Annotated in this window: 200 protein-coding genes, 2 tRNA genes and 2 riboswitches (1 of these 204 cut by a window edge); of the genes, 132 read left to right on the top strand and 70 right to left on the bottom strand. The window is 64.9% G+C overall.

Annotated features, from left to right (window positions below; translation table 11 throughout):
- Positions 1–509 carry the end of an amino acid permease gene (locus L0B83_RS01860; protein ID WP_234756606.1) on the top strand. 922 nt of this gene lie to the left of the window's left edge, so 509 of the gene's 1,431 nt are visible here — the last part of the coding sequence; its start codon lies beyond the left edge, outside the window; its stop codon occupies positions 507–509.
- Entirely contained in the window at positions 506–2,221 is a 1,716-nt protein-coding gene (locus L0B83_RS01855) for a flavin monoamine oxidase family protein (protein ID WP_234756416.1), read from the top strand. Before L0B83_RS01860 ends, L0B83_RS01855 begins: the two co-directional genes overlap by 4 nt.
- On the opposite strand, the gene L0B83_RS01850 is transcribed toward L0B83_RS01855, so the two are convergent.
- The 3 genes from L0B83_RS01850 to purU are packed head-to-tail and all read right to left on the bottom strand — an operon-like array spanning position 2,218 to position 4,232.
- Positions 2,218–2,754: a gamma carbonic anhydrase family protein gene (locus tag L0B83_RS01850; protein ID WP_234756414.1), complete on the bottom strand. Its 537-nt coding sequence runs from the start codon at positions 2,752–2,754 to the stop codon at positions 2,218–2,220. The two genes, L0B83_RS01855 and L0B83_RS01850, sit on opposite strands and share 4 nt — an antisense overlap.
- A 29-nt stretch (positions 2,755–2,783) precedes the next feature.
- On the bottom strand, positions 2,784–3,371 hold the full coding sequence (locus L0B83_RS01845; RefSeq protein WP_234756412.1) for a class I SAM-dependent methyltransferase: 588 nt from the start codon (positions 3,369–3,371) through the stop codon (positions 2,784–2,786).
- A 21-nt stretch (positions 3,372–3,392) separates the two neighbouring features.
- Positions 3,393–4,232 (bottom strand): formyltetrahydrofolate deformylase, encoded by an 840-nt coding sequence (gene purU, locus L0B83_RS01840; protein ID WP_268820523.1) that lies wholly within the window; start codon positions 4,230–4,232, stop codon positions 3,393–3,395.
- A gap of 57 nt (positions 4,233–4,289) precedes the next feature.
- A riboswitch (ZMP/ZTP riboswitch) is annotated at positions 4,290–4,374 on the top strand.
- A 105-nt stretch (positions 4,375–4,479) separates the two neighbouring features.
- Between purU and glyA the strand changes: the two genes are divergently transcribed.
- From glyA to L0B83_RS01770, 14 genes are all read left to right on the top strand, one after another.
- Positions 4,480–5,778: a serine hydroxymethyltransferase gene (gene glyA, locus L0B83_RS01835; protein ID WP_234756408.1), complete on the top strand. Its 1,299-nt coding sequence runs from the start codon at positions 4,480–4,482 to the stop codon at positions 5,776–5,778.
- A gap of 8 nt (positions 5,779–5,786) precedes the next feature.
- Entirely contained in the window at positions 5,787–6,689 is a 903-nt protein-coding gene (locus L0B83_RS01830) for a bifunctional methylenetetrahydrofolate dehydrogenase/methenyltetrahydrofolate cyclohydrolase (RefSeq protein WP_234756406.1), read from the top strand.
- A 102-nt stretch (positions 6,690–6,791) separates the two neighbouring features.
- On the top strand, positions 6,792–7,922 hold the full coding sequence (locus L0B83_RS01825) for a sensor histidine kinase (RefSeq protein WP_234756403.1): 1,131 nt from the start codon (positions 6,792–6,794) through the stop codon (positions 7,920–7,922).
- Entirely contained in the window at positions 7,919–8,584 is a 666-nt protein-coding gene (locus L0B83_RS01820) for a response regulator transcription factor (RefSeq protein WP_234756401.1), read from the top strand. The genes L0B83_RS01825 and L0B83_RS01820 overlap by 4 nt, the downstream gene beginning before the upstream one ends.
- 133 nt (positions 8,585–8,717) lie before the next feature.
- Complete coding sequence (locus L0B83_RS01815; protein ID WP_234756400.1) at positions 8,718–9,014, top strand: SHOCT domain-containing protein; 297 nt, start codon at positions 8,718–8,720, stop codon at positions 9,012–9,014.
- A gap of 191 nt (positions 9,015–9,205) precedes the next feature.
- A complete protein-coding gene (locus L0B83_RS01810; RefSeq protein ID WP_234756398.1) occupies positions 9,206–9,928 on the top strand; it encodes an AAA family ATPase in 723 nt (240 codons plus the stop codon).
- Between the two features lie 133 nt (positions 9,929–10,061).
- Entirely contained in the window at positions 10,062–10,991 is a 930-nt protein-coding gene (locus tag L0B83_RS01805) for an ABC transporter ATP-binding protein (protein WP_234756604.1), read from the top strand.
- Complete coding sequence (locus L0B83_RS01800; RefSeq protein ID WP_234756396.1) at positions 10,984–11,805, top strand: ABC transporter permease; 822 nt, start codon at positions 10,984–10,986, stop codon at positions 11,803–11,805. Before L0B83_RS01805 ends, L0B83_RS01800 begins: the two co-directional genes overlap by 8 nt.
- Complete coding sequence (locus L0B83_RS01795; protein ID WP_234756394.1) at positions 11,802–12,635, top strand: ABC transporter permease; 834 nt, start codon at positions 11,802–11,804, stop codon at positions 12,633–12,635. Before L0B83_RS01800 ends, L0B83_RS01795 begins: the two co-directional genes overlap by 4 nt.
- Positions 12,636–12,702: 67 nt before the next feature.
- The gene (locus L0B83_RS01790) at positions 12,703–13,275 is read left to right on the top strand and encodes a hypothetical protein (RefSeq protein WP_234756392.1); all 573 of its coding nucleotides are present in this window, start codon (positions 12,703–12,705) and stop codon (positions 13,273–13,275) included.
- Between the two features lie 10 nt (positions 13,276–13,285).
- Complete coding sequence (locus L0B83_RS01785) at positions 13,286–14,119, top strand: exodeoxyribonuclease III (RefSeq protein ID WP_234756390.1); 834 nt, start codon at positions 13,286–13,288, stop codon at positions 14,117–14,119.
- A gap of 18 nt (positions 14,120–14,137) precedes the next feature.
- Positions 14,138–15,229: a tryptophan--tRNA ligase gene (gene trpS / locus L0B83_RS01780; RefSeq protein WP_234756388.1), complete on the top strand. Its 1,092-nt coding sequence runs from the start codon at positions 14,138–14,140 to the stop codon at positions 15,227–15,229.
- Between the two features lie 4 nt (positions 15,230–15,233).
- Positions 15,234–15,929 carry a 2'-5' RNA ligase family protein gene (locus tag L0B83_RS01775; RefSeq protein WP_234756386.1) on the top strand — a complete coding sequence of 232 codons (696 nt, stop codon included), beginning with the start codon at positions 15,234–15,236 and terminating at the stop codon, positions 15,927–15,929.
- A 133-nt stretch (positions 15,930–16,062) separates the two neighbouring features.
- Entirely contained in the window at positions 16,063–16,953 is an 891-nt protein-coding gene (locus tag L0B83_RS01770) for a YihY/virulence factor BrkB family protein (protein ID WP_268820438.1), read from the top strand.
- Positions 16,954–16,962: 9 nt separating this feature from the next.
- Here L0B83_RS01770 and L0B83_RS01765 read toward each other — a convergent pair whose 3' ends face one another.
- The 5 genes from L0B83_RS01765 to sdhC all read right to left on the bottom strand — a co-directional run bounded on the left by L0B83_RS01765 (position 16,963) and on the right by sdhC (position 21,380).
- On the bottom strand, positions 16,963–17,727 hold the full coding sequence (locus tag L0B83_RS01765) for an alpha/beta hydrolase family protein (protein ID WP_234756384.1): 765 nt from the start codon (positions 17,725–17,727) through the stop codon (positions 16,963–16,965).
- A gap of 114 nt (positions 17,728–17,841) precedes the next feature.
- The gene (locus L0B83_RS01760; RefSeq protein ID WP_059387992.1) at positions 17,842–18,624 is read right to left on the bottom strand and encodes a succinate dehydrogenase iron-sulfur subunit; all 783 of its coding nucleotides are present in this window, start codon (positions 18,622–18,624) and stop codon (positions 17,842–17,844) included.
- A 1-nt stretch (position 18,625) separates the two neighbouring features.
- Positions 18,626–20,425 carry a succinate dehydrogenase flavoprotein subunit gene (gene sdhA / locus L0B83_RS01755; RefSeq protein WP_234756382.1) on the bottom strand — a complete coding sequence of 600 codons (1,800 nt, stop codon included), beginning with the start codon at positions 20,423–20,425 and terminating at the stop codon, positions 18,626–18,628.
- 91 nt (positions 20,426–20,516) lie between these two features.
- Complete coding sequence (locus L0B83_RS01750; protein WP_234756380.1) at positions 20,517–20,996, bottom strand: succinate dehydrogenase hydrophobic membrane anchor subunit; 480 nt, start codon at positions 20,994–20,996, stop codon at positions 20,517–20,519.
- Between the two features lie 3 nt (positions 20,997–20,999).
- A complete protein-coding gene (gene sdhC, locus L0B83_RS01745) occupies positions 21,000–21,380 on the bottom strand; it encodes a succinate dehydrogenase, cytochrome b556 subunit (protein ID WP_234756379.1) in 381 nt (126 codons plus the stop codon).
- A gap of 237 nt (positions 21,381–21,617) precedes the next feature.
- Here sdhC and L0B83_RS01740 point away from each other — a divergent pair, with 237 nt between their 5' ends.
- The 28 genes from L0B83_RS01740 to L0B83_RS01605 all read left to right on the top strand — a co-directional run bounded on the left by L0B83_RS01740 (position 21,618) and on the right by L0B83_RS01605 (position 51,402).
- A complete protein-coding gene (locus L0B83_RS01740; protein WP_234756376.1) occupies positions 21,618–22,751 on the top strand; it encodes a mannose-1-phosphate guanylyltransferase in 1,134 nt (377 codons plus the stop codon).
- Positions 22,752–22,828: 77 nt separating this feature from the next.
- Positions 22,829–24,028 carry an amidohydrolase gene (locus tag L0B83_RS01735; RefSeq protein ID WP_234756374.1) on the top strand — a complete coding sequence of 400 codons (1,200 nt, stop codon included), beginning with the start codon at positions 22,829–22,831 and terminating at the stop codon, positions 24,026–24,028.
- A gap of 713 nt (positions 24,029–24,741) precedes the next feature.
- Positions 24,742–25,176, top strand: a complete 435-nt coding sequence (locus tag L0B83_RS01730) for a MarR family winged helix-turn-helix transcriptional regulator (protein WP_234756372.1) — start codon at positions 24,742–24,744, stop codon at positions 25,174–25,176.
- Positions 25,177–25,209: 33 nt separating this feature from the next.
- Entirely contained in the window at positions 25,210–25,641 is a 432-nt protein-coding gene (locus L0B83_RS01725; RefSeq protein ID WP_234756371.1) for an organic hydroperoxide resistance protein, read from the top strand.
- Positions 25,638–26,657, top strand: coding sequence for an NADP-dependent oxidoreductase (locus L0B83_RS01720; protein ID WP_234756369.1), 1,020 nt, complete (start codon positions 25,638–25,640; stop codon positions 26,655–26,657). Before L0B83_RS01725 ends, L0B83_RS01720 begins: the two co-directional genes overlap by 4 nt.
- A 261-nt stretch (positions 26,658–26,918) precedes the next feature.
- Positions 26,919–28,025 carry a BMP family lipoprotein gene (locus L0B83_RS01715; protein ID WP_234756367.1) on the top strand — a complete coding sequence of 369 codons (1,107 nt, stop codon included), beginning with the start codon at positions 26,919–26,921 and terminating at the stop codon, positions 28,023–28,025.
- A 163-nt stretch (positions 28,026–28,188) separates the two neighbouring features.
- Positions 28,189–29,739 carry an ABC transporter ATP-binding protein gene (locus L0B83_RS01710; protein WP_234756365.1) on the top strand — a complete coding sequence of 517 codons (1,551 nt, stop codon included), beginning with the start codon at positions 28,189–28,191 and terminating at the stop codon, positions 29,737–29,739.
- Positions 29,732–31,105: an ABC transporter permease gene (locus L0B83_RS01705; RefSeq protein ID WP_372461102.1), complete on the top strand. Its 1,374-nt coding sequence runs from the start codon at positions 29,732–29,734 to the stop codon at positions 31,103–31,105. Before L0B83_RS01710 ends, L0B83_RS01705 begins: the two co-directional genes overlap by 8 nt.
- The gene (locus L0B83_RS01700; RefSeq protein WP_234756363.1) at positions 31,102–32,625 is read left to right on the top strand and encodes an ABC transporter permease; all 1,524 of its coding nucleotides are present in this window, start codon (positions 31,102–31,104) and stop codon (positions 32,623–32,625) included. Before L0B83_RS01705 ends, L0B83_RS01700 begins: the two co-directional genes overlap by 4 nt.
- A gap of 2 nt (positions 32,626–32,627) precedes the next feature.
- Complete coding sequence (locus L0B83_RS01695) at positions 32,628–33,038, top strand: cytidine deaminase (protein WP_308193933.1); 411 nt, start codon at positions 32,628–32,630, stop codon at positions 33,036–33,038.
- The gene (locus tag L0B83_RS01690) at positions 33,035–34,345 is read left to right on the top strand and encodes a thymidine phosphorylase (RefSeq protein ID WP_234756361.1); all 1,311 of its coding nucleotides are present in this window, start codon (positions 33,035–33,037) and stop codon (positions 34,343–34,345) included. The genes L0B83_RS01695 and L0B83_RS01690 overlap by 4 nt, the downstream gene beginning before the upstream one ends.
- A gap of 65 nt (positions 34,346–34,410) precedes the next feature.
- A complete protein-coding gene (locus L0B83_RS01685; RefSeq protein ID WP_234756359.1) occupies positions 34,411–35,061 on the top strand; it encodes a DedA family protein in 651 nt (216 codons plus the stop codon).
- 223 nt (positions 35,062–35,284) lie between these two features.
- Positions 35,285–36,031: a DedA family protein gene (locus tag L0B83_RS01680; RefSeq protein ID WP_234756597.1), complete on the top strand. Its 747-nt coding sequence runs from the start codon at positions 35,285–35,287 to the stop codon at positions 36,029–36,031.
- Positions 36,032–36,059: 28 nt separating this feature from the next.
- Positions 36,060–37,214, top strand: coding sequence for an adenosine deaminase (locus L0B83_RS01675; RefSeq protein ID WP_234756357.1), 1,155 nt, complete (start codon positions 36,060–36,062; stop codon positions 37,212–37,214).
- Between the two features lie 79 nt (positions 37,215–37,293).
- Entirely contained in the window at positions 37,294–37,932 is a 639-nt protein-coding gene (locus L0B83_RS01670; RefSeq protein ID WP_234756595.1) for a MazG nucleotide pyrophosphohydrolase domain-containing protein, read from the top strand.
- Positions 37,933–38,025: 93 nt separating this feature from the next.
- Positions 38,026–39,306 (top strand): phosphopyruvate hydratase, encoded by a 1,281-nt coding sequence (gene eno / locus L0B83_RS01665; protein WP_234756355.1) that lies wholly within the window; start codon positions 38,026–38,028, stop codon positions 39,304–39,306.
- A 157-nt stretch (positions 39,307–39,463) separates the two neighbouring features.
- On the top strand, positions 39,464–40,123 hold the full coding sequence (locus L0B83_RS01660) for an FtsB family cell division protein (RefSeq protein ID WP_234756353.1): 660 nt from the start codon (positions 39,464–39,466) through the stop codon (positions 40,121–40,123).
- Between the two features lie 67 nt (positions 40,124–40,190).
- Entirely contained in the window at positions 40,191–40,895 is a 705-nt protein-coding gene (locus L0B83_RS01655; protein ID WP_234756351.1) for a DUF501 domain-containing protein, read from the top strand.
- The gene (locus L0B83_RS01650) at positions 40,892–41,857 is read left to right on the top strand and encodes a Ppx/GppA phosphatase family protein (RefSeq protein WP_234756349.1); all 966 of its coding nucleotides are present in this window, start codon (positions 40,892–40,894) and stop codon (positions 41,855–41,857) included. The genes L0B83_RS01655 and L0B83_RS01650 overlap by 4 nt, the downstream gene beginning before the upstream one ends.
- Before the next feature lie 16 nt (positions 41,858–41,873).
- Complete coding sequence (locus tag L0B83_RS01645; RefSeq protein ID WP_234756347.1) at positions 41,874–43,256, top strand: S8 family serine peptidase; 1,383 nt, start codon at positions 41,874–41,876, stop codon at positions 43,254–43,256.
- A 71-nt stretch (positions 43,257–43,327) separates the two neighbouring features.
- Complete coding sequence (locus L0B83_RS01640; protein ID WP_234756345.1) at positions 43,328–44,767, top strand: NAD(P)/FAD-dependent oxidoreductase; 1,440 nt, start codon at positions 43,328–43,330, stop codon at positions 44,765–44,767.
- Positions 44,768–44,928: 161 nt separating this feature from the next.
- Positions 44,929–45,002, top strand: a tRNA-Leu gene (locus tag L0B83_RS01635).
- A gap of 241 nt (positions 45,003–45,243) precedes the next feature.
- A complete protein-coding gene (locus tag L0B83_RS01630) occupies positions 45,244–46,473 on the top strand; it encodes a branched-chain amino acid ABC transporter substrate-binding protein (protein ID WP_234756344.1) in 1,230 nt (409 codons plus the stop codon).
- A gap of 79 nt (positions 46,474–46,552) precedes the next feature.
- On the top strand, positions 46,553–47,572 hold the full coding sequence (locus L0B83_RS01625) for a branched-chain amino acid ABC transporter permease (RefSeq protein WP_234756342.1): 1,020 nt from the start codon (positions 46,553–46,555) through the stop codon (positions 47,570–47,572).
- Positions 47,569–48,768, top strand: a complete 1,200-nt coding sequence (locus L0B83_RS01620; protein ID WP_234756341.1) for a branched-chain amino acid ABC transporter permease — start codon at positions 47,569–47,571, stop codon at positions 48,766–48,768. The genes L0B83_RS01625 and L0B83_RS01620 overlap by 4 nt, the downstream gene beginning before the upstream one ends.
- A complete protein-coding gene (locus L0B83_RS01615) occupies positions 48,765–49,652 on the top strand; it encodes an ABC transporter ATP-binding protein (RefSeq protein ID WP_268820436.1) in 888 nt (295 codons plus the stop codon). Before L0B83_RS01620 ends, L0B83_RS01615 begins: the two co-directional genes overlap by 4 nt.
- Positions 49,639–50,352 carry an ABC transporter ATP-binding protein gene (locus tag L0B83_RS01610; protein WP_234756340.1) on the top strand — a complete coding sequence of 238 codons (714 nt, stop codon included), beginning with the start codon at positions 49,639–49,641 and terminating at the stop codon, positions 50,350–50,352. Before L0B83_RS01615 ends, L0B83_RS01610 begins: the two co-directional genes overlap by 14 nt.
- A gap of 132 nt (positions 50,353–50,484) precedes the next feature.
- Positions 50,485–51,402 (top strand): Bax inhibitor-1/YccA family protein, encoded by a 918-nt coding sequence (locus tag L0B83_RS01605; protein ID WP_234756339.1) that lies wholly within the window; start codon positions 50,485–50,487, stop codon positions 51,400–51,402.
- A gap of 6 nt (positions 51,403–51,408) precedes the next feature.
- Here the strand turns inward: L0B83_RS01605 and L0B83_RS01600 are convergent, their stop codons facing one another.
- The 3 genes from L0B83_RS01600 to galT are packed head-to-tail and all read right to left on the bottom strand — an operon-like array spanning position 51,409 to position 54,994.
- Positions 51,409–52,644: an acetyl-CoA C-acetyltransferase gene (locus L0B83_RS01600; RefSeq protein WP_234756338.1), complete on the bottom strand. Its 1,236-nt coding sequence runs from the start codon at positions 52,642–52,644 to the stop codon at positions 51,409–51,411.
- Between the two features lie 53 nt (positions 52,645–52,697).
- Complete coding sequence (gene galK, locus L0B83_RS01595) at positions 52,698–53,864, bottom strand: galactokinase (RefSeq protein ID WP_234756337.1); 1,167 nt, start codon at positions 53,862–53,864, stop codon at positions 52,698–52,700.
- On the bottom strand, positions 53,861–54,994 hold the full coding sequence (gene galT, locus L0B83_RS01590) for a galactose-1-phosphate uridylyltransferase (RefSeq protein ID WP_234756336.1): 1,134 nt from the start codon (positions 54,992–54,994) through the stop codon (positions 53,861–53,863). Before galT ends, galK begins: the two co-directional genes overlap by 4 nt.
- 102 nt (positions 54,995–55,096) lie before the next feature.
- Between galT and L0B83_RS01585 the strand changes: the two genes are divergently transcribed.
- From L0B83_RS01585 to ilvA, 3 genes are read left to right on the top strand one after another with little or no spacing between them, the layout of a single operon-like run.
- The gene (locus L0B83_RS01585) at positions 55,097–56,047 is read left to right on the top strand and encodes an aldose 1-epimerase family protein (RefSeq protein WP_234756335.1); all 951 of its coding nucleotides are present in this window, start codon (positions 55,097–55,099) and stop codon (positions 56,045–56,047) included.
- Positions 56,048–56,087: 40 nt separating this feature from the next.
- A complete protein-coding gene (locus L0B83_RS01580; protein WP_234756334.1) occupies positions 56,088–57,425 on the top strand; it encodes an AI-2E family transporter in 1,338 nt (445 codons plus the stop codon).
- A 3-nt stretch (positions 57,426–57,428) separates the two neighbouring features.
- Positions 57,429–58,667, top strand: coding sequence for a threonine ammonia-lyase (gene ilvA, locus L0B83_RS01575; protein ID WP_234756332.1), 1,239 nt, complete (start codon positions 57,429–57,431; stop codon positions 58,665–58,667).
- A 70-nt stretch (positions 58,668–58,737) separates the two neighbouring features.
- Here ilvA and greA read toward each other — a convergent pair whose 3' ends face one another.
- A complete protein-coding gene (gene greA, locus L0B83_RS01570; protein ID WP_234756330.1) occupies positions 58,738–59,232 on the bottom strand; it encodes a transcription elongation factor GreA in 495 nt (164 codons plus the stop codon).
- Positions 59,233–59,385: 153 nt separating this feature from the next.
- A complete protein-coding gene (locus L0B83_RS01565; protein WP_234756328.1) occupies positions 59,386–59,844 on the bottom strand; it encodes a DUF4307 domain-containing protein in 459 nt (152 codons plus the stop codon).
- 126 nt (positions 59,845–59,970) lie between these two features.
- On the opposite strand from L0B83_RS01565, the gene mca reads away from it, so the two are divergent.
- From mca to L0B83_RS01545, 4 genes are all read left to right on the top strand, one after another.
- Positions 59,971–60,876 carry a mycothiol conjugate amidase Mca gene (gene mca / locus L0B83_RS01560; RefSeq protein WP_234756326.1) on the top strand — a complete coding sequence of 302 codons (906 nt, stop codon included), beginning with the start codon at positions 59,971–59,973 and terminating at the stop codon, positions 60,874–60,876.
- A 70-nt stretch (positions 60,877–60,946) separates the two neighbouring features.
- Entirely contained in the window at positions 60,947–61,249 is a 303-nt protein-coding gene (locus L0B83_RS01555; RefSeq protein ID WP_234756324.1) for a hypothetical protein, read from the top strand.
- A 166-nt stretch (positions 61,250–61,415) separates the two neighbouring features.
- A complete protein-coding gene (locus tag L0B83_RS01550; protein WP_234756323.1) occupies positions 61,416–61,832 on the top strand; it encodes a hypothetical protein in 417 nt (138 codons plus the stop codon).
- 46 nt (positions 61,833–61,878) lie between these two features.
- Positions 61,879–64,065 carry a thioredoxin domain-containing protein gene (locus L0B83_RS01545; RefSeq protein ID WP_443627137.1) on the top strand — a complete coding sequence of 729 codons (2,187 nt, stop codon included), beginning with the start codon at positions 61,879–61,881 and terminating at the stop codon, positions 64,063–64,065.
- On the opposite strand, the gene trhA is transcribed toward L0B83_RS01545, so the two are convergent.
- Complete coding sequence (gene trhA, locus L0B83_RS01540) at positions 64,043–64,684, bottom strand: PAQR family membrane homeostasis protein TrhA (protein ID WP_234756321.1); 642 nt, start codon at positions 64,682–64,684, stop codon at positions 64,043–64,045. The genes L0B83_RS01545 and trhA overlap by 23 nt on opposite strands.
- A gap of 236 nt (positions 64,685–64,920) precedes the next feature.
- Between trhA and L0B83_RS01535 the strand changes: the two genes are divergently transcribed.
- Both L0B83_RS01535 and phoH2 read left to right on the top strand, forming a co-directional pair.
- Positions 64,921–65,682, top strand: a complete 762-nt coding sequence (locus L0B83_RS01535; protein WP_234756589.1) for an isoprenyl transferase — start codon at positions 64,921–64,923, stop codon at positions 65,680–65,682.
- A 371-nt stretch (positions 65,683–66,053) separates the two neighbouring features.
- Positions 66,054–67,328 (top strand): RNA 5'-3' helicase PhoH2, encoded by a 1,275-nt coding sequence (phoH2, locus tag L0B83_RS01530; protein ID WP_372461101.1) that lies wholly within the window; start codon positions 66,054–66,056, stop codon positions 67,326–67,328.
- A 499-nt stretch (positions 67,329–67,827) separates the two neighbouring features.
- Here phoH2 and L0B83_RS01525 read toward each other — a convergent pair whose 3' ends face one another.
- Positions 67,828–68,598, bottom strand: coding sequence for a hypothetical protein (locus tag L0B83_RS01525; RefSeq protein ID WP_234756318.1), 771 nt, complete (start codon positions 68,596–68,598; stop codon positions 67,828–67,830).
- 59 nt (positions 68,599–68,657) lie between these two features.
- On the opposite strand from L0B83_RS01525, the gene L0B83_RS01520 reads away from it, so the two are divergent.
- Complete coding sequence (locus L0B83_RS01520; protein WP_234756316.1) at positions 68,658–69,215, top strand: prepilin peptidase; 558 nt, start codon at positions 68,658–68,660, stop codon at positions 69,213–69,215.
- A 163-nt stretch (positions 69,216–69,378) separates the two neighbouring features.
- Positions 69,379–69,852 (top strand): NUDIX hydrolase, encoded by a 474-nt coding sequence (locus L0B83_RS01515; RefSeq protein WP_234756315.1) that lies wholly within the window; start codon positions 69,379–69,381, stop codon positions 69,850–69,852.
- Here the strand turns inward: L0B83_RS01515 and L0B83_RS01510 are convergent.
- From L0B83_RS01510 to L0B83_RS01495, 4 genes are all read right to left on the bottom strand, one after another.
- Positions 69,840–70,040, bottom strand: coding sequence for a hypothetical protein (locus L0B83_RS01510; protein WP_234756314.1), 201 nt, complete (start codon positions 70,038–70,040; stop codon positions 69,840–69,842). The two genes, L0B83_RS01515 and L0B83_RS01510, sit on opposite strands and share 13 nt — an antisense overlap.
- A gap of 176 nt (positions 70,041–70,216) precedes the next feature.
- A complete protein-coding gene (locus L0B83_RS01505; protein ID WP_234756313.1) occupies positions 70,217–71,650 on the bottom strand; it encodes a class II fumarate hydratase in 1,434 nt (477 codons plus the stop codon).
- A 105-nt stretch (positions 71,651–71,755) separates the two neighbouring features.
- Positions 71,756–72,370 (bottom strand): carbonic anhydrase, encoded by a 615-nt coding sequence (locus L0B83_RS01500; RefSeq protein ID WP_234756312.1) that lies wholly within the window; start codon positions 72,368–72,370, stop codon positions 71,756–71,758.
- A 9-nt stretch (positions 72,371–72,379) separates the two neighbouring features.
- Entirely contained in the window at positions 72,380–73,099 is a 720-nt protein-coding gene (locus tag L0B83_RS01495; protein WP_234756311.1) for a DUF4245 domain-containing protein, read from the bottom strand.
- Between the two features lie 203 nt (positions 73,100–73,302).
- On the opposite strand from L0B83_RS01495, the gene glpX reads away from it, so the two are divergent.
- Together glpX and L0B83_RS01485 are read left to right on the top strand one after the other, a co-directional pair.
- Positions 73,303–74,322: a class II fructose-bisphosphatase gene (glpX, locus tag L0B83_RS01490; protein ID WP_234756587.1), complete on the top strand. Its 1,020-nt coding sequence runs from the start codon at positions 73,303–73,305 to the stop codon at positions 74,320–74,322.
- Positions 74,323–74,463: 141 nt separating this feature from the next.
- On the top strand, positions 74,464–75,417 hold the full coding sequence (locus L0B83_RS01485) for a hypothetical protein (protein ID WP_234756310.1): 954 nt from the start codon (positions 74,464–74,466) through the stop codon (positions 75,415–75,417).
- Between the two features lie 32 nt (positions 75,418–75,449).
- Here the strand turns inward: L0B83_RS01485 and L0B83_RS01480 are convergent, their stop codons facing one another.
- The 4 genes from L0B83_RS01480 to L0B83_RS01465 all read right to left on the bottom strand — a co-directional run bounded on the left by L0B83_RS01480 (position 75,450) and on the right by L0B83_RS01465 (position 79,487).
- Positions 75,450–76,385: a lipid II:glycine glycyltransferase FemX gene (locus L0B83_RS01480; protein ID WP_234756309.1), complete on the bottom strand. Its 936-nt coding sequence runs from the start codon at positions 76,383–76,385 to the stop codon at positions 75,450–75,452.
- A 2-nt stretch (positions 76,386–76,387) separates the two neighbouring features.
- The gene (gene manA, locus L0B83_RS01475) at positions 76,388–77,638 is read right to left on the bottom strand and encodes a mannose-6-phosphate isomerase, class I (RefSeq protein ID WP_234756307.1); all 1,251 of its coding nucleotides are present in this window, start codon (positions 77,636–77,638) and stop codon (positions 76,388–76,390) included.
- Positions 77,639–77,715: 77 nt separating this feature from the next.
- A complete protein-coding gene (gene purE / locus L0B83_RS01470) occupies positions 77,716–78,303 on the bottom strand; it encodes a 5-(carboxyamino)imidazole ribonucleotide mutase (protein ID WP_234756305.1) in 588 nt (195 codons plus the stop codon).
- Positions 78,300–79,487: a 5-(carboxyamino)imidazole ribonucleotide synthase gene (locus tag L0B83_RS01465; RefSeq protein ID WP_308193932.1), complete on the bottom strand. Its 1,188-nt coding sequence runs from the start codon at positions 79,485–79,487 to the stop codon at positions 78,300–78,302. Before L0B83_RS01465 ends, purE begins: the two co-directional genes overlap by 4 nt.
- Before the next feature lie 184 nt (positions 79,488–79,671).
- Between L0B83_RS01465 and L0B83_RS01460 the strand changes: the two genes are divergently transcribed.
- On the top strand, positions 79,672–80,244 hold the full coding sequence (locus L0B83_RS01460; RefSeq protein WP_234756303.1) for a GtrA family protein: 573 nt from the start codon (positions 79,672–79,674) through the stop codon (positions 80,242–80,244).
- Positions 80,245–80,285: 41 nt separating this feature from the next.
- Here the strand turns inward: L0B83_RS01460 and L0B83_RS01455 are convergent, their stop codons facing one another.
- Complete coding sequence (locus L0B83_RS01455; protein ID WP_234756301.1) at positions 80,286–80,984, bottom strand: TIGR03089 family protein; 699 nt, start codon at positions 80,982–80,984, stop codon at positions 80,286–80,288.
- 364 nt (positions 80,985–81,348) lie between these two features.
- Here L0B83_RS01455 and L0B83_RS01450 point away from each other — a divergent pair, with 364 nt between their 5' ends.
- The 3 genes from L0B83_RS01450 to L0B83_RS01440 are packed head-to-tail and all read left to right on the top strand — an operon-like array spanning position 81,349 to position 86,862.
- Positions 81,349–81,894, top strand: coding sequence for a WhiB family transcriptional regulator (locus L0B83_RS01450; RefSeq protein WP_234756582.1), 546 nt, complete (start codon positions 81,349–81,351; stop codon positions 81,892–81,894).
- 11 nt (positions 81,895–81,905) lie between these two features.
- Positions 81,906–85,226 (top strand): glycosyltransferase family 2 protein, encoded by a 3,321-nt coding sequence (locus tag L0B83_RS01445; RefSeq protein WP_234756299.1) that lies wholly within the window; start codon positions 81,906–81,908, stop codon positions 85,224–85,226.
- Positions 85,219–86,862: a DUF5719 family protein gene (locus L0B83_RS01440; RefSeq protein WP_234756297.1), complete on the top strand. Its 1,644-nt coding sequence runs from the start codon at positions 85,219–85,221 to the stop codon at positions 86,860–86,862. Before L0B83_RS01445 ends, L0B83_RS01440 begins: the two co-directional genes overlap by 8 nt.
- Here the strand turns inward: L0B83_RS01440 and L0B83_RS01435 are convergent.
- Positions 86,856–87,374, bottom strand: coding sequence for a metallopeptidase family protein (locus L0B83_RS01435; RefSeq protein ID WP_234756295.1), 519 nt, complete (start codon positions 87,372–87,374; stop codon positions 86,856–86,858). The genes L0B83_RS01440 and L0B83_RS01435 overlap by 7 nt on opposite strands.
- A 97-nt stretch (positions 87,375–87,471) precedes the next feature.
- On the opposite strand from L0B83_RS01435, the gene L0B83_RS01430 reads away from it, so the two are divergent.
- From L0B83_RS01430 to L0B83_RS01415, 4 genes are all read left to right on the top strand, one after another.
- Positions 87,472–87,846 carry a DUF3499 domain-containing protein gene (locus L0B83_RS01430; protein WP_234756293.1) on the top strand — a complete coding sequence of 125 codons (375 nt, stop codon included), beginning with the start codon at positions 87,472–87,474 and terminating at the stop codon, positions 87,844–87,846.
- A 161-nt stretch (positions 87,847–88,007) separates the two neighbouring features.
- Positions 88,008–88,235, top strand: coding sequence for a Trm112 family protein (locus L0B83_RS01425; protein ID WP_234756292.1), 228 nt, complete (start codon positions 88,008–88,010; stop codon positions 88,233–88,235).
- A gap of 68 nt (positions 88,236–88,303) precedes the next feature.
- Positions 88,304–89,770, top strand: a complete 1,467-nt coding sequence (gene ahcY, locus L0B83_RS01420; protein WP_234756291.1) for an adenosylhomocysteinase — start codon at positions 88,304–88,306, stop codon at positions 89,768–89,770.
- 116 nt (positions 89,771–89,886) lie between these two features.
- Positions 89,887–91,260 carry a L,D-transpeptidase gene (locus L0B83_RS01415; RefSeq protein WP_234756290.1) on the top strand — a complete coding sequence of 458 codons (1,374 nt, stop codon included), beginning with the start codon at positions 89,887–89,889 and terminating at the stop codon, positions 91,258–91,260.
- Between the two features lie 54 nt (positions 91,261–91,314).
- Here L0B83_RS01415 and L0B83_RS01410 read toward each other — a convergent pair whose 3' ends face one another.
- Positions 91,315–92,115 (bottom strand): RDD family protein, encoded by an 801-nt coding sequence (locus L0B83_RS01410; protein WP_234756289.1) that lies wholly within the window; start codon positions 92,113–92,115, stop codon positions 91,315–91,317.
- A 136-nt stretch (positions 92,116–92,251) separates the two neighbouring features.
- On the opposite strand from L0B83_RS01410, the gene L0B83_RS01405 reads away from it, so the two are divergent.
- Positions 92,252–93,244: a stage II sporulation protein M gene (locus L0B83_RS01405; RefSeq protein ID WP_234756288.1), complete on the top strand. Its 993-nt coding sequence runs from the start codon at positions 92,252–92,254 to the stop codon at positions 93,242–93,244.
- 145 nt (positions 93,245–93,389) lie between these two features.
- Positions 93,390–94,451, top strand: a complete 1,062-nt coding sequence (locus L0B83_RS01400) for a TIGR01906 family membrane protein (protein ID WP_234756287.1) — start codon at positions 93,390–93,392, stop codon at positions 94,449–94,451.
- A 41-nt stretch (positions 94,452–94,492) separates the two neighbouring features.
- Here the strand turns inward: L0B83_RS01400 and L0B83_RS01395 are convergent, their stop codons facing one another.
- Positions 94,493–96,139 (bottom strand): dolichyl-phosphate-mannose--protein mannosyltransferase, encoded by a 1,647-nt coding sequence (locus L0B83_RS01395; RefSeq protein WP_234756286.1) that lies wholly within the window; start codon positions 96,137–96,139, stop codon positions 94,493–94,495.
- Between the two features lie 161 nt (positions 96,140–96,300).
- Here L0B83_RS01395 and rsmI point away from each other — a divergent pair, with 161 nt between their 5' ends.
- Both rsmI and L0B83_RS01385 read left to right on the top strand, forming a co-directional pair.
- Positions 96,301–97,155: a 16S rRNA (cytidine(1402)-2'-O)-methyltransferase gene (gene rsmI, locus L0B83_RS01390; protein ID WP_234756580.1), complete on the top strand. Its 855-nt coding sequence runs from the start codon at positions 96,301–96,303 to the stop codon at positions 97,153–97,155.
- 161 nt (positions 97,156–97,316) lie between these two features.
- On the top strand, positions 97,317–98,798 hold the full coding sequence (locus L0B83_RS01385; protein ID WP_234756283.1) for an NAD-dependent succinate-semialdehyde dehydrogenase: 1,482 nt from the start codon (positions 97,317–97,319) through the stop codon (positions 98,796–98,798).
- Positions 98,799–98,814: 16 nt separating this feature from the next.
- Here L0B83_RS01385 and L0B83_RS01380 read toward each other — a convergent pair whose 3' ends face one another.
- From L0B83_RS01380 to L0B83_RS01370, 3 genes are all read right to left on the bottom strand, one after another.
- Positions 98,815–101,229: a transglutaminase TgpA family protein gene (locus tag L0B83_RS01380; RefSeq protein ID WP_308193931.1), complete on the bottom strand. Its 2,415-nt coding sequence runs from the start codon at positions 101,227–101,229 to the stop codon at positions 98,815–98,817.
- A 155-nt stretch (positions 101,230–101,384) separates the two neighbouring features.
- A complete protein-coding gene (locus L0B83_RS01375; protein ID WP_234756279.1) occupies positions 101,385–102,803 on the bottom strand; it encodes a DUF58 domain-containing protein in 1,419 nt (472 codons plus the stop codon).
- A gap of 22 nt (positions 102,804–102,825) precedes the next feature.
- Positions 102,826–103,902 (bottom strand): AAA family ATPase, encoded by a 1,077-nt coding sequence (locus L0B83_RS01370; protein ID WP_234756277.1) that lies wholly within the window; start codon positions 103,900–103,902, stop codon positions 102,826–102,828.
- Positions 103,903–104,088: 186 nt separating this feature from the next.
- Between L0B83_RS01370 and L0B83_RS01365 the strand changes: the two genes are divergently transcribed.
- The 5 genes from L0B83_RS01365 to L0B83_RS01345 all read left to right on the top strand — a co-directional run bounded on the left by L0B83_RS01365 (position 104,089) and on the right by L0B83_RS01345 (position 110,240).
- On the top strand, positions 104,089–104,973 hold the full coding sequence (locus L0B83_RS01365) for a TatD family hydrolase (RefSeq protein WP_234756275.1): 885 nt from the start codon (positions 104,089–104,091) through the stop codon (positions 104,971–104,973).
- A gap of 269 nt (positions 104,974–105,242) precedes the next feature.
- Positions 105,243–106,394, top strand: coding sequence for a resuscitation-promoting factor (locus L0B83_RS01360; RefSeq protein WP_234756273.1), 1,152 nt, complete (start codon positions 105,243–105,245; stop codon positions 106,392–106,394).
- Between the two features lie 112 nt (positions 106,395–106,506).
- The gene (rsmA, locus tag L0B83_RS01355) at positions 106,507–107,388 is read left to right on the top strand and encodes a 16S rRNA (adenine(1518)-N(6)/adenine(1519)-N(6))-dimethyltransferase RsmA (RefSeq protein ID WP_234756271.1); all 882 of its coding nucleotides are present in this window, start codon (positions 106,507–106,509) and stop codon (positions 107,386–107,388) included.
- A complete protein-coding gene (locus L0B83_RS01350; protein WP_234756269.1) occupies positions 107,385–108,362 on the top strand; it encodes a 4-(cytidine 5'-diphospho)-2-C-methyl-D-erythritol kinase in 978 nt (325 codons plus the stop codon). Before rsmA ends, L0B83_RS01350 begins: the two co-directional genes overlap by 4 nt.
- Positions 108,363–108,401: 39 nt before the next feature.
- On the top strand, positions 108,402–110,240 hold the full coding sequence (locus L0B83_RS01345) for an ABC-F family ATP-binding cassette domain-containing protein (protein ID WP_234756267.1): 1,839 nt from the start codon (positions 108,402–108,404) through the stop codon (positions 110,238–110,240).
- A 425-nt stretch (positions 110,241–110,665) separates the two neighbouring features.
- Here the strand turns inward: L0B83_RS01345 and L0B83_RS01340 are convergent, their stop codons facing one another.
- Positions 110,666–111,886 carry a hypothetical protein gene (locus L0B83_RS01340; RefSeq protein WP_234756265.1) on the bottom strand — a complete coding sequence of 407 codons (1,221 nt, stop codon included), beginning with the start codon at positions 111,884–111,886 and terminating at the stop codon, positions 110,666–110,668.
- A gap of 272 nt (positions 111,887–112,158) precedes the next feature.
- Entirely contained in the window at positions 112,159–112,758 is a 600-nt protein-coding gene (locus tag L0B83_RS01335; protein ID WP_234756578.1) for a TetR/AcrR family transcriptional regulator, read from the bottom strand.
- 276 nt (positions 112,759–113,034) lie between these two features.
- Here L0B83_RS01335 and L0B83_RS01330 point away from each other — a divergent pair.
- The 12 genes from L0B83_RS01330 to L0B83_RS01275 all read left to right on the top strand — a co-directional run bounded on the left by L0B83_RS01330 (position 113,035) and on the right by L0B83_RS01275 (position 132,289).
- A tRNA-Gln gene (locus L0B83_RS01330) sits at positions 113,035–113,106 on the top strand.
- Between the two features lie 153 nt (positions 113,107–113,259).
- A complete protein-coding gene (gene glmU / locus L0B83_RS01325) occupies positions 113,260–114,768 on the top strand; it encodes a bifunctional UDP-N-acetylglucosamine diphosphorylase/glucosamine-1-phosphate N-acetyltransferase GlmU (protein WP_234756263.1) in 1,509 nt (502 codons plus the stop codon).
- Entirely contained in the window at positions 114,765–115,745 is a 981-nt protein-coding gene (locus L0B83_RS01320) for a ribose-phosphate diphosphokinase (protein ID WP_234756261.1), read from the top strand. Before glmU ends, L0B83_RS01320 begins: the two co-directional genes overlap by 4 nt.
- A gap of 264 nt (positions 115,746–116,009) precedes the next feature.
- Positions 116,010–116,606 carry a 50S ribosomal protein L25/general stress protein Ctc gene (locus tag L0B83_RS01315; protein ID WP_234756259.1) on the top strand — a complete coding sequence of 199 codons (597 nt, stop codon included), beginning with the start codon at positions 116,010–116,012 and terminating at the stop codon, positions 116,604–116,606.
- 98 nt (positions 116,607–116,704) lie between these two features.
- The gene (gene pth / locus L0B83_RS01310; protein ID WP_234756256.1) at positions 116,705–117,289 is read left to right on the top strand and encodes an aminoacyl-tRNA hydrolase; all 585 of its coding nucleotides are present in this window, start codon (positions 116,705–116,707) and stop codon (positions 117,287–117,289) included.
- Between the two features lie 275 nt (positions 117,290–117,564).
- A complete protein-coding gene (locus L0B83_RS19830; RefSeq protein ID WP_234756254.1) occupies positions 117,565–120,195 on the top strand; it encodes a helix-turn-helix transcriptional regulator in 2,631 nt (876 codons plus the stop codon).
- Positions 120,173–122,932, top strand: a complete 2,760-nt coding sequence (locus tag L0B83_RS01300; RefSeq protein ID WP_234756252.1) for a LuxR C-terminal-related transcriptional regulator — start codon at positions 120,173–120,175, stop codon at positions 122,930–122,932. Before L0B83_RS19830 ends, L0B83_RS01300 begins: the two co-directional genes overlap by 23 nt.
- Before the next feature lie 365 nt (positions 122,933–123,297).
- Positions 123,298–125,913 carry a helix-turn-helix transcriptional regulator gene (locus tag L0B83_RS19825; RefSeq protein WP_234756250.1) on the top strand — a complete coding sequence of 872 codons (2,616 nt, stop codon included), beginning with the start codon at positions 123,298–123,300 and terminating at the stop codon, positions 125,911–125,913.
- Entirely contained in the window at positions 125,910–128,588 is a 2,679-nt protein-coding gene (locus L0B83_RS01290) for a helix-turn-helix transcriptional regulator (protein ID WP_234756248.1), read from the top strand. The genes L0B83_RS19825 and L0B83_RS01290 overlap by 4 nt, the downstream gene beginning before the upstream one ends.
- Positions 128,589–129,080: 492 nt before the next feature.
- Positions 129,081–130,463, top strand: coding sequence for a nucleotide sugar dehydrogenase (locus tag L0B83_RS01285; RefSeq protein WP_234756246.1), 1,383 nt, complete (start codon positions 129,081–129,083; stop codon positions 130,461–130,463).
- Between the two features lie 31 nt (positions 130,464–130,494).
- Positions 130,495–131,499 (top strand): dTDP-glucose 4,6-dehydratase, encoded by a 1,005-nt coding sequence (locus L0B83_RS01280; RefSeq protein WP_234756244.1) that lies wholly within the window; start codon positions 130,495–130,497, stop codon positions 131,497–131,499.
- Between the two features lie 169 nt (positions 131,500–131,668).
- Positions 131,669–132,289 carry a hypothetical protein gene (locus tag L0B83_RS01275; protein ID WP_234756242.1) on the top strand — a complete coding sequence of 207 codons (621 nt, stop codon included), beginning with the start codon at positions 131,669–131,671 and terminating at the stop codon, positions 132,287–132,289.
- A gap of 201 nt (positions 132,290–132,490) precedes the next feature.
- On the opposite strand, the gene L0B83_RS01270 is transcribed toward L0B83_RS01275, so the two are convergent.
- The gene (locus L0B83_RS01270; protein WP_234756240.1) at positions 132,491–133,627 is read right to left on the bottom strand and encodes a chitinase; all 1,137 of its coding nucleotides are present in this window, start codon (positions 133,625–133,627) and stop codon (positions 132,491–132,493) included.
- A gap of 501 nt (positions 133,628–134,128) precedes the next feature.
- The gene (locus L0B83_RS01265; RefSeq protein WP_234756621.1) at positions 134,129–134,437 is read right to left on the bottom strand and encodes a hypothetical protein; all 309 of its coding nucleotides are present in this window, start codon (positions 134,435–134,437) and stop codon (positions 134,129–134,131) included.
- Here L0B83_RS01265 and L0B83_RS01260 point away from each other — a divergent pair.
- Positions 134,385–135,566, top strand: coding sequence for a polysaccharide deacetylase family protein (locus L0B83_RS01260; RefSeq protein ID WP_234756576.1), 1,182 nt, complete (start codon positions 134,385–134,387; stop codon positions 135,564–135,566). The genes L0B83_RS01265 and L0B83_RS01260 overlap by 53 nt on opposite strands.
- The gene (locus tag L0B83_RS01255; protein WP_234756238.1) at positions 135,563–136,942 is read left to right on the top strand and encodes a glycosyltransferase family 2 protein; all 1,380 of its coding nucleotides are present in this window, start codon (positions 135,563–135,565) and stop codon (positions 136,940–136,942) included. Before L0B83_RS01260 ends, L0B83_RS01255 begins: the two co-directional genes overlap by 4 nt.
- 126 nt (positions 136,943–137,068) lie before the next feature.
- On the opposite strand, the gene L0B83_RS01250 is transcribed toward L0B83_RS01255, so the two are convergent.
- Positions 137,069–138,181, bottom strand: a complete 1,113-nt coding sequence (locus tag L0B83_RS01250) for a hypothetical protein (RefSeq protein WP_234756236.1) — start codon at positions 138,179–138,181, stop codon at positions 137,069–137,071.
- A gap of 441 nt (positions 138,182–138,622) precedes the next feature.
- Between L0B83_RS01250 and L0B83_RS01245 the strand changes: the two genes are divergently transcribed.
- From L0B83_RS01245 to L0B83_RS01230, 4 genes are all read left to right on the top strand, one after another.
- A complete protein-coding gene (locus L0B83_RS01245; RefSeq protein ID WP_234756235.1) occupies positions 138,623–141,274 on the top strand; it encodes a helix-turn-helix transcriptional regulator in 2,652 nt (883 codons plus the stop codon).
- Between the two features lie 101 nt (positions 141,275–141,375).
- Positions 141,376–142,710 (top strand): aminotransferase class V-fold PLP-dependent enzyme, encoded by a 1,335-nt coding sequence (locus L0B83_RS01240; RefSeq protein WP_234756234.1) that lies wholly within the window; start codon positions 141,376–141,378, stop codon positions 142,708–142,710.
- Complete coding sequence (gene sufU, locus L0B83_RS01235) at positions 142,707–143,204, top strand: Fe-S cluster assembly sulfur transfer protein SufU (RefSeq protein WP_234756233.1); 498 nt, start codon at positions 142,707–142,709, stop codon at positions 143,202–143,204. Before L0B83_RS01240 ends, sufU begins: the two co-directional genes overlap by 4 nt.
- Positions 143,205–143,287: 83 nt before the next feature.
- Entirely contained in the window at positions 143,288–143,425 is a 138-nt protein-coding gene (locus L0B83_RS01230; protein WP_234756232.1) for a hypothetical protein, read from the top strand.
- A 336-nt stretch (positions 143,426–143,761) separates the two neighbouring features.
- Here L0B83_RS01230 and nhaA read toward each other — a convergent pair whose 3' ends face one another.
- From nhaA to L0B83_RS01215, 3 genes are all read right to left on the bottom strand, one after another.
- On the bottom strand, positions 143,762–145,069 hold the full coding sequence (gene nhaA, locus L0B83_RS01225) for a Na+/H+ antiporter NhaA (protein ID WP_234756231.1): 1,308 nt from the start codon (positions 145,067–145,069) through the stop codon (positions 143,762–143,764).
- A 108-nt stretch (positions 145,070–145,177) separates the two neighbouring features.
- Complete coding sequence (locus L0B83_RS01220) at positions 145,178–145,399, bottom strand: SCO4848 family membrane protein (RefSeq protein WP_234756230.1); 222 nt, start codon at positions 145,397–145,399, stop codon at positions 145,178–145,180.
- A gap of 1 nt (position 145,400) precedes the next feature.
- Positions 145,401–145,898 (bottom strand): DUF2505 domain-containing protein, encoded by a 498-nt coding sequence (locus L0B83_RS01215; protein ID WP_234756229.1) that lies wholly within the window; start codon positions 145,896–145,898, stop codon positions 145,401–145,403.
- A 156-nt stretch (positions 145,899–146,054) separates the two neighbouring features.
- Between L0B83_RS01215 and mfd the strand changes: the two genes are divergently transcribed.
- Both mfd and L0B83_RS01205 read left to right on the top strand, forming a co-directional pair.
- Positions 146,055–149,768 (top strand): transcription-repair coupling factor, encoded by a 3,714-nt coding sequence (gene mfd / locus L0B83_RS01210; RefSeq protein ID WP_234756227.1) that lies wholly within the window; start codon positions 146,055–146,057, stop codon positions 149,766–149,768.
- A 3-nt stretch (positions 149,769–149,771) separates the two neighbouring features.
- Positions 149,772–150,578, top strand: a complete 807-nt coding sequence (locus L0B83_RS01205; protein WP_234756225.1) for a metal-dependent hydrolase — start codon at positions 149,772–149,774, stop codon at positions 150,576–150,578.
- A gap of 9 nt (positions 150,579–150,587) precedes the next feature.
- Here L0B83_RS01205 and L0B83_RS01200 read toward each other — a convergent pair whose 3' ends face one another.
- From L0B83_RS01200 to nirB, 10 genes are all read right to left on the bottom strand, one after another.
- Entirely contained in the window at positions 150,588–152,087 is a 1,500-nt protein-coding gene (locus L0B83_RS01200; RefSeq protein WP_234756223.1) for an OmpL47-type beta-barrel domain-containing protein, read from the bottom strand.
- A gap of 188 nt (positions 152,088–152,275) precedes the next feature.
- A complete protein-coding gene (locus L0B83_RS01195) occupies positions 152,276–152,605 on the bottom strand; it encodes a hypothetical protein (RefSeq protein ID WP_234756221.1) in 330 nt (109 codons plus the stop codon).
- 1 nt (position 152,606) lies between these two features.
- Positions 152,607–153,449, bottom strand: coding sequence for a COG1470 family protein (locus tag L0B83_RS01190; RefSeq protein ID WP_234756219.1), 843 nt, complete (start codon positions 153,447–153,449; stop codon positions 152,607–152,609).
- A gap of 116 nt (positions 153,450–153,565) precedes the next feature.
- Positions 153,566–154,021 carry a hypothetical protein gene (locus tag L0B83_RS01185; RefSeq protein WP_234756217.1) on the bottom strand — a complete coding sequence of 152 codons (456 nt, stop codon included), beginning with the start codon at positions 154,019–154,021 and terminating at the stop codon, positions 153,566–153,568.
- 288 nt (positions 154,022–154,309) lie between these two features.
- The gene (locus tag L0B83_RS01180; RefSeq protein ID WP_234756216.1) at positions 154,310–154,534 is read right to left on the bottom strand and encodes a hypothetical protein; all 225 of its coding nucleotides are present in this window, start codon (positions 154,532–154,534) and stop codon (positions 154,310–154,312) included.
- Between the two features lie 53 nt (positions 154,535–154,587).
- Positions 154,588–155,292, bottom strand: a complete 705-nt coding sequence (gene deoC, locus L0B83_RS01175; RefSeq protein ID WP_234756215.1) for a deoxyribose-phosphate aldolase — start codon at positions 155,290–155,292, stop codon at positions 154,588–154,590.
- Between the two features lie 147 nt (positions 155,293–155,439).
- Positions 155,440–156,351, bottom strand: a complete 912-nt coding sequence (locus tag L0B83_RS01170; protein WP_234756214.1) for an FAD-dependent oxidoreductase — start codon at positions 156,349–156,351, stop codon at positions 155,440–155,442.
- Between the two features lie 560 nt (positions 156,352–156,911).
- Positions 156,912–158,072 carry a uroporphyrinogen-III synthase gene (locus L0B83_RS01165; protein WP_234756213.1) on the bottom strand — a complete coding sequence of 387 codons (1,161 nt, stop codon included), beginning with the start codon at positions 158,070–158,072 and terminating at the stop codon, positions 156,912–156,914.
- Positions 158,073–158,082: 10 nt separating this feature from the next.
- Positions 158,083–159,126 carry a uroporphyrinogen-III C-methyltransferase gene (cobA, locus tag L0B83_RS01160; RefSeq protein WP_234756212.1) on the bottom strand — a complete coding sequence of 348 codons (1,044 nt, stop codon included), beginning with the start codon at positions 159,124–159,126 and terminating at the stop codon, positions 158,083–158,085.
- Between the two features lie 13 nt (positions 159,127–159,139).
- The gene (nirB, locus tag L0B83_RS01155) at positions 159,140–161,791 is read right to left on the bottom strand and encodes a nitrite reductase large subunit NirB (protein WP_308193928.1); all 2,652 of its coding nucleotides are present in this window, start codon (positions 161,789–161,791) and stop codon (positions 159,140–159,142) included.
- A 313-nt stretch (positions 161,792–162,104) separates the two neighbouring features.
- On the opposite strand from nirB, the gene nirD reads away from it, so the two are divergent.
- The gene (gene nirD, locus L0B83_RS01150) at positions 162,105–162,476 is read left to right on the top strand and encodes a nitrite reductase small subunit NirD (RefSeq protein WP_234756210.1); all 372 of its coding nucleotides are present in this window, start codon (positions 162,105–162,107) and stop codon (positions 162,474–162,476) included.
- A 54-nt stretch (positions 162,477–162,530) separates the two neighbouring features.
- Here the strand turns inward: nirD and L0B83_RS01145 are convergent, their stop codons facing one another.
- From L0B83_RS01145 to L0B83_RS01130, 4 genes are all read right to left on the bottom strand, one after another.
- Complete coding sequence (locus L0B83_RS01145) at positions 162,531–164,279, bottom strand: phospho-sugar mutase (RefSeq protein ID WP_234756208.1); 1,749 nt, start codon at positions 164,277–164,279, stop codon at positions 162,531–162,533.
- A 121-nt stretch (positions 164,280–164,400) separates the two neighbouring features.
- Entirely contained in the window at positions 164,401–165,129 is a 729-nt protein-coding gene (locus L0B83_RS01140) for a YcnI family copper-binding membrane protein (protein WP_234756206.1), read from the bottom strand.
- Positions 165,130–165,242: 113 nt separating this feature from the next.
- A complete protein-coding gene (locus L0B83_RS01135; RefSeq protein WP_234756205.1) occupies positions 165,243–165,845 on the bottom strand; it encodes a hypothetical protein in 603 nt (200 codons plus the stop codon).
- Between the two features lie 99 nt (positions 165,846–165,944).
- A complete protein-coding gene (locus L0B83_RS01130; RefSeq protein WP_234756203.1) occupies positions 165,945–166,745 on the bottom strand; it encodes a purine-nucleoside phosphorylase in 801 nt (266 codons plus the stop codon).
- Between the two features lie 136 nt (positions 166,746–166,881).
- On the opposite strand from L0B83_RS01130, the gene L0B83_RS01125 reads away from it, so the two are divergent.
- The 4 genes from L0B83_RS01125 to L0B83_RS01110 all read left to right on the top strand — a co-directional run bounded on the left by L0B83_RS01125 (position 166,882) and on the right by L0B83_RS01110 (position 171,649).
- Positions 166,882–168,297 (top strand): NAD(P)H-quinone dehydrogenase, encoded by a 1,416-nt coding sequence (locus L0B83_RS01125; protein ID WP_234756201.1) that lies wholly within the window; start codon positions 166,882–166,884, stop codon positions 168,295–168,297.
- 208 nt (positions 168,298–168,505) lie between these two features.
- Positions 168,506–170,251 carry an HNH endonuclease signature motif containing protein gene (locus tag L0B83_RS01120; RefSeq protein WP_234756200.1) on the top strand — a complete coding sequence of 582 codons (1,746 nt, stop codon included), beginning with the start codon at positions 168,506–168,508 and terminating at the stop codon, positions 170,249–170,251.
- 132 nt (positions 170,252–170,383) lie between these two features.
- The gene (locus L0B83_RS01115; protein ID WP_234756199.1) at positions 170,384–171,136 is read left to right on the top strand and encodes a tyrosine-protein phosphatase; all 753 of its coding nucleotides are present in this window, start codon (positions 170,384–170,386) and stop codon (positions 171,134–171,136) included.
- Positions 171,137–171,154: 18 nt separating this feature from the next.
- On the top strand, positions 171,155–171,649 hold the full coding sequence (locus L0B83_RS01110; RefSeq protein WP_234756198.1) for a GNAT family N-acetyltransferase: 495 nt from the start codon (positions 171,155–171,157) through the stop codon (positions 171,647–171,649).
- Between the two features lie 27 nt (positions 171,650–171,676).
- Here the strand turns inward: L0B83_RS01110 and L0B83_RS01105 are convergent, their stop codons facing one another.
- The 3 genes from L0B83_RS01105 to L0B83_RS01095 are packed head-to-tail and all read right to left on the bottom strand — an operon-like array spanning position 171,677 to position 176,821.
- Entirely contained in the window at positions 171,677–173,233 is a 1,557-nt protein-coding gene (locus tag L0B83_RS01105) for an FAD-dependent oxidoreductase (protein WP_234756197.1), read from the bottom strand.
- The gene (locus tag L0B83_RS01100) at positions 173,230–175,413 is read right to left on the bottom strand and encodes a molybdopterin oxidoreductase family protein (protein ID WP_234756196.1); all 2,184 of its coding nucleotides are present in this window, start codon (positions 175,411–175,413) and stop codon (positions 173,230–173,232) included. The genes L0B83_RS01105 and L0B83_RS01100 overlap by 4 nt, the downstream gene beginning before the upstream one ends.
- 1 nt (position 175,414) lies before the next feature.
- On the bottom strand, positions 175,415–176,821 hold the full coding sequence (locus L0B83_RS01095) for an MFS transporter (RefSeq protein WP_234756195.1): 1,407 nt from the start codon (positions 176,819–176,821) through the stop codon (positions 175,415–175,417).
- Between the two features lie 290 nt (positions 176,822–177,111).
- Between L0B83_RS01095 and L0B83_RS01090 the strand changes: the two genes are divergently transcribed.
- Positions 177,112–178,533: an MFS transporter gene (locus L0B83_RS01090; protein ID WP_234756194.1), complete on the top strand. Its 1,422-nt coding sequence runs from the start codon at positions 177,112–177,114 to the stop codon at positions 178,531–178,533.
- Between the two features lie 130 nt (positions 178,534–178,663).
- Here L0B83_RS01090 and L0B83_RS01085 read toward each other — a convergent pair whose 3' ends face one another.
- The 8 genes from L0B83_RS01085 to L0B83_RS01050 form a co-directional block, all read right to left on the bottom strand.
- The gene (locus L0B83_RS01085; RefSeq protein ID WP_234756193.1) at positions 178,664–180,472 is read right to left on the bottom strand and encodes an acetyl/propionyl/methylcrotonyl-CoA carboxylase subunit alpha; all 1,809 of its coding nucleotides are present in this window, start codon (positions 180,470–180,472) and stop codon (positions 178,664–178,666) included.
- Positions 180,473–180,581: 109 nt separating this feature from the next.
- Positions 180,582–181,253, bottom strand: a complete 672-nt coding sequence (locus L0B83_RS01080) for a Maf family protein (protein ID WP_234756191.1) — start codon at positions 181,251–181,253, stop codon at positions 180,582–180,584.
- A gap of 285 nt (positions 181,254–181,538) precedes the next feature.
- Positions 181,539–184,061: an MMPL family transporter gene (locus L0B83_RS01075; RefSeq protein WP_234756190.1), complete on the bottom strand. Its 2,523-nt coding sequence runs from the start codon at positions 184,059–184,061 to the stop codon at positions 181,539–181,541.
- A gap of 20 nt (positions 184,062–184,081) precedes the next feature.
- Positions 184,082–184,708, bottom strand: a complete 627-nt coding sequence (locus tag L0B83_RS01070) for a TetR/AcrR family transcriptional regulator (RefSeq protein WP_234756188.1) — start codon at positions 184,706–184,708, stop codon at positions 184,082–184,084.
- A 53-nt stretch (positions 184,709–184,761) separates the two neighbouring features.
- Entirely contained in the window at positions 184,762–185,187 is a 426-nt protein-coding gene (locus L0B83_RS01065) for a YbjQ family protein (RefSeq protein ID WP_234756186.1), read from the bottom strand.
- A gap of 116 nt (positions 185,188–185,303) precedes the next feature.
- Positions 185,304–186,989: a DUF885 domain-containing protein gene (locus tag L0B83_RS01060; protein ID WP_234756184.1), complete on the bottom strand. Its 1,686-nt coding sequence runs from the start codon at positions 186,987–186,989 to the stop codon at positions 185,304–185,306.
- Between the two features lie 52 nt (positions 186,990–187,041).
- Entirely contained in the window at positions 187,042–187,287 is a 246-nt protein-coding gene (locus tag L0B83_RS01055; protein WP_234756182.1) for an acyl-CoA carboxylase subunit epsilon, read from the bottom strand.
- Positions 187,284–188,867 carry an acyl-CoA carboxylase subunit beta gene (locus L0B83_RS01050; protein WP_234756180.1) on the bottom strand — a complete coding sequence of 528 codons (1,584 nt, stop codon included), beginning with the start codon at positions 188,865–188,867 and terminating at the stop codon, positions 187,284–187,286. The genes L0B83_RS01055 and L0B83_RS01050 overlap by 4 nt, the downstream gene beginning before the upstream one ends.
- Positions 188,868–189,076: 209 nt before the next feature.
- On the opposite strand from L0B83_RS01050, the gene L0B83_RS01045 reads away from it, so the two are divergent.
- The 8 genes from L0B83_RS01045 (at position 189,077) to L0B83_RS01010 (ending at position 197,510) form a co-directional block, all read left to right on the top strand.
- Positions 189,077–189,961: an SDR family oxidoreductase gene (locus L0B83_RS01045; RefSeq protein ID WP_234756178.1), complete on the top strand. Its 885-nt coding sequence runs from the start codon at positions 189,077–189,079 to the stop codon at positions 189,959–189,961.
- Between the two features lie 47 nt (positions 189,962–190,008).
- Positions 190,009–190,917: a biotin--[acetyl-CoA-carboxylase] ligase gene (locus tag L0B83_RS01040; RefSeq protein ID WP_234756176.1), complete on the top strand. Its 909-nt coding sequence runs from the start codon at positions 190,009–190,011 to the stop codon at positions 190,915–190,917.
- Positions 190,910–191,536, top strand: coding sequence for a PH domain-containing protein (locus tag L0B83_RS01035; RefSeq protein ID WP_234756174.1), 627 nt, complete (start codon positions 190,910–190,912; stop codon positions 191,534–191,536). Before L0B83_RS01040 ends, L0B83_RS01035 begins: the two co-directional genes overlap by 8 nt.
- A complete protein-coding gene (locus L0B83_RS01030; protein ID WP_234756172.1) occupies positions 191,526–192,725 on the top strand; it encodes an adenylate/guanylate cyclase domain-containing protein in 1,200 nt (399 codons plus the stop codon). The genes L0B83_RS01035 and L0B83_RS01030 overlap by 11 nt, the downstream gene beginning before the upstream one ends.
- Positions 192,725–193,483 (top strand): PP2C family protein-serine/threonine phosphatase, encoded by a 759-nt coding sequence (locus L0B83_RS01025; RefSeq protein ID WP_234756170.1) that lies wholly within the window; start codon positions 192,725–192,727, stop codon positions 193,481–193,483. The genes L0B83_RS01030 and L0B83_RS01025 overlap by 1 nt, the downstream gene beginning before the upstream one ends.
- Before the next feature lie 142 nt (positions 193,484–193,625).
- A complete protein-coding gene (locus tag L0B83_RS01020) occupies positions 193,626–194,273 on the top strand; it encodes a hypothetical protein (protein ID WP_234756168.1) in 648 nt (215 codons plus the stop codon).
- 76 nt (positions 194,274–194,349) lie between these two features.
- A complete protein-coding gene (gene ligA, locus L0B83_RS01015; RefSeq protein ID WP_234756166.1) occupies positions 194,350–196,686 on the top strand; it encodes an NAD-dependent DNA ligase LigA in 2,337 nt (778 codons plus the stop codon).
- Positions 196,683–197,510: an inositol monophosphatase family protein gene (locus L0B83_RS01010; protein ID WP_234756164.1), complete on the top strand. Its 828-nt coding sequence runs from the start codon at positions 196,683–196,685 to the stop codon at positions 197,508–197,510. Before ligA ends, L0B83_RS01010 begins: the two co-directional genes overlap by 4 nt.
- Positions 197,511–197,648: 138 nt before the next feature.
- On the opposite strand, the gene L0B83_RS01005 is transcribed toward L0B83_RS01010, so the two are convergent.
- Positions 197,649–199,004: an LLM class flavin-dependent oxidoreductase gene (locus L0B83_RS01005; protein WP_234756162.1), complete on the bottom strand. Its 1,356-nt coding sequence runs from the start codon at positions 199,002–199,004 to the stop codon at positions 197,649–197,651.
- 572 nt (positions 199,005–199,576) lie between these two features.
- Between L0B83_RS01005 and L0B83_RS01000 the strand changes: the two genes are divergently transcribed.
- From L0B83_RS01000 to L0B83_RS00975, 6 genes are all read left to right on the top strand, one after another.
- Positions 199,577–200,089: a GNAT family N-acetyltransferase gene (locus tag L0B83_RS01000; protein WP_234756159.1), complete on the top strand. Its 513-nt coding sequence runs from the start codon at positions 199,577–199,579 to the stop codon at positions 200,087–200,089.
- A gap of 57 nt (positions 200,090–200,146) precedes the next feature.
- Positions 200,147–200,539, top strand: coding sequence for a RidA family protein (locus tag L0B83_RS00995; RefSeq protein ID WP_234756157.1), 393 nt, complete (start codon positions 200,147–200,149; stop codon positions 200,537–200,539).
- A gap of 129 nt (positions 200,540–200,668) precedes the next feature.
- Positions 200,669–200,965, top strand: a complete 297-nt coding sequence (gene gatC, locus L0B83_RS00990; protein WP_234756155.1) for an Asp-tRNA(Asn)/Glu-tRNA(Gln) amidotransferase subunit GatC — start codon at positions 200,669–200,671, stop codon at positions 200,963–200,965.
- 4 nt (positions 200,966–200,969) lie between these two features.
- Positions 200,970–202,526 carry an Asp-tRNA(Asn)/Glu-tRNA(Gln) amidotransferase subunit GatA gene (gatA, locus tag L0B83_RS00985; protein ID WP_234756153.1) on the top strand — a complete coding sequence of 519 codons (1,557 nt, stop codon included), beginning with the start codon at positions 200,970–200,972 and terminating at the stop codon, positions 202,524–202,526.
- A complete protein-coding gene (gatB, locus tag L0B83_RS00980) occupies positions 202,526–204,034 on the top strand; it encodes an Asp-tRNA(Asn)/Glu-tRNA(Gln) amidotransferase subunit GatB (RefSeq protein WP_234756151.1) in 1,509 nt (502 codons plus the stop codon). Before gatA ends, gatB begins: the two co-directional genes overlap by 1 nt.
- A gap of 242 nt (positions 204,035–204,276) precedes the next feature.
- Positions 204,277–204,882, top strand: a complete 606-nt coding sequence (locus L0B83_RS00975; RefSeq protein WP_234756150.1) for a hypothetical protein — start codon at positions 204,277–204,279, stop codon at positions 204,880–204,882.
- A 23-nt stretch (positions 204,883–204,905) separates the two neighbouring features.
- Here the strand turns inward: L0B83_RS00975 and L0B83_RS00970 are convergent, their stop codons facing one another.
- Positions 204,906–205,838, bottom strand: coding sequence for a LysR family transcriptional regulator (locus L0B83_RS00970; RefSeq protein WP_234756149.1), 933 nt, complete (start codon positions 205,836–205,838; stop codon positions 204,906–204,908).
- Between the two features lie 115 nt (positions 205,839–205,953).
- On the opposite strand from L0B83_RS00970, the gene tdh reads away from it, so the two are divergent.
- The 11 genes from tdh (at position 205,954) to L0B83_RS00915 (ending at position 217,287) form a co-directional block, all read left to right on the top strand.
- The gene (gene tdh, locus L0B83_RS00965; protein WP_234756148.1) at positions 205,954–207,000 is read left to right on the top strand and encodes an L-threonine 3-dehydrogenase; all 1,047 of its coding nucleotides are present in this window, start codon (positions 205,954–205,956) and stop codon (positions 206,998–207,000) included.
- Positions 207,001–207,044: 44 nt separating this feature from the next.
- The gene (locus tag L0B83_RS00960; protein WP_234756147.1) at positions 207,045–208,253 is read left to right on the top strand and encodes a glycine C-acetyltransferase; all 1,209 of its coding nucleotides are present in this window, start codon (positions 207,045–207,047) and stop codon (positions 208,251–208,253) included.
- Positions 208,254–208,259: 6 nt separating this feature from the next.
- A complete protein-coding gene (locus tag L0B83_RS00955) occupies positions 208,260–209,654 on the top strand; it encodes a 6-phospho-beta-glucosidase (RefSeq protein ID WP_234756146.1) in 1,395 nt (464 codons plus the stop codon).
- Positions 209,655–209,708: 54 nt separating this feature from the next.
- Positions 209,709–210,179 carry a pyridoxamine 5'-phosphate oxidase family protein gene (locus tag L0B83_RS00950; protein WP_234756145.1) on the top strand — a complete coding sequence of 157 codons (471 nt, stop codon included), beginning with the start codon at positions 209,709–209,711 and terminating at the stop codon, positions 210,177–210,179.
- Positions 210,180–210,219: 40 nt separating this feature from the next.
- Positions 210,220–211,332, top strand: coding sequence for an NAD(P)/FAD-dependent oxidoreductase (locus L0B83_RS00945; protein WP_234756144.1), 1,113 nt, complete (start codon positions 210,220–210,222; stop codon positions 211,330–211,332).
- A gap of 11 nt (positions 211,333–211,343) precedes the next feature.
- Complete coding sequence (gene hutI / locus L0B83_RS00940) at positions 211,344–212,567, top strand: imidazolonepropionase (protein ID WP_234756143.1); 1,224 nt, start codon at positions 211,344–211,346, stop codon at positions 212,565–212,567.
- Positions 212,568–212,762: 195 nt separating this feature from the next.
- Positions 212,763–213,695 (top strand): SIS domain-containing protein, encoded by a 933-nt coding sequence (locus tag L0B83_RS00935; RefSeq protein ID WP_234756142.1) that lies wholly within the window; start codon positions 212,763–212,765, stop codon positions 213,693–213,695.
- A gap of 8 nt (positions 213,696–213,703) precedes the next feature.
- On the top strand, positions 213,704–214,654 hold the full coding sequence (locus L0B83_RS00930; protein WP_234756140.1) for an ROK family protein: 951 nt from the start codon (positions 213,704–213,706) through the stop codon (positions 214,652–214,654).
- A 7-nt stretch (positions 214,655–214,661) separates the two neighbouring features.
- Positions 214,662–215,621 carry a 1-phosphofructokinase family hexose kinase gene (locus L0B83_RS00925; RefSeq protein ID WP_234756138.1) on the top strand — a complete coding sequence of 320 codons (960 nt, stop codon included), beginning with the start codon at positions 214,662–214,664 and terminating at the stop codon, positions 215,619–215,621.
- Positions 215,618–216,457: a class II fructose-bisphosphate aldolase gene (locus tag L0B83_RS00920; RefSeq protein ID WP_234756135.1), complete on the top strand. Its 840-nt coding sequence runs from the start codon at positions 215,618–215,620 to the stop codon at positions 216,455–216,457. Before L0B83_RS00925 ends, L0B83_RS00920 begins: the two co-directional genes overlap by 4 nt.
- 23 nt (positions 216,458–216,480) lie before the next feature.
- Positions 216,481–217,287 carry a DeoR/GlpR family DNA-binding transcription regulator gene (locus L0B83_RS00915; protein ID WP_234756133.1) on the top strand — a complete coding sequence of 269 codons (807 nt, stop codon included), beginning with the start codon at positions 216,481–216,483 and terminating at the stop codon, positions 217,285–217,287.
- A 16-nt stretch (positions 217,288–217,303) separates the two neighbouring features.
- Here the strand turns inward: L0B83_RS00915 and L0B83_RS00910 are convergent, their stop codons facing one another.
- Positions 217,304–217,984 carry a histidine phosphatase family protein gene (locus tag L0B83_RS00910; protein WP_234756131.1) on the bottom strand — a complete coding sequence of 227 codons (681 nt, stop codon included), beginning with the start codon at positions 217,982–217,984 and terminating at the stop codon, positions 217,304–217,306.
- 100 nt (positions 217,985–218,084) lie between these two features.
- Here L0B83_RS00910 and L0B83_RS00905 point away from each other — a divergent pair, with 100 nt between their 5' ends.
- On the top strand, positions 218,085–218,849 hold the full coding sequence (locus tag L0B83_RS00905) for a CPBP family intramembrane glutamic endopeptidase (protein WP_234756130.1): 765 nt from the start codon (positions 218,085–218,087) through the stop codon (positions 218,847–218,849).
- A gap of 109 nt (positions 218,850–218,958) precedes the next feature.
- Here L0B83_RS00905 and L0B83_RS00900 read toward each other — a convergent pair whose 3' ends face one another.
- Entirely contained in the window at positions 218,959–219,597 is a 639-nt protein-coding gene (locus L0B83_RS00900) for a VOC family protein (protein WP_234756127.1), read from the bottom strand.
- Between the two features lie 149 nt (positions 219,598–219,746).
- The gene (locus L0B83_RS00895; protein WP_234756125.1) at positions 219,747–222,110 is read right to left on the bottom strand and encodes a S8 family peptidase; all 2,364 of its coding nucleotides are present in this window, start codon (positions 222,108–222,110) and stop codon (positions 219,747–219,749) included.
- A 215-nt stretch (positions 222,111–222,325) separates the two neighbouring features.
- A riboswitch (SAM riboswitch) is annotated at positions 222,326–222,441 on the top strand.
- Between the two features lie 13 nt (positions 222,442–222,454).
- On the opposite strand from L0B83_RS00895, the gene metX reads away from it, so the two are divergent.
- Positions 222,455–223,606, top strand: coding sequence for a homoserine O-acetyltransferase MetX (gene metX, locus L0B83_RS00890; RefSeq protein WP_234756123.1), 1,152 nt, complete (start codon positions 222,455–222,457; stop codon positions 223,604–223,606).
- Here metX and L0B83_RS00885 read toward each other — a convergent pair.
- Positions 223,597–224,499, bottom strand: a complete 903-nt coding sequence (locus tag L0B83_RS00885; protein ID WP_372461098.1) for an SGNH/GDSL hydrolase family protein — start codon at positions 224,497–224,499, stop codon at positions 223,597–223,599. The two genes, metX and L0B83_RS00885, sit on opposite strands and share 10 nt — an antisense overlap.
- Before the next feature lie 69 nt (positions 224,500–224,568).
- On the opposite strand from L0B83_RS00885, the gene L0B83_RS00880 reads away from it, so the two are divergent.
- Positions 224,569–225,216, top strand: coding sequence for an alpha/beta hydrolase (locus L0B83_RS00880; RefSeq protein ID WP_234756119.1), 648 nt, complete (start codon positions 224,569–224,571; stop codon positions 225,214–225,216).
- A 60-nt stretch (positions 225,217–225,276) separates the two neighbouring features.
- On the opposite strand, the gene L0B83_RS00875 is transcribed toward L0B83_RS00880, so the two are convergent.
- Positions 225,277–225,504, bottom strand: coding sequence for an RNA-binding S4 domain-containing protein (locus L0B83_RS00875; RefSeq protein ID WP_234756117.1), 228 nt, complete (start codon positions 225,502–225,504; stop codon positions 225,277–225,279).
- A 33-nt stretch (positions 225,505–225,537) separates the two neighbouring features.
- Between L0B83_RS00875 and L0B83_RS00870 the strand changes: the two genes are divergently transcribed.
- The 4 genes from L0B83_RS00870 (at position 225,538) to L0B83_RS00855 (ending at position 230,581) form a co-directional block, all read left to right on the top strand.
- On the top strand, positions 225,538–226,581 hold the full coding sequence (locus L0B83_RS00870; protein WP_234756115.1) for a DMT family transporter: 1,044 nt from the start codon (positions 225,538–225,540) through the stop codon (positions 226,579–226,581).
- A gap of 87 nt (positions 226,582–226,668) precedes the next feature.
- Positions 226,669–228,054, top strand: a complete 1,386-nt coding sequence (locus tag L0B83_RS00865; RefSeq protein WP_234756113.1) for a glycine--tRNA ligase — start codon at positions 226,669–226,671, stop codon at positions 228,052–228,054.
- A gap of 2 nt (positions 228,055–228,056) precedes the next feature.
- Positions 228,057–229,031, top strand: a complete 975-nt coding sequence (locus tag L0B83_RS00860; protein WP_234756111.1) for a GNAT family N-acetyltransferase — start codon at positions 228,057–228,059, stop codon at positions 229,029–229,031.
- A gap of 95 nt (positions 229,032–229,126) precedes the next feature.
- Positions 229,127–230,581 (top strand): YibE/F family protein, encoded by a 1,455-nt coding sequence (locus L0B83_RS00855; protein WP_234756110.1) that lies wholly within the window; start codon positions 229,127–229,129, stop codon positions 230,579–230,581.
- Positions 230,582–230,686 lie beyond the last annotated feature (105 nt).

Genomic DNA, 230,686 nt, shown 5'->3' with positions numbered 1-230,686 from the left:
TCCTGACCGTGCTCTACGGCCAGACCCGCATCCTGCTCTCCATGTCCCGCGACGGGCTCGTCCCGCAGGTCTTCGGCCGCGTCTCCCGCCGGACCGGCACCCCCGTGGCCGGAACGTTGATCGTGGGCACCGCCGTCGCACTCACCGCTGGACTTGTCCCGCTCGGCGCGCTCGCAGACGCCACCAGCATCGGCACCCTCTTCGCGTTCGCGCTGGTCAACGTCGCCGTCATCTACCTGCGGCGCAACCGCCCGGAACTCAAGCGCAGCTTCCGCGTCCCGCTCTACCCGATCACCCCCATCCTGGGCACCCTGATGTGCGCCTACCTCATGGCTAACCTCGGCGCCGACACGTGGGTGGTGTTCGGTGGCTGGATGCTCGTGGGCATCGCCCTCTACTTCGGCTATGGACGCCGGAACTCCAAGGTGGCGGCCCTGAGTGAACAGGAATACCGTGAACTATCCGCAAGGGTCCCGGACCCGGAAACTGTGAAGGCAGAACTTTCATGACCATCGCCACCGAATTGCCCGCGGAGCAGTCCCCGGAACCGGGCACCCGCAAAGCAACGCCGGCCGAGGCTCCCATCACCATGCTGAACCCGGACTTCCCGTTCAGCTACGACCACTATTTGGCGCATCCCGATGGCTTGGCCGTCGTTCCGCCGGAACTCTACGGGACCGAAGTCGCCGTGATCGGTGCCGGCCTCTCCGGACTCGTCACCGCCTACGAACTCATGAAACTCGGGCTGCGGCCCGTGGTCTACGAGGCCGACCAGATCGGCGGGCGGCTCCGCACCGCGAGCTTCCCCTCCGCCCCCGGAGTGGTTGCCGACCTGGGCGGCATGCGGTTCCCGGTATCAGGCAAGGCGTTCTACCACTACGTGGATCTCTTGGGACTGGACACCCAGGACTTCCCCAACCCGCTCGCGCCCGCAACATCGAGCACCGTGATTGAGCTGGCAGGAAAGAAGCACTACGCCGCCACCTCGGCAGACCTGCCGGACTTCTTCCACGAGGTTGCCGCCGCGTGGAAAGCCGCCGTCAATGACGGCGCCGCATTCCAGGAGATGCAGGACGCCATCCGTGCCCGGGACACCGCCCGGATCAAGGAACTGTGGAACGAGCTTCTCCCGCTCATGGACGAACAGACGTTCTACGGCTTCATCGCCGCGAGCAACGCCTTCAAAGAGGCCGGCTTCGCGCACCGGGAAGCCTTCGGGCAAGTAGGTTTCGGCACCGGCGGCTGGGACACCGACTTCCCCAATTCCATCCTCGAAATCCTGCGCGTCGTCTACACCGATGCCGATGACCAGCACCGGCTCATCAGCGGGGGAGCGCAGCGTCTCCCCGAGGCACTCTGGCACCACGCGCCGTCGGGCATTACGCATTGGCCCGAGGGCACGTCCCTGGCTTCGTTGCACTCCGGCTCTCCCCGCGGGGCCGTGGACCGCATTCAACGCGGCAGCAACGGAGACCTCATGGTGCGCGAGCGGTGGGGCCGGGAAACCGGCTACCCGGCCGTTGTGACCACGTGCCAGTCGTGGCTGTTGTCCACGCGCATCCACACCGAGGAATCGCTCTTCCCCGCCGAATTGTGGACTGCGATCGAACGCTCGCACTACATGCAGTCGTCCAAGACCTTCGTCATGGTGGACCGTCCGTTCTGGAAAGACATCGACCCCGAAACCGGCCGCGAAGTCCTGTCCATGACGCTGACCGACCGGCTCAACCGGGCCACCTACCTGCTCGACGACGGCCCGGACAAGCCCGCCGTCATCCTGCTTTCCTACACCTGGAACGACGACGCCTTGAAGTGGCTCTCGCTCACCGCCGAAGAACGCGTCAAGCTCATGCTGCACTCGCTTGAGCAGATCTATCCGGGCGTGGACATCGCGAGCCACATTGTGGGGCAGCCCATTACCGTTTCCTGGGAGGCCGACCCCAACTTCATGGGCGCCTTCAAGGCCAACCTGCCTGGCCACTACCGCTATCAGCAGCGCCTGTTCACGCACTTCAAGCAGGACAAGCTGCCGGACAGCCAGCGCGGCATCTTCCTGGCCGGCGACGACGTCTCCTTCACCGCGGGATGGGCGGAAGGCGCCGTCACCACAGGGCTGAACGCCGTCTGGGGCGTGGTGAACCACCTCGGCGGCTCCCCGGTTCCGGGCAACCCGGGGCCCGGCGAGCTGTTGGACGAGCTCGGACCGATCAGCCTGGACTAGGACCGAGGGCTTGCCGTGGCGTGCATTTCCCTGTGCGCCTCGGCAAGTTCCTTGTAGTGCGCCGCGTTGCGCTTCACGCCGTCGAGCTCTTCCTCGCTCAGTTCGCGCCGCACCTTGGCGGGAACACCGGCGACCAAGGAGCGCGGCGGGACGATTGTTCCCTCAAGCACGACGGCGCCAGCCGCCACGAGTGAACCCGTACCGATGACGGCGCCGTTCAGGATGGTGGCGCTCATGCCGATGAGGCAGTCGTCCTCCACCGTGCAGCCGTGCACGACGGCGCTGTGTCCGACGCTGACCCGTTCGCCGACGGTGCACGGAAATCCGGGGTCGGCGTGCAGGACCACGTTGTCCTGCAGGTTCGAGCCGGCGCCGACGCTGATGGCCGCGGTGTCCGCCCGGACGGACACGCCGTAGAACGCGCTGGAGCCCTCGCCGAGCGTGGCCTTGCCGATGATGGAGGCCGTGGGTGCCACGAACGCTGAGTCATGGATGACCGGGGTGTCCCCGGCAAAGGTGTAGATGGGAGCCATGGGGCAAGCTTAGGGCCCGCACCGCCTCCTCAAGGAGTCCGCAGGACCAGGAACTGGTAATGCTGGGCCGAGTTCCCGGCTCCCGGTCCGGATTCCACCCCTGCGCCCTCGGGCCACGTCCGGAAATGCTCCACCGTGCCATGGTCGCCGAAGAGACGCCGCACGGTTTCGTCGCTGCGCCGGCTGAGGAAGCGCCGGGGCTCGTCCAGGTCCTCGGGGTTGAGGACTTCTTCATCGTCACCTGACCAGAGCCCGACGGCGATCGGCGCACCAGGTGCGGTGACCCGCACGAGTTCGCTCACGACGTCGTGGATTACCGCATTGGGGACATGCAGGAGGGTACTCATAGTCCACACGGCCGGGAATGTGCCATCCGCGAAAGGCAGGGACCGGCCGCTGGCCACGCTGGCGTCCAGTCCCTTGGCCCGCGCGAGGTGGATACTCTCCTCGGAAAGGTCCACGCCCGTGTAATGCAGGCCCGCCCTGACGAACTCCCGGCCTTCGACACCGGTGCCGCAGCCCAGTTCGAACAACGAATGGCGGTGCTCCTCCTTGAGGAGGCGGATGAACCAATCGCGGCACTCGAGCCGATGCGGCGTCATGGCAATGCCCTCCATGGACCCAGCCTAGAACGGAGCCTAGTTGAACACCACGGTCCGGGTGCCGTCGAGCAGGACGCGGTGCTCGGCATGCCACTGGACGGCCTGGGCCAGGGTGCGGCCCTCGACATCGCGGCCCATCTGCACGAATTGCTCGGCCGTGCGCGCGTGGTCCACCCGGATGACTTCCTGCTCGATGATCGGACCCTCGTCGAGGTCCGCCGTGACGTAATGCGCAGTGGCACCGATGATCTTCACGCCCCGGGCATGCGCCTGGTGGTAGGGCTTGGCGCCCTTGAAGGACGGCAGGAAGGAGTGGTGGATGTTGATGGCCTTGCCGTTGAGTTCGGTGCACAGCTCGTTGGAAAGGACCTGCATGTAACGCGCCAGGACGGTCAATTCGATGCCGTGCTCGTGGATGAGCGCGAGCAGCTTGGCCTCTGCTTCGGGCTTGGTGTCCGGGGTGACCGGGATGTGGTGGAAGGGGATTCCGTAGAACTCCGCCAGCCCTTCGAGGTCCCGGTGGTTGGATACGATGGCCGGCACCTCGATGGGCAGGGTTCCGGAGCGTTGCTGGAAGAGCAGATCGTTGAGGCAGTGCGCGTCCTTTGAACCCAGGATCAGGGTGCGGACCTTCTGGCCCACCGGGTTGATCTGCCACGTCATGCCGAAAGCCTCAGCGACGGGCGCCAGTGCGGCGCTCAACTCAGCCTGGGTCGAAGGCGTCGTAGCTTCCACCCGCATGAAGAAGTTTCCGGTGCTGGGGCTGCCGTATTGCTGGGAATCAGCGATGTTGCACCCGGCCTCCAATAAAGCCCCGGCAACCGCGTGGACAATTCCGGGCCGGTCCGGGCAGGACAGCGTTACAACAAAAGACATAGGCAGGGCGGAGTCAGTCACACATACAAGCCTACCGTTGCCCACCTGTTGTACTGTTTAAGTCGTCGCGACTGGCGTTGGGTGGTGCACCACCAGGGAGCGGCATTTTGAAGACCACGGATCGTACGCCTGGGCCGAGGGTCGCGTTTTACTGTCGCTGGACCCTGCCCCGTAATCAAAGGCATGTAAAAAACCCAGCCGGTAGCCTGACCTGTAGAAATACCCGTTGCCTAGCCAGGAGATCTTCGTGACCACCAGCACCATCACCTCCGCGACCATCAGCAACCAGCCGCTTTCCGAGCTCGATCCCGAGATCGCCGCGGTTCTGGAACAGGAGCTCGGCCGCCAGCGCGGCACCCTGGAAATGATCGCTTCCGAGAACTTTGCGCCCCGCGCCGTCATGGAAGCCCAGGGTTCGGTCCTGACCAACAAGTACGCCGAAGGCTACCCGGGCCGCCGCTACTACGGTGGCTGCGAATACGTGGACGTTGCCGAACAGTTGGCCATCGACCGCGTGAAGGCCCTCTTCGGCGCTGAGTACGCCAACGTACAGCCGCACTCCGGTGCGCAGGCCAACGCCGCAGCCCTGTCCGCGATGATCACTCCGGGCGACAAGATCCTCGGCCTTTCCCTCGCCCATGGCGGCCACCTCACCCACGGCATGAAGCTCAACTTCTCCGGGAAGCTCTACAACGTAGCTGCCTACCAGGTTGAAGAAGACAACTTCCGCATCGACATGGACAAGCTCCGCGAGCAGGCCATCGCCGAGAGGCCCCAGGTCATCATCGCCGGCTGGTCCGCCTACCCGCGGCACCTCGACTTCGCCGCTTTCCGTTCCATCGCCGACGAGGTTGGCGCGCTCCTCTGGACGGACATGGCCCACTTCGCGGGCCTCGTCGCGGCAGGCCTGCACCCGAGCCCGGTGCCGCACTCCGACGTCGTGACCTCCACGGTGCACAAGACGCTTTCGGGTCCGCGCTCGGGCGTGATCCTGGCCAAGCAGGAGTGGGCCAAGAAGCTCAACTCCAACGTGTTCCCCGGGCAGCAGGGCGGCCCCCTCATGCACGTCATCGCCGCGAAGGCAGTTGCCTTCAAGATCGCAGCCGGCGAGGAGTTCAAGGAGCGCCAGGAGCGCGTCCTCGAAGGCGCCAAGATCATCGCCGACCGCCTCAACCAGGCCGACGTCGCTGAAGCCGGCGTTTCCGTTTTGACCGGCGGCACCGACGTGCACCTCGTCCTCGTGGACCTGCGCAACTCCCAGCTGGACGGCCAGCAGGCCGAAGACCTCCTGCACTCGGTGGGCATCACCGTGAACCGCAACGCCGTTCCGTTCGACCCCCGCCCGCCGATGGTCACCTCCGGCCTGCGCATCGGTACGCCGGCACTGGCAACCCGCGGCTTCGGTGCCACCGAGTTCACCGAAGTGGCCGAGATCATCGCTTCGGCGCTGAAGTCCGGCTCCGCTACCGACGTTGAAGCCCTGCAGGCCCGCGTCGACAAGCTCGCCGCCGACTTCCCGCTGTACCCGCAGCACGAGCAGTGGTGAACCCGTCCATGGCGCAGACCGCGAAGATCCTCGACGGCAAGGCCGCCGCGGCCGCCATCAAGTCTGAACTGACTGAGCGCGTCGCGGCCTTGAGGGCCCAGGGAGTGACTCCGGGCATCGCCACTGTGCTCATCGGTGCCGACCCTGCCTCGCAGCTCTACGTGTCCATGAAGCACAAGCAGTCTGTGGCGATCGGGATGAACTCGATCCAGCGCGAGCTTCCGGCGGACGCCACGCAGGCCGAGGTCGAGGCCCTCATCGACGAACTCAACGCGGACCCTGCCTGCCACGGCTACATCGTGCAGCTGCCGCTGCCCAAGCACCTGGACACCGACGCCATCCTCGAGCGGATCGACCCCGCCAAGGATGCCGACGGCCTGCACCCCACCAACCTGGGCCGGCTGGTGCTCAACGTCAACGGAGAAATCACCTCGCCGTTGCCGTGCACGCCCCGCGGCGTCATTGAGCTCCTGGAGCGCAACGGCTACAGTCTCGCCGGAAAGCACGTCGTGGTGGTCGGCCGCGGTGTCACGATTGGCCGCTCGATCGGCCTGCTGCTCACCCGGCGGGCCGTGAACGCCACCGTGACGCTGACGCATACCGGGACCAAGAACCTCTCGGAGCTGCTGCGGCAGGCGGACGTGATTGTGGGCGCGGCCGGTGCCAAGCACATCGTCAAACCTGCGGACGTGAAGCCCGGTGCGGCTGTGCTCGACGTCGGTGTCACCCGTGAGACCGACCCCGAGACGGGCAAGAGCAGGGTCCACGGCGACATCGATCCTGCCGTGGCCGATGTGGCCGGCTGGATCTCGCCGAACCCGGGCGGTGTGGGTCCCATGACCGTGGCGCTGCTCATGACCAACGTGGTCGAAGCTGCGGAACGCCAAGTGGCAGCGGGAAGCCAAGCCTGATTTTGCTCCCACCACCGTGAAAGGGCGCCTACTCCCGCGGGAGTAGGCGCCCTACACCGTTAACCCGACGACGCCGGCGCCCTCCGCCGCTAGGCTCGGAGCATGCAGCGGCGTTTCCACGGCCCTCCCACGAGTTTCATCGTGATAGCGGTGGCCCTGATCCAGGTCCTCGGGACCGTCTTTTCGGCGAGCCATCAAGCCGCCGCACGCCACCTGGACCCGCTTGCCTTCATGCTGCTGCTGGCGGGACCAGCAGCTTTGGCTTTCCGGACCCGGATGCCCGCCGTCATGCTGCCGATCACTCTCGCGGCCACGTCGGTGTACTTGCTCCTCGGGTACGCGTGGGGCCCGATAGCGCTCTCGCTGGCTCTCTCGATCGTCCTGACCGCCGCCGCGGGGCTGCGCTGGCAGGCCTGGCTCGGGGCGGGGATTTCGGCCGCCGCAGTTGTGCTGATGGCCATCCTCGACGGAGATCAGACCGGGCTTCTGCGGGCCTCTGCCGGTGTCGCCTGGGCAGCGATCCTTGTCCTCATCGGCGAGGGCTTCCGACGCAGGGGCGAACGGATGGCCGAATACCGGCGACGGAGGGAAGCCGCGAAACAGGCCGAGCGGGACGAATACCGCCTCACCCTCGCCCGTGATATCCACGACGTGGTGGCGCACTCCCTGTCGATGATCAACGTCCAGGCCTCCGTGGCGCTCCACCTGGGCACCAACGATCCGGAGAAACTCCGCCCGGCACTTGAGGCCATCAAGGCGGCGAGCAAAGAGTCCCTGGCCGAGGTCCGTCAGCTCCTCGGCGTCCTCCGCGAAGACGCTCCGCTGAGCCCCGCGGCGCCGCCAAGCCTGGGAAGGATCCAGGAACTCGTGGACGACGCACGGCGTGGTGGGTTGGAGCTCCGGTTCGGCAACTCCGTCGATCCTGAACTCATTGGTCCAACACAGCAAGAAGCCGCCTACCGGATCGTCCAGGAAGGGCTGAGCAACGTCCGCAGGCACTCGGGCGCGGAGTCCGCCGTCGTACTCCTCGAACTGGCGGGCAACGCGCTGAGGGTGCGGATCGACGACGACGGCGGAGGCCTCCGAGGAGCGTCCCCCGGGAACGGGCTCAGGGGCATGCGGGAGCGCGTCGAGGCCTTGGGCGGCACGCTCAACCTCACGCCGCTGGGGCCCGGGCTGCGCGTCGAGGCGACCCTCCCGTTGAACCCCCACCAGGCAGGACTCCAACGATGATCCGCTTGCTGCTCGCCGACGACCAGAACCTCATTCGCGCCGGGTTCCGGGCCCTCCTGGACGCCGAACCGGACATGGAAGTAGTGGCTGAAGCGGGTACAGGCCGGGATGCCGTCAGGCTGGCCGAGCGTGAGGAGCCCGACGTCGTGCTCATGGACATCCGCATGCCCGACGGCGACGGACTGGCCGCGACCCGGCAAATCCTGGCCAACCCGCACCTCGCGCACACTCGCATCATCATCCTGACGACGTTTGAGCTGGACGAATACATCGCCGAAGCCGTGCGCGCGGGCGCGGCGGGCTTCCTCGTCAAGGACACCGAACCGGAGGAACTGATCCGGGCCGTGCGGGTGGTGCACGACGGCGATGCCCTCCTCTCGCCGTCAGTCACCCGCCGCATCATGGCCCAACTCGCCGTGCACAGCAAGGCCGCGTCGAAGACCGTGCCCCTGGACCAAATCACCGAGCGCGAACGGGAAGTCCTGGCGCTCGTGGGGGAAGGCTTGAACAACGCTGAGATCGCTGAGCGGCTGTTCATTACCCCGTTGACCGCGAAGACGCACGTCTCTCGGATCATGAGCAAACTGCTGGTGCGGGACCGGGCCCAATTGGTGGTGCTGGCCTACGAATCCGGGCTGGTCCGGCCGGGCTGGAGCAGCTAGTACTGGCCAGCAGTCTCCCCGGGGAGTAGGCGCCGGGCCGTAAGTGACTCCCGGCGGCCGACGCGCCGGAATGGGCCGAAAACCAGACTGGAACCAGAGCCGAGATACGGCCTGCTGAGAGTTTGGACTGGACATGTTGACTTCATTGAGCACCACCATTGCGGCTGCGGCCGCGCAGCTTCCCACCGACACCGTGGTCCACGGCGACGGCTTCGTCTTCTGGCCGTTTTTCCTCCTGATCCCGCTGTTTTGGATCCTCGTGATCGGATTCTTCATCTTCTTCGGCCGCAGGATGTGGCGCCGCAACCACTACTGGGCCGCCACCCAGGGCGCGGAAGGAGTGCTGAGGGAGCGGTACGCGCGGGGCGAAATCGACGAGACCGAGTACCGCCAACGCCTGGAGGTGCTGCGGGCACACCCGACAAACTGAGGAACCGGCGGATTCTGCTGGATCATTCGCCTTGGGTCATTCGTCAGGCCTTGGAATCACACGGTTCCAGGGCCTGATGCACGGAATGATCCAGCAGAATGTCACGGGGCTGGAGGTAAAGCCCGGCGCCTCACGGGTATCCGCGCCGGGCTTTCCGGAGATGGGATGGGGCAGGCTGCAAGAATGAGCGCATGCCTTTCCGCAATTATCCGATCAGGCGCCTGGCAGAGAACCCAGCCAACGTTCTTGATCGCCGTGAATGGCCGGCAGCCCTGCCGGCGGTGGCCCAAATCCTGGACCAAGGACTCGAACTGACGTCCGCCACAATACTGCTTGGCGAGAACGGGTCGGGAAAATCGACCCTTGTGGAGGCCATCGCATTGGCCTACGGTCTGTCTCCTGAAGGCGGTTCGACAGGAGCGCGGCACACCACTAGGCCTACAGAATCCATACTCGCCAACCACCTGCAGCTTGTCAGGAATGCCGGCGCCACCCGGCGGGGATACTTCTTGCGGGCGGAAACCATGCATGGCTTCTTCACCTACCTCGAGAAGAATCCGAGCACCACCGGCACCGACCTCTCCTTTCACAACATGTCCCACGGCGAGTCGTTTCTGGAACTGGTAGTCGATCGATTCAAGGGGCATGGATTGTGGGTGCTCGATGAACCGGAATCAGCGTTGTCATTCACAGGGTGCCTTAGTCTTCTTGCGGTGTTGAAGGATCTTCTCGCGGTGGGAGACTCCCAGGTCATCATGTCCACGCATTCGCCCGTCCTTGCGGCCCTCCCGGGTGCGCAGATCCTCGAAGTGGGTCCACGGGGCTTGCGGACCAGCACCTGGGAAGATCTGGATCTCGTCACGAATTGGCGTTCATTCATGGAAGCGCCCCAGAGATACCTCCGTCACATCTAGCCCTTTTAGGGGCGCCCAAGGGGTTTCTCCAGAAAATTGCGGAATGCCCCTTTCACGTATTCCTTGGCTCTACTAGTCTGCTGGGGTGCACAATGAAGCCACCCGCTCCTTCTCCACGTCAGCCAGCTTCCAGATGAACCCACCCGCGGTAATCACAGCCGAAAACCTCACCAAAAGCTACGGCGAGCTCACCGCCGTCGACGGTATCTCGTTCGAGGTCCCGGCAGGGGAGTCCTTCGGCCTGCTTGGCCCTAACGGTGCCGGCAAATCGACCACGATGAAGATGATCGGCGGAGTCTCCCAGCGCACGTCCGGAAAGCTCAGCATCATGGGCCTTGACCCGGAAACGCACGGCCCCGAAGTCCGTGCGCACCTTGGAGTGGTGCCGCAACAGGACAACCTGGATGAGGAACTCAAGGTCCGCGAAAACCTGATTGTCTATGGCCGCTACTTCGGCCTGCCCTTGAGCTACTTGCGCCCCAAAGCCGACGAGCTGCTCGAGTTCGCCCAGCTGACGGACAAGGCCAAGTCCAGGGTTGATGCCCTCTCGGGAGGCATGAAACGGCGCCTCACGATTGCCCGCTCGCTCATCAACGAACCCAAGATCCTGCTCCTGGACGAGCCCACCACGGGATTGGACCCGCAAGCCCGCCACATCCTCTGGGACTGGCTGTTCAGGCTGAAGGAACAGGGTGTCACGCTGATCCTCACCACGCACTACATGGACGAGGCTGAACAGCTTTGCGACAGGCTGATCGTGGTGGACAAGGGCAGGATCATGGCCGAAGGCTCGCCGGGCAGCCTGATCCGCGAATATTCCACGCGGGAGGTGCTGGAACTGCGCTTCGGTTCCGAACGCAACGCCACCATCGGCCGCGAACTCGAGGGAATCGGTGAGCGCGTCGAAACGCTTCCGGACCGGGTGCTCATCTACACGAACGACGGCGAGTCAGCCCTGGAGCAAGTCTCCGCACGCCGGCTCCATCCCGTGACCTCGCTTGTGCGCCGTTCATCCTTGGAGGACGTGTTCCTCCGGCTGACCGGACGGAGCCTCGTTGACTAGCGCCCACTCGCCGGCCGTTTCAGCCGGCCGGGCGAAACGCTGGGGGTCCTTCTTCTACGCCGAGCAGGTCCTCCGGGTGATGCGCGGCTACGGCTGGTCCGTGTTCCTCTACAGCGTGGGACAACCGGTGGCCTACCTGTTCGCGATGGGCGTCGGGCTGGCGAGCCTGGTGGATGCGAACAGCGCAGCGGTATTCGGCGGAGTGAACTATTTGACGTTCATCGCTCCGGCGCTGCTGGTCTCATCCGCGGTCATGACGGCTACCGGGGACTTTTCCTACCCGATCATGGACGGCTTCAAATGGCGCCGCGTTTTCTATGGCCCCCACGCCTCCCCGTTGGTACCGCAACAGATCGCCACTGGCCACATCATGGCCAGCGCTTTGAAGTTCCTGGTGCAATCAGTGGTCTACTTTTCTATCGTGGCCGCGTTCGGTGCCTCGCCGGGTCCTTGGGGCTGGGTGTCGGCCATAGTCGCCACGGTGGCCGGGCTGTCCTTCGGACTTCCGCTCATGGCCTATGCCTCGACCATCACCAAAGACTCAGGCCAGTTCGCGTTGGTCCAGCGGTTCATCGTTGTACCGCTTTTCCTGTTTTCGGGCACGTTCTTCCCGCTGGATTCACTCCCGCTTGGAGTGCGCTGGATCGGTTGGATTTCCCCGGTGTGGCACGGTACGCAACTGGGCCGCTTCTTCACCTATGGACTCGAGGAGAATCCCTTGTTGACCCTGGCGCATGTCCTTTTCCTTGTAGGTTTGGCCGCCGCAGGTTGGACCCTGACGCGCCGCCAGTTCGTCAGGAGGATGGGGGCATGAGCGTTCTTACGGGCGGCCACAGCGCCACCGAGGCTGCCCGTGGACGTACCTTCGGCCCCCTGTACTCCCGCAACGCGCTCGCCGTCGTATCCCGGGGCCTCATGGCAGCGAAAAGCAGCACCTGGCTGATTCTTGTATCCGGATTCTTCGAGCCCGTGCTTTACCTGATTTCGATGGGCGTGGGACTCGGGCCCATCGTGGGTACCGTGGCGGGACCGGGCGGGCAGGCCATCAGTTATGCGGCCTACATCGCGCCCGCGCTCCTGGCCGTGTCCGCCATGAACGGCGCCGTCTACGACTCCACCTGGAACGTCTTTTTCAAGATGAATTTCGCCAAGCTGTACCAGGGAATGCTGTACACGTCCCTCGGACCTTTGGACGTGGCCATCGGCGAGATCTTCCTGGCTCTCTTGCGCGGACTCCTGTACGCCACGGGGTTTACCGCCGTCATGGCCGTCATGGGACTCATCACCACCCCATGGGCCATCCTGGTCATCCCCGCCTCGGTGCTCATCGCGTTTGGCTTCGCGAGTTTCGGCATGGGCATCACGAGCTTCATGAAGACCTTCCAGCAAATGGATTGGATCAACTTCTTCATGCTGCCCATGTTCCTTTTCAGCGCCACCTTCTACCCGCTGAGCGTCTATCCGCAATACATCCAGTGGCTCATCCAAGCGATGCCGCTCTGGCACGGGGTGGAACTCCTGCGGCAGATCAGCATTGGCTCTTTCAGCCCGGCCACGGCAGTACATGTGGCCTATTACCTTGTGATGATCGCCCTCGGCATTGCGCTCACGACCGGAAGGCTGCGGAAGCTTTTCCTGAAATAGCGGCAGTGGCTGTTCGCCGCGGGTGGAAGCGGGCGGTTCGCCGTGCGGAGTTTGCGACAATGGGTGCATGCGATCCCTCGGCGACTCCCCGTCATCTGTTCCCTCGTCCGCTTCCGCCAGGAGCCCTTTCAAGGGCTTCCGCATCGGCGGGCTGGGCACGACCGTGGTGCTCATCGCTTTCCTGGTCGCCGTGATCTTCGCTGCCAACCACAACGACGTCGTCGGTTGGGTCGTCGCGGTTATCTCCTTCGCCTGGCTTGTCCTCGCCGCCTTCGTGGTGTTCAGCATCCAGAGGGCCGCCAAGCGGGCGGGCGAAAAATTCAACGAAGCCCGGAATGCCTTCAACGCGGCAACCGGGCGGGCGCCGTCGTCGTCGGCCGCGGACCACGGCGGAACCCGCGTGGTTGCCGAACGCAGCGAAACGGATGAAATGCGTGACCTCAAACTGGACCACTCCTTCAAGATTGTCCAAGTGCAGGTACGCGTAGTGGAGGACGAGCGCGCGAAGGGCGACGCCGCCGATCAGGACACCATCAACCGCGCCTTGGAAACCATCGCCATCACGTCGAGCAATGCCCGGGACATGATCAGGTCCTCCGGCGGCGGCGACGAGCCCGTCTCGGGCACCATCATCGACTAGAGTAGGCGGGGTGAGTTCGGCATTGAAGAAAGACTTCCTTCGCATCGCAACCGTCAACGTCAACGGTCTTCGCGCCGCCTACAAGAAGGGCATGGCGGAATGGCTGGAACCGCGCGACGTCGACATCCTGTGTTTGCAGGAAGTGCGCGCGCCCGATGAGGTAGTCCGCCAGCTCATCGGCGAGGGCTGGCACATCCTGCACGCCGAAGCCGAGGCGAAGGGCCGCGCCGGCGTTGCGATCGCCTCCCGGCAGGAACCCGTCGCCACACGCGTGGGCCTCGGCGACGACTACTTCGCCACTGCTGGACGCTGGGTCGAGGCGGACTACGTCGTCCGGGACGGCGGCGGCAAGGACACGACCCTGACCGTCGTCAGCGCTTATGTTCACTCCGGCGAAGCGGACACGCCCAAACAGGTGGACAAGTACCGGTTCCTCGACGTCATGTCCACAAGGCTTCCGGAACTTGCCAAGCACAGTGACCATGCCCTCGTGGTCGGCGACCTCAACGTGGGCCACACCGAGCTCGACATCAAGAATTGGAAGGGCAACACGAAGCGTGCCGGTTTCCTTCCCGGGGAGCGCGCGTACTTCGACCGCTTCTTCGGCGACGAGATCGGATGGAGGGATGTCCACAGGGGCCTGGCAGGAAATGTCGAAGGCCCCTACACCTGGTGGTCCCAGCGCGGCAAGGCCTTTGACACTGACACAGGCTGGCGCATCGACTACCACATGGCCACTCCCGGTCTCGCGGCAGCCGCACTTGCGGCCGTCGTCGACCGGGCACCGTCATGGGACACCCGTTTCTCTGACCACGCACCGCTGGTAGTCGACTACCAGCTCTAAGCCTTCGAAAGTTACCTCATGACCAGTTCCACGACGACTGAACCCGCCGCAGCCGCAGCCAAGGCAACATCGACCAAAGTGGCCGCCGGGGCAAAGCACCGCGTGCTGTCCGGCATGCAGCCCTCTGCCGACTCCCTCCACCTGGGCAACTACCTCGGCGCATTGGTCAACTGGGTCCGCATGCAGGACGAGTATGACGCCATCTTCTTCATCCCGGACCTGCACGCCATCACTGTGCCGCAGGATCCGGCCGAGCTGGCCCACCGGACACGGGTCACCGCGGCGCAGTACATTGCCGGCGGCGTCGACGTCGACAAGTGCACCCTGTTCGTCCAGTCCCAGGTTCCCGAACACGCCCAGCTCGCCTGGGTCCTGGGGTGCATCACGGGCTTCGGCGAAGCCTCGCGCATGATCCAGTTCAAGGACAAGTCCTTGCAGCACGGCTCCGACCACGCGAGCGTCGGGCTCTTCACGTACCCGATCCTGCAGGCAGCCGACATCCTGCTTTACCAGCCGCACGGGGTTCCGGTAGGCGAAGACCAGCGGCAGCACATCGAGCTCAGCCGCGACCTCGCCCAGCGCTTCAACAGCCGCTATGGCGAGACCTTCCAGGTGCCGCAGGCCTTCATCCAGAAGGAAACTGCCAAGATTTACGATCTCCAGAACCCCACGGCCAAGATGTCCAAGTCCGCGGAGTCGCAGGCTGGCCTGATCAACCTGCTGGATGACCCGAAGGTCACCGCCAAGCGCATCAAGTCGGCCGTCACGGACACCGAGACGGAAATCCGTTTCGACCGCGAAGCCAAGCCCGGGGTGTCCAACTTGCTGAGCATCTACTCGTCCATCAGCGGCCAGCCGGTGGAGAAAATCGTGGCGGACTACGAAGGCAAGATGTACGGCCACCTGAAGGTCGATCTTGCTGAACTCGTCGCAACCCACCTCGGTCCGATCCGGGACCGTGCCAACGAGCTGCTCGCCGATCCGGCCGAGCTCGACCGGCTCCTGGCCCACGGAGCGGACAAAGCCCGCGAGATCGCCTCGGCAACGCTCGCCGACGTCTACGCCAAGGTGGGCTTCCTGCCGTACGCCGGAACACAAGGAATCCGCTAGAGCCATGTGCGCAGCAGCTGGCAAGCTCGGTGTCCAAGCCGGCTCCCATTCACGGGGAGCCGGCCGGGCCACTGATACCCGCAGGGATCCGGGCGCGCACCAGTCTGCCGGCCCGTGCGGGGACAACCTGTGCGTAGGTGTCATTCTGGGTTTCCCCCGGGAGGTCGCCCAGGAACTGCAACAGTGGCGCGCATCCTTCGGCGATCCGATGGCGGATGTGATCCCGGCGCACATCACCCTCGTGACCACCACCCCTGCCCAGGACTGGGAAGCCACCCTTGAGCATGTCCGCGACATCGCCCGGCAGCAGGCACCGTTCAAGGTGACGATTTCCGGGACGGGTTCCTTCCGCCCGGTATCCCCGGTGGTGTTCCTCAAGGTCGAAGACGGTTTCGAGGAGTGCGTCGGCCTGCACGAACAACTGCAGGCCGGCCCCCTGGAACGCGACCTGCCTTTCCCGTACCACCCGCACGTGACGGTAGCGCACGACGTCGCTCCCGAAAGCCTGGACGAGGCGGAAACGGTGCTCAAGAATTACACCGCCACGTTCCCTGTGGTTAGCATGGGACTCTACGAGCACGACGACAACGGCATCTGGCAGCTACGGGAAGAGCTCGACTTTGGCGGCGACGCAGACGAATCAAGGAAACGCACAGGGGAAGAACCGGCAGCAGGCGGAGAGGCCACCGCTGCCGACTGAAGGGTCGCAGCTGAAACTGCAACTCATTCAACGGCAGGTCGAATGGGGTAAAGCCCGCCGCTCAGGCAACAGAGGCGCCACCATACCGGCGTTCATCAACCTTGCCCTCGCCCGGCTCAGCACCTTTCGGCCGATGCGCGCCTTCAACCTCTACAACCTGCGCCTCGGTCCGCTGCTGAGCGCCGGCATTGGCTTCACCATGTTCTTCTCCATTACGGGCCTGCTGGCCACGGGATTCGCCGTGACAGGCTTGGTCCTCAACGGTCAACCCGCGCTGGTCGATTCAATCGTCTCGAGCATCGCCACAGCCGCCCCGGGACTCCTGAAAACCAACGGGGGCAAGGGCTTGGTGGATCCGCACGATCTCCTGAATCCCACAGGCTTGGGCTGGACGGCTGCCGTCGCCGCCGTCGTCACCATCTTTACCGCACTCGGCTGGATCGCGGGTCTCCGCTCGGGTCTCCGCGGAGTTTTGGGCCTGGAGCCCCTGCAGGAGAACCCCCTTCTGATGAAGGCGCGCGACGCCGGTACCCTCCTGCTGCTCGGCGCGGCCTTGGTGCTCAGCGCCGGTGTCTCGCTCGTCTTCGGGACGGCGGCCGGCTGGATCATCGAGCAACTCGGGTTGGCCGACGCCGTCGCGGGGCCCGTCACTTGGCTCGTTCGCACGGCCGTCCCACTGGTCCTCAACTGGGCGACGGCGGTGATCATGTTCCGCTTCGCAGGCCGCCTGCGGCTTCGCCGCCAGGCGTTCGTGGAAGGAACCGTGCTGGCCGGCGTCGGGACCACCATCCTCCAGATCTTCAGCACGGAGTTGCTGGCGAATGCCGGACGGAATCCCATCCTGGCCTCATTTGCCATCATCATCGGGCTTCTCATCTGGTTCAACCTGGTCAGCCAGGTCTACTTGATCTCCGCCGCGTGGGCGGCCGTCAGGGAAGCGGACACCGACGGGCATGGGCATGCCAAGCCGGCCCTCGGATCACGGCGCCCTTGGCCGCGCACGTTCCACGCGAAGGACTCCTGAAGGCTCGCGCTAGTCGCCCAGGTACTGCTCGGCCCAGGCCGAGATAATCCCAGCGACCCGGGCAGCTTGTCCTTTGCCTGTCAGCAGGTGGTCGCTGCCTTCGAGTGAAATGAAGCTCCGCGGGTGCCGTGCGGTCTGGAAGATTTCGCTGGCGTTGTCGATGCCGACGGTGTTGTCCGTGGGGGAGTGCAGCACCATGAGGGGCCTGTGCAGGGTCCGGATGCAGTCCCTGAGGTCGGCCCTCTCCACGTCCTCCACAAAGTGCCGGCGGACTTCCATACGCCTTCCGCCCAAGTTGACCTCAGCGCTGCCCTCGCTGAGGATCGTGCTGACTTCGGCGTCGAACATGTGCTCCACGTGCCTCGGCTGGAAGGGGGCACCCACAGTCGCGACGGCCCGTACCTCGGGGAGGCTGAGCGCGGCAGCCAGCACAGCCGCCCCGCCGAAGGAGTGGCCTACGAGCAGGGAGATTTCCTTGCCTTCGGCCCGCATGAACCCGGCGGCGCGGATGGTGTCAGCCACTTTCACGCTGAACGATCCAGCGGACCAATCACCGGCGGAGTCGCCCAGTCCGAGGTTGTCGAAGCGAAGCATGCCGACGCCGAGATCCGCCAAACGCTTGCAGATGCGCGAGGCCGACGGGCTGTCCTTTCCGAGCGTCAAACCATGGGAGAACACACCCCAGCCCCGGACGGGGCCCTCAGGAACATCCACGATCCCTGCAAGTAGGTCCCCGGTGCTGCCTTCGAAGCTGACCTTCATGGATTTGGACACCTGTCCGCCTTTCGTTGTGCGGGTAGCCCGGCATCCCGGGCGATCCTTAAACAACGACGACGGCGGACCCCGCCTAGGGGACGCCGCCGTCGTCGTCGTATTTTGAATTCCGGACTAGATCTTGCGTGCCAGGATGGCCTGCTTGACCTCGGCGATGGCCTGGGTGACCTGGATGCCGCGGGGGCAAGCTTCCGAGCAGTTGAAGGTGGTGCGGCAGCGCCACACGCCTTCCTTGTCGTTGAGGATCTCCAAGCGCATGTCGCCTGCATCGTCGCGGGAATCGAAGATGAACCGGTGCGCGTTCACAATGGCGGCCGGGCCGAAGTACTGGCCGTCCGTCCAGAACACGGGGCAGGACGAGGTGCACGCGGCGCAGAGGATGCACTTGGTGGTGTCGTCGAACCGCTCACGGTCCTCCACCGACTGCAGACGTTCCTTGGTGGGCTCGTGGCCCTTGTTGATCAGGAACGGCATGACCTCGCGGAAGGACTGGAAGAACGGCTCCATGTCCACGATCAGGTCCTTCTCCACCGGGAGGCCCTTGATCGGTTCAACAGTGATGGGCTTGGAGGTGTCCAGGTCCTTCAGCAGGGTCTTGCACGCAAGGCGGTTGCGGCCGTTGATGCGCATGGCGTCGGAACCGCAAACGCCGTGTGCGCAGGAACGGCGGAACGACAGCGAGCCATCGATTTCCCATTTGATCTTGTGCAAGGCGTCCAGCACGCGGTCCGTGCCGTACATCGTCAACTGGTGGTCTTCCCACGCCGCCTCTTCCGAGACCTCGGGGTTGTAGCGTCGCACCCGCAGCGTGATGTTGAAGGTGGGAATTTCCCCGCCTCCACCAATGTGCGCGGGCAGTTCGATCTTGGATGCTGGCTCAGCAAGTTCAGCAGACATCTTAGTACTTCCTCACCATCGGCTCGTAGCGCGTAAAGACAACAGGCTTGGTGCCGAGCCGGATGCCCGCGATTGCTTCCGCAGATCCGTCCGCCGGGGCGTGCTCATCCTTATACGCCATGGAATGCTTCATGAATTTTTCGTCGTCGCGCTCCGGGAAGTCTTCCCGGAAGTGGCCTCCGCGGGACTCCTCGCGGTGCAAGGCAGCGACGGTCATGACCTTGGCCAGTTCCAGCAGGAAGCCCAGTTCCACAGCTTCCAGCAAGTCAAGGTTGAAGCGCTTTCCCTTGTCCTGGACGGTGATGCGCTGGTAGCGCTCTTCGAGGGCCGCGATGTCGGTGAGCACTTGGTTCAGGGTCTCCGCGGTACGGAACACCTGCATGTTGGCATCCATGGTGTCCTGCAGTTCCTTGCGGATTGCGGCAACCCGCTCGCCGCCGTCGGAAGTGCGGACGTGGTTCAGCAGGTCAAGCGCGTATGCCTCCGGGGCTTCCGGAAGTTCCACGAAGTCAGCCGTCTTTGCGTATTCGGCCGCGGCAATGCCGGCACGCTTGCCAAAGACGTTGATGTCCAGCAGGGAGTTGGTACCCAAGCGGTTGGAGCCGTGCACCGAGACACAAGCAACCTCGCCGGCCGCGTACAGGCCCGGCACGATCGTGTCGTTGTCCTGAAGGACCTCGGTGCTGATGTTGGTGGGGATGCCGCCCATGGCGTAGTGCGCCGTCGGGAACACCGGAACCGGCTCCGTGTACGGCTCGACGCCGAGGTAGGTGCGGGCAAATTCGGTGATGTCCGGGAGCTTCGCGTCAATGTGGGCAGGCTCGAGGTGGGTCAGGTCCAGGAGGACGTAGTCCTTGTTCGGGCCACAGCCGCGTCCCTCGCGGACTTCGTTCGCCATGGAGCGGGCCACGATGTCGCGGGGAGCGAGGTCCTTGATGGTGGGAGCGTAGCGCTCCATGAAGCGCTCACCCTCGGAGTTGCGCAGGATCGCGCCTTCGCCACGGGCAGCTTCCGAGAGGAGGATGCCCAGGCCGGCGAGACCGGTCGGGTGGAACTGGAAGAACTCCATGTCCTCCAGCGGGATTCCGCGGCGGAAAGCGATGCCCATGCCATCACCGGTCAAGGTGTGGGCGTTGGAGGTGGTCTTGAAAACCTTGCCCGCGCCGCCCGAGGCGAACACCACGGACTTGGCCTGGAAAACGTGCAGTTCACCGGAGGCGAGGTCGTAGGACACGACGCCGGCAACGCGCTTCTGCTTGTACGGCGTCCCGTCTTCGCGGACGGCGTCTTCCTCGACGGTCAGGAGGTCCAGGACGTAGTACTCGTTGTAGAACTCGACGTTGTGCTTGACGCAGTTTTGGTACAGCGTCTGCAGGATCATGTGGCCGGTGCGGTCTGCTGCATAGCAGGCGCGGCGGACCGGAGCCTTCCCGTGGTCACGGGTGTGGCCACCGAAACGGCGCTGGTCAATGCGGCCTTCGGGCGTGCGGTTGAACGGCAAGCCCATCTTCTCCAGGTCCAGCACGGCGTCGATGGCTTCCTTGGCCATGACCTCGGCCGCATCCTGGTCAACCAGGTAGTCGCCACCCTTGATGGTGTCGAACGTGTGCCACTCCCAGTTGTCCTCTTCGACGTTGGCGAGGGCTGCACACATGCCGCCCTGGGCTGCGCCGGTGTGGGACCGGGTGGGGTAGAGCTTGGTCAGTACTGCGGTGCGTGCGCGCTGGCCGGATTCGATCGCGGCGCGCATGCCGGCGCCGCCGGCACCGACAATAACGACGTCGTACTTATGGACCTGCATACCAGATGCTCTTTCTCTCTAAGTCAGATGGTCGGCGGAGCCTGCTCCGCGTGTTGGGCACAGCCGGCCACGCCGGCGGTGCAGCGGAGCGCTACGGCGCCGGGCAGAACCCGCCGGGCAGCTGAACGCCGTTGGCGACGGGGCACGGGTTGAACGTGAAGATCACCAAGGTGCCGAGAACAACGATGACGACCGTCGCCGCGTAAAGGACCACCTTGAGCCAAAGGCGGGTTGCGTCCTTCTCTGCGTAGTCGTTGATGATGGTACGGACGCCGTTGGTGCCGTGCAGCATGGCGAGCCACAGCATGGCCAAGTCCCAGAACTGCCAGAACGGGTCGGCCCACTTGCCGGCTACGAAGCCGAAGTCGATGCCATGGATGCCCTCGCCCACCATGAGGTTCACGAACAGGTGGCCGAAAATGAGAATCACGAGCACGACACCGGAGAGCCGCATGAACAGCCACGCGAACATCTCGAAGTTCCCCTTGGACCCCGGGCCGCGACGGTACTGCGGAGCAATCTTCCCGCTGCCGATCTTTCCGCTGCGCGGGCTTTGAATGTCAGTACTCATGGCTTAGTGGCCTCCCAGTGCGAGGGATAGGTGGCGGATGGCGAAGGCCCCGAAAGTGACCAGCCACAAGATCAGGACCGCCCACAGCATCTGGCGCTGGTACTTGGCGCCCTTCTTCCAGAAGTCAATGGCGATGACGCGCAGGCCATTGAAGGCGTGGAAAACGATCGCTGCGACGAGCCCCGTTTCGCCCAGGGCCATGAGGGGGTTCTTGTAGGCGCCGATGACGGCGGTGTAGGCCTCCGGAGACACGCGCACCAGTGAGGTGTCCAGCACATGGACCAACAAGAAGAAAAAGATCACAACACCGGTAATGCGGTGTCCAACCCAGGACCACATGCCTTCACGGCCGCGGTACAAGGTGCCAGCTGGTTTTGTCGGCACTGAATAAACCTTCCTGCAACACAGCGGCGCTGGCACGGGATCCATGCGGGGAAACGCCAGCTGCGAGAGCACTCGTAGCTCAGCCTAAATCTAGGCTTCGCTCACAGCTTATTCAATTTAGGTACCCCTTGTTGTAACGAGATTGCGGGTGTTCGCCTGATTTCCGGCCTTTTCGCCACGATCATGAGACGAAGACCACAAAGCGGCTCTGGCGCAGGTGTCGGATAAGGTGTTGCGGTGAGTATTGAAAACGCAGCAAGCCCCGAATCGCCATTGCGCCACTTCCATGCGGTTATTCCGGCCGGCGGAGTCGGCACGCGCCTGTGGCCCCTTTCGCGCGCTGCTGCGCCCAAATTCCTGCACGACCTCACGGGTTCGGGCAGCACGCTCCTGCGGGCTACGTACGACCGCCTCGAACCCTTGGCCGGCAACCGCGTACTGGTGGTTACCGGCGTCGCGCACCGGGTTGCCGTCTGCCGCCAGCTCCCCGAAGTAGGCGACAACGAGCTGGTCCTCGAGAGCGAACCGAAGGACTCCGGGGCGGCGATCGGCCTCGCCGCCGCCATCCTGCACCGTCGAGACCCCAACACCATCATGGGTTCCTTCGCTGCCGACCATGTCATCAGCCCGGACGACCTCTTCCAGGAAACCGTCCGCGAGGCCATCCACACGGCGGCTGCCGGAAAAATCGTCACCATCGGCATCAAGCCCACGCACCCCTCGACCGGGTTCGGTTACATCCGTACCGGCGACTTGCTCAACATCGACGACGCGCCGAACGCGCACGCCGTCGTCGAATTCGTTGAGAAGCCGAGCGAGGACATTGCCCAGAAGTACCTCGAGACGGGCGACTACATCTGGAACGCCGGCATGTTCGTCGCCCCCGTCGCCCTCATGCTCAAGCACCTGGAGGCGAACCAGCCGGTTCTGTTTGCCGGGCTGCAGGAGATTGCCGACGCATGGGACACCCCGGAACGCAATGAAGTGACAGCCCGGGTATGGCCCACCCTGCCGAAGATCGCGATTGACTACGCCGTGGCCGAGCCCGCGGCGGCGGCGGGGGATGTCGCCGTCGTGCCCGGTACTTTCCGCTGGGACGACGTCGGAGACTTCGCCGCGATCGGCCGCCTCAACAATGCCGGCGACGTCGATGAGGTGACGGTCCTCGGTGAAGGCGCCCGCGTGTTCACCGAGAACGCAAGCGGCGTGGTTGTGTCCGACACGAAGCGCGTGATCGCCTTGATCGGGATCAAGGACGTCGTCATCGTCGACACGCCGGACGCGCTGCTTGTCACCACGAAGGAGCATGCCCAGCGGGTCAAGGGCGCCGTGGACGCGCTCAAGGCCAGCGGAGACACGGACGTTCTTTAGCGGCCTCTTTGCGGCGTTATCCGTAACCAAGAGACCCCTTTCGTTATTCGGGGCGCGTGGATGGCTAGAGTTGTGAGGTGCGCAATTTCACTACCGAAACCGAGCCCACCCCAGTGGTGAAGCCATGGCTTGACGATCTCTTGCCGGAACTCATCGAATTCCGGAGGGACCTTCATGCGCACCCCGAACTTTCCTTCAAGGAATTCCGTACGACCGACAAGCTGGTTGAAAGGCTCGAAGCGGCGGGGCTCGAACCCCGCCGGCTGGAAGGCTCGGGCCTGACGGTCGACGTCGGCGAGGGGCCCATCGCCACGGCCCTGCGCGGAGACATTGACGCCCTCCCCATCATCGAAGAGACCGGCCTGCCCTTCGCGTCGAAGAACCACGGAGTCACCCACGCCTGCGGGCACGATGTCCATACCACGAGCATGCTTGGCATTGCCCTGGTCCTTCACGCCATGCACCAGGAATCTCCCCTGGGCGGCACTGTACGCATCATCTTCCAGCCCGCGGAGGAAACCATGCCGGGCGGTGCGCTTTCCTGCATCGAGCAGGGCGTGCTCCAGGGCGTTCCGCGAATTCTTGCACTGCACTGCGATCCGCGGATCAACGTCGGCAAGATCGGCACGCGCATCGGCGCCATCACCTCGGCGTCCGACACCATCAAGATTGAACTGACCGGACGCGGCGGCCATACTTCGCGTCCGCATTTGACCGAAGACCTGGTCTTCGCGCTGGCCCAAATCGCCGTCAACGTCCCGGCCGTGCTGTCCCGTCGGGTGGATGTGCGCAGCGGCGTCTCGGTGGTGTGGGGCCAGATCAGCGCAGGCTCCGCACCCAACGCCATCCCCGCCAGCGGCTACATGGCCGGCACGATGCGCTGCCTCGACAGGGACGCGTGGCACAGCGCAGGGGAGTTGCTCGACGACGTCGTGCAGCAAGTTGCGGCGCCCTACGGAGTGGATGTACACCTCGAGCACACCCGCGGCGTCCCTCCCGTGGTCAACTCAGAAAACGAAACTGCCGTCATCGAGGCCGCGGCCCGTGCGGAACTCGGCGAGCATGCCGTCGTCCTGACACCGCAGTCCATGGGCGGCGAGGACTTCGCCTGGTTCCTGGCCGACCTGCCCGGGGCCATGATGCGGCTCGGAACCCACACGCCCGGCGGCGAGGAATACGATCTCCACCGTGGTGACTTCATTGTGGATGAGCGTGCCCTCGGCTTCGCGATCCAGGTCCTGACCGCCGCCGCGCTGCGAACCATCCGCGACCTCTGAACCGAGGACGCCCGGTCACTTCTGGTGGTTGAGCGGCGGACGCCCGGTCACTTTTGGTGGGTGGAATCGCGGACGCCCGGTCACGTCCGGGGGTCGTACGGCGGATGCCCGGTCACGTCTGGGGGTTGAGCGGCGGATGCCCGGTCACGTCTGGGGGTCGTACGGCGGATGCCCGGTCACGTCTGGGGGTCGTACGGCGGATGCCCGGTCACGTCTGGGGGTCGTACGGCGGATGCCCGGTCACGTCTGGGGGTTGTGCGGCGGATGCCCGGGCACGTCTGGGGGTTGAGCGGCGGATGCCCGGTCACGTCTGGGGGTCGTACGGCGGATGCCCGGTCACGTCTGGTCCAAAGGCCGAGAATTCTCCCGTGGATCACCTCCTCCCGGCGCACCGCTTGCTCGATTGGCCGCCGCCCCGACGCATATGTGACCGGGGGTTTGGGTGTGGCCGGTGATATGTGAGTGGGGGTTTGGGTGTGGCCGGTGATATGTGAGGGGGGGTTTGGGTGTGGCCGGTGATATGTGAGGGGGGGTTTGGGTGTGGCCGGTGATATGTGAGGGGGGGTTTGGGTGTGGCCGGTGATATGTGAGTGGGGGTTTGGGTGTGGCCGGCGGGATGTGAGTGGGGGTTTGGGTGTGGCCGGCGGGAGGTGTGTGGGGGTCCGGGGCTGATTGAGTTGTGCGCAATTGAATTGTGAGCTACCGTTGTGTTCATGACTGAAGCGCCCCGTCTCAACCACCAGGTCTGTTTCGCGCTGTATTCCGCTTCGAAGGCGGCCACCGCGGTCTACCGGCCAGTGCTGGATGAGCTTGGACTGACATATCCGCAATACCTGGTGATGTTGGTTCTCTGGGAAGACGAGCCTCGAAGCGTCCGGGAACTGGGTACCGAACTCGGACTTGATTCCGGCACCCTGTCGCCACTGCTCAAAAGGCTTGAAACCTTGGGCCTGGTGGAGCGCCGGCGTTCGGCCGAGGACGAGCGTCGCGTCGAAATTCACTTGACGGACCAGGGCCGGGCCCTCAGTGAACGGGCCGGGGCCGTGCCGCAGCGGCTTGCCGACGCAGCAGGGCTGAGTCCCGCCGAGCTTGCGCAGCTTCATGACACCTTGGGCCGCCTTACCGCAGCCCTCCATTCAGCCATCTGATCGTCCATCCGCCCGAAGGAAGAGGAAACCACAGTGAAGACTTTGTACACAGCCGAGGCGCTTGCTTCCGGTGAAGGGCGTGACGGCAACGCGCGCACCAACGACGGCAAGCTGGACGTGGCGCTTGCCAGCCCCGTGGAACTGGGCGGAAACGGCCAGGGAACCAACCCTGAGCAGCTTTTCGCCGCCGGATACGCGGCCTGCTTCCACTCGGCGCTCAGGCTGGTAGGCCGCAAGGCCCGGGTGGATCTCAGCGATTCCGCGGTGGCCGCCAAGATCCACTTCGGCGCCCTCGAGTCCGGCGAGGGGTACGGGCTCGCCGCGGAGCTTGAGATCGCCCTGCCTGCCCTCGACCGGGAAACCGCCGAACAGCTCGTGGCCAAGGCCCACCAGATCTGCCCCTACTCCAACGCGACCCGCGGGAACATCGCCGTCGACATCACCCTCGTGGAGGTGGCAGCATGAGCGCCGCCGCACCCAAGAGCACCCGCGAAATCCAGTTGGCATCCCGCCCGGACGGACGTCCCGTCCAGGAGAACTTCCGGCTGGCCGAAACGGACCTTCCGGAGCTCCAGGAAGGCCAGATCCTTGTCCGCAACGAGTTCATGTCGGTCGACCCCTACATGCGCGGCCGCATGAATGACGTGAAGTCCTATTCGGCGCCTTTCCGGCTTGACGCAGCGCTCGACGGCGGTGCCGTGGGTGAGGTGATCGCGTCCCGTTCCGAGGCACTCAAGGTGGGCGACGTCGTCGTGCACCAGCTTGGTTGGCGCGAATATTCGGTGGTGGATGCGGCAGGCGCGACGCCGGTTCCGGCCGGCCTGGCGCCGACGTCGGCCTTCCTCGGAGCGCTTGGCATGACCGGCCTGACGGCGTACGCCGGACTGCTCAAAGTGGCCGAGTTCAAAGCCGGGGACGTGGTCTTCGTTTCCGGTGCGGCCGGTGCGGTCGGTTCGATTGTGGGGCAGGTGGCCAAGGCCATGGGCGCCTCGAAGGTGATCGGCAGCGCCGGTTCCCCGGAGAAGGTGGCACGGCTCCTGGAACTCGGCTTCGACGCGGCCTTCGACTACCACGACGGCCCAGTCGTGGAGCAACTCCGTGAGGCGGCGGGGGAGCGGGGCATCGATGTCTACTTCGACAACGTGGGCGGTGAACACCTCGAGGCTGCCCTCGCAGTCCTTACCGTGGGTGGCCGCGTTGCCATGTGCGGCGCCATTTCGCAGTACAACTCCACGGAGCCCACGCCGGGCCCGCGGAACCTGGCTGTGGCCATCGGAAAGCAATTGACCCTGCGTGGCTTCCTCGTAGGCGGCCAGCGCCAGCACGCGGCGGAGTTCGCCGCGAAGATGGCCGGATGGCTGGCTGACGGAACGGTCCGCTACGACGAGACGATCGTTGACGGACTGGAGAACGCTCCCAAGGCCTTCATTGACCTCCTGGATGGAGCCAATACCGGCAAGATGCTGGTCCAGCTGCACTGAATAGCCGCTGCGGCTGCCGGGTATCTTAGGGCCGTCCGCTGGAAGCGCCACTACTGCTTGGTAACAAAAGCTCAACAATCTTCGGGTTGTTGGGCTTTTGTGTTAGCGGGGTGTGTTCCATCCCACTAAAGTTGACCCATCAGTGCGCCCCAGGCGCAGTGCTGCGAAGCATCAGTGAAAAGAATTTCAGACCGGAGTCTTCGAAACGGACACTCATTGACCAACTGTCGTAGCACCAATCACTTTCTTCCTGGAGGAAAATTGAAGCAATCACTGCGTGCCACATTTAAGCGCGGTTCATTTGCGGGCGTCGCCACTGCGGGCGCCGCTGCACTTTTGCTGGCAGGCTGCGGTAGCGCACCGTCTGCTTCGAGCTCGGGCAGCGCCACCAAATCGGACTACACCGCATGCATGGTGTCCGACTCCGGCGGTTTCGATGACAAGTCGTTCAACCAGTCAGGCTACGAGGGCCTGCAGGCAGCAGCCAAGGACCTGGGCATCCAGGAGAAGCACGTCCAGTCCAAGGCCGACACCGACTACGACCCGAACCTTCGTTCCATGGTCCAGCAGGGCTGCAAGCTGACGGTGACCGTCGGCTTCCTCCTCGGAGACGCTACGAAGGCTATTGCGACCGCGAACCCGAACAGCCACTTCGCCATCATTGACTACTCGGATCCCACCTTCCCGAAGAACGTCAAGCCGATCGTCTACAACACGGCCCAGGCTGCGTTCCTGGCCGGGTACCTTGCCGCCGGCACGTCCAAGACCGGCAAGGTTGCCACCTTCGGTGGCCTTAACATCCCCACCGTCAGCATCTTCATGGACGGCTTCGCCGATGGCGTGAAGTACTACAACCAGAAGAAGGGCAAGTCGGTCCAGCTGCTTGGTTGGGACAAGGACAAGCAGGACGGAACGTTTGTCGGCGACTTCAAGCAGGTCGACAAGGGCAAGGTCCTCACCCAGGGGTTCCTGGACCAGGGAGCCGACGTGGTCCTTCCGGTCGCCGGTCCGGTTGGCGCGGGCGCCGGAAGTGCGATCCTTGACGCCAAGGCAAAGGGCACGGACGCAAAGCTGATCTGGGTCGACTCGGACGGCTACCTGACCGCACCGGCCTACAAGTCGGTCATCCTGACGTCTGTCCAGAAGACCATGTCGAACGCCGTCCAGACGGTCATCAAGGCCGACAAAGACGGCAAGTTCGATCCCAGCCCCTACGTTGGCACCCTCGACAACGGCGGCGTGGCACTTGCACCGTTCCACGATCTCGATTCCGCGGTGCCGGCCGACATGAAGAGCGATCTTGACCAGTTGAAGAAGGACATCATCTCCGGCGCAGTCAAGGTCGAATCGAAGTCCAGCCCCAAGTAATCATCCGGGCTTAACCGCATCGCGCTGCCCTTCAGCCGAGTTTTGGCAGAAGGGCAGCGCGTTCTGCGTTGCCTTCAATCCGCTCTTCGACACTCGTTTGCCGAGCACTATGCTGGGAGCACGGTGATGACGAGGAGCCATCCTTTATAGATGGGTTGGAGTTTTGAAACTCGAACTGAAAGGGATCACGAAGCGCTTCGGATCCCTCGTAGCCAATGACCACATCGATCTCGTGGTTGAACCCGGCCAAGTCCATTGCCTCCTTGGCGAAAACGGTGCCGGTAAATCCACCCTGATGAACGTCCTCTACGGACTCTATGACCCCAGCGACGGCGAAATCCTGATTGACGGCAAGCCGGTCGTCTTCAAGGGGCCCGGCGATGCCATGGCGGCGGGGATCGGAATGGTCCACCAGCACTTCATGCTGATTCCGGTGTTCACCGTCGCCGAAAACGTGGCGTTGGGAAACGAAGCCACCAAGGCCGCCGGTTTCCTGAACCTGGATGAAACCCGCCGAAAAATCTCCGAGATCTCCAAGCAATACGGGTTCCACGTGGACCCCGACGCCCTAGTGGAAGACCTGCCCGTGGGCGTGCAGCAACGGGTCGAGATCATCAAGGCACTCGTCCGCGACGCCGAAGTCCTGATCCTCGATGAACCGACCGCTGTCCTTACCCCGCAGGAAACCGACGAGCTCCTGGACATCATCCGGCAGCTCAAGGCAGCGGGAAAGTCGATCGTCTTCATCTCGCACAAGCTTCGCGAGGTCAAGGAAATTTCGGACATCATCACGGTGATCCGGCGGGGGAAGGTTGTGGGCTCGGCTGATCCCTCGGCGTCCCCGACGGAACTCGCCTCGGCCATGGTGGGCAGGGCGGTCAGCCTGACCCTGGAGAAGAAACCCGCCCAACCCGGCGAGGCGACCTTCAAGGTCCGGGATCTGACGGTTGTGGACCACAATGGCCAGCACGTGGTGGACGGGCTGAGTTTCGACATCGCGAAAGGCGAAGTGCTCGCGATCGCCGGCGTCCAAGGCAACGGCCAGACGGAGCTTACGGAAGCCATCCTTGGGGTCCAGCAGCACGTCACCGGGTCCATCATCCTCGACGACGTCGAGTTGCTCGGCAAGAGCGTCAAGCAGGTCCTGTCCGCCGGCGTCGGCTTCGTCCCCGAAGACCGCAAGATCGACGGGCTGGTGGGAACGTTCTCCATCTCCGAGAACATGATCCTGGACTTGTACGACAAAGCGCCTTTTGCCCAGGGGATCGGCATGAAGCCGGCATTGATCGCTTCCCACGCGGAGAAGAAGGTCGAGGAGTTCGATGTGCGGACACCGTCGATCGACGTCGCCGTCGGCACGCTCTCCGGAGGCAACCAACAAAAGGTGGTCCTCGCCAGGGAGCTTTCCAGGCCGCTGCGGCTCTTCATCGCATCACAGCCCACCCGCGGCCTTGACGTCGGCTCCATCGAATTCGTGCACAAACGGGTCATTGCCGAACGGGACAACGGAACCCCCGTGATGATCGTGTCCACTGAGCTCGATGAAGTGCTCGAACTTGCCGACAGGATTGCCGTCCTCTACCGGGGAAAGCTGGTGGGGATTGTTCCGGCCGGTACCTCCCGCGATGTGCTGGGCCTGATGATGGCCGGCGTTCCGGAACATGAGGCGGAACTGACTGCCCACAAGACCCTCGAGGGAGGAACACATGTCTGAGTCCAACACCCCTCGACAGGTAAACGAAGTCGAAGCGGAGCGCTCGGAAACTTTGGCCGACGAGGTTGTCCTTGACGTTGCCCTGGACACCGCCGACGGCGCCATGGCCCCTTCGGTGATTCCGGCCGCCAGCCAAGGCGGACAGATCCCGCACGCCGCCGGTGGTTCGGTCTTCCGGCAGATCGTGACGGGAAACGCCATGGTCTCGGTCCTGTCCGTGCTCCTCGCGATTGTGCTCGGCGGAATCCTGATGGCCGTGACCAATCCCAAAGTGGCAGAGACGGCAGGCTATTTCTTCGCCCAGCCTGGGGACATGCTCACCGAGGTCTTCAGGCCCTATGTGGCCCTCGTCCAAGGTGCGATCTTCAACTGGACCGGGGCCGACGCCGCAGCCCAGCTGTACCCGATCACTGAAACCCTGACCGTGTCCGCACCCCTGATCCTGGCGGGACTCGGAGTGGCCCTGGCCTTCCGCGCGGGACTGTTCAACATCGGTGCGCAAGGCCAAATCATCTTCGGCGCCCTGTTCGGCGCCTACGTGGGATTCACCTGGCACATGCCTTTCCCGATTCACTTGCTTCTTGTCATCGTTGCGGGCTTCATCGGCGGCGCGGTGTGGGGCGGCATCGTCGGCCTCCTCAAGGCCCGGACGGGTGCCCATGAGGTCATCGTGACCATCATGCTGAACTACATCGCCAACTTCCTGCTCCTGTTCCTCCTGACCACTCCGGCATTCCAGCGGAAGGGTTCGACCAACCCGATCTCGCCCTTCCTGGACCAATCGGCACTGTTTCCGGAATTGCTCGGACCCCAGTTCAGGCTCCACGCCGGATTCCTCTTGGCAGTGCTGGCAACGGTTTTCGTTTGGTGGCTCCTGAAGCGCTCCACGCTCGGCTTCGAATTCCGGGCCGTGGGCGCCAACCAGAGCGCGGCACGCACCGCTGGAATCAACGTTCCGCGCGCCGTAATTCTCGTGATGGCGATTGCGGGTGCGCTCGCGGGCCTGGCCGGCATTGCGCAGGTATCAGGCACGGAGAAGTACCTCTCCGGAGGCGTCGCGGCTTCCATCGGATTCGATGCCATTACAGTCGCACTGCTCGGCCGTTCGACGCCGTGGGGAACCTTCTTCGCCGGCCTCCTGTTCGGCGCCTTCCGCGCTGGAGGCGTCGCGATGCAGGCCCAAACCCAGACCCCCATCGATATCGTCCTGGTCATCCAGTCCTTGATCGTCCTGTTCATCGCAGCACCGCCGCTGGTGCGTGCGATCTTCGGACTGAACCCGCGGAAAAAGAAGAAGGCCGCCGGCGGCCCCGGCTCCGGAACCAGACCTTCCGGAAAAATTGAGAGCGGAGCTGCAACAGCATGAGTACCACTACAACCCAGCCCGGCGGTGGCACGTCCGCCGGTAACGCCCCGGCGCGCCCGGCAAAGACGGGTGCGACGGAACTGGTGAGCTGGAAGGCCGGTATTGGATTGTCGGTGCTCGCCATCGTGGGAACCGTGCTGTTCGGGTTCATGTCACCTTCGAAGTCGGCCGGCTTCGGCATTGCAGAGGCGTCCAATGAAGGGGCATCGAGTGTTGCTGCTTTGGTCACCTTCGTCCTGGCCCTTCTGCTATCCGTGGGACTCGGGTACTTGTGGTTTACCCGCCGTCGCTCGACGTCGGGCCCGGCCCGCTCCTCCGGTCCTGGGACGGTACCGGGTTGGCTGCCCGCCTCGACGGTCGCCGCCGTCGTGGTCCTTGGCCTTGCCGCGCTCGGTGTGGCCAAGGTTTCGAAGATCACGCTCCCTTCCGCGGCAACCTGCTGGATCGCAGCGGTGATCCTCCTGGGCCTGGCCGGCTACACGGTGTACCTCACCCAGGCGAAGAGGACCGCTCCCCGCTGGGTGGCCGGTACTTTTGCCGCGGTGTTCCTCATCGGATTCATGGTCTGGATCGTCGCGGGCGGAAACGGCGCTGAGCCGTCGATCTCCCTCGCGGGACTGATCGCAGGATCCGTGACCTTGGCTGTTCCGCTGGTCTTCGGATCCCTTTCCGGCGTCCTGTGCGAACGCGTCGGCGTGGTCAACATTGCCATTGAAGGGCAGCTCCTGCTCGGCGCATTCTCCGCGGCGGTCGTTGCCACGGTGACGCACAACGTCTACGCAGGGCTCGTCGCGGCGGCCGTCGCCGGAACCCTTGTTTCCCTGGTGCTGGCCGTGGTCAGCATCAAGTACCTGGTCAACCAGATCATCGTCGGCGTCGTGCTCAACGTCCTCATCAGTGGATTGACGAGCTTCCTTTTTTCGACGCTGCTGACGGCTGACCCGGATGGCCTCAACAAGCCGGGCCGCTTGCCTCCGGTGGACATTCCATTCCTGTCCGACATCCCCATCATCGGCCCCATCCTCTTCCACCAGTCCCTCGTGGGCTATTTGATGTACATCGCAGTGATCGTGGTTTACCTCGGCCTTTTCCACACAAAGTGGGGTCTGCGTGTGCGGGCTGTCGGTGAGCACCCGCAGGCGGCCGACACTGTGGGCATCAACGTCAACCGGACCCGTTTCTGGAACGTGCTCATGGGCGGTGCGATCGCGGGCATCGGCGGCTCGTTCTTCACCCTGGTGTCCGTGGACGCGTTCAGCAAGGACATGTCCGGTGGCCGCGGGTACATCGCCCTGGCGGCGCTCATCTTCGGGCGCTGGAACCCGATCGGCGCCTTCCTCGCCGCTCTGCTGTTCGGCTTCGCGGACAACCTCCAGAGCGTCATCACCATCATCGGATCGCCGGTGCCTAGCCAATTCATGGCAATGCTGCCTTACGCTTTGACGGTCTTCGCCGTGGCCGGATTGGTGGGCAGGTCCAGGCCGCCGGCGGCGAGCGGCATCCCGTACGTCAAGGGTTGACCGTGGCGTTCACGGATGCTGCGGTGGACTGGGCGGCCCTCGAGGCCGCCGCGGTCGCCGCGATGGGGAAGGCCTATGCTCCGTATTCGAAGTTCCCGGTGGGGGCGGCTGCCCTCACCGAGGACGGGCGGATAGTCAGCGGATGCAACGTAGAGAACGCCAGTTATGGACTCACCCTGTGCGCCGAGTGCGCCTTGGTGGGGGCGCTCCACCTTGGTGGGGGCGGCAGGTTGCGGGCGTTCTATTGCGTCGACGGAAAAGGCAATGTCCTTATGCCGTGCGGCCGTTGCCGGCAATTGCTGTATGAATTCCGGGCGCCCGGCATGCAGCTCATGACAACGCAGGGCATCAAGACCATGGACCAAGTGCTGCCAGATGCCTTCGGTCCCGACAACCTGGAGGAGAACCGGTGACACAGACTGAAGCTTTCGATGCCGTACAGATCATCAGCATCAAGCGGGACAAGGGCACCCTGACCCCGGAGCAGATCGACTGGACGATCGATGCCTATACCCGCGGCGTCATCGCCGACGAGCAAATGGCGGCCCTGAACATGGCCATCCTGCTCAACGGGATGGACCGCGGCGAGATCTCGCGCTGGACCCAGGCGATGATCGCCTCGGGCGAGCGGATGGACTTCTCCAGCCTCCGGAGGCCCGACGGCGGTGTGAAAGCCACCACGGACAAGCACTCCACCGGGGGTGTCGGGGACAAAATCACTCTTCCGCTGGCGCCGTTGGTGGCCGTGTTCGGCGTGGCGGTTCCCCAGCTTTCCGGCAGGGGACTGGGCCACACCGGCGGCACGCTCGACAAGCTCGAGGCAATCCCCGGTTGGCGGGCCAACCTCAGCAACGAGGAAATCCTTGCCCAGCTGCAGGACGTGGGAGCCGTCATTTGCGCCGCCGGCACCGGTTTGGCTCCGGCGGACAAGAAGCTCTACGCGCTGCGCGACGTCACGGGCACCGTGGAGGCCATTCCCCTGATTGCCTCGTCCATCATGAGCAAGAAGATCGCCGAAGGCACGGGCTCCCTGGTGCTGGACGTGAAGGTGGGCTCCGGGGCGTTCATGAAGGACGAAGCCCGTGCCCGGGAGCTGGCCGAAACCATGGTGGCCCTGGGCAAGGACGCGGGCGTCAACACGGTGGCACTCCTCACCAACATGGGTACACCGCTGGGCCTGACCGCCGGCAATGCCATCGAGGTCGAGGAATCGGTGGAGGTGCTTGCGGGCGGCGGTCCGGAAGACGTCGTCGAGCTGACCGTCAGGCTCGCCGAAGAGATGCTTGCCTGTGCAGGAGTCCACGACGCCGACCCTGCGGCCGCCCTCAAGGACGGCCGTGCGATGGACGTCTGGAACCGCATGATCGAAGCCCAGGGCGGCGATCCGCGCGCCGACCTGCCGTTGGCCAAGGAATCCGAGATCATCGCGGCTCCGGCCGACGGCGTCCTGGTGGAGCTCGACGCCTTGTCCGTGGGCGTGGCCGCGTGGCGCCTCGGCGCCGGACGAGCCCGGAAGGAAGACGCTGTCCAAGCTGGCGCAGGGGTGCGGATGCACGCGAAACCGGGCGCCTTGGTTCGCGCGGGGGAGCCACTCATGACCCTCCTGACCGACACCCCGGAAAAGTTCGAACGGGCGAAAGAAGCCTTGGAAGGGGCCGTGGTCATTGCGCCGGAAGGCTCGCGACCGGCTCAACAGCTCATCATCGACCGGATCGCCTAGGCTGCTCTCCCGGGCATTTCGCGATGCCCGGGAGACAATCCCGGCCTCCGTTCGTTAGGAAGACCGTGCAAGCCCTCAACGACTTCATCCTCGCCGCGGCCGGGCAGCCTTGGGTCTTGCTCCTGGTTTTTGGCTGTTGCGTGATCGACGGTTTCTTTCCGCCCGTTCCCAGCGAGTCGGTGGTGGTGGGGCTCGCCGCGGTCTCCGCGACCGCAGGGACGCCCAACGCGTGGCTGCTGATCCTGGTGGGTGCCTTGGGAGCCTTCACAGGCGACAACATCGCCTACTTGATCGGCCGCAAAGTAGGTGTGGTCCGCTGGCGGTGGATGCGCTCCCAAAGAATGCAGGGGGCGTTCCGCTGGGCAGGGAGGGAACTACGACGCCGGGCCGCGTCACTCATCATGGTGGCCCGGTTCATCCCCATCGGCCGCGTGGCGGTGAACCTTTCAGCCGGCGCAACGCATTTCCCGCGCGGCATCTTCGTGGCGCTCACGGCCATGTCCGCCGTTCTGTGGGCCAGCTATTCGGTAGCCATTGGCCTTTTCTTCGGCCAATGGTTCGAGCACAACCACTTTCTTGGCGCGGTCATCGCGATCTGCGCGGCCGTTGTCCTGGGAATCATCGTGGACCGGATCATCAGCAAGGTACGCGGTGCCACGCCCGCCAGCGAAGAGGACGAAGAAACGGGGGAGCCGGAGGAAGAACCCGTCATGTAGGAGGGTCTGGCGTCTCCTCCCTTGGAATGACCCGGCTCCGGAAGATCCCTCCACGGGAGGACGATCCGGTTGTGACTTGCGGGTTAGCCTTAACTTATGTACATCCCGCGCCCGCGGCGTAGCGAACGATGCTCCGGCCATGGGACACTGGATAGCGATCTATGTCACTAAACCTATGTGACTTTCTTTGAGGAGCAATGCCTGCGTGGAATTCATGAACCACATGCTCGAGCATGCCGCCGGGCAACCGTGGATCTATCCGGTGCTCCTGGTCTTCTTTTTCATCGACGGCTTTGCCACGATCCTGCCCAGTGAGACCGCGATAGTAGGGCTCTCGGCCCTCTCGATGCACCGCGGCGAGCCGAACCTGTGGATCCTCGGCGCAACGGCGCTCATCGGGGCCATGGCAGGTGACAACATGGCCTACCTGCTCGGCCGCAAGATCGGCTTGAACCGCTGGAACTGGATGCGCAAGCCGAAGGTCCAAAAGATGTTCGCCTGGGCCCACTATGAGCTCGATAAGCGCGGTGCCGTCCTCATTTTCACTGCCCGGTACATCCCATGGGGCCGGGTCGCGGTGAACTACGTCGCCGGTCAGACAGGGTTCCGCCACAGGACGTTCTTCTGGCTCGATGCCATCGCCTGCTTTACGTGGGTGGGCTATTCGATCGGGATCGGCGCGCTGGCCGGCCGCTGGGTGCACAACAACCCGCTCCTCGGCGTCGTTATCGCCGTCGGATTCGCAGTGGTGCTCGGCGTCATTGTTGACCACTCCCTGCGTTGGTGGCACAAGCACCTTGAAAAGAAGGACGCAGAAAAGAAGGACGCAGCCAAGAACTTCGCAGCAAAGCAGGACGCGGCCGAGAAGGACGCGGAAAAAAAGGCAGCTCCCGCGGAAGCAGCCGCAGCAGACGGAGAAACCGCGGTTAACGCGGCGGCCGGTATCGACCGCTCAAACCCTGCTGGCTAAGCTTCTTCCGTCCCCCTAGAGTTGAGACGTGACTGAGCCTATTGTTGACGCCGCCCCCGCCCTTGACTTCGACCTGAAGAGCCTTCCGAAAGTTTCCCTTCACGACCATCTGGACGGGGGACTGCGCCCGGCCACCATTATCGAGCTGGCGGAGGCCGTCGGCCACACCCTGCCTTCAACGGACCCCGTGGCGTTGGGCCAGTGGTTCCGTGAGTCCGCGGACTCCGGTTCTTTGGTCCGCTACCTTGAAACCTTTGACCACACAATTGCCGTCATGCAGACCAAGGAAGGCTTGGCGCGCGTTGCCAAGGAATTCGTCGAAGACCTTGCCGACGACGGAGTGGTGTACGGCGAGGTCCGCTGGGCGCCTGAGCAGCACTTGCAGAAGGGCCTCACCTTGGACGAGGTTGTGGACGCTGTGCAGGAAGGACTCGACGCCGGCGTGGACGCCGTCGAAAAGTCCGGCCGCCAGATCCAGGTAGGACAGCTCATCACGGCGATGCGCCACGCGGACCGCGGCCAGGAGATTGCCGAGCTCGCAGTCCGCCACCGCTACAACGGGGCCGTCGGCTTTGATATCGCCGGAGCCGAAGACGGTTTCCTGCCTTCCCGCTTCAGGGACGCGTTCACCTACTTGGCCGAGCACAACTTCCCGGCGACGGTCCATGCCGGCGAAGCCGCGGGCCTCGAAAGCATCCAGTCCGCCCTCGTGGACGGCCGGGCCCTGCGTTTGGGCCACGGCGTGCGCATCGCCGAGGACATCAGCGTTGAGTTCGAAGATGCCGAGGGCGAGGAAAACGACGACGACGCCGAGGACACCGTCGGCATGGTCACCTTGGGTGAAGTGGCAGGCTGGGTTCGCGACCGCGGAATCGCCTTGGAAATCTGCCCCTCGTCCAACCTCCAGACCGGCGCGATCGCTAACTTCGGCGAAGGCATTGAGAACCACCCGCTGGACATGCTCTACCAGTTGGGCTTCAACGTCACCATCAACACGGACAACCGGCTGATGAGCGGCGTGACGCTCACGGACGAGTTCGAGCTTCTCGTGGAGACTTTCGACTACGATCTCGACGATCTCCTCGAACTGACCCTCAACGCCGCCGAGTCGTCGTTCCTCCCGCTGGACGAAAAAGAGGCGTTGGTGGAATACATCAACGACACCTACGCCAACCTTGGCTGACGAGGCTCCCGCAGGCGCCGAAACCCCCATCGCGGTGCTGGTGCAAAAAATCGCGTCTTTGCGCGAGCACTGCCCGTGGATGGGGGCGCTGACCCACGAGTCCTTGGTCGAGTACCTGATTGAGGAAGCGTACGAGGTAGTCGACACGATCGAAGCCGGTGCGTCCGGTTCCGACACCTCCGACGAACTCCGCGGCGAGTTGGGCGACGTCCTGCTCCAAGTAGTGCTGCACGCGCGGCTCGCCGAGGAGCAAGGACAGTTCACCTTCGACGATGTCGCGCGGGCCATCACGGAAAAGATGGTGCGGCGCAATCCCCATGTCTTCAGGCCCGACGGGTCCTTGCAGGATTCCTTCCCGGCCACCGTGGAGGAAATCGTCGAAAAGTGGGATGCCGTGAAGAAGGCGGAGAAGCCGGCGCGTTCGGATCCCTTCGAAGGCATTCCACCGCACCTTCCGGCGCTCGCCCTGGCGCACAAGTCGCTTGACCGGGCGGCTCGCTCAGGGCGCTCGGGGGGCCTGGAACGCGGCGCCCGCCAAGTTGCGGCGGCGGAGGTTCCCGACTCCGAAGCTGAGCTTGGAGACTGGCTGCTCGCCGTCGTCGCGGGCTCGCGGGAGAAGGGTTTCGACGCCGAACGGGCCTTGCGGGGTGCCGTCCGCCGCTACCAGGGCCGCGGCGGCGAAGCCACAAAACGTGAGGGGTCCGACGCTGTTCCGTAACGTTGGCCGGTCTCGACTAGGCTAGTGGCGACGAGGACGTCGAGAATTTCCCTCAAGATTCCCAGTAAATCGCTTCACCATAAGGAGCAGTCCATGGCGCTTATCGATGCCATCCACGCCCGCGAGATCCTTGATTCCCGCGGAAACCCGACAGTAGAAGTTGAAGTTCTGCTTTCCGATGGCCAGATCGGCCGCGCGGCAGTTCCTTCCGGTGCTTCCACCGGAGAGCACGAAGCCGTCGAACTGCGCGACGGCGACAAGGGCCGTTACCTTGGCAAGGGCGTCCAAAAGGCCGTTGACGCTGTCATCGACGAAATCGCCCCGGCCCTGATCGGCTTCGACGCCACGGACCAGCGCAGCATCGACCAGGCCATGATCGATCTCGACGGCACCGCGAACAAGGGCAAGCTCGGCGCGAACGCCATCCTCGGCGTTTCCCTCGCCGTGGCCAACGCAGCCGCCGCCTCCGCGGACCTGCCCCTGTACAAGTACCTCGGCGGCCCGAACGCCCACGTCCTGCCTGTCCCGCTGATGAACATCCTCAACGGTGGCTCCCACGCCGACTCGGACGTCGACATCCAGGAATTCATGATCGCCCCTGTCGGTGCCGAGACCTTCTCCGAAGGCCTTCGCTGGGGCGTTGAGGTTTACCACAACCTCAAGTCCGTCCTGAAGGACAAGGGCCTCTCCACCGGCCTCGGCGACGAAGGCGGCTTCGCTCCGAACCTGCCCTCCAACCGTGCCGCACTGGACCTGATCCAGGAAGCCATCAAGAACGCCGGTTACACCCCCGGCAAGGACATCGCCCTCGCACTGGACGTGGCCTCCTCCGAGTTCTTCAAGGACGGCGCCTACCAGTTCGAAGGCAAGGCTCTCTCAGCCACTGAGATGAGCGCCTACTATGCCGAACTCGTTGCCGACTACCCGCTGGTCTCCATCGAAGACCCGCTGGACGAGAACGACTGGGAAGGCTGGAAGACCCTCACCGACACCATCGGCGACAAGGTCCAGCTGGTTGGCGATGACCTGTTCGTGACCAACCCCGAGCGCCTGCAGCAAGGTATCGACGCCGCGACGGCCAACTCGCTGCTCGTCAAGGTCAACCAGATCGGTTCCCTGACCGAAACCCTGGACGCCGTATCCTTGGCCCAGCGTGCGGGCTACACCACCATCACCTCGCACCGCTCCGGCGAGACCGAGGACACCACGATTGCTGACATCGCGGTTGCCACCAACGCGGGCCAGATCAAGACCGGTGCTCCGGCGCGCTCCGAGCGCGTCGCCAAGTACAACCAGCTGCTGCGCATCGAAGAAGAACTCGACGACGCCGCCCGCTACGCCGGCCGCAGCGCTTTCCCGCGTTTCAAGGGCTAGCATCCGCTGAAACAGCTGACCGGTGGCTATGGTGGAAAGACCATAGCCACCGGTTCTGTTTAACGAAATGTGCGAGCAGTTCGGCAAACCGCGGGCTCCGTGAGGAACACAACGCGCAGCAACCCGCCAGGCAAGCACCAGGCATTACAGGAGTGTCATGGCCACCCGCCGCCCCAAGGTCCCCCGGGCAGATGCCCTTGGCCGCCCGACCCAAAAGGCCCCCGACGGCGGCCACGTCATCCGCGCTGATTTTGGCGAAGCCCGCAAGGTTCCGGCCGCCCAGCAAGAGGCCCCGGTTCACGCGGGGTCCAGGACGCCGTCCGGTGCCAAAGCCGAAGGCGGTGCCAAAGCCGAAAGCACCGCCCGAAGCAAGTCCCCGTCCGATGCCGGCTCGACGCCTTCCGCCAAGGACCAGGGCGCCCGCCCTGTGCCCGCGAAGGCGTTCTCTGGCCGCATGCTTGCCCTCGCCGTGGTGATGATAGCGATCACCATCATGCTCGCGCCCACTGTGAAGATCTGGTTGGAGAAAAAGGCCGAAATCTCCGGCTTGGAAGCCGACATTGCCAGCAAACAGGCCGAGCAGGCCAGCCTCCAGAAGCAGATCACGCGGTGGCAGGACCCCAACTATGTGAAACAACAAGCCCGGGACCGCATTAACATGGTTATGCCGGGTGAAGCAGGCTACTGGGTGTTTGGTGGAAGTGTTCCCGCCGGCACGCCGGGAGGGAGCACCACTTCAGGAGCTTCCACCAGCCCGTCCAACCTGCCATGGGTGGATGGCTTGTGGGAATCCATCAGGCGCTCGGCAACAGACTAGACGCGGTGCCCGCCGCCGTCGCGCCTTTTGGGCGTGGCCACACAGGGCAGGAAGGATGGCAGCGCCCGTGGAAGAGAACCCGGCACATGCATCGCAGGAGTCACGCACGCCATCAGCACACGATCTCGAAATCCTCAGCCGCCAGCTCGGGCGGCCGGTGCGCGACGTCGTCGAAATTCCGGCGCGCTGCGTGTGCGGCAATCCGCTGGTCGCCGCGACGGCTCCGCGCTTGAGCAATGGCACTCCGTTTCCGACGACGTTCTACCTGACGCACCCGGTCATCACCGCGGCCGTGTCGCGGCTCGAGGCCGGCGGGCTCATGAATGACATGAACGAACGGCTCACCGGGGACGAGCGGTTGGCTGCGGCTTACCGGTCTGCCCACGAGGCCTATCTGCAGGCGCGTGACGAGATTGCCGGACGCGCCGGCACGGGGGACGTTCCGGAAATCGCAGGGGTCTCGGCCGGCGGCATGCCTACCCGCGTCAAGTGCCTGCACGTGCAGGTGGGCCACTCCCTGGCCGCCGGTCCCGGAGTCAATCCGCTGGGCGACGAGGCGATCGGGGCAATCAGCGAATGGTGGTCGGCCGACCGCTGCTATTGCGACGGCGCGTGGGACAGTACCGGGGAAGCTCCGTCCAGGGACCTTAGCCGCCACGGACCGCAGGGCCTGCCGGACATCGTGGGCCGTCCCGCCCCGGTCCGCAAATCGAAGACCGCCCATGCGGCAGACCCCGCCGGGGATCCAACCGCAGGGGAGCCCACCAGATGAACCGCGTAGCTGCCATCGACTGCGGCACCAATTCGATTCGGCTCCTGATCGCGGATGCCAACGGCGCCGACGCGGGGTCTCCCTTGCGCGACGTTGTCCGCGAAATGCGCGTCGTGCGCCTCGGCCAGGGGGTTGACGCCACCGGCGAACTTGCGCCAGAGGCGCTTGAGCGTACCTTTGCGGCGACCGCCGACTACGCCGAGCTGATCCGCCGCCACGGCGCCCGCGGCGTCCGTTTCGTGGCGACCTCAGCGAGCCGGGATGCCCGCAACCGGGACGTTTTTGTGGATGGAATCCGGGACCTTCTGGGGGTCGAACCCGAGGTCATCTCCGGTGACGAGGAAGCCGCCCTGTCCTTTGCCGGCGCAAGCAGCGTGCTGCCCTCGCGGGGCAAGGACCCGGTGCTGGTGGTGGACCTCGGCGGTGGAAGCACCGAGTTCGTCCTCGGAGACTCCGACGGCGTCATTGCCGCCAAATCGGTCGACATCGGGTGCGTGCGCCTGACCGAACGGCACCTCCGGGACGACCCGCCGACCCAGAAGCAAATCGCCGCCGCGGAAGCCGACGTCGACGCCGCCGTCGACCTCGTCGCCCGCACGGTTCCGCTGGAGCGGGCCACCGCCGTCGTGGGGGTTGCCGGCACCGTCACCACAATCACTGCACATGCTTTGGGCCTTGACGAGTACGATCCCGCGCTCATCCACGGAACCAGCCTCGACCTGGCGACCATTAGCGATGCAGCCACGAGCTTGTTGGAGATGACTCGGGAGGAGCGCTCCCGGCTGCCCTACATGCACCCTGGCCGGGTTGACGTGATCGGCGCCGGAGCCCTCGTCTGGCGCCGTATCCTCGAGCGCCTGGCTGCGGTCGGAGGTGGCTCCATCACGGCGGCCACCTCGAGCGAGCACGACATCCTCGACGGCATCGCCCTAAGTGTGCTGGGTATGCGGAGTATCCGGTAAGAGTGGGTATTCGCTGATGACGTTGGCACAGGGCTGGCGCCGCCGAACAGCCTCGGCCGCGCTGGCCGCCATGCTGGCCGGGGGAAGCCTCGCGGGGGCCCTGCTCACGGCTCCTTCGGCGTTCGCCGATTCCTGGCGGGACAAGGAATACTGGCTCAACGAGTACGGCATTTCCGCAGCCTGGCAGGTATCAAAGGGCGCCGGGGTGAAAGTGGCCATCATCGACAGCGGAGTGGACGGGCAACACCCCGACCTCAAGGGTGCGGTGGTCGGAGGAACCGACGCTTCCGGTGCGGGCGACCCCAACGGACAGAAAAGCATCGGGGCCAAATCTGAGCACGGGACCCTCGTTGCCACGCTTTTGGCAGGCCGTGGACACGCTCCGGCCAACCCGTCGGCGTCGCCGGGACCGTCCCCTTCGGTCAGTGCCGGACCCGGTCCGGACGGAATCGTCGGCGTCGCGCCGGAGGCCCAGATCCTGTCCGTCTCCGCTTGGCTAGGTTCGCCGAATCCCGCGGGAAAGACGGACCAGCAACAAATTCCGGAAGCTGTCCGCTGGGCTGTGGACAACGGCGCCAAGGTCATCAACATTTCCCTCGGCAGCACCTCGCCTGATTGGCCCCAAAGCTGGGACGCGGCCTTCCTCTATGCCGAACAAAAAGACGTGGTGATCGTGGCCGCGGCGGGCAACCGGATCGCCGGAAACGTCCAAGTGGGCGCGCCGGCCACGATCCCGGGCGTACTGACCGTCGCGGGACTCGACCGGAACCGCACGGCCAGCGTCGACGCTTCCTCGCAGGGAATCAGCATCGGCATTTCGGCGCCTTCGGAACAGTTGGTGGGCGGATTGCCCGGAGGGAGCTACGAAGATTGGGCCGGCACGTCAGGCTCGGCCCCGATTGTCTCCGGCGTCGCGGCACTTATCCGTTCGAAGTGGCCCGACATGAGCGCCAAGCAGGTCATCAACAGGATTGTGTCGACGGCCGAGGATGCGGGGACGCACGGCAAGGACCCCATCTACGGTTATGGCATCCTCAATGCCGAGGCTGCCCTGAAAGCCGATGTGCCCGAGGCGGCGAGCAACCCGGTGGGATCCATTGCGGACTGGATCCGGGTGCATCGCCGAGGCGACCTCAGCAGCCCGACACCTCAAGCAACGTCGAAACCAAGCATCCCCGCGGCCACGCTGCCCGATCCGACGGTCCCCGTGGCCAAAGCCCCATCGGAGCCCGACACCGCAGTTCCGGCCGCGGTTGTCATCGGCTTCGGTTCGCTCTTCGTGGCGATCATCGCCGGCGCCACCGTTCAGTTGAGGCGCGCTTACGGGGCCTCCGCGGAACTGCTCGAGGAGACCGCAGCAGAGGACGTGAACGTCGTGGATCCGAACGCCCCGAAATAGCTTCCGACGCCGTTCCTTCGCTTCGGGAAATAGTTAGTGAAGATTTTCACAAGGTGCTGTACCCTATTGTTATGGCAACCACCCCTGAGCTCATTGACCGTCCCCGTGTTCTCGTCGTCGGCGGCGGATACGTCGGCCTCTACGTAGCACTCAAGCTGCAGAAGAAGATCGCGAACGCCGGCGGCATCGTCACCGTCGTTGATCCCCTTCCCTACATGACCTACCAGCCCTTCCTTCCCGAAGTGGCCGGCGGCAACATCGAGGCACGCCACGCCGTCGTCTCCCATCGCCAGCACCTCAAGCAGACGGAGCTCATCCAGGGCCGCGTCACCAGCATCGACCACCAGAACCGCACCGCCGTTGTTGCTCCGGCCGACGGCGGGGAACCTTTCGAAATCCCGTATTTCGACGTCGTGGTTGCCGCCGGCGCCATCACCCGCACCTTCCCGATCAAGGGCCTCGCGGACGAAGGCATCGGCCTGAAGACCATCGAAGAAGCTGTCGCCCTGCGCAACAAGGTCCTTGAGCGCATCGAAGTCGCCTCCACCATGACGGACCCCGCCGAGCGCGCCAAGGCCCTCACCTTCGTGGTCGTCGGTGGCGGTTTCGCCGGTATCGAGTGCATCACCGAGATGGAAGACCTCGCCCGCGCCGCCGTCAAGAACAACCCGCGCATCCGGCAGGAAGAAGTCCGCTTCGTTCTCGTCGAAGCCATGGGCCGCATCATGCCCGAGGTCACCGCGGCCCAGGCCGAGTGGGTTGTGGGGCACCTCCGCAGCCGCGGCATCGAGGTCCTGCTCAACACCTCCCTGGACAACGCCGAGGGCAGCCTCAAGCTCATCAACCTGCCGGACAAGACTCCGGCGCAGGAATTCGAAGCCGATACCCTTGTGTGGACCGCGGGCGTGCAGGCCAACCCGATGATCCGTTCCACCGACTTCCCCCTCGAGCCGCGTGGACGCGTCCGCGTCCTCCCGGACCTGCGCATTGCAGGCGACGAAGGGATCATCGACAACGCTTGGGCGGCCGGCGACATCGCCGCGGTCCCGGACCTCACGGGCAGCGGCCTGCCGGACGGTACCTGCGTTCCGAACGCCCAGCACGCCCTGCGCCAGGCCAAGCGCCTCGCCAAGAACCTGTGGGCCTCCCGTTGGGACAAGCCCATGGGCGACTACAAGCACAAGAACCTCGGTGCGGTTGCCGGCTTCGGCGAGTGGAAGGGTGTTGCCAACATCAACCTCTTCGGCCGGATCGGCCTCAAGGGCGGACTCGCCTGGCTGGCCCACCGCGGCTACCACGGCTTGGCCATCCCCACGGGTGAGCGCAAGGTCCGCGTGATCTTCAACTGGATCATGGGTATGACCATGGGCCGCGACACCACCCAACTGCTGGACCTCGACAACCCGCGCGGGGCCTTCGTGGCCGCGGCCACCCCGGCTCCCAAGCCGGCCGCTGCGCCGGCGGCTGCCCCGGCCGAAGCCAAGGCTCCGGTCACGGCTGACGCCAAGTAGCGTTCCCAAGCAGTACCGCCGACGGCGGCCGTTTCCCCTCGCGGGAGGCGGCCGCCGTCGTTGTTTAACTCCAGCCCCCCGTCTGCGACGCCGGATGCCCGCCAAGCGAGGGGCTCCGGCGGACGAAGGAGGGGAGTGCGCTGGGTTACCATTATCCGGGCGCCCCAGTAGCCCAATTGGCAGAGGCAGCGGACTTAAAATCCGCGTGTTGTGGGTTCGAGTCCCACCTGGGGCACGCATGCGAAATGCCGACCATACCGCCCGCCCTGTTTCGCCAGGCTGTGCCGTGACAGGAATTTAACCCCGCGTTCACGCAAAGAGCTCTCCGAAGAGGGCGACGATCGACCGTTATTAGATCCTGACCTGCAAATATGTGTTCTAGCGCACATATTTGGTAGTACTCTCATGGAACATGTTCGAAGTGAAAGTGACTTCGGGCGAATGACTACGAATCAGACGCACCGCGGAGGCTATTTATGTACAGGAAGAAAGTCATTTCGGCGATCGCAGCAGCGGCCACCCTTGGCCTGCTGGTGACGGGCTGTGCGAATCAGTCCGGCCCCAGCGGCACAGAGACCTCGGGCGGCGGCGGCAGGATCAATATCCCTGCGATTTCCAAAGTAGACGTTCCTGCCGGAGCTGTTTTGCCAGCAGGCGATGGCAAAGCGAATTGCCCGTCCACCACCACCCTTGCCTATGCCGGTGCCGAGACTGGACCCAACGCCCAGCTGGGTATCAACATCTTCAACGGCATCCAGCTGGCCATCAATCAGCACAACGCCGCCAACCCCGGCTGCCAGGTCCAGTTCAAGAAATTCGATACTGAAGGCGATCCGAACAAGGCCACCGGCCCGGTAACGCAGATCGTGTCCGAGCCGAACATCGTCGGAGTGGTGGGCTTGCCCTTCTCCGGAGAATCCAAGGCAACCGGCAACATCTTCGAGCAGAAGGGCTTGGTGCACATCACGCCTTCCGCAACCAACCCGGGCCTGACGAAGAACGGCTGGACCACATTCTTCCGTGCCCTCGGCAATGACGCCGTCCAGGGTCCGGCCGCAGCGAAGTTCCTCACGGACAAGCTGCAGGCAAAGAAGGTCTACCTCGTCCAGGACGACTCTGACTACGGTATCGGTTTGGGCACCTCGACCTCCCAGGCCCTCGGCTCCGCCATGGTGGGGTCCGACAAGGTTGTCACAGGCCAGAAGGACTTCTCGGCCGTGATCTCCAAGATCATCAACGCCAAGGCAGACACCGTCTACTACGCCGGTTACTACGCCGAAGGCGCTCCCTTCGACCAGCAGCTGGTTGGAAAGGGATTCAACGGCTCCTTCGTGGGTCCGGATGGCGTGAAGGATGACCAGTTCATCAAGCAGGCCGGCGATGCGTCGTCCAACTCGTACTTCACCTGCCCGTGTATCCCCGGCGAGCTGATCCCCAGCTTCGAAGCGGAATACAAGAAACTGGCCAACGCCGAGCCCGGAACCTACTCCATTGAAGGTTACGACGCAGCCACGGTCCTGCTCTCGGGCATCGACAAGGGCAAGCAGTCCCGCGCGGACCTGCTTTCCTGGGTCAAGTCCTACGACGCGTCCGGCCTGTCGAAGCACTACAAGTGGGATGCAACCGGCGAACTGGCAACGCCTGATGTTTACGGCTACAAAGTTGAGAACGGCAAGATCGTTCCCATCGGCGTCATCGGAAAATAACACCGAGCCCAGATGAATGCTGGGGGTTAGCGTCCATGCCGACCCCCAGCATTTCTTTTGATTACATCAGGAAAGTGCCATGATCAGTGAAGTAATTCCCCACCTGCTCCACTCGGTTCCCACGGACGACACGTGGATCACCTTCGACGTAAACGCCCTGAGCGAAAATTTCTGGAGTTCGACCTTTGACGGTTTGACCTTCGGTGCAATTTACGCGTTGGTAGCCCTCGGCTACACCCTCGTCTACGGCGTTCTCAACCTCATCAACTTTGCCCACTCCGAAGTGTTCATCACCGGCTGTTACGGGGTGTTCTTTACCCTTAGCGCGCTGAATTTCGGACCCTCCGCTCCGAGGCTCGCTTTCTGGGCCATCGTGGGAAACCTTATCCTCGCCCTCGTTGTCGCCATTATCGCCTCAGCCGTCATGGCCGTGATCGTCGAACGGGTGGCCTATAAGCCTTTGCGGCAGCGCAAGGCGCCCCGCCTGGCATTCTTGATTACCGCCATCGGTGTTTCCTTCGCGATTCAGTACACCATCTACTGGTGGCGGGGACCGAGTCCGGAGGCTGCCCTGACGATGTTCCGGCCGCTCCCGATTTTCGATGTCTTCGGAACCATCATCGATTCGCAGCAAGTGGTTATCGTCGTCGCGGCGATTATCCTCATGATTGCCACCGATCAGTTCATCAGGCGGTCCAAGACCGGCCGAGGCATCCGTGCCGTGGCACAGGACCCGGATACCGCAACGTTGATGGGGGTCAACAAGGAGCGGATCATCGTGACCACCTTCATTATCGGTGGGATCCTCGCCGGAGCGGCCGCATTGTTCTACGTGATGAAAATCCCGTCCGGTGTGCAGTACAACGGCGGATTCATCCTCGGCGTCAAAGCCTTCGCGGCCGCTGTCCTCGGCGGCATCGGCAACGTGCGCGGCGCGTTGCTGGGCGGCCTGCTGATCGGCTTGATCGGCAATTACGGCCAGGTGCTCCTGGGCAGCTCCCAATGGACCGACGTGGTCGCGTTCGTGGTCCTGGTGTTGGTATTGATCGTGCGACCCGAAGGTGTCTTGGGTAGCTCGCTAGGAAAGAGTAAGGCATGAGCACAACAGACGGCCCCACACTAATTCCCGATGATTCCTCGGCACAGGAAATTGCGGACCGCGAAGCCAAAATGCGGCGCCGCAAAGGCTGGTTCCCGGGACTCAGCGACAAATGGAATGCGCTCCCGCGCCAAACCCAATGGCTGTTCCTCATCATCGTCGTGGTCATCGCCTATTTGCTTCCCATCCTCAACCCGCCGTTGATCACCACGGAACCGGGCAACAATTGGCAAATCGCGCTCGCGCAAATGTCTGTTTACGCCCTGATCGCCGTGGGCTTGAACGTGGTGGTCGGCTATGCGGGCCTCCTCGACTTGGGCTACGTCGCATTCTTCGCCCTGGGCTCCTACACGTCGGCAATGTTTACCAGCCCGGATTCGCCGTACGTGCACATTCCCTACCTGTGGACGCTGCCGCTTGCGATGGCAGTCGCCATGTTCTTTGGCGTGGTCCTTGGTGTGCCCACGCTTCGTCTTCGCGGCGACTACCTGGCAATCGTCACCCTCGGCTTCGGTGAGATCGTGCGCATTTTGGCCACGATCATTCCGGCGATGAAAGGCCAAGTAGGCTTCCAGAACGTCGGCCACCCGCCAGGAACGGATTCAGCCGGCCAGACAATTTTCCAGAACTCGAACGGAACGCCGTGGTACTGGCTGACCCTGAGCATTATCATCGTGGTCCTTCTGGCCGCCGGAAACCTGGAGCGCAGCCGCGTGGGCCGCGCATGGATTGCCATTCGCGAGGATGAAGATGCCGCGGAAATCATGGGCGTCCCCACGTTCAAGTACAAGGTGTGGGCTTTTGCCATTGGTGCGTCCGTGGGCGGGCTCTCCGGCGCCTTGTTTGCCGGTCAGGTGGGCTTTGTGAACAACCAGAAGTTTGACATCGCCACGTCCATCCTGTTCGTCGCCGCTGTTGTCATGGGCGGCACTGGAAACAAGGTCGGTGCGATTCTGGGCGGCGCTTTGGTGGCATACATTCCGCTCCGTTTCACCGCGATTGCCGAGTTCAAGTATTTGATCTTCGGCGCGGCTCTCGTGATCATCATGATCTTCCGCCCCGGCGGCCTTCTGCCCGCACGACAGAGCCTCCTCGCGTACGGGCGCCTGGCCTACAACAAACTCAGGGGAATTAACGGAGACATTCCTGCTTCGGGCAAAGTCGTCCTGCAATCGGGAAAGGGGGCTGACAAATGAGTGAAGCGATCGAACCGGATATTGATGTGGAAGCACTCAAGGAACAAGGTGTGGACCTTGAAGTCGCCGAGAAGGTGGCCCCTGAGAGGGACATCGTCACCAAAGTGGGCGAGGCCTTGGTGCAGGTGCAAAACCTCACCATCAAGTTCGGCGGCCTGACGGCCCTGGACAATGTCTCGTTTGACATCAACAGAGGCGAAATCCTGGGGTTGATCGGTCCTAACGGTGCCGGCAAAACCACCTGCTTCAATGCCATGACGGGTGTCTACAAGCCGACGTCCGGAAAGGTCCTGCTCGAAGGGCAATTGCTCAACGGGCTGCCGCAGCACCGGATCACCAGGCGGGGCCTGGCGAGGACCTTCCAGAACATCCGGCTTTTTGGTGAGATGACCGCTTTGGAAAATGTGGTTGTCGGCCTTGATGCACGCCACCGCACGAGTGTCGGCGGGGCGCTCCTTCGCCTGCCTACCCATGTGCGGGAAGAGAAAACGGCCATTGAACGCGGCATGGCATTGCTTGAGTTCGTGGGCATCGCCGATCACGCCCACTTCTTGTCACGGCACTTGCCTTACGGCTACCAGCGCCGCCTGGAAATCGCTCGCGCACTCGCGACCGATCCCAAGGTCCTGTGCTTGGACGAGCCCGCAGCCGGCTTCAACCCGGCGGAAAAAGAAGAACTCATGGCCCTGATCCGGACCATTAGGGACGACGGCTACACGGTCTTGCTCATTGAGCACGACATGAAGTTGGTCATGGGGGTGACCGACCGGATCGTGGTCCTGGAGTTCGGGAAAAAGATCGCGGATGCGGTTCCGAAGATTATCCGCGATGACCCGAAAGTTATTTCCGCCTATCTCGGGGAGCCTGAAGATGACCTTGCTTGAGCTGAAGAACATATCCGTCCACTATGGCCGGATCCAAGCCATTTCCGACATGTCATTCAGCGTGGAGGAAGGCGAAATCGTCTCGCTCATCGGGGCAAATGGTGCAGGTAAGACCACCACCATGAGGACCATCTCCGGACTGCTTTCTCCTTCGGCCGGTTCCATCACCTTCGCCGGCGAGGACATCACCAGGATGAAAGCACACATCCGCGTGGTCCACGGCATTTCGCAGGCGCCCGAGGGGCGGGGAATTTTCCCCGGCATGACGGTCGAGGAGAACCTTGACATGGGTTCCTACGGCCGTAAGGACCGGACCAAGGTGTCGGACGATTTGGAGCGCGTCTTTGACCTGTTTCCACGGTTGAAGGAACGTATCAAGCAACTTGGCGGCACCATGAGCGGTGGTGAACAACAGATGCTCGCGATTGGCCGGGCCCTGATGTCCAACCCCAAGCTGTTGCTCCTCGATGAGCCTTCCATGGGGCTTGCTCCGCAGTTCATCCGGCAGATCTTCAAGATCGTCACTGAGATCAACAACCAGGGCACCACGGTGCTCCTGGTGGAGCAAAACGCCAACCAGGCCCTGGCCCGTGCGCACCGTGCCTTTGTCCTGGAAACCGGGTCAATCACGCACCGGGGCACCGGCAAGGAACTGCTCGCAAACCCGGCGGTCAAGGAAGCGTACCTCGGCGTCGGATAGCCACAGGTGCCGGCACCCTCGCAACAAAGAGGGTGCCGGCATCGTCCGCCGTGGAACTTTCGATGCGGACCAAGCGTGGGAATTGGTAGCGTGAACTATCACTTCGCACCCACGGCAAGAAGGACATCCACCATGGCACTCGGCGGCAACCCGATCTTCAACGGAAAACAGTTCCGTGGAGCCACACAGGCTCCGCCCGTTCCCGGCTACTCCTACGGCCAGCCTCAATACAACCAGCCCCAGTACGGCCAACCCCAGTACGGCCAAGCCCAGTACGGTCAGCCTGCCTGGGCGGCACAGCCGCCCATGACGAGCGACCAGCTGCAGGATATGTACAACCGGCCCGCAGCCGGACCGGCCGAGACCGGCCGAATGACCTTCGACGACGTCATCGTCAAGACCGCCGCGTGCCTTGCAGTGCTGCTGCTTGGTGCGGCCGTCACGTTGTTCGTTGCTCCCGGCACGGCAAGTCTCCTCATGATTGTCGGCGCTTTGGGCGGCTTCGTGCTGGGCATGGTCAACTCCTTCAAGAAGCAGCCGTCCCCGGCACTGATCCTGACCTACGCCGGCCTTGAGGGCTTGTTCCTCGGCGGCCTGACCCGCGTCCTGGACGGCATGTTCCCGGGCGTTGGCTTGCAGGCGGTCCTCGGCACCTTGGCCGTGTTCGGCGTGACCTTGGCCCTGTTCAAGAGCGGCAAGGTGCGTGCTACCCCCAAGGCAATGCGCTTCTTCATGATCGCCATGCTCGGCTATCTCGTCTTCGCGGTGATCAACATGGTCCTGGTGTGGACGGGCGCGGTCCACTCGCCGTTCGGCCTGAGCAGCAGCGTGCACATCTTCGGCATCCCGTTGGGCGTCTTCATCGGCCTCCTGGCTATTGGCCTGGCCGCGTTTTCCTTGGTCATGGACTTCACGAGCATCGACCAGGCTGTCCGGCAGGGCGCTCCGGAGAAATACTCCTGGACTGCCGCCTTCGGCTTGACCGTCACGCTTGTGTGGCTGTACGTGGAGATCATCCGCCTGCTGGCAATCCTGCGCGGCGACGACTAGCGACGACTAGAGCCGCTCGAAGACCACCGCCATACCCTGCCCGCCACCGACGCAGAGCGTGGCCAGGCCCAAGGTGCCGTCCCGTTCGCGGAGGCCGTTGAGCAAGGTGGTGGTCATCCGGGCGCCTGTCATGCCAAAGGGGTGGCCAAGGGCGATGGCGCCGCCATGGACATTGAGCTTCTCCGGATCGATGGCGAGTTCGCGGGCGCTCGCTACTACTTGGACGGCGAAGGCTTCGTTGAGTTCCACGAGGTCGATGTCCGCCATGGTCAAGCCGGCCGAGGCCAGGGCGCGGCGCGAGGACTCCACGGGTCCCATACCCATGATTTCCGGGGACAGGGCGCTGACGCCGGTGGAGACGATGCGTGCCACGGGCTTCAGGCCGAGCTCCCGCGCCCGGACATCGCTCATGACCACCACCGCGGCGGCGCCATCGTTGAGCGGGCATGCACTCCCCGCCGTGACGGTCCCTTCCCTGCGGAAGACCGGCTCCAAGGCGCTCACCGCTTCGAGGGTGACACCGGCGCGGGGTGAATCGTCGCGCTCGACGACGGTGCCGTCCTTGCGGGTGTACGGCGTGATCTCGCGGGCGTAGAAACCGGAAGCGATGGCCTCTTCGGCGCGGTTCTGGCTCTGGACCGCCCACCGATCCTGTTCTTCCCGGCTGATCCCATAGCTCGTGGCGACGTTTTCGGCGGTCTGTCCCATCGCGATGTAGACGTCGGGCATCCGTCCACCCATGCGGGGATCCGTCCATGGGGTGTTGGATGCGGCCCGGGCGGCGGTGCGGGCGCGAGCGGCGTCGAACAGGGGGTTGAGCACGCTGGCGTCGGTTTCGCCTGCCCCGACCCAGTTCTGGTAGCGGGACACAGACTCGACCCCTGCCGAGACGAACGCGTGCCCTTCTCCGGCCCGGATCGCGTGGAAGGCCATCCGCAAAGTCTGCAGGCTCGAGGCGCAGAAACGGTTGATGGTCGCGGCGGGGACGGTGTCCAGGCCGGCCAGGACGGTCACCACCCTGGCCATGTTGGAACCGGCTTCGCCGCTGGGCTCGGCGCAGCCAAGATAGAGGTCGTCGAGGCCGCGGCCGTCCCGTGCCCCCGGATCGAAAGCCGGAATCTTCGCCAGTGCGGCAGTGACCATGGCCGCCGCGAGGTCGTCAGGACGATCGTCTTTGAGGGAGCCTTTGAACGCGCGACCAATCGGGCTTCTGGCGGTGGAGACGATGACGGCCTCAGTCATGCCCCCAGCTTACGCCGGGGCCTGCCGCCCGAAAGGGGACGGATGCGCCAACGTCAGGCGAGGCGGGTGGCCCCCGCGGCCGGGGTCACGGTGAAGATGTCCGGCGTCGTGAAACCAGCCGCACCGAAGGCCTGCACGACGGCGTCGCGCACCTCCTGCTCGTGGCCCACCGGGGTCAGGGCGATGGCTGAGCCGCCGAAACCGCCGCCGGTCATCCGGGCACCGATGGCGCCGTGGGCGCCGGATGTTTCCACCGCGAGGTCCAGTTCCCGGCAGGAGATCTCAAAGTCGTCGCGCATGGAGGCATGGCTCGCATCCAGGAGCGTTCCGATGTGGGCCGGTCCCTCGGCGGTGAGGCGCTCCACGGTCTGGAGAACACGGTCGTTCTCCGTGACGACGTGCCGCACCCGCCTGAACGTGGTGGGGTCCAGGAGGCTGCCGGCTTCCGCCAGATCACCGACACCGACGTCGCGAAGTGCCGGCACCCCCAGCACTTGGGCCCCAAGTTCGCAGGAAGCCCGACGCGACGCGTAGCCCCCATCGGCATGGGAATGGGAGACCTTGGTGTCGATGACGAGCAGCACGAGCCCGGCTTCCTGGGCGTCGAAGGGGACCAGCTGCACGCTCTGGTCGCGGCAGTCCAGGAAGACGGCATGGCCCTTTGACCCGCGAAGCGATGCGGACTGGTCCATGATTCCGGTCGGGGCGCCGACGAAGTCGTTTTCCGCCCGCTGCGTCGCGAGGACCATGTCTTCGGCGGCCAGGCCCGCGCCCGCCAGATCGTTGAGGGCCGAGATGACGGCGCATTCGATGGCATGCGAGGAGGAGAGTCCCGCGCCAAGCGGGACGTCCGAATCCATGAGGAGATCGAAGCCCGGGACCAGGACGCCACGCTGTTGCAAGGCCCAGGCCACCCCGAGCGGATACTTCGTCCAGCCTTTGGCCGATTCGGGAAGCAGCTTGTCGACGTCGGCTTCGACCAGGCCCTGCGCGCCGAAGGTGGACAGCAGCCGGACACGCGAGTCATGGCGCAGCCGGACTGCAACCTTCGCGGTCTTGTCGATGGCGAACGGCAACACGAAGCCTTCGTTGTAATCGGTGTGCTCGCCGATCAGGTTCACGCGACCCGGTGCCTGCCACACGCCGTCGGGGGCTGAACCGAAAGTGCCCTCAAACAGCTTGGACAGGGCGCCGGCGGCGGCGTCGGGAGCAGAGGTCATGCGGGGGCTCCCTCGGGAATGGTGCGCGCCGAATTGCTGGCGACGGCGCGGAGCCGTTCCGCCACGGATTCGGGCGTGGTGTCGTTGATGAAGGCTCCCATGGCGGCCTCGGAACCGGCAAGGAACTTCAGCTTGTCGGCGGCCCGGCGTGGAGACGTGAGTTGCAGGTGCAGGTGGCCGGACGGCCTCAAGGCGGGATCCAAGGGTACCTGGTGCCAAGCGGAAATGTACGGCGTGGGAGTTGGATACAGGGCATCCATGCGCTTGAGCAACTCAAGGTAGACGTGGGCGAGTTCGTCGCGTTCTTCGCCGGTCAAAGCAGCGAGGTCCGGAACTTGCCGATGGGGGACAAGGTGTACCTCCAGGGGCCAGCGGGCGGCGAACGGCACGTAGGCGCTGAAGCGCTCGCCTTCGAGCACCATGCGGCTCCCGTCCTGCCGTTCGGCGTTGAGGATCGAGGATGTCAGCGATTCCCGGCCCTTTGAATCGTCGAAATGCCGCCCGGCAGCGGCGCCAAGGCTTGCCGCCCGCGGCGTGATGTAGGGGTAGGCATAGATCTGTCCGTGGGGGTGGTGGAGCGTCACCCCGATTTCCGAGCCCCGGTTTTCGAACGGAAAGACCTGCTGGACTCCGCGAAGCGCACTGAGAGCCGCGGTCCTGTGCGCCCACGCCTCGATGACCGTGCGTGCCCTCGTTTCGCCGAGCTCAGCAAAGGACCCGGTGTGGCTCGGCGTGAAGGACACAACTTCGCAGCGGCCGTAAGCAGGGCTTGCGGTGCCCCACTCGGGCTTGTCCGGGATGGTGCCGACGGCCGGCCCCAGTGAGGGGAAGCGGTTCTCGAAAACCACGACGTCGTAGTCCTGGGCGGGAATTTCGGAAGCGTTCGCCGGCGTGGTGGGGCAGATGGGGCACTGATCCGCGGGCGGCAGATGGGTTCGGCTTTGGCGGTGTGCCGCGACGGCGACCCACTCGCCGGTCAGCTCGTCGTACCGCAACTCGCCCGGATCCGCGCGCGGCGGCAGTTCACGGTGATCCTTCAGCGAGCCGCGATCGCGCTCCGGTGAACCGGCGTCGTCGAAATAGATCAGCTCCCTGCCATCCGCGAGGCGTGTGCTGGTAAGACGGGTCATGGATTTATGGTGTCATAGAGCGATCAAAAAGGCAAAATATCTAACAAAAAAGAACATGCGGGAGCGCGTTTGGTAACACGCAGGATGCAGTACGGTGGTGCCATGCCTCCCACAACGCAGCCTTCCTCGCCGGGCGAACAAGCCGTGCCCCGCCGCTTTGCCAGCGGCCGTCAATTCGAGATCCGCCGCGGAGATGCGCTCGCTGTCGTCACGGAGCTCGCCGCAGGCTTGCGGTTGTTCAGCCGCGACGGCGTCCAGCTCACCGAGAGCTATGGCGACGCCCACATTCCGCCCAATGCCGCCGGAATTACCTTGGCCCCGTGGGCCAACCGGATCGAGGACGGGATCTGGTATCTCGACGGCAAAAAGCAACAACTGGACATCACGGAGGTGTCCCGCAACAACGCGAGCCACGGGCTCCTGCGCAATTCGTCCTACGCCCTCGTGGCGGAAGACGAGTTCTCCGTGACCCTCGAAGCAGTGATCTTCCCGCAGCACGGCTACCCTTTCCTGGCGCGGCACCGGGTCCACTACGAGATCGACGCAGCTCTCGCGTTGCGGGTTTCCCAGAGTTTCATCAATGATTCGGCGGCCCCCGCGCCGTTCGTCCTCGGGGCACACCCGTATTTCCGGATAGGGGATGTTCCGCCGGAAGAAATGGTTCTGACTGTCCAAGCCCGCACCAGGCTCGTGGCAGACGAGCGGAAGATTCCGCGCAGTTCGGTGCCCGCCGAGGGTGACTTCAATCTTGGCGGCGGCAGGGGCGTGGGCGCCCTGGATATCGATGTGTCGTTCACCGATCTGGAGTTCGACGGCGGCATCGCCCGCCACACGCTGTCGGCGCCGGATGGCCGGAGCGTCTCCTTGGAGCAGGACGAAAACTGCGCATTTGTCCATGTCTTCGTGACCGATACTTTCCCGGGCCGCACGAAGGCGGTCGCGTTCGAGCCCATGACCGGCCCGGCGAACGCCTTCAACTCGGGGGAGGGCCTCCGATGGCTTGAGCCAGGGGAGACCTTCACGATGAGATGGGGGATCGTGGGCGCCCTGTAACTTTTTTCGCATCCGGCACTCCCTGCGGAATTATGGGGGAATGACGCCAGCACAGGACGCCACACCATCACGTGACCCCGTTTCCGCTGTGCATGTGTCTGTGCCAAGGCCCGTGTCGGAGCACCACATTGCACAGGACATTCCGTACGGAGTGCGGATTGGTGCCGCGTGGGCCTGGCGGGTGGGCCTCATCATGGTGGTCGTTGGAGCCCTCATTTGGCTGTTGGGGAAGGTCAGCTTCCTCATCATCCCGCTCATGGTCGCCGCCCTCCTGGCGGGGTTGCTCTACCCGGTCACGGGGTGGCTGATGAAGTTCAAAATGCCGCAAGGAGCGGCCGTTGCCGTTACGGTCGTGGGATTCCTCGGGGTCATCGCGGCAGCCTTGGCATTGGTGGGACGGCAGCTCGTTGTGGGGTTCGGCGAGCTGTGGCAGGAGGCGCTCACGGGCGTCCAGCAAGTCCAGGCGTGGCTGGCTGACGGGCCGTTGCACCTGACCGCGGACCAGATCGAAACCTACATCCAGGGCGCCACCTCGGCCCTGCAGAACAACAGCAGCAGCATCCTCACTGGTGCGCTGTCGTTCGGCAGTACCGCCGGGCATTTCGCCGCGGGAATGGTCCTGGCACTGTTCATCCTGATCTTTTTCCTTCTTGAAGGATCCAGGATCTGGCGCTTCGTCGTCGGACTCCTGCCGAGGGCTGCGCGCGCAGCGACGTACGGCGCCGGCCGGCGCGGCTGGTCGTCCATGGTGAGCTACGTTCGCATCCAGCTGTTCGTAGCGTTCGTAGACGCCTTGGGGATCGGCGTCGGCGCAGCGCTCATCCAGGTTCCGCTCGCCCTGCCGCTGGGTGTCTTGGTGTTCCTCGGTTCGTTCATCCCGGTGGTCGGTGCCCTCGTGACGGGCGCCATCGCCATTCTCCTGGCCTTGGTGGCCAACGGCCCGGTCAACGCGCTCATCATGTTGGCCATCGTGTTGTTCGTGCAGCAGCTTGAGAGCCACATCCTCCAGCCGCTCATCATGGGCAAAGCAGTATCTTTGCACCCTGTCGCCGTGATCTTGTCGGTCGCGGCCGGTTCCTACCTTGCCGGAATCCCGGGAGCGCTCTTTGCCGTCCCGCTCCTCGCCGTAGCAAATACGGCGGTTCGCTATATTGCCGCCCGGACGTGGGAACATGATGAAGGACTGATGACGGCGTACGCCGGCGCGGGAACTGCACCATCGGACTCCGACGAGGAAGCGACCATCAAGGAGATCCACCGTCCCGGCGCCAACGCGGACGCGCGGTCCAACAGCGGCGAAGGTGCCGCAGGTCAGCACGCGGCTGCGGAACGGACATTCCCGCGGGATGCCGCACAGCACACCAACAAAGGAGATTAACCCGTGAATACCCTCGATACCCTGCCCGTCACGCTGGACGATGTCCTTAAGGCGCGGGAGCTGCTCGAGGGCATTATTACCAAGACCCCCATCGAGTCCTCACGGGCCCTGGGAGCGATGGTAGGCGGAGAGGTCTTCTTCAAATGCGAGAACCTCCAGCGGGCCGGGTCCTTCAAGGTCCGCGGGGCATACGTGCGGATGGCACGGCTGTCTCCCGAGGAGAAGAAGCGCGGCGTCGTAGCGGCTTCGGCAGGCAACCACGCGCAAGGCGTCGCGGTGGCGGCGAAAAGCCTCGGAATCAAGGCCCGCATCTACATGCCCCTCGGTGTCGCTCTTCCGAAGCTTGCCGCGACCCGCAGCCACGGCGCCGAAGTCGTCCTGCACGGACACAACGTCGACGAGGCCCTGGCGGAGGCGCAACGCTACGCGAACGAAACAGGAGCCGTCTTCGTCCACCCGTTCGACAACGTCGACGTCGTATCCGGCCAGGGCACTGTCGGGCTCGAAATCCTGGACCAGGTGCCCAACGTCGACACTGTCCTGATGGGCGTCGGCGGCGGCGGCCTGCTCGCGGGAGTCGCCGTCGCGATCAAGGCGCGGGCCCGTGAACTGGGACGCGAGATCCGGATCATCGGCGTGCAGGCGGAGAACGCGGCTGCCTACCCGCCGTCACTCGCCGCTGATGCCTTGGTGCCGCTCAAGAAGGTTTCCACCATGGCGGACGGCATCGCCGTCGGACGCCCCGGCCAGCTGCCGTTCAGCATCATCCGCGAACTCGTGGACGACGTGGTGACGGTGAGTGAAGATTCCTTGGCCCGGGCGCTTATCTTCCTCCTCGAACGCGCCAAGATGGTGGTCGAGCCGGCCGGTGCCGTCGGCGTCGCGGCACTCATGGACGGCAAGATCGAGAACCCGGGAACCACGGCTGTCATCCTGTCGGGCGGCAACATCGACCCCATGCTGATGCTCAAGGTGATCCAGCGCGGCCTCTCGGCTGCGGGGCGTTTTATGACCGTCCGCATGATGCTGGATGACCGCCCCGGTTCCTTGGCCACCATTGCCCGCATCATCGCCGAAAACGACGCCAATGTGACCGGCCTCGACCACACCCGGGTGGGCGGCGCGATCAGCATGGGCGATGTCTCCATCACCGTCAACCTGGAAACCAAAGGCCACGAACACAGCGAGCAGGTCCTCGCGGCGCTTCGCGCTGAGGGCTTCCACCCGATCGTGGTGCACTGACGCCGAAAGCACAACGCCGGCCCGCCCCGAAGGTAAAGGGGAGGGCCGGCGTCGTTGTTTCGCGGACTTATCAGCCGGTGAACGGCTTGGCGGAAACGATCTCCACCGGGATTTCCTTGCCGTTGGGGGCGACGTAACTGATCTTGTCGCCTTCCTTGTGGCCCATGATCGCGACGCCGAGAGGTGACTTCTCACTGAAGACGTCCAGATCGGAATCGCCGGCGATTTCGCGGGATCCGAGCAGGAAGGTCTCTTCGTCGCCGGCGATGCGGGCGACGACCACCATGCCGGGTTCGACGATTCCGTCATCGGCCGGGGCTTCGCCGACCTGTGCGTCGCGCAAAAGTACGGTCAGCTGGCGGATGCGGGCTTCGATCTTGCCCTGCTCTTCCTTGGCGGCGTGGTATCCGCCGTTTTCCTTAAGATCGCCTTCCTGGCGGGCGGCTTCGATCTTCTGCACGATCTCCGCACGGCCAGGGCCGGATAGGTGGTCCAGCTCTGCCTTCAAGCGGTCATATGCGTCCTGGGTAAGCCAAGCTGCGGGCGCGCTGTTGGTGGTCGACACGGATTTCTCCTTATGGATCTGACAAGCAAAGACCCCGCCGGTGGAGGCCACTCGTGGAACTCAGCAACCAACTCAGCGGGGTTAAGGTATTGATCCAGTGTAGTCAATCCTGTGGACAAACCCAAGCTTGCTGAGTTTTACGTCACACGTTTGCTATTTGCCGCCGTCCACGATCCAGCAGTTGTCCACGACGGCGGACACGGCCTCGGACTCGGTGTGCAGTACGGTCCGGTGGGCGGTTGTCCTGCCGCCCTCCGTGCCGTCCTTGAGGGTGTTCGGGTCGATCTCCACCACTTTCCAGCCGACCACGGCGAACTTGGAATCCATGGCCTTGACCGCGCATTTTGCGGTGGCCCCGGGGTTCTTGGTGACCTGGAAATTGACCTCCGACTGGGTGGCGTCGGTGGTGGTGTAGCCGAGGTCCTTGAAGGACACCGACGACTGTGAGGAAGATGTTGCGACCCAGAACAAGAGCCCGATCACCACGAGGAGGACGGCGACGACGATGTACCGTTTGGTTTTCCCTCCGAGGGCGCGCTTTTGGCTGCCGTAGCGATTGGCTAGGCTGGTACTTGCCGGCAGCGCCGTAGCCGATGGGTCTTCGGAAGTCACCCATCTAGTTTAGTTGGCTTCCGGCGCCTGGTCGCACACAGCGGAGTCGCACGCTTTCGAACTACCTGATCAGTGCAGCCACCAGCAACCCAGACCAGCATGACCCGGAAAGAGGAACCGTACCGGATGAGCACATCCACCAGCCCCGACACGCAGCTCCGGCTGCTCGCCGTCCATGCGCACCCGGACGACGAGTCAAGCAAAGGCGCGGCCACCATGGCCATGTATGCGGCTTCCGGTGTGGAGGTCATGGTGGCTACGTGCACCGACGGCTCCCGCGGGGACATCCAAAACCCGGCCATGGAGTCGGCTCCGCACCCGAAACGGGACATGGCCGGCGCGCGCCGCTTGGAAATGAAGGAGGCTGCCGCGGTCTTGGGAATCAAGCAGCGTTGGTTGGGCTTCGTGGATTCCGGCCTGCCCGAAGGCGATCCGTTGCCACCATTGCCCAGCGGCTGCTTTGCGCTCCAGCCACTCCAACGGGCGGCGGCGCCGCTGGTCCGCTTGGTCCGGGACTTCAAGCCGCACGTCATGGTGAGCTACGACGAAAATGGCGGTTACCCGCATCCTGACCACATCATGGCCCACAAGGTTGCTGTCGAAGCCTTCGATGCTGCAGGTGATCCGGAGCGCTACCCCGGGACGGGCGAAAGCTGGGCGCCGACCAAGCTGTATTACGACCGGGCCTTCAGCCCCGAACGTTTCCGTGCCCTGCATTTCGCCCTCGAGGAAGCGGGGCTGCAATCGCCCTACGCCGAACGGCTTGCCGCATGGCTGGAAGCCGATGCGGAAGGACACACTCCGCCGAGGCCCACGCATCTGACCACCACGCAGGTGGATTGCGGTGACTACTTCGAGGCCCGTGACGACGCACTCAGGGCGCACCGGACCCAGGTCGATCCGCTCGGTTTCTTCTTCGCGGTGTCGCCGGAAATGCAGCGGAAGGCGTGGCCGTGGGAGGACTACACGCTGGTCCACTCCCGTATCCCGGTCGACCTGCCGGAAAAGGACCTGTTCACAGGGCTAAGATAGGATCGCCGGCGATTTCTATCAAGCGTAGAAGTCGCCAACCGGCTGGAAACTCCCACAGAAGGTTTGAACCGTGCACCACTTGCTCATTGCCCTGGCCGCGACCCCGTCGCCTTCGCCGACTCCGTCGCTGCGCCCTGGCCTGGCGGAAGACCAGGTGACCCCGGGGACCTGGGGTTTCATCCTGACCGCGTTCATCGTGGTGCTTACGACCTTCCTGATCGTTGACATGGTCCGGCGGATCCGGCGGGTCCGCTACCGCGCCCAGGTTGAGGAAGCCCGTCTTGCCGCAGAGGCGGGCGATGCCGCCGGCGCCGCGCCGGGCGAGTCGAACGCGGAAGAGTCCGACGGCGATACGGGCACCGGAGCCCGCTGAGCCATGCAGGACCGCGAAATGGCCGGGGCGAAGGTCGCCGGTCTTGTGTCTCCTGCTAAAGGTTTTATAAAGTCAGTGTAGTAATAGGCTGCTTATCCTTGGCCAGCTCGCATCGGGTTGAATCCAAAGGCTGAGCAACTACGCGACCAACTGACAGGGGACCAGGATGACGGACTTCCCGAAATACCCTCTTGGCAATGAGACCGCTTCGCTAAATACCGGCGACGGTGAGCTGGCCGGAGGCCGCTCCGCCGATCTTGCCGTGTATGCCGCCGGCTCCTGGGTGGCCGGTTTCGTAACTTACCTCGTGGCTTGCCTCGTTGGCCTCAGCGTCTCCAAGGCAGCTAGGGGAGGCGATACCGCTGCAGCTTGGGCAGCGTTGGCATACCCCATTGAGTCGGTTTGGATGTGGGGTCCAATGATCCTCCTTGCCCTTATTCTCGCAATCGTTGCCAAGGCCCGTAAGGGTCCGCGCCGCGCGCTCTCTACAACCATCGTCACGCTGAGCGCAACCTTCCCGGTCCTCGCTGTGCTGGTGCTCGTGGTCGAATTCACCATTGCCCAGGCAGTGGCGACCCGGTAGCCCAGCCCACTGTCCCGCCGCCGCGGGTCTGGGACATGATGGAATCGTGAACCGACTTTCCAGCGAATTCAGTAGCTACCTCCTGCAGCACAAGGACAATCCTGTCGATTGGCAGCCATTCGGTGATGAGGCTTTCGCTGAAGCTGAACGTCGTGACGTCCCCGTTTTCCTCTCCATTGGCTACGCCGCGTGCCATTGGTGCCACGTCATGGCCCACGAGTCCTTCGAAGACCAGGACACCGCCGACTACCTGAACGCACATTTCGTGGCTATCAAGGTGGACCGCGAAGAACGGCCCGACGTGGACTCGATCTACATGGCTGCCACCCAGGCCATCAGCGGCGAGGGCGGCTGGCCGATGTCCGTCTTCCTGACGCCCGAGGGCCTCGCTTTCCATGCCGGCACCTACTTCCCGCCAATACCCCAGCCGGGCCGGCCGTCTTTCCGCCAGGTGCTCGAAGCGGTCCACGAGGCGTGGCTGGAACGCCGTGACGCCGTCGAACAGAACGCCCGTGGCCTTGCCGCCGGCATGGGCGATGCCCACCTCGCCTCGGCAGTTTTCCTCGACAGGCCGGCCGAAAGCCTGGACAGGAGCCTGTTGTCGGAAGCCGTCCGACTTCTCGCCCGATCGGAAGACCCCGACCGCGGTGGCTTCGGCGGCGCCCCCAAGTTCCCGCCGTCGGCGGTTCTTGAGTTCCTGCTCAGGCACGCGGCGGTGCCCTCTGAGACGTCTGACGCGGCCCGGGACATGGCCGGGCGGACCCTCGCGGCGATGGCGCGCTCCGCGCTGTGCGACCAGCTCGACGGCGGCTTTGCCCGGTACTCGGTGACCGCGGACTGGTCGGTGCCGCATTTCGAGAAGATGCTCCACGACAATGCCCAGCTCCTTCGCGCCTACGTTCACTGGCTCCGGCTCCCGGGCAACGGGGTCTTTCCAGCGGACGAGGCGGCGAGCGTGGCGTCGCGGGTGGCGGACTGGTTGCTCGACTCGCTCGGCGTGGGCGATCCCGCGGCGCCGGACGGACTTGCTTCCTCGCTCGACGCTGACACCGTTGTGGATGGAGTGCATCACGAAGGGGCGTCCTACCTGTGGACCCGCGAGGGCCTCGAAGCGGCGCTGGGGCCGGAAGATGCCGCCGCCGTGGCACGGCTCATGAACGTGGGGCCCTCTGGCACAGTCTCGGAGCTTGGATCTCCGCTGCATCCAGGGCGCCAACTCACCGGTCCTGAGTCGCGGCTCTGGAACAGGGTCCGGCCCGCTTTGCGCGCCGCACGTTCGGCGCGGCCCCGACCGGCACGGGACGACAAGGTCGTGGCCGGCTGGAACGGGCTCGCCATCGCGGCGCTTGCCGAAGCGGGGGCAATCCTGGACAGGCCGGAACTGATCGCCGCCGCGGAAAGCGCTGCGGCCTACCTGGAACAGGTCCATTGGCGGCCGGTCAGCTCGTCCGGAGCCGCCGCGGGCCGTGTGCTGACCCGCGTCTCGCACGACGGGGTTGCCCGAGGTATCAGTGGACTGTTGGAAGACTACGCCTTCTGCGCCGAAGGCCTTTTGGCCCTGTACGCCGTGACCGGCGAGCGGCGCTGGTACGGCTTTGCCGAGCAATTGATCGGCGCAGCCTGCACGCGGTTCGTGGTGGACGGCAGGTTGTCGGACTCCGTGGGGGAGTCGGCCCAGGTCTTCAACGCGCAGGGCCAGCACGCCGGCCTGGACCCCTTCGACAACGCGACACCCAGCGGCGCTGCGGCCTTCGCCGGTGTCCTGCTGTCCTACGCGGCATACTCGGGGTCCCACGAACACCGCGCCATGGCAGGCAACATCCTCTCGATGCTGCCGTCCATCGCCGGGCGGGCACCCCGGGTAGCGGGATGGCTTCTTGCGACCGCACAGGCGGCCGCGGCCGGCCCCATAGAGGCAGCCGTATCCGGACCTCCGGGCCGGAAGCAGCGGGAACTCCACAGCGCCCTGTTGGCCTCGCCGAGCCCGGGGATGGTGGTGGCGGTCCGGATCGATACGCCCGCCGGAAAAGCCGCCGACGACGGCGCGCTGCCCGGTTCCGGGGCCGCGGAACCGGAGGTGCCACTGCTCGAGGCCCGCACGGCTGCCGCGGACGGCTCGCCGCAAGTGTATTTGTGCCGCGGGATGGTGTGCGACCTGCCGCTTGGCTCCGTCGAGGAACTGGTGCAGCGCCTCGACGCGATGACTGAAGCTAGCTCAGCTGGGCCATCGTGATGGCGATGAAGTGCGCCGCGAAGGCGAGAACCGTGAATGCGTGGAAAAGCTCGTGGAAGCCGAAGTTCAACGGGCTGAAGTTGGGCCGCTTCATCCCGTAGAAAACCGCGCCCGCGATGTACAGGGCCCCGCCCACGCAGATCAGGATCGCGGCTGGAACGTTTGCTTCGAAGAACTCCGGTAAGTAGAACAACGCCCCGCAGCCCAGCGCGACGTAGATGGGCACGTAGAGCCAGCGTGGAGCGCCGGTCCAAAGGACCCGGAAGAGCACTCCCAGCAGGGCTCCGGACCAGATCACCCACAGCAGGAGGACGGCCTTGGGACGCTCCAGCAGCGACCAGGCGAGGGGCGTGTAGCTGCCGGCGATCACCAGCATGATGTTGGTGTGGTCCAGGCGCTTGAGGATCATCCTGGTCTTTGGCTCCCAATTGCCGCGGTGATAGACCGCGGACACGCCGAAGAGCAGGATGCCGGTGACTGCGTAGACCGCCGAGGCGATCTTGCGGTCCGTCGTAGGGGCCAGGGTCACCAGGACGATCCCCGCCGCGAAGGCAAACGGTGTGGCTACGGCATGGATCCAGCCGCGCCAGCTTGGCTTGATGGGAAGCAGCTCCGACACCGTTAAAGCCTAACCTGCCCGCCCCGATAAGTTACCGCTGAGTAATATGTTTCCCGCTACCCAGGTGTGCCGACTGCCCGCCATGGGAAGGTAGCCTTGGTGGTGCGCCTACGGCAGCTGTCCGCCAAGTGCCGATGGTTCTATGGGTGACGGTCGGCCCCCAAACCGGGCCGGCCGCCGTCGTCGATTGTTTCGCTTTTCACGTGCTGTTCAAAGGAAGTCAGGTGAGTGTCCGGATGGAGTGGCCCGGCTTCCTCTATGGCTTCTACGAGCGCAAACTGCTCCGTTCGCTCGAGCGGGACAAGATTCCCAAGCACATCGGCGTCATGGTGGATGGCAACCGCCGCTGGGCGCGGCAATTCAACGCTCCCACCAGCGAAGGCCACCAAGCGGGCGCGGACAAAATCCACGAGTTCCTCGGCTGGTGCCAGGAACTCGGTATCAAAGTCGTCACGCTGTACATGCTCTCGACTGACAATATGAACCGCTCCGGCGAAGAGCTCGAGTTGCTCATGGGAATCATCGCCAATACCCTCGATCGCCTGGACGAGGACGCCGATATTTCCGTCCACGCCATGGGCGCGCCGGAGCTCCTTCCGGACTACCTCGCCGAGCGGCTCACCAAGCTCACGGCGCGCACGCCGATCCGGGAACGGCTGCACGTCAACGTCGCCGTCGGCTACGGTGGACGGCGCGAAATTGTTGACGCCGTGCGGGAATTGCTGCACGACACCGTCGCGAACGGCCGTGACATCACTGAGTTGGCCGACAATCTCTCCGTGGACGACATCTCGCGCTTCCTGTACACACGCGGCCAGCCCGACCCCGATTTGGTGATCCGCACGTCAGGTGAACAACGCCTGTCGGGCTTCCTCATGTGGCAAAGCGCCTACAGCGAGTTCTACTTTTGCGAGGCACTCTGGCCCGCGTTCCGCAAGGTTGACTTCCTGCGGGCACTACGGGACTACGCCGGCCGCCAGCGCCGCTTCGGTTCCTGACACCGCGACTTTCCGCTTGGCCGGCGTTTACAGGAAGTTCACATTTGCCTACGCGAATCGCCGCTTCGGCTAACCGGAAATGTAATCGCGCGGGAATACGTTAATCCCATCAGCAGGCAAACCGCTTGCTGATCGGGGAGGCCAGTAGATGGAGCGAATCATCGCACCAGGTACGTGGGGGGCCGCGCCCGGCCTTCCGGCCGAGCCGCCTCACGAATAAGCCGGGTTCGCCCGGGGCTGGAGTCGATGTGGCTATTTCTGAGCAACTGCCCGTAGTCGTTTCCGACGGGGAAAGTTCAGCTACCTCTCGCACCAAGCGGGCCAACAGTGGGCGGACTGCACAGTCCGGGACCCCGACCGGTCGGAGCTATGTGATTGATACTTCCGTATTGCTTTCCGATCCTCTTGCCTTATTGCGGTTCGCGGAGCACGAAGTCATTGTCCCGATCGTGGTGATCACCGAACTGGAAGGCAAACGCCACGATCCCGAGTTGGGCTACTTTGCCCGCAAGGCCCTCAGGCTCCTCGATGACCTGCGCATCGAGCATGGCGGATTGAACCAACCCATTCCGATCGGATCCGACGGCGGTACGCTGCGCGTTGAGATGAACCATGTGTCCACCGAGGTGCTTCCGGCCGGATTCCGCGGACCGGACAACGACAGCCGCATCCTGGCAGTCGCCAAGAACCTCGCCAACGAAGGCCACAACGTCACGGTCGTCTCCAAAGACGTGCCCATGCGCGTCAAAGCCTCCGCCATGGGGTTGTTCGCGGACGAATACCGCAACGAACTCGTCAAGGACTCCGGCTGGACCGGAATGGCGGAGGTCGAAGCCAGCGAGGACGAGATCACCACTCTGTACGGACACGAACCCGTCTTCATCCCGGCAGCGGCCGAGCTCCCCGTCAACACGGGCCTGGTGCTGCTCTCGAACCGGGGCTCGGCCCTGGGCCGGGTAGGCGCTGACAAGCAGGTGCGGCTGGTCAAGGGCGACCGCGACGTCTTCGGACTGCACGGCCGCTCGGCGGAGCAGCGGCTGGCGATCGATCTGCTCATGGATCCCGGCGTCGGAATCGTCTCGATCGGCGGCCGCGCGGGCACCGGAAAATCGGCCCTGGCCCTGTGTGCCGGACTCGAAGCGGTCCTCGAGCGCAGGGAGCACCGCAAGGTGATCGTTTTCCGCCCCCTGTACGCGGTGGGTGGACAGGAACTCGGGTACCTGCCCGGCTCCGAGGCGGAGAAGATGAACCCCTGGGCGCAGGCGGTCTTCGACACCCTCGGTGCACTCGTCAGCCAGGAAGTCGTGGAAGAAGTCATGGACCGGGGCATGCTCGAAGTCATGCCGCTGACCCACATCCGCGGACGTTCGCTCCATGACGCCTTCGTGATCGTGGATGAGGCGCAATCGCTCGAAAAGAACGTGCTCCTCACGGTCATGAGCCGGATCGGCCAGAACTCCAAGATCGTCCTGACCCACGACGTTGCCCAGCGCGACAACCTCCGCGTGGGCAGGCACGACGGGGTTGCCGCCGTCGTCGAAACCCTCAAGGGGCACCCGCTGTTCGGCCACATCACCTTGACCCGCTCCGAGCGCTCGCCGATCGCGGCCCTCGTGACGGAACTGCTCGAAGGGGCGGAAATCTAAAGCGGCATTTGCCCGGAATTAGCGGGGGCCGTGGCCGGGTTCGCCGGGCCACGGCCCTTCGCCGTCCTCTCGCCGACGCCCGGTCACCTTTGGCGGGTTTTTCCCTGACGCCCGGTCACCTTTGGCGGGTTTCCGACCGGCGCCGGGTCCGCCGGGCCGCGGCCCTTCGCCGTCGCTTAGACACGGCGCATAAGGACCCGCTCCGGTCGCTGGGCGACCTTCGGTGTCCGATGCGCCGCGATGCGCTCCTTTACGAAGAACCGCGTCGAGGCTCGTGCGCCCCTCGCCGATGCCCGGTCAGATATGCCAGGTAATTTTCCGACGCCCGGTCAGGTGCGGTGGGTTTTTCTCCGACGCCCGGTCAGATATGGCGGATTTTTCCCTGACGCCCGGTCAGGTATTTCGGGTTTTTCCCTGACGCCCGGTCAGGCGTGGCGGGTTTTCCCGCGACGCTCGGTCAGGTATGGCCGGTATTTTTCCCTGACGCCCGGTCACCTGCCTACGCGCGGGGGCCGATGTCCCAACTGATGTGCTTCCGGACGTCGGTGAGGTTCATCGATTCGGCGAGGAACAGATCGTCCAGCATGTATTCGTCCACCCCCAGGATCCGCATCCAGTGCCCCTGGCCGGCGGTGTCGCCGTCGAGCGACTGGCTGGAAACGCACACACCCGTTCCTGAATCCACGCGCAAAAGCGTGCGTCCCGGGAAACAGAGCGGATGTGCAGGATCAGCCGCTACGTAGCTGGAGCCCGGCGTCGCGATGGTTTCCAGGGTAGGACGCCCTTCGTGGTCCACCTCCCGGACGGCGCCGAATGAGACCCTGTTGGACTCGGGAAACTCCATGGGCACCGGCGCGTTCCCGGCGAGCTCGACAGGATCGAGGGCTGCTGCGAGTCGGCCGTTCCCAAACGACGGTTCACCGTATGCAGCTTCCGGGCGCCGGCGGACCAGCCCGGCAGAGTCGCACACGGGGGTCACCAAGTGGGCCGGGAGCAGCCAGGACTTTCGCTTGGAGCCGAGGTACAGCCCGTCCCGCGAGTCGTTGATGCCCGTGGTGCTGTGCAGCAAGGTTCCGTCGGCGGCTTCGAGCCGAAGCGCCCCCGGGCGACGCAACCAGGCGCGCACCATGGCATCCGGGTTGCCTGGCCGGTCCAGGTACTCGAACCTCAGGCTGGTCCATTTCCATGGGGAGGAACGGCAGAGGTTTCGGAAGGTGGAGGACATGTCGGGGTCCGGATTGCCTTGGATTTCTGCACTGTAGCGCCCCATATCCACAGTCTATGCGCGCGTAACGGGCGGCGGTTCGGGAAAACCGATAGCATCCGAGGGTGATCCGACGACTCGGCGAATTGTGGGGGACAAGCATCCCGGCCTTCTGGTTGCTGCTCGCAGCTTGCCTGTACTTCGCGGTCATGGCAGCCCGACTCACGGTCATCGACGTCCGCCACCACATCCTGCCGAACCGGATCGTGTTCCCGTCCTATGCCATCGCCGGTGTCTTGCTGCTCGGTGCGGCGGTGGCCGCCACTTTGGCCGGGGGAGCGGCGAAGCCAGGGCCCGACGGCGGAACCTCCTTCCTCGGGGTGCCCGCCCTGGGAATCGTGGCCGGGGGAGCCGTGCTGTGGGCGTTCTACTTCATCGTGCGCTTGGTGTACCCGCCGGGGATGGGATTCGGAGACGTCAAGCTGGCCGGTGTACTGGGCCTATACCTTGGCTACCTGGGTTGGGCGCATGTTTTTGCCGGAACATTTGCGGCGTTCCTCTTCGGCGGGCTGTGGAGCCTCGGAGTCCTTGCTGCTCGGCGGGGAACCTTGAAATCCTCGATACCCTTCGGGCCGTTCATGCTGGCCGGCGCCGCCGCTGCGATGTTTGCCCTGCCTGCGTGAGGAGCGCGGTGGGCACACCGGAGCGGGAAGCGGCCGTTGAGCCGGCTTGCCCGCTGTCATTCGGGCATCGCCGGTGGCATACTCGCCCTACCGGCGGATCCGGTCCGAAGAGGAGGCAGAGCTCGTGTTGGTGATGACTGTTTCAACGGAAGCGGGCTAGGCCGTGCCGGTTCCGGAATTCATCCGGGAAATCCGTGAGAAGATCGGCAACGATCCGCTGTGGCTGCCCGGCGTCCGGGGCGTGGTCCTGGACGACGAGAACCGGGTCCTCCTGTGCCAGCGGTCGGACAACGGCAGGTGGACGCTGATTACCGGAATGCTGGAACCGGGTGAGCACCCGGCCCCTGGTCTGTTGCGGGAGATCTTCGAAGAGACCGCCGTAGTCGCCAAAACCGAGCGGATCCTGGCGGTGGGCGTCATCGGCCCGGTCACCTATCCCAACGGTGACGTGTGCGACTTCCTGGATATTGCCTTCAAATGCCGTTACGTCTCGGGGGAGGCCCGCGTCAACGACGACGAGTCGATCGCCGTCGGCTGGTTTGCCCTCGACGAGTTGCCTGACATCAGTGCCGGCCACCGCGAAACCATCCGGCTTGCGCTGGAGCCGGGCACCGACGTCGTATATCAGCGCGATTGACGGGCAGCGAGGATCGCCCTGGCAGCGAAGACGCACGCGGCGATACCGCAGGCAATGGCGCCGAGGATGGTCCACCATTCGCCCTTGGCGGAAGCTGCGGAGACGGCCAGAAGGCCGAAGAGCACCGCTCCTAATCCCCATCGAACGGCGGGGCTGATGTTCGCGGATTCTTCGGGCTCTGAACTCATGGGTTCCAGCCTAAGCCAGTTGGTTGCCGTTACGGACATGCCCGGCCCTGGACCCGGACGATGGGCATATTCCTCATATGTCCGTTGGTCCGGGCCAAGGCCGGGCATGTCCCGTGCGCAGCGCAGGCGGGTCGAGCGCTGGAGCGGCTGCTCGCCGTCGTGCTCGGCGCCGGAAGCTAGGCCTTGTGGGCCGGGCGGGTCATGGTGGTGACGTCGAGGGCCTTGTCGAGCTGCTCTTCCGTCAGTTCGCCGCGCTCAAGGTAGCCCAGGGAGATCACGGCTTCGCGGATGGTCAAGCCCTCGGCAACAGCCTTCTTGGCGATCTTTGCGGCTGCCTCGTAACCGATGAACTTGTTGAGCGGAGTCACGATGGACGGGGAAGCCTCGGCCAGGAAGCGGGCACGCTCCACGTTCGCCGTAATGCCGTCGATCATCTTGTCGGCCATGACGCGGCTGGTGTTGGCGAGCAGGCGGATGGATTCGAGCAAGTTGGCGGCCATCACCGGGATGCCGACGTTGAGCTCGAAGGCGCCGTTGGTACCCGACCAGGCGATGGCAGTGTCGTTGCCGATGACCTGCGCGCAGACCATGATCGAGGCTTCGCAAATGACCGGGTTGACCTTGCCCGGCATGATCGAGGAGCCCGGCTGCAGGTCCGGAATGGCGATTTCGCCGAGGCCCGTGTTGGGGCCGGAACCCATCCAGCGCAGGTCGTTGTTGATCTTCATGAAGGAGATGGCGATGTTGCGCAGCTGGCTCGAACCCTCGATGAGCCCGTCGCGGTTGGCCTGCGCTTCGAAGTGGTCGCGTGCCTCGGTCAGCGGGAGGCCGGTGTCGGCGGCGAGGAGCTCGATGACGCGCTCGGGGAAGCCCGCCGGGGTGTTGATGCCGGTGCCGACGGCGGTGCCGCCCAGCGGGACCTCGGCGACGCGGGGGAGGGCCGCTTTGATGCGCTCGACGCCGTATCGCACCTGTGCGGCGTAGCCGCCGAACTCCTGGCCCAAGGTCACCGGGGTGGCGTCCATGAGGTGGGTACGGCCGGACTTGACGACGTCCTTGAACTCGACGGCCTTGCGGTCCAGGGATGCAGCCAGGTACTCGAGGGCCGGGATCAGGTCGTTGATCAGGGCCGAGGTGGCGGCGACGTGGACCGACGTCGGGAAAACGTCGTTGGAGGACTGCGAAGCGTTGACGTGGTCGTTCGGGTGGACAACCTTGTCGCTACCCTTGGCGGCCAGTGCACGGGAAGCCAGCTCGGCGATGACCTCGTTGGTGTTCATGTTGGAGGACGTGCCCGAGCCGGTCTGGAAGACGTCGATGGGGAAATCGCCGTCGTATTTGCCGGCGGCAACCTCGTCGGCTGCTGCGGCGATCGCGTCGGCGAGCTCGCCGTCGAGCACTCCCAGTTCGGCGTTGGCCAGGGCCGCGGCCTTCTTGACGCGGGCCAGTGCTTCGATGTGGGCGCGCTCGAGGGTCTTGCCGGAGATCGGGAAGTTCTCGACAGCGCGCTGCGTCTGGGCACGGTAGAGGGCGTTCACGGGGACGCGAACTTCACCCATGGTGTCGTGTTCAATGCGGAACTCAGCGTTCGTTTCTTGAGTGGAAGTCATGGGCCTAGCTTATTGGGGCAGCCGTCCCAGCCGAAACCGGCCGTGCAACGCTACGGCCGGTTTCCGCGGCCGGGGCGGGTGCCCAGATGCCTTCCGGCACGCTGCCTAGAGCTCGCCGATCCCGGAAACCAGCTCGGCGCGGCCTTCATCCAGCTTGTAAGACAGCCCGACGACGGCGGTCCGGCCTTCCTCGATGGCGGCGGAAATCACACGCGAACTGTCCGCCAGGCGCCGGGCCGTCTGCTTGACATGCTCCACCACCATCTCGTTGACGTCAGTCTGCTCGTTGCGCGTTGCGGCCAGCACGGAAGGCGTGATGCGCTCCACCAGGGAACGGATGAAACCGGCCGGCATCTCGCCTGTCTCGACGGCGGCCTTCGTGGCGGTCACGGCGCCGCAGCTGTCGTGGCCGAGGATCACGATCAGGGGGACGTGGAGTTGGCTGATGCTGTACTCGAGCGAACCGAGGACGGCGTCGTCGATCACTTGGCCGGCGGTGCGGATCACGAAGACATCGCCCAGGCCGAGGTCGAAGATGATTTCGGCCGCCAAACGTGAGTCCGAGCAACCGAAGATCACGGCAAAGGGGTGCTGGTCCTCGACCAAGGAATGCCGGCGGGACGCGTCCTGGTTGGGGTGCAAGGTGTCGCCGGAGACGAAGCGTTCGTTTCCTTCGCGCAAACGGCGCCAGGCAAGTGCAGGAGTCAGGTAGGTAGTCACGGCGCTACTTTACGGCTTGGGGGCGGGAGGCTGCGAACCTGTGTCGCCCGGCATGGTGCTCGCGTCCGCGGAAGCGGCCGGAGCTGCGTCCATCGCCTTGACCACGGCTGCGGCCAAGGTGGAGAACTCGTCCAGACCCGCGCCTCCGCTCAGGACGACCGTGGTCCCGCGATAGTTCAGGATCATGCTTCGGGTGCCCTTGCCCGTGTCGCGGAGCTCCCAGTCGTGGCCGCCGGCGCTGCGCGTTCCGGTGACCGGGGCACTGCCGGTCTGCTGGAAAATCCACGTCGGGTTGGCCTTGCGGGTCTGGACCATTCCGATGAACGCCTGCTTCGGAGTGAGGAATCCGACCTCCCACCTGGGCACGCCATCGGCGGTTCCGGATGCCCAGCGAGCGTAGTTCGGACTAAATGTGTCGCCGGGTTCCGGCGCCACAGGTGTGAAACCCGCCACACCTTTCGCGTTGGCCGCCGTCGCCGCCACGTCAACGTTGGGCCGGTAACCGTTGCTCTTGGGCGCCGGATTCATGAGAACAATGGGCAGGAACGCCAGCACGCAGACGAGCAACGCAATGAGCATGCCGATCACCGAGGCGTTGGCCCTTTTGGCGGCTTTCGCCGCGATAACGGGCTTCACCGCAGGCTGTCCGGCGCCAGTTGCGCCGGCTGCACCCGTGCCGCCGGCCTCGGAGGGGACGTCGGCAATTGCTTTGTCTTGCGTTTCACTCACGCTTCAATAGTCCCCTATCCAAGCGGCTAATACACATCGGCCCGTCCGCGCAAGGGGCGTTCCAGAAGCTGGTCATCCCATGACCGCGCCACCTGGCCCCGACTATGATCTGTTCTAGAGGAATCATTCAGGCCGCCAGCCCGGCCATTCCTGGTCCCATGAATCGTGTCATCGAAGAAGAGGTTCACGTGTCTCCAGCGCCAATGTCCCAGAAGTATTCCACGATTTCGCCGGCGCTCGCCGTCGGGACCGACGAGCCGGACCGCAATCTGGCCCTCGAACTCGTCCGGGTCACCGAAGCTGCCGCCATCGCCGGCGGCCACTGGGTCGGTTTCGGCGACAAGAACAAGGCGGACGGCGCCGCCGTTGACGCCATGCGCTCCTTTCTCCACACCGTCCATTTCAACGGCGTCGTTGTCATTGGCGAGGGCGAAAAGGACGAAGCCCCGATGCTCTTCAATGGCGAGCGCGTCGGTGACGGCACCGGACCCGAGTGCGACGTCGCCGTCGACCCTATCGACGGAACCCGCCTGACGGCACTGGGCATCAACAATGCCCTCGCCGTGCTCGCGGTTGCCGAACGCGGCACCATGTTCGATCCCTCCGCCGTGTTCTACATGGAGAAGCTCGTCACGGGCCCTGAAGCGGCGGACATGGTGGACTTACGCCTGCCGGTGAAGCAGAACCTGCACCTGATCGCCAAGGCCAAAGGCGTCAAGGTCAACCAGCTCAACGTCATGATCCTGGACCGCGACCGCCACCGCCCGCTGGTGGAGGAAATCCGCGAGGCCGGCGCCCGCACGAAGTTCATCATGGACGGCGACGTGGCTGGCGCCATTGCCGCCGCACGTTCCGGTACCGGCGTCGACGCCCTCATGGGCATCGGCGGCACCCCTGAAGGCATCGTTGCTGCATGTGCCATCAAGTCCCTTGGCGGCGTCATCCAAGGCCGCCTGTGGCCCACGAGCGACGACGAGAAGCAGAAGGCCATCGACGCCGGCCACGACCTTGAGCGCGTGCTGTCCACGAACGACCTCGTGACGAGCGACAACTGCTACTTCGCCGCCACCGGTATTACCGACGGCGATCTCCTCAAGGGCGTGCGCTACTCCAAGGACAAGGTCCTGACCCAGTCGATCGTGATGCGCTCCAAGTCCGGCACCATCCGTTTCGTCGATGCCGAGCACCACGCCAACAAGTGGGAAACCTACGCCCGCAAGTAAGGCCCCAACGTCCTGCGCGAACTGGCAGCAAATGCCCTCTAAATTGAATTTTGGCGGCATTTGCTGCCAGTTCGCGTTAAATCGCGGAATCCGTCCTGTGGATAACCCAATTTAGGGCTCGAAGCCGGGCAACAATTGGGCATGTCCCGCACTCCGATGCCCGCGCAGCTTCCAAACGGTTCGTTTCCGGCGTCGGCCGCGGAGACCCTCGGACTGAGCCAGAAGCAACTGCGCCGCGAGGGCATTGTGACCTTGTCACGGGGACTGCGCCTGCCGCTACACTGCACAGGGACAGTGGCAGAGCACTTGCGGGGGTACATCGAGCTCGATCCGGAGTGCTGCCTGAGCCATGGTTCCGCGGCGCGGATCTATGGCATCAGCCTGTCCAAAGCACATGACGCGGACTGGCGGATTCACCTGGCACGCCCGGGTGAGAGATGGAAACCGCGGAGGCGGAATGTCGTTGGGCACCAACTGACATTCAAACCGGGCGAAGTGATAGTGCTCGACGGCGTCCGGCTCACCTCGCCCGCGCGGACGTGGCTGGACTTGGCCCAGCTGATGAGTATCGACGACATTGTCGCGGCGGGAGACTCGATCGTCGTCGAGCACGGCGAACACCATCCCAGGCCGCGCAAGGCGTTGGCGACTGTCGACGACTTGAAGGCGACGGTCGCAGCCCATCCGGGAATGCGCGGCGTACGGAAGGCCCGGCTGGCCCTGGACCTGGTTAGAGCCGGCGCGGATTCGCCGCAGGAAACGCAAATGCGCCTCATATTGCTGCATGCAGGTTTGCCTGAACCCACGCTGAACCACGTCATCTTCAATGAGTGGGGTGCCCCCGCCGTGTGGCCCGATGCCGCGTACCCCAAGCAGCAAGTCTCCCTCCAGTACGACGGTGGTCATCACGGGGAGGATGAGCAATACAAGAGGGACATCAGGCGACAAGCGCTGACCGAACGGCTGGGTTGGCGCGAAGTCCGGGTCCACCATGAGGATTTGCTCGGGCCCCGGCCGGCAGTGGTGGAGAAAGTGCGGCGGGCACTGTGGGTTGGCCGCGAGTTGGCAGCAGGTGACCGCAGAATCGGATTTTGAGGGCATCTGCTGCCTGTTCGCGCGGAGGAACCCTAGCGGAGCTTGTCCCGCAGTTTCCTCGCCAGCTCATAGGCGCGGTAGCGCAGCTTGTTCACCGGAAGGTCCCATGTGCCGGGGTAGGCGATTTCACGGCCTCCGAAGGACTTCTTGAAGGCAGTGAATCCGGCCCACTTGTGGTCAGGCTCGTCCTCAGGGGCAACTCCCCACAAGTCGACGTGCTTGAGCCCCTTGTCCTTGGCATCGGCCATGAGCGTCACGAGCAACGGAATGCCCGCGCTGAGCTTGCGGTGCGTGTCATCGAGGGCCGCGTGGGCGTACGTTCGCGTGTCGGCGGAGTCGTAGGCCAAGGCGGCCGCGATGGGTTCGCCCTCGAGCTCGGCGATGAACAGGGTACCGGCACCGGCCGGCATGAGGGACCGGGCCACCGAGCGCAGGTAGTCGTCGCTCTGGGGCTTGAAGCCGTTGCGCTCAGCCGTCATGTGCAGGAACTTCAGGAGCACCGAGATCTCTTCGGGGTCCTGCGAGGACCGGAACGTGACACCCTTCTTGTGGATGTTGCGGTACAGGTTCCTGTTGGTGGGTTTCATGCCCGCCAGGACGTCCTTGAAGTCTCCGTCCAGATCCACGATCCAGCTCAGCTCCGGCTGCTGGTTGGACGGCGCCGGCTGCAGGCCGCGCTCCCGGAGCACCCTGCCGGCGTCGGCGGTTTCGAACCCGGCAGTGACCGGTTCCATCCGCACAAAGACGGCGCGGCTGCGGCGGGCAATCGCCACGAGTGCGGCCAGCGCTTCATCGAAGGCTTCCAACGAGTCGGCCACGGGTCCGTACGGCGTGTAGATGACCTTGCCGGCCGGGTTCCTTTCCTCCACGGCGAGGAAGCGCCACCCCGGTCCGGACTCCTCGTGCACGGTGCGGCCGAGGGATCGCTGGAAGGACGCCCACGCGGGCGTTTGCAGGAAGTATTCCACCGCTAGTTCCCCAAGCCTGTTGTGACGGCGAAGGCGACGCTGGTTTCTGTTGCGCCGGTAACCGGGTGCACGATCACGGGTTCTTCGGATGCCGGGATGAAGGCGCTTCCGCCACGCTCCAGGCCTAGCTCGCTCTTGGGGGAATCCAGCACTACGGAACCCGAAACCACGACGACGACGGCGGGACCGGCCTGCGCCATCGGCACCGGTTCCGCTCCGGGAGCCAACTCAATGCGCTGGAGCTGGAATTCCTTAAAGGGCGGCACATAGAGATCCTGGCCGAGTATGGAGATCCTGGGCTCGATGCGGGGTACGCCGAGGGAAGCGAATTCGATGGTCTTCAGCAGTTCCGGGACGTCGATGTGCTTGGGGGTAAGGCCGCCGCGGAGCACGTTGTCCGATGCCGCCATCACCTCCATACCGAGGCCTTTCAGGTACGCGTGGACGTTTCCGCCCGGCAGGTACACCGATTCGCCCGGAGACAGGAAGACAAGGTTCAAGAGCAGGGAAATCAGGACCCCGGGATCGCCGGGGAACTCATGGTTGATATCCACCAACGTGGAGAGCTCCGCGGTGTGCTGACCCATCGGCGCGCCAGCTTTCAAGATGGACACCACGTCCTCCGTCGCGGCAGCGACGGCGTCCCCGCCGGTAATCAGCCGGGTGAACGCAGCCTTGAGCGCCGAGGGCTCGTCAGGCCCGGAGAGATCCGCTATGACTCCCGCGATGACATCCGGAACGTCGACGGCGGCAAGGTCCAGGAGCGTGGCGAGGTGCTCGAAGGCACGCAGCGAATCGGCCGCCGGACGGAAACCGCAGAGGGCCTGAAACGGGGTCAGCGCAAAGATCATCTCCGGCTTGTGGTTGTCGTCGCGATAGTTGCGCTCGGGCGCGTCGGCTGCCAAACCCGCGGCATTTTCCTTCGCATATCCGTCCTTGGCTTGCTGCAGGCGAGGGTGGACCTGCAAAGACAGGGGCTTGTCTGCCGCAAGGAGCTTGGTGAGGAACGGCAGGCGGGGACCGAATTCCGCCACGCTCGCTTCTCCCAGGAAGTGCACGGGATCCCCGCCGACCAGGGCGTCCAAGGCCACGGAAGACCCATCCGGACGGGTGGCCTTGGAGGGCGAGTCCGGGTGGGCTCCGATCCACAACTCCGCCTCGGGCCCGCCTGAGGCGGGCCTTCCCAGGAGGGTGGCTATCGCCGTCGTCGAGCCCCATGCGTAGGGGCGGAGAACATTCTCAAGCGGGTACACGGCGGGGGATCCTTGTCATTGCGGGACGGTGCATTCGGACAATGCCGGGGATGGACTCGTAGCGGCGGCCATGACTCCTAGCGACTGCCCCGGGCGGAGACGTTCGCGTGGGAGAAGACTTCGGCGACCTTGTCGCGGAGCCGGGCGCCTTTCTCGGTGGCGGTGTTGTTGAGGTCCTGGGCGAATTCGAGCAGCTCGCCGCGAAGCCTCACGGCCAGCTCATCGGTTCCGGACGCCAGCATGCGCACTGCGAGGAGGCCGGCATTGCGGGCGCCGCCGATGGAAACCGTGGCCACGGGAACGCCGGCGGGCATCTGCACGATGGACAGCAGGGAATCCATGCCGTCCAGGGTCTTCAGCGGGACGGGGACCCCGATGACGGGCAGCGGGGTGACTGAGGCGAGCATGCCCGGCAAGTGCGCTGCCCCGCCTGCACCGGCGATGATGACGCGGAGGCCGCGGTCATGGGCTGTCTGGCCGTAGCGGATCATTTCCGTGGGCATGCGGTGGGCGGAGACGACGTCGGCCTCGAACGGGATGCCGAATTCGGCCAGTGCGTCGGCCGCGGCTTCCATGACGGGCCAGTCGGAGTCGGAGCCCATGACGAGGCCGACGATCGGGGCGGCGTTCGCCGTACCGGCGGCATCCATGTTTTCTGCGCTCATGCGGTCTCCTCGGAGGTGGTTTCGGCCGGCATACGGCCGTCGCGGATGATGTCGGCCACTACGGTGGCGCGGCGTCGGATCGAGTCGACGTCCGCCGTCGAGTTGCCGACGAGGTTCACGTGCCCGATCTTGCGGCCGGCCCGCACAGACTTGCCGTAGCAGTGGACCTTCGCCGCCGGTTCGTAGGCCAGCGCCGTGGGATAGGCGCTGAAGAGGTCTTGGTTGTCGCCGCCCAGGAAGTTCTTCATGACAACCACCGCGCCCAAGGCGTCGGTGGCACCGAGCGGAAGGTTCAAGACCGCGCGCAGGTGCTGTTCAAACTGGCTCGTGACGGACCCGTCCTGCGTCCAGTGGCCCGTGTTGTGCGGTCGCATGGCGAGCTCGTTCACCAGGAACCCGACTCCGACGCCGGGCGTTTCAAATAGTTCCGCGGCCATGACGCCCGTGACGCCGAGTTCATTGGCGATCCGCAGCGCAGCCTCTTCGGCCGCCGCCGCGACCTCAACGGGAATGTCCTGTGCCGGCGCGATCACTTCGTCGCAGACACCGTCCACCTGGACGGTGTGGACAACAGGCCAGGCGCGGGATTCGCCGTCGGGGGTCCTGGCAACCAGCGCGGAAAGCTCGCGGCTGAAGTCAACCTTCTCTTCGGCCAGGAGCGGGCTCATGGCGTCGAACCAGTCAGCGGTGCTCCGGGCGTCGTCGGCGGAGTGGACGATCCGCACGCCCTTGCCGTCGTAGCCTCCGCGCGGGGTCTTCAAGACGATCGGCCAACCGGTCTGCTCACCGAACGCCACGAGGTCCTCGACGCCGTGGACCGCAGCCCACGCCGGATTGGGGAGCCCCAAGCGGTCGATCGCAGCGCGCATCACGAGTTTGTCTTGCGCGTGCACCAAGGCATCCGGCCCGGGCTGGACGTTGACTCCGGCTTCGATCAGGGCCCTGAGGTGCTCGGTGGGAACGTGCTCGTGATCGAAGGTCATCACGTCCAGACCTTGCGAGAACTCCAAGAGTGCGCCGAGGTCCTTATAGTCGCCAACGGGAGCCGTCGCCACGGCCTTGACCGCGGAAACGTCCTCACCTTCGGCGAGGACCCGCAGTTCAAAGCCGAGAGCCGTTGCGGCCGGGGCCATCATTCGTGCGAGCTGTCCGCCGCCCACCACGCCAATCACAGGAAAAGTCACAAGGTTCAGCCTACCGAACCAGCGGCTGGTTCCCGGATTCTGCTCACCCGGCTCCCCGGAATGCGGCCCCGGAACGACGCCCCGGAGGCCATCGACATGGAATACACAGGCGAGTTCCAAGAAATCGGAGCTAAAATGGAGGCTTCGGCCCATCGGCCCCCTAGAACAACGGCCATGGAGGGTCATGATCAACTCACTTGCAGATCGCATCCGCGGACTCGCTTCGCTTTTTTGGCGCGAAGTCGCCAAGTTCGGCGCTGTCGGCGGTGTTGGGTTCGTCATAGATAACGGCGTGACCTTGTACCTCATGCACGGCCCGATGTCGGACAGCGAAGCGAAAGCACGTTTCGTCGGTGCCACCGTGGCCACCGTGTTCTCCTGGATCGCCAACCGCCTCTGGACCTTCCGCCACCGCCGCCAGCAGAACGTGCTGCGCGAGTTCGTGATGTTCATCCTCATCAACGGCATTGGCATCGGTATCTCCACAGGCTTCACCGCCATCGCCAAATACGGCATGAACATCCAGGACAAGAACATCCTCTTCGCCGCCGGGATCCTCGGCATCCTCGTGGCGACTGTGGTGCGTTTCTTCGCCTACCGCTTCCTCGTCTTCAACAAGGAGCTCGACGAAGAGCCGGCGTTCTCGCATGACCACGAGATCATCGAAGCCCACCACAGGGCCAAAGCCCAGGCCATGCATGCAGCCAGCGCCGAGACTGACTCGGATCAAGGCGAAGGCGCTGTCGGGCGCCGCTGACCCGCTCGGGCGCCGCTGAGACGCGCTCAGTACTGACGCGCTCAGGCGCCGCTGACGCGTTCGTTCTCCAGCAGGTGCTTCGTGACTTCGACGTCCGGGTGCACGAGGACCACTGAACCGTCTTTGTTCCACGCACCCAGGGAGTCCGCGAGTGCCGACTCCAGGCCGTCGGCGGCGCGCACCAGCAGCCGGACACCGGCGTCGTGTTCCTTGGCGAAACCGTCCAGCAACTTACCGTGCGAGAGTCCGTCTCCAGGCCCGCGCAGGGCCGGCAGCGCGGCGTCCGGTTCGGCGTGTGCCATGAACACATCGCCGTGGGAACGGACTTCAGCCGCGTAGTCGACGACGCCGGCGGGCAGTTCTCCCGGCCAGCGCATCGCGAGTGCCGCAAGGGGAACGGCGACGACCGCGTCGAATCCGGCTCCCGCAACGTCGTCGGGGGTGTCCGTGGCGAGCAGGTCGGCGCTGCCTCCGTCGAGCACGAGTTCCATGCCGAGCTGCCATCCGGCCAGCGCCCAAACGAGGGACTTCCAATGGGCCGGCAGGTCCAGGCGAAGGCTCATGCCGGGCTCGGCGTCGAACTCGTCCTGGAGCAGGTTGCTGGTCTTGGCCACCCAATTGTCCAGGACCCGTCCTGAGAGCTCTACGCGTTCAGAGTCCGGCCCGTACCAGGTCAGCCGGGGGGATGAGGAGTGCCCGGAACGCAGGGCTGCCATCAGGTTCATCGCGGGGGTGCTCATGGCTACATCTTGCCACGGGGTGTCCGGCATGGTGACGGCGGTTGTGAATTGCGCCACATCGGCCCGGGGATGCCATTTGAACCGCACTCAGGAGGGTCAAGCAGTTTCCCGAAAATTCAACGAAAAGTCATCTTAAGTGAGTCGAAGCTTCCGTTTCCCGCGGAAGCGCGCGGATGGGCCGGAAAATTCGCGGGCGTGGCGCGGCCGGATTTAGTGAGGAAAGTTGATTATTATCCCGGCGCGGCTTGACGGCCCGGTAGTTACACGCGTGTAATTAGATATCGAACGCCGCTGCGGGAGTATCGGGTACATAACCGAGTACCGAATGAGCACGGTAGCAGCTGCAAACATCAGGAGGGACGCCATGGGGCAAGCGTTGCGGATCCAGGAAGATGCAGTCGTCGCGGAGATTGCGTCTGTGAAGTACCGGTCGCGCGAAGTTCCGGGGGACTGGTATGTAGACCCGGCAGATCCGCAAGCGGCGGACCGCTATAAAGAGACCACCCGGGAAGCGCTGGAAGACGAGGCAACAGCCTTTCTTGCGGCCCACGAAGCTCTCGTGGGCGGCTCGCCCGCAGATCCGGAGGACGATCTCGACGATCCTCCCATGGAGGTGCGCCGTCCGTTTGACAACCCGGCCCAGCCGGTGTGGATCGGGCTTCCACGCCAAGGGGACTTCGACGACGAAGGTGAACTCGGATGGCAGACCGACGCCTTGTGCGCCCAGACGGACCCGGAAGCGTTCTTCCCTGAGAAGGGTGGATCCACCAGGGACGCCAAAAAGGTTTGCGGTGCATGCAATGTCCGTTCGCAGTGCCTTGAATACGCACTCGCCAACGATGAACGTTTTGGTATCTGGGGCGGCCTCTCCGAGCGTGAGCGCCGCAGGCTGAGGAAGCGAGCGGTCTGATTCTCAAGGCAGTGCACGTTACCGCCGTCGTCGTTTCGCACGACGGCGGTAACTATCTCCCCAGAACCCTGGCGGCTCTGCTGGACCAGACGCGTCCGGCAGATGCCGCCATTGGCATTGATACGGGCTCCCGCGACACGTCCGTCGTGTTGTTGCAGCGTGCCCTCGGCAAGGCCAATGTGATCAGCACAAGCGAACACAAAACAGGTTTCGGTGCGGCCGTCACGGCTGGCCTCGCCCGTTTGGCGCCACCTTCGCGGGAGCCGGGCACCGTGGAATGGATCTGGTTGTTGCACGACGACGCCGCTCCCGCCCCGGATGCGCTCGCGGAGCTGCTCCAAGCGGTCGAACGCGCCCCTTCGGTCACTGTGGCAGGTTGCAAGCAACTGGCCTGGAATGCCGAGCGCAGGCTCATCGACGCCGGCCTGTCCACAAGCCGCTGGGCCGAACGGCTGACGCTCATCGAAGCCGACGAGCTCGACCAGGGCCAGTACGACGGACGCACGGACACCTTCGCGGTGAACTCCGCGGGCATGCTGATCCGCCGCGATGCCTGGGAGCAGCTGGGCGGCTTCGACCCCGCACTTCCAGGCGTGGGGGACGACGTCGATTTCTGTTGGCGCAACTGGCTTGCGGGCAACAGGGTTGTGGTGGTTCCGGCGGCGCGCATGTTCCACGTGGAGAACCGTCCCCACGCGTTGGCCACGCCCGCGGCCGCACGCAAGAGCCAAATCCATTTGAGGCTCACCCACGCTTCGCCGTGGAAGGTCCCGCTGCACGCGGTCGGCGCGCTGCTTGGGAGCCTGGTCAGGCTCGTCCTGAGCATCCTGGTCAAAGAGCCCGGCCACGGAATTTCGCAGCTTGGCGCCACCGTCGCGGCGCTCGCCCGTCCCGGGGCGATTTGGCGTTCCCGGCGGAACGCCGCCCGGACGCGACGCGTGCCACGGTCGATGGTCAAGGGCCTGCAGACTCCGCGGCGCGAGGTCTGGGCCCACCGCCGCTCGCTTGTGGAGGCGATCGGCGCGGACGAATTCCCGGAGTCGGACTCCCTGGCCCAGGAACCGAGCGGCGACGCCGGTGACGATTTCGTGGCCCTGGCCACGAATGAGCGGGTTTGGATCGGCACTGGCGCGGTGGCCGCCGGATTCATTGCGCTGGCCGCCTCCATCGTGGGACTGCTTGGTCTCCTCGGAGCAGACGGGGCCACCGGAGGCGGCCTCTTGCCGTTGTCCGCCGCCGGCGACATCTGGCGGTCCGCGTCCACGTGGTGGATTGGCCTGGGTGCGGGTTTGCCCGGGCACGGGGATCCGTTTGCCTACATCCTGTGGTTTGTGTCGCTGCTCGGGGGCGGCGACTCCGGCAGGGCCATCGTGTGGCTGTTGCTGCTGGCGATGCCGCTGTCAGGATTGGGCGCCTGGTTTGCCGCGGGCGCGATGACTACCTTGCGCCGCTACCGCTTCATTGCAGCACTGATCTGGGCCGGCGCGCCCGCGCTCGAAGTCGCAGTAAACCAGGGCAGGGTTGGCGCCCTCCTGGCCCACGTCGTGATGCCTTTGCTGGTGCTGGCCCTCTTCCGCGCCACCGGATCGGCCCTGGGACGCGGGACTACGCTGGACCAGATCCAGTCCTCCGGGCGCTTCGCAGCCAAGCCGCTTCCGGGCAAGCCGGGCGTCAACGGCACTCCGTCGTGGACAGCAGCAGCCGGCGCCGGCTTGGCACTGGCCATTGTGACGGCCTCGGCGCCGTCGTTGCTTCCTCCCTTTGCCCTCCTCATCATCGTTTGCGGCATCGCCTTGGGGCGGAGGGGACGGACTATATGGTGGTCGCTGCTTCCCAGTGCCGCGCTCCTTGCGCCTTACGTCCTTTCGGCGCTTGAACGGCCCCGCACCATGCTGGCCGATCCGGGTGTCCCGCTCGGGTTCGACGCCGCACCGTTGTGGCAACAATTGCTTGGCCAGCCCTTGAAGTTCGACGCCAACGGCGGTTTGCCCGGCTTGGCATTATTCGGCCCGTCCGGCATTCCGTGGGCACTGGCGCTTGCCCTCTTGCTCGGTGCGCCGGTGCTGATCCTGTCCATCGCCTCGCTCATCGTGCCCGGAAACCGGTCCGGCGTCGCGCGTTTCCTCTGGGCCGGGGCCCTCCTGTTCCTGGCCTGGGCATGGCTCGCCGGCCACGTTGCAACAGCAGCCGACGGCAACCTGCTCGTCACCCCCTTCACCGGACCGGCTGTTTCCGCCGCCGGGTTCGCGTTCCTCGGATCGGCGTTGATCGGCGCAGACAACCTCCTTCAGCTGAAAGCCAAGACCGACGACGGACGCCCGGTCCAACGCGCGGCAGTGCGTGTCGTCTCCGCTGTGGCAACGCTCCTCCTCATTGCCGGACCCCTGGCCGGCATGGGCCTCTGGGCAACCCAGAATGTCCTGGCAGGAGGCGGAAACCCGCCTGCAGCCAGCGGGGCGCTGGGCACGCCGCGCCTGGTCCAGCCCTCAGGGGCGGGTACCTTGCCGGCCACCGCCGTCGACCACGGCCAGGGGCCGGAACAGAGCCGTACGCTGGTCATTACCGCCGGTGACAACGGTGGGTACACCTCATCGCTCATGCGCGGAGCCGGAACAACCTTGGATTCGCTCTCCACTGTCGCGGCCGGACGTTCCATCGTGGGATCTCCCGGACAGGAACGCCTCACGGCCGACGACGACGCTACCGCCTCCATCAGGAAAGCCGTAGCCACGATTGTCGCGGGAACAGGGGTGGACCCCCGGCCCGCCCTTGAACAGCTCGGCGCCGGGTTCGTGGTCCTGAAGTCAGCTGACCCTGCCGCCCAGCTCACGGCCAACCGGATAGATTCCGTTCCCGGCCTGGTGGCTGTGGGCAAAACGGATTCCGGGTGGCTGTGGCGGGTCACGCCGCTCAACCGGGCCGCTGCAGCAGATGCTGAGACTGCACACCGGGTCAGGGTGGTGGACGCAAAGGGTGCCGTCGTTGCCCTTTTGCCCTCCGTTGGAACGTCTGCCGCGGGCAATATCCCGGCCGGCGGGGATGGCCGCCTCGTAGTGCTCGCCGAGCGGGCAGACGCCGGTTGGAGCGCGTGGCTTGATGGCCGCCCGTTGAACCCGACGACGTCCGGATGGGCGCAGGCATTCACTTTGCCGCCGGCCGGCGGCCAGCTCGAAATCCGCTACACCACCGTGTGGGAGCCTTGGCTCAGCATTGTGCAGGCTGTGGTGATTGGATTGACCATCCTGCTGGCCATTCCCATGCCTGCCCGGCGGCCGAAAGCAGTCCTCCTGAAGGAACAAAACTCCCTCCGTAAGGAGTACAGCAGTGTCTGACAACCAAGGACCGGCACCCGAGCCAAGGCCGACGCTGAGGAAGCGCGGCCAACGCAAATCCGGGCACAATAACAAGGCCGTTGTGTTGGGAGCGCTTTCCGCCGCGCTGCTCCTCGCCGCAGGGGCCGGGATGGTATCGGCAGCTTCGACCCTGCCGTCGCCGTCGGGAAGCAAAACACTGGCGCCGGCCCTGGCGGATGTCCCCGCGGGCAGGACTGCCGCAGTGTGTCCGGCCCCCCTCCGCCTGCCGGAGGGAGCCGGCACGGGGACCGACAGCCAGTTCAGCCCGGTTTCGCGTTCGGCAAAGAGCTTCCTGGATGCCGTGGTGCTCAGCGATTCCGCCGGCTCCGTTCCCGGGAGCAACCTCGCCTCGCTCGGTGGTGCACCGATTGCCGATGTTGCCAAGCCTCCCACAGCTTCACCAACCCCGACGCCGGGGCCGCCCGTGCTGAACGCCGGAGTCGTGGCCCAGAGGCCCGCGGGCGACGTCACCGTAGTGGGTGCCGACCCCATCAGTGGCCAGAATGCCGCCGTAGCGGGCCTAATGAGCTACACCGCGGGCGACGGCGATCTCCGCGGGCTGGCGGCCGCACCTTGCCAGCAACCGCTCAACGATGCATGGCTGCTGGGCGCGAACACCGCACTGGGCCGAACTGCGGTGCTGAACATCAGCAATCCCTCGGGCACGCCCGCTACCGTCAGCCTCGAGCTGTTCGGTGCCCATGGACGGATCCAAGCCCCGGACAGCCGTGGCTTGCTGGTTTCGCCCGGAGCTTCCCGGTCCATCAACTTGGCCGGACTCGCCCCGAACGAGGGGCAGCTCTCAGTGCATTTGCGCAGCAGCGGGGGGCCGGTTGCGTCGACCATCCAGCAGAGCGTCCTCCGGGGCCTCACCGCCGGTGGCGTCGAGCTCATCACTCCCGGAGCCGGCGCAGCGGACTCCCAGGTCATGACCGGGGTGGACGTCCAGGACCCGGCCGCGGTGAAGGCACTCGCGGACAAGCCCGGTTTCGCCGACGCCGTTCCGGCCTTGCAGATCACCGTTCCCGGGCCCGTGGACGCCGTCGTGGACGTGCGCTTGTACGGTCCGAACGGCCAGCGCGCCTTGCCCGACGGGGGAGCAGTGACCGCGAAAGCGGGTTCGGTGACCGAGGTGCCGCTCAAAGGCATCCCCGCCGGAATGTACACCGTCAGTGCTACGTCCGATGTTTCCTTCGCAGCTTCTTCCCGCGTCACGCGGGGACTCAAGGCCGAGGAACCCGTTGACTTCGCCTGGTCCCCGGCGGCCGTCCGACTGGGAAGCCAGCATGTGATGGCGGTACCCCAAGGCGGGACCCGCTTCCTCAGCTTTGGAGTGCCGACTGGAAGGGCCACCGTCACCTACACGCCGGTCACCTCGGACGGCAAGGTGCACAAGGCGCAATCGGTCGACATCGCCGGGGGGACTACCGCGGTCATCGGCGTTCCGGACAAGTCCGACGGCGCCCCGGTCTCGGGCTACATCGTTTCGGCGGCGGGGGATCCGGCCTACGGCGCGCTCGTACTTGGCTTGGGCGACCAACCCGGGATTTCGGTCCTGGCCATCCAGAATGGCGCAGCCGGCCACGAAAAGGTGCAGGTCACGGTCGGTTACTGATAACGACGGCGGTACACGGGGTCCAGGGTCTCCGGCGGCACGCCGAGCATCTCGGCCGTGTACTCGACGACGACGTCGTGCACCAGGTCCTGGAGGTCCTCGCGACCGCCGGTGGCCTGCTCGACGACGCGCCGATAAATGGTGATGACGGGACCCGCGCCGTGGGCTGCCGGGCTGTATGAGCCCATCGGTGCCGCCGCGCGTTGGGCCACCAGTTCCTCAAGGTTCGGCGGGATCTCGTCAACCGCGAACGAGACTCCATCGAGCCGTTTGCCCCACATATCCTGCAGCCGTTCTGCTGAATCGAGCACGAGGTCGTCGAACCTTTCCGCGCGCGTCCGGTAGCCGGGAAGGCTGGGGAGCATGATTTCGCCGCGCAAGCCCCGCCCGTGGCGGTTCCGGCGACGCTCCCTGAAGCCGCGCACGGACGTGCCCGCCGTCGTCGTTTCCTGGCTGTCCCCGGTGTCGGACAAATGGACTGTGAAGCCCGGAACGTGGTGCTGTGACTGCATATATCGACTTTAGACCCGTGGTTCGGCCAACGCGACATAATGCGCGTAAAGGGGCAATGCACCGCGTCGCGGGCAAGTCCGGCTAATCTGGGATGTTGTGGGTGCAATTCGTCAGTGTTCCAGATCAGCCTGCCGCCAGTCCGCGGTGGCTACCTTGACGTACGTCTACGCCGAGTCCACGGCCGTACTCGGTCCGTTGGCCACGTATGCCGAACCGCATTCCTACGATCTGTGCTCGCAGCATGCCGAGTCGCTGACCGTGCCGCGCGGCTGGGAAGTCATGCGGCTCGCCATGCCGTCCTCGCCGCCGCAGCCCGGGCCGGACGACCTCCTTGCCTTGGCGAATGCCGTGCGCGAAGCCGCATCGGCGCCTGCCGCGCCGGACCAGCGAACGGTCCGGGCACCCTTTGACGGTCCCGCCCCCGCAGAGGGGACACGGCGCCACCTGCGCATCCTGCGCGATCCGTCCTGATCCCCTGAGGCGACGGGAACCGCACGTCGTCCTGCCGAATGTGTCGCGGCTCCCGTGCAACAAGGCTTGTGACACCGTGTGCCGAGCCGCTGGGTTGTACTCTGGAAGCTGCCATATCTGTCCACAGGTGTCCGCGAGATGCCATCCAGGGAGCTTCAACCATGCCAAAGGTCAGTCCTGAATTGTTGTCCATCCTGCGGTGCCCCGTCACCGGGTCCCCGCTGGAGCAGGACGGCGAGGAACTTGTCTCGACGGACCCGGGCCCCTCGGGCGAGAAGCTCCGCTATGCGATCCAGGACGGAATCCCCTTGCTTCTGCCCCCGGAGCTGCTGGCCGCCGCCAACGCCGCGACCTCAGGCCAGCACGACGCAGGCCAGCACGGCGCCTGAGCCCCCCTGACTCGACTGACTCGACTGACTCGACTGACTCGACCATTAGGTACTTCCAAAGGACTTCCATGACCCTCGACTACAAGGTTGCAGACATCTCCCTGGCCGAAGCCGGGCGCCACCAGATCCGCCTGGCCGAGCACGAAATGCCGGGCCTCATGTCGCTGCGCGCCGAGTTCGGTCCGAGCCAGCCGCTCAAGGGGGCCCGGATTGCGGGGTCCCTGCACATGACCGTCCAGACCGCGGTGCTCATCGAGACGCTGACAGCCCTCGGCGCCGAGGTCCGCTGGGCTTCGTGCAACATTTTCTCCACCCAGGACGACGCCGCCGCCGCGGTTGTGGTCGGCAACGGTACCGTCGAGGATCCCCAGGGCGTTCCCGTGTTCGCCTGGAAGGGCGAAACCCTCGAGGAATACTGGTGGACCGCCGAGCAGATCCTCACTTGGCCGGGCGCCGAGGCCAACCCGGAGCTCGGGCCCAACATGATCCTCGACGACGGCGGCGACGCCACGTTGCTGGTCCACAAGGGCGTCGAATTTGAAGCCGCGGGCGCAGTGCCGAGCGCTTCGGAAGGCGATCCCGAGGAGTATGCGATCATCCTCGACGTACTGCGGAAGAGCCTTGCCGCCGACCCGAAGAAGTGGACCCGCATCGCCGCCGGAATCCGCGGCGTGAGCGAAGAAACCACCACGGGCGTGCACCGGCTCTACCAGCTCGCCGAGCAGGGCAAGCTGCTGTTCCCTGCCATCAACGTCAATGACTCCGTGACGAAGAGCAAGTTCGACAACAAGTACGGCATCCGCCACTCCCTGCCGGACGGAATCAACCGCGCCACGGACGTCCTCATGGGCGGCAAGGTCGCCGTCGTCTGCGGTTATGGCGATGTCGGCAAGGGAGCCGCCGAGGCGCTCCGCGGCCAGGGTTCACGCGTGATCGTCACGGAGATCGACCCGATCTGCGCACTCCAGGCGGCCATGGACGGCTATCAGGTGGCCAGGCTGGATTCGGTGGTGGAACAGGGCGACATCTTCATCACGACCACCGGCAACAAGGACGTCATCATGGCCTCCGACATGCTCCGCATGAAGAACAAGGCGATCGTGGGCAACATCGGCCACTTCGACAACGAGATCGACATGGCCGGACTGTCGAAGGTCCCCGGCGTCCGCAAAGTGGAAATCAAGCCGCAGGTGCACGAATGGGTGTTCGACGCCGGAAGCGTCACCGAGCGCTCCATCATCGTGCTCTCCGAGGGCCGCCTGCTCAACCTGGGCAATGCGACCGGGCACCCGTCGTTCGTGATGAGCAACTCCTTCGCGAACCAGACGATCGCCCAGATCGAACTGTGGACGAAGAGGGACCAGGGCGAATACAAGAACCAGGTCTACGTGCTGCCGAAGATCCTCGACGAGAAGGTCGCCCGCCTGCACTTGGATGCCTTGGGTGTGGAACTGACCGAGCTCAGCAAGGAACAGGCGGAATACCTGGACCTTGACGTTGCCGGGCCGTTCAAGCCGGAACACTACCGGTACTGAGGACACCGGCCGGGCGCGCGCCGGAGGCGCGCACCGGCCAAAATCGAGCCGCGCCGTTTAGAATGCGGGTGTGGGGCGTGGGTTTTTTGGGGGAACAAGTTTTGGAGAAAACAGGAATGGGTGTTAATCCCGACGGCGGGCACGCGGACGCTTTTGAGCAGGCCGACGAGACGTGGCCCTTCGATGCCGAGCAGAACGGCGGCGGCCGCCATGTGGACACGGCGCGTTCGGACTGGGCGCGTTCGGACTGGGCGCGTTCGGACAGGGCCCAGACGAAGCGAAGCAGGATCCGCAAGGTCGCCTGGATCGCCGTTGTCTGCCTCATTGCCGCGCTGACCGGCACGTTCGATGCTGTAGCCCCCCGTGCGGCCAGCGCGGCGATCGAGTCGGAGGGCTCATCAGGTGAGCGCAGCGAGGCCGCGGCAGTGCTGCCGGTCGTCAAGCCCGCCACGGTGGTTGCCTCGCCTGCGAGCGGGGCCAAGCAAGTCAACCCGGCTGCGCCCGTCACGATCAGCGTCAAGGACGGAACCCTGGACAGGGTCTCCCTGACGAGCGCCCGGGGGAAGTCCATTGATGGTGCTTTGACCCCGGATGGACTGAGCTGGAAGGCATCGACTCCGCTCGAATTCAACTCCTCCTACACCTTCAATTACACGGTTGCGGATTCGGTGGGTCGTGCAACGTCGAAGACCGGATCCTTCAGCACCGTCTCCACGCAGAATGAGGCAGACGCCGCCATGTACCCCTTGGATGGGGCGAAGGTGGGCGTCGCGCAACCGCTCCAGATCACGTTCAGTGAACCCGTGCTCAACAAGGCCGCTGTCGAGAAGGCCATCAAGGTCACCGCCAGCTCGGGCCAGGTGGGGGCCTTCCACTGGTTCAGCGACACCATGGTGCGCTACCGTCCGGAGAACTTCTGGGCAGCGAACAGCACAGTGACCGTGGACCTCAAGTTGTTTGGAGTGGACTTCGGCAACGGCCAGATCGGCAACTTCAACAAGACGAACACATTCAAGATCGGCGACAAGAAGGTGGCGGTGGCCGACGCGGTTGCCCACACGTTCACGGTCAGCATCAACGACCAGCAAGTGGGCCAGTGGCCGGACACCATGGGTGACACCAGGTTCCCGTCCGCGCGCGGCTACTTGGTGCTGATGGAGAAGTACCGTGTGGAGCACATGGACGCTTCCACCATCGGGCTGAAGCCGGGGGACCCGGCCTACTACGGACAGCTTGACGTCAATTACGCCACGCGCCTGACGCCGAGCGGGGAGTTTATCCACCAGGCCACGGACACGGCCCTGCCGTACATCGGCGTCACGAACCTCTCCCACGGCTGCATCGGACTGGGACCTGACGGCGCGAAATGGGTGTTCGACAACATGACCACCGGAGACGTCGTCCAAGTGGTCAATACCGAAGGTGACTACGCCAATTTCAACGACGGCTTTGGCGACTGGAACATTCCCTGGGCCCAATACGCCAACTGACGGGACACGCAACCGCACCGAGGGGGCGCATCACGTCGCCGGGGTAGCGCTTTGCTAGCGCGTGAACGGGAGCCGGCTGAGTCGCTCGCCCACAACGGCGCTGCGTTGTTCCGCGCGCCTCAGCTTTTCCAGGTCCCGGTTTCGCCGCTCACCCAAGACTGCCTGCAGGTAGTCTTGCGGCGTCGTTTCAGGCGGCGGAGGCGGCGCGACGTAGGCCGCAAGTTCGCTTGCGAGGGCGGCTGCCAGGTGGGCGCGTGATTCCGGAGCCATCCGCCAGGCCTGCTGGATGAACTGCGAGGCCCGCCTTGCCGTGCCGTCCGGGACCCTGCCGATATCGGCCAGTGCCACCCAGGCCTGCAGGTGCGGGGGCGCGAAGGGCAGGATTTTGGGTTCGGCGGGAACGCGCTGCCTCAGCGAATAGGTTCCTGCCACGACGTCGCCGAGCCTCTTCGACTTGTCGTTGAACAAGGCCACGGCAATGGCGAGGCCGCCGAACGTCGCGTAGATTTCCAGGAACCCGATCAAGCCACGGATCACCGCGTGCCGGAAGCGGATGGCTCCGCCGTCGTCGCGCACGATCCTGAGCCCCGCAGCCAGCTTGCCCAGCGAACGGCCGCGGGTCAGTGTTTCCACTGCCACGGGGACTACCACGAGGCACAGCACCACACTGGACAGGGCCATCGCGCGGCCCGCGGCCACGTCCATATCAGGAGCCGCCATTCCAATCAGGAACAACAGACCCAACAGCAACACAACGTGGACCAGGACGTCGAGCATGAGCCCAAGGGCCCTCGCCCCGAAAGAAGCCGGCCGCAGTTCAAGGACCACAGCCTCGCCCGTGATGATCGAACTCACGCCCGCCCCCAAGCCTTGCCATCGTGTCTGCGGGAGCGGATGGCTCCCGCTGGATCGAGTCTAGCGGCGGACACCGATCCGGAGGAGGGAGCTGCGCTTCGGGACGGTTGGGGGAAGGTGGGATTAGGGTAGAGCCGTGGACATGGATGCCTTCTCCGTGGTGAACGGGACCAAATGGTCCCGTTTGCACGAGCTCGCGCACAAACGGCGCCTCGACGGCGGTGAAGCCGACGAGCTGCTGCGTTTGTACCAAGTGGTGTCATCACACCTGTCCCTTATCCGGTCCGTGGCCCCGGAGAGCGCACTCTCCGCCTCCTTGTCGGCCGCGCTCGCCCAGGCCCGTACGCGGTTCACCGGGGCGCGCTCGAATTTCATGGAAGACCTCGCCCGCTTTTTCGTGGTGTCCCTGCCTGCCGCGTTCTACCGCCTACGCTGGCTCACGGTCTGTTGCGGAGTTTTCTTCTGCCTCGTGGCGGGTGCCTACACGCTCTGGATCGGAACGTCCCCGGACGCCTTGCGGGCCCTCGGTAGCAGCAACGCCGTGAAGCAGTACGTCGACCATGACTTCGTTGGCTACTACTCCGAGAACCCGGCGGCGTCCTTCGCCGGGGCCGTCTGGACCAACAATGCCTGGATAGCGGCGCAGGCCGTGGCCTTGGGGATCACCGGATTTTGGGTGCCTTACACCCTTTTCGCCAACGCACAGGGCGTGGGGGTCGCGGCGGGAGTGTTTGCCGCAACCGGCAAGATGGACGTGTTTTTCAGCTATATCCTGCCGCACGGCCTGATGGAGTTGACCGCGGTGTTCATCGCCTCAGCGGGCGGTCTCCGCATTTTCTGGGCCATGGTTTCCCCGGGACCGAGGCGCAGGATGCACGCTGTCGCGGAGGAAGGACGCTCCCTGATAACGGTGGCCCTTGGCCTCGTGCTTGTCCTGTTCGTTTCGGGACTCGTCGAGGCCTTTGTGACGCCGAGCCCGCTTCCGGTGTGGGCCAAGATCCTGATCGGTTCGCTCGTCCTCGCGGCATACTGGGTCTATGCCTTGGTGCTGGGCGGGCGGGCATTCCGCGCCGGCGCCACAGGCGACCTGGACGCAAACGACGCCGGTTACCGGGAGATCGCCGCCTGACGGCACCGGGGTCCGGCCGGAATCCGTTGGCCGCCGGGGTGGCTCATCGCCGCTCTTCGAGGGCTGGCGGTAGGCTCGAAGGCAGAGAAGATTGCCAGCGGACCGTTCCTGCTCCGGCATGTGAATCCTACGGAAGTGAATCCAAGTGACCGAGAAGAGCCCGATCCCCAAAGACCCGGACGCGGATAACCACGACGAAGGCGACGAGCCTGCCTTCGAATGGATGAAGCCTGCCCCCAAGTCCGCAGCCGCTGACGCCCGCCCTGACGTGGCCGCCAACGGAGTCGAGGGAAGGCAGCCGGAGACCCGGGCAGACCGCAAAGCCGCCGAGGCGGCGGAGGCCGGACCGGAACCGGCCCTCTTCGCAGAGCCCTTGCCGACGTCGGCCCTTCAAGTCCGTCCCCCTGAAGCCGAAGTGGAGCGCCGCAACCACGAGAGGGAGCAGGCAGCCAAAGCCAAGCCGATCGCGCCGCGCATTTTCCAGGTCCTGCTGGCTGTGTTCTACCCGGTAGTCGTCCTGGTGCTGGCCATCCGCGCCGTGGCGAGCCCGCTGTTCCTGTGGGTGGAATACTATCGGCCGGGGTTCCCCGGCGACGGCTACGGCTTCAACGCCGATGACCGCATGACCTATGGCTCCTATGCCCTGGACTATCTCAGTAACTGGTCAGGACCGCGCTACTTGGGCGAACTCGTCAACCAGAACGGCGAGAAGCTGTTCAAGGAAGGCGAAGTTTCCCACATGGCCGACGTCAAGACCGTGATGCTCTCCGCATTCGGTGCCGGCGCCCTCATGATCATCATTTGCATCATCGCAATGATTTACCTGCGCAAGCGAAGCACGGGCGGAATCCGGCGGGGACTGTTCGCCGGTTCGATCATCACGCTCGTGCTCATCCTGGGACTAGCCACGCTTGCGGTTCTGGGCTGGCAGCAGTTCTTCACGGACTTCCACCACGTCTTCTTCGCCAACGGCACCTGGACCTTTGCGCTCGACGACACGTTGATCCGTTTGTTCCCGGGGCAATACTGGATGGACTCCGGAATCGCGATCGCCGCTTTGGTCTTCGTCACGGCCCTGCTGACCCTTATCTTCACATGGCCGACCCGCCGTCGCCGTGGACTTGCCCCCAAGAACAAAGCGGCAGAAGAAGAGAGCACGGAAGCCGACACGGAGCTCGGCACGGAGGTCGGCGCAGCCGGGAAGTAGCATCGCTCGAAGTAGCACCGCCGGCCTGCCGGGCGGGGGCCCTAGATCCAGGAAGGCATCCACATGTGCATGCGCCAGTCCTGGTAGCTGATCACTTCCGCCGTCCACACCGGATAGAAGAACGCCGACAACAGCACGGCAAGGACCACTACAAGGCCCACCCCGTACAGGCCCGAGCGTCGGCGCCACGGAGGAGCATCACTCCTGCCAAGCACCAGTCCCAATCCGTAGACGAGGGCCAGCACAAGGAAAGGCTCGAAAGAAAGCGCGTAGAAGTAGAACATGGTGCGCTCCGGGTACATGAACCACGGCAAATATCCCGCGGCAACCCCGGCGAGGATGGCCCCTGCCCGCCAGTCCCGCCGTCCCGCCCACCAGAACAGCACCACGAAGAGCGCAATGGTGGCACCCCACCAGACCACCGGGTTTCCCACCGACAGGATCGCCGAAGTGCAGTTCGGCAGATCGCATCCGGGAGTGCCCTGCTTGGGGGACTCATAGTAGAACGACGTAGGCCGTCCCATCACGAGCCAGGTCCACGGGCTCGCCGAATACGGGTGCGGCGAGCTGAGGCCCTGATGGAAGTTGTAGGCCTGCACGTGGTAGTACGCCAAGGAGCGCAACGGCCCGGGAATCCAGTCCCACCCGGGGGATGGGTTCGTATCGGCCCAGGTCCGGTAATAGGCGTCCTTGGAAAGGAACCAACCAGTCCAAGTCGACAAATATACGGCGCCTGCCACCGGAAGCATGGTGAAGAACGCCGGAATTCCGTCCTTGATGATCGCTGCGCTGGGCCAGCTCCGGATGCCCGCGATGCGCCGCGCACTCATGTCCCAGAACACCGTCATCAGGCCGAAAGCAACAACGAAGAACAGTGCCGACCATTTGGTGCCGACCGCCAGGCCCAGGCACACCCCGGCAACCAGCCGCCACCAGCGGAATCCGAGCCATGGGCCCGAAGCGAGGTCCAGCGCTGTCGGCCGGCCGTCCTTGGATGCGGCTGCCAGGGCGGCAAGCCGCACAGCCAGGCGGCGTCGTCCGTCGTCGCGGTCCATCAGGAGGGCGCCAAAGGCCGCGAGCAGCCAAAACATCAGGAAGATGTCCAACAGGGAGGTCCGCGACATGACCAGGTGGTGGCCGTCGACGGCGAGCAACAACCCTGCCGCAGCGCCCAGGATGTGGGAACGGAACAACTTCAGGGCGATCAAAGCGAGCAGGAAGATGGACAGGGTGCCCGTCAGGGCCGCGGAAAACCTCCAGCCGAAGGAATTGTCCGAACCGAAGAGCCACATCCCGAAGGCGATCATCCATTTGCCCACCGGGGGATGCACCACGTACTCGGGGGAGTTGAGCAGGACGTTGGGGTTGCCTGCATTGAAGGCATCATTGGCCTTGTCCGGCCAGCTCCGCTCATAGCCGCTGACCAGGAAGGAGTAGGCATCCTTGACGTAGTAGGTCTCGTCGAAGACGAGGCTATGCGGAGCGTCGAGGCGGACAAAACGCAGGATGCCGCCGATCACCGCCGTGATGGTGGGGATCAGCCATAACCACAGCCGCAAGGACGGCGGGTAATCCCGCCAGCTTTGGATGCTGCCAATGAGCCGCGTCCGCAGTGCATCGGCCGTGAAAGCTTCGTTGGGCCGTATCAACCAGGTTTGCGGTGCGGGGCGCACGGAGGTATCGGTCACTCAGCCCATGCTACCTTTCGCCTCCGTCAGCATCCTGAAAGCCGGAGCCGGGGCTGAAAGCCTGAGCCGGAGCAGGGCATTAGGCTTGTTGGGTGACTGAACAGCTGAGCTCCCCGGATGAATCCACCGTCCTCCACGCGGAGGAGCCCCTTGAGGCGCGGGTGCTTCCGGCCCTGCCCGACGGCGCGGGGAGGATAGTGCTGGCCGCCACTCCCATCGGCAACGTGGGCGATGCCTCCAGCCGGCTTATCGAGTTGTTGCAGACGGCCGACATCGTCGCCGCGGAGGACACCCGGCGCCTGCATCGGCTGGTCCAGTCGCTCGGCATTACCGTGTCCGGCCGGGTCATCAGCTACCACGAGCACAACGAGGCGGCCAAGACCGAGGAACTGCTGGACCACGTCCGGGCCGGCAAGACCATCATCATGGTGAGCGACGCCGGCATGCCCGCAGTGTCCGATCCCGGCTTCCGCCTCGTCGAGGGAGCCGTCGCGGCTGGACTTTCTGTCACCGCTTTCCCCGGCCCGTCCGCCGTGTTGACGGCCCTGGCGCTGTCGGGACTGCCCACGGACCGGTTCTGCTTCGAAGGTTTCCTGCCCCGCAAAGCCGGAGAACGCAACTCCCGGCTGGCGGACCTCGGCAACGAACGCCGGACCATGGTGTTCTTCGAGGCCCCGCACCGGCTTGAGCCGATGCTCCGTGCACTGCATGAGCGGTTCGGCCCGGATCGGCGCATCGCCGTCTGCCGTGAATTGACGAAGACCTACGAGGAAGTCATCCGGGGAACCGTCCGGGAATTGCTCGAATGGGCCGAAAACAACGAGGTCCGCGGCGAGATTGCCGTCGTCGTGGCCGGCGCCCCCGAACAGGCGCCGGGGAAGCCTGAAGACCATGTTGCCGCCGTCAACGAACTCATCGGGCAGGGCATGAGGCTCAAGGAGGCGGTCGCCGCGGTGGCAGAGGACGCCCGGGTCAGCAAGCGTGATCTGTACTCTGCCGTGCTCGCGGCCCGGTAGTTTCCGCTCCGACGGGGGCTGTGCAACTGCACAAACTCTTGCTCCCGCGGCAGTGCGCGAAGGCGTAGACACTGCTTCGCGGCGGGCAGTACCGTGACAGTAATTCCACAAAGATCAAGCGTCGGTGCATCCAACGTGCGCCGACTGACGAAGGAGTCACTGTGACTGTTACCGCCGATCGCGAAAGCGAACTTCTCGCCTCCGTTCCCAAGGGGCTGCTCATCAACGGCCAGTGGCTGCCCGCAGCGTCCGGGAAGACGTTCGACGTCGAGGACCCGGCCACTGGGAAGGTGCTCATGAGCATTTCCGACGCCGGAGTGGAGGACGGCGCTGCGGCATTGGACGCTGCCGCTTCCGCCCAGGCGTCCTGGGCCCGCACGGCTCCGCGCGAGCGGGGCGAAATCCTGCGCCGCGCCTTCGAGCTTGTCACGGCCCGCGCCGAAGACTTCGCACTGCTCATGACCCTGGAAATGGGCAAGCCCCTGGCCGAATCCCGCGGCGAGGTGGCCTACGGCGCCGAGTTCCTGCGCTGGTTCTCCGAGGAAGCAGTCCGCGTTTCAGGCCGCTACTCCGCGGCTCCGGATGGCAAGAACCGCATCCTCGTGCAGAAGAAGCCTGTTGGTCCCTGCCTGCTGATCACCCCGTGGAACTTCCCGCTGGCCATGGCGACGCGCAAGATCGCCCCCGCGGTCGCCGCGGGTTGCACCATGGTGCTCAAACCGGCGAACCTGACGCCGTTGACCAGCTTGCTCTTCGCCCAGGTCATGCAGGAAGCGGGCCTGCCGGCAGGCGTGCTCAACGTCATCCAAACCTCCACGGCCGGCGCAGTCACCGGCCCCCTCATGAAGGACGACCGCCTGCGCAAGATCTCCTTCACCGGTTCCACAGCGGTAGGGCAGTCCCTCATGCGCGAAGCCGCGGACAAGGTCCTCCGCAGCTCCATGGAACTCGGTGGAAACGCCCCGTTCCTGGTCTTCGAGGACGCTGACCTGGACAAGGCAGTGGAAGGCGCCGTCGCGGCCAAGATGCGCAACATGGGCGAGGCTTGCACCGCGGCCAACCGCTTCATCGTGCACGACTCCATCGCCGACGCCTTCGCTGAGAAGTTCGCTGCCAAGATCTCGTCGCTGAACACCGCTCGCGGTACCGAGCCGGACTCCACGGTGGGACCGTTGATCGATGGCAAGGCCCGCAACGGCGTGCATTCCCTGGTGTCCGACGCCGTTGCAAACGGCGCCGTCGCGGTCACAGGCGGTGCTCCGGTTGACGGCCCGGGCTACTTCTACCAGCCCACCGTGCTCAAAAACGTGTCCGCGGACGCCCGCATCCTGAAGGAAGAGATCTTCGGACCCGTTGCCCCCATCGTGACGTTCAAGAACGAGGACGAGGCCATCGAGTTGGCCAACAACACCGAGTACGGGCTGGTTGCCTACGTCTTCACGACGGACCTGAACCGCGGACTGCGTGTAAGCGAGCGGATCGAGACCGGCATGCTCGGCCTCAACGCCGGGGTCATCTCGAACGCCGCGGCACCTTTCGGCGGTGTGAAGCAGTCCGGCCTGGGCCGTGAAGGCGGTTTCGAAGGCATCGAGGAATACCTCACCACGCAGTACGTCGGCATCGCGGATCCGTACGCCGACTAGGAGGCATCCGGCTCCATCAGCGCCGCCAGCTGATGGAGCCGGACAGCCGTCGCCAGGATGCTGCCGCACGGTGTGCCGCTGCCGCCGAAACGCCACCCAGCCAACGGAACGGCAGCGACATTAGCTGGAACCACCGCGACATCAACGACGGCGGGAGCCACTCCGCGCGGAAGGCAGCGAACCAGGAGGCATTGCGCCGGAACGCGGCACGGACCGCTCGGATGCGTTCAGAGGCCGCGTTCGCCTGCTCCGCCGCAGTATCCGCCGTGACGCCCGCTGGGCGACCATAACGCTGCCGTTCGAAGTCACCGGTGAGGGACGCGACGGCGTGCTGCCCGGCGTCGTCGGCGGCTCCCGACGGTGACCCCGGCGCCACTGGCGCTCCAAGTGCAGCCGAGTTGCGCAACCGGGCCGCGAAGTCCCGCGGAGTTTCGCTCGGTCCCGGCGGCATGCCGTAGTCCGTGGCGAGGTCCTGGAGCTCGGCCCATGCCAGGATCGGGCCATCCCGTGGCGGGGCGGAGCCGGCTCCGCCTGCCGGACGCGCAGGCCTCAGGCGCCGCGCCCGGATACCGGAGCGGACCAGCCGCGGGGAGGCTGCCAAGAGCGCCACGAGAAGCGCCGCTGCGCTGACGTACACCACGGTCGCGGACCCGGTGCCCGTGCCCGGTCCGGCCCCAGGGCCCGCAACGGGCGCCACATCGGCAGCACCCGGAGCAGGAGTCGAGGAACCCGGTGCAAGGTTTTCTTCATGCAAGTTGGTGCTCGGGCCGCCCGGTGCAACCGGCTCGCTCGCGTAGGGCGGGACGACGCCGCGGGAGGGGGTCGGTTCGAAGGCGATCCAACCGACACCTTCGAAATAGAGCTCAGGCCAGGCGTGGGCGTCACGCGCGTCCACTTGGTACTCCGGCAGGGGTTCCTGTCCCGCCACCGCGACTGTGGCGCCTGTCGCGTGGCCGGGCGCGTAGCCCACGGCGATGCGGCTCGGGATTCCCTCCAGCCGCGCCATGACAGCCATCGCGGAAGCGAAGTGCACGCAATAGCCGCTCTTCTGCTGCAGGAAATCCGCCAGGACGGACATGCCGTTGCCGTCATAGCCGCCCTGGACCGGAGCCTGCAGGGAGTAGCTGAACCGGGACGAGCGGAGATAGCCCTGGATGGCCATCGCCTTGGCATAGTTGCCGTTGGCGCCGGCCGTCGCTGCCTTGGCGGTGTTCTTCACGATGTCGGGCACATTGCTTGGCAGCTGGATGAAATCCTGCGAGATGGAGGTGGGCTTGGCGTTGTCCTGGCTCAACGTCGCGGACGTTACGGAAGGCAGCGACGAATACACGGTGTACTGCTGGTTCCTCGTGGTGCTGTCCTCGCCGCGGATGCTCAGCGTCGCCGGATCCCACGACCAGCGTCCGCTCAGCCCGTTGACGGCGGTCGGGGCATAGGGGACCGGAAGATACGGACTGCTGAACTGCCCTGTGTCGATCACGGTCAATTGGCGCACCTGATCGGAGGGGAGCGGGTAGTCCGGAGCCATCCGCCCCGGCCCGATGCGCCGCGACGACTCGCGGTCGTCCGGTGCCCAGGTATCGCCGTCGAACTTGTCGATCGTGACGGAGCGCAAGTACACCGGGGCCGTGGAACTCGTGGCATAGGTGATGCTGCCGTCGCCGGTGGGATTCCGCAGGCTGTTGCCGAGCGTGATCATGGGATTCAGGCCGTTGGAGACCCCCCACGCATTCAGTCGCGAACCGACCGGGAACGTCCCGCGCTCAAAGCCCGGAACCGCCAGGGGCAACAGCAGGCCGACGACCAACGCCACACCACCGATCGCCACCGCGCGTTTGAACTGCCCCGTGCCGTGAGGCGTGTCGGTCTGCAGCCGCGAGTCAGGTGCGAACCACTGGCTGCAACCCAGGATCAGGACGAAGCCGACGGCGGCAACCAGGAATCCGGGCAGGCCGCCGCCTTGCGGCTTGATGGTCGCCGGGAACGCGAGGACCACCAGCAGGCCCAAGCCGCTCGTCGCGGGCATGCCGAGCGGGACCGCCAGGGCATCGATCAGGAGAGCCACCAAGCCGAGCCCCGCACATGCGACGAACACTATTCCGGCGTTCGGGGAGACCGGCGCGGTCTCCGAGACCACGGTTTCGCCGGCCCGCTTGAGGAATTGGCCGAGCGCGCCAAGGGTCGCGCCGGACGGAATGAAACCGGCGATGCTTTCCGGCCGGAAGAACGTGAAGTCGAGAATGGCCACCCAGGCGAGCAAACCACCGAAAGTGGCGAAAGAGGGGTGGACCCTCAACGCACGAAGGACAGCCATGGTCAATCCGATGACACACACGGTGGTGATGGCGGGAACCAGCCAAGCCCAGCCCCTGAAAACCCCGTTGAGCGAGAGGGAAGCTCCGAGCACGGCGACGGCGATGGCCGCCGACATTGCCCAGGGATACGCTCCAGGTCCCTGCCTTCGCGGTGTGCCGGGTGCGCTTCGCGGGCCATTGCCCCGTCCCTCGCTGCCGGGTGAAAGCTCGGTTGACGCCGTCGGCCTGGAGCTCAGGGGCCGTCCCGGCGGTTTTCCCTTCGAGGTGGTGGTCATCGTGGTACCGCCGCGCCACGGCGGACGTCCATCGCTGCGGCAGCAGCTGCGAGGATCTCACCTTGATCGAAACCGGCCCAGGCAGCGGGAAGGTCCGTTCTCGAACTCACGGCCACGGCCCGCCAGCCGCCCAGCTTCAAAGCTTCGATGACAGGCTCGACCTGGTGCGGATGGTCGGTGACCACGAGCGCGAAAGCGTTGGCGCCGTAGCCGGCAGCGGGCGCCAACGCCCGGGCTTCGGATAGCGGCATGTTGCCGAGCAGTGCGAGCACGGGGCCACGCAGCCGGTGCGCGGCCAGCTTGTCCATCAGGTGGTCATCGAAGGGGGCCTCGGCGCCGTCGACGGCGGCAGCTTCTTTGCGGCCGCGCTCGCCGTGGACGTGCCGCGGGCCGCTGAGCTGGATGGCCGCGAGGCTCTCGGCAATGGACTGCAGACCTCCCAAACCGCTGAATTCCTCGGTTTCGGGATACGGAGCGGAGCGGGAGGTGCGGAATGCCGGGTGTCCGGCGGCATCCAGGAAACGCAGCGAGTAGTTGCGATCGGCGAGGTGGACGCTGATCGACATCGCCGCCGTCACGATCCATTCGAAGTTCTCGTTGCTCACCAGTTCGAAAGCGTCCTCGTGGGAAGGACCGAACACCGCAGCCGGGCCGGACGCGAAAGCGGAATAGCGTTGGTCCAGGATGATGGTCGCCTCGGGCGTGGTCACGGATTCCTCCTGCCGCACCATGAGTTCGCCGTGGCGCGCTGTCGCGGCCCAGTGGACGCGTCGCATGGGGTCGCCGTGCCTGTATTCGCGGGTCATGACGTCGTCGTCACTGGGATTGGCGCGGATCCGGGTGGCCGTCACGCCGTCGTTTCCGCGCGCCCCGGCCAAGCCGGTGGCGGGGAGTTCGACGGCGGCAGGCGTCACCGTGAGGATGTCGCCGTCGTCGATCTGGTGGCGGTGCAGCGCCAAGCCGAAGGGATCGCAGAACTCGGCGGTGACCGGCCCTATCTTGAACTGGCCGCGCTTGCCGGAGCGCAAGTGGTATTCATAGCGGCTAGTGCCGCCGGAAGCGGTACGGGCAGGAAAGCGGAAGGCCGGGGGTTCGCCGAACCGCGGCGGCAGTTGCTCCTCCATGATGACCGGCGCGGCGGCGGCGCCGGTGCGTGCCACCGCCAGGCGCACCGTCGCAGTGGAAGAAGTCTCCACGGACGAGGGATGGAATTCGCGGAACACCTGGAAGCGCGGTTTGAGGACACGGACGCCGGCAAGCGCTACCAGCGGCAGCACCAACAGCAAGATCCCCAAGGCCAACAGATCCCGCCTGCCCATGATTTGGGCAAGCAGCAAGGATCCCGCTCCGCTGGCAAGCAGGCCCCAACCGCGGGACGTGAAGAGATGCTTTGGAAGTAGATCGATCAGCGCCATGCCCGCCCCCTCCTTCGTTCTGCTAGCCGCCGCGGCGTTCCGCGCCGGCATCCTGGTTCACCGGGAGGGCGGCCAGGATGGCCCGGATGATGCTCTGCGGGGTATCGCCGGAACTCGCGGCCTTGCGGTCAAGGATGATGCGGTGCGCCAGGACGGACTCGGCGACGGAAATGACGTCGTCGGGAAGGACGAAATCCCGTCCGTCGAGGGCTGCGGTCGCTTTGGCCGCCCGCAGTAATTGCAGCAGCGAACGCGGGCTGGCTCCGAGGCGCAAACGGGCGCTGTCCCGGGTGGCCCGGCCCAACGCAACCGTGTATTCCTTCACGGATTGGGAAACGTAAACCTGCCGTACAGCGGCGATCATCGCGGCGACGTCGGCGGAAGTGACCACAGGGGTGACTTTGGCGAGGGGCGAGACCGCCTGATGCGTCTCGAGCATATCGATCTCCGAGAGCTTGTCGGGGTATCCCATCGAGATGCGGGCCATGAAACGGTCCCGCTGCGCCTCGGGCAGGGGATACGTGCCTTCCATTTCAATGGGATTCTGTGTCGCGACAACCATGAACGGTTCTGCCAGCTGGTACGAATGGCCGTCCACCGTCACCTGGTGCTCCTCCATGCATTCGAGCAGGGCGGACTGGGTCTTCGCGGAAGCGCGGTTGATTTCGTCTCCGATCACGATGTTGGCGAACACCGCGCCCATCCGGAACTCGAACTGCCGTGAGGACTGGTTGTAGATCGAGACGCCCGTGACATCCGAGGGAAGCAGGTCCGGGGTGAACTGGATACGGCTGACCTTGCAGTCGATGGTCCGGGCGAGGGTCTTGGCGAGCAGGGTCTTGCCCACACCGGGCACGTCCTCCACCAGGAGGTGGCCTTGGGCGAGGAGCACGGTGAGGGCAAGCTTGGCAGCCTCGGCCTTGCCGTCGATCACCTTGTTGATTGCCGCGAGGATTTTCTCGCTGGCAGCATGGAACTGCCCAGGATCCATGACGATGGGCTTGTGCCCGTTGAGGGATTCGCGCTCAGGAGGCAAGGCAACCACGGACTCGTCCCGTAGCAACTCTTCGTCAACGGCGCCGTGTCGCTTTGAGTCCATGGACAATCCCCTCAGCCATGACAGAACCCCGGCCGGGCCGCGGTGCCGTGGCAGGGATATACCGCCTTTTGTACCAGACTACCCAGCCTAAGCCCGCCACAGACAGAGGCAGGTTCCGCGCGAAGGAATACGGGTGCGACAGTTCGCGGTCAGGAACGCATCAGCGGGGAAAGATAGGGTGTGTTCATGTGCGATTCCCTGCCACCGGCCTCCTACCGCGCTCCTGAAACCGGCGATTCCCGCAAGGAATACCCGCCGGCTCCCGAACCGCTGCCGGTCCCCGTAATGGACAACCACACCCACCTTGACTTCCGGCAGGGCCTGCTCGAAGTCGCGGTAGGGGATGCGCTGGACGCGGCCGCGGCCGTAGGCGTCCAGGGCGCGGTGCAGGTAGGTTGCGATCTTGAGTCATCGCGGTTCACGGTCCAGGCGATTGAGGCTGACCGGCGGCTCCTTGGGGCCGTCGCAATCCACCCCAACGATGCCCCGGTGTATGCGGGCCGCGGAGAGCTGGAATCGGCGCTCGCGGAAATCGAGGAGCTTGCGGCCCATCCGAGGGTTCGTGCGATCGGTGAGACCGGGCTTGATTTCTACCGCACCCACGGGGACGGCCTGATCCACCAGCGCCACTCGTTCCGCCGCCACATCGATATCGCGAAGAGGCTCGACCTCGCCCTCCAGATCCACGACCGTGATGCGCATGGCGACGTTGTCCAGGTCCTCCGCGAGGAGGGGGCCCCGGAGCGGGTGGTGTTCCATTGCTTCTCCGGCGATGAGGAACTGGCCCGGATCTGTAACGAGAACGGCTGGTACATGTCCTTTGCGGGCACCATGACCTTCAAGAACGCGGCAAACCTGAGGGACGCGCTGGCCATCGCGGATCCGGAACTGGTGCTCGTCGAAACGGATTCCCCGTTCCTCACGCCGCACCCATACCGTGGCCGTCCGAACGCAAGTTACATGGTCCCGTACACCGTTCGTTCCATGGCCGACGTGACCGGAACGGAGCTGTCCGCGCTGTGCTCGCAACTGGCCAAAAACACCGTTGCGACGTACGGACCGTGGGACTGAGAAGAATTCGTGTTACATACCCGGTATGTAAAAATCTTGGCCACTTTATAACGCTTCGGTTACAGTGGGTAACCAGTAGCCGGGGTCGGGGAAGGCCTTCGGAAAACTTACTCCGTTCGCAATTGGTTTTTTTCCGTTGAATTGAGTGTGGCGGCGCACCACTTCCGCTGCAGTCCTCATGCATGCTTCGGCACGCATCCCGGGACCGCGGCAGGAGACTTCTGTGCGCTTTTCCCCGTGCCCGGATGGTCCAAAAGTTACGGGCAAACATGGTCAAGTTCTTCACCACGGGCGGCAAGTTCAGTTTCCTCAAGGTCGGCGCGCAGCTTCTGGTGCTTTCTGCACTGGTGCTGGGAGTGGTTGCCTTTACCGGCAATAACAAATCGGTAACCCTCAACGTCGACGGCAAAGTGAGTTCAGTCCAGACCTTCGGCAACACCGTTGACCAAGTGGTCAAGGCAGCCAAGGTCGACCTGAAGGCCGAAGACCGGGTTTCCCCGGCGTTGGACGCCTCGGTGCAGAACGGTTCCATCATCAACGTCAACCTGGCCAAGGCCGTCACGGTCAGCCTCGATGGCGCGCAGCGGACGGTCAACACCACCGCGCCCAACGTCGAAGGCCTCGTTTCCGAGCTCGGCGTCGCGAGCGCATCCGCCGTCTCCCAGCCGAAAGACACACAGCTGGCCGTGTCCGGATCCTACATTTCGATCCTGACCCCTAAGACGGTGAGCCTGATCGTCGACGGCCAGAGCTCCTCCAAGACCACCACGGCGCCCGATGTGGGCACCGTGCTCAGCGATGCCGGCGTCTCGCTTGGCGCCAACGACCGGGTTTCGCAGCCCAACTCGGCTCCAGTTGTCCAGAACATGGTGATCAAGGTTTCCCGGGTAGACACCAGCAAGACCGCCACGGAGACGGAGAACGTCCCCTTCGAGACGGTCACCACGGAAGACCCCTCACAGTTCACCGACCAGAAGACCGTGACCCAGGAAGGTGTCCTCGGGCTGCTCACCAAGTCGTTCAAGCTCGTCCTAGTGGATGGCCGTGAGGCTTCCCGGACCCTGGTCTCCTCGGACGTCACCGTCAAACCGGTCCCCGCGAAGGTGACGGTCGGAACCAAGGAACGCCCGAAGCCGGCCCCCGCCGCGGCTGTCGCCTCCGGACCTACCGGCGCGCCGAACGAGGCGATGTGGGACAAGATCGCCCAGTGTGAGTCCGGCGGGAACTGGGCCATCAACACTGGCAACGGTTACTACGGCGGCCTGCAGTTCGACATCCAGACCTGGATCGGTTCCGGTGGCGGCGCCTACGGCCCCAACGCCTCCGTCGCCAGCAAGGCCCAGCAGATCGAGATCGCAAACCGCGTCTACGCGCAGCGCGGCCTGGCTCCGTGGGGCTGCGGTTGGGCAGCTTCCCGGTAAGGGAAAAGTGAAAGTGGCCGGGTCCGGAGACCAGTTCAATCTTCGGGCCCGGCCTTTTCGCGTGCTGGAGCCGGAGCGCTCCCGCCAGTCGCTCAGACGATACGATACCTAGGTGACTGAACCGAATTCCGAACCCGCCGCCGTCGCGCCCCTTCTGGGAGCCGCGGACATCCGCCGGCTCGCCGAGGAAATCGGTGTCCGCCCCACAAAGACCCTGGGCCAGAACTTCGTCATCGACGGCAACACGATCCGGAGGATCGTCTCCGCCGCCGGCATCGATCCCGGGGAAACCGTGCTGGAGGTCGGGCCTGGGCTGGGTTCCTTGACCCTCGGCCTGCTCGACGCCGCGAAGACGGTCGTCGCCGTCGAGATCGATCCCGTATTGGCCGGCAAGCTGCCGGAGACGGTACGCACGTGGCGCCCCGAGGCCGCGGACGACTTTCACCTTGTGCTCTCCGACGCCATGAAGGTCACCGAACTTCCGGTGCAGCCCACTGCCATCGTGGCCAACCTGCCGTACAACGTGGCGGTCCCTGTGGTCCTGCACCTGCTCCAGCATTTCCCGAGCCTGCAGCACGGGCTGGTCATGGTCCAGGACGAGGTGGCGGACCGGCTGGCCGCAAGCCCGGGCTCCAAGATCTACGGGGTCCCGTCCGTCAAGGCCGCCTGGTACGGCCACATGCGCAAGGCCGGCGTGATCGGCATGAATGTCTTTTGGCCGGCCCCGAAGATCCATTCCGGCCTCGTGTCCTTCACCCGCGGCGCGCCGCCGGCAACCCACGCAACCCGCGAAGAAGTCTTCGCGGTCATCGACGCCGCATTTGCCCAGCGCCGCAAGACCCTGCGCGCAGCGCTTGCGGGGTGGGCGGGGAGCGCGGCGGAGGCCGAACGTTTCATCGTCGCTGCAGGGGTTGATCCGGCTGCCCGCGGAGAGGTGCTCGACATCAACGCGTTCATCCGGATCGCCGAGGCGCGCCACCCCTTGACCGCATGAGCCGGGTCATCCGCAGCGCGAACCGCGGGCGCTTCGCCGCACGGACCGTGCGGGTGCGTGCGCCCGGCAAGGTCAACGTTTCCCTCAACGTCGGTCCCTTGCGGCCTGACGGCTACCATTCGGTGGCCAGCGTGTATCTCGCGGTGTCCCTGTACGAGGAAGTAGCCGCCACGCGCACCGACGCGCCCGGCATCACGGTCAGCATCGCCCCCTCAAGCACCTTGGACCTCGATGGTGCGGAGATCCCGCTGGACGAACGGAACCTGGCGTACAAGGCGGCCGCGATCATGAGAGATGTCTCGGAGAACGCCACCGGCGTGCACCTGGAAATCACCAAGCGCGTCCCCGTGGCCGGCGGCATGGGCGGAGGCTCGGCCGACGCCGCGGCGACACTCCTGGCCTGCGATGCCCTCTGGGACAGTGGTTTGTCACGCGAAGAACTGGCCCACCTCGCAGCTGAATTGGGCGCCGACGTGCCGTTCGCGCTCCTCGGAGGCACCGCCGTCGGGCTCGGCGTCGGCGACGAGCTCTCACCTGCCCTCGCGAAAGCCCAGATGGACTGGGTCCTGGTCTGCGCCGACTACGGGCTATCCACGCCCGAGGTATTCCACACCTTGGACAGGCTTCGGAACAGCGAGGGAGTCGACATCCCCGAACCGCTTGAGGTGGATGCCAAGATCCTTCAGGCGCTGCGCGACGGCAATCCCGACGCCTTGAGCAAGGTCCTCGTCAACGACCTCCAGCGTGCCTCGATCGAGCTGGCGCCGCAATTGCGGGACACCATCGGAATCGGGGAGTCCAGCGGTGCCCTCGCCGGGATTGTTTCCGGCTCCGGTCCCACCGTGGCTTTGCTTGCCCACGACCCGCGGGCGGCCGAGGGGCTCGCCGAGGACCTTCGGCACCTTGGACATAATGCCCTTGCCGTGCACGGACCCGTCCCGGGTGCCCGTATCATCTCCGATACCCTCCTTTGACACGTCGCCCCGACCATTCACACCAGAAAGTAGTACCCAGTGGCCCACCTGCTCGGCGGTGAAAACCTCACCGTCTCGTTCGCAACCCGCACCATCCTCGACGGCGTAACCCTTGGTTTGGAGGACGGCGACAGGATCGGCATGGTCGGGCGCAACGGTGATGGCAAATCGACGCTGATGCGCCTGCTGGCATTGCGCTCGACGCCGGACTCCGGCCGCGTGACCAAACGCGGCGACGTCAATATCGGCTATCTCGACCAGTCCGACGTGCTCGACGGCGACCTCACCGTGGGCGGCGCGATCGTCGGAGACCAAGCCGACCACGAATGGGCAGCGAACCCCAAAATCCGCGAGATCATGGGCGGCCTCGTGGCCGACGTCGACTGGCACGCCAACGTGCACGCCCTCTCCGGCGGGCAAAAGCGCAGGGTCGCTTTGGCCAAGCTGCTCATCGAGGACCACGACGTGATCATGCTCGACGAGCCCACCAACCACCTCGACGTCGAAGGCGTCGCCTGGCTCTCCCGGCACTTGAAAACCCGCTGGCGGGCCAACCAAGGAGCGTTCCTTGTGGTGACCCACGACCGTTGGTTCCTTGACGAAGTCTGCAACCGCACATGGGAAGTCCACGACGCCACGGTGGACCCGTTCGACGGCGGCTACGCGGCCTACGTGCTGGCCCGTGCCGAGCGTGACCGGATGGCATCCGTCGTCGAAAGCAAGCGCCAACAGCTGGTCAAGAAGGAATTGGCGTGGCTGCGGCGGGGCGCCCCGGCACGCACCTCGAAGCCGAAGTTCCGCATCGAAGCGGCCAACGAACTGATCGCCGATGTTCCTGATCCGCGCGACTCCGTGGCCCTCAGCAAGATGGCAACCGCCCGCCTCGGCAAGGACGTGCTGGACCTTGAAGGCGTATCCCTTGACTTCAAGGGTGGCGACTCCGCCGGCCGGAAACTCTTCGACAACGTCACGTTGCGCCTCGCACCGGGGCAGCGGCTCGGGTTGGTGGGCGTCAACGGTGCCGGAAAGTCCACGCTCCTGCGGCTCCTCAACGGCGAGATCGCGCCGACATCAGGCAAGGTCAAGCGCGGCAAGACTGTCGTCACGGCGGTTCTCAGCCAGGACGTCAAGGAACTCGACGATGTGTCCGACCTTCGCGTGATCGAGGTCATTGAACGCGAGAAGCGCTCCTTCAGCGTTGCAGGCAGGGAAGTCACGGCCGGCCAGCTCGTTGAGCAGCTCGGGTTCACGAAGGAAAAGCAGTGGACGCCCGTCACCGACCTCTCCGGTGGCGAACGGCGCCGCCTGCAACTTCTGCGCCTGCTCGTGGGCGAACCAAACGTCCTGATGCTCGACGAACCGACCAACGACCTCGATACCGACACCCTTGCCGCCGTCGAGGACGTCTTGGACGGCTGGCCCGGAACGCTGGTTGTTGTCAGCCACGACCGGTACCTGCTCGAACGCGTCACGGACTCCCAAATGGCCCTCCTCGGCGACGGAAAGCTGCGCGGACTGCCCGGCGGCGTGGACCAATACCTGGAATTGCGGGAAGCAGCGCTCGCCAGCGGTGTGGTGACCGGAGGCGCGTCGAGCGGGAGCACCAGGCCCACCGAGGCAAGCCGACCGGGCGCCGTCGTTTCCGGACCCAGCGAAGCAGAGAAGCGCGAAGCCCGCAAAGACCTGAACCGGATCGACCGGCAACTGGGCAAGATCGCGCAGCAGGAAGAGAAGCTCCATGTCCAAATGGCGGCCAAGTCCCAATCCGGCGATTTCGACGCCCTCGGCGAACTGAACGCGAAGCTGCAGGAACTCCTCGAAGAAAAAGAAGGCCTGGAGCTCGAATGGCTTGAGGCGGCGGAGATCCTGGGGGAGTAGGCGGGGGCTGCGTCGTGTGCGTGGCGGTGTCGCCTTGGGTGCCTAGGTGCCGGGGTGTGGTCGCCTTGGGTGCCGGAAGCGGCTCTTCCGCGTCGCTTAGCGCGAAGGTTCCTTCCCAAAGCTCGCAAGCTCGCTTCGGGGCCCTCGGAACGACGCTTCGTCGCAAAGGGGCGAATCGCTCGCTGAGCGAGCTCCTAGCCCGTTGCGTCGCGATGCGCTCCTTTCGGAAGAACCGCCTCCGGCGGGAAGTCACCTAAGGGGCGGCCTCGTTTTTCGACACCGAAATACGCTGGCGACACCGAAAATTCCTCTCGACGCGCGAATTCCGCGTCGCGAGGGAAGTAGCGCGTCGAAACCGGGACGGAACCTTTGGCCTGCGGGTAGGAGCGCATCGCGGCGCCTCGTGGGCTGTTTTCGACACCGAACTACGCTGGCGACACCGAAAATTCCTCTCGACGCGCGAATTCCGCGTCGCGAGGGAAGTAGCGCGTCGAAACCGGGACGGAACCTTTGGCCTTCGGGTAGGAGCGCATCGCGGCGCATCGTGGGCTGTTTTCGACACCGAAATACGCTGGCGACACCGAAAATTCCTCTCGACGCGCGAATTCCGCGTCGCGAGGGAAGTAGCGCGTCGAAACCGGGACGGAACCTTGGGCCTTCGGGTAGGAGCGCATCGCGGCGCATCGGGGGCTGTTTTCGACACCGAAATACGCTGGCGACACCGAAAAGTCCTCTCGACGCGCGAATTCCGGTGTCGTCAGGAACTTTCCGTGTCGCCAGGAAAATAGCGCGTCGGAACCCGGACGGAACCTTTGGCACGAGCGGCGCTGCGGGCCTTCGGGGTGCGAGCGCGTCGCGGTGGATCGTGGGCTGTTTTCGACACCCAAATGGCCGCTCGACACGGAAAATTCCTCTCGACGCGCGAATTCCGGTGTCGTCAGGAATTTTCCGCGTCGCCAGGAACATAGCGCGTCGGAACCGGAACCGAACCTTTGGCACGAGCGGCGCTGCGGGCGTTCGGGGTGGAGGTAGGAGTGCGTCACGGTGGATCGTGGGCTGTTTTCGACACCCAAATGGCCGCTCGACACGGAAAATTCCTCTCGACGCGCGAATTCCGGTGTCGTCAGGAATTTTCCGCGTCGCCAGGAACATAGCGCGTCGGAACCGGAACCGAACCTTTGGCACGAGCGGCGCTGCGGGCGTTCGGGGTGGAGGTAGGAGTGCGTCACGGTGGATCGTGGGCTGTTTTCGACACCCAAATGGCCGCTCGACACGGAAAATTCCTCTCGACGCGCGAATTCCGGTGTCGTCAGGAATTTTCCGCGTCGCCAGGAACATAGCGCGTCGGAACCGGAACCGAACCTTTGGCACGAGCGGCGCTGCGGGCGTTCGGGGTGGAGGTAGGAGTGCGTCACGGTGGATCGTGGGCTGTTTTCGACACCCAAATGGCCGCTCGACACGGAAAATTCCTCTCGACGCGCGAATTCCGGTGTCGTCAGGAATTTTCCGCGTCGCCAGGAACATAGCGCGTCGGAACCGGAACCGAACCTTTGGCACGAGCGGCGCTGCGGGCGTTCGGGGTGGAGGTAGGAGTGCGTCACGGTGGATCGTGGGCTGTTTTCGACACCCAAATGGCCGCTCGACACGGAAAATTCCTCTCGACGCGCGAATTCCGGTGTCGTCAGGAACTTTCCGCGTCGTCAGGAAAATAGCGCGTCGGAACCGGAACGGAACCTTGGCACGAGTGGCGCTGCGGGCCTTCGGGTAGGAGCTCATCGCGAGTCATCGGGCACCGGAGGCCGCTCAGCGACCGCAGATGCCCTTATGACTCGTGTCTAAGCGACGGCGAAGGGCCGTCGCGACGCGGAGGCGACGACGGACATGCGCCAAGGCGAAGCAAGGCGGCCGAACCCAGGCCCTACGCCTCGCTCCGCAGCTCCGGGTCCTTTTGCAGGCCCGTCAGGCCATTCCATGCCAGGTTGACCAAGTGGGCGGCTACTGAGCGTTTGTCCGGCTCGCGGTGGTCCAACCACCATTTGCCGGTCATCGCCACCATGCCGACCAGCATCTGGGCGTACATGGCTCCGTCGGCGGCACTGAAACCGCGCCGGGAGAACTCGTCGGCGAGCAGGCCTTCCACGCGATCGGCCACATGGGAGAGCAGGGTGGAGAAGGCGCCTTCGGGCTGCGACGGCGGGGCGTCGCGCATGAGGATCCGGAAGCCGTCGCTCCGCTCTTCGATGTAGCCGAGCAGGGCGAGAGCGGCCTGTTCAACGAGGACGCGGGGTTTGGCTTCGGCGGCGAGGGATTCGTTGATGGCGTCGAGGAGGATCTGGAATTCGAACGCCACAACCTGCGTATAGAGGCCTTCCTTCGAGCCGAAGTGCTCGTAAATCACAGGTTTGGATACGCCCGCCGCGGCTGCGACTTCGTCGATGGTGGTGGCATCCAGGCCGCGGGCTGCGAAGAGGCCGCGGCCAATGTCGATGAGCTGGGAGCGGCGTTGGGAGGCCGTCATCCGGGCACGGGCAACCTGGCCTGCAGGCGGGTGGTTGATCACCCTGGAACCCGTCGATCGCGGGGGAATTCCTGTGCTGTTGCTCACGCATCCATCATGCCTTACGGCAAGGGCGAAGCGGCCTGTGGAGGGCCGGTCATTACCGCCGGGAAGGACTCGAGGATGCGCCAAGTCGCGAACACCGCAATGGTCATGGCAAACTAGATTCTTGTGTGTGCGACCCGGTCGATCCGGAAGCCCGCGGACCCTGCGTCCGCAAAAGCCGCGTGCGCACGGTCCGCTCTGGTGTAACGGCAGCACCCCGGCCTTTGGAGCCGTGGAGTATAGGTTCGAATCCTATGGGCGGAACTTGTCGGTGGTCTGCCGGCACCGCCTCTGAAGGCACTGTCCCTCCCGAGCTGTCCACTGGCTGCGCGGAAGGCTGTGTATCGGCCAGAGTAGGATGAAGCAGATGCCGCAGCCGGGTCCGCCCGGACGTTACCGAGCAAGGAGAGCGACTTCGTGAGCCCTGATACTACTGGCCCCGCCGCTGTAATTGTCCTAGCTGCCGGAGCCGGTACGCGCATGAAGTCACGGACTCCCAAAATCCTTCACGAAATCGGCGGACGCTCCATGGTGGCGCACGCCATCCTCGCAGCACGTTCCATCGATCCCCGGCAGCTGGCCCTCGTGGTCCGCCACGAACGGGACCTCGTGGCCGGGCACATTCAACTTATCGATCCCGACGCAGTCATCGTGGACCAGGACGAAATTCCGGGAACCGGGCGAGCGGTGGAAGTGGCCCTTGACGCCCTGGATGCGAAGGCGGAACTCACCGGCACGGTAGTGGTCACCTACGGTGACGTGCCTTTGCTGACCGGTTCCCTCCTCTCCGAGCTTGTTGCCACGCATGAATCCGAGGGCAACGCGGTGACGGTCCTGACGGCGGTCCTCGAGGACGCCAACGGCTATGGCCGCATCCTTCGTGCCGAGGACGGCACTGTACTGGGCATCCGCGAGCACAAAGACGCGAGCGATGCCGAGCGCTCCATCCGCGAGGTCAACTCCGGCATCTATGCCTTCGACGCAAAAGTGCTCCGCGAGCAGCTGCGCAAAGTGACCACCGAGAACATCCAGCAGGAAAAGTACCTCACCGACGTTCTCGAATTGGCGCGCGACGCCGGAGGCCGGGTTTCGGCGGTGGTCACCGCCGACCGCTGGCAGGTCGAGGGCGCCAACGACCGTATCCAGCTCGCCGCGCTCGGCGCAGAGCACAACCGCCGCATCGTCGAAGCCTGGATGCGTTCCGGCGTCACGGTCGTTGACCCGGCCACCACGTGGATCGACTCCACTGTCACCTTGGACGAAGATGTCCGCCTCCTGCCGAACACCCAGCTCCACGGCACCACCACCGTGGCGCGCGACGCCGTCGTCGGCCCCGACACGACCCTCACCGACGTGTCGGTGGGCGAGGGCGCGAAGGTGACCCGCACCCACGGCTCGGGCTCGGCAATCGGCGCGGGTGCCAGCGTGGGCCCGTTCACCTACCTGCGTCCCGGCACCGTCCTTGGGGAGACCGGCAAGATCGGCGCGTTCTACGAAACCAAGAACGTGACCATCGGCCGCGGTTCCAAGCTTTCCCACCTGGGCTACGCGGGCGACGCCGAGATCGGCGAGGACACCAACATCGGCTGCGGCAACATCACGGCCAACTACGACGGCGAGAAGAAGCACCGCACGGTGATCGGCTCGGGTGTGCGTACCGGTTCCAATACGGTCTTCGTGGCCCCCGTAACGGTCGGTGACGGCGCGTACAGCGGCGCCGGTGCGATTATCCGCAAGGACGTTCCCGCCGGAGCCCTGACGTTGAGTGTCGCTCCCCAGCGGAATGCGGAAGGCTGGGTCATCGCCAACCGCCAGGGCAGCAACTCGGCCCGACTGGCGCAGGCTGCGCAAGCCGCGCTCGGCTCCACTGCCACCCCCGATTCCTCAAGTACTCCGGCAACCACAGAAGAGGGCACACAGGCATGAGCGAAATTACCGCACACGGCGAGAAGAAACTGGTTCTCGCCGCCGGACGGGCACACCCCGAGCTGGCGCAGGAAATCGCCAAGGAGTTGGAAACCGAACTCCTGCCAATCGACGCCTACGACTTCGCCAACGGCGAGATCTACGTACGTTCAGCTGAGAGCGTCCGTGGCACCGATGCCTTCGTCATCCAGGCGCACCCGGCCCCGCTGAACAACTGGCTCATGGAGCAGTTGATCATGATCGATTCCCTGAAGCGGGCCTCCGCGAAGCGGATCACGGTGGTATCGCCGTTCTACCCGTACGCCCGCCAGGATAAGAAGGGCCGCGGCCGCGAGCCGATTTCCGCCCGCTTGGTGGCAGACCTCTACAAGACCGCCGGCGCGGACCGCATCATGTCAGTGGACCTGCACACGTCCCAGATCCAGGGGTTCTTTGACGGCCCTGTGGACCACCTGATGGCCATTCCGCTGCTTGCCGACTACATCCGCACGAGGGTCGAAGCGGACAACATCACCGTTGTCTCGCCGGACACCGGCCGCGTCCGCGTCGCGGAACAGTGGGCCGAGCGGCTTGGCGGTGCGCCCTTGGCGTTCGTCCACAAGAGCCGCGACCTCACCGTACCGAACCAGGCCGTCTCGAAGACCGTCGTCGGGCAGATCGACGGCCGCACCTGCGTCCTGATCGACGACATGATCGACACCGGCGGAACGATCTCCGGCGCTGTCCAGGTCCTCAAGAACGCCGGCGCCAAGGATGTCATCATCGCATGCACCCACGCCGTGTTCTCCGAGCCGGCGGCGCAGCGACTGGCGGATTCCGGTGCCCGCGAGGTGGTGGTCACCAACACCCTGCCCATTCCGGCCGACAAGCGCTTCCCGCAGCTCACGGTGCTCTCGATCGCACCGTTGATTGCGCGCGCCATCCGTGAAGTGTTCGACGACGGTTCCGTCACCAGCCTCTTCGACGGCAAGGCCTAGCCTGGTTTTCTGCCATTGCCGCGGCACTGGTAGACTCTTGGGGATACCTTGGCGAGGGAGAGCACATCCGGTTCGCACGAAAGCGTGAACCAGGATTGCGGGTCTCCGTTATCGACTGGGTCTGAATCTCCTTCGACGAAGGCGGATTGAACCTGCTGCTCAGCGGCCGGAACTCCGCCGGGCGTGGAAGGTCACCACAGACCTCCGCCCTTGCTGATCGACTTGCCGGCAACCCGCCGGCGCCACAGTAATCAAGGAGTACACATGTCTGAGCAGAAGCTCGCAGCAGAACTGCGCACCGAATTCGGCAAGGGTTTCGCCCGCCGCGCCCGCGCAGCCGGCCAGATCCCCGCCGTCATCTACGGCCACGGCGCGGAGCCCATCCACGTCAACCTTCCGGGCCGCTCCACCACCCTGGCCGTCCGCACCCCCAACGCCCTGCTGTCCCTGGACATCAACGGCGAGGACCACCTGGCCCTGGTCAAGGACATCCAGCGCGACCCGATCAAGCAGATCATCGAGCACATCGACCTCCTGACCGTCCGCAAGGGCGAAAAGGTCACCGTTGACGTCCCCGTCCACGTGACCGGCGAAGTTGCTCCGGGCGCCATCGCCAACCAGGAAGCCGTGACGGTTTCCCTCGAGGCCGAGGCAACCCACCTGCCCACCGCGGTCGAGGTCAGCATCGAAGGCCGCGAGGCCGGAGCGCACGTTCACGCTTCCGACCTTGTCCTGCCTGGCGGCGTAGCCCTGCTGAGCGACCCCGAGACGCTCATCGTGAACATCTCCGAAGAGGCTCCGGCCGTCGAAGAAGAAGAAGCAGCAGCAGCAGAAACGGAAGAGGCGCCTGCCGCCGAGTAGTTGCTACTACTCAGGCGTACGCCTTCGAGTGGCCGGGTCCCCGAGGGGCCCGGCCATTTCCTTTTCATTCCACCCTCTTCATTCCCTAGGATGACTCCATGACAGACACTTGGCTGATCGTAGGCCTTGGCAATCCCGGCGCCGAATACAGCCACAACCGCCATAACGTCGGCCAGATGGTCCTGGACGAACTTGCCTCGCGGATGGGCGGAAGTTTCAAAGCCCACAAGGCCCGGGCCCAAGTGGTCGAGGGCAGGCTGGGGATCGGCGGCCCGCGCGTGGTATTGGCGAAACCCATGACCTACATGAACGTCTCCGGAGGACCCGTTTCCGGGCTGGCCAGGTTCTTCGACATAGCGCCGGACCACGTTATTGCCGTCCACGACGAAATTGATATTCCTTTCAATACGGTCAAGTTGAAAATGGGCGGCGGAGAAGGCGGACATAACGGCCTGCGGGACATTTCCAAGGCACTGGCCACAAAAGACTATTTGCGGGTCCGCGTGGGGGTAGGGAGGCCGCCCGGAAGGATGGACACTGCGGATTATGTCCTCAGGGATTTTGGGGCTTCCGAGAAGAAGGAACTGCCGTTCCTCCTCGATGAAGCCGCAGATGCTGTTGAAGTGTTGATGACCCAGGGCTTGCTTGCCGCCCAGCAGAAGTTCCACCCGGTCAAGGCCTAACGGGGCAGCCCGCGCACCCATCCCGATAGTTAACAAGTACCCTGATGGCTCGCACACTGACTAATTGATTCGCTCCGATCGCTGTGATACTTTGCAAATCACTGCTCGGGGGGAAGAGAAATAACAAAACAAACGACCCGCTGAACGTCACGTCCGCCAGAGCTGCGAAGGTTGCGTGATCTACATTGCGAGCAACACCGGAATCTGAAACAGAGCGTCCCGCAAAGGAGCGGCAACCACTCGGCGCTGCGGAGCGTCGCAAATGGTCTTCGCTTGTGCGGCAGGATCTTCAGAACACGGTGATTGACGCGCTCGGCGACCCGTCTTTGTATGGAGTGGTGGTGGTTGGCGCTCCGGGCGTCGGCAAAGCGACGTTCGCCCGTTCGGTCGAGGCCCGGCTCACTCCAAAGACCCACGTCCTGCACCTCCATGGCTCCACGGATGCCAGCATTCCGTTCGGAGCTCTCTCCCATCTGGTCGCGAGGCTGCCGGTCGATGGCGCAGATTCCCCTGGCGCGATCATCCACGGAATCTCGCATGTGATCAGTTCGGACGCCGCCGGGCGCGACGTGCTCGTGGTGCTGTCGGGGCTGCCTGCCCTGGACACCATGAGCACCGCCCTTTTGATGCACTTGTTAATCAGTGGGACAGCGAAGCTCCTCGTCACTGTCCGCCAAGCCACGGATATGCCCGAAGACCTGATCAGGCTGTTGAAGGACGGCCTGCTGGACGAAGTGGAACTCCAGGCTTTCTCCCGGGCGGAAGTTGCCAAATTGCTGAGCGGCGTCCTGGGAAAACGGGTGACCGCTACGGCTGCAAGCGCTTTGCACGCGTCCAGCGGTGGCAATCCCTTGGCGCTCCAGGCCATCGTCACCGAACAGCTCCGCTCAGGCAACCTGCACCTGGCCGGGCAGGTCTGGGCGATGAAGGGCGAAATCCACCTTTCGTCCGCCGAGGTTCTCACCGACCTGGTCCGCTCGCGCCTGGCCCGGGAGAGGCCCGCGGTCCGGGAAGCCCTGGAGCTGCTCGCCCTCATACGGACCGCCCCGCTCGCCGTTCTGCTGGACGTCCTGGACCCTGAAGTGGTTGCGGAGATGGAGTGGTCCGGGTACCTCCGCGTGGAACCGGCAGGGGCCCGCCGGGTGACCCTGCGCGACGAGTATATGGGCGAGGTCATTCGCGGTTGGATGGACCTGCCACGGCGAAATGAACTGCGCCGGCTTGCCGCCGGGGTGGTCGGCAGCATGACGAGGGACTTGGATGCCGAGGCGCTCCTGGGCTTCGCCTCTTCCACGCTGAACGTGCGCGAAAGCCTCGAACCGGGAGTGGCACTGGCCGCGGCGACGGCCGCGAACAAGCAATTCGATCCATGGTTCGCGTTGGAATGCGCCCGGCAGATCGGCCGCGAGGACAAGGAATGGGTTGCGGCCGCCCAGCAACGCTGTGTTTCCCACGTCATTCTGGCCGAGCACGAGGCCGCGGTCGCAGCTTTGAAGGATGTGACGCCCGAGCAGCTTCGGCGCCTTCCGGCGTATGACTATGCGGACTATGTCCAGGAACTTTGCAGTGCGCTGCTGTGGATTCCCGGTGGCCACCTCCAAATACCCGGCCTCATTGCGGAGGCCCGGGAGGACCTTTCCCGCCGATCACGGGAAGCCGAAGCGGATGCCACAGAAATCGAACGGGCATGCGGGCTGCTCAGGCTCGCGAGTTTCGAGCTCCATGTCCATCAGGGAGAGTATGCGGACGTTGCCGACGCCTTGGAGCAGGAGTACCGGAACGGGATCGATCTTCAACAAAGGCTGAGCTGCGGGAGCCTGCTGACCATGGCCTGGGCCGTCTTGGGAAGGGAGATGGAAGCGATCGAGCTGGCGCGCGATCTGCGGCACAAGATACAGCGCGCCAAGGCGCGGCCGCGCTTGCACAACTGGTTGTCCGAAGGCTTGTTTGCCGCACTCCTGTGCAGCGGACAGTGGGAGGAGGTGGCGCGGATGCTGACGGCGACCCTCGACCAGCAACCGAAGAACATCCATTACCTCGGCGGCGCCGCCGAATTGGCCCTTGGCGTTTCCTACACCTACGCCGGACGGGCTTCAGTCGCGATCGACACCTTGCTGGGCGCCCAGGCGCAGTTGGAGATCAGGCGCAACTACTACGGGCCGGCTTTGGCCTACTCCGCCCTCGCTTTCGCCTACGCCCAGGCCGGGGACGTGAAAGAATCCCGGACTTTCCTCGAACTGGCCGAGAAGGGACAAGCGGAGACCGCCTGGTTCCCCGCCTGGATGGCCGAATTCTGCGTCAAGATGGCCAGGCGATGGCTGAAGGATCCGGGCGCGAAACAGAGCCTCATCGAGTCGGCCAACCGGGATTTGGCGAAAGGACGGATCACGACGGCGTCCATCAGCCTCTTCGGCGCCACAGTCCACGGCACCGAGGACGAGCTGTTGCTCCTGGAACAGGTTTCATCCCGCCGCCAGGGCAAGATGGCCGCGGTGAACCGGATGGTGGCGGAGGGAACCCGCAAGAAGGATCCAAAAACCCTGCTCCTTGCCGCTTCGGTTGCCCAGGAACTGAAATTGGATGCGGTGGAGTCCCGGTGTGCCGTCCTGGCCTTGGACATCGCCCGGGAAGCCGGCGATTCAGCGTCCGCAAGGCTGGCACAGCAACGGCTGGACCGCTTGATCGGCAATGTGCCGGTGCTGCCCTTGACCCCGCACACTTTCGGACCCGAACTGACGGAACGGGAGCGTCAGGTTGCAAAGATGGCCAGTCAAGGGTTGAGTAACAAAGAGGTAGCCAACCAGTTGCAAGTTTCGGTTCGCACAGTCGAAGGCCACCTGTATCAAATCTTCACGAAAATGGGAATCTCATCGAGGAGCGAGCTTGAAGGAACCGCGCAGTCATGACAACGCTGCGGCGGTGCACGGCCGAGCCGGAGAACCCGGCACCCGGCCGCCTGAGTCGTGGATCGATTTTGGCCATCTGCTGCCCGGAATCACCGCTGCCATCCGTGCGGATGATTGCTCGGCCGTCTTCATCGTTGGCGATTCCGGCCTCGGCGCGACATCCCTCCTGACCCAGCTGGCCCGCGTTTTTGACGGGGAACGCGCGGTGGTGCCGATTCACGCGAGTCCGTCACTGACCGCTGTCCCGTATGGGGTACTGGCCCCCTTTCTTGCCCACCTCTCACCCGCGGACATAGCCTCACGGGTTGCCGTGCTTCGATCGCTGTGGGACTACCTGGAAAGCATCCGCGTAGGCAGCGGACCGGCTTTGCTGCTCGTTGATGACGCACATTACCTGGACGACGCCACCTCGGAGATGCTGACCGAGCTGGTCCAGGCAGGATGGGCCAAGGTAGTGGCAGCATGCGTTCCACGGCCGGGAGTTCCGGGACCGCTCCTGCGGATGTGGCACGAGGGGACCGCCGAGTGGTTCGACCTGGAGCCTTTGACTGCTGAGCAAGGCCACGAGCTGTGTGAGGCATTGCTCGGAGGAATCGTCCTCAACAGCACGAGCCAGGGTTTCTGGACCGAGGCCGGCGGCAATACGCTTCTTCTGAAGACCCTTGTCCGCGAGGCCCAGAGTTCGGGTAGCCTGGTCCAGCGGAACGGCGTTTGGCTCAAGACTGCGGCAACACCGGTCCACACGGTCAAGCTTGAGGCCGTCGTCAAACTTCAGCTGTTGCGGATTTCGGCCGGTGCCAGGGAAGCCTTGAACTTAATCGCATTGGCAGAGCCTGTGGACGAGACTTTGATTAAGGTTGTGGCCGGTGAAGCGGCCGTCCAGGAATTGCTTGACCAGCATCTGATCAAGCCAGGAGGCAATGGGTTGCCGAACCTCCGGCTCGTCAATCCGGTCTACGGGGAAGTGCTGAGAAGCATCGTCCCGGCCGCACAAAGCCTTCAGCTGCACCGGCAACTGATCTCCCGGATGGATGTCTTGGAGGACAACCCGGATTCCCTCTTGCGGATGGTGACGTGGTCTCTTGACTGCGGCGCGGACGTGCCTGACCGTCTTCTGATCCGGGCGGCGGTCCTGTCGGCGAAGCTACTGCAGAGCGAGACCGCCTTGCGCATGGCGGCTGCGGTGCGGGATGTGCAATGGCAATCGATTGGCCAAGCGGTTATGGCCCGCTCATACTTCAATCTCGGACGCCGGGACGAGGCAGCGGCGGTCCTGGCCCAAGAAACACAGGATGGCGACGCCGGGGCCTCCCAAGTCGTTGCCGCCAGCGTTCTTCGCGCGGTCACGCGTGCCGCCGTCGGACAGTCAGCTTCATTGATCCGCGCGGAGGCCGAGGTACTCCGCGACTGGGGCGAACAGCAGCCCGGGCTCGAGGGCCAGCGGACGCCGGCCGCGCAGGCCGAGGTGACGCTCGCCGCCACCGTGATCGGCCTGCTTGCCAGCTCCGTGGAGGGTGACTATGAGCGCCTGGGCTCCGAACTGGAGCGGGTACTCCTCCAGTCGGAAACCGTGGAAGGCTCCTTGGCCCCGCTGTTCAGGGCCTTGGCGCTGGCGCTGAAGTCGGAAATGCTGTGCGCGCTCGGCCGCGGGCGCCAGGCGAGGCTGTTGGTTCTCGAAGCCGCCGCCTTGGCACAGCCTCAGGAGAACGATGTCTACTTCATCCCCGACTTCATCTCCGCCCGCCTCGTCATCTGCGCACTGGCTGTGGGTGACTGGAAGGATGCGCAGGGGCTCCTCGACAGATACTACGAATCGTCAGGTGTCTCGATGGCGTCCTTGGGCGGCGCTGCTTACGTGGTGGCCGGGTACATCGCCATCAGGCAGGGAAAATCCGGCGACGCCTTGCCCTTGCTGACCGCGGGACTCGAAGCCTTGAGGGACAGCGACCCGCAGAATCTCTTCGGACTGTGCGCTGCCATGGCTTTCTATGCCGCAGCCGGCTCCTCGCAGCCGGAAGCCGAACGGTTCCGGACGGACTACAGGGCGTGGGGACAACACGGCACCCACCTTCTCGCCTCACAGGCAGACAGCTTTTTCGCCGCCGGTCTTGAACTCCTCAACGCGGATGGCTCCGGCGTGGAGGCATTGCGCCAAAGCGCTGACGACGCGGCGAAGCGAAACGCCACGTACCTTGAACTTCATGCCCTTGAGCTTGCGCTCAGCCTGGGCGACACCAGCAGCTTGGACCGCTTTTGTGAATCCGCGGCTGCGACCGAGGGCGAATGGGCACAAGCGTTCGCCGAGTACGGGAGGGCACTTAAGTTCGGGGGAGCCGCCCGCTACGTGTCCGCGGGTGAGAAGCTGCAGGCGGCCACCGTCTACCATCTGGCTGCGAAGGCTTATGGCGCGGCGTTGGAAGCAGCGGATCGCGGCAACAGCAAAGAGCTCAGTGCCGTTGCGCGCGCCGGGCTGGTGCACTGCAACGAGGAACTTGGCCAGGGCGGTGAGGAAGCACGGAACGAGTCCGCGGTGCCGAAACTGACCAGGAGGGAATGGGACATCGTCAACCTGGCGGTCCAGGGCCTCAGCGACCGGCAGATTGCGGACACGCTGCTTATCTCGGTCCGGACCGTCGAAGGGCACCTGTACCGCTGCTATTCGAAATTGGGAATCACCGGCAGGGACGAACTCGCCGGTGCCGCCGCCGTCGCGCACGGTGCGCCGAGTACGGGCTGAGCCGGGAGGGGACCGCGGGGGAGTAGTAGTTCCCGTCGAGTCGAAGGGACCAGCCGCGAGTACCGGCGGCCCGGGGGAAAGGTACTCACACCCGCATTCGAGTATCCCCCAGTGTGAAACTCGAGTACTCACTACTGGTGTGGGCCTGACGGCCAGCTGGTTAATTGGGGGGTGTCACCACTCGATCACTGGGGGTCTCGCTCATGTTGACAGCAGGCAGTGCATCTACGGTCCACGCCGTCCGGTCCGGGAACGGGTCCCGGTACCAGGCGTTCCACGCATCTTCGGGTCCGTCGCCGTCTGCTGGAACGGGAGGCAAATCGGTAATCTCGACGGCGTGGCCGCCGATTGGACCCAGGGCCGCTGTGAAGGACATCGCCGATGCGCTGGCAGCTTCCAAGGGTGGCGTCCTTGTTGCGGGGCCGTCGGGAAGCGGCAAGAGCTACTTGACTGCCCGCGCGGTGAACGAACTGCGCGCAAGCTCGTTCGTCGTCGTCATCCGCGGCAGCGCAGCGTTGGCGAGGACACCTTACGGCGCGCTCAATATGCTCCTGAGCGATCTCGACCCCGGACACCTGGCGCATCCGGTCCTGGTGCTGTCGGCGCTCAGCAATCTGCTCCGTGAGCGCTCCGAGGGAAAGCCGGTGTACCTGGTCATCGAAAACGCAACCGAGCTTGATGAGTTGGCGGCCATGACTCTGGGCCAACTCGCGAGGAACGGAACAGCGCAACTCGTCCTGACCTGCACCGACCCGCAGCGGCTCTCCGGCGAGATCACGCGGCTTTGCGGGGACGGGTTCCTGCACCGGATCGACCTCAAACCACTGACTTTCCAGGAATCGCACATTTGGCTCGAAGCCGGGCTCGGAGCACCGGTCTCGGCGGCCGGTGCCCATGCCCTGTGGACGGCAAGCGGGGGCAACCCCCACTACCTCAAGATGCTCGCAGCGGAGCTGGCGGAATCCGGTTCGCTCCTGAAAAGCGACGGCGTCTGGGTCCTGACGGCCCGGAGCGAACAGCACGGCAGGGCAATCACCGATCTCATCACCACGCGGCTTGGACGCTTGGGCGACGGTGAGCGCAAAGTCTTGGAAATCCTTTCATTGGTCGGGGCCGTTCCCTTGGAATCCTTGCTGACACTGGCTTCGGCGGACGATGTGGACTCCCTTGAGAAAAGGAGCGTCCTTGTCGTCGACGATTCGCTGCCCAGGATGGCCCACCTCCAAAGCCAGCTGGTCGGTGATGTGGTCCGGGCGAACGTTCCCCCTGGCCGCAGCAACGAACTCCGGACTCTGCTCCTTAAGTCGATGGATCCGGCCCTTGGCCAACGGTCGATGTTGCTATCCATGGCCGCTTGGGCTTTGGACTGCGGAGCCAAGCTGGGGAGGGAAGAAGCGCTTGAAGCTGCCGCGATGGCGAACCGGCAACTTGATGCGCGGCTGGCCCTGCGCTTGGTCCGGTCCATTCCCGGCTACTCGACCGTGCCCGGGGCAGTCGCCGAGGAAGCCCGCGCGCTGATGACTCTCGGCGACGTCGCTTCGGCCCGGCAGGTGTTGGCCCAACACGTCAATGAACCCGGGGACGAAGCCTCGCTTGCCGAATGGGTCCGGATCAAGCTGGCCGAGGCAGCCGTCCTCCTGGCGCTTCCCGAAACCACGGCCCAGGCTTGCGAAACGCTCGCCCAGGTCCGGCAGCGGCTCGGAGACGAAGCCGGCGAAGGGCGGGATATCGCCATACTTCGGGAACAACTCGTCCTCGCCGAATCGCAGGCGGCCAGCTATTCGGGTTCCTACGCTGAGATGGCGGCAAGCCTTGAAGAAGTTCTTCAAGATTTCGAGTCGCACGGCACCGAGTTCCGCCTCCTTGCCGGAAGCTGGCTGTGCGAGGCCTGGGCCCTGACGGGACGCCAATCCGAGGCGGCGGACATGGCGGAACAACTGATGGCTGACTGCCATGATCCGGCTGTTTCGGTCGCCGCGGCCCGGCGCGCCACATCGCGGCTGCGGTTCACCTTCGTCCTCGCCGGGCGATGGGACAAAGAAGCGGAAATGGTCCAACCCGGCGACGACCTCCTGGTTTCCGCCGCCGAGGCCCTTCCCACAGCGATCGATCTTCCCAAGGCGATCTTCCGGTGCCTCCAGGGGCGCGGCCAGGACGGTTTGGACGTGCTCATTCCGGTGATCAGCCAATTGCGGGTCCAGGACAACGAAGGCATGTTGGATGTCGCCTGCACCGCAGCGGCCTACGCTGCGGCCTTGCAAGGCGAACCGGAGCAGGCCCTGCGCTACCTGAGGGAAGCTTCCACGCAGTTGCGCCGGCCGACGTGGCGGAAGGAACGGACGAAAAGGTACCTCGCTGCGTTGGCCCGGGCTGGTGTCGACGGCCCGGACGCCGCCGTCGAGGAGCTTCTCCGCTTGGCCGACGCCGACCGGGACGAGGGCGCCCCCGGTCACGAGATCATTTGCCTCAGTTCAGCCGTTCGGCTTGGCGCGGTGGCAGCGGCCCCGCGGCTCCTGGACACGGCACTGCGCTGCCAAGGACGGTTCGCGGGGCTCTGCGTTGCGTACGCCCGGGCGACGATGTCCGGAAGCGCGGAGCTTCTTCTTGAGGCGGCACGGTTGGCCGAGGACATGCAGAACGACCGGTTCGCCTTCGATATCGCCGAGACGGTATTGCAGCTGAACCAGGTCCAGTTGGACAAAGCGATCCTCAGGAAGGCGCGGCAGCTCGCGGAGACGTGCCGGCAGCGCTTGCGCACTCCACGCAGCGGAAACCAAGAGGGATTGAAGCTGACCGCCCGCGAGATGGAGATCGCCAGGCTTGCGGCGAACCGCGAGAGCAACAAGGGCATTGCCGCGAAGCTGCATGTTTCAGTCCGCACGGTGGAGGGGCATCTCTACCAGATCTTCGGCAAGCTGAAAATCGTTGAACGCTCTGAGCTGAGCTTCGCGCTCGGCAATGTCGAAGGTGGTGCGAAATGACTGAAGTGGTTGCGGCCGATGCGCTCGTCGGACGAATCAATATGATGGCGGCCGTCGTCGACTGCCTGCTCGACGTCAACGGCCCCGGAGTCCTGCTTTTCGGTGATGCGGGCATCGGCAAGACTGCATTAATTAACGAAGTCGTGCATGAATTGGGACAACGTATCCGCCCCTTCAGGGTCTTTGCCGGCCCAACCCTGGCGTCGGTACCGTTCGCTGCCTTGGCACCGCTGTTGACGGCCTTGACGCCGAGCCAGATCAACGAACCCTTGTCGGTCCTGCGTGCCGTGGTCGCGGCGTTGAACCCGGCGGGCCAGCCGCACCCGGCACCGGCGGTGCTGATCGTGGAAGACGCGCACCACATCGATGAAAGCAGTGTGGCTGTCCTGGCCCAGTTGGCGGCCGCGGAAGCCGCCAAGGTCGTGTTCTTGTGCCGTCCGTATCCCGCGCCGCCCGCAGAGGTCTTCTCGATGTGGTCTGAGGGACTCGTGGATCGATTCGACTTGCAGCCGCTCAACGAGCAGGAAGTCAATCAACTTTGTGCCCAGGCCTTGGACGCGCCGGTTGTCCAGGGGACCAGCGCAGTCCTTTGCAAGTACTCGGGCGGGAACCCGATGTTCCTGCTGGAACTCATCGAAAACGCCAAGTCGGTGGGCCAGTTGGTCTGCCGCAACGACGCCTGGATGCTTTCCGGTGAGCTTCGGGGAACCAGCGTGCGTTTGATGGACCTCGTCCGGAACGAGATCCTGATGCTGGGCCCCGCGCAGCGCGACACCTTGGAGACCGTGGCGCTCGCGGAACCTGTTCCGCTGAGCGTCGTGCAAAGGGCCAGCGATTCCAACGCCGTGGACGAACTTCAGGAACTGCATTTCATCGAGATCGCGTCCGATCCGGAGCGGCATGTCCGGCTGGCCCAGCCGCTGGTTGGCGAAGTGATCCGCCAGCTGGTGCCGACGGCCCACAGCATGACCATCCGGCGGCGCGTCGCGAGCCTCCTGGAGGCCAAGCCGAAGACCATGGACGGGCTTCTGCGCTACGTCTCCTGGGGACTGGAATCGGGCACCGAGGTTCCGGACTCCGACATCCTGGAAGCGGCCCGGCTGGCAAACCGGTTGTTCATCCCCAGCTACGTGGAGCGGGTGGCCGGTGCGATCAAGGATCCCTCCTTGAGGCTGGCGGCCCAGGTAGAGGTGGCACGGGCCAAATGGTACCGGGGCGACATCAAGGGATCGGTGTCCTCGCTGGCGGGGATCGTGGACCGGACGAATGATCCGCGGACGATCCGGCACTCCTCGATGCTTGCGGCCCAGCTTGCCGGGAAAGAAGGCGTGGGGCCGAATGCCATCAAACAGGCGGCATACGAATGGGAAGCGGCCTTGGCCCGGCTCGCCGAATCCCGTCAGGGCGTCGACCCCGGAGAACTGGAGCGGGGGAAGCTCGGAAGCAGGCTCCTTTCGCTCGAAGGCTTCCAAACCGAAGGCCACTACCTCGAGACAGAGCGGGAACTCCGCGAAATCTGGAAAGAGGCGGACGACGAGTCACGCCTCGTGGCAGGCACCCTCCTCGCAGAGGCCATGGCCGTCACGGGACGGCCGGTCTCCGCCATCCAGATTCTGATGGAGATCCAGGAGATGGTCCTCACGAACGGCGACTGGAGCCTCCAGTACGCAGGAATGGTGATGCGCCGCTACATCCTGGCCTTGCAACAGGCTGGCGAACTCGGTGTCCTTGACACGTTCCTCAAGAACCACATCTCCCAGGCACCGAATTCCTTGATCTATTCAGGCGGGATGCTGCACTTGGCTGCCGGGATGGTGGACCTCCGCCGGGGAGACCTCGGGGTGGCCCTGCCCAGGCTTCGGCAGGCGGTCAGCATGCTGCGCGTCTCCGACATGGCGAGCGACTTGCCCGACGCCGTTGCTGCCGCCGCCTACGCGGCCTCGATCCTGAAACGCCGCGAAACCGCGATGACGTATGCGAATGAATACGACGCATTGATCCGGGAAGGCATGCACCCGTCGTTGCTGGCACAAGGCCATGCGGCAGTTGCGAAAGCCGAGCACACCGGAACGCAAACGGCGATCGCGAGGCTCATGGCCCTTGCGGACTCCGCGGCCGCGGACGGAGCTATCGGCGCCGAGATCGACATCCTGATGTTGGTCCTGAGGCTGGGAGATTCCAGTGTGGCGCGTCGCCTCGTAGCAGTCGCCGAAGGCAGCGAAGGCCGAACCGCGGAGTTCGCGTTGAGCGTCGGTCTTGCCCTCGCGCACAAGGACGCGGATCGCCTCATCGAACTGAGTGATGTGGCCGCCAAGGACGGACTGGAGCTCGCCGCCGCCGACTGTGCCAGCCATGCCTTGCGCATCCTCGAAAGCAGGGGGGACAAGGCCCGCCAGCTCGAAGGCCAGCGACTCCTCAAACGCCGCACCGCCGCCCTGGACAAGGCTGGCCCGGCCCTTGAGGGAGCCTCCCCGGACCTCCAGAAGCTGACACGGCGTGAACAGGAAATCGCGACGCTCGTGCAGTCGGGATCGAGTAACAAGGACATTGCGCTTGGCTTGGGCCTGTCATTGCGCACCGTCGAAGGCCACTTGTACCGCATGTTTGCCAAGCTTGGCATCAGCCACCGCGAAGACTTAATGAACGGTGAGCACGGCGTCCAGGGGCTGGGCTAGCCGCCGGGCGCGGCCGGGTTGACCACTGCGGTAAGTGGGCGTTTTCCGCGAAGCCGCCGTCCGCCGTCGTGCCCTCCACGAGGCGTGCGCATGCCGGAAGGCCTGAAAGCGAGTATCGATTCGAGTGGTTAAAAGTGCTCGGACGGGTAGTGAAAGGCCGCCGAAGGGCCCGCGCATCCAAAGACGGGTAGGGCCCACTCGCGCCCGCGTCGGGGGGCCGTTCATACGCTTTTCGTGATGGCAACCGCCACTCATTTGGGGATAAGTGGGTCTCGAGATGAAACGCAGGAAAAGTTCATTGCTCCAGGAAAACCACCCGGTGATCCAGCGAGAAGACAACTCCAATGCAACCGGTTTCCCGCATTCGGCGGGCAACCCCACCATCGAGCCGGCGGCGGGCGGTCATGTGCCCTCTGAGACCAGGGCACGTCCGGTTCCGCCGCCGGCTTTCTTTCACACTGGAGACAACAGGCACCGGGAGGCCGACTGACCATGGCACCGAACACGAAGGTAAAGACCCTCAAGGCAAACCCCCACGGGGGCCCGCAGGCCCTGCACACACAAGCACCGGCTTGGCCTGAGGGCGCGGCAACACTGACAACCACACAGGATCAGGCGTTTACTTTCGACGTGGCGATTGTGGGCATGGGCTATGTCGGCCTGCCCACCGCCCTCGCCATCAACGCTTCCGGCCGGCGTGTGCTCGGCCTTGACGTATCCGATGCGCGCCTCGCCGTGATCCGGGAGCAACGGGCAGATCTTCTGGACTCCGACAGGGAGCGGCTCAGCAACGCGCTGCTGGACCCGACCTTCATGCTGAGCAGCGATTTGTCCTTGCTTTCCCACGCGGCGGCAGTGGTTGTGTGCGTTCCCACTCCCGTGGATGAGTACCTGGTTCCGGACCTTTCCATTCTCCGTGCGGCCTGTGCCTCGGTGGTGGACTTCGCCACCGCTGGCCAGCTGCTGATGCTGACCTCCACCACGTACGTCGGATCCACCCGCGACCTCCTGGCTTTGCCCCTGGCCGCGAGGGGACTTATTCCAGGCCGGGACGTGTACGTGGCGTTCTCGCCCGAGCGCATCAACCCCGGCGTGGATTCGTTCTCCCACGAAGACGTCCCCCGCGTAGTCGGTGGCGTGACAGCGGCCTGCGGCGAAGCTGCCGAAAGGCTCTTGAGCGCCAGCACCAAACTGGTCCACGTTGTGCCGTCCGCCGATGTCGCAGAGATGACCAAGCTGGTGGAGAACACGTTCCGGGCCGTCAACATCGCCTTGGCCAACGAATTCGCCGACATCTGCCACGAACTCAACATGGAAGTCATGGATGTCATCGATGCGGCGTCCACCAAGCCGTATGGATTCATGGCGTTCACACCTGGCCCTGGAGTCGGCGGCCACTGCATACCGTGCGACCCCCACTACTTGCTGTGGCAACTGCGCAAAGCGCGATTGACGGCTCCGGTGATCGAGCAAGCCATGGCGGGGATCGCAGGCAGGCCGCACCAAGTGGTGGAGAAGGCCCGGCGTATCCTGTCGGACCGCAACCACGGTGTTGCCGGTGCCCGCGTCATGGTGCTCGGTGTGGCATACAAGCCCGACGTCGAAGACCTCCGGGAATCCCCGGCGTTGGAAATCATTGCCGCCTTGATCGCCGACGGAGCGGAAGTGGCGTTTTTCGATCCTTGGTGCCAGACGGCTCCCGACGGTCATGGAGGAACCCTCCACTCTGAGCAATCGCCTGCTGACTGGGGTGCGGACCTGGTGATCCTGCACACGAGGCACAGCCAAATGGACCTTGACTGGCTGGCCGGAGCGCCCGCAGTCCTGGACACGACCTACCGCTTGCCCAAGGCCGACAACGTCACCCGGCTCTAGACCCACCAGGTTTTCAACGGAAGCAGGAGTAATGAAAACAGCAATAACCGGCGGTGCCGGGTTCATAGGAAGCCACCTTGTGGAGCACTTGTTGGCAGCCGGGGACGAAGTCGCCGTGCTGGACAACTTGTCGACCGGGCGCCTGGAGAACCTCAAAGGCGTCATCGGCCACAGGAACTTCCACTTCGTCGAGGGCAGCATCCTGGACCGCGACGCAGTGGACAGGGTGGTGGCGGGTGCCGACAGGGTCTTCCATCTGGCCGCCGCGGTCGGCGTCAATCTGATTGTCGACCACCCGCTGGAGAGCCTCCGCACGAATATCCATGGAACCGAAGTGGTACTGGACTCGGTCCTCGAATCAGGTGCCTCGCTGTTGCTGGCATCCACAAGCGAGATCTACGGCAAGAACACCTCGGACAGCCTCTCGGAGGAAGCAGACCGCATCCTTGGTTCCGCGCTCAAATCCCGCTGGACCTATGCGGCCGCCAAGGGTATCGACGAGGCATTCGCGCACGCATACTGGCGCCAATTCGGGTTGCCGGTTGCCATCGTGCGGCTCTTCAACACGGTGGGTCCGCGGCAGACAGGCCGCTACGGAATGGTTGTTCCGCGGCTCGTGCGGCAGGCGCTCGCCGGTGAGCCCTTGACGGTTTACGGAGACGGGCACCAAACCAGGTGCTTCTCCTACGTCGGCGACATCGTTCCGGCCCTCGTCCGGATTTCCGAGGAACCGCTTGCGTACGGAAATGCCTACAACCTTGGCGGGAGCCACGAAATTTCCATCCTGACGCTGGCCGAAAGGATCGTCGAACTCCTTGGGAGCGGGAGCGACATCACCTTGGTGCCCTATGAGCAGGCGTACTCGGAAGGTTACGAGGACATGCGCCGGAGGGTTCCGGACAACAGCAAGTCCTTCGCGCTTGTTGGCTTCGAGCCGAAGACCACCTTGGATGAGATCATCCTCAACGTCGCGGCAGACTACAAACCGGCAAAAGTCCTCGATCCCGCAGCGTGGAAGATTACCCTCGCGTCGTGAACGAAGGGGCGATACCCTGCAGCGTAAGGAAAGGCGACTGGTTGTGTGGAACAGGCGGGGCGGCATGGCCGTACTTGCGGTCCTTACCCTGCTGACGGCGGCCTGCTCGGGCCCGGGGCCGGCCCCGGGCCCGAGTACCGCCGGCCGGTATCCGTGGCACAGGGGGATCGTGGCAACGACCTTTTGGGTCGGAGAGATCTTTGATCCCAAGGCGGCGGACGGCAGCCAGGTGACGTCGACGTACGACTCCAAGTGGATGCAAAACTACGGAGGCTGCGACGGTGTAGTGAATAACGGCTGCAAGACCGAGGCGAGAACGCAGGCCAAAGGTTACGCGCCCAACAGCATGACTCCGAAGCAGAACCCGTTCTATCTCGATCTTCCCTACGATGACGTCAACGATCCCGTCGCCTTCGCGGAGCGGGCCAGCGTCATCCCGTGGGCCAACGATCCGGGTTTCGCGGGCAACGCCCAGAACCGGTCGTTCAGCTATATGAAGAACCAATGGGTCCGGATCCGGATGGGAAACCGCGAATGCTACGGACAGATTGAAGATGCCGGTCCGGGTGAGTATCACGACAAGGACTACGTTTTCGGCTCCAACGACGCCCGTCCGGCGAACAAGAAGTTCAACGGGGCCGGAATGGACGTCTCGCCCGCACTCAACGGGTGCCTTGGCTTCTCCGATCTTGATGGCGAGTCCGACAAGGTGGACTGGCAATTCGTGCCGCGGGACCAGGTTCCCGCAGGACCGTGGCTGAACATCGTCACGGTCAGCCAAGTGCAGTAAGCACCGGCCGCCGGAGCCGTCCAAACCACCCGGCACAGACAGTCCTTGGAACACCGGAGGTATCCATGCAGTGGCTAAAGAAACTGTTTCAGCACGGCAACGGGAAGCACCTAGCACGCCCAACCGAAGCCAAGAACCAGAGCAACCCGGACCGTCCAGGCCAGACATGACCTTCTTCTGATCGGCTGCTGATCGAAGCGGTCAGGGCAGCTTGGCGTGAAATCCCGCGCTCAACACATCGGAGAAGCGTTGGTCTCCTTGATCGATCCCGCTGCACACGTGGCTGGCCGAAGCCCCGGGGCTGTCCTGGGGGCACGGCCTGTCCCTGTTCAAGGACCACATGGACACCCGCTGGATCCCCTTGCTGGTCGCGAAAGAGTTCAATCCGCGGGCCGCGTCAAGGCCAAATATCTCGCCGGGAAGGTCGTTCCGGCCGATCATGGGAGTCAATCCCATCTTTCTCCACGTCTGCTCGCTGTCGAGCGACATCCCCGCACGCTGATAGATGATGCTCAGCTGATCGTGGGTGGCCCGGGCCGCTGAGGTTCCGGCATCGAGCATGCTTTGCGATGGACTCCGGCTTGAACCGTAATTCATCGTCATGATGTTCACGCCCGCCAGCTGGACGCCGGCCGCGAGCATCTGGTCGACGGCGGAGGTTCCGGCATCGGTCAGTCCTTGGGGAGTGACTGGCAGGGTCAGCCAAACCGAGAGGGGACGCCCTTCCTCGCTCCGCTCTTTCTGGAGGGAAGCGATTGCCGCGGCCCTGCGCTGCCAGGCCCCGCTGTCCGCCAAGTTGTCGCCCTCGATATCAAAGTCGATGGTCTTCGGGTCGTACCGCCCCACGACGGCACGGTAGGCGCTGTCCAGATCTGCGGCGTTCTGGCACGAGTTGGCGAGCTCACTGTTCGCCGACCCGCCGAAGGAAATGGCGAACCCGCCGCCGTTCGAGCGCAGCTTGGCGATGCGATCCTCGAGCTTGAGCGAATTCTTCGCGTCATCAAGGCTGTACGTACTTCCCCAGCTGGGCGTGCAAGGCCGTCCGGCCATTGCCACGACGAACGCGAGCGTGACATTCTCCGTGCCCTCGCCCCGCGGTGTTTCGAATGGATGCTGCGGGACCACGGTGACGTCGACGTAGCCTGAAAACCAAGGCGGTCCGGGCGCGCCGTTCGCGTCCGAAGTCAGCCGCCACGTCAGGAAGCCTCCGATGCCCGCCACCACCAGGACTGCGGCCATGCAGGCGCGGGCGACGGTCGACAGCCGGCGGCGGGGTGCATGCCCAGGGGTAAACAAACCGAGAAAGCCCCGCATGCTTCCTGCCTGGTCCTTGGGCACCTTCTTCCGCCATCCTTAAACTCCGACCGAACATATTGCACCATTTGACCACGAACAGATCGGATTCGCCCCTACGCGGACCCCGGCGTTCGGTCACGCCGTTTCGCGTGTTCGCACGAGTAGCGGCACCGAGTAGTGGCAGCGTCCGGACGCAACCGATGAGTGTAAAGACGGGTAGAGCCTACTCGTGTCCGACGTCGCCCCCATTCCTACGCTGATGATGTCAGTTGGTTGAGGTTTTCGGGGGAAAGACGGGTCTCAAAATGGAAATGGACGCTCTGATCCGAGCGGCATTGGGACACGGCGGATCTAGCCAAGAAGGCGTTCGCCCTGAGTTCGAGCCTGCTCTTGGGGGCCGCAGCACGGTCCCTCCCACAATGCCGGCGCCAATTGACGGCGCTGCCGGACGGCAGCGCGCCCTCACGGAGAGGGCCCCTGAACGGGGGCCGGTGGTGAATAAGCCTTTGAGACCGAGGCTTCCCCCAGTCGCCACCGGCCCCTTCAGGTACCACGGCGCGGCGGGTTGGCGATGAGTCCGCGGAGGACGGCCACATCATCGGGACCTTTCCGCAGGTCGAGGATGCGGGCAGGCCTGTGGGCTGCCTCGTGGATTGCGGTGCTACTCCTAATGACAAGCGCCACGTCCCTGATCAACAGAAGCCAGGCTCCCTCCGGGTCCGAAAGCAGCGAGCCCACGCCTTCCGCCGTCCCGCTCTCATCTGTCAGCCTGACGTTTGATGAGGGCCGCTCGAGCCAGATGGAGGCAGCCCGGATCTTGAAGGACCACCACCTCCGTGGCACGTTTTTCATCGATTCGGGCTTTGTTGGAGCCGCTGACCATATGACTATGGACAACCTCCACAGCCTGGCCGCCGACCAACATGAAATCGGCGGCCATACACTCACCCTCGCCGATGTGACGTCGGTAGAGCCGGACGAGGCGGCGAGGCAAATCTGCAACGATCGGGTAAACCTTTCGGACTGGGGCTTCAAGGTCACCTCTTTTGCCTATCCGTTTGCGGCGTCAACGCCCCAGTCGGAAGAGCAAGTGGCTGGATGCGGCTACAACAGCGCGCGTGGCCTCGGCCAGATAACCACTCCCGTCGACTGCCCGGACTGCGCGGCAGCGGAAACCGTCCGCCCGGCGGACCTGTTCCGGACCCGGGCAACATCGGAGGTAGGCAGCAAGTGGACCTTGGCCGACCTCGAGGCGACAGTGATGCAGGCCGAAAAGGCCGGGGGCTGGTTGCAGTTGACCTTCTTTGACATCGACAACAGCGGCAGCCCCCGCTCCATCAGCCCCGCGTTGTTCGAACAGTTCGCCACTTGGCTTACGGCCAGGACGCAACAAGGGACCATGGGCGTGCGCACGGTACATGACGTGATCGGCGGCGTGGCGAAACCCGTGGTGAAGGGTCCGGTCGCCGCGCCGGCTGCACCAGGACAGAACGCCCTTCGGAATCCCGGGCTGGAAACCGCTGGAAAGTATGGGTTGCCGCAATGCTGGCAGGTGTCGTCCTATGGCACGAACACCGTGGTCCTAAGCACCTTGACGCCGGGCCATTCGGGCGCCGTGGCCCGGCGCCTGGACGTGAGCGAATACTCGTCCGGTGACGCCAAACTGCTGCCCGTCCTTGATCTGGGAGCATGCGCTCCGAGCGTTACTGCCGGGCACAGCTATTCGCTCAGGGCCTGGTACCAGTCCACCGCGAAGACGCAATTCGAGGTGTATTACCGCAACAAGCTGGGCACGTGGACCTATTGGACGGCCAGTCCATGGTTCGCAGCCAACTCCGTGTACGAGCAGGCGATCTGGACTACGCCGCCCGTTCCGCCCGAAGCCGAGGCCATCAGTTTTGGAATGAACCTCTTCAGCGATGGCCAGCTTGCTACCGATGACTACGAAATGTACGACACTGTGGGAGCTCCGTCGCCGTGATAGTTCTTTCGATCTTTTTGGTTCTGGGGGTAAGCACGATCTTTTGGTCCGTTGCCGGGCTGGTCCGCCTGACAGGTGAGGAATGGTGGCGGGTCAGGGAGCTGTCCTCCCGGATCCGCGCGCGGACCGCGTTGCTGCGCGGGGCCACCGTACCGATCCCTCGCCGTCAGCGCGGACGCCATCGTGCGAAGCAAGTGCGGATCTCCCCGGCAAATGTGGCGGTCCTCGTGGCTGCCCACAACGAGGCCTTGGTGATCAGGGAAACCATTCTCGCCGCGTCGGCCCTGGTGCCTCGACGCAACATCCACGTTGTTTCGGACATGTCCACCGATGACACCGCCGACATCGCGCGGGACGCAGGGGTGAAGGTCCTTGAGCTCGAACCGAACCGTGGCAAGGCGGGCGCACTCGCGGCCGGCATCGCCCACTTCGATCTGTGCAAGAGGTTCAAAGTGGTCATGCTCCTGGACGCCGACACGCGCCCGACTCCGGACTACCTCGAAACCGGCTTGCCGCTTTTTGACGATCCGACGGTCGTCGCCGTCGCGGGACGCGCCAAGTCGATCATGAGCCCGCCACCTCCGACGGCGATCGGCCGCTTCCTCGTGGCCTACCGGGAACGCCTGTACATCGTGGTCCAGTTGCTCCTCAAATACGGCCAGGCAGCCCGGGGGGCAAATGTGGTCTCGATCGTGCCCGGATTCGCCAGCATGTACAGAACCAGCGCGCTCGCAAAGATACAGGTCCTGGCACCGGGGCTGGTGATCGAAGACTTCAACATGACGTTTGAAATCCATGCGAAGAAATTGGGACGGATCGCATTCCATCCCTCCGCGGCCGTTGCCTACACGCAGGATCCGGACAACCTGAAGGACTACATCAAGCAGGTCCGGCGGTGGATTCTCGGTTTCTGGCAGACCGTCAGGCGGCACGGGCTGCAATTCAGCAGATTTTGGTTTGTCCTGGCGCTGTACATTGTCGAACTCATAGCCAGCTGCCTGTTCTTCGTGCTTCTGGTACCGGCATTCCTGATATCGTCCGTTGCTGCCATCGAGGTATGGGTTTTTGGCAATCACTCTGAGGTTTTTATCTTCCTGTCCGGCGTCCTGCGGCCTCAGGACGTTTTCATTGGAGTTTTCCTCCCGGACTTCGTCCTGACAGTCCTTGCCGCAGTTTCGATGCGCAGCCCGCGCTTCTTACTGCTGGCGCCTTTCTTTCCGCTGATGCGGATCCTCGACGCAGTCATTTGCCTCCAGGTCTTGCCCAAGGCGTACTCGGCGCGTTCCTCGGGTGTTTGGGTGAGCCCCGTCCGGAGGATCCAACGCCAACCCCAGGAAATTGCGACGCCGGGACCTTCCGTAGTGCGGGCCGGCTAGCGGAGAGCCCCGGCCAAGTGTGCGGACGCGCGGACGCCCATGCCGGCCAGCCGGTGCGGCTGTGTGGCATGGGCGTCCTGCAGGCCCGTATCGGGGAGTGTCCTGCTGACCCAGGGTCCCGGGGTGTTAGTGGGTGACTCCCGAAGTGGTGACAACGTTGAGCCACGGACCGGCAGGCACGCTGGCACGGTCAACGAAACGCCACGACACGTGGTCATTGTCGCCGTTCAGATCAGCGAAGCCGAGGCAGCCGTTCAACGCGGGGGAGACATCCATGCCTGCGCCCTGGCTCGGATCGCCGGAGAAGGACTTGTTGGCCGGACGGGCGTTGTTCGCGCCGAACACGTAGGCGGAATCGTGGTACAGGGAACCGCTGGAGGGGCCCGCGTCCTCAACCTGTCCGTAGCAAACGCCGCCGTTGGGACCGGTGATCTGGACCCACGCGTTCTTCATGTAGCTGTAGTTGGGGTCGGCACAGTGGTCGACGCCTGTCTTGGCGTTGTCCGCGGCGGCCCAAGGGATCACCTTGCAACGTTCTCCGAAGGCGACGCTGTCATTGACGTCGTCGTAAGGGAGGTCGAGGTAGAACGGGTTCTGCAGAGGCTTGGGCTGGTGCAGCGGGAAGTACCCATTGCTGGCTACGCGCTGTTCCGTGGCGCAGGTGAAGCTCGCTCCGGTGCCGGAGCTGATTCCATCGCAACCGCCGTAGGTGCTGCCGGGGCAACCGCTCGCACTGGACGGCGTGGTTCCCATGTTGACCCCGGTGTGCTGCAATGCCCACTGGCCGTTGTAGGTGGAGCAGACCTGGGAGCCGTCCGAGAGGCTCGCATTGAAGATCTCTCCCACCCAGAAGGTGGTGCTCACGATATTGGTGTGCAGGGGGTAGTTTCCCGTGACAGGGAGGGGCGCCGCCGTTGGTGCGGGAGCGCTGGCAGCTGTTGCGGCCGGAGCGGGCGCGGCGGCAGCGGGCGCGGCGGCAGCGGGCGCGCCGGACGGTGCTGCGGCCGGAACATTGCTGGGGGTCGGCGTCGGCGTCGTCTTCGGCGCCTGCGCCGGAGCCGGCGTGGCGGTTCGCGTTGGCGCGGATGAGGCGGAAGGCGATGAGCCCCGCCACGAATCTGAATCGCGGTCGCCGGCCTGATAGGTGGATTTGTGTGATGACTGGACAGCCGACATCGTGGCGAACCCGCCGAAGGCAAGGAGCGCCACCGCGATGAGTGCTGTGAACAGGTGTTTCATATTTTGTGTGACATATCTGTTGGGGACATAGACATACGAGACCTGAGCTATGGATAAGGCGAGCCGCAGCCGAAAATACGGCAGCGTCGAACACGGCCACATGGGGTGTGCCGAAAGAGTTGCTACGAAAATCGGCTGCGCTTCAACTCCCCAGAAGTAGCCAGCCGGAACTTACTCTTGCGGGACCAGCTTACACAGTCAGATCACGGAGCGGTAACAGAGGATGAAAGCGCGGCGGTAAAACCGGGCTGAAAACGGCTCCATGGCACCTCATCAGGAGCATCCGTGGAGCGGGAATGTTTCGTGCAAGTAGCCCCCGAAAACCAAGTAGTTACCACTCAATCCAGGACTGAAACCCGACGGTACCGTTTGGAAATGACACCGGTCCATGCCACAGCCGTCAGGAACGTGTGTCCGGCGGCCCGAAGATGAGACAGGACCATGGACGATACCGAAGGGACCCCTACCCCGCCCCCGGTGATCCGGGCAGCGGAGCTCCAGGACATTGTCATTGCCTTGTCCGGGCCTGAACCGGCCGGGATCGTCATCTCGGGACCGGGGGGCTCGGGCATGACCACCCTCTTGGACGCGGCGGCCTCCGTGCTGGGCGGTTCCTTCAGCGTGATCGCCCACAATGTCTCGGAATCGTTCGCGGACATTCCGTTTGGAATTGCCATGGCTCTCGTTCCGGACCTGCCGGCGAGGGCCAAAGTGTGGCCGGGTTCCATCGTGGCGGCCTGCCGAAAGGCGGTTCGTGACGCAGCGACACCCGGATCCGCCGCCCTGCTGGTCCTGGACAACATAGATTTCCTCGATGACATGTCCCTGTGGCTCCTGAGCCAGCTGCTTGCTGAACCGGACATCCGCTTGATTGCCACCCACCGCTCGGACCGGCCCTTGAGGATGGAACTCATGGAATCCGTGGTTTCGCGGCAGCTTTCGGTGGTGACCTTGGACGATCTCACGCAGGAGCAACTGCGCGAATTCCTTGAGGATCGCCTCGGCGGGCGCGCTGCCCGCAGCCTGGTCCGGGACATCCATGCCCTCACCGGTGGCAACCTGCAGACCGCGAAGTTGCTGCTTGACGAAGCCGCAGCACGTGGCGAGATCGTGGAACAGGCGGATTCCTGGATGCTGTCCGGGCCGATCCGATTGGACGGTTCGCAAGCGCTCGAGCTGACCCGCCACCGGCTTGAGGGCTACTCAGTGCCGCAGCGGCAGGTGGTGGACATCTTGGCGGTGGGGGAGCCGATACCGGTGGGCGTCCTTGAACGCCTCGGCCAAAAGCGGGCGATTGACGCGCTGCGGGCCGACTGGACGATTCGGGTCCTCAAAGACGGCAAGACGACGGCGACGCTCAGCCACGCCATGGAAGCCAGGCTCGCCCGCCAGCAGTTGGGACCCGAACGGATACTCGAACTTCGCCGGAGCATCTACGCGGCGTCCTCAACTGTTGCCGATGATTCACTCTGGTCGCTGTTCCGTCGGGTGGACCTCGAACAGGCAAGCGGTTTGCCGGTGCCCGACGCCGATCTTTTGGCCGTGGCCATTGCCGCAAACGACCTTCACGACAACCGGAGGGCCCGGCGGGCCGCGGAAGCGGTGCGGGCGCCCGAACTCGGACTGGTTGCCGGCGTGGAACTTGCAAGGGCGCTCTACCAAACCCGGGACTTCGCCGGAGCTGTGACGGTCTTGAAGGGTTTGGTGGCAAACACTCCCGACGTCCTCACCCTGGACTTCGCCCACGCCGTGTGGCTTCTGCTGCATGCGCTTCTGCCGACGTCGCCGGGAGCCAGTGTGCTGCAGGCGACCCTCAATGATGCGCGACGGCGGTTGGAGGCTGCCGCCGTCGGCATCCAGCGCGGTGAGCCGAAAGATTTTGCAGCCGTCCGGGACGAACTGGACGTCCTCCAGCTGTACCTGGATGCCCAGAACGGTAGCTGGCCTTCAGGGAACACTGACTTGTTCCAAAGGCTGTGCCACAGCCAGCTAGTGGATCCCGGATTGCGCACGGAGAGCCATCCGCCACCGCCGCCAACCCAGGCCGGGGTGCTGTTGATGGCGCTCGTTTCCCAAGGGCTCGCTGTCAGCGGACGTTTCGCGGACGCCATCGCACTCTCGACCCTGGCCCTGGAAGCCGTGGGGCGGCTGCCGCGTTGCCCCGTGGACTTCCACTCCACCATCCTGACCATCCATGGATCCAACCTGATCTGGCGCGGGCAATGGGGAGGCCCGGAAATGTTCTGCGCGGGAAGTTCCAGCTTCAGCAACCGGATGAGCTATTTCGGTGGCTCAGCGCACCTCTACCGGGCGCTGGTACTTGCCAGGCAGGGGAGCCTGGAACTGGCATGTGAACAGTTCCGCCAGGCCAAGGCCCGGCTGGATGAAGCCGACCCTGACGGGCTCCTCCCACCGGCCTTGGGCGGACTCGCCGCGGCTGCGTGGTTGCTGGGCGACGTCAACCAGGTGCGTCGCGCTCTGGCCGCCTACGATTCGCGCGCCAGCGGAGGGAACTATCTTGCCTCCCAGCTCGCCGAAAGCTATTCGTCCGCCGCCCGGTCGGTGCTGATTGGTGCTGAGCACTCGCACCGGAAGCTGCTCCAACTTGCCGGGTCTGCCGCCAAGAAGGGGCACCGTGCGCTTGAAATGTTGAATCTCGGCCTTGCGGCCCGTACCGGCAGCCGGGGAGACCGGCAGCTGGGGGCCGGCGTGTCCGAGCTGGTGTGGAGTGCCGAGTCCGGCATGCCGTCGGGACAGGAAGCAGGACAGGAAATGGGTACAGCACAGCTAAGCACTGGCGAACCCCGGCACGTACCGGACCAGGAGGAGCCTTTCGTCTTCGAAGAGCCCCATCCGGCCGGCCCGGAGGCCGGATCCTCGGCGCTTTCCGGCGTCGTGAAGCTCTCGCAGCGCGAACGCGAAGTGACTGCCCTGGTTGCCTCCGGACTGAGCAGCGCGGAGGTGGCTGCCCGCCTGGGTATCGCCGTGAACACGGTCAACGCCCACCTGCAACGGGTTTACGGCAAGCTCGGAGTGTCCCGAAGGCAGAAGCTTTCCGAACTGTGGGACGAGCTGGCGAAACCCGAGGAGTAGGGCCAACGCTCCCATTGGTGGGACAATTACTAGGTGACGCCGCCAGTCCTGGCGGTCAGTCGCGGGCGATTGCCACGAAGTCCTGACAAGGAGCACCGGTTTTGACAATGGTTTCCACCCCTGCGCGGGGAGATGCCCAGGTTTCTGCACTCGATGATGATGAAGTCGGCCGCATCCGCAACGACTTCCCCGTCCTCGGGCAGGAAATCAACGGCAAACCGCTGGTCTACCTGGATTCGGGGGCTACCTCGCAGAATCCCCGGAGCGTGTTTGAGGCCGAGCAGGAGTTCTATGAGCAGCGGAACTCGGCCGTCCATCGCGGAGCGCACCACCTCGCGGTAGAGGCTACGGACGCCTTCGAGGACGCGCGTGCCACCGTGGCACGCTTTGTCGGCGCGGAGGACGATGAGCTGATCTGGACCGCCAACGCCACCGCGGGGCTGAACCTTCTGGCCTATTCGTTTTCGAATGCCAGCGTAGGCCGGGCTGGCGGGGACGCCGGGCGCTTCGCCCTTAAGCCGGGCGACGAAGTCCTGGTCACCGAAATGGAACACCACGCCAACCTGATTCCGTGGCAGGAACTGTGCCGGCGGACCGGAGCGAGCCTGAAGTACATTCCAATCGACGACGCCGGTGCGCTGCGCCTCGAGGAAGCAGCACGCCTCATCACCCCGCGCACCCGGATCCTGGCCTTCACCCACACTTCGAACGTCCTGGGCAACATCAATCCCGTCGACGTGTTGGCTGGAATGGCGCGGGAAGTGGGCGCCCTCGTGGTCCTGGACGCCTGCCAGTCCGCACCGCACCTGCCCTTGGACTTCAAGGCGCTGGACGTGGACTTCGCAGTGTTCTCCGGCCACAAGATGCTGGGGCCTACGGGAATCGGCGCGGTCTACGGCCGCAGTGAACTGCTCAACGCCTTGCCACCGTTCCTGACCGGCGGTTCCATGATCACGACGGTGACCATGGAAGAAGCCCAATACCTGCCCGCCCCCCAGCGTTTCGAGGCCGGAACCCAGCCTATTTCGCAAGCTGTGGCCCTTGCCGCCGCGGCGAACTACCTCAGCGAAACGGGAATGGAGCGGATTGCCCTTCGTGAGGCAGAGCTTGGCCAAAGGCTTGTCACCGGCCTCAGCGCCATCGACGGCGTGCGCGTGCTGGGGCCCGGGCCGGGAGAAGAACGGACCGGTCTTGCCGCGTTCGACGTCGCCGGAGTGCACGCGCACGACGTCGGGCAGTACCTCGACGAGCTGGGCATCGCTGTCCGGGTGGGCCACCATTGCGCCCAGCCCCTGCACCGCAGGCTGGGCCTGAGCGCCTCGACGCGGGCCAGTACCTACCTGTACACCACATTCGACGAAGTTGACCTGTTGGTGGATGCGGTTGCCCGGATCAGGCCCTACTTCGGCGTGACGGCTGCCGGAGCCACATCATGAGCGGCCTGGACTCGCTCTACCAAGAGCTCATCCTGGAGCATTCGAAGGTGCGCAGCGGCGGAGACCTCGCCCGCCTTCCGGCTCCCGCAACAGGACCCTCCGGTGGCGAACAGAGCCACACCGGACAAAGCCACCAGCTCAATCCTGTTTGCGGCGACGAAATCACCCTCCGGCTGAGCCTTGGCACCGCCGGAGAAGGACAGACCGTCACGGAAATCCATTGGGACGGTGACGGTTGCGCCATTTCGATGGCGTCGGCTTCCATACTCAGTGAAATCGCCCCCGGCATGTCTCCGGTGTCACTTCGACACACGATCGATCATTTCCGGGAACTGATGCGTTCGCGCGGCAAGCTGGAAGCCGATGAGGACCTGCTCCACGACGCGGCCGCCTTGGCCGGTGTTGCTAAGTATCCTGCCCGGGTAAAGTGCGCCATGCTCGCGTGGGTTGCTGCCGAGGACGCGCTGCGCCAGGCCGAGGCGGGGCAGGGGTAGCACCGGTCTCTCTAGCGTGCATGGGTCGAGGTCGAGTACCGTCCACTCTATTTCGGGCCCTGGTCCGGTCTTAGCCTCGAAGCATGATCATCTTGGAGAGCAGGCGCGAATGGCGCCGTAGCCAGCACAGGGTCCGCCGGGCGGAATTCGTTGTTGTGGGGTTGTTGCTCACCCTCGTCGTCGCGACGGTTCTTGCCGCCATCGCGGGATTCGTGCAGTAAGGCCCAATGCTTCAACTCGGCCATGCTGCGCAAAGAAAAGCTCGGACCCACCGGTCCAAGCTTTTTGTACCAATGGTTTAGTTATCGCATCATTTGGGTACCGCTGCGATGAACACCCAAATTGTCATGAGACCCAGAATTGCCCAAATATAGATCAACGACCAGTTCTTCTCATGGGCTTTCCTGTGGGCCCCATGCCACACCCGTTCCATACTATTCGCGTCCATAGCAGCAAGGTATTCCTGCCGATACCGGCCAAACAGCGTGCCAACCACCCCAATTGAAAAGGGCATTACTCCAATTAAAGTACGGGCTACTCGTGTCCGTCCCGCCACCTCAGGCGCGGGTAAAAACGTCAGGGACGCCATCGCCGTCGTCGTCCCTTTGTTCCTCCCGCGCAACGCGGCGGTAGTGCCGGTTACGGGCTTTGAGGACGACGGCGGCAAGCACCGCAGCGGCGAGCGAACCGGCCAGGATGGCCACTTTCGCGTGGTCATTGTGCACGGAACCGGAGCCGAAGCCCAGCTCGGCGATCAGGAGGGAAACGGTGAATCCGACGCCCGCCAGCATCGCCAAGCCTGCGACGTCGATCCACTTGAGGCCCTCATCCAGCCGAGCACGGGTGGTCTTGGTGATGAGGAATGTGGTGCCGAAAACTCCAACCGTCTTACCCGCCACGAGGGCCAGGACAATGCCGACCGAAACAGGATCCCGCAGGGCAGCTCCCAGTCCCTCGGTGCCGCCCAGGGCTACCCCGGCCGAGAAAAACGCGAACACTGGAACCGCAAAGCCGGCGGAGAAGGGGCGCATGCGGTGTTCGAAGCTTTCGGCCAGCCCGGACGCCGGCTCGCCCTTCCTGCCCGAGGCCGCGACGGGTACGGCGAACGCGAGCAGGACCCCGGCCACTGTGGCGTGGATTCCCGAGGCATGGACGAACGCCCACGTGGTCGCCGCCAGAGGGAGCAGTAGGTACCAGCTGCGGACGCGTTTCTGGACCAGCAGGGTAAAGAGGGCCAGCGGCACGGCAGCGGCCAGAAGCATGACGGGCTCGAGGCCGTCCGAGTAGAAGAAGGCAATGATGCCGATGGCAATCAAGTCGTCCACCACCGCCAGTGTCAGCAGGAAGGTCCGCAGTGCCGCGGGCAAATGCGTGTTGATGACCGCCAGGACGGCCAGGGCAAAAGCGATGTCGGTGGCGGTAGGGATGGCCCAGCCCTTGAGCGTCTCCGTGCCCGACGCGAGATTGATGACCACGTAAATGAGCGCGGGAAGGACCACGCCACCGGCTGCCGCCGCCACCGGGACGACCGCTTTTGCCGGTCTCCGCAGTTCCCCGGCCACAAATTCACGCTTGAGCTCCAGCCCCGCGATGAAGAAGAAAACGGCCAGGAGCCCGTCCGAGGCCCAGTGGCCCAAACTCAGTTCAAGATGCCAGGGTGCGTAGCCCGCCGTGATGTCGCGCAGCGCGAAGTAGCCATTGGCAAGGGGCGAGTTCGCCCACACGAGCGCGGCCACGGTCGCGCCGAGCAAAAGTGCGCCACCAACGGTTTCCGTGCGCAGAATAGCCAGGACCCGTTGATATTCCGGGAAGCTGGATCGGCTGAAGACCCTCGACGGGGCAGCGGCGCGCGGGCGGTTCGCCATGAGGCTCCTAGGGGAGTGCGGGGTCGGCAAAACTATTGCCGACCAGACTTCCCGGCGCACCTGTGCTCAATTTTAGCGGAACGGTTGCCACCCCGCCGAGGGTTGGGACTACGCGAGAAGCCCCACGATGCCAATGACCGCCGTCGCGAGTCCGAGCACCATGGAGATGGTGACCAGCACGACGTGGACCGTGAGGAACTTCGTGGCCTTCCCGTTGGCATCGCGGGCACGGGGGTCCGACATGACCCGGCGCAGGAACTGTGGCCACACGATGAGCGACCATGCTCCGGCGACGATCAGTACGATCGAGAGCCCGGCAGCCAGCTGCATGCTAGTGGCTTTCGAGCCAGGCCTGGGCCTGCTGGGACTGGATGTTCAAGGCCTTGCCCACCATCGGTTCGGCTGCGTCGGCGATCTTGCCGCCGAGGAACGGAACCGACGACGTGACGGCGCCTTCGAGCTCGACACGGGTGCTGCCGCCGTCGGCCACCAAGCGCTGGGTCGCGGTGACATCCAGCGGTGCGCCCGAGATCTTCAGGGTGATGTTGCTGGTCCGCGAGCCGTCGGCGGTCGGGGCGTCCCACTTCTCGGTCTGGGTGACAGTAAGCTTCTCGCCGACGAACTTCCGGGCAATCTCGGGCAGGCGGGTGGTGGGCAGGGTGCGGACCGCGACGGTCGTGAAGGCGCCGGAGGTGTCGCCGTCGATCTGGAAGGATTCCAAGGTGCCGCCGACATACTCGCTCGTGTGGCGCAGGAAGTCTTCGTCGATGAAAGTAGCGGTTACGCGGTCGACGCCGTAGGGCAGGGTGGTGGATGCGTTCAGGGCCATGGGGTCCTCCGTGAATATCTCGATTGAAAGCTCTTGCGGCTCCCAAACATCCTACGGTGTGGTCGGGGTAGGCTAGGAACGCCCCGGGATTCGAGAGAATTTCGGGTTTTCGTGCTGCCTTCCCGATCCGACTTCCCCGTTCCAGGAGAGCCATCCATGAGCCCCAAAGGCCAACCGTCAGCGGTCAATCCAGGAATCAGTCCCGCCGGCACCGTCCCATCCCTTGACGGATTGCGTCGGGCCCTGGCTGAGGACAAGACCTTCGCGCGGGTCCGGCCCGAGGCCTCACGGACCTTTGCCGAACGCAGCAGCGACTACCAGATCAGCGCCCCTGCGGGCTTGCGGGCCGCGCTGCTCGCGGAAATGGCGGACGGCCTTGCGACCCTGGACCGGGAGGACAGTGCCGTGGTGCTGGCCGTGACGGCGACTGGCCGCGAAGCGGAGGACCTCACCGCGGCCTTGGGCGCCTATCTTCCGGCGGACTCGGTGGCGGCCTTTCCCAGCTGGGAAACGCTGCCGCACGAGCGGCTCTCCCCGCGCTCGGACACGGTGGGCCGCAGGCTCTCGGTCCTCCGCCGATTGGCCCACCCGGAGAGTTCGACGGCGGGCCCCTTGCGGGTGGTGGTGGCGCCGGTTCGCGCAGTGGTCCAGCCGGTCGTGGCGGGCCTCGGAGAGCTGGTCCCGGTGACGTTGCGCGTGGGGCAGGAAGTGCCCTTTAGCGACGTCGTTCGCCGCCTTGCCGACGCTGCCTACTCGCGCGTGGACATGGTGACCCACCGTGGGGAATTCGCCGTCAGGGGCGGTATTCTGGACGTTTTCCCGCCCACCGAGGACCACCCGATCCGGGTGGAATTCTTCGGCGACGAGGTGGACCAGATGCGGTGGTTCGCTGTGGCGGACCAGCGTTCACTCTCTGGCCCGGCCGTGCACCACCCAAGCGAACTGCACGCCCCGCCCTGCCGGGAAATCCTCATCACACCATCGGTCATGTCCCGGGCCGCCAAGCTCAAGGCCGGGATGCCGGCCGCCGCGGACATGTTGGAAAAGATCGCGGGCGGGATCGCCGTCGAAGGCATGGAGTCCCTGGCTCCGGTGCTGGTGGACGCCATGGTGCCTTTCGTGGACCAATTGCCGGCCGGTTCCATCGGCGTAGTCATCGAGCCGGAGAAGGTCCGGACCCGCGCCCATGACCTCGCGGCCACCAACGAGGAGTTCCTTGAGGCAGCTTGGTCCACGGCGTCCGACGGCGGGACGGCCCCCCTCGATCTCGACTCGGTACTGGGCTCCCAGGCGGCCTCGGCTTTGAACGCGGCCAGCTTCCAATCCTTGACGGACACCCGGAGCGCGGCACTGGCCCACGGCGTGTCCTGGTGGTCCATCACCTCCTTGGCGACGGACGAAGAACTGGTCCTCGACATCGATGTCCTGAACCTGCACGCCCGCGAACCGCGCGGCTACCAGGGCGACGTCGCTGAGATGCTCGAGTTCATCGGCTCCCACGTGCGCGACCAATGGCGCATCGTGGTGGCCACGGACGGGCCGGGCCCTGCCCAGCGCCTCGCCGAGTTGTTCCATGATGCCGACATTCCGTGTTCCCGGGTCGATTCCCTGGCCCACGAACCCCAGGCCGGCATCATCGAGGTGACTACGGCCGCCGTCGGACGCGGTTTTGTGCTGGACGGGCTCAAGCTGGGGCTCCTCACGGAAGCCGACCTCCTGGGCCGCACCTCGGCCGGGTCCACGAAAGACATGCGGCGCATGCCCTCGAAGCGGCGCAACGCAGTGGACCCCCTGCAGCTGCACGCCGGCGACTTCGTGGTCCACGAACAGCACGGGATCGGGAAGTTCGTGGAGCTGATCCAACGGAAGGTGGCTGGTTCTGCGGGTTCGCCCGGAGAAGACGGCGGTCTTCGCGAGTACCTCGTGCTCGAGTACGCGGCGTCCAAGCGTGGAGCCCCCGGCGACCGGCTTTTCGTGCCGACAGACCAGCTGGACCAAGTGACCCGCTACGTCGGGGGCGACACGCCGTCGTTGAGCAAGATGGGCGGGGCGGACTGGGCGAGCACCAAGTCCAAGGCCCGCAAGGCCGTGAAGGAAATCGCGGGCGAGCTCATCAGGCTGTACTCGGCACGCATGGCCTCCCGCGGACACGCCTTCGCACCGGACACGCCTTGGCAGCGCGAACTGGAAGAAGCCTTCCCGTACGTGGAAACCCCGGACCAGTTGACCACCATCAACGAAGTCAAGGCCGACATGGAACGCGAGATCCCCATGGACCGCCTGGTCTCGGGCGACGTCGGCTACGGAAAGACGGAAATCGCGGTCCGGGCCGCGTTCAAGGCCGTGCAGGACGGGAAGCAGGTCGCGGTGCTGGTTCCCACCACGCTGCTCGCCCAGCAGCACTATGAGACCTTCACCGAGCGCTTCTCCGGATTCCCCCTGCGCGTCAAGCCGCTGTCACGGTTCCAAGGCGCGAAGGAAGCCAAGGAAACCATGGAGGGAGTCAAGAACGGCTCCGTGGATGTGGTCATCGGCACGCACCGGCTCCTGTCCAAGGACTTCGAGTTCAAGGACCTTGGCCTGGTGATCGTGGATGAGGAACAGCGCTTCGGCGTGGAGCACAAGGAAGCCCTCAAGAAGATGCGCACCAACGTGGACGTCCTGGCGATGAGCGCCACGCCCATCCCGCGTACCTTGGAGATGTCCCTCACGGGGATCCGCGAAACGTCCACGCTGGCCACGCCGCCGGAGGAGCGGCACCCGGTGCTGACCTACGTGGGGCCGTTCACCAACAAGCAGACTTCCGCGGCCATCCGGCGTGAGCTCATGCGCGAAGGCCAAGTGTTCTTCGTCCACAACCGGGTCTCCTCGATTGAGCGCATCGCTGCCCAGATCCGCGAACTCGTCCCCGAGGCCCGGGTGGAAGTTGCTCACGGGCAGATGTCCGAGAGCCGCCTCGAAAAGATCATCGTGGACTTCTGGGAGAAGCGCTTCGACGTCCTGGTCTGCACCACCATCATCGAGACCGGCCTGGACATCTCCAATGCCAACACGCTCATTGTGGATGGCGCAGACAAGTACGGGCTCTCCCAACTCCACCAGCTGCGCGGCCGCGTGGGACGTGGCCGCGAACGCGCGTACGCGTATTTCCTCTACCCTTCGGAGAAGCCCTTGGGCGAAGTTGCCCTGGAACGGCTCAAGGCGGTCGCTACCCACAACGAGCTCGGCGCGGGCATGCAACTGGCCATGAAGGACCTCGAAATCCGAGGCGCAGGCAACCTCCTCGGCGGGGAACAGTCCGGGCACATCCAAGGGGTCGGCTTCGATCTGTACATCCGCCTGGTGGGCGAAGCCGTGGCCGAGTACCGCGGCGAGGCTGAAGAGAAGGCAGCCGAAATGAAGATCGAGCTGCCAGTCAATGCCCACTTGCCGCACGACTACGTGCCGGGCGAACGCCTGCGCCTGGAGGCCTACCGGAAACTGGCAGCCGCCATCACCAACGAGGCGATCGACGAGGTCTTGGCCGAACTCGTGGACCGCTACGGCGAGCCGCCGCTGCCGGCCCAAAACCTCATTGCCGTGGCCCGCTTCAGGGTGGGCGCCCGCGAGGCCGGGCTGTCCGACGTCGCGCTCCAAGGAAACTTCATCCGCTTCTCGCCCGCCCAGTTGCCCGAGTCGAAGGTTATGCGGCTCAACCGCATGTACCCGGGTTCGCAGGTCAAGCCGGCCTTGGACGCCGTGCTGATCCCCAAACCGAAGACGGCGCGGATCGGCGGCCGCGACCTGCAGGACGCCGAAATCCTGGAGTGGGCCAACAACGTGATCGACGCAGTATTTTCGACTGCGCCCGCCACGCCGACCGCAGGCTAAGCGATGATGGGAGGACACCACGCCGCGTCCGGGGCCGCGGCGTGGATAGCTATCGCCTCGACCGGCCCGTACGCACTGGGCTGGTACCCGCTCGACGCCGCCGGCGTCCTCATCGGAGCGATGACGACGGCGGGAACCGCGCTCGTGTGCGATTGGGACCACCGCTCAAGCACCATCGCCCACGCCCTGCCGCCGCTGTCCAACGTCATCGCCGTCGGGATCGAGAAGGCCAGCGGAGGGCACCGGCAGGGAACACATTCACTGCTGGGCGCATCGGCGTTTGTTGTTCTCGCGGCTATGGCGGCCCAGTTCCAGCTGGGTACTCCGGTGGGCCGTTTGTCCGTGGGCGCGGGGCTGTTGTGCATGTTCATGATCAACCTGGCCGCCAAAGCCCTCAAGCTGTTCCCCAACTCGGGGTGGATCGCCAACTGGGTGTTCGCCCTTGTCATGGCCGGGCTGGTCACGTGGTTCGCCCCGCACCAGTGGAGCTGGCTGCCCTTGGCCATGCTCACCGGCGTCGTGGTCCACATTGTGGGCGACATGATCACGGTCGGGGGAGTGCCGTTGCTGTGGCCCATCGTCATCAAGCCGCCGAAGTTCTGGCGCCAGCTGCCCCTGGTCAGCGGGATCTGGCGGTCCAACGGCGCATTCTCCATTCCCCTGCTCGGACGGGCCGGTTCGCGGAGGGAATGGCTGGTCCTGATTCCCGTGAGCGGCTACGCCATGGTTGGGCTTGGCCAGGCGGCGTGGGCGTTGCTCCGAAACCAGTGGCCGGCACTCCTGGCCCTCGTGGTGGGGCCGGGTGGTTGACGGTGGAATTTAGAACTTGGATGGTCCACCGGCGCTGACGGTTCCCACTGCGTTGCCTGCCTTGTCCGCTGCACCCGGTGCCGGACTGTAAACCGGAGTAGCCGGTGAAAGGCTAGTTCCCGCCGTACCACCCGAGCCGTTGGAGGTGAACGTGATGACCAGCGTCCCGGTGGACTGGGTCCAGTCCATGGTCGCCGCGAAGGTCCGCGCCGCAGTGCCTTTGTTGTAGGCGGCATTGAGGGAGACGCTGCCAAATGCGGGTGCCGTGCAGCTCGAACTGAAGAACGTCAGTACGTTGCCAGTGCTGATGCTCGCGGTGCCGGTGACTGACTGGGTGGCGGAGGTGGAATTCCAGCCACTGCACAGGGTGTGTGCGTCCATGTCCGTCGAAAAGACGATGGTGAGCGTGTCGCCGCTATCGGCTGTCTTGGCCGTGCCGCCGTTGGCCATCGTGACGGCGCTGACCGTCGGGGCGGTGGTGTCGATCGTGACAGTCTGGGTCTGGGCGTTGCTGGTGTTCCCTGCGATGTCGGTCGCGAAGTAGGACAGCGTGTGCGTGCCTTCGCCGCCGATGTTCACTGCAGCTGTGGCACCGGTGACGGAGACTTGGCTGCCGCCGTCGATGGCGAATTTGATGTTCGCGACGCCCGAGCCGCCGGAGTCCGTCGCGCTGAGGTTGACTGTCACCGGGCTTGCCTTGTTGTAGCCCAGGGAATTTGGCGTGGGGGAGATTGATGCGACCCCCACGACGGGAGCTACGCTATCGATCTTGATCGTCTGGGTTTGCGGGGTGCTGGAGTTCCCCGCGACGTCCGTGGCGAAGAAGGATACGGTGTGGGTTCCGTTGCCGCTGACATTCACTGCCGCTGTGGACGCGTTGACCGTAACTTGGCTGCCGCCGTCGACCGTGTAGTTGATGCTCGCGACGCCGGAGCCGCCTGTGTTGTCCACGGCGCTCAGGTTCACGGTTACCGTACTGGTGTTGTTGTAGCCTGCGCCATTCGGCGTCGGGGAGATTGAGCTGACGCTGATGGTAGGTGGCGTCGAATCACTAATGACGCCACCGCTCCGTGCGCTCTCCGCGCCTGTCCAGAGGGAAATGACGGGGGTGACCGCGTAGTACCAGGTCCCGCCCGGCACGCTTTGTTCGGTGCAGCTGAGGGCGGTTACCGTGCCCGCGCAACCGCCTCCCGCGGCCACTTGGGTCCCGCCTGAGGCGCCTGAGTAGCGGGCGACCGTGTAGCCACTGGCCGGGTGTCCGCCCGGGGTGGTCGCCGCGGCCCAGCTGAGGGTGACATTCGTGCCGCTCAGTGAAGCGGTTGGTACGCTGCCCTGCGGCAGGCTGTCCGCTTTTGCCGCGCCGAAGTTGCTGCTGCTGAGCGTCTGCCAGAAGGCGTTGGCTGCCGGCCCGCCCCACGAGATGAAGAGCACCGCAAGCAGCGTCCATGTGGCGCGACGGCGCAGGGCTTTCCTACGTTCGCGGTGTACGGGCTGCTGGGGCGTGATCATTTGCGGACCGCCATTGTCACTGGAAGGTGGAACACGGCGCCTTGGCAGCTGGATTGGGAAGCCGTTGACATGGTTGCCGCGCCGGGAAGGGTGATGAGTATGGAGGAATTGGCCGGTATGGACACCGCCGGTGTCAAGGGAGCGGCCGGAGCGTTGAACGTCACGCCCGTGGTAGTGCATGCGGCATGCTATGCATCTGCGGTGACTGATCCGTTGGCGGTGAAGCTGTACACCTGCACGGCGAAGGCATTTGGGTTGCTTGCGCGGACAATCACGTCAGCGCTTCCACCTGGGACCAACGCTGTCGCAGGCGAGTCACCGGCAACCAAGGCGTCCACAGTGACTGTCTGCATGGTGCCGTTGGCTGCCGAGCCGCTGCCGATGCCAATGGTGTTCCAGTAGGCGTAGGCGGTGCCGACACCAAGGACCAGGCTCAGCAAGATGGCCGTCAGGGCTGCTTTGGCTGCAGCTTTGGCCGCAGCCAAAGGGGCTTTTTTCATCCGACTTTTCGCGTTCATGTCAGTTTCCCTGCGCCGTTCCCGAGTAGGAAAGCTTTACCGTGGCGCCTTTGCAACCGTCTTGGTTGAGCGGAGAGTTCAGCATCCGGATTTGCGGCCATTGAGTTTCGGGTATGTGGAGGGTCGAGAGGGACGACGTGCCCGGCGGCACGGTGAACGGGTAGCTGCCGCTGAATTGGGTCACGGCGTAGTCCGAGGGACTGCAGGGCCGGTTGTTCAGCACGGAGTCTGCGGTCCTGGTAATTCCCGCAACGGAAACCGTCAATCCGGTAATTCCCATGTTCGAATTGCCCGGATTTGCCAATTGAAGGTCAATTGATGACCCATATCCTGGGGCCAGGAGTTTTGCGGGGCTGCCGGAAATGCTGAACAGCGCGTGTTGGCCGGCCGTCACGGTGAGGGAAATATCGACGGCGGACTGTACCGGACCGCTGTTGCCCTTGAGACCCACCGTGTATGTTCCAAGGGGCGTCGCGGAGGAAGTGGAAACGGTAAGCGTCGCTGACGCCGCGCCGGGTCCGACTGCGACAGCCGCCGGCGAAAACGACGCCGTGGCACCTACCGGCAGCCCCGAAGCCGACAACGAAACGGTGCCGGTAAACCCACCGCTTGGCTGGACTATCACGTTGTAGCTCGCCGACGTGCCTTGCGTGACAGACCTCCCGTTAGGCGACGCCTGCACCGTGATGCCTTTTTGGGTGCCTTGGTTGGTGTTTCCATTGCTACTGGCTGCCAGGACGACGCCGGACGTGAGGGTCACCAAAAGAAGACCCGCCAGGAGGACTTTGGCTCCGACGCGGATGATGCGGTTCGCTGAGCGGAGCAGCTCTTCAACCTTCGGCACCGGTACCTCCTTGGACTCGTGGTGGGTGATCTTGCATTGGCTTTTGGACAACTAAAAATTGATAACCAGGCGGCAACAGGCTGGTGGGCCGCTGAGGTGGCCCACCAGCCTGGCTGTTAGACGCTGCCGACAGTAATGGTCACGGTTGCGCTCTTGCAGGCGTCCTGGTTCGCGGGATCGTTCTTGAAGGTAAGGGTTCCGCTTCCCACCGAGGTGCCGGTCGAGTTCGGAGCGACGGCGGAATTCGACGTCACGGCGGTGACATCGAACCAGCTGGCGAGGCAGTGCGCGGGATCGCTCGTGGATACTGTTGCGGAGAGGGCCCCGACCACCGTTCCCGTGTTGCTTCCGTTGTCGGCCGTGTACGCCACCGCGGTGGAGTTGCCTGGTGCCAAGCCGGCGTTGAAGGTTGCATGCAAGGTCACGGTTCCGCCGCCTGACGAGTTGGCCGCCGTCCCGGAACCAGTTCCAGTGGTGGTCCAGTAGGCGTAGGCGGCTCCGCCGCTTGCTGCCACCAGGGCCACTGCTGCTGCGGCCGCGTAGACTTTTCCTTTTTTGCTGAATTTGCGCATGAGTGAGACTCCTTTTTGAATTGGTATTCCCCGGAATAAGCGACATCGGGCAAGGAATGCGAATTACCAATCCCCGTTGGACTGCCCATTCAGTCGATAACCAAATGCTGGCATGCGTAGTGTTTAACTAACAACGAGTGGTACTACTTGTTTTTTGCGACGTTTCGGGCGGGAAATTGCCGATTCAGGAGTCCGGCTACTTGGAAGGCCCGTGCCGGGGCTGGCTGCCCGGTGTCTTAAACGAAAGTGGCCCCGGACCGAAGTCCGGGGCCACTTTGCAGTTGAATCCTAGCTTTCGCCGGCCGAGTCGGAGCGGCCCAAGATGGTCTGCGGGATCCAGAAGGCGAGGCCGAAGAGGACCAGGCAAACGGCCATCGGCCAGGTGTTCTCCAAGGTCAGGAAAGTCAAGGAGTAGATGGCGCCAAGGAACAGGGCCATGCTGAACACATAGAGCAGAAGGCTCTGGCCCAGGGGGTTTTCGTTTTCGATGGGCTGGCTGGCGTTCTGGGACATGCTTTCCTCCTCGGCCCCTGGGGGCTCAAAAACTGTGGCGGCTGCCGGGAAACTCAGTACGCGGATGAACCTTGTTCACCTTTGACGATGGCAATTCCGGAGCTCGCACCGATACGTGTTGCACCAGCAGCAATCATAGCCTGTGCATCGGCCAGGGAACGTACTCCACCCGAGGCCTTGACACCGAGATCCGGGCCCACGGTCTTGCGCATGAGGGCTACGTCTTCCACCGTGGCGCCGCCGCCATTGAAACCGGTCGAGGTCTTCACGAAGTCCGCCCCGGCCTCCACCGACGCCTCGCAAGCCAGGACCTTCTGCTCGTCAGTCAGCAGGGCAGTTTCGATGATCACCTTGAGGATGGCTCCGCCTGCGTGGACCGCCTCGGCTACTGCCGTGATGTCATCCACCAGCGCGCCTTTGTCCCCGGCGCGGGCCGCGGCGATGTTGATCACCATGTCGATTTCATCTGCACCATCCAACACGGCACCGCGTGCTTCGAAAGCCTTGACGTCGCTGGGGGTGGCGCCGAGCGGAAAGCCGACAACCGAGCAGGTGAGGACACCGGAACCCTTGAGTGCCGTGGTGACCGTCTTGACCCAGATCGGATTGACGCATACCGACTTGAACTTGTACTCAGCCGCCTCGGCACAGACTTGGCGCACCTCGGCTTCGCTGGCCTCTGGTTTGAGAAGAGTGTGGTCGATGTATGAAGCGATGCTTGCACTGTTGTCCAGTGTGCTGGCGGCTTCGTTGCTCATGGAGGTCCTTCCGTGGCGGGCCCGGTGTGCCGCAAGGGTCGCGGCTCATCAAATGACCATCTTGCCACACTGCCCGGCCACCGTGGAGGCGCCCACAGAGGTGCCGCGGGGCCACGCATTTAGGCTGTCCGGGCGCTGCCCCGCCCCTCAGGCCGCGGCGACGGCGGAGCCAGCGGAAGGCCGGAGACGCGTGGAACCGTCCGCGCGGAGCCGGGCGTCTTCCTCAAGCCGGGCAGCGCAGTGTGACGCTGCGGCTTGCGATGACAAGACAAGCCCGAGGCGCATGCCATCACGGGAGGCGGCGTCCCCGATTGCCCAGATGCCTGGCACCGACGTGGCGAAGTCGCGCCCCACCCGGATGCCGCCGTCGGGCGCTGTTTGCAGCCCGGCGCTTTCAGCGAGCCCGTTGCGGGGGAGCCGTTCCTCCGCGAGGACCACAAGGTCGCCGTTCATGCTGCTGCCGTCCTCGAAAACGATCCCGGTGGCCGGGAGGGCCGAACCGGCGACGGACGGCATGATCGCAGTCGGACGCAGGGTGGTACGGATCGGACGGACTCCGCGGGCACGCAGGACGGCTTCTGCTTGACCGGCTGCCGGGCCGGTGCCAACCAAGATCCCCAGCGGACGACGGCCCAGGAACCTTCTGATGTCCTTGACCGCAGTGCCGATCTGCTCGGCGTCGTCGATGGTGGAGTAGTTGAGGCTGCGTGCTGCGCCTTGGATCGGCGGATACATGGGGGAGGAGCCGGTGGCAATCACGAGCTGGTCGTAGGGAAACTCGAGGCCTTCGGTTGTGGTCACTGTGCCGGCCTGGACATCGATGAAGCTAGCGGGTTGGCCGAAACGCACTGAGACCTTTGGGAGGGCAGCGAGCTCCAGGAGCGCCTCCGGGCACTCGTCGCGGTTGCTCAGGACAGTGATGGTGCCTTGGAACTGTGCCGGTGCCGGCTGTTGCGGAGTAGTGCCGTCGCCTGCCAGACTGCGGACCAGGGCCTGGGCTGCGGGCCCGGCTCCGGCGATCACGAGGTGGACGGAGCCTGCGGACGGGGTGGTGGACATGGTGGGTCCCTTCGCTGAACTGAGCTGTGGCTGATGCGCCTATGCCCAGCGTAGGCGGCGGGTTTTTCGGTGGTATTTCACTGTTGTTGCCATTTGCCGGTGTGCTGTTCCCTGATGGTTACCAGCCGGTAATGAGCTGGGTCACATGGCTGCGAGCCGGGGGAGACGCCCGGTCAATTGTGGGGGGTCGTGGGGATGCCCGGTCAGTTTTTGGGGGGTGGTGGTGGGGATGCTCGGTCAGTTGCGGGAGGTGGTGGGGCGATGCTCGGTCAGTTGGGTGAGGTGGTGGGGCGATGCTCGGTCAGTTGGGTGAAAGATCTGACCGGGGGTTGGCCGGGAGGGCGCCGGAGGTGACCGGGGGTTGGCCGGGAGGGCGCCAGAGGTGACCGGGGGTCGGCTGGAGGGGGCCCGGATCTGACCGGGGGTTGGCCGGGAGGGCGCTAGAGGTGACCGGGGGTCGGTGGGGAGGGGCCCGGATCTGACGGGGGTCGGTGGGGAGGGGCCCGGATCTGACGGGGGTCGGTGGGAAGGGGCCCGGATCTGACCGGGGGTTGGTGGGCTTAGACCCGCAACCGGTAGCCTCTCTTGACCACGGTTTCGACGAGCTTTCCGTCCGGCAGCGAGGACCGCAAACGGCTCACCGTCATGTCCAAGGCATGGACTGATCCGCGCAATTCCAGAAGCTCGGAAAGTGCCTCGCGTGAAAGCACGGCGCCCCCGGCCCCCATCAGCGCCCGCAGCAGGAGCAGCGGAGCCGGGGCCAGTTCCACCACGGAACCATCGATCCGCAAGGAACGGCCCCGAAGCTCGATGTTCCCGGACGGAGTATCCAGCCGGCGGACGTGGTTCAGTGCCAGATGCTCGGTGACGAGGCGGATGAGCGCGCCCATGCGGTAGCGGTCCGGGATGAGTGGGCTGACCCCGGCGTCGATCAGCGGCTGTGCGGTGACGGGTCCGACGACGGCAACGGTCACCTGGGTCTTGAGTGCCTCGACCAGCTGGCGGTACACGCCCATTTCGTGGGCCGTGCTCCACATGGCGTCTGCCGCGGGCGCGCTCGTAAAGGTGAGCACATCCAAGTCTCCGCTGCAGGCGGCTTCGATGAGGCGCGGCAACTTGTCTTCGCCGTCGGGCTTTACCCAGCGGTATGGGGTGACGGTGAGGACCGTTGCGCCCGACATGCGGAGGCGCTCCAGCTGGCGGACGTCGGTGTAACCGTGCAGTTGCACAGCGACGGTCTTCCCCCGGACGCCTTCCTGCAGGAGCATGTCCACCAGGGTGGCGGTGGTTTCGTCACTGCTGATCCCGACGTCGGCAAGGCCTGCCGCGCGGACCGCGCCGCGGGCTTTCGGTCCGCGCACAAACATCCGGCAAGCGCCAAGGACGTCGAGCAGCTGTTCGCCGATCCCGAAGGAGTCCGCGGCCTCGCACCAGCGCCGCATGCCGTAGGCCGTGGTGGCGATGCAGATGTCGGGCTTGGCCGCGATGATCGTTTTCGTGTCCTCGACAAGGCTGATGTCTTCTTGGACGGGCGCGATCTTCAAAGCCGGAGCGTGCAGCACGGAAGCGCCCCGCCGCTCGAGCGCCTCGATCAAGTCACGTGAACGCCTGTGCGAAGTCACTCCGATGCGGAAACCGTCCAGCGGCGCATCGTCGTTTGGTCCGGGCGCCGCCAACGGCGAGCCGGCATCGATGGAATCAAGTGCGTTCAACGTAGTCATGTGTGTTCTTTCAGGCTTCAACGAGGGAAGCCGCGAGGCGGTCCAGGTCAGCGGTAGCTTCAGTGTGGCAGCGGTTGGCTTCCGCCACGCGGACCACCTCGCCGATCACCAGGACGGCCGGGTTGGTGCAGCCCGCGGCCGCGGTTTCGATGGTACCGAGTTCGGCGATGGTGGTGCGTTGCCCGGGACGGAATCCGCGTTCGACGACGGCCATGGGCATCGCCGGATCCATCCCGGCCCGCCGGAGCCCGGCAGCGAGTTGGGGGAGGGTGCCGATGCCCATGAGAACCACGATGGTCCCGCCAAGCCCGGCCAGCCCCGCCAGGTGCGAGTGCTCCTTCGCGGTGAGCGGTGCGTGCCCGGAGACAACCGTGAACATGTGGCTGACCTCGCGGTGCGTGACCGGTATGCCGGCGGCCGCCGGGACGGAGATGGCGCTCGTGACGCCCGGGATGACGCGGACCGGGACACCCGCACGCACGCAGGCGCTGACTTCTTCGCCGCCGCGGCCGAACACGTAAGGGTCACCGCCTTTGAGCCGGACAACGTTCTTGCCGTCCAGGGCGGCGGCCACCATGAGCTTTTCGATGTCGCCTTGGGGGACCCTGTGATGCCCGGGGCGTTTGCCGACGTCCACCAGTTCAGCGGACGTCAGTTGCGCCAGCTCCGCGCAGGGGGCGAGCCGGTCGTAGAAGACGACGTCGGCATCCCGCAGCGCGTTGAGCGCGCCTATCGTCAGGAGTTCCAGGCTGCCGGGCCCTCCGCCGACGAGGGTGACCTGCCCGGACGGGCCCGCAGCCGGTTCGCTGGCGACGGGGATACCCGCTTCCCGGCAGCGAGCGAGCAAGGGTTCCCAGCCGGGCCGGCCGTCGTCGACAGCTGCGACCAGGAAGGGGCGCTCGGGCAGCGGGCCGTCGGAGTCGGCGCCGTCGGGAGTGCTGAGCCGGTGGACGACGGCGCCGGCGGCTTCGAAGCGCCGGACGGCTTGCCGTGCGGCGTGAGCTGAGCCGGTGACCAGAACGTCGCGGCCGGTGAGATCGATGGTGAGCTGCATGGGTTGGTGCTCCTTAGCCCTGGCCGCGAACGGGGATGGTGCTGGCGATGAGGACTCCGCCTTTTTCCTCGGCGGTGGCGGGACGGATCTGGCCGCGTTCCGGCACGAAAGAAATGGCCTCGTCCTTCTGGTCGGGGGCGTTCACGAACGAGCGGAAGCGGCGCAGGCGTTCGGGATCCTTGAGGGTCTCGGCCCATTCGTCCTGGTAGCTGTCGATGTGCCGCCCCATGGCGGCTTCGAGGTCGCTGGCGATGCCCAGGGAGTCGTGGATGATGACGTCCTCGATGTGCTTCAGGCCGCCGTCGAGCTCTTCCTGCCAGCGTGCGGTGCGCTGGAGGCGGTCGGCGGTGCGGATGTAGTACATCAGGTAGCGGTCGATGTATTTGATCAAGGTGTCGTCATCCAGGTCTTGGGCGAGGAGTTGGGCGTGGGCGGGCAGGAAGCCCCCGTTGCCGCCGACGTAGAGGTTCCAGCCTTTGTCGGTGGCGATGACGCCGACATCTTTGCCGCGCGCTTCGGCGCATTCGCGGGCGCAGCCGGAGACGCCCATTTTGAGCTTGTGCGGGCTGCGCAGGCCCCGGTAGCGCAACTCGAGGTTGATGGCCATGGCCACCGAGTCCTGGACGCCAAAGCGGCACCACGTCGATCCGACGCAGGACTTCACGGTACGCAGGCTCTTGCCGTAGGCCTGGCCGGACTCGAAGCCGGCGTCGACGAGTTCCTTCCAGATCTCCGGTAGCTGTTCGAGGCGGGCACCGAACATGTCGATGCGCTGCCCGCCGGTGATCTTCGTGTAGAGGCCGTACTTCTCGGCGACGGCGGCAATGACACCCAGGCCTTTCGGCGTGATTTCGCCGCCGGCGATGCGGGGGACCACGGAGTAGGTGCCGTCCTTTTGCATATTGGCGAGCGCGCGGTCGTTCGTGTCCTGCAGGGTGCCGCGGCCGGCGCCCAGGACGTATTCGCTGTTTTGGCTGGCCAGAATCGAGGCGATGGTCGGCTTGCAGATGTCGCAGCCCGCGCCAGTGCCGTATTTGGCCAGGATGTCTTCGAAGGATGTCAGTTCCAGGACCCGGATGGCGTCGAAGAGTTCCTGGCGCGAGAGGCTGAAGTGCTCGCAGAGGGCCTTGGACACTTCGATGCCGGACTTCTTGAGCTCCCCTTCGAGGAGCTTCTTGAGCATCGGGACACAGGATCCGCACTGGGTCCCGGCCCGCGAGCACGTCTTGAGCTCGCCGAGTTCCTGCACGGGGGCGCTGCCTTCGCAGGAGCCGCAGCCGTTGATGGCATCGCGGACACTGCCTGCGGCCACGTTGTTGCAGGAGCACAGGATCGCGTCGTCCGGCAGTTCGGTCTCGGGGGCTTCCCCGCCGCCGGCGGCGGTGAGGTAGGCGCCGGGCTCCGCCGGGAGTTCACGGCCGAGGAGCGGACGCAGGCTCATGTACGGGGTGGCGTCTCCGACGAAGATGCCGCCCAGGAGGGTCTTTGCGTCATCGGTGGTGACGATTTTCTGGTAGACACCGCGGGCCGGGTCGGCGTAGACGATCTCGAGCGCTCCCGGCTCCTTCGCGAACGCATCGCCGAAACTGGCAACGTCCACGCCGGAGAGCTTGAGCTTGGTGGCGGTGTCGAAACCGGGGAATGTCGCTTGCCCGCCGTGTAGTCGGTCGGCGACGACTTCGGCCATGGTGTTCGCCGGTGCCACCAACCCCAGGCACATGCCGTTGAAGTTCGCCACTTCACCGATGGCCCAAATGCCCGGGACTGCCGTGGCGCAGTAGTCGTTGATGACCACGCCGCCCTTCTTGCCGAGCTGAAACGAGTGTTCCTTGGCATCGGTGGTGACCGCCGCGTCGCGGAACAGCTCATCGCGGGGGCGGATGCCGATGGACGCAATGACCATGTCGGCAGGGATGACGCGCCCGTCCTTCATGAGGACGCCGGTGACTTGGCCGTCGTCGTCGGACAAGATTTCGGCCGGGTACGTTCCGGTGAGGACTTCCAAGCCCTTGGCGGTGACAAGCCGGCCCAGCGCCTGGCCGGCGCCCTCATCCAGCTGGGCGTTCATGAGCCAGCGTGAACCGTTGATGACCGTGGCCCGGGCGCCCAACTCCATGGTTCCCGCCGCTGCTTCCAAACCGAGGAGGCCGCCGCCGATGGTCACGGTCCTGACCGTCCGGCCGAGCTTCTCCGTGAGTTCGGCGATGGCCTTGTTGATGGCCCAGACGTCGTCGAGCGTGCGGTAGACATGGGCAAGGCCGCCCCCGGGGAAGGGGAGCTCGGCGGCGTCCGAGCCCGTGGCCACCACCAGGTGGTCGTAGTGGTAACTGTTGCCGGTAGCAGTTTCCACGGACTTTGCTTCGGGGTTGATCCTGACCACTCGCTCGCCCCTGCGCAGGGAGATGGATTCGTGCTCCCACATGGACATCTCGCCGAGGGTGAGGTCGTAGTCCACATCGGTCAGCGCCTTGCTCAATGTGACCCTGTCATATGGAACGTGCGCTTCTTCGCTCAGGACCGTGATCTGCCAGCCGTCGAGACCGCGGGTATGCATGGCATCGGCAAAACGGTGGGCAGCAGGGCCTCCGCCGGCTACAACAACACGGCGCTGGTTTTCCGGGGTGGAAGTGTGTCGGTTTTCTCTGGTGGAAGTGTGTCCGGTCACGGGTGGCCTTTCGCAAACGCCGCAGAACGTACTCCGCAACTTGTCACTTCAGGCTACGCACGGGCAGTTTCTCCTCAGTTTCCCGTTTGTTTCGTGGTCTTAACTTCTGGGTCACGGTTGGATGTCGGGGCGTGTGAGGTCTCTTTTACCCATCGGACACATTGGCTGCGTTCCGGTGAAACAGTCGCCGCCTACCTTGAAGGTGTGGCCGTTCGGCGGCCGCCGCCTTAAGGGAAACACCGGGCGCCTGCACCGGGCACCTTGAGGAAAAGGCAGCATTTGTCCGGCTGCAGGCATAGCGATAGGGGTTGACATGACCGTCATTCTGGAACGGGAAGAACGGCTGGCGAGCGCAGCGGGCGCACCCGGCTGGCACCGGGTGTGCCCGTTGGACGAATTGGAGCCGGCATGGGGCGAGGCGGCGTTGATCGACGGCGTGCAGGTGGCGCTCTTCCGCCTCGACGCCGACAATGTCTACGCAGTCGCCCAGCAGGACCCCGTGACCTTGGCCAACGTCATGGCCCGCGGGATCACAGGGTCCCGGGGATCACGCCCCACCATCGCCTCACCGTTGCACAAAGAGGTCTACGACCTGCAGACAGGTGAGTGCTATTCCAACCCCGGGCTCCGGATTCCGGCCTTCAGGACCCGGATGGTTGATGGCTTTATCGAAGTCGAGCTGTAGCTCAGAGCCTCAAGCCGGGCACCGCCGTCGTCCGCTGTCGCGGAGCCCGAGAGCTCAGAGCCCGAGCGCTTCGCGGACGTCCGCGAGTATGTGGTCCAGCGTGATCCGCGCTGCGTGCCGGGTTTCCGCGAGCTCCGCGGCGGACCCGACCGACTTGATGACCTCCAGGTAGCACTTGAGCTTCGGCTCGGTGCCACTGGGCCGGATGATGACGCGGCTTAGGTCTTTGGTCAGGTAAAGCAACCCGTCCGTGGGCGGCAAGTGTTCGCTTCCCTCGGCCAAATCCACAAACGTCTCGATGGCGGAACCGCCAAAGGACTCCGGCGGATCTGCCCGGAGCCGGTTCATCATGGCATCGAGCAAACCAAGGTTCGCCACCCGGATGCTGAGCTGGTCACTCGCATGCAGGCCGTGCACCAGATAGATCTCGTCCAGGGTGTCGAAGATCGTCTTTCCTTCGGCCTTGGCGGCTGCCGCGAGTTCGGCGATGAGCAAGGAGGCGGAAATGCCGTCCTTGTCCCTGACCAGATCGGGTGCGACGCAGTAGCCCAAGGCTTCCTCGTAGCCGTACACAAGTCCCGGCACCCGGGAAATCCATTTGAACCCCGTGAGCGTTTCCTCGTGCGCGAAGCCGGCTGCCTCGGCGATGCGGGAGAGGAGCCGGGACGAAACGATGGAGTTGGCGAAAACTCCCCGTGCCGCGTCGCCTTGCCGCGCATCCGCGGCGTGCCTCGTCACCACATGTGCCCCAAGCAGGGCGCCGACTTCGTCGCCCCGCAGCATCCGCCACGCACCGGTGTCCGGATCCTGTGCCGCTACTGCCGCGCGGTCGGCGTCGGGGTCGTTGGCCAACACGATGTCGGCATCCAGGCGCGCCGCCGTCGCCAGGGCCAGGTCCAGCGCGCCAGGCTCTTCCGGGTTGGGGAAACTGACCGTGGGAAAGTCCGGATCCGGTTCTGCTTGCTCCTCCACGAGCGAGACGTCCGTGAAGCCTGCCTCCTTGAGTACGGACACGGCCGTCTCGCCACCCACGCCATGCATAGGGGTCAACACGATCTTCAGCTCGCGGGCCGGGAAATTCTCGACGTCGGCCAGGGCGGCCATCGCGGCCTCATACTCGCCGGTGATGGAAGGGGGTAGCTCAGTCCAGCCGGATTCGGCCAGTTCAATGGAATCCAAGGGTCCCACGGCTTCGATGCTTGCGGCGATCTGCGAATCGTAGGGTGCCACGATCTGGGCTCCCCGGCCGCTTTCCTCCACGGCCCGGCCGCCCAGGTACACCTTGTATCCGTTGTCTTGCGGGGGGTTATGGCTCGCTGTGACCATGACACCGCCGTCGCAATCAAGTGAGCGGACCGCGTAGGCGAGCAACGGGGTGGGAAGTGCCGAGGGCATCAGGAAGGTCTCGATTCCGGCAGCCGTGAAGATGGCCGCGGACTCGCGCGCGAAGACGTCCGAGTTGTGCCTCGCGTCATAGCCGACGACGGCGCGCGGCCGGGTTCCGGGAGCAGCCGCCTCAACGGCGTCCTTGAGGAAGGCCGCCAAACCTGCCGCTGCCCGCCGCACCACAACGCGGTTCATCCTGTTGGGGCCGGGACCGAGGGCGGCGCGGAGTCCCGCGGTACCGAACTGCAGCGTTCCGCTGAAGCTGTCTTCGAGCTGCTGGCGGGCCGCGGCGACGCCGCCTGAGGCAAGCCCAACCAGTTCGGACAGCGCCGCCGCAGTGACCGGGTCCGGGTCCTGGGCCGCCCACTCGCTGGCTTCGGATATCAGCTTTTCAAATTCGGCATCGCTCGATGTCATACGAACAAAGCTATCGTCAAAGGCAATGAATGCCGAGGTCGCGGCTTGTGTCAGCTGTCACAGTGTGGCCACTCCGGCAGCGCCAGGGACGCTCCCGGAGTGGGCACACGAGGCGGGTTGGCTATTTGGCCTGCGTGGAGCGGGTCCGCAGCAGGGCGGTGACGCCCGCGGCCAAGCCGATCAAACCGGCGGCGAGTCCGAACCAGCCCGCAGTGGATCCGGCGTCGCTGGATGACGCCGATGCCGCAGCCGACGGAGCCGGGGACGGTGAGGACTTGGAAGCACCCGATGCGGCCTCGTCGCTGGCGGTTGTGACGAACGAGGGAGCCGGGTGTTCCGGTTCCGGCTGGCCTTCAACGGTCTTCTGGTCCCACTTCACCACTGTGCCGTCGGTGTAGCTCTGGGTCGCGGGCAGGGTGATGGTGGTGCCGGCGTCGGGCAGGACACCTACCGAGATCGCGAACGCCTGGTATTCGTTCTGTCCGATCTGGTGTGCCGCGTCCGCGGTCCAGACCACCGAAGTTACCGCCTTGGTTACCGTTGCTCCCGCAATCGTGACGGGTTTCGGCAGGGTGGTGGTGACCAGCTCGGCCGTCCATCCGTCCATCGGCTTCACGGACACCGAGTTGAAGGGGGTATCGGTGGGAAGTGAGACTTCGAGCTTGTTGGTCTTCGCCGTCGGGGACTCGTTGGGGACGTTGAAGGTCAGGTGGGTGTAGCCGCCCGCTGCGGGGTCGTCCGGATTGACGTGGACGTGTGCGGAGGCGGTTGAGACGCCGAAAGCGAGCAACCCGGCGGCCATCGTGGCGGCGCAGGCGGTCTTGAGGGTACGGCGAATGGAGGTCTTCATGGCAATGATGCCCTTTCACAAGGAAATGCGGTTATGGACCGGGGCAGACGGAGCTCCGGACCTATGAAGTCAGCGAGGTGCCGCCCGTCCTTGCCCGTGGTGAAAGGGGAGACTCAGGCGGCTGGCATCGAGGCTGGAGGGCCGCGCCGGGAAGGAAGCCGAAGGCCGGGAAGGCTGCGGGGACGCACAGCCGGGATCGGGCATGAAGCCGGGGTGTGAAGCGGTTGGATCGCCGTCGGAGCGGGCAGGTGCACCAACGGGCGAAGCCAAGCCGCCAGCGCCCAAAGTGCTTGTTCGCCGCGCGCGAGAATCAGGGCCGTGCCCAAGGTTGCGACCGTGTGGGCAGCGAGCATCTGCCAGTCGATGTCCGCGCCGTGGCCTGAAGCAATGGCGCTTATGGTCTCCGGGGCCGGCGCCAAGGGGCTATGTCCGGCGTGCCGGGATTGCTGCGGCGCCGTGATGGAAGCTTCGGAAAAGGCCTGGAAAGCCCAGTGGAGGCAAAGCTGCCCGGCTCCCAGTAGCCCTCCGAGGACGGGCAGTGAAAGCCGGGCGCGCGTCAGGATGGCGACCGGGAGGACTGTCAGGGCACAGAGCGCCATCAAAATAGCTGGCGCCGGGAGGCTTCCGCCACCGGCCAGGTGTCCGCCGGCGGCCAAGCCCAGAATGATGGAACCGATCAGGCCCGTTCGCAGGAACCGGAAAGGCGCGGCGGTCATGTCGGCGGTCCTTTCCGGTTCGGGCGCAGTTGCAGCAATCACTCGAATTCTACTGCGCTGCGAACTCCGGAACAGCCGGGGGTTCCTGCCGCTGCCCGATCAGAGCTTGGCGATGATGTCCGCCAGGAGCCGGGAAATGCGCGGGCCTGCCATTTGCCCTGCCTCGATGACTTCCTGGTGGCTCAGCGGTACGGGGCTGATGCCTGCGGCGAGGTTCGTCACCAGGGAGATACCGAAGACCTCCATGCCTGCGTGCCGCCCTGCGATGGCCTCCAGGGCGGTGGACATGCCCACCAAGTCGGCGCCGATTCGTTTGGCGTATTGGACCTCGGCCGGCGTTTCGTAGTGCGGGCCGGTGAACTGGGCGTAGACGCCTTGGTCGAGCGTCGGATCCACTTCGCGGGCCAAGTCCCGGATCCGGGAGGAGTACAGGTCCGTCAGGTCGACGAACGTGGCGCCTTCAAGGGGAGAAGCCGCCGTCAGGTTGATGTGGTCACTGATCAGCACGGGTGTACCGGGCGCCCAGGCTTCGTTGAGGCCGCCGCAGCCGTTGGTCACCACCAGGGTCTTGCATCCGGCTGCAGCGGCTGTGCGCACGCCGTGTACTACAGCGCGAACGCCTTTGCCTTCGTAGTAGTGGGTGCGCGCGCCGAGCACGAGGGCACGCTTGCCGTCCTTCGTCAGGACCGAGCGGATGGTGCCCACGTGCCCCTCAACGGCAGGAGCGTGGAAGCCGGGAACTTCCGACGCCGTGAGGGTCGCCGTCGTTTCGCCTATGAGGTCCGCAGCCGCACCCCAGCCCGAGCCGAGCACGAGCGCGACATCGTGGGATTCGACCCCCGTCTCGGCCGCGATGTAGTCGGCCGCGGCTTTGGCGGCTTCGAATGGGTCTGTTTTCATCAGCTCTGTGTTACTCACTGGTACAAACTACAGTGCCGCGCGCGCCGTTGAACAGGGCGCGGTTGGGCAGGCTGCCGGGCCCTCTCAGGCGGTGCTGAGTGGCAGGTCCGTCCGCATTAAGTGAGAATGGAACACTGTGACCATGCATCCTGACTTCAGCTCACCACGAATTGCGATCCTGGGCGGAGGTCCAGGCGGATATGAAGCGGCAATGGTCGCGGCGCACTTGGGAGCGAGGGTAACGCTCATCGAGCGCGCCGGGCTAGGCGGCTCCGCCGTCCTCACCGACGTCGTACCTTCCAAAACCCTGATCGCGACGGCGGATCTCATGACCCGCGTGGGCGAGGCGGGGGAGCTGGGAGTCAAGTTCGCCGTCAACGGCAGCGATGTGGCGCCGGGAATGCGCGCGGACCTCGGCCATATCAATGACCGCCTCCTGCACCTCGCACGGGAGCAGTCGGACGACATCCGGGTGGGCTTGGAGAAGCTTGGCGTTGAGATCCTGATGGGCTCCGGAAAGCTCTTGGACAACCACACCATCGAAGTCATCACGTTGGACGGCGTCCAGACGATCACTGCTGACGCGATTCTCTTGGCCGTCGGCGCACACCCCCGCGAACTGCCCACTGCAAGGCCCGATGGTGAGCGCATCCTGAACTGGGCACAGATCTACAACCTCGAGGAGCTTCCGGAAGACCTGATCGTCGTCGGTTCCGGCGTGACGGGTGCCGAATTCGCCTCTGCGTACAACGGCCTCGGCTCGAACGTGACCCTGATTTCGAGCCGCGACCAGGTGCTGCCCGGCTCGGACAGTGACGCAGCCCAGGTTCTTGAAGGAGTATTCAAACGGCGCGGCGTGCGCGTTTTGTCCCGCTCGCGCGCGGAGGCCGTGGAACGGACCGACGCCGGTGTCCAGGTGACGCTAGGCGATGGCAGCACCGTCTCGGGCAGCCACTGCCTCGTTTGTGTCGGTTCCATCCCCAACACCGCCGGCATCGGCCTGGAAGCGGCGGGTGTGGAGGTGACTGATTCCGGCCACATCAAGGTCGACGGCGTTTCCCGCACCACGGCGCCGAACATCTACGCTGCCGGTGACTGCACGGGTATCCTGGCCCTCGCATCCGTCGCGGCAATGCAGGGCCGCATCGCTATTGCGCACTTCCTGGGTGATGCCGTCATGCCCATCAAGCTCCACCAAGTGGCTTCCAACATCTTCACCTCACCGGAAATCGCCTCTGTGGGCGTCTCCGAGGCTGATTTGGAATCAGGCAAATACCAGGGCGACGTCATCACGCTCTCGCTTCTGAGCAACGCGCGCGCCAAGATGCGCCACACCAAGGACGGCTTCGTCAAGATCATCGCCCGCAAGGGGTCGGGCACCGTGATCGGCGGCGTCGTGGTGGGACCAAACGCCTCTGAGCTCATCTTCCCGATCGCTGTTGCCGTGAAACAGAAACTGCACGTTGACGACCTCGCGAGCACCTTCACCGTGTACCCCTCGCTGACCGGTTCCATTTCGGAAGCGGCGCGGCGATTGCACGTGCATATGTAAGGCTCTGGGGCCTGGGCCGCCTGGATCTTCGACACGGAAAATGCCTCACGACACGGAAAATGCCTCACGACACGGAAAACGCCTCACGACACCCGAATTCGGGTGTCGTGAGGCATTTTGCGTAGCGTGGAAACAGGTGCGCGACGTAGGGTGCCAACGACGCGGATGACCGGGTTATTTTGTCGGTGCCTGCTGGCAGAGTGTTTCCATGGAAGCGATCGGACACCTCACCACCCGCCAGGGCGCTGTGCCCGGTGACCGGTCCGTAGTGTTCCGTACGGGGCCGGAGCCGCAGTTGGTGACCGCGGGTCGTCAAGCGCCGGGGCTGCGCCGACTCGCTCTGCTGGAGCCGAACGAGGATCGCAGCGGCGATCATGGTGGTCCGCAGCGGGTTTTGGAGAGTGCTCTCGCGGCGTTGAGGTCGCTGGCACGGACGGCGGGCGACGACGTCGGGCCGCTGGGGTTGCAGGACTCCGCTGCGTTTGCCTTCCGCGTGGAGGAGCTGTCCCGCGCCCTGGATTATTTGCAGGTCGTCGCCGCGGGGCAGTTGCACCGGGTGCGGCAGCAGGAGCCGGGCAGCGAAACTGGCTGGACCACCGGCTGGGCGGTAACCCGGCCGGCCGGTTCCAAGCCTGGTGTCGGCAACGCCGGACCGGACGTTGACGCAAGCGGTGCCAATACCGGCGTCGAGGACCGCGGTCTGGATGCGAAATCCGTCCGGGCCGAGTTCCGGGAGTTCAGGAACACCGGTGAACACCTGCGCTCGCTGCTCCGGATCAGCGCGGCCGAGGCCCGCCGACGCCTTGCCCTCGCGGAGAACCTGCTGCCCGGCCGTTCACTCACAGGGCAAAGGATAGAACCGCGATTTGGCGAAGCGGCCGCGGCCTTGGCCTGCGGGAGCATCGCTTCCCGGCAAGCCAGCACCATCACCATGGCTCTTGAACGCGTCCGGCCCTTGTGCAGCCCCGAAGCAGCCGCGGACATGGAACACGCGCTGACCATGACAGCGGGCGAGAACGACGCCGATTTCGTGGCCAGGATAGCCCGCCGCTCGACCGAAGCCATCGACCAGGACGGTACCGAGCCCAGAGAAGAAGCCCTGCGCCACCTTCAGGGAGCCTTCCTCCGTCGACCCAAACACGGGCTGCAGCATGTGGAAATCTTCGCCACCCAGGACCAATACGAGCATCTGCTCGCCGTCATGAACACCGCCACCAATCCCCGCACTCGCACCTCTCAGGAGCCCGGACCGAAGGACAACCAGGTGGACGCGGGCTGCGGGAGCGGGCTGACGAACGGTCCGGCAGACGGTGGGCCGGGTGGTTCACCCGATGATGCCGCGACCCTGGACCGCCGCACGAGGGCGCAGAAACTCCTGGACGGGTTGCTGGGCGCCTGCAAGATCGCCCTCGCATCAGGGGCTTTGCCGGCGGCCGGAGGCCAGCGCCCCCAGATCATGGCCACCATCGCCTACCGGGACCTCCTCGGAGAGCTCAAAGAACTCCCCGCGTTCAGAGAGGCCGGGCGAGCCACGGGTACCGGGAGCCTCACATTCACCGGTCCGGTCCCGGCGGGCACGCTGCGGAAGATCGCCTGCGACGCCGATATCATCCCCGTCGTCCTCGGCGGGGAAGGCCAAGTGCTGGACATAGGCCGGGCGTCCAGGATCTTCCCCGCCCACATCCGCAAAGCCATCGTCGCAAGGGACAAGGGCTGCGCATTCCCTTCGTGCACCATGCCAGCCCCGTGGTGCGAAGCCCATCACATCACCTATTGGTCCAGAGGCGGCCCAAGCAGTGTGGAGAACGGCGTCTTGTTATGCAGTCACCACCACCATCTGATCCACAAGGAAGAGTGGCACATCCAAATTCAAGCTGGTGTGCCCTGGTTCATCCCGCCACCCCATATCGACCCACACCGACAACCACGTAAGAACCGCTACTTCCAGGTGTGAACACGCACGGGTCCGGCCTGCCTGGAGCCTGCGCTGTACCGTCCGGAGGCGTTACTTGCGCACCGCAGGGTGCCGCACCAAGGGACCTGGGATTCCGCAGGGACGCCTCGCGTTCTCTGGTTTACTAGGGGCATGGGGGACCTGAAAGACAACGAAAATCGCACACTCAAAGTGGACGGCCTGGTCAACGGACGCGACCTCGGTGGTCTGAAACGCTCAGACGGGACCGTCACTCCGCGAGGCGTCTTCTTTCGGAGCGAGAACGTCGATGGGATCACAGGGAACGGATGGCAACAGATCTACGATGCCGGGATCCGCAGCGTGGTTGACCTCCGTCAGCATGGGGAACGCAACACCGATTGCCAGGAACGGCCCGGCTGGCTGACCACGCTCCACATCGACCTTGACGGCCTGGAAAACAAACGCTTCTGGGCGGACTACTGGGATAACGGCCTAGTGGGCACCGCGCTGTACTTTTTGCCCCACCTTTCGGCCATGCCCGAACGGGCCGGCGCCGCAATTTCCGCTCTTGTCAACGCGCCGCAGGGCGGAGTTCTCTTCCACTGCATGGGCGGCCGCGACAGAACCGGCCTCGTCGCCATGGTTCTGCTTCAAGCAATCGGCACGGACCTGGAACGGATCGTCGATGACTATATGGAAACAGTCAGATTAGGTGACGTTCGGGCGACCCGCAGCAACCGAAACAACGCTGAACCTATGCTGGAAGAACTGTGCCGGCAACACGGAACAACAACCGAAGGCGCATTCCGGGACACCCTCGCAAAATTCGACTTGCAGGCCTTCCTCGATGCAGCGGAGCTGACCGACAAAGATCGCGAGGCATTGTTCACGTGGCGCGGCGCGATCACCACCCCACAGCCCTAACGAAGTAGGGTACCAATCGTGGAAGACGCAATGATCAACGTCCGTGAAGCAAGCGCCGAGGACACGGAAACACTCTGGGCTGCCTGCCTTGAAGCAGCGAATTGGAACGGAGATATCCGATTCACAAAGGATCAGCTCATGAATGATCCGGAACTCTCGCACTATGTCCAGGGCTGGCTCCGCAACGGGGACTTCGGCGTCGTCGCTGAGGCCCGTAGTGGAGAAGGCATCGGCGCTGCATGGTGCCGCACCTTCCCCGCCGACGACGCCGGGTACGGCTTCGTGGCGGACGACATACCGGAACTGTCCATCGGCGTCGTGCCCGGCCATCGCGGAAGGGGTGCGGGCACGGCCCTCATGACCGCCCTCATAGACCTCGGACGCTCTCGCGGTGAAAGGGCTATCAGCCTCAGCGTCGAGGACGGCAACCGCGCCCGGGACCTCTACGAGCGGCTCGGGTTTGTTCGGGTCGGCCGGAACGGGGGCTCGGACACCCTATTGCTCGAGCTATAGGGAGAATGGATCCGAGTGAAAAAAGCCTCACGCCGCAACCCCTTGGAAATGCCGCTCAATAATCCGCTTGATATCCCCATGGCACCCGCCACACCCCGTCCCCGCGCGCGTCGCCTTGGAGACCTCCGGCACGGTTGAGCAGCCATCCAGCACGGCTTCCTCGATGCTCGCTCCGCTGATCCCTGCGCAGCGACAAACCGTGCGCTGGGAATCATTGTGCGAAGCAGGAGTATCAAGCTGGTCCGGGCCGTCCAAGCGCAGCAGCAGCGAACGGTCGGCGGGCAGTTCGGAGCCGCGTTCGAACAGCATGACAAGCTCGGCGGCCGTCCGAGGCATGCCCACGGCCACGAGGCCTTCGAGCAGGCCGCCCCGCGTTGTCATTTTGACGTAGCGCCCGTGTCCGGGATCGGCCCACTGTGCCACTTGGCGCCCGGGCATCCCCTCGGAGACGGACAACAATTCGTCGTCCCACGGCTCTGCGGCATTGTCGCCGGCGACCGCAAGATTGATGCCGCGCGCCTTCAACAGCACGACGCCGGGCCTCTCCTGCGGCAGCGGGGCCAGCGTATCGGCAGCATCCTGGCCACCCTCGGCAAGAAGGATGAGGTACTCCGCAAGCCACTCGGCCTGCCGCCAGCCGGGACCTACCAGGCCGGAGGGACCAAGGGCCGTGCGGCATTCGGAGCACCCGGCATCGGCGCAGCGGACTTCCGCGCAGTCGCCGATCGCGAACATGTGCGGCTCGTGGTGCGTCCGCAGGCGGTGGTCCACCAGGATGCCGGTAGCGGCGGGGATCCCACAGCCTTCGGCCAGTTCGATCCGGGGGCGCACGCCGCAGGAAAGGACCAGGAGGTCGCCTTCGATCCTCGAGCCGTCGTTCATCACCAACGCGGAAAACGTGCCGTCGGGACCATTGTGTTCGACGGCGGTGGAACGGGCGTTGCCCACCACGGTGACTCCAGTTTTCCGCAGGCTCGCCGCGAGGACGGTTCCGGCGCCGCGGTCGATGTTGCGGCCCAGTGGGAAAGAGCCGTTATGCACCACCGTGGTGGGGGCGCCTTCTTCCGCCGCGGCCAGTGCGGTTTCAAGACCGAGCACGCCGCCGCCGAGGATGATCACGCGCTTCCCGGCAACCACGGCTTCCCGAAGCTGCGCCGCGTCGCGGAGGTCCCGCAAGGCTGTGACACCCGAGGGCAATACGGGGTGTGAGGGATCGGGGTTGATGCCCGTGAGGTTTGGAATGACGGGCCTGGAGCCCGTAGCGAACACCAAACGATCGTAGCCAGGCGTGGTTCCGTCCGAGAGGACTACCTGCTGGCGGGCACGGTCGATGCGTTTGACGGTGACGCCTAACCGGAGGTCGACGCCGTCGGCCGCCAAATCGGCTGCGTCCGCCATCGCGAGGGCGTCCGCGGTGGTTCGCCCGACGCCGAGTTCCGCCACCATGACGCGGTTGTACGCGGCCTCGGTTTCTTGTCCGACGACGAGCAGCTGGACGAGCCCGCTGCGCACGGAAGGCAACAATCCGTCCACCAGCCGGGCCGCTACCGGCCCGAACCCGACCACCACGATCCGCTCTCTCACGATGCCTCCTTGCCCTGCATAACCAATTTGCCCTGCATAGACAACACCGATTCGGCATGTGCCGGCTCTGCCTTCCGGACCCGGACCCTGCTGGACTTGAACTCCGGCATGCCTGAAACGGGATCCGTGACCGCTTCAGTGAGCAAGTTGGCGCTGCCCGGTCCTGGGAAATGGAAAGGCAGGAAGACGGTGTCCGTGCGGATCGAGTTACTGAGTTCCACCCTGCAGAGGACCTCTCCGCGTTCGTTCGAGACCCGGACGAAGTCGCCGGCGGAGATGTTTTCGGCCACCGCCGTCGCGGGGTGCATTTGCAGGAGTGCCTCCGGCCGGGCGGCCGCGAGTTCGGCCACGCGGCGGGTTTGGGCACCCGATTGGTAGTGCTCCAGCAAGCGGCCGGTGACGAGCGTCAGCGGCTCCCGCTCCGAGCCGACGACGGCGGATCGCGTGGAGCGCTTCTGCGGCACCACCGGGACCATCACCGCGCGGCCGTCCGGGTGCGCGAAGGCGTCAAGGAAAAGCCGTGGCGTTCCCGAGCTGCCGGCGAGATAGGGCCAGTACGCCGCTTCTCCGCGGTCCAGCATGTCGTAGTCGATTCCGGAGTAGTCGGCCAAGCCGCCCGCCGAGGCACGCCGGAGCTCCTCGAAGACCGCTTCGGGATCGTCGCTGAACGTGGATGGGGCTTCGAGCGACTCGGCCAGCCGGGACATGAGCCACAATTCGCTGCGGACACCCGGGGGAGGGGTGAGTGCTTTCCGACGCCGGAGCACGCGGCCTTCGAGGTTAGTCAGCGTGCCTTCTTCCTCGGCCCATTGGGTGACCGGGAGGACCAGGTCGGCTTCCAGTGCGGTCTCCGACATGAAGAAGTCGCAGACCACCAGGAAGTCCAGGCTGCGCAGGCCCTGGATCACCGCGCCGGCGTCGGGGGCCGAGACCGCAACGTTGGCTCCGTGCACGAAAAGGCAACGAACGCCGTCGGGCTTTCCCAGCGACTTCAACAGCTCCACGGCCGGCAGTCCGGGCCCGGGAATGAGGGACTCGTCGACGCCCCACACTTTGGCGACGTGCGCGCGGGCGGCCGGATCGGTGATCTTGCGGTAGCCGGGGAGCTGGTCGGCCTTCTGGCCGTGCTCGCGGCCGCCCTGGCCGTTGCCTTGGCCGGTCAGCGTGCCGTAGCCGCTGCGCGAGGAACCGGGCAGGCCCAGGAGGAGACTGAGGTTGATGGCTGCCGTGGCGGTATCGGTGCCGTCGACGTGCTGCTCCACTCCGCGGCCGGTCAGGATGTAGCTGCCTCCACGCCGGGCGCCGTCGGCGAGGCGGCGGGCGCAATCGCGGATGAGCGTTGCCGGCACGCCGGTGATCGATTGGACGCGCTCCGGCCAGAAAGCCGCGAGGCTGCGGACGATCGCCGGGTATCCGGTGGTGCGGGCCTCGAGGTATTCGGTGTCCGCGAGGCCCTCGTGAACCACCACATGGGATATGCCCAGGATGAGGGCCAGGTCGGTGCCGGGAGTCGGCTGCAGGTGAATGCCGCCGCCGTCGCCGGTAAACGCGGCGGTCGCGGAACGGCGGGGATCCGCCACGATCAAGCCGCCGGAATCACGGGCCCCCTGCAGGTGCTGGACGAAGGGCGGCATGGTCTCGGCGACATTGGAGCCCAGAAGGAAGATGACGCTGGCCGAATCGAGGTCTTCCACGGGGAACGGGAGGCCGCGGTCCACGCCGAATGCGCGGTTTCCGGCCGCGGCGGCGGAGGACATGCAGAAACGTCCGTTGTAGTCGATACGCGAGGTTCCCAGCGCCAAGCGGGCGAACTTGCCCAACTGGTAGGCCTTCTCGTTGGTGAGTCCGCCGCCGCCAAACACGCCGACGGCATCGGGCCCGTACTGCTCGCGGGTCTGCCTGACGGCGCCGGTGACCAGCATGAGTGCCTGGTCCCACGTGACTGGCCGGTGGACGCCGTCGGACCCTCTGAGCATGGGTTCCGTGATGCGTTCGGCGTGGTTCAACAACGACGGCGATGTCCAGCCCTTGCGGCACAGCCCGCCCCGGTTGGTGGGGAAGTCGCGGCCGGACACTTCAAGAGCGGCCCCCGACGCCGGCTGAGCCGAGGCCGCCGGGGTCAGGGTCATGGCGCACTGCAGCGCACAATACGGGCAGTGGGTCTTGGCGCCATTGGCCATGTTAGATGTGTCCCATCGCGTTGTGGTTGGCCTTCCGGAGGTAGCAGGCCCAGCAGACGATGAGCATCAGCACGTAGGCGCCGACGAAGCCATAGAACGCGGGGGTGTAGGAACCGGAGGCGCTGGATGCGTTGAGCACCTGGGGGATGACAAATCCGCCGTAAGCGCCGATCGCCGAGATCAGGCCGAGGGACGATGCCGCGAGGCGTGCCGTGCTGGCGGCGCTCGCACCGGAGCGGGCTGCCCGGCTGGACGTTGCGAAGATGACCGGGATCATGCGGTAGGTGGCGCCGTTTCCGAAGCCGCTTGCCGTGAAGAGGAACAGGAACAGGACCAGGAAGAGCCAGAAGTTCTTGAGCGGGAGGGTCCAGATCATGGTCAAAGTGATGATGGCCATCGCTGCGAACGCCGTGACGGTCATCCGGGCTCCGCCCATGCGGTCAGCCATGCGCCCGCCGTAGGGACGGGCGAGGGAACCGACCAGCGGGCCGAGGAAGGCGAGCGAGAGGACAACCGCGCCGATGTGCATGGAGGAGAAAGCCGGGAAGTAGTCCTTGATGAGTTTGGGGAAGACTCCGGAGAAGCCGATGAACGAGCCGAAGGTGCCGATGTACAGGAAGGCCATGATCCACAGGTGCGGTTCCTTCAGTGCGGCGATGGAGCCTGCGATGTCACCTTTGGCGCTGCTGAGGTTGTTCATGTACTTCCATGCACCGAACGCGGCCACGAGGATGAGGGGGATCCAGATGAGGCCGGCCATGGGCAGGTTGACGGTTCCGGCGGCGAGCAGGGTTACGGCGATCGGCACGACGAGCTGCGCGACGGCGGCACCGAGGTTTCCGCCGGCGGCATTCAGTCCCAGCGCCCAGCCTTTTTCGCGGGCCGGGTAAAAGAAGGTGATGTTCGCCATGGAGCTGGCGAAGTTGCCGCCGCCGAAACCCGCGAGGGCGGCTACCAGCAGCATGAGGCCGAAGGGGGTGCCGGGGTTCGAGACGCACACGGCGAGTCCGGCGGTGGGGATCAGGAGCAGGAGTGCCGAGACGATCGTCCAGTTGCGGCCGCCGAACCTCGGAACCATGAAGGTATACGGGATGCGAAGGGTGGCGCCGACCAGGCTCGGCATGGAGATGAGCCAGAAGATCTGGTTGGTGTCGAACTTGAACCCTGCGGCGGGGAGCTGGACCACCACGATCGACCAGAGCTGCCAGACGACGAAGCCGAGGAATTCGGCGAAGATGGACCAGTACAGGTTGCGCTTGGCGATGGAACGGCCGGACGCTTCCCACTGCTCCTTGTTCTCCGCATCCCAGTTGGCAATCCAGCGGCCGGGACGGTGTTCCAGTTCGGGGGCGGGGGCTGCGGGAGCCTGCTGTTTGGTGAGGATTTCGGTGCTTGGGTCAACTGTCACGGAGTGCCTCCTTTGGGGACGTTGTGCTTCCACGGTAGGGACGCCGCGTTTCGCGGACCGTCGCCGCTTGTAAACGTGCTGTGACGTTTGCCTATCCGAGGTAGTCACCACGGAGTGAGGCGATGGTGAGGTTGTTGTCGCGAGGCCCACGGGTTGAGACTTTCCCGAGCGTCCGCATGTTGGACAAGATTGTCCATTTGCTGGATAGCGCGAACTATTATTGAACTCTCAATAATCTTTGCCGGCAGGCTCAGCGACGCCGGGCCGGCGTGAACGAAAGCATCCACTACATGTCTTCCATCGCTGCATCCACGGAAAGCGGGTCAGCCGGGCTGGGAAATCAGCCGGTTAATTCGCGCGGACGGGTGATCTTCGCGAGCCTCATCGGCACGTCCATCGAGTTCTACGACTTCTACGTCTACGCCACGGCGGCCGTGCTCGTGTTTCCCAAACTCTTCTTCCCGACGGCGGACGAGACAACCCAGCTCTTGAGCTCCTTCGCGGTGTTCGGTGTCGCTTTCGTTGCCCGGCCGCTCGGTTCGATCGTTTTCGGGCACTTCGGTGACAAGTTCGGCCGCAAGGGAACGCTTGTTGCCTCACTGCTGACCATGGGTATTGCCACGTTCCTGATCGGCTGCCTCCCAACGGCGCAGGTGCCGGGGTGGAGCTTCCTGGCCCCCACCTTGCTGGTGGTCCTGCGCTTTGCCCAGGGCCTGGCGCTCGGTGGTGAGTGGAGCGGTGCCGCCTTGCTTGCAACGGAGAACGCCCCGGCCAACAAGCGCGCGGTCTACGGAACGTTCCCGCAGCTGGGTGCGCCGATCGGGTTCATCCTGGCGAACATCATCTTCCTCGTCTTCAGCTACACCCTGACCCCGGACGCCTTCGCCGCGTGGGGCTGGCGGGTGCCGTTCCTGCTCAGCGCAGTCATGGTCATCCTCGGCCTGTACGTGCGCCTCAAGCTCATCGAAACGCCGGCCTTCACCAAGGTCCTGGAGTCGAACGAAGTGGCCAAGCTGCCCATCGGCCGGGTCTTCAAGACAAGCTGGCGCCCGCTGATCCTGGGAACCTTCATCATGCTCGCGACCTACGTGCTGTTCTACTTGATGACCACGTTCACGCTGACCTACGGCACCAAACCAACGCTGGCAGGCGCCCAGGCAGCAGCGGTGAAGGCCGGAAAGCCCATGACCGATGCGGCAGCCGCTGCATTCGTCCCGGGCTTGGGCTTCTCACGCAACGACTTCCTCTGGATGCTGATTGCCGGCGTCGTCTTCTTCGGTATCTTCACGCTCGTGGCGGGTCCGTTGGCCGAAAGGTTTGGCCGCCGCAAGATGCTCCTCGCTGTGACGGCAGGGATCTTCGTGTTCGGCCTGTTGTTCGTACCCCTGTTCAGCGGCGGATTTGTCGGGACGATGGCCTTGCTGATCATCGGCTTCACGCTGATGGGCCTGACCTTCGGACCCATGGGTGCGCTGCTCCCGGAGCTGTTCCCCACGAACGTCCGGTACACGGGTTCCGCAGTCAGCTACAACCTGTCCAGCATTCTTGGCGCGGCTGTTGCTCCGTTCATCGCGGTGTGGCTCTGGGAACTGGCCAAGGGCAGCACGGTCCTCGTCGGCGTCTACCTGAGCGCCATGGCGGTGCTGACGCTCGTGGCACTGTTCCTGACCAAGGAAACCAAGGACACGGACTACGAGAACAACGTAGCCTGACCACGGCTTAAGCATCACGGATTAAACGACTTCGGCCCCGCACCTTGGTGCGGGGCCGAAGTTGTTTAAGTGGGCCCACGCTGCCCGGGTTCCCTGGCCGAGCGAAGCGAGGCTAGGGAGGCAGTGGGGATCAGTCTTCGATCGTCGCGATCACGGCACCGGCAGAAACGGTCTCGCCGGCGTTGGCCACCAATCCGTGGATGGTTCCGGCCTTGTGAGCGGTAAGCGGCTGTTCCATCTTCATGGCTTCGAGGACCACGATCAGGTCACCCTCGGCGACCACATCGCCGTCGGCCACCGCCACCTTGACGATGGTGCCCTGCATCGGTGACGTGAGGGCGTTGCCGCCCGCTACGGCAGCACTGGCGCCCGCCGAGCGGGAACGCTTCTTGACCTTGGCGCCCTTGGCACCGGCACCGGCCACCGAAGCGACAGAGCCAAGAGTCGCGGGAAGCACGACTTCCAGCCGCTTGCCGCCAACCTCGACGACGACGCGCTGGCGCTCACCGGCGTCGGGGGCTTCTGTCCCTGCCCCTGTAGGCGTCCACGCGGGGACGTCGTTGACGAACTCGGTCTCAATCCAGCGCGTGTGCACCCTGAACGGGCCTTCGGCCGGAGCGAAAGCGGGATCGGTCACTACTGCGAGGTCGAAAGGAATGACGGTAGGGATGCCTTCAACCACCATTTCCTCAAGCGCACGGCGGGAACGCTGCAGTGCCTGTTCGCGGGTGGCGCCCGTGACGATGAGCTTGGACAGCATGGAATCGAAGTTCCCGCTGATGACGTCGCCCTGCTCGACGCCGGAGTCGACCCGGACGCCAGGACCCGTCGGGTTCTTCAGGGTGGTGATGGTTCCCGGGGCGGGCATGAAGTTGCGTCCCGGGTCTTCGCCGGTGATCCGGAATTCGAAGGAGTGGCCGCGGACCTCGGGATCGCCGTAGCCGAGTTTCTCGCCTCGGGCGATGCGGAACTGCTCGCGCACAAGGTCGATGCCCGTGACTTCCTCCGAAACGCAGTGCTCCACCTGGAGGCGGGTATTGACTTCGAGGAAGGAGATGATGCCGTCCTGGCCTACCAGGAATTCGCACGTACCCGCGCCGAGGTAACCGGCTTCTTTCAGGATGGCCTTGGAGGACTCGTAGAGCCGTTCGTTCTGCTCCGGGGTCAGGAACGGCGCGGGGGCTTCCTCGACGAGTTTCTGGTTGCGGCGCTGAAGGGAGCAGTCGCGCGTGGAGACCACGACGACGTTTCCATACGCGTCGGCCAGGCACTGGGTCTCGACGTGGCGCGGGGAATCCAGGAAGCGCTCGATGAAGCACTCGCCGCGGCCGAAGGCGGCAATGGCCTCGCGCACTGCGGACTCGAAAAGCTCAGGGATTTCCTCGATGGTGCGGGCAACCTTGATGCCGCGGCCGCCGCCACCGTAGGCGGCCTTGATGGCGATCGGGAGTCCGAATTCCTTCGCGAAGGCCAGGATCTCGTCAGCGGACTCCACGGGGTCGGCCGTGCCGGGGACCAGGGGAGCGCCTACCTTTTCGGCGATGTGGCGCGCCTGCACCTTGTCGCCCAAGGCGGAGATGGCTTGCGGCGACGGGCCGATCCAGGTGATGCCAGCGTCAATGACCTTCTCGGCGAACTGAGCGTTTTCCGCGAGGAAGCCATAACCGGGGTGGATGGCGTCCGCACCCGACTGCTTTGCGACCTCAATCAACTTGTCCATCACGAGGTACGACTCAGCGGCCGTATTGCCACCCAGCGCATAGGCCTCATCTGCCAGCCGAACGTGCAGGGCGTCACGGTCGGGGTCTGCATAGACGGCCACGGAGGCGATGCCTTCGTCCCGGGCTGCGCGGATAATGCGGACCGCGATTTCGCCTCGGTTGGCGATCAAGACCTTGGTGAGAGGGCTGGAAATGGGCTGCGCCGGATTAGCTGACAAGTTGACTCCTTCTGTCCTTCAGGGAGCCTAGCGTGATTTTGAGGGTTCCGCCCATATTGATGGGGGATTCCGTGTGTGAAGCGGCCCGACTTTGTAGGGTTGCTACAAATCACACCGACGTCGTGGAGCCGTCCGGGTTCCAAAGCTCGGTGATGCTGACGTTCGCGTGGCCCAGCAGTTCGCGGAGGGTCGAGATGGAGAGCCCGACGACGGCGTGCGGGTCGCCGTCGACCTTGCGGATGAAGGCCCCGCCCAAGCCGTCGATCGTGAACGAACCGGCGCAGTGCAAGGGTTCGCCCGTGGCGATGTAGGCGTCGATGTCCGCCTCGCTCATTTGCTCAAAGTGGACTTCCGCGCTGGACACCGCACCGACTGTGGCTCCGGTACCGGCGGCCGTCCCGCCGTCGCTCACGTCCGCGGCGGTTTCGCGGCAGTCCACCAGCCAATGCCCGGTGTGGAGGACACCCTTGGAACCGCTCATGCGCAGCATCCGTTCCTTGGCCACGTCCTCCGTATACGGCTTGCCGTGGGACTCGCCGTCGAACTCGAAGACGGAGTCGCAGCCGATCACCAAGGCACCGTCGGCGTCGGGCAATGATGCGACGGCTTCGGCCTTGGCACGGGCCAGGAGGAGCGCGGTGTCGTGCGCATCGGTCACGCCGTACCGGGCCTGCACGGCGTCCTCGTCCACGTCCGAGACCAGCACTTCATGGTGGATGCCGGCCTCCTTGAGGAGCTTGGTGCGGGCGGGGGACTGGGAGGCCAGGATCAATCGGGTCACGGCTCAAGCGTAGTACGCAGCGCCTTCTTCAGACGCCCGGTCACGTTTGGCGGTTCCTGGCCGGACGCCCGGTCACCTATGGCGGCGCCGGGCCGGACGCCCGTCCAGATCCTGCGGGCACCCGGCCCGCAGGTGAACGGGCGTCGGGGAAAAGCGGGTCAAAGGTGACCGGGCGTCGGGGAAAAGCGGGTCAAAGGTGATTGGGCGTCGGGGAAAGCGGGTCAAAGGTGAGCGGGCGTCGGTTCTGAGCACAGAACCGACGCCCGCTGAAAGGCAACCAGGCGCTTAGTGGACCAGTTCCCTGGCCGCACCCGCCGTCGTCGTACGCTCGAGGTTGGCGCCCTCGACGTCGACGTCGGGCAGTACCCGGGACAGCCATCGCGGCAGCCACCAGGCCTTCTCGCCCAACAGGTACATCACGGCCGGAACAATGGTCATCCGCACCACGAACGCATCCACGAGGACGCCGAACGCCATCGCGAAACCGAGAGGCCGGACCATGGTCAGGTGGCTGAAGATGAAGCCGGAAAACACGCTGACCATGATGATGGCGGCGGCCGTGACCACAGCCGCGGCGTGGCTGAAGCCGCTTCGGACCGCCAGCTTCGCGTTTTCGCCGTGCATGAACGATTCACGCATGCCCGACGTGATGAACACCTGATAGTCCATGGCCAGGCCGAACAGCACCCCAATCAGGATGATCGGCAGGAAGCTCAGCACCGCTCCGGGATTGGCGACGTCGAACACGGACCCGAGCCAGCCCCACTGGTATACAGCCACCACTGCGCCGAACGCTGCCGCGAGGGAGAGCAGGAAGCCGCCGGTGGCGAGCAGCGGGACGACGATCGAGCGGAACACCAGCAAGAGGAGGATCAGGGAGAGCCCGACGACGATCCCCAGGTACGGCGGCAACGCGGCGCCGAGCTTGGCGGAGACATCGATGTTGCCAGCAGTCTGCCCAGTCAAGCCAATCGTGGCACCTGTGGCCTGCTGGATTTCGGAACCCTTCGCACGCAGTTCCGAGACCACTTGGACGGTGCTGGCACTCGCGGGCCCGTCCTTCGGGATGACCTGGAAAACGGCTGTGCGGTGATCAGGGCTGAGGGCCACAGGGACAGCCGCCACGACGTTGTCGACGCTGCGCAGCTTGTCCGCGACGTCGAACTGCTTGGTCTTGGCTTGATCGTCGCTGAGCCCGTCAGGGAACGTGCCGACAACCACGATGGGACCGGTCATGCCCTCGCCGAAGCTCTTGCGGGTGAGGTCATACGCCTTGAACGCTTGAGAGTCGACCGGTTCCGAACCGCCGTCGGGCAGGGCGAGGCGGAGCTGTGATGCCGGCAGGGCCAGGATCCCGAGCAGCACCACCCCGGCGAGCAGGGAGACCGCCGGATGCCGGGTCACGAGTCCAGCCCAACCACGGCTGCTCCGCCGCTGGTCCTCGAGGAGGTCCGCCGAGGCGTGGTCCGGTTCGGCGTTGTGGCGCTCTGCCTTGGCCCAGGCCCGCTTCGAGATCAGTTTGCGGCCCACCAGCGAGAGGACCGCGGGGGTCAAGGTCAAGGAGACGACGACGGCGATTGCCACGGTCGCGGCGGCCGACAGGCCCATGACTGCCAGGAACGGCAGGCCTGGAACCACCAGTGCGGCAAGCGCGATGACGACGGTCAGGCCGGCGAAGAGGACGGCGTTGCCCGAGGTGCCGGTGGCAAGTGCCACTGATTCCTCCATGTCCATTCCCGCAAGCAATTGCCCGCGGTGCCGGTTGACGATGAAGAGGGAGTAGTCGATGCCGACGGCGAGGCCCAGCATGAGCGCGAGCATCGGGGAAATGGAACTCATGTCGATGACGCCGGTAAGGGCGAACGTTCCGCCAACGCCTACGGCCACGCCGATGATCGCCATCAGAAGCGGCAGACCGGCGGCGACGAGCGTTCCCAGCATCACGATGAGGGCGATCGCCGCAACCGCGATGCCGATGATTTCCGCGACACCAAAGATCTGGGAGACGTCTTCGGTGATTTCCTTGCTGGCCAGGGCCGTGACACCTGCCGAGGAGACTCCGTGGACGATGTCCTGGACCTGCTGGCGGACGGCGGGGGTCAGTCCGTTGATGGAGGTTTTGAACTGGACCTGGGCGATCGCCGCTTTGCCGTCCGTGGAGACAAAGCGCATTCCTTGCGATGCGGTCACCTGGCGCTTGGCCAAGGCAAGGGCTGCGGCGCCGTCCGCGGCTTGCTTCTGGCCGGCCTCGAGCTTCTGCCGTCCGGCCGCCAGCTCGGCCTTTTGCGGTGCGAGTTGGGCCTGGATGGCCGCGTCGGGCATGCCCGATGCAGCCATTTGCTGCTCGGCGGCCTTGAGTTGAGCATCACTGGCATCCAGGGTGGCCCGGGCCTTGTCCTGCTCTGCCTGCCCGGCGGCCGCTTTTTGTTCCCCGGCAGCAAGATCGGACGGTGCTTTGTCCAAGGCGGCTTGGGTGGTGAAAGGGTTGACCGTGGACTGTACATCCGGCAGTTTTTGCAACTCGGCGAGGGCCGACGTGATGGCGTCCTTGCCTGCTTGGTTGAATCCGGCGTCGCCGGCTTCGAAGACGATTCCCGCGGTACCACCCGAGGAGGCCGGGAGATCCTTCTTGAGCTTGTCCAGCATCTGCTGGGTTTCGGTGCCGGGGATCTGGAAGTTGTTGGACATGGTGCCGTGGAAGGCCGCAGCGGAGCCGCCGACGGCGACGAGCACGGCGAGCCAGAGTGAGATCACCAGCCAGCGGTGACGGTAGGAGAACTTGCCAAGGCGGTAGAGCAGGAGTGCCATATCGGAACCGATCTGTGTGGTTATGCCGAGGGGTTGAAGCCTGAACCGAGCAGGCCAATAGCGTTGATGAGGTGTTGCCGGAGGGATGCCAAGGATTCGGCGGAGAGATCCGATCCGCGGTCTTCGAACCAGATGGTCATGGCCGCTTTTCCGCAGGAGACGATGGACCCGGCGAGGGCGCGCAGATAGAGTTCATCGGCGTCCGGCCCCAGGCGGTGCCGGGCGGCGTCGATGATCTGGTTGGTGCAGTGGTCCCAGGCTTCGAGTTCCGAACGGGCCAAAGTCCGGTTGTCCTGCGTGAGGCTGAAAAGTTCGGCCATCGGCGCGACTGTCATGGGGTCCGCCAGTGCCATGAGGGCGGCGCGTGCGGATTCGAGGATGGGTTCGTTGGCCGGCCGCAGGCGGAACTGTTCCAGTGCGTTGTCCAGGAACCCTTCGGTGACTGAAGCCAAAGAGGCTTCGAGGCTCGGGAAATAGTTGAAGAAGGTGCGGCGGGACACGCCGGCTTCTTCCGAGATGTCCTCGACGGTGAAATTGCCGATTCCCTTGCTTCGCAGCACGGAAAGAGCCGCGTCGGCGATGGCTCGGCGCGTAGCCAGTTTGTTCTGTTCGCGGCGCGAGGGCAGAACGCTTTCGGAAGTGGTCACCCACTTACACTAAGTGCAAGTTTGCACTCTGAGCAAGTTAAATCCGTCCGGACCTACGGCTGAAGCGGTTCCTGGGGCGCTTGCGCGGACTGCGATGCCTGTCCGGCTGCCGCCTTCGTCAGGTAGATCGACTGTCCCGTGGCACCTGGCTCGCCTTCGGCCAGAGGAATGGCGAAGACAGCAGTCCCATAGGCGCAGACTTCGGTCCAGTTTCCGCCCATCTCGGACGTGTCGAAGCGCATGGCCACGATCGCATTGGCCCCGCGCTGCTGTGCTTCAGCGACCATGCGGGCCATGACTTCCTGGCGGCTTTCGTACAGCGCCTTGGTCATTTCGGGCAGTTCGCCGCCGCCGAGGGAACGGAAGCCGGCCATTACTTGTGCACCGATATCCCGGGAGCGGACGGTGAGGCCCATGACTTCGCCGAAGACGGCGTCGATCCTGTGGCCCGGAATCTTGTTCGAGGTGACAATCAGCATGGACAGAGCCTATCCAGAATCCACTTTTTGTCACCGTGAAACGGACAAATCCCCAGGGCGTGCCCCGCGGGGATTTGTCCGTACGGTGGTGAATCGTTGCCAGGCCGTCGCCGCGGTCAGCTGAGCAGCGCGCGCCGGAGCGTGTCGAGGCCAACGGAACCGATGTTCAGGGCCTCAGTGTGGAAGGCCTTCAGGTCGAAGCCGTCGCGGCGTTCGAGTTCAGCCCGGATTTCTTCCCACAGCCGCTGCCCCACTTTGTACGACGGAGCCTGGCCGGGCCATCCGAGGTATCGGGTGAATTCGAACTGGAGCTGGCCGGCGCTGATGGGAAGGTTGGCCCTGAGGAATTCGAAGCCCTTCTCCGAGGTCCAGGTACCGCTGCCCCAACGTTCGGGAACCTCCAGCTCGAGGTGGACGCCGATATCGAACACCACGCGGGCGGCGCGCATGCGCTGCATGTCCAGCATGCCCATGTGGTCGCCCGGATCCTTGAGGTAGCCGAGCTCCAGCATGAGCTTCTCGGCGTAGAGGGCCCAGCCTTCGCCGTGTCCGGAGACCCAGCAGACGTTGCGCCGCCAGTTATTGAGCAGCTCGCGGCGGTAGACGGCGGTGGCCACTTGGAGGTGGTGGCCGGGCACGCCTTCGTGGAACACCGTGGTGGTCTCGGCCCACGTGGTGAAGGTGTCTTCGCCGGCGGGAACGGACCACCACATGCGGCCGGGACGGGAGAAGTCGTCAGACGGACCCGTGTAGTAGATGCCGCCTTCGTCCGTGGGGGCGATGCGGCATTCGAGCGTCTTCATGACGTCCGGGATGTCGAAGTGGACATCGGCCAGTTCTGAGACCGCCCGGTCGGAGAGTTCCTGCATCCAGGCCCTGAGGGCGTCAGTGCCCTTGATTTGCCGGGCGGGATCGTTGTCGAGGATGGCTTTGGCTTCCTCGATGGACGCGCCGGGCTTGATTTGCTCGGCCACCCGTTCCTGTTCGGCAATGAGCCTGTCGAGTTCCTGCACGCCCCAGGCGTAGGTTTCTTCCAGGTCCACGGTCGCGCCAAGGAACAGACGTGAGGCCAGCGCGTAGCGCTCCCGGCCCACGGCATCCTTTTCGGGGGCGAACGGAAGGAGTTCCGCCTCAAGGAAGGCGGCGAGGCGCAAGTAAGCGGAACGCGCGACGGCGGCACCGGCGTCGAGCTTTTCCTGCAGTTCCGCCGGCAGCGGCTGGCCGTCGACGGTGGCTCCGGCGGCGAGCTTGGCGAAGAAACCGTCCCCGGCCGCATATTTGCTGGCCTGTTCGATGACAATCTTGACTTGGCGGACCGCCGAGACTTTGCCTGCGTCCCTGGCCGAACGGAGGGAAACGATGTACCCGTCGATTGCTTCCGCAACGTTGGCCGCCCGGCCGGCGATGTGCTCCCAGTGTTCGGCTGTGTCGGTGGGCATGAGGTCGAAGATCGCGCGGATGGTCTGGGCCGGAGACTCGATGTTGTTCAAGTCCGCGGCGTCCCAGCCGGATTCGTGGATCTCAAGGGCCAGGCCGAGCCGTTCGCGCATCGCGTCAAGGGTGATGACATCCGAGGCGTCCGAGGGCTCGAGCGCTGCAAGTTCGTCGAGGGTGTCGCGTGCCGCCTGGGCGAACGCCGCTGCCCCGGCAGGCGAGAAATCCTGGTATTCGGTCTCGTGCCCGGGCAGGCCCAGGGTGGTGGCCAGGGTCGGGTTGAGGGCGAGGAGGGTGTCCGTGAAGGCGTCGGCGACCGCGTCTATCGGAGTGGGGACGCGCGCTGCTGCTGCGTTAGGAGTAGTCACCCGAAGAGCCTAACCGCGCCGGGTCCGTTCTGAAAGGGTTGCTGAACACCCGTCAGCCGCGGCTCCGCCTCCAGGCGCCCGGTCCGGGCGCTGGTTCCAGTCGCAATTGCTGGCGGCGCAGCCAGTGCCGCGCGCTCGGTTTTGGAGCCTCGGCTTCCTCCGGCGCTCCAAGGGAGGCGACGACGGCGGTGAGCGCCGCGAGCTCTTCCGGCGTCGGGTTTCCCTTGACTACCGAAAGCAACGGTTCGGCCGGCGTCGCGTCCGCGGAACCGGAACCGGGGTTCTGTTCGGCACTCACAGGGGGATGTTTCCGTGCTTCTTGGTGGGCAGGCTCGCGCGCTTGTCGCGAAGCGCCCGCAGGCCCTTGATGATCTGGAGCCGGGTCTCAGACGGTGCGATGACGGCGTCGACATAGCCAAGCTCGGCTGCCTGGTACGGGTTGAGGAGCTCTTCCTCGTACTGGCGGATGATGTCGGCGCGCTTTGCCTCGACGTCGCCGCCGGCTTCGGCGACGGCGGCAAGATCGCGGCGGTACAGGATGTTCACGGCACCCTGGGCGCCCATGACGCCGATCTGCGCCGTAGGCCACGCCAGGTTGAGGTCGGCCCCAAGCTTCTTGGAACCCATCACGATGTACGCTCCGCCGTAGGCCTTGCGCGTGATCACCGTCAGCTTGGGCACCGTGGCCTCGGCGTACGCGTACAGCAGCTTGGCTCCACGGCGGATGATGCCTTGGAATTCCTGGTCCTTGCCGGGCAGGAAGCCAGGGACGTCCACCAAGGTGATGATGGGAACGTTGAAGGCATCGCAGTGGCGGACAAAGCGGGCGGCCTTTTCCGAAGCCGAGATATCCAGCGTGCCTGCGAACTGCATGGGTTGGTTGGCCACGATTCCAACCGTGTGGCCTTCGACCCGGCCGTAGCCGATGATCACGTTGGGGGCGTAGAGCGACTGCATTTCCAGGAAATGGGCGTCATCGACGATCTGCTCGATGACCTTGCGCATGTCGTAGGGCTGGTTGGCCGAGTCCGGGATGAGCGTGTCGAGGGCGAGGTCGTCGTCGTCGAGCTCAAGTTCCTGCTCGTGCTCCAGGACGGGCGCCTCGGACAGGTTGTTGGACGGCAGGAAGTCCAGGAGTTCGCGGACGAACTCGATCGCGTCGGCTTCGTCGCTGGCGAGATAGGTGGAGGTTCCGGTAGTGGCGTTGTGCTGGCGTGCGCCGCCGAGGGTTTCCATGTCCACGTCTTCGCCGGTGACAGTCTTGATGACGTCCGGGCCGGTGATGAACATGTGGGAGGTCTTGTCCACCATCACTACGTAGTCGGTGAGGGCGGGGGAGTAGGCCGCGCCGCCGGCACACGGGCCCATGATGAGGGAGATCTGGGGGACGACGCCCGAGGAATGGACGTTGTTGCGGAAGATGTCCGCGAACATCGCCAGCGAGGCGACACCTTCCTGGATCCGCGCGCCGCCGCCGTCGTTGATGCCCACCATCGGGCAGCCGTTGCGGAGGGCGAACTCCTGTACCTTGACGATCTTTTCGCCGTTGACCTGGCTCAGGGATCCGCCGTAGACGCTGAATTCCTGGCTGTAGATGGCTACCAGGCGGCCGTCGACGGTGCCGTAGCCCGAGACCACGCCGTCGCCGAGGGGCTTCTTCTTCTCCATGCCGAACGCGGTGGAGCGGTGGACGGCCAAGGCGTCGAACTCCACGAACGAGTCTTCATCAAGCAGCATGTCGAGGCGTTCGCGTGCGGTGTTCTTGCCGCGGGCATGCTGCTTCTCGATCGCTTCCGGGCCGGAAGGTTGTTCTGCACGGGCCTGGCGGTCGCGGAAGTCTGCAATCTTTCCCGCTGTCGTTGTCAGATCGTGGCTCATCAATGTCTCCGGCTCTGTAGCTGATTTACGCTGGCACTGCTTCGTAGGCATGCGCTCTTAAGTAGCATCCGTACAAAGTGCGGGCCTCGTTGGCTAGTCTAATGACGCAAAAGCCACAGACCGCTGTAGAAACCCTACAATTTTCCGACTTCAAGTCGAGCATCCAACTATGTTACTCGCCAGTAACATAGTTGGGCTAGAGTGTCCTCATGACCTCAAGCAACGACGCTTCCGCAAGCCCTGCCCTTCCTTACCAGGCACGTGGGTCTCTGAACGGCCGCACCCTCCTCATGTCCGGCGGCAGCCGTGGCATCGGCTTGGCGATCGCCACCCGAGCAGCCCGGGACGGCGCCAACATCGTCATCATGGCCAAGACCGGCGAACCCCACCCCAAGCTAGACGGCACTGTGTACACAGCCGCCGAAATACTGGAAGCGGCCGGCGGCCAGGCACTGCCGCTCGTGGGAGATGTCCGGAACGACGGCGACGTTGCCGCGGCGGTTGCCGCCGCCGTCGAGCGCTTCGGCGGTATCGACGTCGTAGTCAACAACGCCTCGGCGATAGATCTCTCCCGCACGGATGCGCTCGACATGAAACGCTATGACCTCATGCAGGACATCAACGTCCGGGGCACCTTCCTGCTGTCCAAGCTCGCGCTTCCGGCCCTACGGAAGTCGGCGCAAGACGGGCGCGGCGCCCACATCCTGACGCTCTCGCCGCCGCTTAACCTCGACCCGAAGTGGGCGGGCATGCATCTGGCTTACACCATGGCCAAGTACGGCATGAGCCTCACCACCCTGGGCCTGGCCGAAGAGCTTAAGAACGACGGCGTGGCGGTCAACTCGCTGTGGCCTTGCACGCTGATCGACACCGCCGCCATTCGAAACATGCCCGGCGGGGAACAGATCGTCCAAGCCGCCAGGGGCCCGGAAATCATGGCGGACGCGGCCCACGCTGTCCTGACCGCGTCAAACCTGAACACCGGAAACTTCTACACGGACGAACAGGTGTTGAGGGACGCTGGCGTCACCGATTTCAGGCCTTACAGCCTGGGTGCCCCGGAGGAGAAGCTGGTGCCGGATATCTTCCTCTAAGCGGACAACTTCTTCCGGGACCGGCCTGGCTGGATAGGATTCTGTCTATGGACGTCGAACAGCCTGCCAGCAGCGAACCACGTGCCCCGCGCCCGGGTCTGGACCGTGATGCGCTGCTTCACCCCGACTTCCTCGCGGCCACCGGTATTTCGCAACTGAAGATCGTTGAGACCACGGGCTCCACGAACGCTGATCTGCTGCGTGCCGTCACCCTTGAACCGAAGGAATGGGCGGACCTCGCCGTCCTCACGGCCGAGCACCAGACCGCGGCGCGGGGCCGGCTCGACCGGCACTGGGAATCTCCCGAACGTTCGGCGATTTCCGTTTCGATCGTCCTGCGTCCCGTCAATTCCCAAGGCCTGCCCGTCCCGACCCAGAGCTACTCCTGGCTCTCGCTCCTTGGTGCGCTGGCTTTGCGCGAGACCCTCCTCGAAACCGCAGGGCTGCCCGCCGAGATCAAGTGGCCCAACGACGTCCTCGTCCGGGGAAAGAAGATCGCCGGGATCCTGGCGCAGATGGGTCCAATGAGCGACGGATCCGTTCCGGCCGTGATTCTGGGTACCGGCCTCAACGTGACGCTCAGCGAGGATGAATTACCGGTCCCGACAGCCACATCCCTTCTTCTTGAGGGTGCCACGACCACGGACCGCACCGTGCTTCTGCGCAATTACCTCTCACGCTTCGCCGCGCTCTACCGCAGTTTCTGCAACGCCGACGGCGACCCGACGGCGGGACTGGCCGGCGGACCTTCCCTGCACAAACGGGTGGAAGCCGTCATGGTCACTTTGGGACGCGAGGTGAAAGCCCACTTGCCCGGCGATCACGAATTGGTGGGTCATGCGTCCAGGCTGGACGAGTACGGCTCCCTTTTAGTGGTGGACCATGGTGGCCGCGAGCACGTCGTAACCGCCGGTGATGTTGTCCACCTGCGGGCTACCGAAAGCGGTTATGCGTAGAGAGCTCCTGCGCGGGGAGCAAGTCATCGTGATCACGCGGCAGCAGCCCAGGGCACTTTTCGGACCCGTCCTGGCGTTCATACTCGTCCCTGCTGCGGCGGCCTTCGCCTGTGCATGGATCATCAAGGGCGGACCGGGCAAGTTGGTTCCGGCCATCACGAGTGATTGGACCCAATGGTTGGTGGCGGCAAGCCTGGCCATTGCGGCCATCGTCCTGCTTGGCTACAGCCTCCCGCGATTCATCCGTTGGCGCGGTGTGCGGTACATCCTGACAAGCGCTCGAATAGTTGCCCGTTTCGGAATGCTTCGTCGCGGCGACTGGCAGGTTCCGCTGGCCGCGGTGCGCGGCGTCGGGATCACGCAATCGCTGCTCCAGCGGATATTGCGCTCAGGGAATATATCCTTGGATACCGGGCACCCCGGCGAGGCCGTGCTCCGGGATGTTCCAGAGGTGGGCAAGTTCCGAAGTTTCATCCTCGATGCCATGGCGGAACTGCCGACAAATGCCGGGTTCGGCCCCGGCGCGGTGCCTGAGCACAGCGATTTTGACGGTTTTGGTGAGTACCCGGATGCCGCATTGCCCTGGGATATGAGAGAAGGTGGAAGAGATGAGCGTTGACGAGCAGGAGCCTGAGTACATGGACGACGAGCCCGACGCCGTGTCCGAACCTTCCGTGGACCACGCACCTTCCGATGACGAGGCACCGGACGGAGACGAGGCACCGGACGGGGTCCTACCGGTTGCGTCAGCTCCTTCCGGGGCTCTGTCATCCGAGCGGCTGGCCATCAAAGCCCTGGAAACGCGCCTTCTTGGCGGCGAACGCAAGCTTCGGCGGCGCGAAGTCGCGGCAGCAGCAGGCGTCTCGCTGTTGTCTGCCCGCAAGCTGTGGCGGGCGCTGGGTTTCCCGAATTTCGGCGACCAGGATGTCGCCTTCACCGAGCGCGACCTCACGGCGCTTTCGACCATCCTCGACCTTGTCCGCGCGGGTAAGCTCACCGAGGAAGCGGCAATCTCGGTCACGCGCGCCATCGGACAGATGACCGACCGGATGGTGGTGTGGCAGATCGAGGCGCTGATCGAAGACATGGTGATGCAGCAAGGCATTCCCGACGCCGTTGCCCGTAAACAGTTGGTCAATGAACTGCCCAACCTCGTGGACGCCATGGAAGAGATCCTCCTGTATTCGTGGCGCCGCCAGATGAACGCCGCTGTTCAGCGGCTGGCCGTTCGTGCCGAGGCCGGCTTGCAGGCCAGCGAGGCCGGGCGGGACGGCGACGAAGATGATGCTCCCTTGCCCCTGGCGCGGGCCGTGGGCTTTGCCGACCTTGTGTCCTACACGAGCCTGTCACGGCGCATGAACGAGAAAACTCTGGCGCAGCTGGTCCAACGCTTCGAAAACAAGTGCGCGGAGATCATTTCCGTCGGCGGCGGGCGCCTGGTCAAGACCGTCGGCGACGAAGTGCTCTACATTGCCGAAACGCCCGCCGCGGGTGCCGAGATCTCCTTGGCGCTCGCCCAAGCCTTCACGGAAGACGAAATCCTGCCGGAGGCCCGCGTGGCCATGGTCTGGGGACGGATCCTTTCCCGCTTGGGCGACATTTACGGACCCACCGTCAACCTGGCAGCACGGCTTACGGCTTTGGCTGAACCCGGCACGGTCCTCGTGGACGAGATGACGGCGGCAGCGCTGGGCGACGACGAACGCTTCGTCCTGGTCCCGCAGAAGGCCGAGAACGTCCGAGGTTTCGGAGAAATCCTTCCCGTCCGGCTCGAACGTGGACTGGGTAAGGGACTGGTGCTCGACTGATGGATTCACAGCCCTCAGCGACCGCCACTGAGCACGGATTCAGCTTGAGCTATGGCTACGGGACGGACCGTGGACTCAGCCGGGAACTCAACGAAGATTCCCTCATTGCAAGGGATCCGGTCTTCGCGGTGGCTGACGGCATGGGCGGCCATGAGGCAGGCGAGATTGCCAGCGGGTTGTGCGTACGCACCCTCGCGAGCATGCCGCAACTGGCGCCTGGAGTCCGCTCGGCAGGCGCTGTCGCACTGCAAACGTGCGTCCTGGCCGCCGACTCCCGGATCAGGGATGCCACGGGTGGCCGCGCCGGAACAACGCTGACCGGCGTCGTGGTCGCCGAGCACCTGGGATTCCCGTATTGGCTGGTCATGAACATCGGCGATTCACGGACGTATCGCTTGTGCGGGGACGATTTCAAGCAAATCACCGTGGACCATTCGGAAGTCCAGGAACTTGTGGAAGCCGGGAGGATCACGCCTGAAGAAGCCACGGTGCATCCGCACCGCAATGTAGTGACCCGTGCCCTTGGCACAGGCGGCGAAAACGAGGCGGACTTCTGGCTGCTTCCCATTCAGGATGGGGACCGGATGCTGGTCTGCTCGGACGGGCTGACCGGGGAGCTGAGCGACGAGGACATGTTCCGGATCCTGAGCACGGTGGCGGAGCCCCAGGATGCGGTGGACGCGCTTATCCAGGCGGCGTTGCTGAGCGGCGGACGGGACAACGTCACCGCGATCGTGGTGGATGCCAGGATCGAATAGAACCACATCGGAGGGCCATTTCCGGCCCCGGCCGTCGGCGATTCCGGGGAACGGGATTTGCGACACGCCCGGGCCATGTAGGAAGATTCCGGTCAATACCACCCCAACTCCGGGCGGCCGTTCCCGTCCTGCAGAGGTAAACATGACCCAACGCTCCTCCGCGCGCGCTGGCGGCACAACCCGTGCCGCCGTCCGGCGCCCGTTCTCCGTTGCCCTCGCGGGCATTGCCATGGCTGTGACTCTGTGCGCCTTCCCGGTGCTTTCCGCCCACGCCGCGCCCGCCGTCGTTCCCGGACAAGTTTCGCCCAGCTCGCCCGCCCCGCCGGCTTCGCCCGCCCCGGCACCGGCACAACCCGAGCCGGCCCAGCCGAAGGTAGCGGACCCCGCGCCCGCCAAGCCGCCCGTCGCACCGCCGGCACCCGCTCCGGTTGAACCCGCCCCGGCGGTGCCGGCTCCGGTGGTGCCCGCCCCCGCAGCGCCCGAACCGGCGCCCATGACACAGGTGACCGTGGAACCGGAACCCGTCGTGGCGCCGTCGGAGGCTCCGGTCGCCTCCAGCCCGGCGCTCTCCACAGGCAGCCCGACGGCGGCCGCGTCGCCGTCGGCGTCTTCCAATTGGGATACCCCCATCCAAGTGGGGCTCAAGGCCACCCAAGCTGCCTCGGTGAGCACTGCCAAAGGGCCGGGTTCGGATTTGTTCGCCGTGTTCGCCATCATGGGCGGCGTGCTTTTGGTGGCGGCCGGGGGCATCGCCTTCGCTTTGTGGAGCCGAAACCGCTACACGCACTGATCCTGCTTTCCGCTGTTCTCCCTGTTCTCCCTCTGGGAGGCCTTATTTCGTCGCGGCTTTGCGGCAAGATAGGTACGTGAGCACAGCAGAGAGCGAAACCGCAGTTCCCACGGACGCCGTACGGGAAGAGTACGAAAACCTCGCGGACCTTGTCCGCAAGTACCGCTACGCGTACTACCAGGAAGATGCACCAACGGTTTCGGACGCCGAGTTCGATTCCCTTTATCGACGCCTCGAGGAGCTCGAGGCCCTGCATCCCGAGCTCGTCTCCAACGATTCGCCCACGCAGGAAGTGGGCGGAGAGGTCTCGGCCGCCTTCGCCGCCGTCGAGCACCTTCAGAGGATGTACAGCCTGGAGGATGTCTTCTCGCTGGACGAGTTGGAAGCATGGGTCCGCAAGGCCGAAGCGTCGGTCGAGCGGCTGGGCACGTCGGCTTCCCGCATTGCGTGGCTAACAGAGCTGAAGATCGACGGCCTGGCCGTGAACCTGCTCTACCGCGACGGCAAGCTGGTCCGCGCCGCCACCCGCGGAGACGGGACAACGGGCGAGGACATCACCCACAACGTGCTCACCATCAAGGAGATCCCGCGCCAGCTTAGCGGCAGCGGATACCCGGCCGAGGTGGAAATCCGGGGCGAGGTCTTCATCCCGTCCAAGGCATTCGCCGAATTCAACGAAGCGCTGATCGAGGCCGGCAAGGCGCCGCTGGCCAACCCCCGCAACGCCGCGGCGGGTTCGTTGCGCCAAAAGGACCCCGCGGAGACCGCGAAGCGCCCACTGCGGATGTTCGTCCACGGCATTGGAGCCCGCGAAGGCCTTGACGCGACGAGCCAGTCGGAAACGTACAAGCTGCTGGAAGGGTGGGGCCTTCCGGTCAGCCCCTACCTCAAGGTCCTGGAATCCTTTGAGCAGGTCCTCGACTTCATCAAGCACTACGGCCAGCACCGGCACGACCTTCTGCACGAGATCGATGGCATCGTGGTCAAGATCGACGACTTCGCTACGCAGCGGGCCCTCGGTTACACCTCGCGTGTCCCGCGTTGGGCCGTCGCCTACAAGTACCCGCCGGAGGAAGTCCACACCAAGCTGCGGGACATCCTCGTCAACGTCGGCCGCACGGGCCGCGTGACCCCTTTCGGCGTGATGGAACCGGTCAAAGTGGCCGGGTCCACCGTCGAGATGGCCACGCTCCACAACCAGGACGTGGTCAAGGCCAAGGGCGTCATGATCGGCGACATCGTGATTCTCCGGAAAGCCGGCGATGTCATCCCGGAGATCGTCGGGCCGGTATTGGCGCTGCGCGACCAGCAGGATCCGCCGGTGCGCGAGTTCGTGATGCCCACCGAATGCCCCTCCTGCCACACGCCGCTTGCTCCGGCGAAGGAAGGGGATGTCGATATCCGCTGCCCCAATGCGAAGTCGTGCCCGTCCCAGCTGCGTGAGCGTGTCTTCCATGTCGCGAGCAGGGGCGCCTTCGACATTGAGGCCCTCGGGTGGGAAGCAGCGATCGCGCTCACCTCCGGACCTGGGCCGGACCCAGCGACCATCGGCGGGTACCCGAAACCAGAGGGCCCGGGCGTCCTGGAGAACGAGTCGCGCCTCTTTGAACTAGCTGCCGATTCCTCCGATTCCGGGCTCCGCGAGCGCCTCGCCGACGTCCGGGTGTGGCGTGAGAAGCGCTCCAAAGGAGTCGGAACAGGGGAGTGGGAACTCGTTCCCTACTTCTGGACAAAGGCAACAGCCAAGACGCCGTCGAAGCCCACCGCGTCCACCGAGAAACTCTTCGCAGAGGTGCAGAAAGCCAAGACCCAGCCACTGTGGCGCGTGCTCGTCGCCCTGTCGATCCGGCACGTCGGCCCCACCGCTTCCCGCGCCCTGGCCACGGCCTTTGGCAGCATGGACGCCATCCGGGCCGCTTCCGAGGACAAACTCGCCCACGTCGACGGAGTGGGACCGACCATTGCCGCGGCACTCAAGGAATGGTTCGCCGTTGACTGGCACCAGGAAATCGTCGATAGCTGGGCAGCTGCCGGAGTGCGCATGGTTGACGAACGCGATGCCGCCATCCAGCGGAACCTTGAAGGGCTCACTGTCGTAGTGACGGGATCACTGGCCACGCTGAGCCGCGACGAAGCCAAGGAAGCCATCATCATCAGGGGTGGGAAGGCGGCCGGTTCGGTGTCCAAGAACACCGATTATGTCGTGGCCGGCGAGAACGCGGGCTCCAAGCTGGATAAGGCTGAGCAACTTGGCATCCGGGTGCTGGACGAGGACGGCTTCAAGGCGTTGCTTGACGGCGTGCTCGAGGCCGTGGACAGCGCGGCTTCGGACGATGAAGACGCAGCCGTTGCCCTGGCAGGGACTGCCAAGGCGGAAGCGGAAGCCTCTGCGGACACGGAAGCCCCGGAATGACGGCCGATGTTTTGGAGCTTCTCACTGTCGCCAGCGCAGCTGCTGCGGCAGGGGCGAAGGTGCTCTCCGGCAGGCCTGCGGGCCCCAACTCGGCGGGGAACCTCGGCGTCGTGAACAAAGGCGACGCCGGCGACTGGGTGACGGCCTTCGACGTCGCCGCGGAGAACGCTGTGCGGAGCGCAATTACGGCAGCCCGCCCGCACGACACGATCACGGGCGAAGAGCACGGGACCACCCTGCCCGATCAGCCCAGCGGCTACCGATGGTCCATTGACCCGCTGGACGGCACTACCAACTTCATCCGTAACATCGTCTACTACGCAACGTCTGTGGCGGTTGCGGATGCCGACGGCGTTTGGCTGGCCGGCGTCGTCAACGCCCCTGCGCTGGGACGCATTTATTCGGCGGCACGCGGCCACGGAGCGTGGCTTGAAGAAAACGGGCAACGCACCCAGCTGAGCGGACCGCTCCTGGGCCGGACGGGACTCATTGTCGCTTCCGGGTTCAGCTACGATCCCGCCACGAGGGCCGAGCAGTTCGCCGGGCTCGGCGATCTCATGGAAGGGTTCGCCGATCTTCGCCGGCTCGGCTCCGCCGCGTTGGATCTGTGCCTCGTAGCTGATGGCACCCACGACGCCTTCGGGGAGCGTGGGCTCAACGAACACGACTATGCGGCCGGAGCTTTGATTGCGGAGGAAGCCGGCTGCTGGGTCCGCCGCCCGAGGCTAACCAGCCCGCTGGACGGCGGTCCCACAGACGCGGACCGATTGGAAGCGTGGACTTGCGCGGGCACGCTGGAATTGTCAGGCAAGTTCCCGCTGTAGCCCCCTCAGCGCCCGGTCAGATGCGCCGGGTTTTTGCCGGACGCCCGGCCAGGTACGCCGGGTTTTTGCCGGACGCCCGGCCAGGTACGCCGGGGTTTTCCCGGACGCCCGGTCAGGTACGCCGGCCCGGGCGCCCGGTCAGATAACGGCCTGGGCGATGAGTTCCCCGTGCGAAAAGCGGTTGGCCGGCCGCTCCAGGCCGTAGTGTTCGCGCAGAGTGTTGCCGCTGTACTCGCTGCGGAACAGGCCGCGCTGGCGAAGTACCGGCACCACCTGGTCAACGAAGGTTTCCAGGCCTGACGGCAAGACTGCGGGCATGATGTTGAAGCCGTCGGCCGCGCCGTTCTCGAACCAGGATTGGATCGCGTCTGCCACTTGCTCCGGCGTGCCCGCGAACGTCAGGTGGCCGCGGCCGCCGCCCAGCCTGCCGATCAGCTGCCGTACCGTGAGTTTCTCCCGCCGGGCAAGCTCCACGATGAGGGTGTACCGGCTCTTGGCACCCTCGATCGAGTCCTCGTCGGGAAGGTCGGCCGGCAGCTGGCGGTCCAAAGGCAGGTCCTCGGGCGCTATCCGGAGGGTCTTCGCGAGCTCGGCCCTGGCATATTCGGGCCGGATGAGTTCGTCGAGTTCACGTTCCAGGCGCAGCGCTTCAGCTTCGGTGGAGCCGATCACGGGGACGATCCCTGGCAGGATCTTGATGCTTTGGGCGGTCCGGCCAAGCGCGACCGCGCGGGTCTTCAGGTCTCGGTAGAACGCCTGCGCGCCCTCCAAAGTTTGCTGGGCCGTGAACACCGCTTCGGCGTACTTGGCGGCCAGGACTTTGCCGTTTTCCGAGGAACCCGCCTGGACAATCACGGGGTGTCCCTGGGGTGAGCGCGGAACATTGAGCGGTCCCCGGACCCGGAAGTGCTTGCCCACGTGGTCGATCGGCCGGACTTTGGCCGCGTCCGCCCAGATTCCGGATTCTTTGTCGGCAACGACGGCGTCGTCTTCCCAGCTGTCCCAGAGCTTCGCGGCCACGTCCAAGAACTCGGCCGCGCGCTCATAGCGGCTTGCATGGGCGGGCTGGTCGTCGATGCCGAAGTTTCGCGCGGCCTCCGGTCCCGCCGTCGTAACCACGTTCCAACCGGCCCTGCCGCCGCTGACGAAGTCCACGGAAGCGAACCGCCGGGCCAGGTTGAAGGGGTCGTTGTACGTGGTGGACGCGGTGGCAATCAGGCCGATCTTTTCGGTCGCCGCCGCAATCGCGGTGAGCAGCACCGTTGGCTCCAGCTTGCCTGCGGGGCGGCGTCCGACGTCGCCGAAGATCACAGGTGAGTCGGCGAAGAAAATGGAGTCGAACGTGCCGCGCTCGGCGATACGGGCGAGGTTTTGGTAGTGCCGGATGTCGGTGTTTGCGCGGGGGTTGCTTTCGGGCAGCCGCCACGATGCCTCGTGGTGGCCGGTGCTCATGAGGAATGCGTTGAGGTGCAGTGTGCGTCGGTCGGGGCTCATGTCGGGGTCCTTTCATGGTGTCTTCGCGGCCAATCAATCACGCGGATCCCGGCCTGCGCCAGCCCTGCGAAACCTTCCCGCAATAGCACGAAACGGGGGTTAACAGCCGGCAACCAAGCTCAACCTGGCGCCACGAAAGGCAACCTTGAGTCAGGCCCCCGCCCCTCGGTCACATATGTCGTGTTTCCCCCAACGCTCATGCACCTATGTGGACGGGCGTCGGTGGAATGTTGGCGGTATGTGGACGGGCGTTGGTGGAATGGTGGGGGGATGTGGACGGGCGTTGGTGGAATGGTGGGGGGATGTGGACGGGCGTTGGTGGAATGGTGGGGGGATGTGGACGGGCGTCGGTGGAAAGTTGGCGGTATATGGACGGGGGTTGGGTGTTGCAGACGCCCGGTCACCTATGACGTGTTTCTCCAAGACGCCCGGTCACTTATGTCGTGTTTTCGCCCAACGCTCATCCACCTATGTCCGGGCGGCCGCCAGCCGGGGCCGCCAAAGGTGATAGTTCGGTCACTGAAACGCCGCTTTGGCGCACTGCGCGGCGCGGACGCGACTACCATGGATCAGTGCATTCGCAGATTACCGTCCGGCCCGCCTTGCCCGAAGACTACGACGCCGTAGCCCGCATCACGATGTCGTCTTACGTGACCGCCGGCTACTACGGCAGCCCGGACCACCCGTATCTGGAGAAGCTGCGCGACGTGGCCGGCCGCGCCCGCTACGCCGACGTTTTCGTCGCCGAGCGCGATGGCCAGGTCATCGGCTCCGTTACGTCAGCCAAGGCCGGCGGCGGCTTTTCGGACATTGGCCTCCCGGACGAGCTCGAAATGCGCACCTTGGTGGTTGATCCGGAGGCGCAGCGCTCGGGCGCGGGCCGGGCACTGGTTCAGGCGGTCGTTGACCAGGCCCGCTCCATGGATGGCATCAACGCCGTGTGCCTCACCACCGGTGCCACCTGGGAAAGCGCCAATGCCCTTTACGCGAAAACCGGATTCGATCGCGAACCGAAGCGCGATTGGTTTGTTCCTGGTACCGACATAAAACTGTTCGTTTATCGGCAGGATGTCCGCCAGCCATAAAGTTTCCTCGTATACCCCGGTCATCGGGCCGGGTGCGGAAACTGAGAAAGGCGCGGCATGCGCAAGACATTCGGCACGGGTTCGGTCTGGGAACAGACCCTTGGATACTCCCGTGCGGTCCAGGTGGACAACACGCTCTTCATATCGGCTACGGCGGCGAGCGGTGTCGTCGACGGCAAAAACGCGATCGTCGGAGACGACTTCTACTCGCAGACCAAATACATCCTCGAAAAGCTCGGCACCGTCTTGGAAGACGCCGGTTTCTCGTACGAGGACGTCGTGCAGTCGAAGCTCTACCTGACCGACATCAGCAAGTGGGAAGACGCCGGCCGCGCCCACGGCGAGGTCTTCGGCGAGATCCGCCCCACCCTTTCCCTGGTCCACGTCCTGCCGTTCCTCGACCCGGCAATGCTGGTCGAAATCGAACTGGTGGCCCAGAAGAGCGCCTAATCCCACGACGCGGGGTCACTTACGGCCCATCCGGGGCCTCCGGATGGGCCGTAAGTGACCCCGCGTTGTTCGTCGTCCAACCCACGTAGACTAGTGCGGAAAACCATTTGAACTTTGCAGGGGAGATCCATGGCTGCGATCAACCGTGACGACGTCGCGCATCTTGCGCGTCTGGCTCACATTGAAATGAGTCCCGAAGAGCTGGACAGGATGGCCGGCGAGCTTGCCGTCATCGTGGATTCGGTGAAGTCCGTCAGCGAAGCCGCCGGGGACGATGTCCCGGCCACGTCCCACCCGATTCCGTTGAACAACGTGTTCCGTGAAGACGTCGTGGGCCACACCTTCACCGCGGAGCAGGCGCTGTCCGGGGCTCCGGACTCTTTCGAAGGCCGCTTCAAGGTTCCGGCCATCCTGGATGAGGACTAAGCGAATGACTGAATTGAACAACTCCGAACTCATCCGCCTGTCCGCGGCACAACTGGCCGCCAAGCTCGCCGCCCGCGAGGTCACCTCCGTCGAGGTCACCCAGGCGTACCTGGACCGCATCGCCGACGTTGACGGACAAGTCAACGCGTTCCTGCACGTCAACGCCGAAGAGGCGCTCGCCGTCGCCGCCGAGGTGGACGCCATCCGCGCCGCCGGCGGTGCCGAGGCCGAAGCGCTCCACGAACTCGCCGGTGTGCCCATCGCGGTCAAGGACCTCATCGTCACCATCGGCCAGCCCACCACGGCCGGTTCCAAGATCCTCGAAGGCTGGCACAGCCCGTACGACGCCACGGTCATCAAGAAGCTGCGCGCCGCGAAGATGCCCATCCTCGGCAAGACCAACCTGGACGAATTCGCCATGGGTTCCTCCACGGAACACTCGGCGTACGGCCCCACCCGCAACCCGTGGGACCTGGACCGCATTCCCGGAGGTTCCGGCGGTGGCTCCGCAGCCGCCGTCGCCGCCTTCGAAGCTCCGCTGGCCCTCGGCACGGACACCGGCGGATCCATCCGGCAGCCTGGTGCGGTCACCGGCACTGTCGGCATGAAGCCCACGTACGGCGCTGTTTCCCGCTACGGCGCCATTGCCATGGCGTCTTCGCTGGACCAGATCGGCCCGGTTTCGCGGACCGTCCTGGACTCCGCCTTGCTGCAGGAAGTCATCGGCGGCCACGACCCCTTCGACTCCACTTCCCTGACGGATCGCCTCGACACCCTCGTGGCCGCAGCCAAGACGGGCAACGTCACGGGCATGAAGATCGGCATCGTCAAGGAACTGCACGGCGAGGGCTACCAGGCCGGCGTCGAAAACCGTTTCAACGAGTCCCTCGAGCTGCTCAAGGAGGCTGGCGCGGAGATCGTCGAGGTTTCCTGCCCCAACTTCAAGTACGCCCTGGGTGCCTACTACCTGATCATGCCGTCCGAGGTTTCCAGCAACCTGGCCAAGTTCGACGGCGTTCGCTACGGCTTGCGTGTCCTGCCGAAGGACGGCCCCATGACGATCGAACGCGTCATGGGCGCAACGCGCGCAGCCGGTTTCGGTGACGAGGTCAAGCGCCGCATCATCCTGGGCACCTACGCCCTCAGCGCCGGCTACTACGACGCCTACTACGGCTCGGCCCAGAAGGTCCGGACGCTCATTCAGCGTGACTTCGATGCCGCATTCGCCCAGGCCGACGTCCTGATTTCGCCGACCGCTCCCACCACGGCCTTCAAGCTGGGGGAGAAGTTGGACGATCCGCTGGCCATGTACCTCAACGACGTCGCCACCATCCCGGCGAACATGGCCGGCATCCCCGGTTTGTCCCTGCCTGGCGGCCTCGCCGACGAAGACGGACTGCCCGTGGGCATCCAGCTGCTGGCACCCGCCCGCGAGGACGCCCGCCTGTACCGCGTCGGCGCCGTCCTTGAATCCTTGCTCGAAGAGAAGTGGGGCGGCCCCTTGCTGGCGAAGGCACCTGCTCTTGATTCCAGCTCCACCACCGCCGGAGGTTCCAACTGATGTCTACCGACGCCATCCTCAGCTTCGAAGAGGCCATGGAGAAGTACGATCCCGTCCTGGGCTTCGAGGTCCACGTGGAGCTCAACACCAACACCAAGATGTTCTCCTCCGCCCCGAACGTCTTCGGCGACGAGCCGAACACCAACGTCAACGAGGTGGACCTCGGCATGCCCGGCGTCCTGCCGGTGGTGAACAAAACCGCGGTAGAGTCCTCCATCAAGATCGGCCTTGCCTTGAACTGCAAGATCGCCGAGTCCTGCCGCTTCGCTCGGAAGAACTACTTCTACCCGGACACCCCCAAGAATTTCCAGACGTCCCAGTACGACGAGCCCATCGCGTACGACGGCTACCTGGACATCGAGCTCTCCGACGGGTCGGTGTTCCGCGTGGAGATCGAGCGCGCGCACATGGAGGAGGACGCCGGCAAGCTCACCCACATGGGCGGCGCGACGGGCCGCATCCAAGGCGCCGACTACTCGCTGGTGGACTACAACCGTGCCGGCGTTCCGCTGGTGGAAATCGTCACCAAGCCGATCGAGGGCGCGGGCAGCCGGGCACCCGAGCTCGCCAAGGCCTACGTTGCCGCAGTGCGCGAGATCGTCAAGAACCTCGGCGTTTCCGACGCCAGGATGGAACGCGGCAACGTTCGTTGCGACGCCAACGTCTCGCTGCGCCCGCACGGCCGCGAACGTTTCGGCATACGTTCCGAGACAAAGAACGTGAACTCGCTGCGCGCCGTCGAGCACGCCGTCCGTTACGAAATCCAGCGCCACGCCGCCGTCCTCGAGTCCGGCGAACCGGTCATCCAGGAAACGCGCCACTGGCACGAAGACACGCGCACGACGACGTCGGGCCGGGCAAAGTCCGACGCCGACGACTACCGCTACTTCCCGGAGCCGGACCTCGTTCCTGTCCTCGCGTCCCGTGAATGGGTGGAAGAACTCCGCGCCACGCTGCCCGAGCCGCCCGCGGCCCGCCGCAAGCGCCTCCAGGCCGACTGGGGCTACTCGGACCTCGAGTTCCGCGACGTCGTGAACGCCGGCGTCATGGACTCCATCGAGGAGACGATCGCCGCAGGCGCCAGCGCTTCCGTGGCCCGCAAATGGTGGATGGGCGAGATCGTCGGACGCGCCAAGACGGCCGACGTCGACCCCTCCGAGCTCGGCGTCACGCCGCAGACCATCGTGGAGCTCAACACGCTCGTCGAGGGCGGCAAGATCAACAACAAGATGGCTTCCCAGGTGCTCGACGGCGTCCTTGCCGGCGAAGGCGCCCCGGCCGAGATCGTCGAGAAGCGCGGCCTCGCCGTCGTGTCCGACGACGGTCCCCTCCTGGAAGCGATCGACGCCGCACTGGCGGCCCAGCCGGACGTAGCGGAGAAGATCCGCGGCGGCAAGCTGCAGGCCATTGGTGCGATCGTCGGCGGAGTCATGAAGGCCACGCGCGGCCAGGCCGATGCCGGCCGGGTGAAGGAGCTGATCCTGGAGCGGCTCGGCGTCGAAGGCTGACAGCCTCCGCTTCACCCAAAGTCCCCACCGCCTCCCTAACCTAGCTTCGCTCGGCCAGGGAACCCTGGCGGCGTGGGCCCACGCAGTTGGTGTCATTCTGACTCGTCAGAATGACACCAACTGCGGCCTTTGTTGTGTCCGGATCCACAGCCCCCACACAGCTTCGCGGCGCATCATGGTGTCATCAGTTCTTTGCTGCCCGCCCCTTGCCGGATCGGGAGGAGCGGAGAGAGGATTCGGCCATGTCCACCATGACGTCTGGCCTTCGCAAGGCCCTCACCGCAGGCGGTATCGCCGTCGTCTTGAGCGGCGGGGGTGTGGCCGCAGCCTGGGCCGCCGGCCAGATGATCCCCGTCTACGCGGTGGCCTCGCCCACGGGCACCGCCACCCCATCACCCGGACCCACGTCGCCCGCCAGCCCGTCGCCCGGTAAAGCCCGGCCCTTCCCGGTGCTTCCCCGCGGTTTTGCGGGTCCGGGGATCCACGGTGAGTTCACGGTCAAGAACAAGGACGGCACGTACTCGACGATCGTTTCCCAGCGCGGCACCGTCCAGACCGTCAGCGATTCAAGCATCACCGTCAAGAGCGACGACGGCTTTACCCAGGCTTACGCCATCAACTCCTCAACCACCATCTTCATGCTCCCCGCTTCCGGAACGGGCAAACAAGGCCAGCGGCCCGCGCCGCGAACCATCAAGGCCACGGAGCTGAAGACGGGAGACACCGTTGCAATCTCGGGCACGAAGAGCGGCACCACGGTCACCGCGAACCACATTATCGGCGGTACGTTGCCCGCTGCGCCCCATGATGGCGGAAAGCGGCTGGGGTACGGGAGCGCCTCTGCCTGACGATGTTTGACCCCTGAACGAGGTCAGGCACCCCCGGCGAGTTCGGTCATGACGGTCTGCAGCGCTTGGCAGACCGTCATCACTGACTTCCGTTTCAGCGTCTCCGGCCTCGCCAGGATGTCGATTTTGCGCACGGAATTCACTCCCGCCAGCGGACGCAGCACCACTCCGGCATCGAGTACGCGGCGCGCGGTGAACCGCGGGAGCAGACCGATCGCACCCCCTGCGGCAACAAGGGACGCAACCGTGGAGTAGTCGTTGATGCGGTGCAGGACATCAGCCGGGCGCCCGCTGACGGCGACGACGGCGGCCAGCACGTCCGCGGGGGAGTACCCGGCCCGGCTGGTCACCCAAGGCTGCCCGACGACGTCGGCCGGCGTGAGTTCGCGGCGCGCCGCGAGCGGGTGTCCGGCAGGCAAGGCGACGTCGAGCGGTTCGTCGGCGAGTCCGATCACTGCGACTTTGTCCTCGGGCCACGGCGGGCTGTGCTCCATCCGGTGCGCGAGAACGAGGTCGTACCGCGCGGCGAGTCCCGGAAAGTCTTCCTGGGCAACGTCTTCGTCGGCGAGCTTCACGCGGGGAACACTGTTTTCCGGACCCGCGTTCCGTGCGGTGGTCAGCAATGCAGCGAGCGGAGCGAACAAGGCCTGGCCCGCGCTGTGGAAGGCACTTACGGTCACGGTAGAGCCCGGCGAATCGTGGTAGGCGCCGATGGCGGCCCGGGCGTCGGCCATGGCGCTCACAACGGCCGCTCCTGCGCCGGCGAGGACCCGGCCGGCGTCGGTGAGCACCAGGGCTCGGCCTTCCTTGCGGGTCAGGGGCACGTCCACCGATTTCTGCAGGAGGGCGAGCTGCTGGGAAACGGCCGAGGGAGTGACCATGAGCGTCTCCGCCACGGCCTTGACACTGCCTAGATCTCCAAGTTCCCTGAGCATTTGGAGCTGGTGTACTTCCATTTAGCAAATGCTAAATCGTTGATTGAGAAAAACCTAGTTGTGCTAAACCATCCGTGAGGCTTCAATGAAGTGAAACGGCACACAAACGGCCCCATCCCTTGAGTGAGGAAGACCCATGAAGGCTCTCTACAAGTCCGGTCCGCACGCTGGCTTTGAACTCGTCGAACGGCCCGAACCGGAGGCCGGTCCCAGCGACGTCAAGATCCGCGTCATGACCACCGGCATCTGCGGGACCGACCTGCACATCCAGTCCTGGGACGCCTGGGCGCAGAGCATCATCGAGACCCCGTTGATCGCCGGTCACGAGTTCTACGGTGAAGTGGTCGCGGTGGGCGAGGACGTCCGGGACGTCAAGGTCGGCGACCGCGTTTCCGGCGAAGGGCACGTGGTCTGCGGGATCTGCCGCAACTGCCGCGCGGGCCGCCGCCAGATGTGCATCCACACGGTATCTGTCGGCGTTCAGCGCGACGGCGCCTTCGCCGAATACGTGGTCATCCCTGAGACCAACGTCTGGGTCCACCACGATCCCTCCGTCACCCCGGAGCTTGGCGCCATCTTTGACCCGTTCGGCAACGCCGTCCACACGGCCCTGAGCTTCCCGCTGGTAGGCGAGGACGTGCTCATCACAGGTGCTGGACCCATCGGACTCATGGCAATCGCCGTCGCACGGCATGCAGGTGCCCGCAAGATCGCCATCACGGACGTCTCCGCTCCCCGCCTCGAGCTCGCCCGGCAGATGGGCGTGGACCTCGCCGTCGACGTGTCCAAGATGCGCGTCAAGGATGCCCAGCTCGAGCTCGGCATGCGCGAAGGATTCGACATCGGCCTGGAAATGTCCGGGCATCCCACGGCCCTGCCTGAGATGATCAACAACATGAACCACGGCGGACGCATCGCCATGCTTGGCTTGCCCAGCCAGTCCATCGACATCGACTGGGGCAAAGTGGTCACCCACATGCTCACCCTCAAGGGCATCTACGGCCGTGAGATGTACGAGACCTGGTACGCCATGAGTGCCATGCTGTCCTCCAACCCGGTGCTGCACAGCCACATTTCCGCCGTCGTCACGGACCGGCTGTCCGCCAACGACTGGGAAAAGGGCTTCGAAATCGCCCGCGCCGGCACCGGCGGCAAGGTTGTCCTCGACTGGACTGAAATCTAAGACACCGTAGAGTCCTCCCCAAGACCCCAGTACCAGGAGCCACCATGTACTCAAGCATCAAAGACCAGCTGCAGGGCGAGCTTGACGAGATCCGCGCCGCGGGCCTTTTCAAGACCGAACGGCACATCGACTCGCCGCAGGCCAGCCACATCGCCGCAGGCCAGCTCGGCCAGCCGGCGAACACCGTCCTGAACTTCTGCGCCAACAACTACCTGGGCCTGGCAGACCACCCGGACATCATCGCCGCCGCCAAGTCCGCCATGGACGAGCGCGGTTTCGGCATGGCATCCGTCCGCTTCATCTGCGGTACCCAGGACCTGCACCTTGAGCTTGAAGCCCGCGTCTCGCAGTTCCTCGGGACCGAGGACACCATCCTCTTCTCCAGTTGCTTCGACGCCAACGGAGGCGTCTTCGAGTCCCTGTTCGGAGCAGACGACGCCATCATCTCCGATGCCCTGAACCACGCCTCCATCATCGACGGCATCCGGCTCAGCAAGGCCAAGCGCTTCCGCTACGCCAACCAGGACATGGCCGACCTCGAAGCCAAACTGATCGAAGCCTCAAGCGGCGGGGCTCCGGCCCGGCGCAAGATCATCGTGACGGACGGCGTCTTCTCCATGGACGGCTACCTGGCTCCGCTCGAGGCAATTTGCGATCTCGCCGAGAAGCACGACGCCTTGGTCATGGTGGACGATTCCCACGCGGTCGGCTTCATGGGAGCCACCGGCGCAGGAACCCCGGAACATGCGGGCGTTTCGGACAGGATCGACATCTACACCGGCACGTTCGGCAAAGCCCTTGGCGGAGCCTCCGGCGGCTATGTCTCCGGCCGCGGCGAAATCGTCGCCATGCTGCGGCAGAAAGCCCGCCCCTACCTGTTCTCCAATTCGCTCGCGCCGGCCATCGTGGCGGCAACCATCAAAGCCCTCGAGCTGGTCCAGGGTTCGGGCGAACTCCGCGCCAAGCTGTTCGAGAACGCCGCCTTGTTCCGACGCCGCATGAGCGAGGAAGGCTTTGAGCTGCTCGACGGCGAACACGCGATCATCCCCGTGATGTTCGGCGACGCCGTGGTGGCCGCGAAGGTTGCCGACGAGATGCTCCACCACGGAGTGTTCGTCACGGCGTTCAGCTACCCCGTGGTACCCAAGGGAGCCGCCCGGATCCGCGTGCAGCTCTCGGCCGCACACAGTACCGAGGACGTCGAGGCGTGCGTCCAGGCCTTCGTGAAGAGCCGCGCGGCCGCGGGGGCCTGATATCCCATGATCCTCACCATCCTGGGCGGCGGGGGATTCCGGGTACCCCTGGTCTATTCGGCTTTGCTGTCCGACCACGGGCCCGGCCGGGTCACCGAACTAAGGCTGTTCGATGCCGACCCCGCACGCCTGGGAGTGGTGGCCAAAGTCCTCGCCGACATGGCCGACGGGGTGCCCGACGCACCAGCGCTGAGGCTGTTCACGGAACTGGCGGAAGCCTTGCCCGGCACCGACTTCATCTTCTCCGCGATCCGAGTGGGCGGCCTTGAGGGGCGTGCCGCGGATGAACGGATTGCCCAGGAGCATGGACTTATCGGGCAAGAGACCGTGGGGGCAGGCGGGATCTCGTATGCCCTCCGGACCATTCCCGTTGTCCTGGACATCGCCGAGGCGGTGAAGAAACATGCTCCGGACGCCTGGTTCATCAATTTCACCAACCCGGCCGGGGTCATCACCGAGGTCATGACGGGCGTCCTTGGCAGCAAGGTGGTGGGGATCTGCGACTCGCCGGTTGGACTCGCCCGGCGTTGCTTGCGTGCGGCTGGCGTGCAGGGAATCGATGTCCGCAGCCCCTCAGTGGAGATCGACTACATCGGTTTGAACCACCTGGGCTGGCTGCGCGGGTTGGTGGTCGAGGGGGAGGATGTCCTGCCGCGGCTCCTGGCCGATGACCGCGCCCTCGGGTCCTTCGAGGAGGGCAGGCTGTTCGGCGCGTCGTGGATCAAGGCCCTGGGCGCGGTGCCCAACGAGTACCTGCATTACTACTACTTCAGGCGCGAAGCCCTCGAGGCCGACCGGCGCGCCCAAACCACCCGGGGCGCCTACTTGGCCCGGCAACAGTCGTCCTTTTACCGGGGGTTGGCGGAAGCGCACGACGGCGGTGCGGAGCCAGCCCCGGGGGTCCCGGCGTCGAAATCGGCTTTGCGGCTCTGGGAGGAGACCAAGCTCGACCGCGAAGAAACGTACATGCAGAGCAACAGGGACGCCGCCGGGACCTTCGAACGCGACGCCGAGGACCTATTGTCCGGCGGTTACGAGGCCGTGGCCCTGGCGATCATGCGCGCCATCAGCCAGGGTGAAACGGCCCGGCTCATCCTGAACATCCCGAACCGAGGCACTTTGGCGGAACTCGACGCCGACGCCGTCATCGAGGCGCCGTGCCTCGTGGATTCCGGCGGGGTCCGCTTGCTTCCGGCCAAGGCCCTTCCGGACTACGCGCGGGGGCTCGTAGTCAACGCCAAGGCGGTGGAGCGGGCCACGATCGACGCTGCGCTCACGGGGTCCCGGAGCTCTGCCTACCGGGCGCTGGCGATGAACCCGCTCGTGGACTCGGTCAGGGTGGCAGAAGCGGTCCTGGACCATTACATCGACCATTTCAAGGAGCTCCGGTACCTGCGCTGAACCCCTTCGGCTAACCCCTGTCCCGGGGGTGATCGGAGGCCTAGTATCTGCAGCATGGACAAAGATGCAGCGCATTCCGAAACCGAAGTGTTGGATTCGCAGCAATGCTGGAATCTCCTGAGGGGCGTGTCCGTCGGCAGGCTTGCCGTGTGGCGGGGAGACCACCCCGACATTTTTCCCATCAATTACACCGTGGACCAAGGGACAGTGGTCTTCAGGACCGGAGCGGGCACGAAGCTCACCGCGGCCCTGGGCGAATTTCCGGTGGCCTTGGAGGTGGACGGCATCGACGCCACCACCGGCATCGCGTGGAGTGTTGTGCTCCATGGCAAGGCGGCGCCCGTCGACCAGCTCGACGACGTCATCAGCTCGTTCTCGCTGCCCCTCTTTCCTTGGGAATCCGGCAAGAAGGACCATTTCGTGCGGGTTTCGGCGGATTCGATCTCCGGACGGCGGTTCACCGTCACGGAGCCGCTTACGTGGTGGACTCCGTACAGCGGCATCAGGCCGGCGGCGGAGGAGTAGCGTCCTCGCATCTGGGCTTCCGCGCTGACAGGATGATGGGATGGCTGCAAATTATGATGTGGTAATTGTCGGTGGAGGCATCGCCGGGTTGTCGCTGGCTTCGGCGCTGGCAGGCCGGTGTTCGGTTGCCTTGGTGGAAGCCGAACAGACACTGGCATACCACACGTCCTCCCGCTCGGCCCGGCAGCTGATCCCAAGCTACGGACCCGCCGTGGTGCAGGAGCTCACCGTCCGCACGCTGGAGCTGATGGCAGCCCGCGACGCCGAGTTGCCGGTGCCGGTGCTGGAACCGCGCTCGTTCATGTTGGTGGGCGACGAAGCCACCGTCAAGGCAGAGGCGAGCGGTCACATGCACCCCATCACGCACGCCGAAGCCCTTGAGCTGTGCCCGGTGCTGAATCCCGGATCCTTCACGGCCGCCGGCCTGGACACCGGCTCGTTCGCCTGCAATGCGCCCGTGCTGTTGGAAGACCACCGACGACGGGCCGAGGCCGGGGGAGTGGACATCATCACCGGCGCCCGGGTCCATTCGGCCCAACGACTCAGATCCGGCTGGCAACTGGGGGCCGGGCTGGAAGCCTTCCAGTCCGCCGTCGTCGTCAACGCGGCAGGTGCCTGGGCGGACGAACTCGCGGTGCTCAGCGGCGTGGAAAAGCTCGGCCTGCAGCCGTTCCGGCGCACGGCGGCAATCGTCGACGTCGAACGCCCGCTCGCGCCGGGCACCCCGATGGTGGCGGCGGCCGATGACTCCTACTACTTCCGGCGCGAGGGGGAACAAGTGCTCATCTCGCCGTCGGAGACGGTGCCGAGCGGACCCGAAGACGCACGGCCGCGGCCCGGCGACGTGGAAGAGCTGGTGGCCCGGCTGAACTCCATCACATCGCTGGGCATCCGCTCCGTTGCCAAAGCGTGGACCGGCCTGCGCACGGAGGCTGCCGACGGCGTTCCGGTGGTGGGTTTCGACGCCGAGGCTCCCGGATTCTTCTGGCTTGCCGGCCAGGGCGGCTATGGATTCCAGACCTCTTCGGCCGTCGCCGAGCTCGCCGCCGCGGAGATCCTGGGGTCGGGGGCCGTTGGCTCCGCATCCGGCCGGAGTCCGGAATCCCGGACACCGCGGGAGCTTGCGGCGGCCCGTTGGTCCATCCGCCGTTGAACAATAGGTTCATGAGCGGGCAGACGAGCACACTGATCAGCAACATCGGCGAACTGATGACCCAGGACGCGGAGCACCGTGTCCTCAAGGACGCTGCCGTGGTGATCGAAGGTGAGCGGATTTCCTGGATTGGCCCGGCGTCGGAGGCTCCCGCGGCTGATGAGCACGTGGACGCGGAAGGCCGCGCGGTGCTCCCGGGCTGGGTGGACTCGCATTCGCACTTGATCTTCGCAGGGGACCGCACCGCCGAATTCGAGGCGCGGATGGCAGGCCAGAGCTACAGCGCCGGCGGGATCGCGGTCACCACGGGCGCCACCCGTGCCGCGAGCGACGAGGAATTGACCCGCCTCGCCGCGGCGCGCGTCGCCGAAGCGGTCTCCCAAGGCACCACGTACCTTGAAAGCAAGACAGGCTACGGACTGGACCTCGAGAACGAGGCCCGCAGTGCCCGCATCGCCGCGGACACAGTGGACGAAGTCACCTACCTGGGCGCGCACCTCGTCCCGGCCGGAACCGACCCCGAGGAATACACGGACCTCGTCTGCGGACCGATGCTCGACGCCGTCCGCCCGTACGTCAAGTGGGCGGATGTGTTCTGCGAGCGCGGCGCTTTCACCGAAGAGCAGTCGCGACGCGTCCTCACGGCGTGCCGCGACGCAGGCCTGGGCCTGCGCGTGCACGGCAACCAGCTGGGTGAGGGCCCTGGGGTCCGGCTGGCGGTGGAATTCGGTGCGGCCAGCGTGGACCACGTGAATTACCTTTCCGAAGCCGATATCGAGGCACTCGCCGGCACGTGGAGCGGCTGGGATGCCGCCACCGGAACCGGTACGCGCGGCACGGTGGCGACGTGCCTGCCCGCCTGCGACCTTTCCACCCGCCAGCCGCTCGCGCCCGGCCGCGCCTTGGTCGACGCGGGAGTGCAGATCGCCTTGGCCGCCAACTGCAACCCCGGCACCTCCTTCACGAGTTCCATCGCCTTCTGCGTCACGACGGCGGTCTTGCAGATGCGCTTGAGCGTCCACGAGGCCGTCCGGGCAGCCACGTACGGCGGCGCGCTCGCCTTGGGACGGGAGTCAGGCCACGACGTCGACGGCGAACGGGCGGTGGGTTCGATCGCCGTCGGACACCGCGCGGACCTTCATATGCTCAAGGCGCCGTCGGCCACGCACCTGGCGTACCGGCCGGGCATCCCGCAGACCTTCGCAGTGTGGCGGACCGGCGTCCGCGAGGTCTGACACCCCTCGAAATCACCGCCCAGGCAGGGTTTCTCCCAACGGAGGAGCCCTGCCTTTTCTGTGCCTTCTGAGCGCGGCCACGGATTCCTTGTGCGATTGAAAATGATCGTTTAGTGTTTATATGGATCATAAAACGTCAAATAGCTGAGTGTTGCAAAGCGCGCGGACCACGCGCGGACAGGAATGGTAAGTGCGATGAGTAACAACACCCTCGGGGCCTTCATGGAGGAAGAACTCGTTTCGCAGCCCGAGACCTGGCAGCGGGCCGTCGAACAGTGTGAACTTGAGCAAGCCAAGGCAGGGCACTTCCTTCCCGACGACGGTGACCGGATCGCCGTCGTCGGCTGCGGTACCTCATGGTTCATGGCGCAGAGCTATGCCGCTGCCCGCGAGGCCGCGGGAAAGGGCGTCACCGACGCCTTCGCGGCGTCCGAAGCATTCCTCAACCACAACAGCGCCGGCCGCCAGTACGACGCCGTCATCGCCATCACCCGCTCGGGCACCACCACGGAGGTTCTTGAGCTCCTCGAAGCCTTGCGTGGAAAAGTCCGCACGGTTGCGGTGATCGGCGACGTGAATTCACCCATCACCGCCCTTGCCGACGCCGTGATCGGCCTTCCCTACGCCGACGAGAAATCGGTGGTCCAGACCCGCTTTGCCACGACGGCGCTCGTCTACCTCCTGACGAGCCTGGGCATCGACATCGGCACGGCAATCGAGGACGCCCGTTCGGCGGTGGCCGAGCCTGTTTCCCAGGAGTTGCTTGACGCCGAACAGTTCACCTTCCTCGGGACCGGCTGGACTGTTGGCCTGGCCCACGAGGCCGGCCTCAAGATGCGCGAAGCTGTGCAGGGCTGGACCGAATCCTATCCGGCAATGGAATACCGGCACGGTCCCATTTCCATCGCCGCACCGGGACGCGTGACGTGGATCTTCGGTCCACAGCCCGCGGGCCTCGATGCTGACATGGCGCGCACCGGCGCCCTCTACGTCAATACTGGCAAGCACCCGCTCGCCGAGCTGGCCCGGGTCCACAAGGTCACACTGGAGAGGGCGCGCCAGCGTAGCCTCAACCCCGATCTGCCACGTAACCTCACGCGCTCTGTTGTCCTGAACGCCACGGCCTAGGCAACCCCATGGTTCTCGGAGCCGCTGAGTCCGCAGTCCTGGCCTTCGACGTCGGCGGTACGGACCTGAAGGCGGGCCTCGTCGACACCGCCGGGAACGTTTTGGGCCTGCGCCGCATCGCAACGCCCCGGGACCCACTCCGGCCGGGCGAGGCTGTCCTGGACGCCGTTGGGGCGTTGGCCGCGGAATTTGCCGCGGAATTCCCCGGCCACCCGGCGAAAGCGGCGTGCATTGTGGTTCCGGGAATCGTGGACTCCGACACCGGAATGGGGATCTATTCAGCGAACCTGGGTTGGCGGAACTTTCCCTTTGGCGAAAAGGCCGCGCTGCGCCTCGGACTGCCGGTTTCCTTCGGGCACGATGTCAGCACGGCGGCCGAAGCCGAATTCCGTTTCGGAGCCGCCCGCGATTTCCGAAACGTTGTGGTCATGGTGGTCGGCACCGGGATCGCCGCCGCCGTCATCTCCGATGGGTACCCGGTGCGCGCAGGCGGCTTCGCCGGGGAACTCGGCCACGCCCTCGTCCCCGACCCCGACGGTTCGGGCCACGCGATCCTCGAGGCCGTCGGCTCCGCCGGAGCGATCGCCCGGCGTTACAGCGACAAAGCCGGAACACCGCGCACCGGTGCCCGCGAAGTCCTCGAACGGGCCACAGCTGGCGACGCGCTTGCGGCCCGGATCTGGGCCGACGCAGTGGACGCCCTTGCGTTCAGCCTCAGCCAGTGCGTCAGCATCATTGGCACCGAAGCAGTGGTCATGGGCGGCGGGCTCGCCGAAGCGGGAGAACGGCTCCTGCAGCCGCTGCGATCGCGGCTTGACGAGTTGCTCGATTTCCAACGCCGCCCCAACATCATGCGGGCGCAACTGGGCCAGGATGCGGGTCTGCTCGGCGCCGCCATGAGGGCCCGGGCCCTGCTTCCGGCCGCGAAGGCCGCCTCCGGCACGGGGACACAGCGGTGAACGGGCCATGAAACGGGTCATCACTGTCACGCCAAATCCGGCCATCGACCTGAGCTACCACGTCGCGGGGATCACCCCTGGATCAAGCCATCGCGTTGCCGCGCCCCTCAGCCGCGCCGGCGGAAAAGGCCTCAACGTTGCGCGCGTCGCCCACCAACTGGGCCATCCGGTGCTGGCGCTCGCGCCCTCGGGCGGCACGGCGGGCGCCGAGTTCGCCGCCGAACTGCTCAGCACCGGCGTGCCCCACCGCCTGATCCCTGTCGCCTCGGCCACACGGCGCAGCATCGCCCTCATCGATACGGTGGGCGGGGAAACGTCCATCTTCAATGAAGAGGGAAGTGCCCTGCAACCGTCGGAGTGGCAGGAGCTGGCCGCCGCCGTCGTCGACGCCCTGGAGATTGGCCACCCGAACGGGCAACGCCCGGGGGTGCTTGTCGGATCAGGGAGCCTGCCGCCGGGTGCGCCGGCCGACTTTTACCCGGCGCTGGTGCGTCTGGCGCACGACGCCGGGATTCCCGCCGTCGTCGATACCTCCGGTCCGGGGATCGTCGCCGCTGCACGGGCCGGGGCGGATCTCCTCAAGCCCAACAACCACGAACTCCTCGAAGCCACGGGGGAGAGCAGCCTGGCGGCAGCTGCCCTTTCGCTGATCGCCCTTGGCGCGAGGACCGTTCTGGTCAGTGCCGGCGCTGACGGCATGCTCGCCTTCGACCACGCCGCTCCCGGAGGTTACTGGACTGCCCGGCTCCCCGAACCGCTCAGCGGCAACCCCACCGGGGCGGGCGACGCCGGTGTGGCGGCGGCCGCCGTCGCGCTCGCCGCCGGAATCACCGACATCCCGACGATCCTCCGCCGCGCAACCGCCTGGTCCGCCGCCGCGGTGCTTATGCCTGCCGCCGGTGAGATCTCGCCGCTTTACGCGGACTTTGAAGACCAACTCATTCTCAGCTGGAAGGAGACCCCGTGACGCTCGTCAGTACGCGGGAACTCGTGGATGCCGCTGCGGCCAACGGAACCGGACAGGGCGCCTTCAATGTGGTCCACCTCGAAACCGCTGAAGGCCTGGTTGCCGGGGCCGAGACGGCCGGTGTTCCGTTGATCCTGCAGATCTCGGAGAACTGCGTCCGCTACCACGGCGGGCTCGCGCCGATCGCCCGGGGAGCGATGTCCATCGCCCGGGACTCCGCGGTGCCCGTGGCCCTTCACCTGGACCACGCCGAATCCGAAGAGCTTGCCCTGCAGGCTGTCCATCTCGGGTTCGGGTCCGTCATGTACGACGGCGCGCACTTGCCGTATGACACGAATGTCGAAGTCACGCGACGGGTTGCCGCCTACGCCAAGGAGCGCGGGGTCTACGTTGAGGCCGAGCTCGGGAAAGTGGGAGGCAAGGACGGCGCCCATGCTCCGGGCGTCCGGACTGATCCGGCCGAAGCCCGGTCCTTCGTGGAAGCGGCCGGCGTCGACGCCCTCGCCGTCGCGGTTGGTTCCTCGCACGCCATGACCGAACGCAGCGCCGCCCTGGACCTGGACCTCATCACCCGGCTCAAGGAGGCGGTCCGGCTGCCGCTTGTCCTCCACGGGTCCTCCGGAGTGCCCGATGAAATGCTGGTAGCGGCAATTCGGGCCGGCATGACTAAGATCAACGTATCCACACACTTGAACGGGTTCTTCACCCGCGCCGTCCGCGAGTACCTGGATGCCAACCCTTCCGTGGTGGACTCCCGCAAGTACATCAAGGCCGGGCGGGATGCCCTGGTGGTGGAATCCGCACGTCTGCTGACGCTTTTCGCGAAAGTGAACTAGTCCCAATTTCCGGAAGGTTCGTGATGACACGCAACGACCGACTGACAGCCATCCTTGATCTCCTCGCCGAGTCAGGGCATGTTGAGGTCGAGGATATCGTGACCCGGCTGGCCGTCTCGCCGGCCACTGCCCGCCGTGACCTGGACAGCCTGGCCAAGCAGCGGCTCCTGAGCCGGACCCGCGGCGGAGCAACCACCGGATCTGTGGCGTACGAACTTCCGGGGCGCTACAACAGGGACGATCACGCCGAGGCCAAACAACAGATCGCCCTGGCCGCGTCGGACCTCATCATGCCCGGGGCGGTGATCGGACTGAGCGGCGGAACGACCAACACGGCTTTGGCCCAGGTGCTGTCCACCCGCGAAGACCTGAACGCACCCTCCAACCGGCCTATGCTGACCGTTGTCACCAACGCCATCAATATTGCAGCCCAGCTTGCCGTGCGGCCCAACATCAAGATCATGGTCACCGGCGGCATCCTGAACCCGCGTTCCTACGAGCTTGTGGGACCCTACACCGACGTCATCATGCAGAAGGTTGCCTTGGACATCGCGTTCATCGGCGTCAACGGAGTGGATCCCAAGATCGGGCCAACCATCACCGATGAAGGAGAAGCCATGGTCAATACCGTCATGGCCCGACGCGCCACAGATTCCTACGTCCTGGCCGACTCCACGAAGATCGGCAAGCGGGCCTTCGCGGCGATGGCCGGATACGATTTCCGGCGGCTCATCACGGACTCGGGGATCACGGCAGAGGACAAGGCTGCATTCGAAGCCAGCGGTACCGAAGTGATCGTGGCCCAAGACGCCGTGGCCCAAGGCGCCTGACCCGGCTCCGTGCCGGTCAGAAGATCATCGGGGGAGCGTTCAACACTGTTTCGTCCGTACTGCGCTGCACCCACTGGCTGAACGGCGTATCGAGGTCATACTTGCCCTGCTCATTGCGGATAAGGGCCCGTAGCTCGGCGTTGCCCGGGTTGTTGAGGGATTCGAAGTACTCCACCGACCAGTGGAACCACCGCATGCAGAAGAGCCGCATGGTGAGGCCATGGGTCACCAGCAGGGTGTTGGGCGCGTAGTCGGGCTTTTCCCAGTGCCGGTACAGGGTTTCCATGAAAGACGAAATCCGGTCGTACACATCGGAGCCTGATTCGCCTTCGCGGAACCGGTAGAAGAAATGCCCGTAGAGGTTACGGAGTTCCTTCTGGTCCCCGATGTCTCCGGCAATCTGGAAATTGGCCCAGTCCTGTTCACGCAGCCGGGGCTCCTCGATCACCCTTTCCGTGAGGCTGCCCAGATTCAACGCTTCAAGGGTCTGGTAGGCCCGGAGGTACGGGGAGACATAAACGCAGACAGGTTCGCCGTCGAGCTTCCTGCGCAGCGCTTCGCCCGCGGATCGTGCCTGCTCAAGGCCGAGCTCGGTCAGTGGGATGCGGTAATCGGGCACACGGTTGTAGATGCCGGTGTCGACGTTGGCGGCGGACTGGCCGTGCCGGACCATGAAGATTCGTGCTGGCGCGCTCATCCCACCAAGCATAGGGTCCGGCGGCGTCCGGGCCACGCAAGCGGCAGTCCGCAACCCCGTTCCGGGGAAATCCCCAGGCAAATGAAGGCAAGATAGGAGCATGCTTGTAGCCTCAACGCGCCGGTTGCGCGCCGAAGTACTGATTGTCCTGGGATTGTCCCTGGGCCAATCGGCCGTCTACTCCATAGTGCAGTTGTTGGACAAGATGACCCAAGGGCCTTTGGCGCATGCGACATCCACCCTCAACCGTTCCCAGAGCACGCGCGAATACTTCGATCTCACCTACCAGCTGCTGGACATCGGGTTCGCCCTTGTCCCGGTGGTGTTGGTGTTCTACTTCCTGTCAATGCACCGCCAGACTGCGGAGGGCCCCTCGGGCTTTGCCCGGCTGGGCTTCAACTTCGCCCGCCCGGGACGCGACGCCTGGCAAGGACTCGGCCTTGCCGCGCTGATCGGTATCCCGTCGCTGGGCCTCTACGCGGCAGGACGGGCCCTCGGGATCACGACGGCGATCATCCCCAGCGGCCTGGACTCCCACTGGTGGACGGTGCCGGTGCTGGTCCTCTCCGCGGTGCGGCACGCCGTCGTCGAAGAAGTCATCGTGGTGGGCTACCTGCTGGACCGGTTCGGAAAGTTCGGCTGGAGCACTCCGCTGGCGATCGGGCTCAGCGCGCTCCTTCGCGGCACCTACCACCTGTACCAAGGCTTTGGGCCTTTCATCGGCAACGCCGTCATGGGCCTTGTCTTCGCTTGGATCTACACCAAGACCAAGCGGGTCATGCCGCTGGTGGTGGCCCACGCGCTGCTGGACATCGTGGCTTTCGTCGGCTTCAGTGTCTTCGGAAAGGCAATTGGGCTCGGCTAGGGGCCTTAAAGGTTTCGGCCGCCATTACAGGTGACGCCATTGGCACCCGTGTATGGCGGCCGAAGTTTTCCCGGGCACTCCTGACCCCGGTTTTCTTCGCTGGAGTCCGTCAGATCGTGACGGCTCCGTTGGCGGTTTCGAAGGTCACCGACATGATTCCAGGCGTGCCGTGCGGAGCCATCCATTGGACCGCAACGTCCTCAAGAGGTTTCTCCACGGGTTCGCCGAGCCACTCTGTGACGCGCTCCGCGGAGCCGGCGATGGTGAGGCTGGACACCTTGACGTCGCTCGGGTAGACGAGGGAGGGGTGAAGTGCCGGGTCGCCCTCCCAACGGAGCAAATAGGGAACCTGGGGATCGGCAATGAGTCCCAGGATGCCGATCTGCTGCCAGACGAGCTCGCGGCCGTCCGGAAACTTGCGGTTGCCGGGGACAGCGGCGCGTCCGAGCCGCTGTTCGAAGGGGCTCAGGTCGTCGACGGCGACGCACCAGCCCATCCAGCCGCCTCCTGCGGCGGACCGTGCACGGACTGCTTGTCCAAAGGGTGCCTTATCGGATGCCGGGTGGTCCAGGACCTCGACAACTTCAAGGTATTTGTGGTCAGCAAGGGGGATGATCATGTTCCGGGTACCGAAGCGCGGATGCACTCCGCCCCGGACTGCGTCCACTCCCAATGCTGCGGAAATCCGCTCGGTGGTGGCCAAAAGGCCATCTCGTTCACAAGCGTAAGAGACGTGATCCATGCGCATGGCTTCATCTTGGCACTTTGTGATGGAGCTCTCAGCTAAGGGCAGCCTAACTAAGGTGGGATGTGTCGAAAGGGCGGCCGGAGCGCCTCCAATGCACCCGACGAGCGGACACTCCAGCGTCCTTGATTGCCTAGGGCGCCTCCCGGCAGTTAGCCGGCGACGAAGTAGCCGGAGGTGTCCGCGATGATCTGGACGGTGCCGGCGGAGTTGTTTGTGAAGGAAACGGTGCCGTCGGCAGCCACAGGTGTAATGGCGAAATTCGGGACGGTTTGTCCTTGCTGGTAATTGACGTTGGAGGTGCCGGGTTTGGCGGTCCCTCCTGCGTAGGCGGTGATGAACCCGTACGAACTAGGGGCAGTGACAGTGATGTTCATGGCGACGGCGGAGACGCCGGTTGCGGGGATGCCGCCGCGCCCGGCAACTGTGAGGTTGATAGTCTGACCCGGGCCCACGGGTCCGCTGATTCCACCGGTGCCATCGCGGGTGTCGAGCTGGCGGAAGGGAGCTTGGGAGGAGAATGCGCCAGAACCCGCGGGAGTGCCGGAGAGGAAGTAGCCCGAGGTGTCGGCGATGAGCTGGACAGTGCCGTCGGAGGTATTGGTGAATGCGACGGTTCCGTCGCTGGCGACCGGGACGATGGCAAAGTTTGGGATCGTTTGGGCCGGCCCGTAGTTCACGTTGGAGGTCTTGGGTTTTGTGGTTCCGCCTGCGTAGGCGGTGACAAACCCGGCAGAGGTGGAGGCGGTAGCGGTGATGTTCATGGCAATGGCGGATGCCCCGGTGGGAACATTAACGCCGTCGGCCAGCTTCACCCTGATGGTTTGCCCGGGCCCGACGGGTCCGCTGATCCCACCGGTGCCGTCACGGGTGTCTAGTTGCCTGCGCGGCGTATCCAGCGCCTTGAAGGTTCCAGCTTGGGCCGGTGTACCCGCCAGATAGTAGCCGGAGGTGTCGGCAATCAGTTGAACGGTACCGGAGGAGTTGTTGGTGAAGCTCACGGTTCCGTCGGTGGCCACGGGGGTGACGGCGAAGTTGGGGACCGTCTGGCCCGGCCCGTAGTTCACATTTGAGGTAGTCGGTGTTGCCGCGCCGCCGGCATAGGCGGTGATGAAGCCGGACGATGTGGGAGCGGTAACCGTGATATTCATGGCGACGGCAGAGACTCCTGTGGCGGGGATGCCTCCGCGTCCCGTGACTGTGAGGTTCACGGTCTGCCCGGGGCCAATGGGTCCGTTGATGCCCCCGGTGCCGTTCCGGGTGTCCAGAGCGCGATACGGCGCGCGGGCGATAAATCCGCCCGCCGACGTGACAGCCCCGTTGCTGTCGTCAGGGCCGACGTACAACAGCTTGTTCGGGGTTCCTGCCCCGGCGGACTGGATCGCCCCCGCAGTGGCCGAAGCCGCCAGTGATGACGCAACCTGCGCGGGACTCCACGAAGGGTGCGCGGCGAGGAGCATGGTGGCTGCTCCAGCCACATGGGGCGAGGCCATCGAGGTGCCTTGGAGGACTGCGGTGGCCGTATTCGACGTGTTCCAGTCAGAAGTGATCTGGACCCCTGGCGCGTACAGATCAACACAGGACCCATAATTCGAGAAGAAGGCTTGGTGATCGCTATTGTCGCTGGCCGCAACCGTGAGGGCTGCCTGTACCCGGGCAGGGGACCGGGTACACGCGTCTACACTGGAGTTCCCGGCCGCCAGAGTCACAGTAATGCCCTTGTCGATCGCATTTTGCACTGCGGCGTCCAGGTTGGCGTCCGGGTTGCCGGACAGGCTGAGGTTGGCGACGGCCGGCCGCCCTGGGTGGGCCTGGTAATCCTGCACCATCCAGTCCAGGCCCACGATGACGTCGGATGAGTATCCGCTGCCGCTGCAGTCGAGAACGCGAACCGGCACGATGGTTGCCGATTTGGCCATTCCGTACTGGCTTCCAGCGGCGATTCCGGAGACATGCGTTCCGTGGCCGTTGCAGTCGGTGGTGCCTTTTCCGTCGTCGGTGCCGTTGGTTCCCACATTGACAGCGTTATAGCCGGCTGCGACGCGTCCGCCGAAATCCTGGTGAGTACTCAACACCCCGGTGTCGACAACGTAGACAGCAACCCCGGCGCCGCTCGAGGGCGGTGTGTACGTGCCGGACACCGGAAGAGTCCTTTGGTCCGTGCGATCGAGGCCCCACGGTGCGTTCGGCTGGGTGTCCGAGATTTGAACCGGAGTGTCCCGGGACACTGACGCGACCCGGTCCGAGTGGGCCAGGTTGGCTGCTTGCGCGGGGGTTGCGGTAACAACCGCAGCCTTGATCGCATGGCTGAACGTCTTCTTTACGGAGACCCCATTTGCCTGCAATTCCGCGGCTTTGCTGGGAACGTCCGCAGTATCGGTATAACGCACAATGTAACGGTCCTCGCCGGGTCCCTGAGCCGTATCGGCGGCGTGGGCCGGGAGCGGGGTTCCAACAACGAAACCCGAGATGAGCGAGAACAGAGCAATCGGAACGAGGCCGAATGACTTTTTCACGAGCTTCAATCTTCCTGTGGCGCACAGTGGCGGCGGAGACATCCGAGGGATGCAGACGGCTGTGCCCAATTCTACCTCTAGTCACAGAGGTATCACCCGTCTCGTCAATTTCAGATCGCCTAAGCCCTTGCGGCGTGAACAAAACGCGGTCAAGTGTCACAAAACTGTCATAATCTTCGTCAGATAGGGTCCGGTTTTCCTAGACTCTTTCCATAGGTCATGAGTGCCAGCGACAGCCCCGGCTTGCTGGCCGGCAACCCTCCTTCCGCGGCGGGGTGCCCCGGGTGAAGACCTGGCCCTTCGCTCTGTTGGCGGCGGGCAAGCGCGATGTGAGGTGTCAACGAATGACAATTGCTGCAACAGCCATACCCCTTTCCGGTACCCCGGTTGCCGGTACCCCGGCTGCCGGTACCCAGGACGGAACCCTCAAGTATGTTTCCGTAGGCGGGCTTGAACTGGAGGCCGGAGGTTTCCTGCCTGAGGTGGTCCTTGCGTACGAGACATGGGGGCGGCTCAACGCCGACGCCTCGAACGCCGTCCTCGTCGAACATGCCCTGACGGGCAGTACGCATGTAGCCCGCGGCGGCAGCGACGAAGAAGGCTGGTGGGAGCAACTCGTCGGTCCCGGCGCAACCATTGACACGGAGCGCTATTTCGTGGTCTCCGTCAACATCGTCGGAGGCTGTTACGGGAGTACAGGACCGTCGTCGAGCGCTCCTGACGGCAAGCCATGGGGCTCCCGCTTCCCGCTGGTGACCCTGCGGGACAGCACCGCGGCCGAGGCCCGGTTGGCCGACGCCTTGGGGATCCGCAGCTGGCACACGGTGGTGGGTGGGTCCATGGGTGGCGCGCGTGCGCTGGAGTGGGCCGTCACCTACCCGGACCGCGTCAAGGGATGTGCCGTGATTTCGATCGGGGCGTACAGCACTGCCGAGCAGATCGCCTTTGCCCAGGCCCAGACTTTGGCCATCCGGCAGGACCCCCATTTCAACGGCGGCGACTACTACGGCCAGGCCGCGCCCGAGGCGGGGTTGGCCCTCGCCCGCCGGATAGCCCACATCACCTACCGGTCGGCGGATGAACTGGACTTCCGCTTCGGCAGGAACGCCCAGGACGGCGAGGCGCCCCTCCAGGCGGCCGCGTTGGGGGACCGGGGCCGCTACCAGGTGGAGAGCTACCTCGACCACCAGGGGCGCAAGCTGGTCCAGCGCTTCGACGCCAACAGCTACATCGCCATCACTGAAGCACTCATGAGCCACGACATCACCCGGGGGCGGGGCTCATTGGAGGACGCACTGTCCGTGGCCACGGCGAAGTTCTTCGTTGCCTCGGTGGACTCGGACCGGCTCTATTTTCCGGAACAGTCCCGCGAACTGGCCGGGGCCTTGCCCGGAGAAGTCCCCGTCCATGTGATCGAGGCGCCGATTGGGCACGACGGTTTCCTTACCGAGATCGGCCAGCTCGGGCCCCAACTGCGCGAGGCCTTCTACGGCTGAACCGGCTGTCCAGGATTAACCGGCTGTCCAGGATTTCCCGGCCGATCCAGCTCAGCTGCGGGCAGGAAGGTGTCGGCAGGGCCGAAGACGGGTCCCGGCGTCGGGCGTTTCGGCAGGATGCCGTCGCCGGAGGAGCGGTGCCGGATCCGGCGGATGACCCATGGGACAAAATACTCCCGCGCCCAAACGAAGTCGCCCGAGCGGGCCTCGCGCCAACTGCGTGGGGGGAGCGGCTTAGGCAACAGCGGCTCAAGATTGTGTGGCACGTTGAGTGAATCGAGGACCATAGCCGCGATGGTGTGATGGCCCAGCGGTGAGAAATGCAGGCGGTCCTCGTCCCACATCTGGGGGTTGGCGAGTTGCCGGAGGGACCACATATCGGCGATGACGGCATCGTGCCGGGCTGCCACGGTCCGGAGGTTTTCGTTATAGATGGCCACCTTGCCGCGGATCCGGCCGAGGACCGAAGACGCGGTGTCCGGGCCATTGAAGAGAACCACTGTGGCCCCTTCGGAACTCAGGGTCTGCACGGCGGCGTCGAGCTTCTCGGCCAAGGCATCGGGATCGCCGCCGGGACGGATGAGGTCGTTGCCGCCCGCGGAGATGCTGACGAGGTCCGGCTTGAGGTCCATGCACGGGCCAAGTTGTTCGTCGATGATCTGCTGGAGCAGCCGCCCCCTGATGGCCAGGTTCGCGTACGCGAAATCCCGGTCTCCCCGGCTTAGTTCCTCGGCCACGCGGTCGGCCCAGCCGCGGTGCCCGCCGGGGTTGTTGGGCTCGGGGTCGCCAATGCCTTCGGTAAAGGAATCACCCAATGCCACGTAGCGCGTCCACGGATGAATCCGCTCGTCCGGCTTCGGCGCCGCCGCGGAATCAGTGTCACTCACGTCCATATCCTGCCTCTTGCTGCAACGCTACGCAGCCGTAGCTTGTTACCCATGGGTAACTGCAAGAATAGTCCCATGAGTCAAGCTTCCGCCTTTCCTGCACCGGTTGTTTTGTGGTCCCACGAAGAGGAGGAACGGGCTGGAAAGCCATTGCTCGTCATGCTGCACGGCTATGGATCCAACGAGCAAGACCTCTTCAGCCTCGCCGGCCTCTTGCCTCAGGACTTCGTCGTAGCTTCGCTCCGTGCGCCGATCCCGACAGGTCCGGGCTTCACGTGGTTCCCGCTCACAGGGTCCATCGACTACTCCCTCGACGCAGTCAAGGACGCCGCGCAGTACGTGTTGTCCTGGTTGGATTCGTGCAAGTCCAACCACAGTTCAGTGACGCTCCTTGGGTTTTCCATGGGCATGGCCATGGCCACCTCGTTGCTCCGCCAGCGGCCGGCGGACTTTGCCGCCGTCGTCGGGCTTTCAGGCTTTGCCGTTAACGCCGACGGGGACCCCGCCTTCCGCGACGCCGAACTGGACGGCACCGTGCCGTTCTTCTGGGGACGGGACCAGCAGGATCCTGTGATCACCCCGGACAAGATCGAATACACGATGGAATGGGTCCGAAAGCACACCGACCTCACCAAGGTGCTTTACACGGGCATGTGGCACGGCATCAACCAGCAGGAAATCGGCCACGTCGGCGAATTCCTGGAGCACAAGGTCCTCTCGTAGCAACGCGGGGTCACTTATGGCCCATTCCGCGGCACATTATGGGCCGTAAGTGACCCCGCGTTACCGGGCGGTGATCCGCACCGTCTGTCCGTTGACGGTCACTGTGTCGCCGACATGGAGTTGGCGGCCGCGCCGGTCGTCGATTTCCCCGTTGACCTTGACCAGGCCGTTCTTGATGAGTTCCGCGGCTTCCACGCCGTCCTCCACCAGGTTGGCGAGCTTCAGGAGCTGACCGAGCCGGATCATGTCGTCGCGGATGGGGATTTCTTCGATTTCCGGGTTGCTCATACAAGTAATGATGCCTGAAGTAAGGTGGTGAAAATGCCGCAACCGTCCCGTCCCGCCTCCCGGACGTCCCTTCCACTACTCACCGGGCTGCTCCTCGCCGTGGCAACCGGACTCGTGATTCCCCTTCAGGGCCGGATCAACGGCGCCCTCGGTGCAGCGCTCGACGACGGCATCGCGGCCGCCGTGGTCAGCTTCACCACCGGGCTGGTCCTGATCGCCGCGATCGGACTGGCGCTGCCGAAGGGCCGCGCCGCCCTCCGTAGGATCCTGCCCGCCCTCAAGGAACGGAGCTTTCCGCGGTTCTACGTTCTTGCCGGGGGCATCGGCGCCCTGTTCGTCTTCGCGCAGTCGTTCACGGTCGGCCTGCTCGGAGTGGCGTTGTTCACGGTGGCAGCGGTGACGGGCCAGACCCTGAGCGGACTGCTCGTGGACCGGCTCGGCATCGGTCCCGGCGGCAAGCGGTCGATCACCGGAGTCCGCATCCTCGGCAGCGTCCTGACGATCGCCGCCGTCGTCTGGGCCGTGTCACCCCGCCTCGGCGCAGCCGCCGACGTCGGGTCCTTGCTGCTCCCGCTCCTGTTGCCTGTCGTGGCGGGCTGCCTCATGAGTTTCCAGCAGGCCATGAACGGGACCGCGACCGTGCACTACGGCAGCCCGATCGCCGCGACGCTGGTGAATTTCGTGGCCGGAGCGGTCATTCTCTGGATCGCCTGGCTCATCAAAGTGTTGCTGGTTGGTCCCGGCCACGCGCTTCCGGCCGAGTGGTGGTATTACCTGGGCGGGCCGATGGGCTGCGTCTTTATTGGACTGGCTGCCTTGTTGGTCCGCAGCCTCGGCGTCCTGGTGACCGGGCTGGGGATGATTGCCGGGCAGCTGCTCGGATCGCTGGCACTCGACCTGGTGTTTCCCGCTTCCGGAGCGGTGGTTGCCTTGCCTACGATCCTCGGCACCGTACTGACCCTGTTCGCCATCATCGTCGCCACGCTGCCTTGGCCCAAGGGCGCGTTCGCTTCCCGCCGTCCGGCCAGCGGCAGCCAGGCCGGTCCGGGAAGCAGGACCCCGGCCAAAGGCCGGTAGGCTAGGACACGCAGCTTTCTGCACAGCATTTCCTTCGCGCACAACCACGGACCGCACCCAGCGGCCCTGTAGAACATTGGAGTACCCATGGCAGCAAAATCCGTCCTCGACCAGGTCATCTCCCTCTCCAAACGGAGGGGCTTCGTGTTCCAGGCCGGTGAAATCTATGGTGGCTCCCGGTCCGCATGGGACTACGGCCCCCTTGGCGCCGAGCTCAAGGAGAACATCAAGCGCCAGTGGTGGCAGAGCGTTGTCCGCGGCCGCGAAGACGTAGTGGGCCTGGATTCCTCAGTGATCCTGCCCCGCCAGGTATGGGAAGCCTCCGGCCACGTCGAGGTGTTCTCGGACCCCCTGGTTGAGTGCCTCTCCTGCCACAAGCGCTACCGCGCCGACCACCTCTTGGAAGAGTACGAGGAGAAGAAGGGCCGTCCCGCCGAAAACGGCCTCAAAGACATTGCCTGCGCCAACTGCGGCACACGCGGCCAGTGGACCGAACCGCAGGAGTTCTCCGGCCTGCTCAAGACTTTCCTGGGTCCCGTCGCCAGTGAAGAAGGCCTGCACTACCTGCGCCCGGAAACCGCGCAGGGCATTTTCGTCAACTTCAACAACGTGCTGACCACCTCGCGCAAGAAGCCGCCGTTCGGCATCGGCCAGATCGGCAAGTCCTTCCGCAACGAGATCACCCCGGGCAACTTCATATTCCGCACCCGCGAGTTCGAACAGATGGAAATGGAATTCTTCGTGGAGCCCGGCACTGACGAAGAATGGCACAAGTACTGGATGAATGAACGCATGTCCTGGTACACCGGCCTGGGCATCCGGCCGGAGAACCTGCGTTTCTACGAGCACCCGCTGGACAAGCTCAGCCACTACTCCAAGGGCACCACGGACATCGAGTACCGCTTCGGCTTCCAAGGCTCCGAATGGGGCGAGCTCGAGGGCATCGCCAACCGCACCGACTTCGACCTCTCCACCCACTCGAAGGCCTCCGGCCAGGACCTCAGCTACTTCAACCAGGCCACCAACGAGCGGTACACGCCGTACGTCATCGAACCGGCCGCCGGCCTGACGCGCTCGTTCATGGCTTTCCTGGTGGACGCCTACACGGAGGACGAGGCACCCAACGCCAAGGGCGGCGTCGACGTCCGCACGGTGCTCAAGCTCGACCCGCGCCTGGCACCGGTCAAGGCAGCTGTCCTGCCGCTGAGCCGCAACGAGGACCTCTCGCCGAAGGCGAAGGACCTGGGCGCCCAGTTGCGCAGGAACTGGAACATCGACTTCGACGACGCCGGTGCCATCGGCCGCCGCTACCGCCGCCAGGACGAGATCGGCACCCCGTTCTGCATCACCGTGGACTTCGACACCCTCGAAGACCAGGCCGTCACCATCCGCGAGCGGGACACCATGAGCCAGGAACGCGTGTCCTTGGACAAGGTGGAGGGCTACCTCGCCGCACGACTGATCGGCGCGTAAGCGTGTCCATCGAGTACCGCGAATGGCGTGAGGGCGACGACCTCGCTCTCCTGGAAATGTGGGGTGGGCCGGAGACCCTGCCGGCCCAGCAGTTCCGCGCCGCCTTTGCGCCTTCGAGCAACAGCGGGCAAGGCCAGCCTTGGCGCCGGTGCATTGTGGCGGAAGATGTCGTCGACGGGATCGGCATCCCGGTGGCCGCTGGCGTCGTGCATGAGGCTTCGCTGCACCCGGAACGGCTGTGGGCCTACGTCGAGGTTGCCAAGGACCACCGCCGCAGCGGGATAGGGGCCACGCTCCTGACCATGCTGCGCCGCGAAGCCGCGCAGTCGCCGTCGGGGGTCACCAAGCTGCGCAGCAAAGTGGAACCCGGCACGGCGGGCGCCGCCTTCGCCGAGTGGGCCGGGCTTGCACCCATCCAGCGCTCCCGCCTTGTGGTGGTGGATCCCGAGCCGCTTAGGCTGCCTGTTTTTGGTGACGGCTCCGAAGAAGCCGCTTCAGAGCAAGTGGAAGACCTCGCGACGGGATCGGTGGAACTGAGCGACGTCGTCGGCCGGTACTACACGGCCGTGCACCACTGGGACAACCCCGGCGAGCTCGGCATCCCCACGGTACAGCGGCTGTTCCTCGATGAACTGACCGGCGCCCATGGCGCTGTCGTTCTGCGGGCGCCCAAGGCGAGTGCTTTCGGTCCGGGCGTTCCGGCCACCCGGAAGGGCAAGCTGCAGGCCTTCGCCGTCAGCTACGCGCAGGGCAGCTCGGACGAGCCTTCGGAAGTGTTCCTTGGCCACGATCCTCGGCTGCCGGACGACGAGGCCCGCGAGGCGGTCCGCGATCTTCTGGCGCTGATTGCCTACCAGCACGCGGTGCTGCTTGAGCTGGACGATTCGATGACGGCCCTGCGCGCCGTCGTCGATCCCTTGCTTGAGCTGGGCAAGGCGAAGGTCCGCGGCGCGGACACCCTGGTGGTCAGCGAGTAATTGGCTGGAACCTTGGCACGGCAAGCCAGTACGGCCCCGTCCACAGTTCCCCGCAAGTATCCCAGTAGGGTTGGAAGCATGAGGTTTTGCAGCTGATGGGTCACGGCCATTCACACGGACACACAGAGCAGGCCGAGCCAAGCCCGACGGCGCTCGCGTCACGCAGGCGGGCCAACTGGCTCCTCGTGGCCGTGCTGGCTCCGATTGCCGTGCTCACGATCGTTGCCATGCTGCTCATGTGGCCGTCCGGGAGCAAGGAAGGCATCACCTTCGCAAGCCCCTACGCGGCCGCTCCCGGGGTGACGTTCGATACCGGCAAGATCCAAGCCGTCACCAAGGAAAACTGCACCCAGGGGATCCAAGGCCCGGGTGCGAACCAGGGCCCCGGCACGAATCAGGGCCCCGGGACGAATGGCAGCGGTGCGCAGCAGGGCTCCCAGTGCACCTTCGCGTCAACGCAACCGGATAACGGCGGCAGCCCCGTGAAAGTGGTCATCAACCCCGACGTTGCCAAGTCCCACGGTGTCAAGGCAGGGGACAGCATCCGCTACCTGAACCTCTCCGGGGTGCAGGGCAGTGCGGTCGGCAACGGCTCGCCGTCGTACGTTTTCCTGGACTTTGTGCGTACCGTTCCCATGGCCCTTCTGGCGATCCTGTACGCGGTGGTGGTCATTGCGGTGGCGCGCTGGCGCGGATTCCGGGCGCTCCTCGGGCTTGCCGGGGCCTACGTGGTGATGCTCACCTTCATGCTTCCGGGGTTGGTGGAAGGCAAGCCGCCGCTGCTCGTGGCTTTGGTCGGCTCCACAGCCATCATGATGGGGGTGCTGTATTTCGCCCACGGATTCTCCGCCAAGACGTCCACCGCTTTGCTTGGCACGATCTTCGGCCTCGGCATTACGGCGCTGCTGGCGGCCTGGGCCACGGATGCGGCCAACCTGACCGGGATCGCAACCAGTGAGGGCGCCACGCTGGTGAACATGTCGGACAAAATCTCCCTCTCCGGGATCATCCTTTGCGGACTGATCATCTCCGGGCTCGGAGTCCTCAACGATGTGACCATCACCCAGTCCGCGGCCGTGTGGGAACTTTACGAACTCGCACCTGAGACCAGCGCGCGAAAGCTGTTCACCTCGGCCATGAGGATCGGGCGGGACCACATCGCCTCCACGGTCTACACCATCGCCTTTGCCTATGCCGGGGCGGCGCTTCCGCTCCTGATCATCGTCATGTTGTACGACCGCCCGCTGGTGGACGCGCTCACCAGTGCAGAGCTGTCCGAGGAAGTCATCCGCACCCTCGTGGGCTCAATCGGCCTGGTGCTGGCCATCCCCGTGACCACCTTGATCGCCGTGCTGGTGGTGAAGGCCACCGGTGCGCGGCGGCCCGCGGCTGCCATCGCCGCGGAGTCGGCACCGGCCGACGACGACGCCGGGAAGGTCCGCGAGCTTGAAACCGCCGGGTCCGCAGGGGCCTACGAATCGTTCGACACCGGTGAGCTTGCCGCCGTCGTCATGACCAGGCGGGCGCGCAGGGAAGCCGAGCGCCGCTGACCCAGCCCCATGACATTTGTCATCCCGCATTGGTGACACACGCCCGGGCCAGCGGCGCGGATCTCGGCTTTGATGGGTAGTGGAGTAAACCAAAGCCAAGGAGAG

Source organism: Arthrobacter alkaliphilus (genome assembly GCF_021483235.1).
Lineage (GTDB): Bacteria > Actinomycetota > Actinomycetes > Actinomycetales > Micrococcaceae > Arthrobacter > Arthrobacter alkaliphilus.
Note: the sequence above shows the minus strand (reverse complement) of the source record. Positions and strands in the feature narration are given on the sequence as shown.

Coding starts and splice junctions, on each gene's coding strand:
- L0B83_RS01615 (WP_268820436.1), top strand. CDS start 48,765: ATGAGTGAAGCGATCGAACCGGATATTGATGTGGAAGCACTCAAGGAA.
- L0B83_RS01315 (WP_234756259.1), top strand. CDS start 116,010: ATGTCTGAGCAGAAGCTCGCAGCAGAACTGCGCACCGAATTCGGCAAG.
- L0B83_RS01680 (WP_234756597.1), top strand. CDS start 35,285: ATGCTCGAGCATGCCGCCGGGCAACCGTGGATCTATCCGGTGCTCCTG.
- L0B83_RS01320 (WP_234756261.1), top strand. CDS start 114,765: ATGAGCGAAATTACCGCACACGGCGAGAAGAAACTGGTTCTCGCCGCC.
- L0B83_RS00900 (WP_234756127.1), bottom strand. CDS start 219,597: ATGCGCATGGATCACGTCTCTTACGCTTGTGAACGAGATGGCCTTTTG.
- L0B83_RS01630 (WP_234756344.1), top strand. CDS start 45,244: ATGTACAGGAAGAAAGTCATTTCGGCGATCGCAGCAGCGGCCACCCTT.
- L0B83_RS01505 (WP_234756313.1), bottom strand. CDS start 71,650: ATGACTTCCACTCAAGAAACGAACGCTGAGTTCCGCATTGAACACGAC.
- L0B83_RS01450 (WP_234756582.1), top strand. CDS start 81,349: ATGGGGCAAGCGTTGCGGATCCAGGAAGATGCAGTCGTCGCGGAGATT.
- deoC (WP_234756215.1), bottom strand. CDS start 155,292: ATGAGCAACGAAGCCGCCAGCACACTGGACAACAGTGCAAGCATCGCT.
- L0B83_RS01075 (WP_234756190.1), bottom strand. CDS start 184,061: ATGGCACTCCTGCTCTACCGCCTTGGCAAGTTCTCCTACCGTCACCGC.
- L0B83_RS01250 (WP_234756236.1), bottom strand. CDS start 138,181: ATGAAACACCTGTTCACAGCACTCATCGCGGTGGCGCTCCTTGCCTTC.
- L0B83_RS01280 (WP_234756244.1), top strand. CDS start 130,495: ATGAAAACAGCAATAACCGGCGGTGCCGGGTTCATAGGAAGCCACCTT.
- L0B83_RS01460 (WP_234756303.1), top strand. CDS start 79,672: ATGATCAACTCACTTGCAGATCGCATCCGCGGACTCGCTTCGCTTTTT.
- L0B83_RS01100 (WP_234756196.1), bottom strand. CDS start 175,413: ATGGCCAATGGCGCCAAGACCCACTGCCCGTATTGTGCGCTGCAGTGC.
- sufU (WP_234756233.1), top strand. CDS start 142,707: ATGAGCGGCCTGGACTCGCTCTACCAAGAGCTCATCCTGGAGCATTCG.
- L0B83_RS01455 (WP_234756301.1), bottom strand. CDS start 80,984: ATGAGCACCCCCGCGATGAACCTGATGGCAGCCCTGCGTTCCGGGCAC.
- L0B83_RS01535 (WP_234756589.1), top strand. CDS start 64,921: ATGGAGTGGCCCGGCTTCCTCTATGGCTTCTACGAGCGCAAACTGCTC.
- L0B83_RS00925 (WP_234756138.1), top strand. CDS start 214,662: ATGAAACGGGTCATCACTGTCACGCCAAATCCGGCCATCGACCTGAGC.
- L0B83_RS00875 (WP_234756117.1), bottom strand. CDS start 225,504: ATGAGCAACCCGGAAATCGAAGAAATCCCCATCCGCGACGACATGATC.
- L0B83_RS01350 (WP_234756269.1), top strand. CDS start 107,385: ATGAGCCGGGTCATCCGCAGCGCGAACCGCGGGCGCTTCGCCGCACGG.
- L0B83_RS01165 (WP_234756213.1), bottom strand. CDS start 158,072: ATGACTACGTTGAACGCACTTGATTCCATCGATGCCGGCTCGCCGTTG.
- L0B83_RS01810 (WP_234756398.1), top strand. CDS start 9,206: ATGCCTTTCCGCAATTATCCGATCAGGCGCCTGGCAGAGAACCCAGCC.
- L0B83_RS01065 (WP_234756186.1), bottom strand. CDS start 185,187: ATGCTGATTGTCACCTCGAACAAGATTCCGGGCCACAGGATCGACGCC.
- L0B83_RS01425 (WP_234756292.1), top strand. CDS start 88,008: ATGCCAAAGGTCAGTCCTGAATTGTTGTCCATCCTGCGGTGCCCCGTC.
- pth (WP_234756256.1), top strand. CDS start 116,705: ATGACAGACACTTGGCTGATCGTAGGCCTTGGCAATCCCGGCGCCGAA.
- L0B83_RS01040 (WP_234756176.1), top strand. CDS start 190,009: ATGGACGTCGAACAGCCTGCCAGCAGCGAACCACGTGCCCCGCGCCCG.
- L0B83_RS01845 (WP_234756412.1), bottom strand. CDS start 3,371: ATGGAGGGCATTGCCATGACGCCGCATCGGCTCGAGTGCCGCGATTGG.
- L0B83_RS01605 (WP_234756339.1), top strand. CDS start 50,485: ATGGCACTCGGCGGCAACCCGATCTTCAACGGAAAACAGTTCCGTGGA.
- L0B83_RS01550 (WP_234756323.1), top strand. CDS start 61,416: ATGACGGACTTCCCGAAATACCCTCTTGGCAATGAGACCGCTTCGCTA.
- purU (WP_268820523.1), bottom strand. CDS start 4,232: ATGTCTTTTGTTGTAACGCTGTCCTGCCCGGACCGGCCCGGAATTGTC.
- L0B83_RS01285 (WP_234756246.1), top strand. CDS start 129,081: ATGGCACCGAACACGAAGGTAAAGACCCTCAAGGCAAACCCCCACGGG.
- metX (WP_234756123.1), top strand. CDS start 222,455: ATGACAATTGCTGCAACAGCCATACCCCTTTCCGGTACCCCGGTTGCC.
- L0B83_RS01115 (WP_234756199.1), top strand. CDS start 170,384: ATGGGGGACCTGAAAGACAACGAAAATCGCACACTCAAAGTGGACGGC.
- L0B83_RS01195 (WP_234756221.1), bottom strand. CDS start 152,605: ATGAACGCGAAAAGTCGGATGAAAAAAGCCCCTTTGGCTGCGGCCAAA.
- L0B83_RS01525 (WP_234756318.1), bottom strand. CDS start 68,598: ATGGGGCGCTACAGTGCAGAAATCCAAGGCAATCCGGACCCCGACATG.
- L0B83_RS00870 (WP_234756115.1), top strand. CDS start 225,538: ATGCCGCAACCGTCCCGTCCCGCCTCCCGGACGTCCCTTCCACTACTC.
- L0B83_RS00880 (WP_234756119.1), top strand. CDS start 224,569: ATGAGTCAAGCTTCCGCCTTTCCTGCACCGGTTGTTTTGTGGTCCCAC.
- L0B83_RS01050 (WP_234756180.1), bottom strand. CDS start 188,867: ATGAGCCACGATCTGACAACGACAGCGGGAAAGATTGCAGACTTCCGC.
- L0B83_RS01335 (WP_234756578.1), bottom strand. CDS start 112,758: ATGACGGCCTCCCAACGCCGCTCCCAGCTCATCGACATTGGCCGCGGC.
- L0B83_RS01180 (WP_234756216.1), bottom strand. CDS start 154,534: ATGTCCCAGAACGCCAGCCAGCCCATCGAAAACGAAAACCCCCTGGGC.
- L0B83_RS00955 (WP_234756146.1), top strand. CDS start 208,260: ATGATCCTCACCATCCTGGGCGGCGGGGGATTCCGGGTACCCCTGGTC.
- L0B83_RS01820 (WP_234756401.1), top strand. CDS start 7,919: ATGATCCGCTTGCTGCTCGCCGACGACCAGAACCTCATTCGCGCCGGG.
- L0B83_RS01585 (WP_234756335.1), top strand. CDS start 55,097: ATGCCTCCCACAACGCAGCCTTCCTCGCCGGGCGAACAAGCCGTGCCC.
- L0B83_RS01825 (WP_234756403.1), top strand. CDS start 6,792: ATGCAGCGGCGTTTCCACGGCCCTCCCACGAGTTTCATCGTGATAGCG.
- L0B83_RS01625 (WP_234756342.1), top strand. CDS start 46,553: ATGATCAGTGAAGTAATTCCCCACCTGCTCCACTCGGTTCCCACGGAC.
- L0B83_RS01485 (WP_234756310.1), top strand. CDS start 74,464: ATGTCCCGCACTCCGATGCCCGCGCAGCTTCCAAACGGTTCGTTTCCG.
- L0B83_RS01025 (WP_234756170.1), top strand. CDS start 192,725: ATGGATTCACAGCCCTCAGCGACCGCCACTGAGCACGGATTCAGCTTG.
- eno (WP_234756355.1), top strand. CDS start 38,026: ATGGCGCTTATCGATGCCATCCACGCCCGCGAGATCCTTGATTCCCGC.
- purE (WP_234756305.1), bottom strand. CDS start 78,303: ATGAGCGCAGAAAACATGGATGCCGCCGGTACGGCGAACGCCGCCCCG.
- cobA (WP_234756212.1), bottom strand. CDS start 159,126: ATGCAGCTCACCATCGATCTCACCGGCCGCGACGTTCTGGTCACCGGC.
- galK (WP_234756337.1), bottom strand. CDS start 53,864: ATGACCTCTGCTCCCGACGCCGCCGCCGGCGCCCTGTCCAAGCTGTTT.
- L0B83_RS01645 (WP_234756347.1), top strand. CDS start 41,874: ATGACGTTGGCACAGGGCTGGCGCCGCCGAACAGCCTCGGCCGCGCTG.
- L0B83_RS01005 (WP_234756162.1), bottom strand. CDS start 199,004: ATGAGCCCCGACCGACGCACACTGCACCTCAACGCATTCCTCATGAGC.
- L0B83_RS00975 (WP_234756150.1), top strand. CDS start 204,277: ATGTCCACCATGACGTCTGGCCTTCGCAAGGCCCTCACCGCAGGCGGT.
- L0B83_RS01815 (WP_234756400.1), top strand. CDS start 8,718: ATGTTGACTTCATTGAGCACCACCATTGCGGCTGCGGCCGCGCAGCTT.
- nhaA (WP_234756231.1), bottom strand. CDS start 145,069: ATGGCGAACCGCCCGCGCGCCGCTGCCCCGTCGAGGGTCTTCAGCCGA.
- mfd (WP_234756227.1), top strand. CDS start 146,055: ATGAGCCCCAAAGGCCAACCGTCAGCGGTCAATCCAGGAATCAGTCCC.
- L0B83_RS01640 (WP_234756345.1), top strand. CDS start 43,328: ATGGCAACCACCCCTGAGCTCATTGACCGTCCCCGTGTTCTCGTCGTC.
- L0B83_RS01795 (WP_234756394.1), top strand. CDS start 11,802: ATGAGCGTTCTTACGGGCGGCCACAGCGCCACCGAGGCTGCCCGTGGA.
- gatB (WP_234756151.1), top strand. CDS start 202,526: ATGTCTACCGACGCCATCCTCAGCTTCGAAGAGGCCATGGAGAAGTAC.
- L0B83_RS00910 (WP_234756131.1), bottom strand. CDS start 217,984: ATGAGCGCGCCAGCACGAATCTTCATGGTCCGGCACGGCCAGTCCGCC.
- L0B83_RS00950 (WP_234756145.1), top strand. CDS start 209,709: ATGGACAAAGATGCAGCGCATTCCGAAACCGAAGTGTTGGATTCGCAG.
- L0B83_RS00945 (WP_234756144.1), top strand. CDS start 210,220: ATGGCTGCAAATTATGATGTGGTAATTGTCGGTGGAGGCATCGCCGGG.
- L0B83_RS01140 (WP_234756206.1), bottom strand. CDS start 165,129: ATGAAGACCTCCATTCGCCGTACCCTCAAGACCGCCTGCGCCGCCACG.
- L0B83_RS01770 (WP_268820438.1), top strand. CDS start 16,063: ATGCGCGCCTTCAACCTCTACAACCTGCGCCTCGGTCCGCTGCTGAGC.
- L0B83_RS01760 (WP_059387992.1), bottom strand. CDS start 18,624: ATGTCTGCTGAACTTGCTGAGCCAGCATCCAAGATCGAACTGCCCGCG.
- L0B83_RS01790 (WP_234756392.1), top strand. CDS start 12,703: ATGCGATCCCTCGGCGACTCCCCGTCATCTGTTCCCTCGTCCGCTTCC.
- L0B83_RS01360 (WP_234756273.1), top strand. CDS start 105,243: ATGGTCAAGTTCTTCACCACGGGCGGCAAGTTCAGTTTCCTCAAGGTC.
- L0B83_RS01205 (WP_234756225.1), top strand. CDS start 149,772: ATGATGGGAGGACACCACGCCGCGTCCGGGGCCGCGGCGTGGATAGCT.
- L0B83_RS00915 (WP_234756133.1), top strand. CDS start 216,481: ATGACACGCAACGACCGACTGACAGCCATCCTTGATCTCCTCGCCGAG.
- L0B83_RS00905 (WP_234756130.1), top strand. CDS start 218,085: ATGCTTGTAGCCTCAACGCGCCGGTTGCGCGCCGAAGTACTGATTGTC.
- L0B83_RS01130 (WP_234756203.1), bottom strand. CDS start 166,745: ATGAAAACAGACCCATTCGAAGCCGCCAAAGCCGCGGCCGACTACATC.
- L0B83_RS01620 (WP_234756341.1), top strand. CDS start 47,569: ATGAGCACAACAGACGGCCCCACACTAATTCCCGATGATTCCTCGGCA.
- mca (WP_234756326.1), top strand. CDS start 59,971: ATGAGCACATCCACCAGCCCCGACACGCAGCTCCGGCTGCTCGCCGTC.
- L0B83_RS01045 (WP_234756178.1), top strand. CDS start 189,077: ATGACCTCAAGCAACGACGCTTCCGCAAGCCCTGCCCTTCCTTACCAG.
- L0B83_RS01230 (WP_234756232.1), top strand. CDS start 143,288: ATGATCATCTTGGAGAGCAGGCGCGAATGGCGCCGTAGCCAGCACAGG.
- L0B83_RS01580 (WP_234756334.1), top strand. CDS start 56,088: ATGACGCCAGCACAGGACGCCACACCATCACGTGACCCCGTTTCCGCT.
- L0B83_RS01855 (WP_234756416.1), top strand. CDS start 506: ATGACCATCGCCACCGAATTGCCCGCGGAGCAGTCCCCGGAACCGGGC.
- L0B83_RS01145 (WP_234756208.1), bottom strand. CDS start 164,279: ATGACATCGAGCGATGCCGAATTTGAAAAGCTGATATCCGAAGCCAGC.
- L0B83_RS01380 (WP_308193931.1), bottom strand. CDS start 101,229: ATGTCGGCGGCCATCGCCGTCGCCGTGCTCGGAGCTTCCCTCTCGCTC.
- L0B83_RS01415 (WP_234756290.1), top strand. CDS start 89,887: ATGGGTGTTAATCCCGACGGCGGGCACGCGGACGCTTTTGAGCAGGCC.
- L0B83_RS01670 (WP_234756595.1), top strand. CDS start 37,294: ATGGGGGCGCTGACCCACGAGTCCTTGGTCGAGTACCTGATTGAGGAA.
- gatC (WP_234756155.1), top strand. CDS start 200,669: ATGGCTGCGATCAACCGTGACGACGTCGCGCATCTTGCGCGTCTGGCT.
- L0B83_RS01220 (WP_234756230.1), bottom strand. CDS start 145,399: ATGCAGCTGGCTGCCGGGCTCTCGATCGTACTGATCGTCGCCGGAGCA.
- L0B83_RS01610 (WP_234756340.1), top strand. CDS start 49,639: ATGACCTTGCTTGAGCTGAAGAACATATCCGTCCACTATGGCCGGATC.
- L0B83_RS01805 (WP_234756604.1), top strand. CDS start 10,062: ATGAACCCACCCGCGGTAATCACAGCCGAAAACCTCACCAAAAGCTAC.
- L0B83_RS01705 (WP_372461102.1), top strand. CDS start 29,732: ATGTCTGAGTCCAACACCCCTCGACAGGTAAACGAAGTCGAAGCGGAG.
- L0B83_RS01200 (WP_234756223.1), bottom strand. CDS start 152,087: ATGATCACGCCCCAGCAGCCCGTACACCGCGAACGTAGGAAAGCCCTG.
- L0B83_RS01030 (WP_234756172.1), top strand. CDS start 191,526: ATGAGCGTTGACGAGCAGGAGCCTGAGTACATGGACGACGAGCCCGAC.
- L0B83_RS01120 (WP_234756200.1), top strand. CDS start 168,506: ATGGAAGCGATCGGACACCTCACCACCCGCCAGGGCGCTGTGCCCGGT.
- L0B83_RS01290 (WP_234756248.1), top strand. CDS start 125,910: ATGACTGAAGTGGTTGCGGCCGATGCGCTCGTCGGACGAATCAATATG.
- L0B83_RS01850 (WP_234756414.1), bottom strand. CDS start 2,754: ATGGCTCCCATCTACACCTTTGCCGGGGACACCCCGGTCATCCATGAC.
- L0B83_RS01370 (WP_234756277.1), bottom strand. CDS start 103,902: ATGGACTCAAAGCGACACGGCGCCGTTGACGAAGAGTTGCTACGGGAC.
- L0B83_RS01365 (WP_234756275.1), top strand. CDS start 104,089: ATGTGCGATTCCCTGCCACCGGCCTCCTACCGCGCTCCTGAAACCGGC.
- L0B83_RS00960 (WP_234756147.1), top strand. CDS start 207,045: ATGTACTCAAGCATCAAAGACCAGCTGCAGGGCGAGCTTGACGAGATC.
- gatA (WP_234756153.1), top strand. CDS start 200,970: ATGACTGAATTGAACAACTCCGAACTCATCCGCCTGTCCGCGGCACAA.
- hutI (WP_234756143.1), top strand. CDS start 211,344: ATGAGCGGGCAGACGAGCACACTGATCAGCAACATCGGCGAACTGATG.
- L0B83_RS01660 (WP_234756353.1), top strand. CDS start 39,464: ATGGCCACCCGCCGCCCCAAGGTCCCCCGGGCAGATGCCCTTGGCCGC.
- L0B83_RS01215 (WP_234756229.1), bottom strand. CDS start 145,898: ATGGCCCTGAACGCATCCACCACCCTGCCCTACGGCGTCGACCGCGTA.
- L0B83_RS01730 (WP_234756372.1), top strand. CDS start 24,742: ATGACTGAAGCGCCCCGTCTCAACCACCAGGTCTGTTTCGCGCTGTAT.
- L0B83_RS01720 (WP_234756369.1), top strand. CDS start 25,638: ATGAGCGCCGCCGCACCCAAGAGCACCCGCGAAATCCAGTTGGCATCC.
- L0B83_RS00935 (WP_234756142.1), top strand. CDS start 212,763: ATGAGTAACAACACCCTCGGGGCCTTCATGGAGGAAGAACTCGTTTCG.
- L0B83_RS01035 (WP_234756174.1), top strand. CDS start 190,910: ATGCGTAGAGAGCTCCTGCGCGGGGAGCAAGTCATCGTGATCACGCGG.
- L0B83_RS01700 (WP_234756363.1), top strand. CDS start 31,102: ATGAGTACCACTACAACCCAGCCCGGCGGTGGCACGTCCGCCGGTAAC.
- trpS (WP_234756388.1), top strand. CDS start 14,138: ATGACCAGTTCCACGACGACTGAACCCGCCGCAGCCGCAGCCAAGGCA.
- L0B83_RS01510 (WP_234756314.1), bottom strand. CDS start 70,040: ATGAGTTCAGAGCCCGAAGAATCCGCGAACATCAGCCCCGCCGTTCGA.
- galT (WP_234756336.1), bottom strand. CDS start 54,994: ATGACCCGTCTTACCAGCACACGCCTCGCGGATGGCAGGGAGCTGATC.
- L0B83_RS01265 (WP_234756621.1), bottom strand. CDS start 134,437: ATGAAAAACGTGCCACGGAGGTGGTGGTCCTTCAAGATCCGGGCTGCC.
- L0B83_RS01010 (WP_234756164.1), top strand. CDS start 196,683: ATGACGGCCGATGTTTTGGAGCTTCTCACTGTCGCCAGCGCAGCTGCT.
- nirD (WP_234756210.1), top strand. CDS start 162,105: ATGACCGTCATTCTGGAACGGGAAGAACGGCTGGCGAGCGCAGCGGGC.
- L0B83_RS01260 (WP_234756576.1), top strand. CDS start 134,385: ATGGAGGCAGCCCGGATCTTGAAGGACCACCACCTCCGTGGCACGTTT.
- ahcY (WP_234756291.1), top strand. CDS start 88,304: ATGACCCTCGACTACAAGGTTGCAGACATCTCCCTGGCCGAAGCCGGG.
- L0B83_RS01775 (WP_234756386.1), top strand. CDS start 15,234: ATGTGCGCAGCAGCTGGCAAGCTCGGTGTCCAAGCCGGCTCCCATTCA.
- sdhA (WP_234756382.1), bottom strand. CDS start 20,425: ATGCAGGTCCATAAGTACGACGTCGTTATTGTCGGTGCCGGCGGCGCC.
- L0B83_RS01135 (WP_234756205.1), bottom strand. CDS start 165,845: ATGACCGCCGCGCCTTTCCGGTTCCTGCGAACGGGCCTGATCGGTTCC.
- glpX (WP_234756587.1), top strand. CDS start 73,303: ATGTCCCAGAAGTATTCCACGATTTCGCCGGCGCTCGCCGTCGGGACC.
- L0B83_RS00930 (WP_234756140.1), top strand. CDS start 213,704: ATGGTTCTCGGAGCCGCTGAGTCCGCAGTCCTGGCCTTCGACGTCGGC.
- L0B83_RS01090 (WP_234756194.1), top strand. CDS start 177,112: ATGTCTTCCATCGCTGCATCCACGGAAAGCGGGTCAGCCGGGCTGGGA.
- L0B83_RS00970 (WP_234756149.1), bottom strand. CDS start 205,838: ATGGAAGTACACCAGCTCCAAATGCTCAGGGAACTTGGAGATCTAGGC.
- L0B83_RS00885 (WP_372461098.1), bottom strand. CDS start 224,499: ATGGACGTGAGTGACACTGATTCCGCGGCGGCGCCGAAGCCGGACGAG.
- L0B83_RS01830 (WP_234756406.1), top strand. CDS start 5,787: ATGGCGCAGACCGCGAAGATCCTCGACGGCAAGGCCGCCGCGGCCGCC.
- L0B83_RS01650 (WP_234756349.1), top strand. CDS start 40,892: ATGAACCGCGTAGCTGCCATCGACTGCGGCACCAATTCGATTCGGCTC.
- L0B83_RS01435 (WP_234756295.1), bottom strand. CDS start 87,374: ATGCAGTCACAGCACCACGTTCCGGGCTTCACAGTCCATTTGTCCGAC.
- L0B83_RS01170 (WP_234756214.1), bottom strand. CDS start 156,351: ATGTCCACCACCCCGTCCGCAGGCTCCGTCCACCTCGTGATCGCCGGA.
- L0B83_RS01600 (WP_234756338.1), bottom strand. CDS start 52,644: ATGACTGAGGCCGTCATCGTCTCCACCGCCAGAAGCCCGATTGGTCGC.
- L0B83_RS01185 (WP_234756217.1), bottom strand. CDS start 154,021: ATGCGCAAATTCAGCAAAAAAGGAAAAGTCTACGCGGCCGCAGCAGCA.
- L0B83_RS01375 (WP_234756279.1), bottom strand. CDS start 102,803: ATGGCGCTGATCGATCTACTTCCAAAGCATCTCTTCACGTCCCGCGGT.
- L0B83_RS01750 (WP_234756380.1), bottom strand. CDS start 20,996: ATGAGTACTGACATTCAAAGCCCGCGCAGCGGAAAGATCGGCAGCGGG.
- L0B83_RS01020 (WP_234756168.1), top strand. CDS start 193,626: ATGACCCAACGCTCCTCCGCGCGCGCTGGCGGCACAACCCGTGCCGCC.
- L0B83_RS00995 (WP_234756157.1), top strand. CDS start 200,147: ATGCGCAAGACATTCGGCACGGGTTCGGTCTGGGAACAGACCCTTGGA.
- L0B83_RS01245 (WP_234756235.1), top strand. CDS start 138,623: ATGGACGATACCGAAGGGACCCCTACCCCGCCCCCGGTGATCCGGGCA.
- L0B83_RS00855 (WP_234756110.1), top strand. CDS start 229,127: ATGGGTCACGGCCATTCACACGGACACACAGAGCAGGCCGAGCCAAGC.
- L0B83_RS00865 (WP_234756113.1), top strand. CDS start 226,669: ATGGCAGCAAAATCCGTCCTCGACCAGGTCATCTCCCTCTCCAAACGG.
- tdh (WP_234756148.1), top strand. CDS start 205,954: ATGAAGGCTCTCTACAAGTCCGGTCCGCACGCTGGCTTTGAACTCGTC.